179 protein-coding genes and 1 pseudogene (1 of these 180 cut by a window edge) are annotated in these 194,656 nt (G+C 72.0%); 101 read left to right on the top strand and 79 right to left on the bottom strand.

From position 1 onward, the window contains the following. From AB0O15_RS19430 to AB0O15_RS19450, 5 genes are all read left to right on the top strand, one after another. Positions 1-387: the 3' portion of a cupin domain-containing protein gene (locus tag AB0O15_RS19430; protein ID WP_364320144.1), read on the top strand. 51 nt of this gene lie to the left of the window's left edge; the window shows 387 of its 438 coding nt (coding positions 52-438); the start codon falls outside the window, past its left edge; its stop codon occupies positions 385-387. A gap of 5 nt (positions 388-392) precedes the next feature. Continuing rightward, positions 393-1,160: a methyltransferase domain-containing protein gene (locus AB0O15_RS19435; RefSeq protein ID WP_364320146.1), complete on the top strand. Its 768-nt coding sequence runs from the start codon at positions 393-395 to the stop codon at positions 1,158-1,160. Positions 1,161-1,175: 15 nt separating this feature from the next. Continuing rightward, positions 1,176-2,408: a hypothetical protein gene (locus tag AB0O15_RS19440; protein ID WP_364320148.1), complete on the top strand. Its 1,233-nt coding sequence runs from the start codon at positions 1,176-1,178 to the stop codon at positions 2,406-2,408. 85 nt (positions 2,409-2,493) lie between these two features. Then, positions 2,494-3,114 (top strand): VC0807 family protein, encoded by a 621-nt coding sequence (locus AB0O15_RS19445; RefSeq protein ID WP_364320150.1) that lies wholly within the window; start codon positions 2,494-2,496, stop codon positions 3,112-3,114. Positions 3,115-3,170: 56 nt separating this feature from the next. After that, entirely contained in the window at positions 3,171-6,029 is a 2,859-nt protein-coding gene (locus tag AB0O15_RS19450; protein WP_364320152.1) for a glycoside hydrolase family 2 TIM barrel-domain containing protein, read from the top strand. Here the strand turns inward: AB0O15_RS19450 and AB0O15_RS19455 are convergent. Beyond that, on the bottom strand, positions 6,010-6,843 hold the full coding sequence (locus AB0O15_RS19455) for a helix-turn-helix domain-containing protein (RefSeq protein WP_364320154.1): 834 nt from the start codon (positions 6,841-6,843) through the stop codon (positions 6,010-6,012). The genes AB0O15_RS19450 and AB0O15_RS19455 overlap by 20 nt on opposite strands. Before the next feature lie 101 nt (positions 6,844-6,944). Between AB0O15_RS19455 and AB0O15_RS19460 the strand changes: the two genes are divergently transcribed. Beyond that, positions 6,945-7,148 (top strand): 4-oxalocrotonate tautomerase family protein, encoded by a 204-nt coding sequence (locus AB0O15_RS19460; protein ID WP_364320155.1) that lies wholly within the window; start codon positions 6,945-6,947, stop codon positions 7,146-7,148. Positions 7,149-7,158: 10 nt separating this feature from the next. On the opposite strand, the gene AB0O15_RS19465 is transcribed toward AB0O15_RS19460, so the two are convergent. From AB0O15_RS19465 to AB0O15_RS19480, 4 genes are all read right to left on the bottom strand, one after another. Next, on the bottom strand, positions 7,159-7,737 hold the full coding sequence (locus tag AB0O15_RS19465; RefSeq protein ID WP_364320157.1) for a DUF6518 family protein: 579 nt from the start codon (positions 7,735-7,737) through the stop codon (positions 7,159-7,161). A gap of 38 nt (positions 7,738-7,775) precedes the next feature. Continuing rightward, positions 7,776-9,494, bottom strand: a complete 1,719-nt coding sequence (locus tag AB0O15_RS19470) for an FAD-dependent monooxygenase (RefSeq protein ID WP_364320159.1) — start codon at positions 9,492-9,494, stop codon at positions 7,776-7,778. Between the two features lie 4 nt (positions 9,495-9,498). Beyond that, complete coding sequence (locus AB0O15_RS19475) at positions 9,499-9,846, bottom strand: putative quinol monooxygenase (protein ID WP_364320161.1); 348 nt, start codon at positions 9,844-9,846, stop codon at positions 9,499-9,501. A gap of 62 nt (positions 9,847-9,908) precedes the next feature. Beyond that, on the bottom strand, positions 9,909-11,522 hold the full coding sequence (locus tag AB0O15_RS19480; RefSeq protein WP_364320163.1) for a methyl-accepting chemotaxis protein: 1,614 nt from the start codon (positions 11,520-11,522) through the stop codon (positions 9,909-9,911). Positions 11,523-11,648: 126 nt separating this feature from the next. Here AB0O15_RS19480 and AB0O15_RS19485 point away from each other — a divergent pair, with 126 nt between their 5' ends. Further along, positions 11,649-12,668, top strand: coding sequence for an aminotransferase class V-fold PLP-dependent enzyme (locus AB0O15_RS19485; protein WP_364320165.1), 1,020 nt, complete (start codon positions 11,649-11,651; stop codon positions 12,666-12,668). A 332-nt stretch (positions 12,669-13,000) separates the two neighbouring features. Here AB0O15_RS19485 and AB0O15_RS19490 read toward each other — a convergent pair whose 3' ends face one another. The 3 genes from AB0O15_RS19490 to AB0O15_RS19500 form a co-directional block, all read right to left on the bottom strand. Then, positions 13,001-13,927 carry a polysaccharide deacetylase family protein gene (locus AB0O15_RS19490; protein WP_364320167.1) on the bottom strand — a complete coding sequence of 309 codons (927 nt, stop codon included), beginning with the start codon at positions 13,925-13,927 and terminating at the stop codon, positions 13,001-13,003. Positions 13,928-14,000: 73 nt separating this feature from the next. Beyond that, positions 14,001-15,722 carry a bifunctional diguanylate cyclase/phosphodiesterase gene (locus tag AB0O15_RS19495; protein WP_364320169.1) on the bottom strand — a complete coding sequence of 574 codons (1,722 nt, stop codon included), beginning with the start codon at positions 15,720-15,722 and terminating at the stop codon, positions 14,001-14,003. Between the two features lie 241 nt (positions 15,723-15,963). After that, entirely contained in the window at positions 15,964-16,758 is a 795-nt protein-coding gene (locus tag AB0O15_RS19500) for an SAM-dependent methyltransferase (RefSeq protein ID WP_364320171.1), read from the bottom strand. 1,107 nt (positions 16,759-17,865) lie between these two features. Here AB0O15_RS19500 and AB0O15_RS19505 point away from each other — a divergent pair. Further along, positions 17,866-19,758, top strand: coding sequence for an acyl-CoA dehydrogenase family protein (locus AB0O15_RS19505; protein WP_364320173.1), 1,893 nt, complete (start codon positions 17,866-17,868; stop codon positions 19,756-19,758). Positions 19,759-19,823: 65 nt separating this feature from the next. On the opposite strand, the gene AB0O15_RS19510 is transcribed toward AB0O15_RS19505, so the two are convergent. Continuing rightward, complete coding sequence (locus AB0O15_RS19510; protein WP_364320175.1) at positions 19,824-20,483, bottom strand: HAD family hydrolase; 660 nt, start codon at positions 20,481-20,483, stop codon at positions 19,824-19,826. 71 nt (positions 20,484-20,554) lie between these two features. Here AB0O15_RS19510 and AB0O15_RS19515 point away from each other — a divergent pair, with 71 nt between their 5' ends. Continuing rightward, positions 20,555-20,881: a hypothetical protein gene (locus tag AB0O15_RS19515; protein ID WP_364320177.1), complete on the top strand. Its 327-nt coding sequence runs from the start codon at positions 20,555-20,557 to the stop codon at positions 20,879-20,881. Here the strand turns inward: AB0O15_RS19515 and AB0O15_RS19520 are convergent. Further along, a complete protein-coding gene (locus AB0O15_RS19520) occupies positions 20,878-21,921 on the bottom strand; it encodes a CaiB/BaiF CoA-transferase family protein (RefSeq protein WP_364320179.1) in 1,044 nt (347 codons plus the stop codon). The genes AB0O15_RS19515 and AB0O15_RS19520 overlap by 4 nt on opposite strands. A gap of 87 nt (positions 21,922-22,008) precedes the next feature. After that, positions 22,009-22,536, bottom strand: a complete 528-nt coding sequence (locus AB0O15_RS19525) for a hypothetical protein (RefSeq protein ID WP_364320181.1) — start codon at positions 22,534-22,536, stop codon at positions 22,009-22,011. Positions 22,537-22,771: 235 nt separating this feature from the next. Between AB0O15_RS19525 and AB0O15_RS19530 the strand changes: the two genes are divergently transcribed. The 6 genes from AB0O15_RS19530 to AB0O15_RS19555 are packed head-to-tail and all read left to right on the top strand — an operon-like array spanning position 22,772 to position 28,221. Beyond that, the gene (locus AB0O15_RS19530; RefSeq protein WP_364320182.1) at positions 22,772-24,361 is read left to right on the top strand and encodes a hypothetical protein; all 1,590 of its coding nucleotides are present in this window, start codon (positions 22,772-22,774) and stop codon (positions 24,359-24,361) included. Further along, positions 24,358-25,503, top strand: a complete 1,146-nt coding sequence (locus tag AB0O15_RS19535; protein ID WP_364320183.1) for a hypothetical protein — start codon at positions 24,358-24,360, stop codon at positions 25,501-25,503. The genes AB0O15_RS19530 and AB0O15_RS19535 overlap by 4 nt, the downstream gene beginning before the upstream one ends. Positions 25,504-25,507: 4 nt before the next feature. Continuing rightward, positions 25,508-26,305 (top strand): hypothetical protein, encoded by a 798-nt coding sequence (locus AB0O15_RS19540; RefSeq protein WP_364320185.1) that lies wholly within the window; start codon positions 25,508-25,510, stop codon positions 26,303-26,305. Continuing rightward, entirely contained in the window at positions 26,281-26,721 is a 441-nt protein-coding gene (locus AB0O15_RS19545; protein ID WP_364320187.1) for a hypothetical protein, read from the top strand. The genes AB0O15_RS19540 and AB0O15_RS19545 overlap by 25 nt, the downstream gene beginning before the upstream one ends. A gap of 10 nt (positions 26,722-26,731) precedes the next feature. Beyond that, positions 26,732-27,109 (top strand): hypothetical protein, encoded by a 378-nt coding sequence (locus AB0O15_RS19550; protein WP_364320189.1) that lies wholly within the window; start codon positions 26,732-26,734, stop codon positions 27,107-27,109. Then, positions 27,106-28,221 carry a caspase family protein gene (locus tag AB0O15_RS19555; protein WP_364320191.1) on the top strand — a complete coding sequence of 372 codons (1,116 nt, stop codon included), beginning with the start codon at positions 27,106-27,108 and terminating at the stop codon, positions 28,219-28,221. The genes AB0O15_RS19550 and AB0O15_RS19555 overlap by 4 nt, the downstream gene beginning before the upstream one ends. Here AB0O15_RS19555 and AB0O15_RS19560 read toward each other — a convergent pair. From AB0O15_RS19560 to AB0O15_RS19570, 3 genes are all read right to left on the bottom strand, one after another. After that, positions 28,211-28,699 carry a zinc ribbon domain-containing protein gene (locus AB0O15_RS19560; protein WP_364320193.1) on the bottom strand — a complete coding sequence of 163 codons (489 nt, stop codon included), beginning with the start codon at positions 28,697-28,699 and terminating at the stop codon, positions 28,211-28,213. The two genes, AB0O15_RS19555 and AB0O15_RS19560, sit on opposite strands and share 11 nt — an antisense overlap. A gap of 7 nt (positions 28,700-28,706) precedes the next feature. Beyond that, positions 28,707-29,570: a M48 family metallopeptidase gene (locus tag AB0O15_RS19565; protein WP_364320195.1), complete on the bottom strand. Its 864-nt coding sequence runs from the start codon at positions 29,568-29,570 to the stop codon at positions 28,707-28,709. A 153-nt stretch (positions 29,571-29,723) separates the two neighbouring features. After that, positions 29,724-30,929, bottom strand: a complete 1,206-nt coding sequence (locus AB0O15_RS19570) for a threonine synthase (protein WP_364320197.1) — start codon at positions 30,927-30,929, stop codon at positions 29,724-29,726. A gap of 68 nt (positions 30,930-30,997) precedes the next feature. Between AB0O15_RS19570 and AB0O15_RS19575 the strand changes: the two genes are divergently transcribed. Genes AB0O15_RS19575 through AB0O15_RS19585 form a run of 3 tightly spaced genes read left to right on the top strand, consistent with a single transcriptional unit; the run spans position 30,998 to position 33,349 of the window. Then, positions 30,998-32,074, top strand: a complete 1,077-nt coding sequence (locus tag AB0O15_RS19575) for a histidine kinase (RefSeq protein ID WP_364320199.1) — start codon at positions 30,998-31,000, stop codon at positions 32,072-32,074. After that, on the top strand, positions 32,071-32,757 hold the full coding sequence (locus AB0O15_RS19580) for a response regulator transcription factor (protein WP_364320492.1): 687 nt from the start codon (positions 32,071-32,073) through the stop codon (positions 32,755-32,757). Before AB0O15_RS19575 ends, AB0O15_RS19580 begins: the two co-directional genes overlap by 4 nt. Positions 32,758-32,767: 10 nt before the next feature. After that, complete coding sequence (locus AB0O15_RS19585) at positions 32,768-33,349, top strand: hypothetical protein (protein ID WP_364320201.1); 582 nt, start codon at positions 32,768-32,770, stop codon at positions 33,347-33,349. 122 nt (positions 33,350-33,471) lie between these two features. Here the strand turns inward: AB0O15_RS19585 and AB0O15_RS19590 are convergent, their stop codons facing one another. After that, the gene (locus AB0O15_RS19590; protein WP_364320203.1) at positions 33,472-35,865 is read right to left on the bottom strand and encodes a hypothetical protein; all 2,394 of its coding nucleotides are present in this window, start codon (positions 35,863-35,865) and stop codon (positions 33,472-33,474) included. Positions 35,866-36,544: 679 nt separating this feature from the next. On the opposite strand from AB0O15_RS19590, the pseudogene AB0O15_RS19595 reads away from it, so the two are divergent. The 3 genes and pseudogenes from AB0O15_RS19595 to AB0O15_RS19605 all read left to right on the top strand — a co-directional run. Next, positions 36,545-36,835, top strand: a pseudogene (locus tag AB0O15_RS19595) (histidine kinase dimerization/phosphoacceptor domain-containing protein); the annotation flags it as partial. A gap of 157 nt (positions 36,836-36,992) precedes the next feature. Next, on the top strand, positions 36,993-37,154 hold the full coding sequence (locus tag AB0O15_RS19600; RefSeq protein WP_364320494.1) for a LuxR C-terminal-related transcriptional regulator: 162 nt from the start codon (positions 36,993-36,995) through the stop codon (positions 37,152-37,154). Positions 37,155-37,213: 59 nt separating this feature from the next. Further along, on the top strand, positions 37,214-39,976 hold the full coding sequence (locus tag AB0O15_RS19605) for a BTAD domain-containing putative transcriptional regulator (protein WP_364320496.1): 2,763 nt from the start codon (positions 37,214-37,216) through the stop codon (positions 39,974-39,976). On the opposite strand, the gene AB0O15_RS19610 is transcribed toward AB0O15_RS19605, so the two are convergent. From AB0O15_RS19610 to AB0O15_RS19620, 3 genes are all read right to left on the bottom strand, one after another. After that, on the bottom strand, positions 39,931-40,422 hold the full coding sequence (locus AB0O15_RS19610) for a sigma-70 family RNA polymerase sigma factor (RefSeq protein WP_364320205.1): 492 nt from the start codon (positions 40,420-40,422) through the stop codon (positions 39,931-39,933). The two genes, AB0O15_RS19605 and AB0O15_RS19610, sit on opposite strands and share 46 nt — an antisense overlap. Before the next feature lie 112 nt (positions 40,423-40,534). Then, on the bottom strand, positions 40,535-42,526 hold the full coding sequence (locus AB0O15_RS19615) for a tachylectin-related carbohydrate-binding protein (protein WP_364320207.1): 1,992 nt from the start codon (positions 42,524-42,526) through the stop codon (positions 40,535-40,537). Positions 42,527-42,600: 74 nt separating this feature from the next. Further along, complete coding sequence (locus tag AB0O15_RS19620; RefSeq protein ID WP_364320209.1) at positions 42,601-43,995, bottom strand: Nramp family divalent metal transporter; 1,395 nt, start codon at positions 43,993-43,995, stop codon at positions 42,601-42,603. Positions 43,996-44,084: 89 nt separating this feature from the next. On the opposite strand from AB0O15_RS19620, the gene AB0O15_RS19625 reads away from it, so the two are divergent. Next, complete coding sequence (locus AB0O15_RS19625; RefSeq protein WP_364320211.1) at positions 44,085-45,287, top strand: serine hydrolase domain-containing protein; 1,203 nt, start codon at positions 44,085-44,087, stop codon at positions 45,285-45,287. On the opposite strand, the gene AB0O15_RS19630 is transcribed toward AB0O15_RS19625, so the two are convergent. Next, the gene (locus AB0O15_RS19630; RefSeq protein WP_364320213.1) at positions 45,270-45,956 is read right to left on the bottom strand and encodes a TetR/AcrR family transcriptional regulator; all 687 of its coding nucleotides are present in this window, start codon (positions 45,954-45,956) and stop codon (positions 45,270-45,272) included. The genes AB0O15_RS19625 and AB0O15_RS19630 overlap by 18 nt on opposite strands. A gap of 110 nt (positions 45,957-46,066) precedes the next feature. Between AB0O15_RS19630 and AB0O15_RS19635 the strand changes: the two genes are divergently transcribed. The 8 genes from AB0O15_RS19635 (at position 46,067) to AB0O15_RS19670 (ending at position 54,989) form a co-directional block, all read left to right on the top strand. Then, complete coding sequence (locus tag AB0O15_RS19635; RefSeq protein ID WP_364320214.1) at positions 46,067-47,062, top strand: sugar ABC transporter substrate-binding protein; 996 nt, start codon at positions 46,067-46,069, stop codon at positions 47,060-47,062. After that, on the top strand, positions 47,059-48,534 hold the full coding sequence (locus tag AB0O15_RS19640) for a sugar ABC transporter ATP-binding protein (protein WP_364320216.1): 1,476 nt from the start codon (positions 47,059-47,061) through the stop codon (positions 48,532-48,534). The genes AB0O15_RS19635 and AB0O15_RS19640 overlap by 4 nt, the downstream gene beginning before the upstream one ends. Further along, positions 48,531-49,445: an ABC transporter permease gene (locus AB0O15_RS19645; protein WP_364320218.1), complete on the top strand. Its 915-nt coding sequence runs from the start codon at positions 48,531-48,533 to the stop codon at positions 49,443-49,445. The genes AB0O15_RS19640 and AB0O15_RS19645 overlap by 4 nt, the downstream gene beginning before the upstream one ends. After that, positions 49,442-50,407, top strand: coding sequence for an ABC transporter permease (locus AB0O15_RS19650; RefSeq protein WP_364320220.1), 966 nt, complete (start codon positions 49,442-49,444; stop codon positions 50,405-50,407). The genes AB0O15_RS19645 and AB0O15_RS19650 overlap by 4 nt, the downstream gene beginning before the upstream one ends. Next, positions 50,404-51,144 (top strand): SDR family NAD(P)-dependent oxidoreductase, encoded by a 741-nt coding sequence (locus tag AB0O15_RS19655; RefSeq protein ID WP_364320222.1) that lies wholly within the window; start codon positions 50,404-50,406, stop codon positions 51,142-51,144. The genes AB0O15_RS19650 and AB0O15_RS19655 overlap by 4 nt, the downstream gene beginning before the upstream one ends. A 9-nt stretch (positions 51,145-51,153) precedes the next feature. Next, complete coding sequence (locus AB0O15_RS19660; protein WP_364320224.1) at positions 51,154-52,035, top strand: SMP-30/gluconolactonase/LRE family protein; 882 nt, start codon at positions 51,154-51,156, stop codon at positions 52,033-52,035. 14 nt (positions 52,036-52,049) lie between these two features. Beyond that, positions 52,050-53,591, top strand: a complete 1,542-nt coding sequence (locus tag AB0O15_RS19665; protein WP_364320225.1) for a long-chain fatty acid--CoA ligase — start codon at positions 52,050-52,052, stop codon at positions 53,589-53,591. A 147-nt stretch (positions 53,592-53,738) separates the two neighbouring features. Beyond that, positions 53,739-54,989, top strand: coding sequence for a flavin-dependent oxidoreductase (locus AB0O15_RS19670; protein ID WP_364320227.1), 1,251 nt, complete (start codon positions 53,739-53,741; stop codon positions 54,987-54,989). Positions 54,990-55,013: 24 nt separating this feature from the next. Here the strand turns inward: AB0O15_RS19670 and AB0O15_RS19675 are convergent, their stop codons facing one another. After that, positions 55,014-55,400, bottom strand: coding sequence for a nuclear transport factor 2 family protein (locus AB0O15_RS19675; protein WP_364320229.1), 387 nt, complete (start codon positions 55,398-55,400; stop codon positions 55,014-55,016). Positions 55,401-55,438: 38 nt separating this feature from the next. On the opposite strand from AB0O15_RS19675, the gene AB0O15_RS19680 reads away from it, so the two are divergent. Next, entirely contained in the window at positions 55,439-56,275 is an 837-nt protein-coding gene (locus AB0O15_RS19680) for a hypothetical protein (RefSeq protein ID WP_364320231.1), read from the top strand. On the opposite strand, the gene AB0O15_RS19685 is transcribed toward AB0O15_RS19680, so the two are convergent. The 6 genes from AB0O15_RS19685 to AB0O15_RS19710 form a co-directional block, all read right to left on the bottom strand. Beyond that, the gene (locus tag AB0O15_RS19685) at positions 56,262-57,344 is read right to left on the bottom strand and encodes a Xaa-Pro peptidase family protein (protein ID WP_364320233.1); all 1,083 of its coding nucleotides are present in this window, start codon (positions 57,342-57,344) and stop codon (positions 56,262-56,264) included. The two genes, AB0O15_RS19680 and AB0O15_RS19685, sit on opposite strands and share 14 nt — an antisense overlap. Before the next feature lie 10 nt (positions 57,345-57,354). Then, complete coding sequence (locus tag AB0O15_RS19690) at positions 57,355-58,248, bottom strand: DUF4020 domain-containing protein (protein WP_364320235.1); 894 nt, start codon at positions 58,246-58,248, stop codon at positions 57,355-57,357. Further along, complete coding sequence (locus AB0O15_RS19695) at positions 58,182-60,761, bottom strand: SIR2 family protein (RefSeq protein ID WP_364320237.1); 2,580 nt, start codon at positions 60,759-60,761, stop codon at positions 58,182-58,184. Before AB0O15_RS19695 ends, AB0O15_RS19690 begins: the two co-directional genes overlap by 67 nt. Positions 60,762-60,872: 111 nt before the next feature. Continuing rightward, the gene (locus tag AB0O15_RS19700; RefSeq protein ID WP_364320239.1) at positions 60,873-61,340 is read right to left on the bottom strand and encodes a nitroreductase/quinone reductase family protein; all 468 of its coding nucleotides are present in this window, start codon (positions 61,338-61,340) and stop codon (positions 60,873-60,875) included. 10 nt (positions 61,341-61,350) lie between these two features. Next, on the bottom strand, positions 61,351-61,911 hold the full coding sequence (locus tag AB0O15_RS19705; protein ID WP_364320241.1) for a hypothetical protein: 561 nt from the start codon (positions 61,909-61,911) through the stop codon (positions 61,351-61,353). Further along, positions 61,904-62,569: a GntR family transcriptional regulator gene (locus tag AB0O15_RS19710; RefSeq protein WP_364320243.1), complete on the bottom strand. Its 666-nt coding sequence runs from the start codon at positions 62,567-62,569 to the stop codon at positions 61,904-61,906. Before AB0O15_RS19710 ends, AB0O15_RS19705 begins: the two co-directional genes overlap by 8 nt. A gap of 16 nt (positions 62,570-62,585) precedes the next feature. Here AB0O15_RS19710 and AB0O15_RS19715 point away from each other — a divergent pair, with 16 nt between their 5' ends. After that, positions 62,586-65,375: an FAD-binding and (Fe-S)-binding domain-containing protein gene (locus AB0O15_RS19715; protein WP_364320245.1), complete on the top strand. Its 2,790-nt coding sequence runs from the start codon at positions 62,586-62,588 to the stop codon at positions 65,373-65,375. Between the two features lie 196 nt (positions 65,376-65,571). Here AB0O15_RS19715 and AB0O15_RS19720 read toward each other — a convergent pair whose 3' ends face one another. Next, positions 65,572-67,443 carry a WD40 repeat domain-containing protein gene (locus tag AB0O15_RS19720; protein WP_364320247.1) on the bottom strand — a complete coding sequence of 624 codons (1,872 nt, stop codon included), beginning with the start codon at positions 67,441-67,443 and terminating at the stop codon, positions 65,572-65,574. Between the two features lie 85 nt (positions 67,444-67,528). On the opposite strand from AB0O15_RS19720, the gene AB0O15_RS19725 reads away from it, so the two are divergent. From AB0O15_RS19725 to AB0O15_RS19755, 7 genes are read left to right on the top strand one after another with little or no spacing between them, the layout of a single operon-like run. After that, the gene (locus AB0O15_RS19725; RefSeq protein WP_364320249.1) at positions 67,529-68,020 is read left to right on the top strand and encodes a hypothetical protein; all 492 of its coding nucleotides are present in this window, start codon (positions 67,529-67,531) and stop codon (positions 68,018-68,020) included. Further along, positions 68,020-69,603 (top strand): Hsp70 family protein, encoded by a 1,584-nt coding sequence (locus AB0O15_RS19730; protein WP_364320251.1) that lies wholly within the window; start codon positions 68,020-68,022, stop codon positions 69,601-69,603. Before AB0O15_RS19725 ends, AB0O15_RS19730 begins: the two co-directional genes overlap by 1 nt. 11 nt (positions 69,604-69,614) lie before the next feature. Continuing rightward, a complete protein-coding gene (locus AB0O15_RS19735) occupies positions 69,615-69,827 on the top strand; it encodes a DUF2997 domain-containing protein (RefSeq protein WP_364320253.1) in 213 nt (70 codons plus the stop codon). Beyond that, a complete protein-coding gene (locus AB0O15_RS19740) occupies positions 69,824-70,396 on the top strand; it encodes a 4Fe-4S single cluster domain-containing protein (RefSeq protein WP_364320255.1) in 573 nt (190 codons plus the stop codon). The genes AB0O15_RS19735 and AB0O15_RS19740 overlap by 4 nt, the downstream gene beginning before the upstream one ends. Beyond that, positions 70,393-71,913, top strand: coding sequence for an AAA family ATPase (locus AB0O15_RS19745; RefSeq protein ID WP_364320257.1), 1,521 nt, complete (start codon positions 70,393-70,395; stop codon positions 71,911-71,913). The genes AB0O15_RS19740 and AB0O15_RS19745 overlap by 4 nt, the downstream gene beginning before the upstream one ends. Positions 71,914-71,932: 19 nt before the next feature. Continuing rightward, positions 71,933-72,343, top strand: coding sequence for a DUF1257 domain-containing protein (locus AB0O15_RS19750; RefSeq protein WP_364320258.1), 411 nt, complete (start codon positions 71,933-71,935; stop codon positions 72,341-72,343). A 22-nt stretch (positions 72,344-72,365) separates the two neighbouring features. Continuing rightward, entirely contained in the window at positions 72,366-73,061 is a 696-nt protein-coding gene (locus AB0O15_RS19755) for a copper resistance protein CopC (RefSeq protein ID WP_364320259.1), read from the top strand. Here the strand turns inward: AB0O15_RS19755 and AB0O15_RS19760 are convergent. Then, the gene (locus tag AB0O15_RS19760; protein ID WP_364320261.1) at positions 73,000-73,965 is read right to left on the bottom strand and encodes a helix-turn-helix domain-containing protein; all 966 of its coding nucleotides are present in this window, start codon (positions 73,963-73,965) and stop codon (positions 73,000-73,002) included. The genes AB0O15_RS19755 and AB0O15_RS19760 overlap by 62 nt on opposite strands. 114 nt (positions 73,966-74,079) lie before the next feature. Between AB0O15_RS19760 and AB0O15_RS19765 the strand changes: the two genes are divergently transcribed. Then, complete coding sequence (locus tag AB0O15_RS19765; RefSeq protein WP_364320263.1) at positions 74,080-74,481, top strand: hypothetical protein; 402 nt, start codon at positions 74,080-74,082, stop codon at positions 74,479-74,481. Between the two features lies 1 nt (position 74,482). After that, positions 74,483-74,728 carry a DUF3817 domain-containing protein gene (locus tag AB0O15_RS19770; RefSeq protein ID WP_364320265.1) on the top strand — a complete coding sequence of 82 codons (246 nt, stop codon included), beginning with the start codon at positions 74,483-74,485 and terminating at the stop codon, positions 74,726-74,728. Here AB0O15_RS19770 and AB0O15_RS19775 read toward each other — a convergent pair. From AB0O15_RS19775 to AB0O15_RS19790, 4 genes are read right to left on the bottom strand one after another with little or no spacing between them, the layout of a single operon-like run. Further along, complete coding sequence (locus AB0O15_RS19775; protein WP_364320267.1) at positions 74,679-75,512, bottom strand: alpha/beta fold hydrolase; 834 nt, start codon at positions 75,510-75,512, stop codon at positions 74,679-74,681. The two genes, AB0O15_RS19770 and AB0O15_RS19775, sit on opposite strands and share 50 nt — an antisense overlap. Continuing rightward, on the bottom strand, positions 75,509-76,180 hold the full coding sequence (locus tag AB0O15_RS19780; protein WP_364320268.1) for a MerR family transcriptional regulator: 672 nt from the start codon (positions 76,178-76,180) through the stop codon (positions 75,509-75,511). Before AB0O15_RS19780 ends, AB0O15_RS19775 begins: the two co-directional genes overlap by 4 nt. 43 nt (positions 76,181-76,223) lie before the next feature. Next, positions 76,224-76,982, bottom strand: a complete 759-nt coding sequence (locus tag AB0O15_RS19785) for an SUMF1/EgtB/PvdO family nonheme iron enzyme (protein WP_364320270.1) — start codon at positions 76,980-76,982, stop codon at positions 76,224-76,226. Next, the gene (locus tag AB0O15_RS19790; protein WP_364320272.1) at positions 76,979-77,788 is read right to left on the bottom strand and encodes an SAM-dependent methyltransferase; all 810 of its coding nucleotides are present in this window, start codon (positions 77,786-77,788) and stop codon (positions 76,979-76,981) included. The genes AB0O15_RS19785 and AB0O15_RS19790 overlap by 4 nt, the downstream gene beginning before the upstream one ends. A gap of 100 nt (positions 77,789-77,888) precedes the next feature. Between AB0O15_RS19790 and AB0O15_RS19795 the strand changes: the two genes are divergently transcribed. From AB0O15_RS19795 to AB0O15_RS19805, 3 genes are all read left to right on the top strand, one after another. After that, positions 77,889-79,118 (top strand): cytochrome P450, encoded by a 1,230-nt coding sequence (locus AB0O15_RS19795; protein ID WP_364320274.1) that lies wholly within the window; start codon positions 77,889-77,891, stop codon positions 79,116-79,118. A gap of 45 nt (positions 79,119-79,163) precedes the next feature. Continuing rightward, positions 79,164-79,694, top strand: coding sequence for an EVE domain-containing protein (locus AB0O15_RS19800; RefSeq protein WP_364320276.1), 531 nt, complete (start codon positions 79,164-79,166; stop codon positions 79,692-79,694). A gap of 150 nt (positions 79,695-79,844) precedes the next feature. Beyond that, a complete protein-coding gene (locus AB0O15_RS19805; RefSeq protein WP_364320278.1) occupies positions 79,845-82,985 on the top strand; it encodes a S8 family serine peptidase in 3,141 nt (1,046 codons plus the stop codon). Positions 82,986-82,996: 11 nt separating this feature from the next. On the opposite strand, the gene AB0O15_RS19810 is transcribed toward AB0O15_RS19805, so the two are convergent. The 3 genes from AB0O15_RS19810 to AB0O15_RS19820 are packed head-to-tail and all read right to left on the bottom strand — an operon-like array spanning position 82,997 to position 85,807. Then, positions 82,997-83,866 carry a hypothetical protein gene (locus tag AB0O15_RS19810; protein ID WP_364320280.1) on the bottom strand — a complete coding sequence of 290 codons (870 nt, stop codon included), beginning with the start codon at positions 83,864-83,866 and terminating at the stop codon, positions 82,997-82,999. Continuing rightward, positions 83,863-84,648 carry a sigma-70 family RNA polymerase sigma factor gene (locus AB0O15_RS19815; RefSeq protein WP_364320282.1) on the bottom strand — a complete coding sequence of 262 codons (786 nt, stop codon included), beginning with the start codon at positions 84,646-84,648 and terminating at the stop codon, positions 83,863-83,865. Before AB0O15_RS19815 ends, AB0O15_RS19810 begins: the two co-directional genes overlap by 4 nt. Positions 84,649-84,679: 31 nt before the next feature. Continuing rightward, the gene (locus AB0O15_RS19820; RefSeq protein ID WP_364320284.1) at positions 84,680-85,807 is read right to left on the bottom strand and encodes an acyltransferase; all 1,128 of its coding nucleotides are present in this window, start codon (positions 85,805-85,807) and stop codon (positions 84,680-84,682) included. Between the two features lie 348 nt (positions 85,808-86,155). On the opposite strand from AB0O15_RS19820, the gene AB0O15_RS19825 reads away from it, so the two are divergent. Beyond that, on the top strand, positions 86,156-87,640 hold the full coding sequence (locus AB0O15_RS19825) for a M1 family metallopeptidase (protein WP_364320286.1): 1,485 nt from the start codon (positions 86,156-86,158) through the stop codon (positions 87,638-87,640). On the opposite strand, the gene AB0O15_RS19830 is transcribed toward AB0O15_RS19825, so the two are convergent. After that, positions 87,637-87,759, bottom strand: a complete 123-nt coding sequence (locus tag AB0O15_RS19830; RefSeq protein WP_364320288.1) for an FAD-linked oxidase C-terminal domain-containing protein — start codon at positions 87,757-87,759, stop codon at positions 87,637-87,639. The genes AB0O15_RS19825 and AB0O15_RS19830 overlap by 4 nt on opposite strands. Positions 87,760-87,809: 50 nt before the next feature. On the opposite strand from AB0O15_RS19830, the gene AB0O15_RS19835 reads away from it, so the two are divergent. Continuing rightward, complete coding sequence (locus tag AB0O15_RS19835) at positions 87,810-88,031, top strand: hypothetical protein (protein WP_364320290.1); 222 nt, start codon at positions 87,810-87,812, stop codon at positions 88,029-88,031. A gap of 50 nt (positions 88,032-88,081) precedes the next feature. Beyond that, positions 88,082-88,585, top strand: coding sequence for a cupin domain-containing protein (locus AB0O15_RS19840; RefSeq protein ID WP_364320291.1), 504 nt, complete (start codon positions 88,082-88,084; stop codon positions 88,583-88,585). A 60-nt stretch (positions 88,586-88,645) separates the two neighbouring features. Here AB0O15_RS19840 and AB0O15_RS19845 read toward each other — a convergent pair whose 3' ends face one another. Beyond that, the gene (locus tag AB0O15_RS19845) at positions 88,646-89,881 is read right to left on the bottom strand and encodes an alpha/beta fold hydrolase (protein WP_364320293.1); all 1,236 of its coding nucleotides are present in this window, start codon (positions 89,879-89,881) and stop codon (positions 88,646-88,648) included. Between the two features lie 114 nt (positions 89,882-89,995). Between AB0O15_RS19845 and AB0O15_RS19850 the strand changes: the two genes are divergently transcribed. The 4 genes from AB0O15_RS19850 (at position 89,996) to AB0O15_RS19865 (ending at position 94,059) form a co-directional block, all read left to right on the top strand. Then, positions 89,996-90,562 (top strand): hypothetical protein, encoded by a 567-nt coding sequence (locus AB0O15_RS19850; protein WP_364320295.1) that lies wholly within the window; start codon positions 89,996-89,998, stop codon positions 90,560-90,562. Between the two features lie 86 nt (positions 90,563-90,648). Then, a complete protein-coding gene (locus AB0O15_RS19855) occupies positions 90,649-92,214 on the top strand; it encodes an aminotransferase class V-fold PLP-dependent enzyme (protein ID WP_364320297.1) in 1,566 nt (521 codons plus the stop codon). A gap of 10 nt (positions 92,215-92,224) precedes the next feature. After that, on the top strand, positions 92,225-93,148 hold the full coding sequence (locus tag AB0O15_RS19860; RefSeq protein ID WP_364320298.1) for an AEC family transporter: 924 nt from the start codon (positions 92,225-92,227) through the stop codon (positions 93,146-93,148). A 71-nt stretch (positions 93,149-93,219) separates the two neighbouring features. Beyond that, on the top strand, positions 93,220-94,059 hold the full coding sequence (locus tag AB0O15_RS19865) for a class I SAM-dependent methyltransferase (RefSeq protein WP_364320299.1): 840 nt from the start codon (positions 93,220-93,222) through the stop codon (positions 94,057-94,059). Between the two features lie 219 nt (positions 94,060-94,278). On the opposite strand, the gene AB0O15_RS19870 is transcribed toward AB0O15_RS19865, so the two are convergent. Next, a complete protein-coding gene (locus AB0O15_RS19870; RefSeq protein WP_364320300.1) occupies positions 94,279-94,797 on the bottom strand; it encodes a hypothetical protein in 519 nt (172 codons plus the stop codon). Positions 94,798-94,920: 123 nt separating this feature from the next. Beyond that, positions 94,921-96,180, bottom strand: a complete 1,260-nt coding sequence (locus tag AB0O15_RS19875) for an alpha/beta fold hydrolase (RefSeq protein ID WP_364320302.1) — start codon at positions 96,178-96,180, stop codon at positions 94,921-94,923. Between the two features lie 95 nt (positions 96,181-96,275). Here AB0O15_RS19875 and AB0O15_RS19880 point away from each other — a divergent pair, with 95 nt between their 5' ends. Beyond that, entirely contained in the window at positions 96,276-96,983 is a 708-nt protein-coding gene (locus tag AB0O15_RS19880; protein WP_364320303.1) for a DedA family protein, read from the top strand. Between the two features lie 77 nt (positions 96,984-97,060). After that, entirely contained in the window at positions 97,061-98,281 is a 1,221-nt protein-coding gene (locus AB0O15_RS19885) for a carbohydrate-binding protein (protein WP_364320305.1), read from the top strand. A gap of 138 nt (positions 98,282-98,419) precedes the next feature. On the opposite strand, the gene AB0O15_RS19890 is transcribed toward AB0O15_RS19885, so the two are convergent. Beyond that, complete coding sequence (locus AB0O15_RS19890; RefSeq protein ID WP_364320306.1) at positions 98,420-98,590, bottom strand: hypothetical protein; 171 nt, start codon at positions 98,588-98,590, stop codon at positions 98,420-98,422. Between the two features lie 122 nt (positions 98,591-98,712). Here AB0O15_RS19890 and AB0O15_RS19895 point away from each other — a divergent pair, with 122 nt between their 5' ends. The 3 genes from AB0O15_RS19895 (at position 98,713) to AB0O15_RS19905 (ending at position 101,828) form a co-directional block, all read left to right on the top strand. Beyond that, on the top strand, positions 98,713-100,353 hold the full coding sequence (locus AB0O15_RS19895) for a histidine kinase (protein WP_364320307.1): 1,641 nt from the start codon (positions 98,713-98,715) through the stop codon (positions 100,351-100,353). Beyond that, positions 100,350-101,000 (top strand): response regulator transcription factor, encoded by a 651-nt coding sequence (locus tag AB0O15_RS19900; RefSeq protein WP_364320309.1) that lies wholly within the window; start codon positions 100,350-100,352, stop codon positions 100,998-101,000. Before AB0O15_RS19895 ends, AB0O15_RS19900 begins: the two co-directional genes overlap by 4 nt. A gap of 273 nt (positions 101,001-101,273) precedes the next feature. Beyond that, positions 101,274-101,828, top strand: a complete 555-nt coding sequence (locus AB0O15_RS19905; RefSeq protein ID WP_364320311.1) for an AAA family ATPase — start codon at positions 101,274-101,276, stop codon at positions 101,826-101,828. A gap of 360 nt (positions 101,829-102,188) precedes the next feature. Here AB0O15_RS19905 and AB0O15_RS19910 read toward each other — a convergent pair whose 3' ends face one another. After that, entirely contained in the window at positions 102,189-103,391 is a 1,203-nt protein-coding gene (locus AB0O15_RS19910) for a reverse transcriptase family protein (RefSeq protein ID WP_364320313.1), read from the bottom strand. Between the two features lie 432 nt (positions 103,392-103,823). Here AB0O15_RS19910 and AB0O15_RS19915 point away from each other — a divergent pair, with 432 nt between their 5' ends. Next, positions 103,824-104,939: a MerR family transcriptional regulator gene (locus AB0O15_RS19915; protein ID WP_364320314.1), complete on the top strand. Its 1,116-nt coding sequence runs from the start codon at positions 103,824-103,826 to the stop codon at positions 104,937-104,939. A gap of 124 nt (positions 104,940-105,063) precedes the next feature. Here the strand turns inward: AB0O15_RS19915 and AB0O15_RS19920 are convergent, their stop codons facing one another. The 4 genes from AB0O15_RS19920 to AB0O15_RS19935 all read right to left on the bottom strand — a co-directional run bounded on the left by AB0O15_RS19920 (position 105,064) and on the right by AB0O15_RS19935 (position 108,382). Continuing rightward, positions 105,064-105,894, bottom strand: a complete 831-nt coding sequence (locus AB0O15_RS19920) for an alpha/beta hydrolase (protein ID WP_364320316.1) — start codon at positions 105,892-105,894, stop codon at positions 105,064-105,066. 81 nt (positions 105,895-105,975) lie between these two features. After that, a complete protein-coding gene (locus AB0O15_RS19925; protein WP_364320318.1) occupies positions 105,976-107,445 on the bottom strand; it encodes a PH domain-containing protein in 1,470 nt (489 codons plus the stop codon). Further along, entirely contained in the window at positions 107,442-107,927 is a 486-nt protein-coding gene (locus tag AB0O15_RS19930) for a PH domain-containing protein (RefSeq protein WP_364320320.1), read from the bottom strand. The genes AB0O15_RS19925 and AB0O15_RS19930 overlap by 4 nt, the downstream gene beginning before the upstream one ends. Then, the gene (locus AB0O15_RS19935; RefSeq protein WP_364320322.1) at positions 107,927-108,382 is read right to left on the bottom strand and encodes a GNAT family N-acetyltransferase; all 456 of its coding nucleotides are present in this window, start codon (positions 108,380-108,382) and stop codon (positions 107,927-107,929) included. Before AB0O15_RS19935 ends, AB0O15_RS19930 begins: the two co-directional genes overlap by 1 nt. 78 nt (positions 108,383-108,460) lie before the next feature. Here AB0O15_RS19935 and AB0O15_RS19940 point away from each other — a divergent pair, with 78 nt between their 5' ends. Both AB0O15_RS19940 and AB0O15_RS19945 read left to right on the top strand, forming a co-directional pair. Then, positions 108,461-109,039 carry a DUF2975 domain-containing protein gene (locus AB0O15_RS19940; RefSeq protein ID WP_364320324.1) on the top strand — a complete coding sequence of 193 codons (579 nt, stop codon included), beginning with the start codon at positions 108,461-108,463 and terminating at the stop codon, positions 109,037-109,039. Continuing rightward, the gene (locus AB0O15_RS19945; RefSeq protein WP_364320325.1) at positions 109,039-109,278 is read left to right on the top strand and encodes a helix-turn-helix transcriptional regulator; all 240 of its coding nucleotides are present in this window, start codon (positions 109,039-109,041) and stop codon (positions 109,276-109,278) included. The genes AB0O15_RS19940 and AB0O15_RS19945 overlap by 1 nt, the downstream gene beginning before the upstream one ends. Positions 109,279-109,299: 21 nt before the next feature. Here AB0O15_RS19945 and AB0O15_RS19950 read toward each other — a convergent pair whose 3' ends face one another. From AB0O15_RS19950 to AB0O15_RS19980, 7 genes are all read right to left on the bottom strand, one after another. Continuing rightward, positions 109,300-110,106, bottom strand: a complete 807-nt coding sequence (locus AB0O15_RS19950; RefSeq protein ID WP_364320327.1) for a hypothetical protein — start codon at positions 110,104-110,106, stop codon at positions 109,300-109,302. Between the two features lie 41 nt (positions 110,107-110,147). Continuing rightward, positions 110,148-110,966, bottom strand: a complete 819-nt coding sequence (locus tag AB0O15_RS19955; protein WP_364320329.1) for a slipin family protein — start codon at positions 110,964-110,966, stop codon at positions 110,148-110,150. 198 nt (positions 110,967-111,164) lie between these two features. Then, on the bottom strand, positions 111,165-112,007 hold the full coding sequence (locus AB0O15_RS19960) for a carbohydrate ABC transporter permease (protein ID WP_364320331.1): 843 nt from the start codon (positions 112,005-112,007) through the stop codon (positions 111,165-111,167). After that, entirely contained in the window at positions 112,004-112,963 is a 960-nt protein-coding gene (locus AB0O15_RS19965; protein WP_364320333.1) for a sugar ABC transporter permease, read from the bottom strand. Before AB0O15_RS19965 ends, AB0O15_RS19960 begins: the two co-directional genes overlap by 4 nt. After that, positions 112,960-114,348, bottom strand: a complete 1,389-nt coding sequence (locus AB0O15_RS19970; protein ID WP_364320335.1) for a substrate-binding domain-containing protein — start codon at positions 114,346-114,348, stop codon at positions 112,960-112,962. Before AB0O15_RS19970 ends, AB0O15_RS19965 begins: the two co-directional genes overlap by 4 nt. A 3-nt stretch (positions 114,349-114,351) precedes the next feature. After that, positions 114,352-116,124 carry a glycoside hydrolase family 2 TIM barrel-domain containing protein gene (locus AB0O15_RS19975; RefSeq protein ID WP_364320337.1) on the bottom strand — a complete coding sequence of 591 codons (1,773 nt, stop codon included), beginning with the start codon at positions 116,122-116,124 and terminating at the stop codon, positions 114,352-114,354. Further along, complete coding sequence (locus AB0O15_RS19980) at positions 116,121-117,947, bottom strand: beta-L-arabinofuranosidase domain-containing protein (protein WP_364320339.1); 1,827 nt, start codon at positions 117,945-117,947, stop codon at positions 116,121-116,123. The genes AB0O15_RS19975 and AB0O15_RS19980 overlap by 4 nt, the downstream gene beginning before the upstream one ends. Before the next feature lie 158 nt (positions 117,948-118,105). Between AB0O15_RS19980 and AB0O15_RS19985 the strand changes: the two genes are divergently transcribed. Beyond that, positions 118,106-119,101, top strand: a complete 996-nt coding sequence (locus AB0O15_RS19985; protein WP_364320341.1) for a LacI family DNA-binding transcriptional regulator — start codon at positions 118,106-118,108, stop codon at positions 119,099-119,101. Here AB0O15_RS19985 and AB0O15_RS19990 read toward each other — a convergent pair. Beyond that, positions 119,098-120,057 carry an AsnC family transcriptional regulator gene (locus AB0O15_RS19990; protein ID WP_364320343.1) on the bottom strand — a complete coding sequence of 320 codons (960 nt, stop codon included), beginning with the start codon at positions 120,055-120,057 and terminating at the stop codon, positions 119,098-119,100. The two genes, AB0O15_RS19985 and AB0O15_RS19990, sit on opposite strands and share 4 nt — an antisense overlap. 110 nt (positions 120,058-120,167) lie before the next feature. Between AB0O15_RS19990 and AB0O15_RS19995 the strand changes: the two genes are divergently transcribed. Further along, complete coding sequence (locus AB0O15_RS19995) at positions 120,168-121,697, top strand: DHA2 family efflux MFS transporter permease subunit (RefSeq protein ID WP_364320345.1); 1,530 nt, start codon at positions 120,168-120,170, stop codon at positions 121,695-121,697. A gap of 92 nt (positions 121,698-121,789) precedes the next feature. Here AB0O15_RS19995 and AB0O15_RS20000 read toward each other — a convergent pair whose 3' ends face one another. Beyond that, a complete protein-coding gene (locus AB0O15_RS20000) occupies positions 121,790-122,365 on the bottom strand; it encodes an XRE family transcriptional regulator (RefSeq protein ID WP_364320347.1) in 576 nt (191 codons plus the stop codon). A gap of 65 nt (positions 122,366-122,430) precedes the next feature. On the opposite strand from AB0O15_RS20000, the gene AB0O15_RS20005 reads away from it, so the two are divergent. Beyond that, on the top strand, positions 122,431-123,093 hold the full coding sequence (locus tag AB0O15_RS20005; RefSeq protein ID WP_364320349.1) for a class I SAM-dependent methyltransferase: 663 nt from the start codon (positions 122,431-122,433) through the stop codon (positions 123,091-123,093). Positions 123,094-123,105: 12 nt separating this feature from the next. After that, positions 123,106-123,576 carry a DinB family protein gene (locus tag AB0O15_RS20010; protein WP_364320351.1) on the top strand — a complete coding sequence of 157 codons (471 nt, stop codon included), beginning with the start codon at positions 123,106-123,108 and terminating at the stop codon, positions 123,574-123,576. A gap of 119 nt (positions 123,577-123,695) precedes the next feature. Here the strand turns inward: AB0O15_RS20010 and AB0O15_RS20015 are convergent, their stop codons facing one another. Together AB0O15_RS20015 and AB0O15_RS20020 are read right to left on the bottom strand one after the other, a co-directional pair. Next, positions 123,696-123,881 (bottom strand): hypothetical protein, encoded by a 186-nt coding sequence (locus tag AB0O15_RS20015; RefSeq protein WP_364320353.1) that lies wholly within the window; start codon positions 123,879-123,881, stop codon positions 123,696-123,698. A 90-nt stretch (positions 123,882-123,971) separates the two neighbouring features. Continuing rightward, positions 123,972-126,290: a LuxR C-terminal-related transcriptional regulator gene (locus AB0O15_RS20020; protein ID WP_364320355.1), complete on the bottom strand. Its 2,319-nt coding sequence runs from the start codon at positions 126,288-126,290 to the stop codon at positions 123,972-123,974. Between the two features lie 130 nt (positions 126,291-126,420). On the opposite strand from AB0O15_RS20020, the gene AB0O15_RS20025 reads away from it, so the two are divergent. Both AB0O15_RS20025 and AB0O15_RS20030 read left to right on the top strand, forming a co-directional pair. Beyond that, the gene (locus AB0O15_RS20025) at positions 126,421-126,723 is read left to right on the top strand and encodes a hypothetical protein (protein WP_364320357.1); all 303 of its coding nucleotides are present in this window, start codon (positions 126,421-126,423) and stop codon (positions 126,721-126,723) included. A 55-nt stretch (positions 126,724-126,778) separates the two neighbouring features. Next, on the top strand, positions 126,779-127,927 hold the full coding sequence (locus tag AB0O15_RS20030; protein WP_364320359.1) for an FAD-dependent monooxygenase: 1,149 nt from the start codon (positions 126,779-126,781) through the stop codon (positions 127,925-127,927). Here AB0O15_RS20030 and AB0O15_RS20035 read toward each other — a convergent pair. After that, the gene (locus tag AB0O15_RS20035) at positions 127,915-128,718 is read right to left on the bottom strand and encodes a DUF4142 domain-containing protein (RefSeq protein WP_364320361.1); all 804 of its coding nucleotides are present in this window, start codon (positions 128,716-128,718) and stop codon (positions 127,915-127,917) included. The genes AB0O15_RS20030 and AB0O15_RS20035 overlap by 13 nt on opposite strands. Before the next feature lie 237 nt (positions 128,719-128,955). Here AB0O15_RS20035 and AB0O15_RS20040 point away from each other — a divergent pair, with 237 nt between their 5' ends. The 14 genes from AB0O15_RS20040 to AB0O15_RS20105 all read left to right on the top strand — a co-directional run bounded on the left by AB0O15_RS20040 (position 128,956) and on the right by AB0O15_RS20105 (position 143,129). Beyond that, positions 128,956-129,336, top strand: a complete 381-nt coding sequence (locus AB0O15_RS20040; RefSeq protein ID WP_364320363.1) for a DUF2089 domain-containing protein — start codon at positions 128,956-128,958, stop codon at positions 129,334-129,336. Further along, a complete protein-coding gene (locus tag AB0O15_RS20045) occupies positions 129,333-129,581 on the top strand; it encodes a hypothetical protein (protein WP_364320365.1) in 249 nt (82 codons plus the stop codon). Before AB0O15_RS20040 ends, AB0O15_RS20045 begins: the two co-directional genes overlap by 4 nt. 60 nt (positions 129,582-129,641) lie before the next feature. Next, the gene (locus tag AB0O15_RS20050) at positions 129,642-130,073 is read left to right on the top strand and encodes a hypothetical protein (RefSeq protein ID WP_364320367.1); all 432 of its coding nucleotides are present in this window, start codon (positions 129,642-129,644) and stop codon (positions 130,071-130,073) included. Beyond that, on the top strand, positions 130,070-130,825 hold the full coding sequence (locus tag AB0O15_RS20055; protein WP_364320368.1) for an ATP-binding cassette domain-containing protein: 756 nt from the start codon (positions 130,070-130,072) through the stop codon (positions 130,823-130,825). The genes AB0O15_RS20050 and AB0O15_RS20055 overlap by 4 nt, the downstream gene beginning before the upstream one ends. Further along, positions 130,822-131,568, top strand: coding sequence for an ABC transporter permease (locus AB0O15_RS20060; RefSeq protein ID WP_364320369.1), 747 nt, complete (start codon positions 130,822-130,824; stop codon positions 131,566-131,568). Before AB0O15_RS20055 ends, AB0O15_RS20060 begins: the two co-directional genes overlap by 4 nt. 217 nt (positions 131,569-131,785) lie before the next feature. Continuing rightward, positions 131,786-131,875, top strand: a complete 90-nt coding sequence (locus AB0O15_RS20065; RefSeq protein ID WP_364320371.1) for a potassium-transporting ATPase subunit F — start codon at positions 131,786-131,788, stop codon at positions 131,873-131,875. Next, entirely contained in the window at positions 131,875-133,518 is a 1,644-nt protein-coding gene (kdpA, locus tag AB0O15_RS20070; protein ID WP_364320372.1) for a potassium-transporting ATPase subunit KdpA, read from the top strand. The genes AB0O15_RS20065 and kdpA overlap by 1 nt, the downstream gene beginning before the upstream one ends. 151 nt (positions 133,519-133,669) lie before the next feature. Next, positions 133,670-135,760, top strand: coding sequence for a potassium-transporting ATPase subunit KdpB (kdpB, locus tag AB0O15_RS20075; protein ID WP_364320374.1), 2,091 nt, complete (start codon positions 133,670-133,672; stop codon positions 135,758-135,760). A gap of 1 nt (position 135,761) precedes the next feature. Then, positions 135,762-136,550: a potassium-transporting ATPase subunit C gene (locus tag AB0O15_RS20080; protein WP_364320376.1), complete on the top strand. Its 789-nt coding sequence runs from the start codon at positions 135,762-135,764 to the stop codon at positions 136,548-136,550. Between the two features lie 5 nt (positions 136,551-136,555). Beyond that, positions 136,556-139,036 (top strand): DUF4118 domain-containing protein, encoded by a 2,481-nt coding sequence (locus tag AB0O15_RS20085; RefSeq protein ID WP_364320378.1) that lies wholly within the window; start codon positions 136,556-136,558, stop codon positions 139,034-139,036. 179 nt (positions 139,037-139,215) lie between these two features. Then, positions 139,216-139,860, top strand: a complete 645-nt coding sequence (locus AB0O15_RS20090; protein WP_364320380.1) for a response regulator transcription factor — start codon at positions 139,216-139,218, stop codon at positions 139,858-139,860. Between the two features lie 116 nt (positions 139,861-139,976). Further along, entirely contained in the window at positions 139,977-140,465 is a 489-nt protein-coding gene (locus AB0O15_RS20095; protein WP_364320382.1) for a hypothetical protein, read from the top strand. A gap of 20 nt (positions 140,466-140,485) precedes the next feature. Then, positions 140,486-142,441 carry a sensor histidine kinase gene (locus AB0O15_RS20100; protein ID WP_364320384.1) on the top strand — a complete coding sequence of 652 codons (1,956 nt, stop codon included), beginning with the start codon at positions 140,486-140,488 and terminating at the stop codon, positions 142,439-142,441. An 88-nt stretch (positions 142,442-142,529) separates the two neighbouring features. After that, on the top strand, positions 142,530-143,129 hold the full coding sequence (locus AB0O15_RS20105; RefSeq protein ID WP_364320386.1) for a sigma-70 family RNA polymerase sigma factor: 600 nt from the start codon (positions 142,530-142,532) through the stop codon (positions 143,127-143,129). On the opposite strand, the gene AB0O15_RS20110 is transcribed toward AB0O15_RS20105, so the two are convergent. Both AB0O15_RS20110 and AB0O15_RS20115 read right to left on the bottom strand, forming a co-directional pair. Then, complete coding sequence (locus AB0O15_RS20110) at positions 143,091-143,984, bottom strand: alpha/beta hydrolase (protein WP_364320388.1); 894 nt, start codon at positions 143,982-143,984, stop codon at positions 143,091-143,093. The genes AB0O15_RS20105 and AB0O15_RS20110 overlap by 39 nt on opposite strands. Then, positions 143,985-144,926: a nucleoside hydrolase gene (locus tag AB0O15_RS20115; RefSeq protein ID WP_364320390.1), complete on the bottom strand. Its 942-nt coding sequence runs from the start codon at positions 144,924-144,926 to the stop codon at positions 143,985-143,987. Positions 144,927-145,016: 90 nt separating this feature from the next. Between AB0O15_RS20115 and AB0O15_RS20120 the strand changes: the two genes are divergently transcribed. After that, positions 145,017-146,039: a DUF808 domain-containing protein gene (locus AB0O15_RS20120; protein WP_364320392.1), complete on the top strand. Its 1,023-nt coding sequence runs from the start codon at positions 145,017-145,019 to the stop codon at positions 146,037-146,039. Here the strand turns inward: AB0O15_RS20120 and AB0O15_RS20125 are convergent. Both AB0O15_RS20125 and AB0O15_RS20130 read right to left on the bottom strand, forming a co-directional pair. After that, positions 146,036-146,488: a hypothetical protein gene (locus AB0O15_RS20125; RefSeq protein ID WP_364320394.1), complete on the bottom strand. Its 453-nt coding sequence runs from the start codon at positions 146,486-146,488 to the stop codon at positions 146,036-146,038. The genes AB0O15_RS20120 and AB0O15_RS20125 overlap by 4 nt on opposite strands. An 89-nt stretch (positions 146,489-146,577) precedes the next feature. After that, entirely contained in the window at positions 146,578-149,808 is a 3,231-nt protein-coding gene (locus tag AB0O15_RS20130; RefSeq protein WP_364320397.1) for a CHAT domain-containing protein, read from the bottom strand. 87 nt (positions 149,809-149,895) lie between these two features. On the opposite strand from AB0O15_RS20130, the gene AB0O15_RS20135 reads away from it, so the two are divergent. The 5 genes from AB0O15_RS20135 to AB0O15_RS20155 all read left to right on the top strand — a co-directional run bounded on the left by AB0O15_RS20135 (position 149,896) and on the right by AB0O15_RS20155 (position 154,302). Next, entirely contained in the window at positions 149,896-150,258 is a 363-nt protein-coding gene (locus tag AB0O15_RS20135) for a hypothetical protein (protein ID WP_364320399.1), read from the top strand. Further along, positions 150,255-151,085, top strand: coding sequence for a hypothetical protein (locus tag AB0O15_RS20140; protein WP_364320401.1), 831 nt, complete (start codon positions 150,255-150,257; stop codon positions 151,083-151,085). Before AB0O15_RS20135 ends, AB0O15_RS20140 begins: the two co-directional genes overlap by 4 nt. A 32-nt stretch (positions 151,086-151,117) precedes the next feature. Then, positions 151,118-151,564 carry a GtrA family protein gene (locus AB0O15_RS20145; protein ID WP_364320403.1) on the top strand — a complete coding sequence of 149 codons (447 nt, stop codon included), beginning with the start codon at positions 151,118-151,120 and terminating at the stop codon, positions 151,562-151,564. Between the two features lie 99 nt (positions 151,565-151,663). Further along, a complete protein-coding gene (locus AB0O15_RS20150; RefSeq protein WP_364320405.1) occupies positions 151,664-153,613 on the top strand; it encodes a peptidoglycan-binding domain-containing protein in 1,950 nt (649 codons plus the stop codon). Then, positions 153,610-154,302, top strand: coding sequence for a hypothetical protein (locus AB0O15_RS20155; protein ID WP_364320407.1), 693 nt, complete (start codon positions 153,610-153,612; stop codon positions 154,300-154,302). The genes AB0O15_RS20150 and AB0O15_RS20155 overlap by 4 nt, the downstream gene beginning before the upstream one ends. Before the next feature lie 9 nt (positions 154,303-154,311). On the opposite strand, the gene murJ is transcribed toward AB0O15_RS20155, so the two are convergent. Next, entirely contained in the window at positions 154,312-156,003 is a 1,692-nt protein-coding gene (murJ, locus tag AB0O15_RS20160) for a murein biosynthesis integral membrane protein MurJ (RefSeq protein WP_364320409.1), read from the bottom strand. Positions 156,004-156,169: 166 nt separating this feature from the next. Here murJ and AB0O15_RS20165 point away from each other — a divergent pair, with 166 nt between their 5' ends. Beyond that, positions 156,170-157,204 (top strand): peptidoglycan bridge formation glycyltransferase FemA/FemB family protein, encoded by a 1,035-nt coding sequence (locus AB0O15_RS20165; protein ID WP_364320411.1) that lies wholly within the window; start codon positions 156,170-156,172, stop codon positions 157,202-157,204. Between the two features lie 10 nt (positions 157,205-157,214). On the opposite strand, the gene AB0O15_RS20170 is transcribed toward AB0O15_RS20165, so the two are convergent. Continuing rightward, positions 157,215-159,182 (bottom strand): right-handed parallel beta-helix repeat-containing protein, encoded by a 1,968-nt coding sequence (locus tag AB0O15_RS20170; RefSeq protein ID WP_364320413.1) that lies wholly within the window; start codon positions 159,180-159,182, stop codon positions 157,215-157,217. A 168-nt stretch (positions 159,183-159,350) separates the two neighbouring features. Here AB0O15_RS20170 and AB0O15_RS20175 point away from each other — a divergent pair, with 168 nt between their 5' ends. Together AB0O15_RS20175 and AB0O15_RS20180 are read left to right on the top strand one after the other, a co-directional pair. Then, the gene (locus AB0O15_RS20175) at positions 159,351-160,130 is read left to right on the top strand and encodes an SDR family oxidoreductase (RefSeq protein WP_364320415.1); all 780 of its coding nucleotides are present in this window, start codon (positions 159,351-159,353) and stop codon (positions 160,128-160,130) included. Between the two features lie 102 nt (positions 160,131-160,232). Beyond that, the gene (locus tag AB0O15_RS20180; protein WP_364320417.1) at positions 160,233-161,378 is read left to right on the top strand and encodes an acyltransferase; all 1,146 of its coding nucleotides are present in this window, start codon (positions 160,233-160,235) and stop codon (positions 161,376-161,378) included. Positions 161,379-161,999: 621 nt separating this feature from the next. Here AB0O15_RS20180 and AB0O15_RS20185 read toward each other — a convergent pair. The 3 genes from AB0O15_RS20185 to AB0O15_RS20195 form a co-directional block, all read right to left on the bottom strand. Next, the gene (locus AB0O15_RS20185) at positions 162,000-163,595 is read right to left on the bottom strand and encodes an acetolactate synthase large subunit (protein ID WP_364320419.1); all 1,596 of its coding nucleotides are present in this window, start codon (positions 163,593-163,595) and stop codon (positions 162,000-162,002) included. 32 nt (positions 163,596-163,627) lie between these two features. Beyond that, the gene (locus AB0O15_RS20190) at positions 163,628-166,627 is read right to left on the bottom strand and encodes a TIM-barrel domain-containing protein (RefSeq protein ID WP_364320421.1); all 3,000 of its coding nucleotides are present in this window, start codon (positions 166,625-166,627) and stop codon (positions 163,628-163,630) included. 193 nt (positions 166,628-166,820) lie between these two features. Then, positions 166,821-167,459: a helix-turn-helix domain-containing protein gene (locus AB0O15_RS20195; protein WP_364320422.1), complete on the bottom strand. Its 639-nt coding sequence runs from the start codon at positions 167,457-167,459 to the stop codon at positions 166,821-166,823. A 53-nt stretch (positions 167,460-167,512) separates the two neighbouring features. Between AB0O15_RS20195 and AB0O15_RS20200 the strand changes: the two genes are divergently transcribed. After that, positions 167,513-167,836, top strand: a complete 324-nt coding sequence (locus tag AB0O15_RS20200) for an Atu4866 domain-containing protein (RefSeq protein WP_364320498.1) — start codon at positions 167,513-167,515, stop codon at positions 167,834-167,836. Positions 167,837-167,857: 21 nt separating this feature from the next. Then, on the top strand, positions 167,858-168,598 hold the full coding sequence (locus tag AB0O15_RS20205; protein WP_364320424.1) for an SDR family oxidoreductase: 741 nt from the start codon (positions 167,858-167,860) through the stop codon (positions 168,596-168,598). Positions 168,599-168,629: 31 nt separating this feature from the next. Here AB0O15_RS20205 and AB0O15_RS20210 read toward each other — a convergent pair whose 3' ends face one another. Next, complete coding sequence (locus AB0O15_RS20210; protein WP_364320426.1) at positions 168,630-169,562, bottom strand: helix-turn-helix domain-containing protein; 933 nt, start codon at positions 169,560-169,562, stop codon at positions 168,630-168,632. A gap of 131 nt (positions 169,563-169,693) precedes the next feature. Between AB0O15_RS20210 and lepB the strand changes: the two genes are divergently transcribed. Then, entirely contained in the window at positions 169,694-170,329 is a 636-nt protein-coding gene (lepB, locus tag AB0O15_RS20215; protein ID WP_364320428.1) for a signal peptidase I, read from the top strand. Positions 170,330-170,352: 23 nt separating this feature from the next. After that, positions 170,353-170,577, top strand: a complete 225-nt coding sequence (locus AB0O15_RS20220) for a hypothetical protein (RefSeq protein WP_364320430.1) — start codon at positions 170,353-170,355, stop codon at positions 170,575-170,577. A 69-nt stretch (positions 170,578-170,646) separates the two neighbouring features. Here AB0O15_RS20220 and AB0O15_RS20225 read toward each other — a convergent pair whose 3' ends face one another. Continuing rightward, on the bottom strand, positions 170,647-173,880 hold the full coding sequence (locus tag AB0O15_RS20225) for a S8 family serine peptidase (RefSeq protein ID WP_364320432.1): 3,234 nt from the start codon (positions 173,878-173,880) through the stop codon (positions 170,647-170,649). A 110-nt stretch (positions 173,881-173,990) separates the two neighbouring features. Continuing rightward, positions 173,991-174,812: a helix-turn-helix transcriptional regulator gene (locus tag AB0O15_RS20230; RefSeq protein WP_364320434.1), complete on the bottom strand. Its 822-nt coding sequence runs from the start codon at positions 174,810-174,812 to the stop codon at positions 173,991-173,993. A gap of 103 nt (positions 174,813-174,915) precedes the next feature. Here AB0O15_RS20230 and AB0O15_RS20235 point away from each other — a divergent pair, with 103 nt between their 5' ends. Both AB0O15_RS20235 and AB0O15_RS20240 read left to right on the top strand, forming a co-directional pair. Beyond that, positions 174,916-175,650, top strand: coding sequence for an SDR family oxidoreductase (locus AB0O15_RS20235; RefSeq protein WP_364320436.1), 735 nt, complete (start codon positions 174,916-174,918; stop codon positions 175,648-175,650). Between the two features lie 107 nt (positions 175,651-175,757). Then, on the top strand, positions 175,758-176,918 hold the full coding sequence (locus tag AB0O15_RS20240) for a hypothetical protein (RefSeq protein ID WP_364320438.1): 1,161 nt from the start codon (positions 175,758-175,760) through the stop codon (positions 176,916-176,918). Positions 176,919-177,123: 205 nt separating this feature from the next. On the opposite strand, the gene AB0O15_RS20245 is transcribed toward AB0O15_RS20240, so the two are convergent. The 5 genes from AB0O15_RS20245 to AB0O15_RS20265 form a co-directional block, all read right to left on the bottom strand. Next, complete coding sequence (locus AB0O15_RS20245; protein WP_364320440.1) at positions 177,124-177,525, bottom strand: hypothetical protein; 402 nt, start codon at positions 177,523-177,525, stop codon at positions 177,124-177,126. Between the two features lie 188 nt (positions 177,526-177,713). After that, positions 177,714-178,295 (bottom strand): multicopper oxidase domain-containing protein, encoded by a 582-nt coding sequence (locus tag AB0O15_RS20250; RefSeq protein WP_364320442.1) that lies wholly within the window; start codon positions 178,293-178,295, stop codon positions 177,714-177,716. Then, positions 178,288-179,538 (bottom strand): multicopper oxidase domain-containing protein, encoded by a 1,251-nt coding sequence (locus AB0O15_RS20255; RefSeq protein ID WP_364320444.1) that lies wholly within the window; start codon positions 179,536-179,538, stop codon positions 178,288-178,290. The genes AB0O15_RS20250 and AB0O15_RS20255 overlap by 8 nt, the downstream gene beginning before the upstream one ends. 129 nt (positions 179,539-179,667) lie before the next feature. Next, complete coding sequence (locus tag AB0O15_RS20260; protein WP_364320446.1) at positions 179,668-180,132, bottom strand: helix-turn-helix transcriptional regulator; 465 nt, start codon at positions 180,130-180,132, stop codon at positions 179,668-179,670. Beyond that, entirely contained in the window at positions 180,129-180,827 is a 699-nt protein-coding gene (locus AB0O15_RS20265) for a hypothetical protein (protein WP_364320448.1), read from the bottom strand. Before AB0O15_RS20265 ends, AB0O15_RS20260 begins: the two co-directional genes overlap by 4 nt. A gap of 147 nt (positions 180,828-180,974) precedes the next feature. Between AB0O15_RS20265 and AB0O15_RS20270 the strand changes: the two genes are divergently transcribed. From AB0O15_RS20270 to AB0O15_RS20280, 3 genes are all read left to right on the top strand, one after another. Further along, positions 180,975-181,982 (top strand): alcohol dehydrogenase catalytic domain-containing protein, encoded by a 1,008-nt coding sequence (locus AB0O15_RS20270; protein WP_364320450.1) that lies wholly within the window; start codon positions 180,975-180,977, stop codon positions 181,980-181,982. 80 nt (positions 181,983-182,062) lie between these two features. Then, positions 182,063-183,499: a GGDEF domain-containing protein gene (locus tag AB0O15_RS20275; RefSeq protein WP_364320452.1), complete on the top strand. Its 1,437-nt coding sequence runs from the start codon at positions 182,063-182,065 to the stop codon at positions 183,497-183,499. Between the two features lie 203 nt (positions 183,500-183,702). Continuing rightward, positions 183,703-184,077, top strand: a complete 375-nt coding sequence (locus tag AB0O15_RS20280; protein WP_364320454.1) for a hypothetical protein — start codon at positions 183,703-183,705, stop codon at positions 184,075-184,077. A 57-nt stretch (positions 184,078-184,134) separates the two neighbouring features. On the opposite strand, the gene AB0O15_RS20285 is transcribed toward AB0O15_RS20280, so the two are convergent. From AB0O15_RS20285 to AB0O15_RS20305, 5 genes are read right to left on the bottom strand one after another with little or no spacing between them, the layout of a single operon-like run. Then, on the bottom strand, positions 184,135-185,193 hold the full coding sequence (locus tag AB0O15_RS20285; protein WP_364320456.1) for a Gfo/Idh/MocA family oxidoreductase: 1,059 nt from the start codon (positions 185,191-185,193) through the stop codon (positions 184,135-184,137). Next, on the bottom strand, positions 185,186-185,962 hold the full coding sequence (locus AB0O15_RS20290; RefSeq protein WP_364320459.1) for a ThuA domain-containing protein: 777 nt from the start codon (positions 185,960-185,962) through the stop codon (positions 185,186-185,188). Before AB0O15_RS20290 ends, AB0O15_RS20285 begins: the two co-directional genes overlap by 8 nt. Before the next feature lie 9 nt (positions 185,963-185,971). After that, positions 185,972-186,775, bottom strand: coding sequence for a carbohydrate ABC transporter permease (locus AB0O15_RS20295; protein WP_364320460.1), 804 nt, complete (start codon positions 186,773-186,775; stop codon positions 185,972-185,974). Between the two features lie 8 nt (positions 186,776-186,783). Then, complete coding sequence (locus AB0O15_RS20300; RefSeq protein ID WP_364320462.1) at positions 186,784-187,665, bottom strand: sugar ABC transporter permease; 882 nt, start codon at positions 187,663-187,665, stop codon at positions 186,784-186,786. Continuing rightward, entirely contained in the window at positions 187,665-188,888 is a 1,224-nt protein-coding gene (locus tag AB0O15_RS20305; protein WP_364320464.1) for an extracellular solute-binding protein, read from the bottom strand. The genes AB0O15_RS20300 and AB0O15_RS20305 overlap by 1 nt, the downstream gene beginning before the upstream one ends. 177 nt (positions 188,889-189,065) lie before the next feature. On the opposite strand from AB0O15_RS20305, the gene AB0O15_RS20310 reads away from it, so the two are divergent. The 4 genes from AB0O15_RS20310 (at position 189,066) to AB0O15_RS20325 (ending at position 194,269) form a co-directional block, all read left to right on the top strand. Continuing rightward, complete coding sequence (locus AB0O15_RS20310) at positions 189,066-190,085, top strand: LacI family DNA-binding transcriptional regulator (RefSeq protein ID WP_364320466.1); 1,020 nt, start codon at positions 189,066-189,068, stop codon at positions 190,083-190,085. Between the two features lie 63 nt (positions 190,086-190,148). After that, on the top strand, positions 190,149-191,327 hold the full coding sequence (locus AB0O15_RS20315; protein ID WP_364320468.1) for a class I SAM-dependent methyltransferase: 1,179 nt from the start codon (positions 190,149-190,151) through the stop codon (positions 191,325-191,327). Further along, the gene (locus AB0O15_RS20320; RefSeq protein WP_364320470.1) at positions 191,327-193,609 is read left to right on the top strand and encodes a TIM-barrel domain-containing protein; all 2,283 of its coding nucleotides are present in this window, start codon (positions 191,327-191,329) and stop codon (positions 193,607-193,609) included. The genes AB0O15_RS20315 and AB0O15_RS20320 overlap by 1 nt, the downstream gene beginning before the upstream one ends. Before the next feature lie 390 nt (positions 193,610-193,999). Next, complete coding sequence (locus tag AB0O15_RS20325; protein ID WP_364320472.1) at positions 194,000-194,269, top strand: hypothetical protein; 270 nt, start codon at positions 194,000-194,002, stop codon at positions 194,267-194,269. Positions 194,270-194,656: the final 387 nt, after the last annotated feature.

The following is a 194,656-nucleotide window of genomic DNA, read 5'->3' on the forward strand; positions in this document are numbered from 1 at the left end:
ACGGTCTTGATGGGTACGCCGGCCCAGGCCACCCCGCCCGGCCCGGGTGTCGTCGGCACGATCAAGTGGCAGACCACGATCGGGCCGACCGACTACATCCTGCGTGAGATCACCATTCCGGCGGGCCAGGCGACGGGCTGGCACTACCACGACGGCAGCCTCTACGGCCGGGTGAAGCAGGGCACGCTCAGCCACTTCGACGCGACCTGCGAGTCGGACGGCGTGTACCCGCGCGGCAGCCACATCCAGGAGCCGAGCGGCCCGGGCAACGTCCACATCGGTGTGAACAAGGGCCGGACCCCAGTGGTGCTGGAGGTCCTCTACGTGCTGCCGACCGGCTCGCCGTTCTCCGAGGACGCGCCGAACCCCGGCTGCGACTTCCAGTAGCGACCATGTCCGGCCTCGACCCCGCCGCCCAGTTCGACCAGCTGGGCGGCGTGTACGACATCTTCTCGACCTCGCCGTTCCGCCGGCAACTCGAGTTCCCGACCGTGTTCGCCACCCTCGGGGACGTGGCCGGCCTGGACGTGCTCGACCTCGGCTGCGGCAGTGGCAGCTACACGCGGATGCTCAAGCAGCGCGGCGCCGCGCGGGTGGTCGGTCTCGACGCCACCGAGGGCATGGTCGAGCACGCGCGGTCGGTCGAGGCGTCGTCCCCGCTCGGCGTCTCGTACGTGGCCGGCGCGTTGCCCGCCGACCTGGACGGCGCCTTCGACATCGTGCTGGCCGTGTACGTCCTGCCGTACGCGGAGGATCTGGACCGGCTCACCGACATCTGCCGGACGGCGGCGCGGGCGCTGCGTCCCGGCGGGCGGCTGGTGACTCTGCCGTCCAACCCGGCCCTGCGGCGCGAACCGGACTACTACGAGCGGTACGGGTTCCGGACGTACGGCGCCACCCGCGGCACCGAACCGGAGCCGGTCACGCTCGACCTGTGCTACGCCGGCCTGGACGAGACCGTGTCGGCCTGGGTCTGGTCGCGGGCGGCGATCGACGCGGCCCTGTCCGGGGCCGGGTTCGCCGACGTCATCTGGGCGGGCCCGGTGGTGACGGCGGCCGGGGTGCAGGAGGCGGGCGGAGCGTTCTGGCAGCCCTATCTGGACTGTCCGCACGCGTTGACCGTGAGTGCCCGGCTGTCCCTTGACCGCGGACGTCATTGAGCGGACCGTGGGAGGGTGCCTGGACGAGTGCGCCGCCCGGATCCCCTGTCCACACACGAGCCTGCCGAGGAGGCGGGGCGCCGGCCGGCCCCGTCCGGCGGGCTGGCGATGCTGCAGCAGACCGCGGGCAACCGGGCCGTCGCCGCGCTGGTCGCGCAGCGGGCGCCGGCCGCCGCGCAGGCGCCGGTTGCCGGCCCGCAGGCGCCCGCACCCTGGTGGCCGCAGGGGCCGACGGTCGCGCGTAAGCAGAATTCCACGCCGCTCGCCCAGTACGTGGCCTGGGTCAAGGAGGTCGAGGCCGCGTACCCGGGCAAGGCCGAGGTGATCCACCGGCTGCGGCGCCTCTACTACAGCAACTTCGTCGCCGGCGCCCCGGGCGGCGCCAAGGGCATGAACCCGTCGGGTACGGCGGGCCCGAAGTTCGACAAGGCGATCGACGGTGACGACGCCGTGGTTCCGATGACCAGCCCGCCGCTGAGTCAGGCCGCGCTCAACGGGCTGTTCGCGACCGACAACGTCGTGACCCCGGCCGGCGAGACCCTCGACCCGGCCCACTTCCTGCCCGCGCTCGACCTCGCGCTGCAGGGGGCGTCGACCCTCGGCGGCGGGCTCCAGGAGGTCAGCGGCGCGCCGCTCACCGGCATCTTCACCTGGACCGGCGACCTGGCCTCGTGGTTCGTCGACTGGTCGGACCACAAGAAGAAGAACCCGGCCGCGAACGACATCGCCCTGCTCAACGCCCGGATGAACAGCAAGGTCTCGATGGAGGACCTGCTGTCCGACATGGACGCCCAGATCATGGTCAAGTCCGAGGTCGCCGTCAACGACCACTGGCAGGACGGCGGATCGCCCGACTTCCCGGGCACGATGGTCCGCGACCGCTCGCTCAACCGGCCGCTGTCCGACATTCTGCAGAGCTTCTACGGTACGCCCGCGGGGCAGCCGGCCAGGCCGAACGTCCCGAACCGCTTCGCCCGTTTCGTCCAGGCGGCCGTGCCGGCGATCCCGTACCGGATCCCCGACCCGACGAAGCCGCACGAGGTCCGGCTGGCCGCCGACGCCCGCAAGGCGATCCACGCCGCGCTCTACGCCGCGGCCGAGGCCCTGTTCGAGGGCAGCAACATCGTCACCCGACCGGGCACCCCGGACGCGCTCGACGACTACCCGCACATCCTGACCGAGATCACCCGGCGGTTCCACGAGTACCTGGAGAAGGGCCTGGCCAACGGCAGCGCGCCCTGGCCGTAGGAGGGCCTGTCCATCGATCGGTGGACAGGGCGGCTCGGCGGGTCGGTCGTCCCGCGCGACCCCCTCGGGCGGCGAGCATCGAAGCATGACACACGGAATTCGCGACCTGATCCGTTCGCTCGCCTGGGACCTCGGCCTGCCGGTGGTCACCTACTACGCGCTGCACGCGCTCGGCGCCGGGGACACCACCGCGCTGCTGGCCGGGACGCTGGCCGCCGGGGCGCGGCTGGCCTGGGTCGCCGTGCGGGCCCGCGCGCTGAGCCCGTTCTCGGCTTTGATGGCCGCCGTGTTCGGCGTCGGGCTGCTGTTCACGTTCCTCACCGGCGACCCGCGCTGGATGCTGGTCAAGCACTCGGCGATGGCGGCGATCATCGGCCTGGTGTTCGTCGGCACGGCGCTGTGGGGCCGGCCGCTGACCCTGGCCGCGCAGCAGAGCATGCGGCCGGGGCAGGCGGCCGAGCTGACCGAGGCGTACGAGTCGAATCCGCGGGTCCGCCACGGCTACCGGGTCACCTCGCTGGTCTGGGGTGGCGGCCTGCTGGCCGAGGCCGTGGTCCGGGTGGCGCTGGTCTACACACTGCCGATCTCGGTCATGGTCGGGATCTCCACGCTGCTGACCGTGGTCACCTTCGGCGCCCTGTTCGCCTGGACCGCCCGTTACGTCGCCACCAGCCGGAAGAAGGCCGAGATGGCCCTCGCGGCCTGAGCTTTCCGGAGGCGGCAGGACTCGATCTTCGGCTCGGCGCGTGGGAGATTCGTAGGGTGGCGTACATCGCGGATCCTCGACCTCATCACGGCGCGCTGCCGGCCCGATCCTGGTTGCGCTCGGACGCCCCGGCCCTGTCGCTGAACGGGCCGTGGCGCTTCCGGCTGTCGCCGACGGCGACCGCGCCGGAGGATTTCGCGGCCGAGGCGTTCGACGACGCCGGCTGGGACGACCTGCCGGTTCCCGCGCACTGGGTGCTGCACGGCGACGGCGCGTACGGCCGGCCGATCTACACCAACGTCCAGTACCCGTTCCCGATCGACCCGCCGCACGTGCCGGACGAGAACCCCACCGGCGACTACCGCCGCCAGGTCGACGTGCCCGCCGACCTGGCCGGGTGCGAGCGGGTGGTGCTGCGGTTCGACGGTGTCGAGTCGATGTTCCGGGTGTGGGTGAACGGCGACGAGGTCGGGACCGCGAGTGGAAGCCGGCTCGCGCACGAGTTCGACGTGACTGGGTCGCTGCGCGCCGGGGCCAACGTCGTCGCGGTACGTGTGCACCAGTGGTCGGCCGGGAGCTACCTGGAGGACCAGGACCAGTGGTGGCTGCCGGGCATCTTCCGGGACGTCACGCTGATCGGGCGCCCGGCCGGGGGTATCGAGGATGTGTGGCTGCGCACCTCGTACACGGACGGGCGGGGTCTTGTTCTTCCCGAAGTCACCGCGGACGCTCCCGTCACCCTGCGCATCCCGGCGCTGAACATCGAGCAGGTCGTCGTCGCGGGCGAACCCGTCGACGTGGGTGAGGTCGCGCCGTGGTCGGCCGAGGAACCCATGCTCTACGACGCCACGGTGTCCACTGCGGCCGAGACCGTCACGCTGCGGCTCGGCTTCCGGACGGTCGAGATCCGCGGCGACCAGTTCCTGGTCAACGGCCGCCGGGTGGTCTTCCACGGCATGAACCGGCACGAGACCCACCCGGAGCGCGGCCGGGTGTTCGACGAGGAGCACGCCCGCGAGGACCTGGCCCGGATGAAGCGGTTCAACGTCAACGCGATCCGGACCAGCCACTACCCGCCGCACCCGCGCCTGCTCGACCTGGCCGACGAGCTCGGCTTCTGGGTGATCCTCGAGTGCGACCTCGAGACGCACGGCTTCGAGAAGCTCGGCTGGCACGGCAACCCGAGCGACGACCCGGCCTGGCGTGAGGCCTACCTCGACCGCGTCGAGCGCACGGTGGAACGGGACAAGAACCACCCCAGCATCGTGATCTGGTCGCTCGGCAACGAGTCCGGCACCGGCGCCAACCTGGCCGCCATGTCGGCCTGGGTGCATGCCCGCGACGCCGGCCGGCCGGTGCACTACGAGGGCGACTACACCGGCGACTACACCGACCTCTACTCGCGGATGTACCCGCCGGTGACCGAGACCGAGCAGATCGGGACCGACGGGTCGCGTACGCCGCTGCTCGGCTGCACCCCGGCGCAGGGCGCCCGGCAGCGCACCAAGCCGTTCCTGCTCTGCGAGTACGCGCACGCCATGGGCAACGGGCCGGGCGCGCTCGACCAGTACGAGGACCTGGTGCACCGGCATCCGCGGCTGCACGGCGGGTTCGTGTGGGAGTGGCGTGACCACGGCATCCGCACGTCGACGCCGGACGGCCGGCCGTTCTACGGGTACGGCGGGGACTTCGGCGAGGTCGTCCACGACGGCAACTTCGTGATGGACGGGATGGTGCTCAGCGACGACGTCCCGACGCCCGGCCTGCACGAGTTCAAGGCCGTGGTGCAGCCGCTCCGCCTCACCTTCGACGGCGCCGACGTGGTGATCGACAACCTGCGGCACTCGGCCGACACGTCCGACCTGCGCTTCGTCCGGCGGGACTCGTCCGCCCTGGCGGTGCCACCGATCCCGCCGGGCGGCAGCGTGCGGGTGGCCGTCGACGCTGATCCCGCCGCGTGGCTGACCATCGACGCCGTCCTCGCCGCCGCGACGGCCTGGGCGCCCGAGGGCCACGTCGTCGCCACCGCGCAGCGCCCCGCTTCCGAAGCTCCGGTCGCGCCCGCCCGCGTCTCCTCCGGGTGGCGTCCGTTCGAGTTCGAGAACGGTTCGCTGGTACGCCTGGCCGGCCGCCCCGCCACCGGGCCGCGGCTGGAGCTGTTCCGCGCGCCGACCGACAACGACGAGGGCCTGTCCGACCGGATCGAGGACAGCGACGAGAGCCGTCCCGACGTGTCCAGCGCCGACGTGTGGCGGCGTGCCGGGCTCGACCGGCTGACCACCCGGCGGGTCTCGGTCGAGCGTTCCGGCGACGCGCTGCGCACGGTCGACCGGGTCGCCGCGGCCGATTCCGCGCTGTCGGTGCTGATGGAGACGATCTGGTCGGCCGACGGCTCCGTGCGGGTCGAGATCCTCCCGTCGAGCGGCTGGCCCACGGTGTGGCCCCGGATCGGCGTCCGCTTCGACCTGCCCGGCGACGTGGACGGCGCCTCGTGGTTCGGGCTCGGCCCGCACGAGTCGTATCCGGACAGCATGCGCGCCGCCCAGGTGGGCCACTACCGCGCCACGATCGACGAGCTCTCGGTCGCCTACGCCCGCCCGCAGGAGACCGGCCACCGCTCGCAGGTCCGAAGTCTGACCCTGACCAGCGGCGATGACCCCTGGCTGACCCTCACCACGATCCCGGACACGCGCGGGCGGCGGCCCGGCTTCACGCTGAGCCGGCACACCCCCCAGCAGATCGCGCGAGCCGCGCACCCCCACGAGCTGCCGCCCTCGACGACCAGCTACCTGTTCATCGACGCGGCCCAGCACGGCCTCGGCTCGCGCGCCTGCGGCCCGGACGTGTGGCCCGGCTTCGCCCTGCGCCCCGAGGCCCGCACGATCCGCCTGCGGTTCAGCCCAGGGGCGGCGTGAGCTGCCGGCCGCCGATCACGGCCAGCAGCCGGAGCTGCTCCACGGCCTCGCTGCCGGGTGGCGCGGTGAAGAACTGCAGGCGTTGCCGGCCGTCCTCGCTGAACAGGTTCTGACAGTGGATGTCGACCACACCCAGCTCGGGGTGGGTGATCCGCTTGCGTTCGCCCCGGCGTACGGCGACGTCGCCGCTGTCCCACAGGGCGGCGAACTCTCGACTGACCCGGCGCAGCCGGGCCACCATCTCGGTGGACCGGGCGTCGTGATCGCGGTGGGCCACCGCCGCCCGCAGGTCGGCGGCCAGCACCCGGGAGTGGTGCGGGTGGTCCTCGGCCGGATAGATCGCCCGGCGGCCCGGCTCGGTGAACCACCGCTCGACGAAGCTCGCCGCGTCGGGCGGGCCGAGCAGGGCGGTCGCGAGGGGGTTCTGCACGAGCGTCTCGTGCAGGTCGGTGATGATCCGGGCCGGCGTGGTGCCGAGCCGGTCGAGCAGCGCGAGCATGGCCGGCGCCACGTGGGCGGCCGTCCCGTGGCCGGCCGGCGCGCTCCGGCCGGCCAGGCGGAAGAGGTGGTCCCGCTCGTCGGCGTCCAGCCGCAGCGCCCGGGCCAGCGCGGCCAGCATCTGCGCCGACGGCTGGGCGCCGCGGCCACGCTCCAGCTCGATGTAGTAGTCGACCGACGCCCCGGCCAGCTGGGCCACCTCGTCCCGGCGCAGGCCCGGCACACGCCGCCGTGGTCCGGCCGGCAGACCCACCTCGGCCGGGCTGATCCGGGCCCGCCGCGAGCGGAGGAAGCCGCCGAGTTCGTCGAGGTTCACCAGCTCAGTGTGCCGCCCGCGGGCCCGGCCACCCAGGGGTTGCCGACCCCCGGGTAACCGGCCACTGGTCGGGCCCGGCCGCCGTGGGCAGGCTCGTACCCATGCCATTCGCGAATTTGAAGGTTCCCGCCGGCCTGCTCGACGCCGCGCAGAAGGAACAGCTCATCACCAGGGTCACCGATCTCTACGCCGAGACCTTCGGGGACGCCGTCCGGGCCAACACCATGGTGCTGGTCGACGAGGTCGCCGACGGCGGCTGGGGCATCCGGGGCGAGGTCCTCACCCTCGCCAAGCTCCGGGCCTGATCGGCCGCCCTCACCGGCTGAAGGCGGTGCCGATCATCAGCAGGTAGCCGACCGCGCTGAGCGGCACCGCCCAGGCCAGGGCCAGGGCCCGGTCCCGCCAGGCCGGGGCGACCAGCACGGTGACGCCGAGGGCCAGCAGGACCAGCACCACGACGTAGGCGAGGTCGCCGGGCCGCAGGATCGCCTCGGCCACCAGCACGGCGGCGGGCAGGCCGAGGGCCGGGAGCCGCAGCCGTCCGGGTGAGCGGGCCAGCACGCCGCCCGCGCCGAAGACGACCCCGGCGACCACCCCGAGCCCCATCCACAGGAAGGAGGTGACCGCCCAGATGTTCGACCAGTCGTCCCCCTGGATCAGCGCCGCCGCGACGTAGTAGGCGGGCACGGCCACGACCAGCATGACCACCGCGCCGGCGATCGACGGGCCCATCGGCCGGCGTCGCGACCAGGTCAGCAGGAACGCCGCCACCGCCCACACCGCGATCGAGTTGCCGAGCCCGCCGAACGGGAACGGCACGAACTTGATCCAGACGAAGTCGAGGAACCCGAGCAGCAGCCCCGCGACCGGCGCGACAATCACCATGGAGATCATCTTGCGGCCCGCGCGCAAGCCGCCTCAGGAGAACCCGATCAGGCGGGCACCTCCCGGTCGATCGGGGACGGGATGCGGGCGAGGAAGGCGCGGCAGGCGTCGACGTCGAGCTCGTCGCAGCGCCACGCCACGTAGCCGTCCGGGCGGATGACGTACAGCGCCTGCGCGGTTCCGGTCCGCAGGCCGTACGCGTCGAAGACCTGGACCGCGTCGACCAGCTCGACCCGCTCGTCGGCGCGGCAGGCGACGCGGGCGACGATGTGTGCGGGAAGGCCGGCCAGCTCGGCGGTGAGCCGGGTGACGGCCGCGTCGTCGAGCGGCTGGCGGGACAACGCGATCACCCGCAGCCGGTAGCCGGCCAGCAGGTCGAACATCTGGCGGCCGGTGCGGATCCGGGCGTCCGGCGCGCGCTGCCCGGCCCACGGACCGTCCAGCGAGTGGAGAAGCTCGTTGACCGCGTACGGGCCGGGCCGGTACGCCAAGCCGATCTGTGACAGCCGGCGGAACGCCTTGCGGTGCGGCAGCGGCGCCGCCGACATCCGGCCGATCAGGAACGGGCCGGCCCGGTCGCGCAGGCGGGCCCGCCAGCCGTGCAGGCCGGCGGCCACCCGGAAGAGCCGGTCGGTGAACCGGAGCAGGTCGACGCCGACCGGGTGCCGCTCGTCGTGGTAGCTGTCCAGCAGGTCGTCGCCGGCGCCGCGCAGGGCGGCCGCGAGCTTCCAGGCCAGGTTGGCCGCGTCCTGCAGGCCGGTGTTCATGCCTTGGCCGCCGGCGGGGGAGTGGATGTGCGCGGCGTCGCCGACCAGGAAGCCACGACCGGCCCGGTAGCGGCCGGCCTGGCGCAGATGCGCCTGGTAGCGGGTGGTCCACACCGGCTCGGACAGCGTCACCGGCACGTTCATCGCCTCGCGCAAGGCCTGCTCGATCGCCTCGAGGGTGTCCTCGCCGCCGTGGTCGGTGGTCATCACCCGGGACCGGTTCGCGCCGTCCAGCGGCAGGAACAGGCCGATGCGCTCGCCGTTCATGAAGATGCGGAAGCTGGTGTGGTCGAACGGCCACTCCACCCGGCAGTCGGCGAGCAGGAAACGCTGGGCGTACCCCTCGCCGGTGAAGCCGAGGCCGAGCTGCTTGCGGACCACGCTGTGCGAGCCGTCCGCCCCGACGATGTAGCGGCAGGTCAGGTCGCCCGTGCTGAGCCGGGCCCGGACGCCGGTGGCGGTCTGTTCGAACGAGTCGAGCCGCGTGTTCCGCTCCACGGTCAGCCCGTGCCGCGCCAGGTCGGCCAGCAGGATCTGCTCGACCTCGCTCTGCGGCGCCATCAGGATGAACTGGTACGGGGTGTCCGCGGCGCGGGCCCGGTCGAAGTCGAGCCCGCCGGCGTACCGGCCCCTCAGGTGGAACTTGATGCCGGTGTCGATCACGCCGTGGGTGAGCAGCTCGTCGGCCAGTCCCAGTGAGCGGAACAGCTCGATGGTGCGGGCCTGCACGGCGAACGCGCGCGACTCGGTGGAGGGCCCGGCGTTGGCGTCGATGATGCGTACGGGCACGCCCTGCCGCAGCAGCAGCGCCGCGGTCATCAGCCCGCTGGGCCCGGCGCCGACCACCAGCACCTCGCCGTCCTGCTGTTCACCGGCCGGTGGCCGGGTGTCCGGGTGGCGGACGCCGAGGCGGGGCAAGGGCTTTCCGCGCAGACGCGCCCACGCCCGCCGGCCGAACGCCAGCGTCAGCGTGATCAGGGCGAGGACGACCAGACCCATGCGATCACCCCGGCAGTTCGCTGGACATACGCAGGAACTGCTGGCGCAGCGGGCCCTCGACCAGCGGCCGCATGGCACGGATGAAATCCTGCGTGTACGGCTGGGCGACGTGCCGTTCCAGGTCCTTCCTGGACCGGAACATCTCGTAGATGACGAACAGCCGCCGGTCGGCCCGATCCCGATGCACGTGGAACTCGATCGCGCCCTCCTCGGCGCGCAGCGGCTCCACCAGCGCCAGGATCAGCGCCTCGACCTCGTTCTCGAGGCCCGGCTTCGCGCGGGCGAAACCCAGATGGGTGTACGGGCCGGTCTCGTCCGCGTCCGGCTCCGGTAGTTCAGGTCGGTCCACCATCACGTCAGTGTCGGGCCGGCGACCCGTCCGGCACGATGCCGAGTCCCGCTGAGCGGTACCGGTTACCGATAGCGGAAGGCGCCGACCAGGGACCGCAGCTCGGCCGAGGCTCGGCTCAGCGTCTCGGCGGTGGCGCTGGTGCTGGCCGCCGCGGTGGTGGTGCGCTGGGCGGTGCCGGCCACCCCGCCGATGCTCGCGGCGATCTCACCGGCGCCGACCGCGGTCTCGCCCACGTTGCGGCTCAGCTCGCTGGTCGTGGCGGTCTGCTCCTCGATGGCCGACGCGATGGTCAGCTGCGCGTGGTTGATCTCGCCGACCACCTCGCTGATCTGATCGATGGCCCGGACCGCCGCCTCGCTGCCCGACCGGATCGCCTCCACCTGCCGGGCGATCGACTCGGTGGCCGACGCGGTCTGCTGGGCCAGGTCCTTCACCTCACCCGCGACGACGGCGAAACCCTTGCCGGCGTCGCCGGCGCGGGCCGCCTCGATGGTCGCGTTCAGGGCCAGCAGGTTGGTCTGCGCGGCGATGGCGGTGATCAGCTGCACGACCGACTGGATCTCGTCCGAGGCGGCGCCCAGCCGGCCGATCGTCTGCCCGGCCTCGGCCGACGCCCGGACGCTGCTCTCCACCGTCGCGGACGCCTGGCCGGCGCTGCGGGCGATCTCGCCGATCGACGCGTTCATCTGCTCGGCCGCCGCGGCCATCGTCGACACGATCGCCGAGACCTCCTCGGCGCTGCTGCTCACCTGCCCGGCCTGGACGCTGGTCTGCTCGGCGCCGTCGGCGAGGTCGGCGCTGACCGTACGCAGCTGGTCGGCCGCCGCCGAGACCTCCTCGGCCCGCGCGCCCACGTCCCCGACCAGCTTCTGCATCCGGTCGGCGAAGCGGTTGAAACCGGCGGCGGCGTCCGCGACCTCGTCCCGGGCCCGGTCGGTGATCCGCTGGGTCAGGTCGCCGTCGCCGTCCGCGATCTCGGCCAGCCGCCGGTTGAGGGCGCCGAGCGGCCGAACCACCGACCGGGCCAGCAGGACGGCCAGCGCGACGCCGATCAGCAGCGCGGTCAGCCCGGCGACGACGATGATCGTGACCGAGCGGCCGGCCGCCGCCTCGGCCTCGGCCACCGCCGCCTCGGCCTCGGTGTCGATCGCCCCGACGACCGCCTCGATCTCGCGCGCGATGTCGTTGAACAGCACGATCTCGTCGCCCATGACCAGGTCGCCGGCGGTCTGGCGGCCCGCCGGCGTGCCCGCGCGGTAGCCGTCGGCGATCTGCTGGTCGAGGCTCATGAACCGCTCGAACGTGGCCCGGGCGGCGGTGACGCCCCGCCGCTCGGCCTCGGTGAGCCGGCCGTGCTGCTCCAGGTCGGTGAGCTCGGCCCGGAAGGCCGCGGCCGAGGTGAGGAAGGCCTTGCGGCTGGTGGCCGAGTCGGTGGTCGCGTCCTTGATGCCGCGTACGGCGTCGAAGGCGTACGCGGTCTGCCAGCCGTTGAAGTCGGCGGCCCGGAACTTGACCTGCCCGGCCAGCCGGGTCGTCTTCCGGTAGTCGCCGACCGTCGCCGTGGCCCGCCGCAGCGCGAAGATCGCCGCGACGCCGACCGCCCCGATGCCACCGAGCAGCACGAGCAGGATGAGCATGGTCGCGGTCAGGCGGGCGCTGATTCGGAGCCTTCGCACGCCTTGATTGTGCCGAATTAACCGGCTATTAACAGCCGGTTCCGCGGGTCCGGTGTGACTCCGGCGACAGCCAGTGCCGCTGACTGGCTCTCCCGCCCCCGGCGGCCCGATGGAAAACTCGATCGCGTGGACATCTCCTGGAACGCCGAGCCCGGCTATCTGAACACGGCGAGCTTCGGGCTCCCGCCGCAACCCGGCTGGGACGCGCTGCAGGAAGCGCTGGCCGAGTGGCGGGCCGGCGCGATCAGCTGGGAAGGGTGGGGCGGGGCGACCGAGGCGGCCCGGGCCGCCTTCGCCCGCATCGTCGGCGTGCCGGTGGCCGATGTCACGGTCGGCTCACAGGTGTCCCAGGTGCTCGCGCCGGTCGCCGCCGGGCTGCCGGACGGCGCCCGGGTGGTGGTGCCCGACATCGAGTTCACCTCCAACCTCTTCCCGTGGCTGGTGCAGGGCGACCGGCTCGAGGTGACCACGGTGCCGGTCGACCGGCTGGTCGACACCGTCGCCCGCGGCTGCGACGTGGTGGCCTTCTCACTGGTGCAGTCGGCGACCGGCGAGGTCGCCGACTACGCGGGCATCGTGGCGGCGGCCCGGTCGGTCGAGGCGATGGTGGTCGTCGACGCCTCGCAGGGGTGCGGGTGGCTGCCGTTCGACGCGTCCCTGGCCGACGTGGTGGCGGTCGGTGGTTACAAGTGGCTGATGAACCCGCGCGGCACGGCCTACGCCTACCTGAACCCGGCGGTACGCGAAACGCTCCGTCCGATCGCCGCGGGCTGGTACGCGGGGGCCGACGTGCACAACTCGTACTACGGCCCCGAGATGCACCTGGCCACCGACGCGCGCCGGTTCGACGTCTCGCCGGCCTGGTTCAGCTGGGTCGGCGCCGCCCCCGCGCTCGCCGCCGTCGAGCAGATCGGCGTCCAGAACATCCACGACCACAACGTGGCCTTGGCCAACCGCTTCCTGGCCGGGCTCGGGCGCGAGCCCGGCACCAGCGCCATCGTCACGGTCGACGCCCCCGGCGCGGCAGACCGCCTGACCGCCGCCGGCGTCCGGGCCGCGGTGCGGGCGGGCCGCGTCCGCGCGTCCTTCCACATCTACTCCACCGAGGCCGACGTGGATCTCGCCGTGGCGGCCCTGACCGGCTGATCGCCGTGCGAGGCTGGGCCGGTGTCCCGCCCGCGCCTCGCGTGGCTCGCCGTGCTGCTCGGCGCGGCCCTCGTCCTCTGGGTGCCACGCTCGTCTTCCTGACCGCCGCGGCCGAGGCCACCCAGCAGGTCTCCCTCTGAGAGCCGATGTCGCGGCGGGGCTGTGTGGGTGGCGGGACGATGTGGGATCGCGCAAGAGGGTGAGTGGGCACGGGCGTGGAGGCGTAGCCGGAGGCGAGCCGACCCTCGGCGGGAGCCGCGGTCCGAACCACCCTCCCAGCTACGACCTCCAGCTCTTGATCCTTCGACCCTGCGACGGGACTCCAGTCCCGCCTAGAGTGCGGGCTTGCGGTCGAGGGCGACGAAGCGCAGGCCGCGCGCCTTGAGGGCCGGGATCACCGTGGACAGCGCGGTGTAGGTCTGTGAGCGATCGCCGCCGCCGTCGTGGCAGAGCAGGATCTGGCCGGGCTTGGCGGCCATCAGCCGGCGCCGGATGTGGGCGACGCCCGGCTTGGCCCAGTCGCGGGGGTCGTCGCTCCAGTCCAGCGCGATCAGGCCCTGCTTGGCCGACGCGCCGAGCAGGGCCGGCGACCAGTCCCCGCCGGGCGACCGGAACAGCGTGGTGTCCAGGCCCGTCACGTCGTGGATCTTCTCCTGGGCCCGGCTCAGCTCGCGCCGCATCACCCGGCCGCTCTTGGTGCCCAGGTGGGTGGGGTGGCTCCAGGTGTGGTTGGCCAGGTGGTGGCCGTCGCGGACCACGTCCTTGGCGACCGTCTCGTGGCCGAGGACCTGGTTGCCGATCATGCAGAAGGTCGCGGGCACGTGGTGCTTGGCCAGCAACCCCAGGATCTTCGGCGTCCAGACCGGATGTGGCCCGTCGTCGATGGTCAGCGCGATGACGTCGGACGGGAAGGCCGGGCCGCCGACCGAGCGGTGGTAGTCGGCGATCGTGTTGACCGGCTTCTTGAGCACCGGCATGGCGGGCGTCCGCGGCTTGGCCGGCCCCGGGGAACGCCGGGGCGGGGCCGACGGCCGGGGCTTCGTGGTGGCGCGGGCCCGCACCTCGGGCGGGGTGGCGGCCGAGGCCGACCCGCCCAGGGCGAACGCTCCCGCCGCGACGGCGCCGGCCCCGAGCAGCCGCCGCCGCGTCATCCTTGCCCGCTCGTCCACGCCGCCGAGCACCCGCCGGGCCGCTTCCACCCGCCCGTCAGCAGCGTCGAGGAGCCGCCGGACAACCCGCGCACCATCGTCGTCACTCACGAGGGGGCAAGCTACCAAAGGGCTCCAAATGCCCCGGCCCGTTCGGGGTTATTGCGACATCAACGACGATCGGTCACTCGCCCGGCGCCGATCCCGCGATCTCCTCGTAGTCGTCGGAGTTCTTCTCCAGGAAGCCCTCGGCGGCCTGGGGCCGGCCGAGGTGGAAGCCCTGGCCGAGGCGGTAGCCCAGGTGGCTGAGCAGGTCCTTCTGCGCCGCGGTCTCGATGCCCTCGGCGACCACGGTGAGGTCCAGGCGCTGGAACAGGCCCAGCAGATGCCGCAGCACCCCGAGCGCCGAGCGGGTGCCCGAGGCGAGGTCGCCGATGAACCGCCGGTCGAGTTTGGCGCAGGTGATCGGCAGCCGGGTGAGGGCGCCGACGTTGGCGAACCCGGTGCCGAAGTCGTCGAGGGCGATGCCGACACCCAGGCGGGCCACGTCCCGCAGGACGTGTTCGTAGCGTTCGACGGCCGCGCTCTCGGTGATCTCCAGCTGCAGGCTGTCGGCGGGCAGACCGGTCGACCGGAGGACGCCCGCGATGGTCGCGGTCAGACCCGGATCGGCCAGCTGGTGCGGCGAGACGTTGACGCTCATCAGCAGCGGCGCGCCGGCCGCCCGCCACGCGACCGCCTGCCGGCAGGCCTGCTCCAGGACGGCGGCGCCGAGGCGGTGGATCGTCCCGTTCTGCTCGGCCGGCGCGATGAACTCGTGCGGCCCGAGCAGCCGGTCGCCCCGCTGCCACCGGGCCAGGGCCTCGGCGCCGACCACCCGACCGGTGCCCAGGTCGACGATCGGCTGGTAGTGGCACACGAACTCGCCGCCGGCCAGGGCGTCCGGGATGGCCGCGGCGGTGTTCCGGCGGCGGAGGTCGGCGGCGGCCCGGTCCGGGTCGAAGACGGCCCGCTCGGTCCCGTCCTGCCGCGCCCAGCCCAGGGCGTGGCGGGCGTTCCGGATCCACCGGCGCGGGTCGGTGCCGGCCGCCGCCCCCTCGAACAGCCCGTCGACGATCGGGAGGGGGCCGGTGACCGCACGCCGCGCCTGGTCGGCCGCCTTGACCAGATCGTCCAGCGACCCGGTGGCGGTGACGACGGCGAACAGGTCGTCGCCCAGATGCGCCGCGAAGTGACCGTGTTCGGCCGCGAGCCGGTCCAGCCGCGCCCCGATGCCCGCCAGCAGGTCGTCGAGGGCGTCACCGTGCGCGTCGGACAGCCGGCCGAAGTCGCCGATGCTGAGCAGGCACACCCCGAGCCGCCCCGAGGCGCCGGCCGCGGCGATCCGCTCGGCGAGGTGGGCGTGCAGGAAGGCGCGGTTCGGCAGGTGCGAGTACGGATCGTGCAGCTGCTGGTGGCGCAGGCGCTCCTGCTGCTCGGCGAAGACCTTCCGCCAGTGCAGCTTCTCGGCCCCGTTCAGCGTCTCGGCGGCGCGGACCGCGGCCGTGCGTTGCGCGCTGCTGGCGCCCGCGGCGAGCTGACCCAGCACGCCCGGGATACCGTCCCGGGCCGCTTCCGGGACCAGCCGGGGCAGCCACTCCGCGAGCAACGTGACCGTGGCGCCGATCGCCGCCGGCGACCCCATCCGCAGCTCGACCAGCCGCACCCCGACCGCGTGCCCCGCCGCCGGATCGGGGTCCGCCGCCCGCAGAATCGCCAGCACCTCGTGCAGCAGACGTTCGAGGTCGGCCCGGGTGCGCGCGCGGCCCGCGGGCAGGAACCCCACGGCGGCGACGGCGGCCGTCCACCGGCGGGCGGTCTCCGAGACGTCGGCCGACGGCAATGATGTGGCATCGCGGTCGGCCATGGCGGCGGTCCCTTCGGTCGGCCGCCTCACGGGCCGAGGGGGCGAGGACATCCGACCATGATGGATAGGAGGACGCCACCGCAGCCCCGGACACCCGGATCGGCGTTTAGCGCCCCGGCAGCCAGCGGCCGACGTGCGCCTTCGCGGCCCCCGCCGCGCCCCGGCGGGTGACCGTTTGGGCACCATCAGTAAATTGCGGCAGGTCATGTCACCCCGAGTGGGTGACAGGGCCCGGGGCCGGTCAGCGCTTTCGTGCCACCGCGCCCAGCCCCGTCGGCGTCCGCGGATCGTCGGCGTCCTCCGGGTCCGCGAACCAGTCGGACACCGCCGTCACGCCCGGCTCGAGGATCTCGAACCCGGGCCCGATCAGCGCCGCGACCTCCTCGGCCGACCGGATCGTCGCCGGGGTGGGCGTGTTCTCGTACAGCTTCACCACCCGCGCCTGCTCCTCCTGCCCCGCCGGCGTCGGATCGTGTCCCAGATGCGACAGCACCAGGTAGCTGTCCTTGACCAGCGCGTCACCGATCTTCGTGATGATCTCGGCGGGCTTGGCGGCGTCCGGCACGAAGTGCCACACCGCGACGGTCAGCACCGCCAGCGGCTGGGCGAAGTCGAGCAGGTCGAGCACGTCCGGGTGGTAGATGACCGACTCGGGCCGGCGCAGATCACCCTCGATCACCCGGGCCCGCGGATTGCCCCGCAGCAGGCTGCGACTCTGCTCGACCGCGATCGGGTCGATGTCGACGTACATCACCTTCGCCTCGGGGTTGGCCTCCTGGGCCACCTCGTGCACGTTGCCGATCGTCGGGATCCCGGACCCGATGTCGAGGAACTGGGTGACTCCCGCGCTCGTGAGCCACCGGACCGCCCGCCCGAGAAACGCCCGGTTGGCCCGAGCCAGCACTTCCGCGCTGGGCATCAGCTTCTTGGCCCGCTCCCAGAACTCCCGATCCACCTCGAGGTGATGATCACCGCCAAGCGCATAGTCATAGATCCGCGCCGCATGCGGGACGGTGATGTCCACGTTGCCAGGCACCCAATCAGGCTTCGTCACCGCGACCCCCGGATATCTCACTCAATCGGGCAGTGCCGATCATCCTATGTGTCCGCTCCCCGTATCCCGCGCTTCATCGCAACCGCGTGCACCACGAGCGAAACGCCCACTATAGTCACGAGACTAGATGTCATCCAGGCCACAAGGTCAAGAGCTTGATGTCGTGCGTGGGTGGTGCTGACCGTCGCTCCCGCCGAGGCGCCTTCTTCGTCTCGCCACCCCGCTTCAAGATCAAGGGCTTGATGTCGTGCCTGGGTGGGCGGTGCTGACCGTCGCTCCCGCCGAGGCCGGGCGCGCGGCTCCAAGGCCGTGACCGGCCAGAACAGAGCCGCACACCCTTCATTCTGCGCGGGTGGTCACCCTCCGGGCGCTCCGCGCCCAAACCCCTCGCGGTGGCCTGGCCCTTGCGGCGGCCCGGCCTTGCGACCGCCCTGCCCTTGCCCTGGGAGCGGCTGCCTCTGCTGACGCCCGGCCGCTTCGACCGCCCTGCTCCCTGCGGCCGCTTTGGCGTCCCGTGCCCTCGCCCCCTCTGCGACCGCCTCACGCCTCACCCCTCCGTGGGTCCTTTGCTCTGAGCGCATATAGGCACCACTCAGATGCGGGCAACATCCGGATACCGCCACCATCGAACTGGTGCCTATACGCGCTCAGAGCAAAGGAGCGCGCGAGCAAGAGAGCGGGCCGAAACTCGAGGGCAGGACTTCGGTTGGGATTGCGGTCGGAACGCGGAGGGTGATGAGGCGCCGGTGATGCCGGCGCGGCTCGGCGGGCGGTGGGCGGTGCGTGGTGTGTGGAGCGGCGGGTGGTGGGCAGCAGGCAGTGGGTGGAGCGCGGTGGGCGGAGCGCCACGCGCCCGCGCCTCGCAACCCGCGACCGCGCCCCGCGCCTCGCAACCCGCGCCCCGCGCCTCGCAACCCGCGACCGCGCCTCGCGGCCCGCGCCTCGCGGCCCGCGCTCGGGTGGGCGGTGGGCAGAGCGCGGTGGTGTGGTTGGAAAGATGGGGCGGCGGGGATCGTCAAGGGCGCTACTCGCGAGTAGCGTGACGTTGGCGGGGTAAGTAAGCAGTCCTCCGAGCGAGGAGGTAGAGCCGTGACCACCAACGTCTCCGAGAAGCAGGCCCGGCAGGTGGCGGAGGCCGCCCGCGAGGCCGAGTGGCGTAAGCCCAGCTTCGGCAAGGAACTCTTTCTCGGCCGGTTCCGGCTCGACCTGATCGACCCCTGGCCGTCGGCCGAAGCGCGGCCCGACGCCGAGGACTTCCTGGGGCGGCTGCGTGATTATGCCCGCGACGAGATCGACGGCGCTCAGATCGAGCGGGACGCCCGGATCCCGGATGAGGTCTTTCACGGTCTGGCCCGGCTGGGCGCCTTCGGGATGAAGATCGATCGGGAGTACGGCGGGCTCGGCCTCTCGAATCTGCACTACTGCAAGGCGCTGACGCTGGTCGGGTCGGCCAACCCGTCGATCGGGGCGTTGCTGTCGGCGCATCAGTCGATCGGCGTACCGCAGCCTCTCAAGATTTTCGGCACTCCCGAGCAGAAGAAGAAGTTCCTGCCCCGGCTGGCCGGCGGCGAGGTGTCCGCGTTCCTGCTGACCGAGCCCGATGTCGGCTCCGATCCGGCCCGGCTGGGCACCGTCGCGGAGCCGGTCGAGGGTGGCTTCCGGCTCAACGGTGTGAAGCTGTGGGCGACCAACGGCACGGTGGCGACGCTGCTGGTGGTGATGGCCCGGGTGCCGGGGAAGGGGATCACCGCGTTCGTGGTGGAGGGTGACGCCGAGGGCATCACGGTGGAGCGGCGCAACGAGTTTCTCGGGCTGCGCGGGCTGGAGAACAGCGTCACCCGGTTTCATGACGTGTTCGTGCCGTCGGAGAATGTGATCGGCGGGCTGGGCAAGGGGCTCAAGATCGCGCTGACCACGCTGAACACGGGGCGGCTGTCGTTGCCGGCGATGTGTGTGGGCGCGGGCAAGTGGTCGCTCAATGTCGCCCGGGAGTGGTCGGCCGACCGGGTTCAGTGGGGGCGTCCGGTCGGGCAGCACGAGGCGGTCGCGAAGAAGTTGTCGTTCATCGCGGCGACGACCTACGCGATGGAGTCCATGTTGGACCTGTGCTGCCTGATCGCCGACGACGACCGCAACGATATCCGCATCGAGGCCGCCCTGGTGAAGCTGTTCGCCAGCGAGATGGCCTGGCAGGTGGCGGACGAGCTGATCCAGATCCGGGGCGGCCGGGGCTTCGAGAAGGCCGACTCGCTGGAGGCGCGCGGCGAGCGGTCCGCCGAGGCCGAGCAGATCCTGCGCGACCTGCGGATCAACCGCATCTTCGAGGGCTCCACCGAGATCATGCACCTGCTCATCGCCCGCGAGGCGGTGGACGCGCACCTGTCGGTGGCCGGCGACATCATCGACCCCGACGCCGGCCTCGGCCGCAAGGCCCGCGCGGGGGCCCGGGCCGGGGCGTTCTATGCGAAGTGGCTGCCCACGCTGGCGGTGGGGCGCGGGCAGGCCCCCAACGGGTACGCCGAGTTCGGCCCGCTGGCCGGCCACCTGCGGTACGTCGAGCGCGCCGCCCGTAAGCAGGCCCGGTCGACGTTCTACGCGATGTCCCGCTGGCAGGGCAAGATGGAGCGCAAGCAGGGCTTCCTGGGTCGCATCGTGGACATCGGGGCCGAGCTGTTCGCGATGTCGGCGGTGTGCGTACGCGCCCGGGCCGAGCGCGACCTGCACCCGGAGGGCCTGGAACTGGCCGACGCCTTCTGCCGCCAGGCCCGCCTGCGCGCCGACGCGCTGTTCGCGGCCCTGTGGGACAACACCGACGACATCGACGTGCGGGTCGCCAAGCGTGCCATGGCCGGCCGCTACGCGTTCGTCGAGGACGGCATCATCACCCATCCGAGCGAGCACGCCTGGGTCGCGGCCTGGGAGCCCGGCCCGGCCACGGTCGAGGACGTCCGGCGCCGCATCCCGCCGGCTCCGGAGGGGTAAAGCCGCATCCCGCCGGCTCCGGAGGGGTAAAGCCGCATCCCGCTGGTTCCAGAGGCATGAAAGAGTCAGCTGGGGCGGGCCAGGGGAGTGTCGTCGAGGGCGTCGCGGAGGTCGATCAGGGAGTCGAAGACCCGGGCGGCGCCGGCCTCGGTGAGTTCCTCGACCGAGAAGCCGCCCGTGCGGACGGCCAGGGTCGGCACGCCGAGTTTGCCGGCGGCGACGCAGTCCCAGGTCGAGTCGCCGATCATGACGCCGGTGGCGCCGTCGACCCGGTCGAGCGCCGACCGGACCAGGTCGGGCTCGGGCTTGCTGTGGTCGGCGTCCTCGGAGGTGGTCCAGGCGTCGGCCACCGAGCGGCCGTCGATCAGGTCGAGGTAGTGCTCGACGTGCGGCTTCTTGCCGGAGGAGGCGAGCACGACGCGGAAGCCACGGGACTTGACCTCGGCCAGCAGGTCTCGCGCGCCGTCGAACGGGCGTACCTCGTCGATCATCTTGTCGAACTCGGTCTTCCAGGCGTCCTCGAGGGCGTCGCCGTGCCGGTCCCGCGCGGCCTGGCCGGCCACGGCGGGGATGAGCTGGTCACCGCCCATGCCGATGGCGCGGTGGATGCGCCATAGGGGGCGGGTGATGTCGAACCGCCGGAACGCCCGGTACCAGGCGATGGCGTGGTGGTAGTTGGTGTCGATGAGGGTGCCGTCGACGTCGAAGATCGCGGTATCGGCCACGCGGCAGGCGTACCCGCCGGGTGGGTTTTCTAACGCGTTTGACCGGTGGCGGCGGGGGCATTTCGGGTGGCATGACTGACGAGCAGCGCAAGGCGGAGCAGGAGATCGGGCGCGGGGAGTACGGCGCGGGCGCGTTCGACGAGCCGAGCACCTATCGGCCGGAGAAGGGCGACGACGACCCCGGCCTGTCCAGCACGCTGGCCGCCGGCACCGACACCGAGCAGCTCCGCGACGGCGGGCCGCACGAGACGCCCGGCGTGGCCACCACGACCGGCGGGACGGCGGGCCCGAACAGCTTCCCGCGGCGGCCCCGCACCGGCCCCGGCGTCGCCAACCCGACCCCGGGCGACGCGACCACCGGCGACTGGGAGCCGCCGGCCGACGAGCCGATTCGCTAGGCCTCCCAGCCCGCGATCACATCGTCGAGGTCGGCCACGACGGGTGGCTGAGGTGACGCGGCGGGAGTGCGGCTGAAGCGCGGGGCGGGCGCCGGCCGCACCTCGCCGCCGACCTCGACGAATGTTCCGCGCGCCCGGTTGTGCGGGTGCGCGGGCGCTTCGGCCGGCGACAGGACCGGCGTCACGCAGGCGTCGCGGCCGGCGAAGATCAAGGACCATTCGTCCCGGGTACGCTCCGCGAACCGCGCCGCGATCCGCTGTCGCAACATCGGCCAGCCCCCCGGATCATGCTGCGCGGGCAGATCGTCGTCGCCGTCGAGGCCCAGCCCGGCGAGCAGTTCCGCGTAGAACGGCGGCTCCAGCGCCCCGACGGCCATGAACCCGCCGCCGGCCGTGGCGTACGTGTCGTAGAACGGCGCCGTCCCGTCGAGCAGGCCGGCGGCGGGGAACTCGTGCACGAACGTGGTGAGCAGCGCCGACCCGTCCACCATGGCCGCGTCGATCACCTGCCCGGCGCCCGACCGTCCGCGTTCCAGCAGGGCGGCGAGCACCCCCACGGCCAGCACCATCCCGCCGCCGGCGAAGTCGGCGAGCAGGTTGAGTGGGGCGTGCGGCCGTTCCCCTTCGGGCTGGAGCGGGGCCAGGGCGCCGGCCAGCGCGAGGTAGTCGATGTCGTGCCCGGCGCGCGCCGCCAGCGGACCGTCCTGCCCCCAGCCGGTCAGCCGCGCGTACACCAGCCTGGGGTTGCGCCGCCGGCAGACGTCGGGGCCGCAGCCGAGCCGCTCGGCGACCCCCGGCCGGTAGCCCTCGACCAGCACGTCGGCGTGGTCGGCCAGGCTGAGCAGCCCGTCGATGCCGGCCGGCGTCTTGAGATCGAGCGTGACGACCCGGCGGCCGCGGCGCAGCAGCGCCGGTTGTGTCGTTCCGGGGCGATCGACCAGGACGACGTCCGCGCCCAGATCGGCCAGCACCATACAGCCGAACGGCCCGGGCGCCAAACCGGCCAGCTCGACCACGCGTACTCCATTCAGGGGACCCATCCCTCCAGTTTTACCCCCGTCCCGGTGCAAATTGCACGGTGAATTGTCGGCGATTCATTCATCTGAGTTTTCCCGAGCGCGTACTGATCAATTTCGAATGGTCAGGTAATTGACCGTCCGCAGGAACCGGTTGATCTTTTCTTCGCCGATACCATGGCTGCGATTCGAACCGAGGATGGCGCCATGAATGACATCAACGACCGCATTTCCGCCGTCCTGGCCGATCGCCGCCGGCTGCTGCCCGGTGTCGATCGCGAGATCGCGGCCTGGGAGCGGGTCCGCGATCGGCTCGGTGACCTGGGCGGGGCGCTGGCCGCGGTCCGCGACGGTCCGGACAGCACGCCGGCCGGTCTCGACGAGATCGATCTGCCCGCCTCCGGGCGCCGGGTCGCCGAGGTGCTCGCCGCGCTGGCCGCGGTGCGGGCCCGGGTCAGCCGGCAGACGCTGAACATCGGGGTCAGCGGCCGCGCCCGCAACGGCAAGAGCACGCTGCTCCAGTCGATGACCGGCCTGACCGACGAGCAGATCCCGGCCGGCGCGGGCCTGCCGGTGACCGCCGTGCGGAGCCGCATCTCGCACTCGCTCGCCCAGCGCGAGGCCGTGCTGACCATGCACTCGGAGAGCTCGTTCTGCGAGGAGGTGCTGAGCGGCTACCACGAGGAGCTGAAGCTGCCGTCGCCGCCACGCACCATCCAGGAGTTCGCCGTTCAGCGCTATCCCGCCACCAGCGCCGAGCTCGGCGTCGATCCGGACAGCCGCCCGAAGGCCGGCCCGATGCTGGTCCGGCTGCGCGAGATGCAGGAGTCGGTGGAGTCCTTCCGGGGCTGGCTGACCGGCGACACGCACCGGGGTGGAACTCGAGGACCTGCGCGGCTGGGTGGCCTACCCGCCGCCCGGCGACAGCCGGCCGGACCGCCGCTACCTGGCCGTGCGCGACGCGCGGATCCTCTGCCGGTTCCCGGTGGACGAGGTGAACGACCTCGAACTGCGCGACATGCCGGGACTGGGCGAGCTGACCGCCGGCGCCGAGCAACACCACCTGAGCGGCCTGAAGAACGACGTCGACTTCGTGCTGATCGTCAAGCGGCCGTCCGAGACGAACGCGGCCTGGTTCGCCGAGGACGCGGCCGGCCTGGGGCTGATCATCCGCGCCGCCGGCGCGGTGACCGTGCAGGACTTCGTGGCCATCCTGGTCAACGAGGGCGGCTGCCCGCCGGGCAACGTGGAGGCGCTGCTGACCGACATCAGCAAGCGGGTCAACGAGGGCGGCGGCGGATCGGCGTACCGGACCATCGTCGCCGACGCCGCCGATCCCGGTGCGGTCCGCGAGAAGGTGCTCGTGCCGGTGCTCGGCCACCTGGCCGAGGCGCTGCCCCGGATGGACCGCATGGCTGTCGACCACGCCGTGGAGCTGAGCTCGGCGCTGCGCGGCCAGTTGCTCGCCGAGGCCAAGGCCCTGCAGGGCGCGCTGCGGTCGGTGATGACGCCGAACGCGGTGGAGCAGCTGCTCCAGCGGGCGAAGCAGTTGCGCGCCGAGCTGGCCGTGTCGATCCAGGCCTGGGTCGCTCAGCTGCGGGGCCGGGCGGCCGAGAACTACGAGGACGACGAGTTCTTCCGCCGCGTGGAGAGCCTGCAGAACAGTGTCCGGGAGTGGGCGGTCGAGGGCTTCCACGACGGTGTCGACGGGTGGCGGACGCGGGCGCTGAACCAGATGCTGGTCGACGACGCCTCGCTGGCCTTCGCCACCCGGGAGCTCAACGACATCCGCAACGAGGTGGCCCGGCGGCTCAGCACGATCGACGAGCTGCTCAACGAGCGCCGCGACGAGTTCTGGGCCGGGCTGGTGGCCGCGCTCGGCCCCCGGCTGGCGCCGGTCGCCGAGGGCGCCCCGCCGGGCGACGCGCTGCGCGACCTGGCCGTCCGGCTCCAGGAGGCGCCCGAGCCCTGCCCGGAACTGGCCGGCTCGCTGGAGTTCGTGCTCGACCTGCGGCTCGACTACCGCACCCGGGTGCTGCCGCGGATGCGTACCGTGCTCAACGGTCTGCGGCCCGAGCCCGACGGCCAGGACCCGGTGCAGATGGCGGCCCTGCTGACCGTCCCGCGTACGCCGGACGGGGCGGGCGAGCTGTTCACCCGGCTGTCGCACCTGGTCCGGCAGGCCGCCCACGAGGCCGGCGGGATCCTCGCCGAGGAACCGGCCATCGCCGCGCAGGTCCTGCTGGCCTACGCCGAGCAGTTCGAGGACGCGTTCATCCGGTCGGCCGGCTCCGAGGCCGAGTTCCGCCGGATGGCCGAGGCCTTCCGCGACGAGCTGTGGCCCGGCCGCCCGGAGGGACCCGCGCTGGCCACCGCCCGGGTGCAACACCTGCGCAGCGTGCTGCGCGACCTGGTCGCCGCCCTGGACACCACCGCCGTCAGGCAGGAGAGGAACACCAGATGAATCCGTCCTTCAAGGCGGCGGTCGTCGGTCCCAGCCGGGTCGGCAAGACCACGCTGCTGACGGCCATCCTCGCCGAGACCGAGCGGCTGCTCGCCGGCAGCCCGGTGGCGATCACCCCGGACGAGAAGACCGCGAACCGGGTGCGCGCCAACCGTCGCCAGCTCCGCGGCGCCCTGGAGGCCGGCGAGTTCAACGCGGCCGCGCTCAAGGGCACCCAGGAGAAATCCGAGTACACGCTGATGCTCCAGTCGGCCGGCGACGACACCATCGACATCCCGTTCAGCATCCTCGACTTCCCCGGCGGCTGGCTCGATCCGGCGGTCCGGGAGTCCAGCTCGCGCGCGGCGACCGACTGGGCCAGGTGCGAGGCGCACATCCGCGAGAGCGTGATGCTGCTGGTGCCGATCGACTCGGCGGTGCTGATGGAGGCGGTCACCCCGCCCCAGCGGCGCGCGGTGCCCGACCTGCTGGCCTTCGAGGATGTCGAGGCGGTGGCCCGGAAGTGGGCGATGACCCGGAACATGGAGGAGTACCGGGACGAGCCCGCGGTGCTGGTGCTGGCGCCGATCAAGTGTGAGAAGTACTTCGGCGACAACGGCGGTCACGGCCGGGACGCCGACCGGCTCAAGCAGAAGGTCCGCGAGAAGTACGGCACGCTGCTCGAGATCGTCGCCGCCGAGGCGCAGGACCGCGACGTCCGGGTCCTCTACGCGCCGATCGACACGTACGGCTGCGTCGAGCTGATGGAGGCGCACTGGCCGGCCAACCCGGTCCTCGACCATCTGGACTTCGAGGCGCACTACCGGTTCCGGGGAAACCCGCCGCGCATCGCGGTGAAGGCGGCCGCCACCATCATGCAGGAGCTGTGCCGCTGCGTGATGTCCGGCTGGGACACGGTGCAGAAGCAGGAGATCGACGAGTACCAGGGCGCCTACCAGCAGCTCCTGGCCCGCAAGGTGGAGGCCAAGGGCTTCCGCCGCGCGCTGACGTTCTACCTGGGCGGCGAGGCCCGGCGGAACCGGCTGGCCCGCGCGGCCAACCAGGCGCAGATCGCCGCCGGGGAGCGCCGCCGGCTCCAGCTCCAGGAGGCCGTCGAGAAGCTGGCGACCACCCCGTACGACCGCCGGGTCGAGGAATGGTGACGCCGTGAAGACCTATCTGATGACCCGGGGAACGGCCCGGGCCAACGACTACCAGTTCATCGGCGACGAGCCGGCCGACCGCTGGTGGGCCCCGGTGGCCGACCAGGTCCTGATGGAGGAGGCGGAGCTGATCGTGGCCGGGCGCGACGGCCGGCTCTGCTTCCTGCTCTCCGGCGTGCCGTCGGCCCGGCGCGACGTCATCGGCACCGAGGTGCGCTACACCGTGGTGGTCGAGGACGTCGCCGCCGACCTCGACGTGGCCCGGAAACTGCTCACCGCCGGCCTGACCGACGCCGGCCGGGCCCGGTTCGGCGAGCTGCTGGACAAGTCGTTCGGCGGCACGGTGGTCGACGAGATCCTCGGCGGCGCCGCCCGGGCCGACGTGCCCGAGCTGGTCGGCGCGGCGCTGCGGGAGCTGCCCGGGACGCCGGCCCCGGCGGACGGGGACGACGGCCCGCGCTCGTGGGCCGGGCCGTGGGAGAAGCCGGACGCGCTCGACACCTTCCGGCGCCGGGTGGAGCGGCTGGCCGCCGGCGGCGACGGGTACGCCTTCACGACCCACCTGCTCTCCACCCTGAAAGGCGCGGAGGCGGCGAACGCGGCGGTGCCGGACGACGTGGCCGTCCTGCTCGTCGACGGCACCGTGGACCGGGTGACCGAGCTGGGAAAAGCCGGCCCCGGCCCGGGGCCGGGCCCAGGACCGGCGCCGGACCGCCGGGTCACTCTCGTGGTCGGGGGCCTGGTGATGGCCGCCGGGGCCTTGATCTGGGTGCTCTGGTGGATAGCACGCCGGCTGTTCTGACCGATGAGCCGTTCGAGGTGGTGCTCGGGTTCGGCGGCACGGTGTGGAAGGGCGAGCTCGACTTCGACGGCGCCGACCTGATCGGCTGGCTGACCGAGCAGGCCGGCGAACGCCGGGCGGCCGCCTCGGTGGCCGCCGGGGAGTTCCACCTCTACGACCGGGCGGGCGGCGTCGAGGTGGAGATCGGCCGGGTCCTCGGCCGGGTCAGCGACTCCGCGCAGCGCGTGGCGCACTCCGTGGGCGGGCGATTCGACATGATCCTCGGCGGTATCGGCCGGCTCTCGTGCGACTTCCGCGACGACCGGGTGACGTCGGCCCGGTTGCTCCGTCCGGGCGGCTCACTGCAGAAGGCCTGGCTCACCATGCCGGAGCTGCTCGTACACCTCACCCGCGCGTTCCGGCGGGTCGACGACTGAGGAAGAGACGATGACCATCACGCTCACCATCAAGCCCGGCACCGACAGGTACGACCCGGAGAGCGACGCCTGGGCCGACCAGGAACAGGAGCTCTTCGACGAGCTGCATCGCGAGGTCGGCGGCGTCCGGCGGGACGCCACCCCCGGCGCGGGCGAGAAGGGCGTGGTCGAGACGGTGCTGATCGCGCTGGCCGGGGCGGGCGCGTTCAACGGCGCCTTCGAATGCCTGCGGGCCTGGATCACCCGGGACCGGACCCGCCGGGTCGAGATCAGCTACACCGTCGACGGCCGCGCCGAGAGCTTCGTGCTCAGCGGCCACGGCATCGACAGCGCCGAGTACGACCGGCTGGTCAAGTTCGCGATGGCGCGCCTGGAGAAGCAGGAATGACCGACTACCGGTACCGGGCCGTGCTGGCCGCCAACTGGCACTTCCCCGAGGACGCCAACCTGACCGACCTGAACGGCCCCCGGCACGACGTCGAGCAGGTGCGCCGGACGCTGACCGCCGAGCCGGCCGGCCTCTTCCGGCCGGAGGACGTCACCACGGTCACCGACCGGCAGGCCCACGAGATCTGCGGCGCCATGGAACGGCTGCTGGGCGACGCCGGCAGCAAGGACGTCGTCCTGCTCTACTACAGCGGTCACGGATTCACCGACCGATGGGGATCGCTGCGGCTGGCCGGGCGCGGGTCGGTCCTCGGCCGGGTGGCCGGGGCGCTGGGCACCGAGGAGATCAGCCAGCTGATCGCGCGCACCGCCGCCGCGGCGACCATCGTGCTGCTGGACTGCTGCCACGCCGGCGCCTTCAAAGGCGGCGACCTCACCACCGAGCTGGGCGGCAAGGGCCGGTTCGTGCTGGCCGCCAGCAGCGCGAAACAGCGGGCCCCGGACGCGGCCGAGCCGGGCGGGATGAGCCCGTTCACCGACTATCTGGTCCGCGGCATGCGCGGCGAGGCCGCCCCGCCCGGCGCCGCGTTCATCAACGTGGTCGACCTCTACCAGTTCGTGAACCGCGCGATGGAGGCGGACGGTCACATCCGTCCGCAGTGGAGGGCCGACGGCCAGGGCGGGCCGAACCTGGCCCGGGTGCCCGGGCCGCCACCGGCCCGGCGGACGGTGCTCGACGTTCTCCGGGACCACGCTGACGCCGTACCCGGCATGGTGATCGAACCCGCGGGCCGGAGCCGGACCGAACGCAGGGTCCGCAAGCTGGGCGGCGTCTCCGACCGGGAGAGCACGATGGCCGTGGTGCAGCTGCCCGGCGCCGCCGCGGTCCTGTTCACCGACCTGGCGGTGTACTGGCTGACCGCGGAGCGCGGCGTGACGGCGGCCATGGCGTACCCCGGGCTGCCGGCCCGCCGGTTCTCGGCCGTGATGACGCCGGGCGTCGGGCCGACCCACGTCGACCTGGGCGACGGCATCGCGCAGTACGCCGGCCCGGCCGCCGGGGCGCTGGCCACCCTGCTCGGCGACCTCGGGAGGGTCCCGGTCAGCCGGTGACCAGGGCGCCGCCGCACTCGGTGCAGAACCGGCCGCCGTCGTATGGGGCGTCGCAATGCGGGCAGATCGACGGGGCCGGCGCCGGCGCCCCGGACAGCGCCTTCTCAATCACCGCGAGCGCCTCGTCGTCGACCTTGGCCGAGCGGATCGCGCCCCAGATCTGGGTGACCAGGATCGGCCAGAAGATCAGCATCGACACCACCGTGGGCAGCGCCTGCTGGCCCAGGATGCCGACCCCGGCCCGGGCCAGGACGCTGCCCGGTTCGGGCTCCAGGCGTACCTTGAGTGCGGTCCGCATCCCGGAGACCGTACGGAACACCCCGGTCCGGGTGATGTCGACGTCCCACGCCCCGGCGCCGGTCTCGGCCGAGGCGACCGTGTAACCCTTGCCCCGGAAGTGTTCGGCCGTCCGGTCGACGACCGGGCGCAGGTCGGTGACCTCCGTCCAGAACCGGCGCTCGCTCTTGAAGACCCCCATCGCCGCCTCACCCCGCCGGCATCGCGGCGACGGCCAGGGCGCCACCACAGACCTGGCAGTGCCGCCACTGTTCCTGGATCCGGTGGCCACACATCCCGCACCGGGGCGCGGTGCGCACGTAGCCGGCCAGCTCGGCCAGCTTCTCGAACCGCGGCGTCGTCGCCCAGCCCTCGATCTCACGGACCCGGACCGCGAGCAGCGGGTGGGTCGACGCCTGCCCGACCTGCCACTGCAGGAAGCGGTCCCAGCGCGACTCGCGCAGCGCCTCGTACTCCAGGGCCTGGGCGCTGAACTGGCCGGCGTCGTGGGTGTAGGGCGAGTCGTGCCGCAGGCCGGCGAAGCGGAACATGACGCGGCGGATCGGGTCGGGGTCACCCATGTAGGCGGCCGCGGCCCGGTCGGCCGACAGCTCGCTCTTGCGGCTCCAGTTGCTGAGCGAGATCCGCAACGGCCCGGCCACGACCTTCAGCAGGGCCGAGGCGAACGGGATGCCGGCCGAGCCGCCGAGGCTCACCGCCAGCTCGATCACCTGGGCCATCGAGTGGTAGAGCATGTGCTCGCACAGGATGTGGCCGCATTCGTGGGCCAGCACCGCCTCGACCTCGTCGAGGGAGAGATGATCGAGCAACTGGCTGTAGATCGTGATCGAGGTCCGGGTGTGCCCGATCGTGAAGGCGTTCACCGGGCCCATCGCCAGGAACAGTTCCGGCTCCTCGATGCCGAAGGCCTCGCAGATCGGCGGCAGCAATCGGTAGACCTCAGGTATCTGGCGCGGTCCCAGGCGCAGATTCTCGGCCAGCTGGGAGCTGCGGACCAGGCGTTCGCTGTACGCCTTGTGATATGCCTTGACCGCGCCCTGCAAGCCATTCATGGATTCGAGATTGCGCCGCGCGGCCTCGTCGACCGGATGAACCACGTCACTTGCCGTGAATGTCGCCATGTCGCTCGCCTCCTATTGCGGTGAGGAGGCTACGCGCGCAATTCTTGATCGATTTGTCTCTGACGTATTCCCGACGGAGTGAATTCAATCGGGAAGGACGGCGTCCGGGGCGAGCAGTTCCGGCGACGGCAGGGCGAGCGTGTCGGCGTAGTTGGCGGCGGCGCCGGTGTTGAGCAGGACCACTTCCTCGTCGCCGGTGAGCCAGCCGGTGCCGCGCAGGTGTTCCGCGGCCGCGACGGTGGCCGCGCCCTCGGGGCACATCAGCATCCCGTCGGCCGCCGCGCACGCGGCCTGGGCCGCCACGATCGCCTCGTCGGGCACGGCCACCGCGGTGCCGCCGGAGTCGCGGATCGCGTCGAGCACCAGGAAGTCGCCCAGCGTGCCGGCCACGTTGATGCCGAACGCGTGGGTCCGGGCCTGGCCGGCCGGCCACGGGTCGGCGGTCGCCGCGCCGGCCTCGAAGGCCCGGACGATCGGCGCGCAGCCCGTCGACTGCACCGCGACCAGGCGGGGGAGCGGGCCGCTGATCCACCCCAGGGCCAGGAGCTCGTCCAGCGCCTTGCGGATGCCGATCAGGCCGACCCCGCCGCCGGTCGGGTAGACGATCACGTCGGGCATCCGCCAGCCGAGCTGCTCGACGATCTCCAGGCCCATGGTCTTCTTGCCCTCGACCCGGTACGGCTCCTTCAACGTCGCCGTGTTGAACCACCCGCGGTCGATCGCCTGGGCGGCCAGCCGTCCCGCGTCGGCGATCAGCCCGTCGACCACGTGCACCCGGGCGCCCGCCAGCACCGCCTCGGCCCGGGTGAACGCCGGCGCCCGCGCGGGCGCCACCACCAGCGCCCGCATGCCGGCCCGGGCCGCGTAGGTCGCCCAGGCGGCGCCCGCGTTGCCGTTGGTCGGCATGGTGATCCGCTCGATGCCCAGCTCATGGGCCCGGGACACACCGACCGCCGCGCCACGGGCCTTGAAACTGCCGGTGGGCAGCAGCCCCTCGTCCTTGACCAGCAGCCGCGACAGGCCGAGCCGCGCCCCGGTGCGCGGGATCGGCACCAGCGGCGACATGCCCTCGCCCAGCGTCACCACGTGCCGCGCCTCGCGAACCGGCAACAGCTCCCGATAACGCCACAGATCGGGTGCCCGCCCCTTGATCTCGGCCGGCGTCACCGCGACGTGGTCCAGGTCGTACCGGGCGAGCAGCGGCCGGCCGCACGAGCACAGGTTCTGCGGGACGTCGGCGTCGTACTTCTCGCCGCAACGGCCGCACTCGAGGTGGGACAGCGCGCTCATCAGTCGACCATAGTGCGGTACCACGTTCGCGGTACGCGGGCGCCGCGGCGGATGCGTACCGTGACGCCATGCGGGCCTGCGTGAGCGACCTCGGGATAGCCGCCCTCGCGTTCGCCGGGGCCGCCGCCCGGGTGGCCGCCGCGCCGGTCCAGCCGGCCGACCGGGCGCCCGATCTGCTGGCGTACGCGATGGTCCTCGGCATGGCCCTCGCCCTGCTGGCGCGGCGGCAGCAGCCGGCGCTCGTCCTGGCCGCCGTGGTGTTCCTCTTCCTCGCCTACCACGTCGACCGCTATCCGGGCGGGGCGCCGGCCGTGCCGGTGTGGATCGCGCTCTACTCCGTCGCGGTCGCGCCCCGGCGGCGGCTCGGGCTCCTCGTGGCCGGGGTGCTGATCGTGATCGACGCGCAGAGCCGGATGATCGTGGCCGGCCTGGGTCCGCTGGACGCGGCGCTGGACGGCTCGACCGGCATGTTCGTGGCGGCGCTGCTGCTCGGCGAGGCGGTCCGGGCGCGCCGCGAGCGGGTGCGGCTGCTCGCCGCCGAGCGTGACCGGGTCGCCGAGCAGCGCGTGACCGAGGAACGCATCCGCATCGCCCGCGAGCTCCACGACCTGAGCGCACACACCCTGGCCGTGGTGTCGGTGCAGGCCGCTGTGGCCGCCGACGCGCTCGACGACGACCCCGATCAGGTGCGGAAGGCGCTGGCTTCGGTACGCGGGGCAGCCCGCGAAGCGATGACGGAGCTGCGGGCGGCGGTCGGCGTCCTGCGCGACGGCGTCCGTGGCGTCGAGCCGGCGCCGACGCTGGAACGGCTGCCGTCGCTGGCCTCGGCCACCGGTGCGACCCTGGTCGAGGAGGGCGACCGGCGGACGCTGCCCCGGGCGGTCGAGGCCACGGCGTACCGGATCGTGCAGGAGGCGGTGGCCAACGCGGTGCGGCACGCCGGAGCGTCGACCATCGAGATCCGCGTCGGCTACGCGGCCGACGGGGTGTCGCTCGCGGTCCGGGACGACGGGACCGGCGGTGGCGGGCCACCCGGCAACGGCCTGCGCGGCATGACCGAGCGCGCCACCGGCCTGGGCGGCTGGGTGCGGGCCGGGCGGGCCGGTCACGGCGGTTTCGAGGTGCGCGGGTGGCTGCCGGCATGAGCGTGCGGGTGCTGCTGGCCGAGGACGAGGCGTTGGTGCGCGCCGGTTTCCGGGTGCTTCTCGAACGTACGCCCGGTGTCGAGGTGGTCGCCGAGGCGGCGGACGGCGACGAGGCGATCGCGCTGACCCGCGCCCACCGCCCCGACGTGGTGCTGATGGACATCCGGATGCCCCGCACCGACGGCCTGACCGCCACCCGCCGGATCCTCGGCGACCAGCGTCTGCCCGGCGTCCGCGTCATCGTGCTGACCACGTTCGAGTTCGACGAGTACGTGTACGAGGCCCTCCGCGCCGGCGCCAGCGGCTTCCTGCTCAAGGACCTCAGCCCCGACGAGTTGCGCCACGCCGTGCGGGTGGTCGCCGCCGGGGACGCCCTGCTGGCGCCCGCGGTGACCCGCCGGCTGATCGCGGCGTTCGCCCGGGTCGGCGCCGACCCGCCACCCGGTCTGGACACCCTGACCGCCCGCGAACGCGAGGTGGTGGGCCTGCTCGCCGACGGCCTGTCCACCACGGACATCGCCGGCCGCCTGGGCATGAGCCCGGCCACCGCGAAGACCCACACCAACCGGGCGATGGCCAAGCTGGGCGCCCGCGACCGGGCCCAGCTCGTCGTCCTCGCGTACCGCGGCGGGCTGGCCGGCCTACCACGAACGCTGGATTCCCCACGCCGGCAACGTCCCTAGCGTCGGCACCATGATTTTCCTGATTCTCGGCCCCGTGCTCAATCTCGCCGCCACCTTCTTCTGGCAGGACGGTCGTCAGGGCGCCACCAGCGGCGCGTTGTCCGGCCTGGGCATCGCCCTGTGGCTGATCGGCCTGCTGTCTCTCTACGACGGCCTGCGCCCGCGTTCCCCCCGGTTCGTGGCCGCGGCCGTTCCCCTGACCGTCCTCGGCGCCGCGGGCGGTGTGGCCTTCTCGGTGCAGTCCATCCACGAGGAGATGTTCGGCGTCACCCACGCCGCCACGGTCGACCGCCTGACCGACTTCCCGCTCGCCGCGAACACCCTGTTCTGGCTGTGCGGCCCGCTGTTCCCGATGATGATGGTCGCCCTGGGCATCATGCTGATCCGCCTTCGCACCGCCCCGGCCGCGATCGGCGTGCTCCTCATCCTGGGCGGTCTGGCCTTCCCCCTGAGCCGCATCACCCGCGAGACCCTGATCGTCCACCTGGCCGACCTGCTCCTCTGCCTCCCCTTCCTCTACCTGGCCGTCCGCCCGCCCCGGCCCGCCGCCCCGGAAACCGCCTCGACGGCAAGATCAAGTTCAAGGGCTTGATCTTCCCGCGTCCGTCGGGGTGCAGACCGTATGCTCCCGCGGGCTACGGGCTGGGGCCCATCGGAGATGGCCCGAGCCCTTCCGGGTCCGTGCGCGCAAGCCCCTTCGCCCTGAGCAAAGGGTCAGCGCAGGTCGACGGCGAGCACATGCCGGCCGCCGGCGCCGGCCTCGACGTGCAGTTCGGTGCCTCGGGGCGTGGTGACCAGGCGGGTGGGAACGCGGTGGCCGTCGAGGCGGGCCGAGGTGACCCTCGCGCCGGGCGGGAGGACCACGCCCAGGGTCAGGCGGGCCCGCACCGCGGCGTTGACCGTGACGCTGACGTGGTGGGCGCGGGCGGTCGACCGGACGTCGACGTGGCCGGGGCCGACCGCGATGTCGGCGCCGGCCATGGAGGCGAACACGGGGACCACGGTGAGGCGGCCGTGGCCCAGGTCGGGGGCGACGCCCAGGTGCTGGTGGATGACCGGCCACAGGACGCCGTAGGCGCCCCACGCCTGCAGGACGCTGGAGCGGCTGAGGAAGTCCTTCTCCAGGTTCGAGCCGAAGTCGGGCGACGGGAGGATCTCCGGCATCGCGCCGGGCATCTCCCACACCGCCGGGTCGAGCTGGCTGCGGGCGTTCGCGGTGGTGTAGCGGCGCTGCGGGGCGAGCCGGCCGTGGTTGCCCTCGGCGACGGCCATGACGGCGTTGCCCAGGGAGAAGACGCTGCGCTCGGGCGGGACGGCGGATTCCACGCTGTCGCAGCCGGGGGCGCCGGTGTGGAAGAGGCCGAAGTCGCCGGTGAAGCAGTCGCGCTCGCGCTGCGACAGGGCGGCAGCCGCGTGCGCGGGGGCGAGCGGCAGCCCGGACTCCATCGGGACGGCGCCGATCCAGAACCGTTGGTACAGCTTGGCGTCGCCGGCCGACCGGGAGTCCGCGTACGAGCGGGCGTCACCGCCGTACCACCAGGACGACTCGAACCGGCGGAGCCGGGCCGCCGCCTGCGAGGACGCCCACGCCGCGGTCGCCCGGTCGGACCGGGACGCGGCCAGGGTGGCCAGGTCGAGCAGGCCGCGGATGGTGTAGACGGCCACGTCGAGCTTCTCCGGGCCCATGCCCTCGCGTTCGACGTTGCCGCTGCCCTCGGGCCAGCCGTCGCGGTCGGCGTCCAGCGCCAGCGCGTACCGCATGCCCCGGACCGTGAAGTCGTACATCTCGTCGCGGAACCGGTCGTCGCCGGTCCAGCGCCAGACCAGGGCGACCGCGCTGGGCAGCTTCACGGTCTCGTCGGTGTTGCCCGGGTCGTCGTTGGCGCCGTAGTAGACCTGACCGTCGGGCGTGACCTCGTGCACGACCTTGCCGGAACGGTGGTTCACCACCTCGCTGATGTCGCGGAGCGTACGCAGATGGTCCTTGACCGCCTCGAACTGGCCGGCCGCCACCGCCGCGAACGCCGTGTACTCGCCGTCGGTGGCGAAGATCCACGGATAGTCCGGCCAGCCGGCGCCGATCCAGCGGGCGCGATCGAGACGGCCCGCCGGAGGTGGCAGTGACGTGCCCTCGTCGCTGGCGAACAACCGCAGGTCACGAGACTCCTGCACCGAGTCGGCGAGGTTCTGCTTGGACCACTCCACGCTCTGCTGGAGCAGCCGGTCGCCGGGCAGATCGACACGGCTGCGCGCGGCCACGGCACGCCGGGCCGCCACCTTGGTGGCCAGCGCCGCCGCCGGATCGCGGAGCGCGCCGGCCAGTTCGCCGCGCGCGGCGGCGAGGCCCTGATCGGACCCGGCCACCGCGAACCACACCGTGCTCCCGGCGGCGACCGCATAGGACAGCCGTCCGCCCGTACCCCGGCCCGACGGCCCGTCGTCGCACGCCGCCGGCGCCGGGTCGCCGCAGATCACCGCCCCCTGTGGCCCGCGCATGCCGGCGCCGAGCGCGTGACCGAGGGGCGCGTGGGTGCTGCCCACCAGCGCCGCGTAGGAGCGGTCCCGGAAGACCAGGTTCCGGCCGTCGAATGCGCCCGAGTCGGGCCGGTTGACCGCGTCGGCGGACGGGGTGGTGAAGCTCCAGGGGTACGCCGTCAGCAGCTCGGAATGCGCCTCGACGGTGAGCCGCGACCGGCCGGCGCCGGCCGGGAACCGCAGCCCGATCAGCGCCGCGCGCCGGCCGTCCGGCACCACGTCGACGCGCTCGACGGCCAGGCCACCCGGCCCGTTCAAGGTCATCGACGTGTACCCGGGGTGGGTGGTGAACCGGCTCGCGCGCAACCAGGTGCCGTTCACCCCGAACCAGAGGCCGTCGAGCAGCTTGATCGGCGGCGACCAGAACCCGCCCATCTCGCCCCGGATGTGCCACCCGGTGCCGGGGTAGGTCCCGTCGGCCGCGCCCATCTCGTACATCCGGTCGCCGGTGACCACGAACCGCCGTTCACCCAGCCGCCCGGTTTCCGAGAGCGACGATGACGCGGATGCCGGGGCAACACCGGCCAGCCCGACGATGGTGCCGATGACAACCGCGGCCGCGAGTGCTTTCATGGCGCGCTCCAGGATCGATCGACGCTGATCTCCTGCCCTCACCATCGTCCTGTTCGCGGACCCCCGCAACCGCGGACCTGTGGTTTTCCACAGGCGATCGGGTGCTCTGCCCCATGGGCCGCGGCGCCCGGTGGTGGTCCTGGCCGCGGTGGCCTGGTTCGTGGTGCGCCGGATCGGGACACTGGTCCGGTGACGATCACCACCTTCTGGAGTACGCCGGCATAGCGCTCGACCAGCTCCCAGATGGGCGCGGAAGATCCTCGGGGTGCTGGCCGGCGCGGCCACCGCCCTGGTCGGGCTGGCCTTCTTCCTCGGCGCGGGGTTGCTGTGGGCGGTGCCGCCCGGGCGTCGATGGGTACGCGCCGGAGCACGGTCCCTGGCCACCTTCGACCGCGAGCGGGTCACCCGGATGCTCGGCGGCGGCCTGATCGAGGGCGACGCCGAACCGGGCCGGGCGGCCGCCTACCTCGCCCTGCGGCTGCCGGTGGGCCTGCTCGGCGGCCTGCTCACACTGCTCTACACGTGGGGTGCGGTCGCCACCGTCCTGCTGGTCGCCGGCTGGTTCACCGGGCGGACGGTGGACGGCATCGAGCCGTCGCCGCTGAACGTGGTCTGGATCCTCTCGGCGGCGGCGGTCCTGGCCTTCCTGGGGCTCCAGGGCCTGCTGACCGTCGGCCGGATGGACCGGGCCCTGGCCGCGCGGTTCCTGACGCCGAGCGACCGGGTCGCCTACGAGCGGCGGATCGCCGAGCTGTCCACCGCCCGGGCCGACGTCGTGGTCGCGGTCGACGCCGAGCGCCGCCGGATCGAACGCGACCTGCACGACGGCGTGCAGCAGCGGCTGGTCGCGCTCGGGATGCTGCTCGGCCGGGCGCGGCGGGCCCAGCCCGACCGGATCCCGGAGCTGCTCCGCCAGGCCCACGAGGAGGCGGCGGACGCGCTGGCCGAGCTGCGCGAGGTGTCCTGGCGGGTGTTCCCGGCGGCGCTGGACGCGGGCGGGCTGGCGGCCGCGCTGGAGACGCGGCGCCGCCTTCGACCCCGAGGTGGTACGCCAGCTGCTCGCCCGTACCTCGCACACCGACCCCCTGGCCACCCTCACCACCCGCGAACGCGACGTGCTCGACCGGATGGCCCAGGGACTGACCAACGCCCGCATCGGCGCCGAGCTCCACGTCTCCCAGAGCGCCGTCGAGAAGCACGTCAACGCCATCTTCGACAAGCTCCGCCTGACCGCCGAGCCGGGCTACAGCCGCCGCGTCCTGGCCGTCCTCGGATATCTGGAAGATTGATTGTCAGATATCGGGCTCACGCCGAACCAGGCCCCTACCTGCGCGTATATCTTTCCGTGATGAGTGGAGTCGCGTTCGGTGTGCTCGGGCCGGTCCGTGTCTGGCGCGACGACGCCGAGCTGCGGGTGGCCGCGGGCCAGCCCAGCGTGCTCCTGACGCTGCTGCTGGCGCAGGCCGGCGCCACCGTGCCGCTGACCGAGATCGTGGACGTGCTCTGGGGTGAGGACGAGCCGCCGACGGCGGTCAACATCGTCCAGCGGCACGTCGGGGTGCTGCGGCGGCTGCTGGAACCGGAACTGGGGCGCCGCGAGACCGGGCGGTGGCTGTTCGGCGACGGCAGCGGCTACCGGATGGACGTCAGCGCCGACTCGCTCGACCTGCTGCGGTTCCGGCGGCTGGCCGACGAGGCCCGGATGGCCGCGCCCGAGCCGGCCGTGGCCCTGTTCGCCGAGGCGCTGGCCCTGTGGCGCGGCTCGGTCGCGGCCGCCCTGCCGCTGGAGACCCAGTCCCATCCGGCCTTCACGTCGCTCGACCGCGAGCGCCTGACCGTGGTCAAGGAGTACGCGACCGCCGCCCTGCGGTCCGGCCGGGCCGAGCGGATCCTGCTCGAGCTGCGGACCACCGCCGAACGGCACCCTTTCGACGAGCCGCTCCAGGCCCTGCTCATCCAGGCCCTGGTGAGCGCCGGCCAGCAGGCCGAGGCGGTGCGGGTCCGCGGCGAGGTGGTCCGGCGGCTGCGGGACGAGCTGGGTGTCGACCCGGGGCCCGAGCTGGGCGAGGCGCTCACCCGGCCGGCCGCCCCGCTCGAGGCCACCCCGGCCCAGTTGCCCAGCGACCTGGCCGCGTTCGCCGGCCGGGCCGACGAGCTGGCCCGGCTGCTGGCGTTCGGCGACGACGGCGGCCGGGTGGCGGCGATCGTGGGCATGGGCGGCATCGGCAAGACCACGCTGGCCGTGCACCTGGCCCACCGGCTGGCCGGGCGCTACCCGGACGGTCAGCTCTACGCCGACCTGCGCGGGTTCGGGCCCGGCGAGCCGGTCGCGCCGGGCGAGGTGCTGGCCACGTTCCTCGAGGCGCTGGGCGTGCCACCCGACCGCATCCCGGTGCGGCTCGACGCCCGGGCCGCGCTCTACCGCAGCCATCTGGCCCGGCGGCGCATGCTGATCCTGCTGGACAATGCCCGGGAGGCCGGCCAGATCCGGCCGCTGCTGCCCGGCGCCGGCGGCAGCCTGGTCCTGATCACCAGCCGCCACCGGCTGCCGGCCCTGGTCACCACGCACGGCGCGGTCCCGGTCCAGCTCGGCGAGGTGTCCGAGGGGGAGGCCCGGCAGATCCTGTCCCGGCGGCTCGGCGACGCCCGGGTTGCGGCCGAGCCGGAGGCGGTCAAGGACCTGGTCGAGCGGTGCGGCCGGCTGCCCCTGGCGCTGGCCGTGATGGCGGCGCGCGCGGCCATGAACCCGTCCTTCCGCCTGGCCGACCTCGCGGCCGAGCTCCGGACCGGCGCCGGCCCGTTGGACGCCGTCGGAGGGACCGACGTCTTCTCGTGGTCGTACGCCGCCCTGACACCGGACGCGGCCCGGCTGTTCCGCCTCCTGACCCTGCACCCGCCACCCGACATCGGGCTGCCGGCGATCGCCAGCCTGATCGCGGCCGGTCGGCGGGACGCCCGGGCGCTGGTCGACGAGCTGACCGACGCCAGCCTGCTCATCGAGCGGGTGCCCGGCCGCTACGTGCTGCACGACCTGCTGCGGTCGTACGCGGGCGAGCTGGCCGAGGCGGCCGACCCGCCGGCCGACCGGGCCGCGGCCCGCCTGCGGGTCCTCGACCACTACCTGCACACCGCCCGCGTCGCCGCCGAGCGCTACACCACCACGCTGATCCCGGTCGCGCTGCCCGAGCCCGGGCCCGGCGTGACACCCGAGGCGATCGGCGACCGCGAGCAGGCGCTGGCCTGGTTCGACCGGGAACAGCCGGTGCTGCGCGAGTTGCTCCGGCTGGCCGCCGCGACCGGCCATCACCGGCACACCTGGCAGCTGGTCTGGAGCCTCGAGTTCTTCCTCGACCGGCTGGGCCACTTCGACGAGGCGGCCGCGTTCGCCCGGATGGCGGTGGCGGCGGCGGGCGAGCTGGCCGACCCGGTGGCCCAGGCCCACGCCCATCGCAGCCTGGGCCGGGCGTTCAACAAGCTGCGGCGCGACGAAGCCGCGCGTACCCATCTGGAACTGTCCTTGCGGCTCTTCACCGGTCAGGGCGACGGCAACGGGGTGGCGAGCAGCCTCAACTACATCGGTTTCCTGGCCGAGCGGCAGGGCCACTGGGCCGAGGCGCTGAGCTACAGCGAGCGGGCCCTGGAGGCGTACCGCCGGATCGATGACCTGGTCGGGCAGGCGATGGGGCTCAACGCGGTCGGCAACATCCTGACCGAGATGGGGCAGCCGCGCCGGGCGCTCAACCCCTGTCGGCAGGCGCTGCGCATCTTCCAGGACCTGGACGACAAGCACGGCGAGGGGGCGGCCTGGGACAGCCTGGGCTACACCCACTTCCACCTGGGCGAGGTCGAGGAGGCGATCGCCTGCTACCGGAACGCGATCGAGCTGTTCCGCGACTCGCCGGCCCGCAACACCGAGGCGATCATCCTCGACCACCTCGGCCAGGCCCACCTGCGGCACGGCGCCCGGCAGGAGGCGTACGAGGCGTGGCGCCGGTCGGCCGCGATCTACGACCAGTTCGACCCGGCCACCGCCGAGCTGATCCGGGGCCGGAGCGCGCAGGCGCTTCAGTCCACCACCGCCATGCCCTCGCGGAGCGCGCGCAAGGCGTAGTGCGAGCGGGACCGCACCGTGCCGATCGGCAGGCTCAGTTCCTCGGCGACCTCGTCGACCGAGCGTCCCCGCAGGTGGAGCAGGGTCAGCACCTCGCGGTGGGCCGCGCTGAGCCGGCGCCAGGCGGCCACGATCGCCGCCCCGGCCAGCGCCGCGTCGGTGGTGTCCTCCACCCGCGTGATCCGGTCGAGGTCGAAGATCGGCAGCTCGGCCGGCCGCACGTTGCGGGCGCGGGCCGAGTCGATCACGATCCGCCGGGCCACGGTCAGCAGCCAGCGCCGCTGCTCCTCCTCGTGCGCCGGCAGCTTCTCGACGTTCCGCCAGGCCCGCAGCATCGTCTCCTGCAGCATGTCCTCGGCCGTCGGCCGGTCACCGTTGGTGAGCCGGAGCAGGTGGCGGAGGACGCTGTTCGCATGTGTGGCGTGCAGCTGATCGATGCAGGTCATGCCGCGACGCTACGAACGACATCTGACGTGGCACTGACACCGGACTGAGGCGGAAGTGCGAAGAACGCCGCCCGGACGGGTGTCCGGGCGGCGTTCGGTGTGCTCGGTGGAGTTACCTGGGCGGCGCGGGCAGGGTGTGCGCGGTGAACGACGGCGTCGCGGTCTTGCCGGCGGCCAGGCCGGACCCGCTCTGGCGGGTGTAGACGCGGGCGGCGTCGTTCTGGTTGCGGAAGGCGATGAGGTACGAGTCGCCGTTGCCGTCGGCGAACGGGGTGATGGTCGGGTCGGTCACGGTCGGGTCGGGGAAGTCGGGGGACAGCCGCAGCCAGTCACCCCAGGCGCCGGAGCCCGCTGCGGTCTCGAAGACCCGGTAGACCTCGTTGTCGGCGCCCCGCGCGACCACGACCAGCCGGCTGGTCTGCGAGTCGAGCACCGCGACCGGGGGACCGCCGCTGGTGAAGTCGCCCACCGCGCTCCACGAGCCGGGGAAGGCGCCGCCGCTCGCGCTCTGCTGCTGGGTCAGGATCTGACCGTCGGCGGACCGGGCGAAGACCCGCAGGATCTGGCCGGGCAGCTTCACCGCGGCCGGGGTGGCGGTGAAGCCGCTGCCGCCCAGCTCGGTCCAGGCCGAGACGGTCCCGTCGAGGTAGGTGGCGGTCACCGGGGTGCCATCCGCGTCCAGCGCGAACAGGGTGACCTTGCGGTCGGCGCCGGGGATGGCGGTCAGCTCGCCGGTCAGGCCGGCGCCGTTCACCTTGCGCCACGGGAACAGGTCGACGTCACCCTCGGTGCCGCTGTACCGGCGGGACCAGAGCCCGCCGTCGGCGTCGAGGCCGAACGCGACCGGGTTGGTGTCGCTCAGCCGGACCACGGTGGGCCGCGACCTCAGCGCGCCGCCGAGGCTCGTGCCGGCGTCCCACGAGGTGCTCGGCGAGGCCTGCCGGGTGAACGACCAGGCGTCGCTGGAGGTGCTGTGCACCAGCATGCGGACCTTGCCCTGCGGGTTGATCGACAGCGCCGGGCGGCCGGTGAACCCGGCGTCGTTGGGCAGGGCCGACCACTGGACCGACGTGAAGACGTTGGGGTTGGCCTGGTAGCCGTGCCGCAGCCGGCCGATGTCGTCGGCGTACACGTAGTCGAGCGCGCCGAGCGAGGTCCCGTCGGCCTGCTCCTGGATGGCGACGATCGGACTGCCGGGCTGGTACGGCGTGGCCGGGCGGGCCGGCTCGTGCCGGTCGGTGAGCCTGCACGAGTTGGTGAGGCCGGTCAGGTTGGTGAAGGCGGCCCAGCCGGAGTCGCCGACCTTCCGGTTCGACACCACCCAGGTGTTGTTGTCCTCGCGGTAGCGGTAGGTCACCAGCTCACCGGTGGACGTGCGGGAGGCGTAGAAGGTGTCGCCGCCGACCCCGAAGATCGTCTTGTACTGGCCCCACGAGCTGGCGCCGACCTCGAAGTGCTCGGTCAGCCAGCGCTGACTGGCCGGCTCGAACCGGCTGCGGTAGAGCTTGCCGTCGGGGGTGCGGCCGTAGATCACGCCGGGGCCGGACGCGAAGATCAGGTTGTACCGGTCCCAGCCGGTGCTGATCACCCGGCCGTTGATGGTCCAGGTCCGGCCGGCCTCGTCGAAGCGCCACTGGCGCAGCCGGCCGCTCTGGTCGACGGCGTAGAAGTCGCCGATCTCGTCGACGGTGATCTTGTCCTTCCACGCCGTTCCGCCGTAGAGCGTGAAGTCCGAGCTGATCTTCCAGTTGATGACGCCGTCGACCTGTTCCCAGCCGGCGCCGACGTTGCGGTAGCGGAACAGCCCGTTGGCGTTGATGCCGTAGATCTTGGAGTCGGGCCCGCCCAGCACGCGCTGGTAGGTGTTCCAGCCGCCGCCGAGGTCGACCGGCGTGCCGTGGGCGGCGCTGGTCGTCCCCGGCGCGGTGAAGGGGTACCGGTTGTTCTTGCCCGCGGTGTTGACCGCGAAGCCCCAGGCATTGCCCGAGCACTGCCAGGTGTCCGCCGCCTGGGCCGGGCCGGTCGCGCCGGCCACGACCAGAGGCACGGCGACCGCGATCGCCGCGGCCGCCGTTCGCAGGCGGCCGCTCCACTGAGTCTTCAATTGTCCTCCCCGTTGGTGATGCTTCCCGGGACGCTATACGGCCGCCGGGAACGGGGGCAATCCATTGTGGTGCGTCAATCGAAGAGGGCGCCGATGCGGTCCTGGAAGGTCAGCGCCGACAGCACCCCGAACAGCAGGAACGACCAGATCAGGGCGCCCAGCCGGAAGCCGCGGACGCGGATCGGCTCGGGCAGGGTCCGGCGGTTGATCAGGATCAGCAGGGCCGAGTAGATGAACATCATGAAGCCGCCGACCACCGCCGAGGTGACGAGCAGGACGATGGGCTGGCTGACCCCGGCGAGCAGCACCACGATGCCGATCGCGACCAGGCCCCAGACCAGGCCGGCGTACACCTTGGACTCGTTGGCCTCGCGGGCGTACGAGGTCTTGATCACGTCGGCGGCCAGCCGGCTGGTGTAGTCGACGATGCCCAGCGCGGCGGCGAAGAGCGAGAACGCGCCGATGAACCAGAACAGGTACTGGAACCACGAGCCGACCCGCTCGGCCAGGACCTGACCCTCGATCTGCAGGAAGCCGATGCCGTTCTCCAGGCCGTCGCGGCCGAAGACGGTGGCGTACGCCAGCAGCGAGGTGAACAGGATCGTCACGAACGTGATGAGCACGAAGGTGGTCAGCTGCTCGATGTTGGCGAACTTCCACCAGCCCCGCCAGCGCGTCAGGTTCTCCGGCGTCGGCTCGAACGCGTACCCGGTGCTGGGCGCCGCCTCGGGCTGACCGGTCACCGGGCTGACCAGGCGCGGGACGTACGTACCCATGCCGAAGCCCTTGTCCCTGATCCAGTTGGACTGCACCAGGTTCTGGCCGCCACCGGCCCCGGCGAAGGCGAGCGCGCCGAGCAGCAGCGCGAACCCGAGCTCGGTCGGGATCCGCGGCTGCGTCACGATGTGCGGCACGTCGCTCCACGCCTTGGCGCCGACCGCGAAGATCGCCGCGACGACGATGAACGTCATCACCGCCGCGACCTTGACCATCTGGGTGCGTTCCAGGGCCACGTAGACCACCGGCGCCAGGGTCAGGATCAGCCCGATGGCCACCAGCATGCCGACCGCGATCACGGTCTTGTTGCCGCCGAAGATGTACGTGGTCAGCGTGGCCGAGCTGGTCGCCCACCCCGGCCACAGGTTGGCGAAGTAGGTGAGGATCGCGAACACCAGGCCCCAGTGCCGCCAGTACCGGCTGAACCCGGTGAGCGCGGTCTCCCCGGTGGCCAGGGTGTACCGCTCGATCTCCATGTTCAGGAAGTACTGCGTCACCACCCCGACCAGCGCGGCCCAGACGAAGACCAGACCGACCTGCGAGGCGATGTACGGGAACAGCACGAACTCGCCGGACGCCAGGCCCACCCCGGCGGTGACGATGCCCGGGCCGATCAGCCGCCGGTAGTTCCGCGGCGCGTCGGGCATGTCACGGATCTCATGAGCGGGCAGATAGCGGGTGGGAGCGGCCACAACGCCTCCTGAGCTAGGGGCATCAACCCTCATGGATCTAGCGTGGAGTGTCAAGGGTCACAGGCCGGGGCCGCGGATAGTCTTCCCGGATGACACTGGGCTTCGACGCGAACCGGTTGCAGACCCTCGACAAGCACTTCCAGCGGTACGTCGACGACGGGCGGCTGCCCGGCTGGCAGATCCTCGTGACCCGCCACGGCGAGATCGCCCACCAGAGCCGCTACGGCCTGCGCGACGTGGCGGCCGGCACGCCGGTCGAGGACGACACGCTGTGGCGGATCTACTCGATGACCAAGCCGATCACCTCGGTCGCCGCGATGAGCCTGTGGGAGGAGGGCCGGTTCCAGCTCACCGACGAGATCAGCCGCTGGCTGCCCGCGTTCCAGGACATGCGGGTGTACGACAAGGGCTCGGCGCTGAAGCCGTTCACGGTGCCCGCGACCGAGCCGATCCGGGTCTGGCACCTGCTGACCCACACGGCCGGGCTGACCTACGGGTTCATGGAGACCTCGGTGGTCGACCGGCTGTACCGGGAGGCCGGCTTCGGACTCGACGAGGGGAAGTACGACCTGGCCGAGACCGTCGATCGGTACGCGACGTTCCCGCTGCTGTTCCAGCCGGGCAGCGCGTGGGGCTATTCGGTGGCCACCGACGTGCTCGGCCGGCTGGTCGAGGTGGTGGCCGGGAAGCCGCTCGACGAGGTGTTCCAGGAGCGGGTCCTCGGGCCGCTGGGCATGACCGACACCCGGTGGTGGGCCGACGAGCCGGACGCCGAGCGGCTGGCCCAGCTGTACGTGCCTCATCCGGCCACCGGCCAGGCGGTGACGTCGCCCCTGCTGGCCGGCTCGGGCCTGCGCCCACCCGTCATGCACGCCGGCGGGCACGGCCTGATCTCCACCGCGCACGACTACCACCGGTTCACCCAGATGCTGCTCAACGGCGGCGAGCTGGACGGCGACCGGGTGCTGGGCAGCCGCACCCTGCGCACGATGACCCGCAACCACCTGCCCGGCGGCCGCGACCTGGAGGCCCTGTCCACCGGTGGCTTCGCCGAGACCACCCTGGAAGGGGTCGGCTTCGGCCTCGGGTTCGCCGTCGTCGAGGACAAGAGGCCCGGTCACACGGCGGGCAACGCGGGCGAGTTCTACTGGGGCGGCATGGCCAGCACCGCCTTCTGGGTCGACCCGGCCGACCGGCTGACCGCGTCGTTCTTCACCCAGCTCATGCCCTCCAACACGTACCCCCTGGGCCAGGAGCTGCGGCAGCTGGTCTATTCAGCCCTGGTGGACTGACGCCACCGGCGCCCCGGTCATTGTGAGCGCCAGCTGGGCGGTGAACTCGCCCAGTTGCTCGGGGGAGTCGGCGCCGTCCCGGCGGTACCACCGGACCAGGTCGATGGCGAGCGAGAGGATGGCCCGGGCGACCCGCTTGACGTCGACGTCGGCGAACGCGCCCGAGGTGACGCCCCGCTCGACCGCGGTCCGGAAGACGACGTTGGTCCGGTGCCGGGTCTCCAGGATCTGCTCGTAGTGCTCGGCCGAGAGCCCGGCCAGCTCGTACTGGCTGACCCGGGCGGCGACGTGGTAGCGGGCGTGCCACTCGGTGTATCGCGCCACCAGCGCCCGGAGATGCTCCACCGGGTCGTCGAGGCCGGCCACGGCCGGGTCGGTCGCGCAGGCCAGGGCCCGGTCGTGCGCCGTCCGGACGATCTCGAAGAGCACGTGCTCCTTCGACGGGAAGTGGACGTAGAGCGCGGCGGGGCTGAGGCCGACCGCGCCGGAGAGGTCGCGGGTGGTCGTGGCGTGGAAGCCGTTGGAGGCGAAGCAGCGCACGGCCGAGGTGAGCAGTTTGCGGGGCACCTCGCCGCGTGACTCGTCCCAGAGCGCGGGGGACTCGTCGTCCAGTTCGGGGAGCCCTTCGAGGTCGTCGGTGGTGAACCTGGCCTGTCGTCGCTTCGCCATGACCTGAATCTCCCATTACCGATCCGTCACTTTCATGTGACGGTTGACACACGCAGATTACCAGGTGACTATGCGCTTAGTAACCACGTCTGACCTCGAAGGAGAGGCCGATGGTGCGGACACGATCACTACGAGCCGCCGTGCTCGGCATGGCCCTGATCGCTGCGGGATGCGGGGGCTCACCCGCGGCGTCGACCAAGGAGACCGGCACCCAGGGCAAGACGATCGCCTTCGTGGGCTACGGCGACGCCAGCCCCTGGGGCGCCGCCTACAACAAGACCTTCAAGGCCGAGCTCGCCTCGTCCGGCGTCAAGATCAACGACCTGACCAGCATGGACGCCGGGACCCAGGTGCAGAACTTCAACCAGGCGGTGTCCCAGAAGCCCGCCCTCATCGTGGCCGCGCTGTGGGACACCACGGCCACCGTCGTGCCGATCCAGAAGGCGAAACAGGCGGGTGTGCCCGTACTCATCGTCGACGGCCGGCCCGACCCCCAGGTCGAGGGTGACGTGATGTCGGTGCTCTCGGACAACGTCAAACTCGGCGAGTACGCCGCCCAGAACATCATCGAGGGCCTGAAGGCGCAGGGCCGCGACTCGGGCAAGGTCATCGTGCTCTCCGGGACCAAGGCGATGCTGGTCACCCAGGACCGGATGGAGGGCTTCGGCAAGGCGATGGCGGCCGCGCCGCAATATCAGGTGATCGAGGACCAGGACACCAACTGGGACCCGACGGCCTCCGGCAAGGTCGCCCAGCAGCTGTTCGCCAAGCACGGCTGCGACGGCATCCAGGCCGCGTACGGCATGGCCGACTACATGGCGCTGCCGATCGTCCAGGCGGCCAAGCAGGCCGGGTGCAAGGTCGGCGGCACGGACGGCCTGGTGGTCACCGGCGGCAACTGCTTCAAGGCCGGCATCACCGCGATCAAGGCCGGCGAGATGTACGGCACCGCCACCGAGGACCCGATCACCATCGCCAAGCAGACCGCCTCCTACCTCACCCGCTTCCTCAACGGCGAGAACCCGCCCAAGAGCGAGCTGGTCAAGGAGGACCGGGTCACCAAGGAGACCATCGCCCAGTTCGAGGAGCAGTGCAGCCAGGCATGAGCGAACCGCTGGTCGTCATCGACGCGCTGGCCCGGAGCTTCGCCGGCGTCCCGGCGGTGCGGGAGGTCTCCTTCACCGTCGGGGCGGGCGAGATCCACGCCGTCTGCGGGCACAACGGCGCCGGCAAGAGCACGGTCGTCAAGATGCTGTCCGGGCAGCTGGCGCCGGACGCCGGCCGGATCCTGCTGGCCGGCGAGCCGGTGCTGCTGGGAAGCCGGCCGGCGGCCCAGCGCCTCGGCGTGGCCCTGGTCGACCAGGAGCTGAGCGTGGTGCCGGCGCTGACCGTGCTGGAGAACCTGATGCTCGGCGACATCGACGCGCCGCTGGTCAAGCGGCGGCGGGCCGCGGTGGCCCGGTGCCGGGAGGTGCTCGGCGACCTGGGACTCGACCACGTGCGGCCGGATCAGCTCGTCTCGACGCTGAGCATGGGCGAGCGGCAGCTGATCGAGATCGCCAAGGCGCTCAGCCAGCGGGCGCGGGTGGTCATCCTGGACGAGCCGACCGCCACGCTGAGCGAGGCGGAGAGCCGGCGGGTCCATGCGGCCGTACGCCGGGTCGCCGCCCGTGGGTGCGCCGTCGTGTTCGTGTCGCACCGGCTGGCCGAGGTGCTGGACCTGTGTGACACGGTCACGGTGCTGCGCGACGGGCGGCGGATCACCACCAGGCCGGCCGCCGAGCTGACCGTCGACCGGCTGATCGTGGAGATGCTCGGCGAGGCGCCTCATCGCCTCTCAGCGAATCGACGGCCCGATCCCGACCTCACCCACGCGCTGCGGATCTCGCGACTGCGGGTCCCGGGGCGCCTGACGGACTTCACGCTGACCGCGCGGGCGGGCCGGATCTACGCGCTGGCCGGGCAGCTGGGCAGCGGCGCGTCCGATGTGCTGCGGGCCCTCGCGGGGCTGCACCCGGGGGCGACCGGCCGGGTCAGCCTGCGCGACCGCGCCGTCCCGTTCCGCAGCCCGGTCGGCGCGGCGCGGGCCGGGATCGCGTACGTGTCGAACGATCGCAAGGGCGAGGGCCTCTTCCTGGACAAGTCGGTGGCGATGAACCTGGTCGGCACCCGGCTGAACCGCCTCGGCGGGAAGGCGCTCGTCCCGGCCGCCCGGCCGCTCGCCGCCCGCGCCGGCCTGGACGAGGTCCGGCTGGCCGAACCGGTGCTCGCGCTCAGCGGCGGCAACCAGCAGAAGGTGTTCGTCGGCCGCGCGCTGGACCGGCCCGACGTGCACGCGCTGCTGCTGGACGAGCCGACCCGGGGCGTCGACATCGGCGGGCGGGCGGCGATCCACCGGCTGCTCCGCGACGCCGCCGACGCCGGGCTGGTCGTCGTCTTCGCCTCGACCGAGCTGGAGGAACTGCTGGAACTCGGCGACGTCATCCTCACCATGCGCGACGGCCGGGTGGTCGAGACCTACCAGGGCGGCGCCGACGGCACCGTGCTGATGCGGGACATGACGGGCGAGAAAGCATGACGGTACGCCGAGGTCCGGTGGCCCTGGCCGTCCTGCTCCTGATCCTCCTGCCGCTGGCCGTCAGCACCGACCGCTTCCTCACCCTGGCCAACGCCCGGGCCATCCTGGCCTCGGCCGCGCTGGTCGGCATCACCGCGATCGGGGCGACCCTGGTGATGATCGCCGGGTCGGCGGTCTCGATGGCGGCCTCGCAGACCGCCACCCTCGTCGCCATGGTCTTCCTCTGGACGCTGAGCCACGGCCTGCTCGTGGCCACCCTGCTCGGGCTGCTCACCGGGGTCGTGGTCACGGTCGTCCAGGGGCTGGTGGTCGGCTACTGGGAGGCCAACCCGATCGTGCTGACCATCGCCGCGGGCTTCGCGATCGGCGGCGGCTCGGTCTGGTTCAGCGGCGGGACACCGGTGGCCGCGGCCGGCGGCGGCTACCAGGTGCTCAACGCGACCGTGCTCGGGCTGCCGCTCGCGGTCTACGTGCTGCTGGCGCTGGCCGTGCTGGCCCAGTGGATGCTGCGGCGGACCACGGCCGGGAGGCAGATGTACCTGGTCGGCGAGAACCGGGCCGCGGCCCGGGCGGCCGGCCTGCCGGTGGGCCGGGTGATCGCCGTCGCCTGGGCCTTCTCCGGGCTGTGCCTGGCGCTCACCGGCGTCTTCCTGGCCGCCTTCAACACCAGCGCCACCACCAATCTGGCCGGCCCCTTGACCCTCGACGCGATCGCCGCGGTCCTGCTCGGCGGCACCGCGATCGCCGGCGGCAAGGGGTCGGCGCTCCGCACGCTCGGCGGCGCGGTGCTGATCGCCGTCATCGCCGACGTGCTCCTCCTCCGCGGCTACTCGACCGGGATCCAGATCCTGGTGAAGGGAGTCCTCGTGCTCGGTGTCGTCGTGCTGGTCCACCTCCGGAGGCGTCGATGAGACCGGAACGTCTCGTGCCCGGTGCGGCCCTGCTGCTGGTCGTGATCGTCTTCGCGCTCACGCCGCTGGGCACCGGCGTGCCGCTCGCGTCCTTCGACGTCTACAACGCGTTGCAGGGCTTCGCGCAGATCGGGCTGCTCGCGCTGGCCATCGGGCTGACCATGATCGCCGGCGAGTTCGACCTCTCGGTGGTCGGCACCTACGCCGTCGGCGGGATGATCACCGTGCTCACCGGGCAGTCGTCGGCGTTGCTCGGCCTGCTGATCGCGGTCGCCGCGGGCGCGCTGATCGGCGCCCTGCAGGGTGGCCTGATCGCGTGGCTGCGGATCCCGTCGGTGCCGGTGACGCTGGCGGCGTACATCGCGCTGCTCGGGCTCGCGTACGCGCTGTCCGGCGGGCTCAGCGTGACCTTCAAGAACCAGGCCGCCACGCTCTGGGTCGACCAGACAGTGGCCGGCGTCTTCTCGCCGCGCAGCCTGATCACGCTGGCCGCGTTCGCGGTCGCGGCCGTGGTGCTCGGCTTCACCCGGCTCGGGGCGGAGCTGCGCGCGATCGGCGGCGACCGGCGGGCCGGCCGGGTCGCCGGGGTGCCGGTGGAACGCCGCCTGGTGCTGCTGTTCACCATGTCGGGCACGCTCGCGGCGCTCGGCGGCGCGCTGCTCAGCGTCAGCTTCGCCTCGGCCAACCCCGACCCCGGACTGCGGCCGTTACTGATCGCCGCGGTGGCCGCTCTGCTCGGCGGGGTGTCGCTGGCCGGTGGCCGCGGCACGCCGGCCGGACTGCTGGCCGGCGCGCTCGCGGTGGCCCTGCTGGCCCAGATCGTCACCCTGGCCTACCTGCCGGACTACTCGACCCAGCTGTTCTACGCGGCGCTGCTCGCGGTGGTCGTCGCGATCGACTCACCGGGGTTACGGCGCACCCTGGACCGCCTGCGGGCGCGGACCCGGCGGGCGGCGGCGTGACGGGCAACCTGACCTTCGACTTCGCCGGGCGTACGGTCCTGGTCACCGGGGGCGCCCGCGGCGTCGGCGAGGCGATCGGCCGGCACTTCCGGCTGGCCGGGGCGACCGTCTACCTGGTCGACCTGGAGGCGGACGTGGTCGAGGCGACCGCGGCCGAGATCGGGGCGGTCGGGCTGGCCGCCGACGTCACCGACAGCGCCCAGGTCGACGCCGTGGTGGACCGGGTGGTCGCCGAGACCGGCCGGATCGACGTGCTGGTCAACAACGCGGGCATTCTGCGCGACGGCGTGGTGTGGAAGCTCAGCGACGGCGACTATGAGTCGGTGATGGCGGTGCACGCGGGCGGCACGTTCCGGTTCACCCGGGCGGCGGTGCCGCACTTCCGGCGGCAGGGTTCGGGCCGGGTGATCAACGTGACCTCGTACACCGGCCTGCACGGCAACCCGGGGCAGTCGAACTACGCGATGGCCAAGGCCGGGATCATCGGGTTCACCAAGACCACGGCCAAGGAACTGGCGCGGTTCGGCATCACCGTCAACGCGATCTCGCCGAACGCGCGGACCCGGATGATCGCCTCGGTCCCGCCGGACAAGCTCGCCGCCCTCACCAGGGCCATCCCGATGGGCCGTTTCGCCGAGACCTCGGAGATGGCGGCCGCGGTCGCGTTCCTGGCCTCGGACGAGGCCTCCTACATCACCGGCGTCGTCCTCCCCGTCGACGGAGGACTCTCACTGTGAGGAGTAATCATGGCTGACTTCACCACCGTCGTGTCGGACGCGCACTTCCTGGAGGCGCCGCGCTGGCACGAGGGCCGGATCTGGTTCTCCGACTTCTACGGCCTGCGCGTCTCGTCGGCGAACGAGGACGGTTCCGACCTGAGGGTCGAGGCGGAGGTGCCCGGGCAGCCGTCCGGGCTGGGCTGGCTGCCCGACGGCCGGCTGCTGATCGTCTCGATGACCGACCGCCGGGTGCTGCGCCGCGAACCCGACGGCACCCTGGTCACCCACGGCGACCTGGCGAAGCACGCGGCCGGGCCGATCAACGACATGTCCGTCGACGCGCGGGGCCGCGCGTACGTGGGGAATTTCGGGTTCGACCTGATGGGTGGCGCACCGATCGAGCCGACCTCGCTGCACCGGGTCGACCCGGACGGCACGGTCACCGAGGTCGCCGACGGCCTGTGGTTCCCCAACGGCAGCGCGATCACGCCGGACGGCGTCCTGCTCGTCGGCGAGACCTTCGGCAACCGGATCAGCGCCTTCGACCTCACCGACGACGGGCGGCTCACCAACCACCGGGTGTGGGCTTCCTTCGGACCGCTGCCGACCGACCGCTCGGTGGAGGTGGTGTTGCCGGCCTTGGCGGTCGCGCCGGACGGGGCCTGCCTCGACGCCGAGGGCGGCTTCTGGATCGCCGACGCCACCGGCAGCCGGCTGCTCCGGGTCGTCGAGGGCGGCACGATCACCGACGAGATCGAAACCGGCACGCCGGTGTACGCCTGCGCGCTGGGCGGCGCCGACGGCCGCACCCTGTACGCCTGCGCCGCGCCGGACTTCCACGCCGAGCCGCGCAAGGCGGCCACCGAGGCCCGGCTCCTCGCGACCCGCGTCGCCGTCCCGGCCGCCTGACGATGCGGGGGCTGATGCAGGATCGGCCGCTGGATGTCGCCTCGCTGATGCGGCGCGCGTCCGGGGTCTTCGCCCACAAGCGGGTCATCACCAACACGGCCGTCGACGAGGTGGCCGCGACCTGGGGCGAGGTGGTTTCCCGCGCCCGACGCCTCGCGGGCGTTCTCGATGCGCTCGGCGTGCCCCCGGGTGCGCGGGTGGGGACCTTCGGGTGGAACTCGCAGCGGCATCTGGAGCTCTACCTGGCGGTGCCGAGCTCCGGGCGGGTGCTGCACACGCTCAACCATCGGCTGTTCGCGGACGAGCTGACCTGGATCCTGGCCGACGCGGCCGACGACGTGCTGTTCGTCGACCGGTCCCTGCTACCTACCGTCTGGTCGGTAGCTTGGGGGGCGGCGTCCGTGCGACACGTCGTGGTCATGGATGACGGTGGGGACGAGCCGATCCCCGCCGGGGTGCTCTCGTACGAGGAACTGCTCGGGTCTTCCCCGGCGGCGGGCCCGGCCGTGGTCGACGAGACCGACGCCGCCGCCCTCTGCTACACCTCCGGCACGACCGGGCGCCCCAAGGGCGTGCTCTACAGCCACCGGTCGATCGTGCTGCACACGCTGCTCCTGCTCGCCGCGGACAGCTTCGCCATCAGCGAGCGTGACGTGGTCATGCCGATCGTGCCGATGTTCCACGTCAACGCCTGGGGCCTGCCGTACGCCGCGGCGATGGCCGGCGCCGACCTGGTGCTGCCCGGCCCCCGGATGACCCCGGGCGACCTCGCGTCGCAGCTGACCCGGCACCACGTCACGGTCACCGCGGCGGTCCCGGCGATCTGGCGCGGCCTGGAACCGCTGCTGCCCGGGCTCGACCTGTCGTCGCTCCGGATGGCCGTGAGTGGCGGCAGCGCGTTGCCGGAGTCGCTGGCCCGGACCTATGCCGGCGCCGGGGTGCCGCTCAGCAGTTCGTGGGGGATGACCGAGACCAGCCCGCTGGTCACCTGCGCCCGGCCCGACGACCCCCTCGACGTGCGGATTCTTCCGGGGCGGCCGGTCCCGCTGACCGAGGTCCGGCTGATCGGCGAGGACGGCGACGTGGTCGCCCACGACGGCGTCACACCCGGGGAGGTGCAGGTCAGCGGGCCGACCGTCGCCGGCGGCTACTTCGGCGACACCGCGGCGTCGCTCAGCGAGGACGGCTGGCTCCGGACCGGCGACGTCGGGACGATCGACCCCGGCGGCTACCTGCGGATCGTCGACCGGACCAAGGATCTGGTGAAGTCGGGCGGCGAGTGGATCTCGTCGGTGACGCTGGAGAACGAGATCATGGCCCATCCCGACGTGGTCGAGGCGGCGGTGGTCGCGGTGCCCGATCATCGTTGGGGTGAACGGCCGCTGGCCTGCGTGGTGGTCGCGTCCGGCCGCACGCTGACCGCCGACGAGTTGCGGGAGCACCTGACCGGCCGGGTCGCGTCATGGTGGGTCCCCGACGAGTTCCGGTTCGTGGCCGAGATCCCCAAGACCGCGACCGGCAAGTTCGCCAAGGTCGCCCTCCGCCGGTCCCTCTGAGAGCCCGCCCTGTGCGCCGGCCTTCCCTTTGAGACCTCCGCCGGGCTCGGCGGCCTCCGGGCGCTCGGCGCCGCCTCGCGTCAACCTGATTCGGGTGGAATCGAAAGGGTCGAACGTGAATGGGCTCATGTCCTAGCGTCTCCAGACGTGAAGGTACTCGTCATCGGGGGCGGGGTCGGCGGGCTGGCGACGGCGTTGAGTCTGCACGCGGCCGGCGTCGACTGCGAGGTGTACGAGCAGTCGCGGGAGATGCACGAGCTGGGTGTCGGCATCAACATGCTGCCGCACGCGGTGAAGGAGCTGGCCGAGCTGGGCCTGCTCGAGCGGCTGGACGCCGCCGGTGTGCGTACCCAGGAACTGATCTACACCAACCAGCTCGGTCAGGAGATCTGGCGGGAACCGCGCGGTCTCGACGCGGGGCACGAGTACCCGCAGTTGTCGATCCACCGTGGCCGGCTGCACGGCGTGCTCCACGAGGCCACGCGGGAGAGGATCGGCCCGGAGCGCATCCACACCTCCAGCCGGCTGGTCGGGTTCGAGCAGGACGACACCGGTGTCACGGCGGTTCTGGCCGATCGGCGGGTGACCGGCGACGTGCTCGTGGCGGCCGACGGCATCCACTCGGTGGTGCGGGCGGCGTTGTATCCGGACGAGGGGCCGCCGACCTGGAACGGCATGATGATGTGGCGTGGCGCGGTGCCGTACCCGCGCCTCCTCACCGGCCGCTCGATGATCATCGCCGGCGGGATCGACCGGGCCAAGCTCGTGGTCTATCCGATCTCGCACGAGCACGGGATCGAGACGCCGCTGCTGAACTGGGCGGTCGGGGTCAAGCTCGGTGACGGCTCGGATCCGCCGCCGCGCCGCGAGGACTGGAACCGCCCCGGCGACATCGACGAGGTGCTGCCCCACGTCCGGCGGGAGTTCAAACTGTCCATGGTGGACATCGAGGCGGTGATCCGGGCCGGCGGGCGGTGCGGCGAGTTCCCGATGTGCGACCGCGACCCGGTGCCGCGCTGGTCGTTCGGCCGGGTCACGCTGCTCGGCGACGCCGCCCACCCGATGTACCCGGTCGGCTCCAACGGCGCCAGCCAGGCCATCCTCGACGCCCGCTGCCTCGCGCCGCTGCTCGCCGGTTCGAGCGACCCCGTCGAGGCCCTTCAGCGGTACGAGGCGGAGCGCCTCCCGCCGACCGCGGAGATCGTGCGGCTCAACCGCCAGGGCGGCCCCGAAGGGGTCATCGACATGGTGTCCCAGCGCGCGCCGGACGGCTTCACCAACCTCGACGAGGTCGCCACCCGCGAGGAGATCGAGGCGATCATCAAGGGCTACGCGGCGACGGCCGGCTTCAGCACCGGGAACACCCCGGCCGCGCGGGACGGGAAGTCCCGGACGTAGAACTGCCACCCGGCCCGGCGCGAGTCACACAGCTTCACTGGCGATCCGGGGGAACTGTGCCGCCATGGCCGCGGCCAGGGCGTTGGCCGCCGACAGCGGCCGGACCATCACGGTCAGGTCGTCGACCAAGCCGGCCTCGTTCAGGTGGAGGAAGTCGCAGCCCTGCAGGTCCTTGCCGTCCACGGTCGCCCGGAACATCAGCGCGTGGTCGCGGCCGTCGGCGCTGACGATCGTCCGGACGTACCGGAAGTCTTCGAACACCCGCAGCACCCCGCGCAGGATCGCCGCGGTCATCGCCTTGCCCGGGTAGGGCTTGTGGGCGACCGGGCTGGTGAAGACCACATCGTCGGCCAGCAGCGCCTCGAGCGCGGCGGCGTCGCGGGCCTCGGCGGCCCGGCGGAAGGAATCCATGCGGGCGACGCTACCGCAGCCACCCTAGAGTGATCGGGATGATCGCACGCATCGGAGCCTTCATCGTCGGGGCCGTCCTGCTGACGCCGGTCTGGCTGGACGGCAGCGAGTACGAGGGCTTCGCGCCGGAGAGCGACGACCTGGCGATCACGGCGACGATTCTCGCGGTGGTGGCCGGGCTGCTGCTGGGCTGGGCCAACCGCGGCCGCCGGTGGTACTGGGTGCTGCTCGGGGCGGTGGCCGGCTCGATCGTCCACGCCGGGGTGACCGTGCTCGTCTACCACGTCGTGATCCCGCTCGACTTCCCCATCCCGCTGGTCCTCATGATTCCGCTGCCGATCGTCGCCGCCATGGTGGGGTTCGGCGCCGGGTTGCTGGTGCGGCGCCCGGTCGGTGGGTTTTCCCAGATCCAGGGGTACGCCCTGGCGTTCGTGATCGCCCTCGTCGGCGTGTACGCGGTCACCGGGTTCGTACGGGTCGGGGCCGAGTGGGCCACCGCCCGGTTCCAGCCCGGGGACACCTCCGATGCCACGTCGCTCGACCTGGGGGCGGGGCGGCACGCGGTGTTCGCCACCTACAACGACCAGCCCGGCGCCTGCACGATCAAGTCCGGTGACGGCGCCGTCCTGAAGGTGCGCCAGCCGTCGGTCGAGTTCACCGACAACAGCGACAGCATCGTGACCGTGCTGTTCGGTGTCTTCGACCTGTCGGCGCCCGGCCGGGTCGCCGTCGACTGCCCGCGGGGCCGGATCGGCCGGCCGCCCGAGGTGCGCGGGCCGTTGGGGCACCTGCTCTTCGTACCCATCGCCCTGCTCTGTCTGATCGGCGCGATCCCCGGACTGGTCTACGGCGTGGCGCGACTCAGAGGTAGGTGAGGTCGGTGCTGGTGGTGTTGAGCAGGCGCGGGCCGGCGGCGGTGCAGGCGACGATGTCCTCGATGCGCGCGCCGTGGCGGCCGGTCAGGTAGACGCCGGGCTCGATCGAGAAGACCATGCCCTCGGTCAGCGGGGTGCGGTTGCCCTCGACGATGTACGGATCCTCGTGGCCCTCCAGCCCGATGCCGTGGCCGGTGCGGTGCAGGAACGCGTCGCCGAAGCCGGCGGCGGTCAGCTGGTCGCGCGCCACCGCGTCGAGGTGTTCGGCGGTGACACCGGGGGCGACGGCCGCGACCGAGGCCCGCTGAGCCTCTTGGAGCGCGCCGTAGTAGGCCAGAAAATCATCCGGGGCGGTGGCTCCGACGACGTACGTGCGGGTGCAGTCCGAGCAGTAGCCACTGGGCATGGTGCCGCCGATGTCGACGACGACCGGGTCGCCGGCCTGGATCACCCGGTCGCTGCTGCCGTGGTGCGGGCTGGCGCCGTTCGGCCCGGACGCCACGATGGTGAAGTCGGCGGTGGCGTGGCCCTCCTGGCGGATCGCCGCGGCGATGTCGGCGGCGACGGCGGCCTCGGTGCGGCCCGGCTCGAGCCAGAGGTGCATCCGCTGGTGCACCCGGTCGATCGCGGCGCCCGCCTCGGCCAGCGCCTCGACCTCGGCCGCCGACTTGACGGCCCGCAGCGGCCCCAGGATCGGGCCCGCGGTCTCCCACCGCGCCTCCGGCCACCGCCGCTGGAACGGCACCAGGTGGCGGGCGGGCATCGAGTCGGCCACCGCGACCCGGCCCGCGGCCGGCGGGATGAGCGCCCACGCGTCGGCGCCGTCCGGGTAGTCGACGATGGCGATGCCCTCGGTGGCGACCTCGGCGGCCGGCCGCTCGAGCCGCGGCACGACCAGCGTGGCCTCCCCGTCGACCGGCAGCACCAGGCAGGTGAGCCGTTCCAGGGCGTGCGCCGGGTAGCCGGTGAGATAGCGCAGGTCGGCGCTCGGCGTCACGAGCAGCACCTGACACCCGTGGTCACGAAGCGCCTGCCGGGCGCGGTCGAGCCGGTCGTCGTCGATGGGCATGGTCGCCACGCTACCGTCGCTCGCCCCAGCCGAGCCGCAATGCCTCGTTGCGGAGGGCGTCGACGTCGACCAGCGGGCTCAGCTTCTCGAGGATCGGCGGCAGGTGGTAGCCGTCGTGGAAGGGCTTCTCCGTGTGCTTCAGAAGATGCAGGAGCAGTTTGGCGTACGCGGCGGGGTGCGCCTCGGCCCGGTCCGCCAGGTCGTCGAGGAGCCGCGAGTGCGGTTCGACCCGGGCCGGCCGGGCGGCGGCCAGGTCGACGGCTTCGGCGGTCGAGTCGTCGAGGTGGATCGCCCACCCGGCCAGCGCCGACGCCTCGAGGTCGGTGAGGCCGACGGGCTTGCTGGTGAGCCGGTCCCGCCAGTAGGACCGCATCCACCGCGCCCACTGCTCCTCGGCCGCCTCGGGTCCGATCTCACGAAGCAGGTCGCCGATGTTCTCCATCCAGCGGGCCTGACCGGCGGGCGCCACGGTTCTGGTGAAGGCCGGAAGCCAGGCCGTGGGATCCGCGGTGGCGTGCACCGCGATCACGGCCAGGCCGTTGCTGATCTGCCGTGCCCTGTCCCGGTCGTCCGGGCTGACCCGCCTCGCGGCCTCGATGAGGTTGTCCCGGAGACCAGCTTCCAGCAGGCGGTCGCTGTAGCGGCCGCTCGCGAGGAAGCCGTCCCAGCACCGGTCCGCGCGCTCCTCGTCGAGGGACCAGTCGAGCAGCGGAACCACGACGGACTCGGCCCAGTCGCGGTCGGCGGCGTGCAGGAAGCTGAGGTGGTGAGCGGCGATTGTCTGGGCGGCCACCACCGGTTCGTCCGAGCCGTCGATCATCGACTCCAGCCGGGACCTCATCTCGGCCGACAGTCCCGGCCAGCCGTCGGTGCCGGCTTTCCATTCGGCCTCGATGACATGCACCCAGAACTCGGTGAGCCAGCCTCCGGGCTCGTTGATGGCCCAGCTGAACCAATCACGATCTCGTTCCGGGGTGGGTTCGCGGTCCAGCGCCGCCATGTCCGGTCGGCCAGGTCGCGGCCGCCGGGGACATCCCGCCACACGGTGGCGCCCTCGGAGGACCGGCCGAAGCCGCTCAGCATCGCGGCGACCTCCCTCGCGTGGGTGGCGCCGTCCAGGCGTCGCACCACCTCCTCGGCGGTGGCCGCGTCCAGGGCGGCCTCCGACCAGCCGCGGACGACGGCGCCGCTGATCGCCTCGTCACCGGCGCCGATCAGCGCGAACCCGTCCCGGGGGTGCTCCGCGACGGTCTGCCGGAGGAGCCGGCTGGCGTCGTCCCAGCTCGTCTCGTCGTAGCTCCAGCCCTTCGTCTCGAACTGCTTCAGGTAGGCGATGGCGGCCACCGGGTCGGCGTCGATCCGGGCGTGCAGGTCGGGCACGGTCGTCGGCGGGCGATCCGGGACGAAGCCGCCCTCGCTCCAGCGGTGGAAGTCGGGGTACTTCCCCGGGCGGAAGTCCGGGTAGGCGGCCGTAGCGGCGCTTTTCAGCTCTGCTGCATGGCGCGCGATCCAGGCGAGAACGTTGGCCTTCTCGTGCTCGGTGGCCGCGTCGGCGGACGCCTTCCCGACGTCGCTGATCAGGCCTTCGAGGACGGCCATGTCCGCCGCCCCGGCGGTCTCCTGGATGAGGACGGCGATCTCGTGCCACAGTCCGTGTTCCAGCAGCCAGCCGCGCTCGCGGAGCCATTCCAGCTTGGCCGTCGCGGTCACGTCGCCACGATGGGTCCAGCCATGGACCGCGAGTCGCCGCGGAAGCTCATGATCTTCGGCTTCCCAGGCGTTCAACTGCTGCACGGCGGCGGCCGAACCGCTGTCCAGCAGGGCCTTCACGCTGTCGCGGCAGGCGTCGATCAGGATGTCGAGCGGCCGGTGGAAGCTGTTCTGCGCATGTGGCTCGATGGCGAATCGCTGGCGTGACTCCAGATCCCAGAAGCGACCGGGATAGGTGGCGCTGGTCAGGCGGTAGGCCTGCCGGAGCTGCGCGTCGGCGATGGCGAGGACCTCGGCCGCCGTCTGCGGCAGCTCCGGAACGAAGACCGTCGACCAGGTGTCGAGCAGACTGTCGACGTCACCGCGGATGGTCAGCTCGAAGGAGGCGCCGAGCCGGGGTCGCCGCGGATGGTGGAAGTCGATGCTCGGCGTGGTGAGGTGCGCGAAGAGCATCAGGGCGACATCGCGGTCCGCCGGCAGGCGCGACGCGGCCAGCGCGTACTCCAGCCAGTCGTAGCCGCCGGGATCGTCCCGGATCAGGAGGACCAGCCAGCGCGCGAGCCAGGGCGGCCGGGGCGACCTGATGGTGTGCAGCCGGCGGCCGATCGCCGACCAGAGATGCGGTCCGAGGCGGCCGCCGCAGTTCTCGAGGGCTTCGAGAGCCTTCTGGGAGAGGCTCTCGTCCGCGACGTAGTGCTCGGCGAACCACCCGGCGAGCGGCGACGGGCTGGAGTTGCGGTGGAACAGGCGCTTGAACTCGGTGCGTTCGGTCGCCCAGGCCAGCCAGTGCGGGCCCCGGGCGTACTCGGCGAAGAACTTGCTCTTGTCCTCGTCGGCGAGAACGTCCTCGAGGTAGGAGTCCTCCTCCGGGATGCCCGTCGGTGAGCCGGCCGTGAGCTGGGCGACGCGCCGGCGGTGGTCCAGCAGCGACATGCCGGCGAGCTCGGCCCACTCGCCGATCATGATCGGCAGCTGGGTGTGCTTCTTGTCGGGGTTCGGATACGGAACCGGGACCACCCGGAAGCGCCGCCAGTGTTCGGCCTGGCCGGCGGTGTCCTCGGTGAGCGCGAAGCGCCTGGTCGACGGGGGCAGGGCGCGGCCCAGATAGGTCATCGCGAAATCGTTGTGGCTGTAGCCGACGAACAGCACGGTGTAGCGGCGGAACATCCGCTCCAGGAAGCGGACCGCCCACCCGTCGAGGAGATAGGCGGCGCCGAAGTCCTCGTCGGTGGCGATCAGGTGGCGCGGATCCTGGCCCAGGGTGCCGTGCAGATAGACGATGCCCTCGAAGTCGTCACCGAGCGGCAGCGCGGGGGCGCGGTACTCCGGCACCTTGCGGCCCAGAACCTTGGAGAGGTGGCGGTCGTAGTTCGTGGTCACCACGCGCACGACCGGCCCGGCCTTGGCCAGCTTCCCGATCGCCCGGTGCAGGCGGTTCGGCCGGGAGGCGGGATCGTCGATCCGCTCGGCCACCCGCTGATGGACGTCCATGTTCGCCGGCGCGTCCGCCTTGCCCAGGACGACGTCGAGCGGGTCGTCCTTGCCGAACGCCACCCCGGCGTCGGCGGCGATGGCCTCGGCCAGCCCGCGGAAGTCGGGCAGGTTCGAGGGCGGCGCTATCGAGGCGCCCGCCCCGACGAAGATGACCAGATCACCCGACTGGTGGGCGGACACCAGCTCCTGCGGCAGTTCGGCGCCGATCCACATGTCGGCGCCTCAGGCCACGGCGGCGATGTTGCCGGCCGTGACGCCGAGGACGAATACCGTCGTTCCCACCAGACCAGACAAGCACATCGACGGGTGGCGGGGCCGCCCGGCCTATTCGGGGCGCGGCGCCAGGCGGAAGATGCGGAACGTCCGGTGCGGCGCCCGCTTGAGGTAGAGGTCGTAGCCCGGCCACTGGTCGAGCAGCAGGCGCCACAGGCGGTCGTGTTCGGCGCCGGTCGCCTCGGTGGCCGTCACGGGAAGGTCGGCGCCGGCCAGGCCGACGGTGGCGTCGGGGTTGGCGGCCAGGTTGTGGACCCAGGCCGGGTCGGTGTCGCGGCCCCAGTTCGAGCCGACGACGACGTACGCGTCACCGTCGCGCACGTACTGCAGAGGACTGCGCCGGGGCTGGCCACTCTTCCGGCCGGTGCAGGTGAGCAGCAGGGACGGCGTCATGCCGAGGGCCACCACCCGGCCCTTGCTGACGCGGCTCAGCCACCGGTCGGCCACCAGCAGGCGGCTGGCCACCGGCGCGAAGACGCGGGTCCGCCCGATCGAGCGCCACATCGACTGCCACCACATCCGCGTGATCCTACGGTGCGGCCGGCAGGGTCAGCGCCCGGTTGGCGACGGTCTGGGCGAGGTCGCGGGCGAAGGGCATCCGGTCACCCTCGGCGACCGCGGTGACCGTGACCGTGGTCCAGCGTGGATGGTCGGCCGCCACCACGCTGACCTCGTCGTTGCCGCCGATCCGGCGGACGCACATGCGGAAGGCGCCACCGGGGTCGGCCACCGCCGTCTCGCCCTGGCAGGCGGTGCGGTCGACCTCGGCGCGGACCCGCTCGTCGTCCGTGTCGCCGGTGAGCTTGAGGACGACGCTGCCCTCGACGGTCCCGTCCGAGGCGCGGTAACCGAACGTGCAGAGGGCCGACGGGTACGGTCCGCCGGCCATCGGGGCGCTGGTGTTGTCGACGGCCCAGGTGTGACCGGTCACCGACCACAGGTCGTCGCTGATCCGCCGGCACCCGGGCACGTCGGGGTACTCGTCGCTGAACGGCTTGATCACGAACAGCGTGTAGGCGGCCAGCGCGGCGACCAGCAGCCCGAGCGGCAGCCAGAGGTACCTCAGCCGGCGCCGCGCATCGTCATCCATGACCGCTGATTCTCCGCAGCGCGTCGCGGGTGGCTTCGAGGTGGGTGCGCATCGCGGCCTCGGCGGCGGCGCCGTCGCGGGCCAGGACGGCGGTGACCACCGGCTCGTGCTCGGCGTGGATCTCGCTCAGGGTGCGCCCGCCCGCGGTGGTGGGCGGGCCGAGCAGGGCGGTGGTGCTGCGGAGCCGGTCGACGATGGCGGCGGTGCGGGGCCGGCCGGACGCACGCAGCAGCAGGTCGTGCAGGGCACGGTCGGCCGGCCAGAAGGTGGCGCCGTCGGCCGCCGCGGCCATGGCGTCGAGGGCGGCCCGGATCTCGGCGTGCTGCTGGTCGGTGCCCTGTTCGGCGGCGTCGCGGGCGGCCGGCGGTTCGAGGGCGAGGCGGATGCCGATGATCTCCTCGATGTCGTCGGCGCGGGGCGGCAGCACGCGGAAGCCGCGGTTGCGCCGGATCTCGACCAGGCCCGCCTCGGCCAGCCGCAGCAGACCCTCGCGGACCGGGCTGCGGGAGACGCCGAGGATCTCGGCAAGCTGGTAGACGGAGTACGTCGTCCCGGGCGCGAGCTGGCCCGCGGCGACACCGTCGCGGACCGCCTGGGCCACCGCGTCGGCGAGGGACGGGGCCTCCGGCGGGAGCGCGAGCGCGACCACTTCCTTCACGAGTAACATGTTACTCATGGACGACGTCACAGCGGAGCTGGCCAAGGCCGGTCTCGAGGTTCGATCCGACGCGGGCACGCGGGGCATGTACTCCTCCGACGCCTCGCTCTACCGCATCCCGCCGCTGGCCGTGGTCCGCCCCCGCGACGTCGACGAGGTGGCCGCCGCGCTGGCCGTCGCCCGCGCCACCGGGGTGCCCCTGACCTGCCGCGGCGCCGGCACCTCGGTGGCCGGCAACGCCGTCGGCCGGGGCATCGTGCTCGACTTCTCCCGCCACCTGAACCGGGTCCTCGAGATCGACCCCGACGCCCGCACCGCGGTCGTCGAGCCGGGCACCGTGCACGCCGTCCTGCAGCGGGCCGCCACCCCGCACGGCGTCCGCTTCGGCCCCGACCCGTCGACCCATCCGCGCTGCACCATCGGCGGCATGATCGGCAACAACGCCTGCGGGTCACGGTCGCTCGCCTATGGGCGTACCTCGGACAACGTGGCCGGCCTGGAAGTGCTGACCGCAGCGGGGGAGCGGCTCACCACGGGCACCAAGGAAAGCGGCGGCGAATCGGTCATCGCCGCGGTCAAGGAAGCGGTCAACGCCAGGCTCGCCACCGCCCGCACCGAGTTCGACCGCTTCGGCCGCCAGGTCTCCGGCTACGCCGTGCAACACCTGCTGCCCGAGCGCTTCGACCTGACCCGGGCCCTGGTCGGCTCCGAGGGAACCCTCGCGGTCGTTACGCGGGCCACGGTCAAGCTGGTCGTCGACGCCCCGGTCCGGGTCGTGGTGGTGCTCGGCTTCCCGGACATCGTGGCGGCCGGCCAGGCCTCGCCCTCGGTGGTGGCGCATGGCCCGACCAGCTGTGAAGGCCTCGATTCGCGGCTGCTCGACGTGCTGCGGGCCCGGCGCGGCCCCGACGCCGTGCCGCCCCTGCCGCCGGGCGGCGCCTGGCTGTTCGTCGAGCTGGCCGGCGACGAGGCCGGCGAGGTCGAGGCGCGGGCCCGGCGGCTGGCCGCTGACGGCATCGGCGAGGCGCTGGTGGTCACCGACCCGGCCGTGCAGGCCCGGCTGTGGCGCATCCGCGAGGACGGCGCCGGCCTGGCCGGTCGCGCGCCCTCCGACCGGCCGGCCTGGCCCGGCTGGGAGGACGCCGCGGTGCCACCCGAGCGGCTGGGCGACTACCTGGCCCGCTTCGACGAGCTGGTCGCGTCGTACGGCATGACCTCGGCCCCGTTCGGCCACTTCGGCGACGGGTGCATGCACGTCCGCCTCGACCTGCCGCTCGATCAGCCCGGCGGCACGAAGATCATGCGCGAGTTCCTGACCGACGCGGCCCGGCTGGTCGGCGAGTTCGGCGGGTCGCTGTCGGGCGAGCACGGCGACGGCCGCGCGCGTTCCGAGCTGCTGCCGCACATGTACTCGCCCGACGCGATCGCGCTGTTCGCGGGCATCAAGCACGCGTTCGACCCCGGCAACCTGCTCAACCCCGGCGTGCTCGTCGACCCCGACCCGATCGACGCCGACATCCGCCCGGCCGGCCGGTTCCCGCTGCGAAATCTCGCCATGGCGTACCCGCACGACGACGGCGACCTCGCCCAGGCCGTGCACCGCTGCACCGGCGTGGGCAAGTGCCGGGCCGACAACTCGGCGGCGGGCGGTGTCATGTGTCCGTCCTATCTGGCCACCCGCGAGGAACAGGACTCCACCCGCGGCCGGGCCCGGGTGCTGCAGGAGGTGGTCCGCGGCGAGCTCCCGTGGTCACACCCGTCCGTACACGACGCCATGGATCTCTGCCTGTCCTGCAAGGGCTGCGCCTCCGACTGCCCGACCGGCGTCGACATGGCCACCTACAAGTCCGAGGTGCTCCACCAGACCTACCGGGGCCGGCTGCGCCCCCGCTCGCACTACACGCTCGGCCGGCTCCCGCTCTGGGCGCGCCTGGCCGGGTGGACGCCGCGGCTGGCCAACCTGGCGACCCGGCTGCCCGGCATCCGCCGCCTGGCCCTGTGGCTGGCCGGCGTGGACCAGCGGCGCTCGGTGCCGGCCTTCGCGCGGCGCCCGTTCCGGCGTACCCATCGCAATGAGGCCGGCGGCAAGCCGGTCGTGCTCTTCGCCGACTCGTTCTCCGACGCGTTCTCACCCGAGGTCGCCGAGGCCACCGTCCGCGTGCTGCGGGCCGCCGGCTACCAGCCGCGGCTGCCGTCCGGCCCGGTCTGCTGCGGCCTGACCTGGATCACCACCGGCCAGCTCGACGCGGCCAAGAAGATCCTCACGCGTACGGTCGGAGCGCTCGCCCCCGACGCCCGCGCCGGCATCCCGATCGTCGGCATCGAACCCTCCTGCACCGCCGTGCTGCGCTCCGACATCCACGAGCTGCTGCCCGGCGACGAGGACGCGGCCGCGGTCGCCGGCTCGGTGCACACCCTGGCCGAACTGCTCGCCAAGACCCCCGGCTGGACGCCGCCCGACCTGTCCGGCGTGCAGGTCGTCGCCCAGCCGCACTGCCACCACCACGCCGTGCTGGGCTGGACGGCCGACGCCGACCTGCTCACCCGCACCGGCGCCACCGTGCGGCGGCTGGCCGGCTGCTGCGGCCTGGCCGGCAACTTCGGCGTCGAGATCGGACACTACGAGGTGTCGATGGCCGTCGCCGAGCAGAACTTGCTGCCGGCGCTCGACCGGGCGCCCGACGCGGTCGTGCTGGCGGATGGGTTTTCGTGCCGCACCCAGATCGCTGACCTCCGCGACCGGCCTTCCGTCCACCTCGCCCAGCTCCTCGACGCCCCGCTCCCCGACGAAAGAGCAAGAGCTTGATGTCGCACCTGGGTGGGTGGTGCTGACCGTCGCTCCCGCCGAGGCTGGGCGCGCGGCTCCAAGGCCGTGACCGGCCAGAACAGAGCCGCCCACCCTTCATTCTGCGCGAGTGGTCACCCTCCGGGCGCTACGCGCCCAACCCACAACCCACAACCCCCGGCCCCCAGTGGTACGCCCGCCGGGACGTTAGACGGCGTCAGCGGCGCTTCTTGCCGCGCTTCCGGCTCTTGCGGCGGGCCGGCGGGGGCATGGTGCCGTCGATGTCGTCGCCGGCCTCGATGTCCCAGGTCTCGCCGGCGGCGGGGGCGGTGTCGGTGACCTCGATGTCGTGCCGGCCGCGCCAGCGGACGAAGGCCTCGACCAGCTCGAACCAGGCCTTCTCGTCGGGGGAGAAGGACGACGCCTTGCGTTTGAGCTGGTCGATCCGGCCCAGGGTGATGTCCTCCAGGCGCCGCTCGGTCAGGTCGCCGATCTGGTTGTCCCGGCGGGTCCACCAGATCAGCGAGCCGAGCGGCGCCCCGCTGGCCAGCAGCAGGCCGTCGGGGCTGATCCGCAGGCACTCCACCTGCCAGGTGTGCCCGCGCAACTCGCCGGCCGGTTCGCCGGAGGGCAGGTGCCACAGGCGGATGACGCGGTCCTTGCCCGCGCTGGCCAGCAGTGTGCCGTCGGGGGTGATGGCCATGGTCAGGATGTGGCGGGTGTGGCCGCGCAGCACCCCGGCCGGTTTCCCGGAGGGCAGCCGCCAGAGCCGGATGGTGTGGTCGTAGCTGCCGGTGGCCAGCAGTGTGCCGTCGGGGCTGACGGCCATCGCGGCGATGTGGGAGGTGTGCCCGGTCAGCCGTTTGAGGTGCGTGCCGCCGGGCAGCCGCCACAGCCGCAGGTTGCCCAGCGCGCCCCCGCTGATCAGGGTCGAGCCGTCCGGCGTGATGGCCAGCGAGGCGGTCCACACCGGATCGGGGTCGATCGTGGTGATCAGGGAGCGGGAATGGGTGTTCCACAGCCGGATGATCCGATCGTGGCCGCCGGTGGCGATCGTTTTCCCGTCGGGGCTGATCGCGATGGCGATGATCCGCTTGGTGTGCCCGATCAGCGGACCCTGGAGCTCCCCACCGGGCAGTTTCCAGATCCGGAGCCGCCCGTTCTGGTCGCCGGTGACGAGCAGACGCTGGTCGGGGGACACCGCCATGGCCAGCACGTCGTTCACGGCCGGGACCAGGAAGCTGGTCGCGGACAGGGCCGGCAGGTCGCAGCGCCGGACGGGTGTGTCGGCGCCGCCGGTGTAGACCGTGTCGGAGGTGGTGACGGCGAGACTGTGCACGTTGCCGCCGGCGTTCAGCGTGTTCCGCGGGGTGTCGCCGAACCTGGTGGCGGCCGGAAGCGGTGACGCGTGCGCGGCGGCGGCGAGGCCGGCGAGGTGGCTCTCGGCGGGCGGCAGCGGCCACGCCGACATCTTCGGCGCGACCCAGGTGGCGGGGGCGGCCGCCGCGAGCCGCAGCGCCTCGTCCCACTGGTCGTGCGACGCCAGCAGATCGGCCGCCATCTCCCATTCCACCCTGGTCAGGGCCCGGTGGCGGCGGGCGCGTTCGCCGGCCACGGCCCGGACCCAGTCGAGCCGGCCGGCGCGGCTGGCGCACTCGGCCAGGGTCCGGCGCAACCATTCGCCGGCCGCGCCGTGGATCGCGCGCAGCAGCGTGCCGTCGAAGTCCACCTCCTCGTAGCGGTCGAACCGGCCGCCCAGGAAATAGACCAGGGCCCGGAGCCGGGGCTGCGACGGGGGCTCGGGCAGGCGGGCGATCACCTCGGCCAGCGCGACGTGGCCGGTGGTGAAGACCACTTCGGCCGCCGCGTCGATCCGGTCGCTCTCCCGGGCCGCCTCGATGGTGCGCCGGGCGATCGCCACCACGTCGTCGTCGCGGCTCCGGGTGTACGCCTCGGCCAGCGCGGCCAGGGCGCCGGGCTCGGGCCGGGCGGCCAGCGTGGTCGCGGCCCGCCGGCGTCGCCGGGCCCCGAACAGCCTCGAGGAGTCGAAGAGTCCGGCGCACAGTTCGTCCATTTCCGGCTGGCCCACCGTACCAATCTAAAAGGAATTGCCCGCCGGGTGAAATGAATGTATTGCATTTGTACCGTGCATATACGCGATCGAATATCTTCGAATGGTGTTGCGATTCTTCCGGCGCCGGACGGCGGGTGACGACGTGCTCCGGCTGGAGCGCGCGCTGGCCGGGGCGCGCCTCGAGCTGGCCGAGCGCGACCGCACCCAGGAGCGGCTGCGCGGCGAGCTGGCCCGGGCCCGGGGTGACGCCGGCGACCTCGCCGACGAGCGGGCCCAGGCCGATGTGGAGCGTCTCGTGACCGCGGTCGGGGCGCCGCTGGTGCAGTTCGTGACCGTGGCTCATCTGCGCGGGAGCGACCCGGCCGCCGGTGACCTGCTGGCCATCGGGTTGCGGCTGGTCCGCGCGCTCGAACGGGAGGGTGTGCGGGTGGGCACGGTCGGTGCGACGGTCCCGTTCGACCCCGATCGTCACGACCCGCTGAGCCTGGCGGGTTCGCCGAAGCGTGGTGACCCGGTCGTCGTACGCGTGGCCGGCCTGGACCTTCGCGGGAAGGTGCTGCGGAAGGCGGGCGTCGAGGCGGTGGAGGGCTGATGGCGGGACGGCTCGGTATCGACTTCGGCACCAGCAACACCGTGATCGCCGCGTGGGACGAGACCACGAGAAGTGCGAAGACCCTGCGGATTCCCGGGTACGGGCGCCCGCTCGGTCACGGGGACCAGCAGGTGCCGGTCATCCCGTCGGTCATCCACTACACGGACGAGGACCGGCAGCTGCTCGGCGCCCAGGTGCACGCGGCGAACCTGTACCACGCCCACGGCACGTTCCGCTGGATGAAGCGATACATCGCCAACCGGAGTCCACTGCGGACGGCGGTCAACGGACGGCAGATCTCGCCGTTCGACGCCGGCCGCGACTTCCTGGCCACGGTGCTGGCACTGGCCGCCACCGAGGCGGACGCGGCCGGCGAGGAGATCTCGCTGACCGCCCCGGTCGAGTCGTTCGAGCACTACGAGGACTGGCTGGGCGAGGTGACCGAGGCGGCCGGGGTGTCCCGGTTCCGGCTGATCGACGAGCCGTCGGCGGCCGCGCTCGGCTACGGCGCGCACATCCAGCCGGGCCACGTCTACCTGATGTTCGACTTCGGCGGCGGCACGGTGCAGGCGGCCGTGGTGCTGATCCAGGAGGAGGCCGGGGGCCGGTCGTGCCGGGTCCTGGGCAAGGCCGGTGACGACATCGGCGGCTCCACGATCGACCAGTGGATCTTCCAGGAGCTGCTGGCGCGCAACGGCCGGGCCGACAGCGACGACGACGTGCGCCGGATCAGCCGGGCCCTGCTGGTCGAGTGTGAGCGCGCCAAGGAACTGCTCTCCGACCCGGCCCGGAGCGGCGCCGAGATCAGCGTGCTCGACCCCGCTTCCGGCGCGGTGACCAGCATGGACCTCGACCGCGACGGGCTGGAGGACCTGCTCGACCGGCGCGAGTTGTTCAACCGCCTGGACCGTGTGGTGCGGCGGGCGTTGCGCGCGGCCTCGACCCGGGGGTACGACGAGGACGACGTGACCGCGGTCCTGATGGTCGGCGGGAGCAGCCTGATCCCGTCGGTACGCCGGACCATGGAACGCATCTTCGGCCGTGATCGGGTCTTCTCCGACCGCCCGCTCGACGTGGTGGCCCGTGGCGCCGCGGCGTACGCGGCCGGAACCGGCTTCTACGACCACATCCAGCACGACTACGCGGTCCGGTGGTACGACCGGACCACCGGCCGGTACGAGTTCCGCACCTGCGTCCGGGCCGGCACCGCGTACCCCAGCAAGGAGCCGGTCCACACGATGACCGTCCGGGCCACCCAGAACGGCCAGCAGGACCTCGGCATCGCGATCTACGAGCTCGGCGAACGCCGCCGCACCGGGTCCGAGACCGAGCTGGTGCTCGACAAGGGCGGCGCCTGGCGGGTCGCCGCGGTGACGCCCGACGACGAGGACGGCCGCAGCCGGTTCTGGGTCAACGAACGCGCCCCGACCTTCCTGCGCGCCGACCCACCGGCCAAGGCCGGGCAGCCGAGGTTCCGGGTCGAGTTCAGCATCGACACCAACAAGCGCCTGCTGCTGACCGCGCACGACCTGGTCGGCGGCCGGATCACCCACCGCGACTTCCCGGTCGTGAAGCTCACGTGAGGAGCGCCGTCATGGAACTGCACGAGATCGAGGTGGTGATCGCCCCGGACGGGACCACCACCGTGCAGGTGCGAGGGCTGGCCGGGGCCGGCTGCCTCGACCTCACCGCCGGCCTGGAACAGGCCCTGGGCGGTGAGGTGCTGTCCCGGGAGCTGACCGCCGAGGCGCAGGCCGCTCTCGAACGCACCGACCCGGCCCGGCTCCGGCGGGAACGCGAGCGATGACGCCGCTGCGGATCCACGGCTTCGAACCGGTCAGCGCGGTCAACGGTCCCGGCCTGCGCGCGGTCGTCTGGGTGCAGGGCTGCACGCTGGGCTGCCCGGGCTGCTTCAACCCCGGCACGCACGGCCGCGACGGTGAGGAAGTGACCGTCGACCACCTCTTCGAACGGATCACCGGGCTCGGCGACCGGATCAGCGGGGTGACGATCAGCGGCGGCGAGCCCCTGCAGCAGCGCGACGGCGTGCTGGCGCTGCTCGGCCGGATCCGGGCCGAGACGACCCTGACCAGCATCCTGTTCACCGGCTACGAATGGCCGGTGGTACGGCGGATGCCCGGGGCCGACCTGCTTCGTGAGCGTGTCGACGTGCTGGTCGCCGGGCGTTACCAGCGCTCGCAAAGGCTCGGTCGAGGGCTGCGCGGGTCGGCCAACAAGCGGGTGCTGACCTTCGGCGACCGGGTACGCGCCGACGAACTGGACGACGTACCGGACGCCGAGATCGTGATCCGGCCGGACGGTGTCCTGTCCATCAGCGGGATCGACCCGCCGACGCTGCTGGGAGATGTGCGGTGAGTTTCGAAGGCGAGCTCGATCTGTATCTGCGGGCGAGGTACACGCTCGTGGTGGTGGTGACGATCGAGGAGGAACGGGCCCTCCAGGCCGTCACCGCGGTGTGCGAGCGCCGGCACCGGCCGTGCCTGGCCTGGGACCTAGCCGACGGGTTCGCGGCGCTGTCCGGGCACACCGGCTCGCTGCCGTCGGCCCGCGACCCGCTGTCGGTGATCGAACAGGTGGAGAAGGCCGACGGCGACGTCACCTTCGTACTCAAGGACTTTCACGACTGCTGGACCAACCCGCAGGTCAAGCGCAAGCTCCGGAGCGCGGCCCAGCGGTTGAAGTTCACCCGCAAGTCGATCGTGGTGATCTCGCCCAGCCGGTCGGTGCCGGACGAGCTCAAGGACGACGCGGTGATCGTCCAGCTGCCGCTGCCCGACGCGACCCAGCTCGACGAGGTGCTCGGCGCGCTCACCGGCACGCCCGGGGTCAAGGTCGACCTCACGCCGGCCGGGCGGGAGAAGCTCGGGCAGGCGGCGCTGGGCATGACCGCCGCGCAGGCCCGCCGGTCGTACGCCAAGGCGATCGTCCGGGACAGCGCCCTCGACGACCGGCACATCGACGTCGTCGTCCGCGAGAAGCAGGAGGTGATCCGGGAGAGCGAGGCGCTGGAGTTCTACGGCGTGCACGAGACCCCGGACGACGTGGGCGGTCTCGACGTCCTCAAGCAGTGGCTGCGGTTGCGGGAACGAGCGTTCACCCAGGAGGCCCGCGACTACGGCCTGCCGGCGCCGAAGGGCATCGCGCTGATCGGCATCCCCGGCACCGGCAAGAGCCTGACGGCCAAGATGATCGGCGGCCTGTGGCGGCTGCCGTTGCTGCGGCTGGACGTCGGCGCCCTGTTCGGATCGCTGGTCGGCGAGGCCGAGGAGCGTACCCGGCGGGCCTTGCACCTGGCCGAGACCGTGGCGCCGTGCGTGGTGTGGATCGACGAGATGGAGAAGGCGCTCGCCCACGGCGGTGGCGACTCGGGCACCAGCACCCGGGTGTTCGGCACCATCCTGACCTGGATGCAGGAGAAGACCGCGCCGTGCTTCGTGGTCGGCACCGCCAACGACATCAGCAGCCTGCCGCCCGAGGTGCTGCGCAAGGGCCGGTTCGACGAGATCTTCTTCCTCGACCTGCCGACCGCCGACGAGCGGGCCGAGATCCTCACCGTGCACCTGCGCAAACGGCGGCGGATCCCGGCCGACTTCGACGTCGCCGGCCTTGCCGCAGCCGCCGAGGGCTACGTCGGCTCGGAGATCGAGCAGGCCGTGGTCGACGCCATGTACGTCGGCTTCAGCGCCGGCCGCGAGTTCACCACCGCCGACATCCGCGCCGCGCTGGGCCGGCAGGTGCCGCTGTCGGTGTCGCAGCGCGAGACGATCGGCTCGCTGCGCGGCTGGCTGCGCGAGGGACGCGCCCAGTCGGCGTCGTTCGCCGAGGCGATCGAGGCCGAACGCCAGTTCGTCGTCCCGCTCGAACCGATCTGATCCGTCCCGAGGAGGTTCCATGTCGCACTACACGACCCTGACCACCCGCATCACCGACACCGAGGCGCTGTGCGGCGCGCTCGCCGACGTCGGCTACGACGACCTCGAGGTGTACGACCAGCCGCAACGGCTCGTCGGCTTCCAGGGCGACCCGCGCGGCGACCGGGCGCACGTCATCATCCGCCGCAAGCACGTCGGCCTGGCCTCCAACGACATCGGCTTCCTGCGCCAGGACAGCGGCACGTTCCTGGCCCTGATCAGCGAGTACGACCTCGGCAAGCACAACGAGGCGTGGCTCGGCCAGGTCACCGCCCGGCACGCCTACCGGCTCACCTCCAAGACCCTCGCCACGCAGGGTTTCGACCTGGTCGACGAACAGACCGAACGCGACGGCACGGTACGCATGGTCCTGCGACGCACTCAATATTGAGGCATTCCGATAGCCTGCGACGATGGGCCGCCCACCTCGTACCCTTCTCGGTCTTCTGCTCGTCGGTGTGCTGGCCGGGGCGGTGGTCGCGCCCTCGGCCGCGCTGGCGCACGGCACCCTGGTCACGAGCGAGCCCGCACAGGGCAGCACGGTTCAGGAGCGGGTCGAGGCGGTCACGCTGACGTTCACCGAGAAGCCGCCGCCGGGCGCGCAGTTCACGATCAAAGCGCCGACCGGGGTACGCGTCGACGGCGGCTGGTCGAACGGTGAGCCACATCGCCTCGCCACGCCGGTGCGGGAATACCAGCTCAAGGACGGGCAGTGGGAGCCGCTGCTGCTGGAGACCGGCTTCCCGGTCAAGATCGCCGTGTCCCACCTGCCGGCGCCGGGGGAGTACACGGTGACCTACAACCACACGGTCTCCGACGGCGACGCGGTGAAGGGCGAGATCCGGTTCACCTATCACGGCGCGGTGGTCGCGGCGCCGCCCGGCTGGCAGGCCCCGGCCTCGGCGGCGCCCCTGCAGGCGCCCGTGCAGGCGCCCTCGCCGGTGGCGGAGGCTCAGATCCTGCGCAAGGCGGTCAAGAACGAGACGACCGTGTGGGTCTGGCTGGTGCCGGTGCTGCTGGTCGTCGCGGTGGGGCTGTGCGCGTTGCTCATCGTTCCGCAGCTGCGGCGCCGCGCGAGCGGAAAGCCTGGCGGTAGGTCTGTGGGCTGATGCCCACCACGCTCTTGAAGCGGTCGCGGAAGGCCGTGGGGGAGCCGAAGCCGGCCCGGTCGCCGATCAGGTCGACGGTGTCATCGGTGGTCTCCAGCAGGTGCTGGGCCCGGCGCACCCGGGCCCGGTGCAGCCAGCGCAGCGGGGTCGTGCCGGTCTGCTCGCGGAATCGGCGGTTGAGCGTACGCGTGCTCATGTTGGCCTTCGCGGCGATCTGCGCGGTGGTGAGCTCGGCGGGCGCCGACTTCTCGAGCCAGCGCAGCAGCGGCTCCATCGTGGAGCCCCGCGGCGCCGGCGGCTGCTCGTGCACGATGAACTGGGCCTGACCGCCCTCGCGTTCCAGCGGGACGACCGACAGCTTGGCCGCCATCGCGGCGACCGCCGAGCCGTGGTCGCGGCGGATCAGGTGCAGGCAGAGGTCGAGCCCGGCGACCGCGCCGGCCGAGGTGGCGAGCTCGCCGTGATCGATGTAGAGCACGTCGGGATCGACCTCGATCGCCGGGTGCATGCGGGCCAGGTCGTCGGCGGCGATCCAGTGAGTGGTCGCGCGCAGCCCGTCGAGCAGGCCGGTGGCGGCCAGGATGAACGCGCCGGAGCAGATGGACACCAGCCGGGCGCCCCGGGCCGCGGCCGCCCGCAAACCCTTGATCACCTCGTCGTCGATCGGGGCGGTGACGTCGGCCCGGCCGGGCAACACGATCGTGTCGGCGCTGTCCAGGGCGTCCATGCCCCACGGGGTGACCAGGGTGAACGCTCCGGCGTCGACCGGGCCGGGGCCGGGGGAACAGACCCGCACCTCGTACGGGCTGGTGCCGTCGGCCAGCCGGACCCGGTCGAAGACCTCGGGCGTGGCCAGGTCGAACGGGACCACGCCGTCCAGGGCGAGAATCGCGACGATGTGCATGGCCGCCTCTTTCCTGGTGTTCGTCCCTGGTGTTCTTCCCCTGGCGCGAATCAGTTGGCTCTTGGCATTCCAGCCAGTGTATAGGTCCGCGAATCTCCCCTAACTTCGACATCCGTGACGAAAGTGCTTCTCAGCATCCATGTGCTCGCCGCGATCATCGCCATCGGCCCGGTGACCGTGGCGGCGAGCATGTTCCCGGCCGTCGCCCGCCGCGGCGACGAGCCGGCCCTGCGCCTGCTCCACCGGATCTGCCGGGTCTACGCCATGATCGGCATCCTGGTGCCCGTCTTCGGCCTGGCCACGGCGAGCAGCCTGGGGGTGCTCGGCGACGCGTGGCTGCTGATCTCGATCGGGCTGACGGTCGTGGCGGGCGGCGTGCTCGGCCTGGTTATCCTGCCCCGGCAGGCGAGACGCGAGACCGCACGGCTCGGCATGGTCACCGGAATCTTCAACCTGCTGTGGGCGGTCGTCGTGGTGCTGATGATCGTCCGCCCCGGTTCCACCGCGGGGGTGTGAGGTGCCGCTGCTCAGAACCGCCGCGATCGTCGAACTGCTCAGCCTGGCCGTGCTCCTGACCAACCTCGCCACCGTGCACGTGCCGGCCGTGGCGTCGCTGGTCGGCCCGATCCACGGCTGCGCCTACCTGCTGGTCATCGGGGCCGCGTGGCACCTCACCCGGTCGGCCCGCACCACGCTGCTCGCGGTGATCCCGGTCATCGGGGGCCTGCTGGCGCTCCGAGCCACGTCTCGATCCGATCGATGACCACCCGCGGCGCACGGCGGGCCCAGCTGAAGTGGTCGAAGCCCGCCCGCTGCGAGAGCGACGCGCGCTCGACCGGCCCGCCGACCCGCGCCGCCAGGTGGTCGACGGCGCCGGCCGGGATCATCCGGTCGCCGGCCAGGTCGATCAGCAGCGCCGGCACCCGCGACCCGGTCAGCGCCGCCTCGTAGTCGGTGGGGTCGCCGGCGAAGCGGTACCGGCCGTGGCGGGCCTCGTACGCCCAGTCCCTGATCAAGGTTCGCGGCTGGCGGCCGGCGAACCGGAAGCGGTCGCCCGGCCAGTGGCCCGCGGCCCAGGTGATGGTGCGGACCACCGAGACGCCGAGCCGTCGCTGCCATCTCAGCACCAGGGGCAGGTGGGTGGGCGAGCTGGTGCCGGTGGCCACGGTCACGACCGCGGCCGGGCGCACGGTTCCGCTGGCCGCGGCGAGGAGCGCGATCTGCCCGCCCAGGCTGTGACCGACGAGTACGACCTGAGGGGCGCCCCGGTCGGCGGCCAGCGCGACGACGGCGGGCAGGTCGACGCGCAACAGGTCGGAGTAGCCGAACCGGGCACGGCGCAGGTCGGCGACCCGGCTCTCGGGCTGGCCCCGCCACTCGACACCGATGACATGCCGCGGCCACGCCTCGAACAACGGCTCGTAGTAGCGGAGGGGCACCCCCATCGCGGGCAGGAACACCACCGACGGCCCGGCGCCGGGCTCGCCGTACTCCCGGACCCCGACCTGAACCCTGTCGACGTCGAGCCGGTGCGTCTGTGCCGTCACTTCCCGATCACCCGATCCGCGGCGTGTTCGAACGCGACGACCAGGCCCTGCACGGCCACGGCCCGTAGCCGGTTGACCATCTCGGGCAGCAGGGCCGGATCAACCGGCAGCTCACCGTTGCGCATCGGCTGCCAGATGCCGGCCCGGAACACCTCGGTCAGGTCGGCCGCGAGCGCCTCGGTGTGCCGGGTGACCACCGCGGCCGCGTCCCGCAGCACGGCCAGCGGCACCGGGATCTCCAGCAGGTCCTGGGCCAGGGCGAGCTGGGACGGGGTCGACTGGTGCCGTCCGTCGGGCAGCCGCCGCACGATGCCGACGTCCTCCAGGAAGGCGACCTGCTCGGCGGTGAGCGGCTGCCCGTCCCGCCCGATCAGCTCGTCCACCTGTGTGAGCGGCGCCCACGGCGTGAGCAGCGACCCGCGGATGGCGAACTCGTCGGGCGAGGCGTCGGCCGGGATCGCCTCGAGCACCCGCCGGATCGCGACCAGGGTGTAGCCGTGGTCCTGTAGCCGGTGGATCAGATCGAGCCGGACCCGGTGCCGCGCGTCGTACCAGGCCACCCGGCCCTCCCGATCGGGCGGCGGCAGCAGCCCCTCGGCCGCGTAGAACCGCACCGTCCGCACGGTCGTGCCGGTCGCGGCGGCCAGGTCGTCGATGGAGAAGCGCACAACAGTGACAGTACTACTGTCACAGTCCTGCTGTCATCGAACCTCAGGGTAGTGGCGCGGCCGGGCGGACCGAGGTGAACTGGTGGTGCTCGTAGCGGGTGGCCGCCAGCAGGAGCAGCCACTCGTCGCAGCCCTGCCACGGGTAGAGGTCGGCGGCCCCGCCGCGGGCGGTACGCGGGCCGTCGCCGAGGCGGGGGCGGGCATCCAGCGGGGCGTCGACGAAGCCCGGGATCCACACATCCGCGCAGATCTCGTTGGCCGAGCCGAACCCGGCCAGCCCGAACGCGTTCTCCGCGGCCGCCGTGCGTTCCTCGTCGCCGAAGTCGTCGAGGAGCTGGTCCTCGCCGGGCTTCCGATCACCGCGGAAGGTCAGCGCGGTCGTGCCGGCGCGGGCGGCGTATTCCCACTCGGCCTCGCTGGGCAGCCGGAACGGCAGCGCCGCGAGCAGGTCGTCGAGCTCGCCCTCGAGCCGGGCCGCGCACGCGTCGTGTTTGGCGTAGTCGTCGTCGAAGCCGGGCAGCCAGTGCTGGACCTGCGCGACCGTCAGCGGGTGACGCGCGATCAGGAACGGCTCGACCCGGACCACGCGCACCGGCCCGGCGTCGGCCGGTGCGCTCTCGAGGAATCCGCTCAGGTCGTCTTCGGCGCCGCCGTCGCGCTCGATGGCGCGTACCGCCGCGAGCTCGTCGTCGGACAGGCCCATCCGGAACGTCCCGCCCGGGACCTCGCGGAACACCACCCCGGACGGGTCGTGCCGCCAGGCCGGCTTCCCGGCCACGACGTCCGCGGTCCACGTGGTCACGGCTTGCGCACGACCCCGCACCACTGGTCGACCTCGATCGGCAGGTTGCCGTCCGGGCCGGGCTGGGCGCGCCACCGGGAGCAGGAGACCCAGCCGGGCTCGACGACCTCGAGGTCGCGGAAGAACCCGGCGATCTGCTCGGGGCTCCGGAGCTTGAGTTTCGGCTGGGCGTCGATGTTCCACACCCGTACCGCCTCGGCCGTGGTGTCGCCGTTGACCGCGGTGGTGGTGTTGGCCACGGCGATGTAGCTGCCCGACGGGATCGCCTCGACCAGGCGGTCGACGATCTGCTGGAGCTGCTCGTCGTCGTTGACGAAGTGCATGATGCCGAGCAGCATGACCGCCACCGGCCGGGCGAAGTCCAGCGTGGACCCGGCCGCCCGGAGGATGGTGTCGGGGTCGCGCAGGTCGGCGTGCAGGTACTCGGTGGCGCCCTCGTCGCTGCTGGTCAGCAGGGCGCGCGCGTGGGCCAGCACCAGCGGGTCGTTGTCGACGTAGACGATGCGCGCCTCGGGGGCCATCGCCTGGGCCACCTCGTGCGTGTTGTCCTGGGTGGGCAGGCCGGTGCCGATGTCGAGGAACTGGCGGACGCCGGCCTCGCCGGTCAGGTAGCGCACGGCGCGGCCGAGGAAGAGCCGGTCGGCCCGGGCCAGCTCGATCACCACCGGGAAGATCTCGCGGACCTCGTCGCCGACCCGCCGGTCGACCGCGAAGTTGTCCTTGCCGCCGAGCCAGTAGTTCCAGATGCGGGCCGTGTGCGGCACGTCCGCCTTGAGGTCGTCCTCGAGGACGGGTTCGTCAGCCATGTCGGCCCTTCTTCTGGACTCGTCGGCGGAGCGGTGCCGGTGCGATGCCGGCCGATGTTACACCGTTGCTCTGAGTCGCCCGTTCGTCCATTCTCGAACGATGGCCAGCGAGCTCGCGGAGAGCTACGACCCCCTCGGAAGACACCTCGACGACCCGTACACGTTCTACGCCGAAGCCCGGCACCACCAGCCGGTCTTCCATTCGCCGCGCCTCGATGCCTGGGTCGTCACCTGCTTCCGTGACGTCGACGCCATCCTCCGGGACCCGGCCACCTTCTCCTCGGCCCACAGCCTGCGACCGGTACGCGCCCTCTACCCGCCGACGTTCGCCGTGCTGGCCGACGGGTACCCGCCGAAGCCGGACCACATCACCTCCGACGGCGACGCCCACCGCCGCTACCGCCGGCCGTACGCCCGGCATCTGACCGAGCCGGGCCGGGTCAAGGGCATGGAACCGGGCATCCGGGTGCGGGCCAACGCCCTGGTCGACCGGTTCATCGACACCCGCCGCGCCGACCTGGTCACCCAGTTCACCTCGCCGCTGCCGGTGGCGACCGCCGCCGCGCTGTTCGGCCTCGAGCCCGGCGACGCCGCCGCGGCCAAGCAGGGCAGCGAGGCGCTGTTCAGCCTGGGCAGCGCCGACCTGACCGAGGAGGACGAGCAGGTCGCCGCCCGCGCGGTCGTCTCGTTCCAGCACCTGCTGGCCGATCGGGTACGCGGCCGGCGCGCCGCCCCGGCCGGCGACCTGATCAGCGACGTCATCGCCGCGCTCGCCCCGGGCGACGAGCCGCTCACCTTCGATCAGGAGGCCGAGCTGGTCGGCACCCTGGCCAGCACGTTCGGGGCCAGCCACATCACCACCACCGACACCATCGGCAACGCCCTGCGCCTGCTGCTCGCCCACCCCGGCCAGTGGGCGCTGCTGCGGAGCCGGCCCGAGCTGGTGGCGGGCGCGGTCGAGGAGGTTCTGCGGTACGAGTCCCCGGTGCCGACCCTCTTCCGGCGCACGACCCGCCCGGCCACGGTCGCCGGCGTGAACCTGCCGGCCGGCGCCGACGTGCTGCTCGTGTTCGCCTCGGCCAACCGCGACGAGGACCGCTATCCGGACGCGGCCCGCTTCGACGTGACCCGCACGCCGACGCGCCACTTCGGATTCGGGGCCGGCGTTCACACCTGTGTCGGCGCCGGGCCGGCCCGCGCGATGGCGAAAGTCGCACTTCAGACCCTGCTCGAGCGGCTGCCGGGGCTGGCCGGAGAGAACGAACGTTCTTTCGCTCTGCGGCGGTCGATCAACGTGCGCGGGCCGCTGTCACTCGAACTGCGCTGGTGACGCCGTTTCCCGACGGTGGCGACGTGTGATCGCGAGACTGATCCCATGGCGTACTGGCTGATGCAGGGCAACATCTCGCACTGGCGCATCCGTGACTTCTTCACCGACGGTCACACCGCGACCACGTGGACCATCCGGCAGCACTGGAAGCGGATGAGCGCCGGGGACGGCGTCGCGATCTGGCTCTCCGGGCCGGGCGGTGGCGTGGTCGCGCTCGGGCACGTGACCGCGGAGCCGCACTTCGGCACCGCCGACGACCCGTACTGGACCGGGCGCGACGGCGAGCAGTGGCTCGTACCGGTCGAGTTCGCCCAGCATTTTGTGAACCGGCCGATCGGGCGCGAGAAGCTCGAGGGGGACCCGCGGTTCGCGCACGCGCTGATCCTGCGGATGGCCGGCGGGCGCAACCCGTTCCCGCTGGAGGACCAGGAGTGGGCGGCGATCGTCGACCGGGTGCCGCCGGCCGGACCGCAGGTGGTGGCCACGGCCGTGCGCGGGGCGGCGGCCGGAGCGGCGGCGGTGGTCACGGCGGGCGCGAGCGCGGTCAAGGAGGCGTTCCGAACGGCGGTCGGCTGACGAGGCCGTCCCGCCGGCCGGGCGCGGGTTCATCGCGCACGTCGACGTCCCAGGCGGTGTTCGCGAGGCCTTCGACCGGCTGGCGAGCACCTTCGCGCCCCGGACCGCCGACCCTCGCCGGCGGGACATCGATGGTCCACAATAGATCGCATGAGGCTGCTCGCCATCGCCATGGCTGTCGTGCTGGTTCCGGTGGCCGCTCCGCGATCGGCGCCCGCCCCCGCCCCCGCCCCCATGGCGCCTCCGGCGACCGTCACGCTTGTCACCGGTGACCAGGTGACGGTGGCCGGCGACGCGATCTCGGTGACGCGCGGGCCCGGTCGGGCGGGTGTCCGGTTCGTCGGCTGGACAAGCCCGGGTCATCGGTACGTCGTGCCGGCCGACGCCCTGCCCCTCGTGCGCGACGGGCGCCTCGACCAGCGGCTGTTCGACGTCACCACGCTGCGCGATCTCGGCCGTCCCGCTGAGGCGTTGCCGGTGCTCATCTCGTACCCGCGCTCGGGAAACCGCAAGGGGCCGGCGGCCGCGCGGGCGGCAACCGGCGCTGCGGCCCGGGTGGACCGCGATCTCGCCGGGGTCGGCATGCTCGCGGCGCGGGTGCGTCCCGGCGCCTTCTGGGACGCGGCCACCATGACCACGGCCACCGGCCGGGTGCTGCGGCCCGGAGTCGAGCGGATCCATCTGGACGGGCGGAGGACGCTCGCGCTCGACGTCAGCGTGCCGCAGATCGGGGCGCCGGTGGCGTGGCAGGCCGGGCTCGATGGCACCGGTGTCACGGTCGCGGTGCTCGACTCGGGCATCGACGCGACCCACCCGGACTTCGCCGGTCGGCTGGCCGCCGTGGAGAACTTCACCTCCGACCCGTCCGCCGATGACACCGTGGGACACGGCACCCACGTCGCCTCGACCATCGCGGGCAGCGGCGCCCGGTCCGGCGGCCGGCTCCGTGGCGTGGCGCCCGGGGCGCGGCTGGCGATCGGCAAGGTGTGCGAGGTCGACCGGTGTGCCGAGTCGGCCGTCCTGGCCGGGATGGAGTGGGCCGCCCGGATCGCTCCGGTGGTCAGCATGAGTCTCGGCGGCCGGGACACCGAGGGTGTCGACCCGTTGGAGCAGGCGGTCGACGACCTGACCGCGAGGTACGGCGCGTTGTTCGTGGTGGCGGCCGGCAACGACGGCGGCGCGGGAACGATCGGCCCGCTCGGCAGCGCGCGGTCGGCGCTGACCGTGGGCGCCGTCGACGATGAGGACCGGCTGGCCGATTTCTCCAGCCGTGGCCCGCGCGACGGCGACGACGCCATCAAGCCGGACATCACCGCGCCGGGCGTGGGCATCGTGGCCGCCGCGGCGGCGCATGGCACCGGTGGCACGCCGGCCGGCGACGGATACGTCAGCCTCGACGGCACCTCCATGGCCGCGCCGCACGTGGCCGGCGCGGCGGCGATCGTCGCCCAGCAGCACCCCGGCTGGTCGCCGGGACAACGCAAGGCGCTGCTGATGGGCACCGCTCGGCCGACGCCCGGTGTCGACGCCTTCGGCCAGGGCGCCGGCCGGGTCGACGTGGCCCGCGCGGTGCGCCAGGCGGTGTGGGCCGACGAGGGCAGCGTCAGCTTCGGCCGCCAGGCGTGGCCGCACGACGATGACGAACCCGTGACGAGGACCCTCACGTACCGCAACGAAGGAGCCGGGCCGATCACCCTGGGTCTCGCCCTCGAGGACGGCGCGGGCACCTTCACGCTGGGCGCGGCCGAGGTCACGGTGCCGGCCGGCGGCGGCGCGACGACCACGGTGACCGCCGACACCAACGGCGCGGGCAGCGACGGCCTGAAGACCGGCCGGATCATCGCCATCGGCCCCGGCGGCGTGAAGGTGGAGACGCCGGTCGCGGTGAACCGCGAGGTGGAGAGCTACGACGTCACGGTGCGTCACATCGGCCGGGACGGCGAGCCCGCCGGCGACCACTACACCTCGCTGAACCGGCTCGACGGGCCGGGCGTGGTGAACCTGGGCGGCCCGGATGCGGTCGAGGCGCTGCGGCTGCCGAAGGGCGACTACGGCCTGTACGGCTGGATCACCGGCGAGGCCGGCCAGACCATGCTCGTGCAGCCGCGGCTCGTGGTGGACGGCCCCGAGACGGTCACCCTGGACGCCCGCCGTGGCCGGCCGTTCGACATCACCGTGCCCGCGACGGATGCCCGCCTGACCCAGATCGGCGTCGACACCCTGTGGCAGCCCCAGTTCATCGGGGCCATCACGTTCGCGGAGCGGGCCGGCGACACGTTCACCGCGCTGGTCGGCCCGCACGAGAAGGTCGACGGCTTCCACAGCTCGGTGGCCGCCTCCTTCGACGGCGCGCATTCGTACGACGTCGCGTACCGCCGGAAGGGCACTTTCTTCACCGGCCTCACGCGCAAGGTCAGTGCGGGCGAGCTGGCCACCATCAAGGCCGGGTACGCGCGGAACGCGGCGGGCGTCGACGGCTTCAAGACCAACGTGCCGATCTGGGACGACGGCGTCGGCGGGCTGACCGCGGCGCACCGGTTCGCGGTGCCGGCCGTGCGCACGGAACACGTCAACACCGACGGCGGCGTGCGATGGCTGGGCCGGTTCGAGGAGGGTGATCACAGCATCGCCGTGGGCCCGGCCCAGCGGCTGGCCGCCGGCCGGGTGTATCGCCAGCGGTGGAACCGGGCGGTGTTCGCGCCGGCGGTCGATGACACCCGGTTCACCGCGGCCCGGTCCGGCGACGTGATCGTGGCCGGCATCCCGCTGTTCGCCTCCGGCGACGGACAGTGGACCCGGTCGGCGACCGACCGCGCCCGGACCGCGCTCTACGCCGGCGGCGAGCTGGTCGGCGAGGAGCCGGCCGACTACGCGGAGTTCGAGGTGCCGCCCGAGCCGACAAACTACCGGCTGGAGATGTCGGCGACCCGGTCCGCGCCGTTCCGGCTGTCGACCTCGGTCAGTGGCGTGTGGACCTTCTCCTCGGCGAACGGTGACACCGCCCTGCCGCTGCCCACGGTGGGTTTCCGCCCTCGCCTCGACGACGACAACATCGCGCCGCCGGGGCGGTTCTCCATCCCGGCCACCGTGGCGCGGGGGGACACGCTGAGCGCGGAATACTCGATCGACGACGGACGCACGTGGCGGCCCGCCCCGATGAGCGACCGCCGGACGCTGCGCGTGGACAACCCCGCCGCCGGCTTCGTCTCGTTGCGCGCGACCGTCGCCGGCCCGGCCGGAAACCGGGCGGTGGTGACCGTGCTGCGGGCGTACGAGACCGGGCTCGGCTGATCGATTGGCCCCTAGTCGAGCACGGGCTGGATGAGCAGATCGCCGGCGTCCAGGTTGCGGCCGGGGCGGTGGTCGGCGAACTGGAGCCGCAGTGTGGTGTCGTTGGTTTGCAACCCCCGGTCGTCCTCCGGGTACCAGGCCGCGAAGTAGCCGTTGCGCACGGTGGCCCGCACGTCGCGAGTCTCGCCGCCGCCCCGGACGGTGATCGTGACACCGGTGATCTGGGAGCCCAGACGTCCCGCCATCAGGCGGGCCCAGCCCTCGCCGGTACGCAACTGGGGCCAGGCGTACATCTCGATGCCCCTGGCGCCGAGCTGCTCGGCGCCGGCCGGGCCCAGCAGGATGCTGGACTCGTGTACGCCGCCGGAGCGGTCGCGGAAGCAGGTCCGGCTGTCCTCGGCGGTCACCACGTTGACGAACGCGTACCGGCCCCGCTTCTCGCTGATCGCGACGCGGGCGCCCGCCGCCGTGCTCGGCGGGAGGCACATGCCGATGAGGGCCTGGGCCTCGGCGGCGGGCAGGGGACTGGGGTCGGGGGTCCACGAGGCGTAGGCGCGTTCGGCGCCGACGCTGTTCACGGCGAGGACGGCGGTCGCGGCCAGGGCCAGGGCCGCGCCCGCGACGGCCAGGCGCAGCCGGGGACGCGGTCGAGAACGCGAGGGGGCGATCGGCGCCGCGCCGCCCGGCGTGATGGGCACGGCGCCGGTCTCCGTGATGGGCGCCGCGCCGCCCGCCGCCATGGGCGCCGCGCCGGTCGGCGCGGCGGTGCCGGGGTCGCTGCGCAGGATGTCGTCGAGCAGCTGCTGGGCGAACGGCTCCGTGACGCGGGCGGGCACCGGCTCGGCGGCGTCGTGGAGCGCCCGGTCGAGGTTGTGCTTCATGCTGACGCTCCGGTGGTGGTGGGGTGTGCGGCGGGCGCCTGCCCCGGTCGCGTGGGGTGAGGTCGCGCGTGCTCCGGCCGCGGCCGGGGCACGGGTGGGCTATCCGCGGGCGGGCTCCCGTGTTGCGGCCGAAGCGGCGGGCTCTCGGGTTGCAGCCGAGGCGGCGGCCTCTCGGGTTGCGGCCGAAGGGGCGGGTTCTCGGGTTGCGGCCGAAGGGGCGGGTTCTCGGGTTGCGGCCGAAGGGGCGGGTTCTCGGGTTGCGGCCGGAGCGGCGGGTTCTCGGGTTGCGGCCGGAGCAGGTGGTGGAGGCGGCGGCGGGCGCGGAGGAGGCGGAGGCTGAAGGCGGGGCGGGAGATGTTCAGCAGGCGGGCGGCCTGCGTGCCGGTCAGGCCCTCGAAGACGGTGAGGGTGAGCACCTCCTGATCGGCCAGGGAGAGGCGTTGCCAGGCCCGGCCCAGGTCGATGCGGGCGGCCACCCCGTCGGCCTCGGTGCCACCGGTGTCATCCGGCTCCTGCTGGATGCGCAGCGCGAGGCTGTGCTGACGCTGGTGGCTGCGCCGGCCGTTGCGCAGGACGTTGTGCGCGGCGGTGAACAGCCAGGCGCGGGCCTCGTCGAGCGGTTCCGGCACGGTGTCGAAGCGGCGCCACGCGACCAGGAAGACCTCGGCCACCACGTCGTCGGCCACGGCCAGGTGGATCCGCCGTTCGACGAAACACAGCAGGTCGTCGTACGCCGCCTCGAAGAGCTCGCGGAAGGCGGTCTCGGCGTCCGGTCGTCTCATATCCGCCTCATGTCCGGCACGGCACCACCTGCTACCCGCCGATCCGAGAGAAATGCCGAGCCGAGAGAAATCTGGTCAGCCGCGGCGCCAGCGGGCGCTCGACGAGCCGGTGTATCAGCCAGGCCGTCGCGAGCAGGGCGCCCACGACCAGGGCGATCACCACGCCGGCGTCCCAGCCGGTGCGGGCCTGCAGGGTACGGATCAGGCTGTATCCGGCACGCTGGTGGATCACATAGAACGGGTACGTGAGCGCGCCCGCCGTCACCAGCCACCGCCACCGCAGCCGGTCGGCGGCCCCGAGCGCGATGGCCAGCAGCATCCCGTACACAAGGGTGATCATGACAAGGGCCGGCCACTCGGCCACCGCGAAGCCGGGCCGCAGGTCGAGCACCCGCAGGTGCACCCGCTGCAGGCTGACCAGCCAGCAGGCCGCCAGCAGCAGCCACAGCCAGCCGTCACGGCGGTGGCGCCGGAGCAGGAAGAGCGTCATCCCGGCGATGAAGTAGGGGGCGAAGCCGGGCATCACCAGCTCGGTCAGCCAAGCGCCGGGGAAGGCGGGCAGCACCAGGGCCGCGACCAGCCAGCCGGCGCCGAAGATCTTCACGCGACGATCGGTCAGCCCACCGGCGATGAGGCAGGCGACGATCAGGTAGAAGCGGATCTCGTACCAGAGGGTCCAGTAGATGGTGTCGACCAGCGGGACGTTCAGCGGCTCGGCGAGCATGGTCAGGTTGACGACGACGTCACGGCCGCCCTCGGGCAGGCGGCTGAACGGGAGCCCGCCGCTGATCGGCAGCAGGGTGGCCACGAGCGTCGTCAGCAGGACCCCGGCCCAGAAGGCGGGGTAGAGGCGGGCGGCGCGGGAGACGGCGAACTGGCGTACCGTGCGGCCCCACCCGCTCATCATGATCACGAACCCGCTGATCAGGAAGAACGTCTCCACCCCGAGGAAGCCGTAGATCAGGACGGGCGCCGCGCCGGGCAGGTGGTACGAGCCGCCGTGCACGCCGTCCAGCCGCCACGAGTTCCCGAAGTGGAACCCGGCCACGGCCAGCGCGCAGACCAGCCGCAGCCCGTCCAGCGCGTACAGCCGCGGCGCCCGCCGCTCGCCGGGAGGGCTGGGTGGCGCGGCCGGGCGTTCCACGGTCGCTGACGTCATCGGTTGCTCCTGTCGGGTCCGGACGCGCGGAGAACGCGTCCGGCCCGTACATGTGCGGAGCGGCCCGGAGTGCTACCTCAGACCGGGGAACGTTCTGCGAGCCGGTCCAGGACGGCGAGCAGGAGCAGGCCCAAGCGATTCATGCCCGGAAGGCTATCGATTCGCCCGGCGTCTGGGGCATCGCCGGCACCGTCCTCGGCGTGATTGCCGTGGTCCTGGCCCTGCTGGCCTACCGCCGCTCGGGCCCGTCAGCCTGAGCCACCCGGCAAATGTGGCAAAAGCTGAACTTTATTGTTATCAATCCGTTGGTACCTTCCGCGAGTCGGATCTTCATGGAAGGGGACCTTCGTGCTCCGCAGAAGTCTCACCGTCACGGCGGCTGTCCTCGCCGCCGTGCTGACCGTCCAGTCCGGGGCCCAGGCCGCCCCGGCGCCCGGAAGTCCCGGCGCCGGCGACGTCTACTACCCCGAGTACGGCAACGGCGGCTACGACGTCGCCCACTACGACATCCGCCTGCGCTACTACCCGGGCACCGACCGGCTGACCGGCACCACCACCATCCTCGCCACCGCCACCCAGGACCTCTCCGCGTTCAACCTCGACTTCGTGCTCGCCACGACGTCGGTGCGGGTCAACAACCGGCCCGCCACGTACGCCCGGCAGGGTGATCACGAACTCGTCGTCACGCCGGCCCGGCCGGTCGCCGCCGGCACGCCGCTGACCATCGTGGTCGAGTACGACGACGTGCCCTCGAACGTCGTCGCCTCCGGTTTCACCTCGTGGAACCGCACCCCGGACGGCGCCCTGGCGGTGAACGAGCCGGAGATCTCGTGGTGGTGGTACCCGAGCAACGACCACCCCACCGACAAGGCCACCTACGACGTGTCGGTGCTCGTACCCGACGGCATCGAGGCCATCTCCAACGGCGTGCCGACGCGCTGGGCGCAGCCGGTGATCGGCGGGTGGAACCGGTGGTCGTGGCGGCAGGACCGGCCCCAGGCCCCGTACCTGGCGTTCCTGGCCCTGGGTGACTTCGAGACCTACCAGGACACCTCGGCCGACGGCAGCCCGATCGTCACGGCGTACAACAAGCGTCTGGCCCCGGCGGCCCTCGCGGCCGCGAAGACCAGCGTGGAGCGCACCGACGAGATCCTCGACTGGGAGGCCGGGCTGTTCGGGCCGTACCCGTTCGGCGCGCGCGGCGGTGTGGTCACCGCCGCCGGTGATCAGGGCTTCGCCCTCGAGAACCAGACCCGGCCGGTGTACGACGGCGCGTCGTTCGCCCGCGGCTCGAACAACTCGCTGATCGTGCACGAGCTGGCCCACCAGTGGTTCGGCGACTCGGTCTCGGTGGGGCAGTGGAAGGACATCTGGCTCAACGAGGGCTTCGCGTCCTACGCGCAGTGGTTGTGGAGCGAGGAGCAGGGCGAGGGTACGACGGCGGAGCTCGCGTCGTACGTCTACCACGAGGTCTACCCGGCCGACGACCCGTTCTGGCAGGTGCTGCCCGGCGACCCCGGCGCCGACCGCCTCTTCGACGGCGCCGTCTACGACCGTGGCGCCCTGACCCTGCAATACCTCCGCGAGAAGGTCGGCGACGAGAAGTTCTTCGCCATCCTCCGCGGGTGGGCCGCGAGCCAACGCTACGGCGACGGCGTCACGTCCGAGTTCATCGCGCTGGCCGAGCAGATCTCCGGCCAGGACCTGGACGCCTTCTTCCAGACCTGGCTCTACACACCCGGCCGCCCGCCCCTGGCGAAATCCGCCAAGGCCGTGTCATCTCAGCCGAAGTCGTGGCCGCAGATCGCGGCGGCGCGGCACGGCATCAACTAAAGGGCTTTGCCGGGATTCAAGATGTTGTGGGGGTCGAACAGGGCCTTGATCTGCAGCTGCAGGTCGAGGTTCTGTTCGCCCAGCTCGCGGGCCAGCCAGGCGCGTTTCAGCGTGCCCACCCCGTGCTCGGCGGGCGGCCGGCAGCGCGGTGGTCTCGGCCGGACCGGTGGTGGATCGCAGCGTCGTCGCGGTCCGGCCGAGCACCTCGATCGCCCGCGCCGCCTCCTCCGGGCCGCCGTCGGTCTGCACGATCAGCAGCGCCCCGCCGCCGTCCGGGAAGCCGATCGCGGCCAGCATGTTGGCGTCGAGCCTCGTGCAGTCGGGCCCGCACCGCACCCTGGCCGAGGTGCCCGGCCCGTACTCGGCGCTGGTGTCCGCCTGGCGCCGGTGATGGCCCGTATTTGTTGGCCGGAGGCCCACCGGATGCGGTAGGCACATCGCATGACGACATCGAAGCCGCCGCCGTTGACCGTGGTCGAGCCGGGCGGCGGACGCGTGGGCGAACTCGGCGACATCGGCGTGCACTTCAAGCTGTGGGGCGAGGACACCGGCGGCGCGCTGGCCATCGTCGAGCATCCCTTCCCGGTGGGCGCGCTCGTGTCGCCTCACCTGCACACGCGGGAGGACGAGTACTCGATCGTCACCGAGGGCGAGATCGGCTTCCGCTCGGGCGACCGGGAGGTGGTGCTCGGGCCGGGCGGCTACATCACCAAGCCGCGCGGCGAGCTGCACGCCATGTGGAACGCCGGCGCGGTCCCCGCCCGGATGATCGAGATCATCACGCCGGCCGGCTTCGAGCACTTCTTCCGCGAGGTGGCGGAGCTGATCGCGGCCGGGCCGGTGGCGGCCGGGGAGGGCGGCGACCTCGCGGAACGCTACGGCCTGCAGTTCGGCGAGCCGGACTGGCTGCCGGGCATCGTCGAACGGTTCGGGCTGACCACCTAGGCCGTCGCGGCAATCCACACCGAAGCGGCCGCCTGGTCGGCGGCCGCTTCGCAGGGGTTCTCAGCGGTGGGACTTGAGCCAGCCCTGGATCTCGGTGATGACCTGCCGGTCGGGTTCGCCGAACACCGGGGTGAACTTCGGGGTGATGTTCATGGTGTGGGCCATGCCGGGGTAGATGACGAGCTTGTGGTCCTTGTTGCCGGCCGCGGCGACGGCGGCGTCGGCGACGATCGCGGCGCGGGCCGGGGTCTGGATGTCGTTCTCACCGTTGAGCAGCAGCGTCGGGCCGGCGAACTTGGGCAGCGCCTGCGTCACGGTCGGGAAGCGGCCGAGGTCCTTGGCGTAGGCGACCACGTACGGGTCGAGGCCCGGCACGTTCGGGTAGTCGTCGATGTGGGTGGCCTTGCGCAGCACCGGGCCGGCCTCGGCGTCGATCGCGATCCGGCCGTCGTGGTTCCGGTCGGTGCCGGGCCGCACCTTCTTGCCGTCGAGCAGCACGGAGCGGAACTGGTCGGCGATCTCCTTCGGCTGGCCCACCAGGCCGTCGGTCGCCTCGACGGCGGTCAGCTGGCCGTCACCGTCGATGTCGAACTCGTCGTGCATCTGCGTCAGCAGCCGGCCGTAGATCTGGAAGGTCAGCAGATCCTTGATGGGCTTGCCGACCACCCCCATCTCGACCACACCGGCCGGCTTCGGGATGCCGAACCTCTTCGGGTCGGCGGCCAGGTTGGCGGCCACGTTGGTGCCCTCGCTGTGACCGAGGAGGAAGATCTTCGCCGGGTCCACCTTCGACGTCCGGGCGGCGAACCGTACGACCGAGGCGGCGTCCAGCTGAATCTGCTGGTACGGGTTCTTCGGCATCAGCTGGGCCGGATCGGTGCTCTCCACCGGCCCGACGTCGGTCACGCCGCGCTTGTTGAAGCGCAAGGTCGCATAACCTTCCCGGCTGGCGGCCTGAGCGAGCGGGACGAAGGTCGAGCCCTTGCCGTCCGGCAGCGTCTGATTCATGTCGTTGCGACCGCTGCCGTGCAGGAAGACGACCAGCGGCAGGCGGCCGGTGGCACTGCTCGGGTAGGTGAGCTCGGCGTTGGTGACCCAGCCCTTGCCGAAGTCGATCCGCACCTGCTCGCGAGTGACACCTTCCCAACCGGAGCGGGTGGCGGCCGTGAGGGTCTCGGCGCCGCCGGCCGGCGCGCCGCCGATGACGTCGGCGTGGGCGACTCCAACGCCCGCGGCGAGGACGGCGGCGGCGGTCAGGCCCACCGCCAGGCTGCGAAAGTTCTTTGTCGTGGTCATACCGAGAACGCTATTTTCCGCGACGGACAAGATCCATCCCGGTGACTACCCACCCGCCGGTACAGCCAGCACTACCCCGCGCTTCGGATTGCCCCGGCTCGGTAGCGTGTCGGCGTGAGCCGATCCCGCACCTGGTGGCCGATCGCCCTCGCCCTGGTGGCGGCCGTCGCGCTGCTGTACGGGGTGGTTCTGCCCGGTGGCTACCTGACCTGGTTGTGGACGGCCATGGGTCTGTGGGCGGGGGCCGCCGTGGTTTGGGCGGTGTCGCTGAGCGGCCGGTCCTGGGCGGTCCGGTCGGTGCTGCCGGTGGTGTCCGTCGTGACCATGGTGGTGGCCTGCTCGGGGGTGGCCGGCCGGGCGCTGTTCCCGCTGCATCGTCCGGGACTGGAGCGGCTGGCGACGGCGCCGCCCGGCGGGAGCTACGGCCTGTACCGCTTCTCGGCCGTGTGGAGCCACGACGGTTGCGTGGCCTACGTGACCAAGGACAGTGGCATGTCGTACTTCTCCGGTCTGGTGCGGTGCACGCCCGGCGTGCGACCGTCGCCCCGCATGGGAGACACCGCCCGCGACGTCGTGTTCGAAGCGCTCGGTGACGACTGGTACGCCTTCGCCGTCCCGCGTTCCGGGTCGCGGATCTGGGGTTTCAACCCGTTCACGGTCAAGGCCACCCCCGAGGTCTGACGGTGATCTCGGCCCGTCCGGACACCGCCGGAGGTCGGAACGGGCAGGCGCCGAACTCCCGGGCGGTGGTGAACGATTGACCAGGTGTGAACGAAGATCTGCTGGTCAAGATCCAAGAGGGTGTGATCGGTACGGGGCAGGTGCTCGACGGCCCCTACGGCCGGCGCCGGCTGATCTATGCCGACCACACCGCCTCCGCGCAGGCGCTCGACCTGATCGAGGAGACGATCCGCCGGCAGGTGCTCCCGCGGTACGCCAACACGCACACCGAGGCGTCGGCGACCGGCCGCTACACCGGCGGCCTCCGCGAGCAGGCCCGGGCGGCCGTACACCGGGCGGTCGGCGGCGGGCCGGACGACGTGGTGCTGTTCTGCGGGTCGGGGGCGACGGCCGCGGTGAACAAGCTGGTCGGCGTCCTGGGGCTGCGTACGCCCAGGCCGGACGGCCGGCGCCCGGTGGTGTTCGTCGGGCCGTTCGAGCACCACTCCAACGAGCTCCCGTGGCGGGAGAGCAGCGCCGACGTTGTGCCGATCGGGGCCGACGAGCGCGGGCGCCTCGACCTCGACGACCTGGAGCGCCAGCTGATCCGGCACGCCGACCGGCCGCTGCGGATCGGCACGTTCTCGGCCGCGTCCAACGTGACCGGCCTGCTGACCGACGTGAACGCGATCGCCGAGCTGCTCCACGCGCACGGCGCCCTGTCGTTCTGGGACTACGCCGCGGCCGGCCCGCACCGGCCGATCGGCATGGCCGGCAAGGACGCGGTGTTCCTGTCGCCGCACAAGTTCCCCGGCGGCCCGCAGACGCCGGGCGTCCTGGTCGTGCGGCGTGAGCTGCTGCGCAACGCCGTCCCGACGGCGCCCGGGGGCGGCACGGTGGCCTTCGTCGACGCGACGACGCACGACTACGTCGCCGATCCGGTCGCCCGGGAGGAGGGCGGAACCCCGGCGATCGTCGAATCGATCCGGGCCGGGCTGGTCTTCTCTCTCCGGGAGGCGATCGGCGCCGACCTGATCGCCGAACGGGAACAGGAGTACTGGCGGCGGGCCCGCGACCGCTGGCGCGACATCCCCGAGCTGATGCTGCTCGGCGACCTGGACGCCGACCGGCTGCCGATCGTGTCGTTCCTGATCCGCGACGGCGACCGGGTCCTGCACCACAACTTCGTGGTGGCCCTGCTCAACGACCTGTTCGGCATCCAGTCCCGGGGCGGCTGCTCGTGCGCCGGCCCGTACGGGCACCGGCTCCTCGGGGTCGACGCCGAGCGCTCGGCACGGTTCCGGGCGGCGATCGGCGCCGGCTGGGCGGGCGTCAAACCGGGCTGGACCAGGCTGAGCTTCAGCTACCTGGAGTCGCCGGCGGTGGTCGACCACATCATCGAGGCGGTTGCCCTGATCGCCCGCTACGGCCGCCGCCTGCGGCCGGACTACGACTTCGATCCGCGTACGGGCATCTGGCGGCACAAGTCGTTCGTACCCGCGGTGGTCAGTCTTTTCGATCTGATGGCCGCGGCCCCGGCCGATGAGGGCCCCGTGGGGGAGGAAGCCCTGGAGTACGCGTCGCGTCTGCTGCGGGGACGGCCGGACCCTCCGTACGAAGCGGCTGGGGATCTTCCGCCCGAGGTCGAGGACCTGCGCTGGTTCACGAGGTAACGTCCGGCGGGTGCTGCAGGTCGTCACCGGTTTCGCCGTCATCTGGGTGCTCGTGCTGGTCGGCTACCTGGTCGCCCGGTTCGGCCTGCTCGGCGACGCCGGGCAGGCGACGCTGACCCGGCTGGCGTTCTACGTGCTGGCGCCGGCCCTGATGGTCAGCACCCTGGCCCGCTCCTCGCCCGGCCGGATCTTCACCGCCGCCCTGGCCACCTTCGTGCTCAGCACGCTCGCCGTCTCCGCCCTGCACGTCCTGTTCGCCCGGCTGCGGCACAACCGGGACGTCGCCGACCTGACCGTGGGCGCGCTTGCCGCCGGGTACGTCAACGCCGGCAACCTGGGCATCCCGATCGCCGCCTACATCCTGGGCGACGTCGGCTTCATCGCGCCGGTGCTGATGTTCCAGGTGCTGCTGGCCAGCCCGACCGCCCTCGCCGTGCTGGACGTGGCGACCGGCGAGGGCCGGCCGTCCTGGCGCCGGCTGGCCGCCCTGCCGCTGCGGAACCCGCTGCTGATCGGCTCCGCCGCCGGCATCGCGATCATGCTCAGCGGCGTCGACCCGCCGCGCCCGGTGCTGGAGCCCTTCGCCCTGCTGGGCGGCGCGGCGGTGCCGATGACGCTGCTGGCGCTGGGTATGTCGCTGCGGGGGAGCCGGCCGCTGCGGTCCGGGCCGGACGCCGCCGAGCGCGGCGCCGCGGTGCTGCTCAAGTCGGTGGTCCAGCCGCTGCTGGCGTACCTGATCGGCCGTTTCCTGTTCGGCCTGGACGGGCCGATGCTGCTCGCCGCCGTGGTCACCTCGGCCCTGCCCACCGCCCAGAACGTCTACGTCTTCGCCAGCCACTACGGCCGCAACGCGCCGTTCGCCCGCGACGTCATCGTGCTGTCCACGGCCGTCTCGGCGGTGACCCTCGTGGTGGTCGCGGCGCTGCTCGGCTAGCGGACCGCCCGGTGGATTGACCTGTCCGGAAAGCTCTTGTTGCGAACGGTGACGCGGAACAGAATCACCGGGTGGACCTGACAGAGCGGGCGGCACGAAGTGCGGCGGTAGCGGCGGTGTTCGACCGGGTGGCTGACGTCTACGACGGAGTGGGGGTGCCGTGGTTCACCCCCATCGCGCGCCAACTGGTCCGCCTGGCCGCGCCCGCGCCGGGCGCGCGGGCCCTTGACGTCGGGTGCGGGCGGGGGGCCGCCACGATCGCTCTGGCCGAGGCGGTCGGCCGCGACGGTCATGTCACCGGTATCGACCTGTCCCCCCGGATGATCGAGGCGTGCGAGGCCGACTTCGCCGGCCGCGGTCTTTCGAACATCGACGTTCAGGTCATGGATGCCTCGTCGCCGACATTGCCGACGGCCGGTTACGACCTCATTGTTTCGTCCTTGGTGGTGTTCTTCCTGCCCGATCCGCTCGCGGCCCTGATCGCGTGGCGACGCCTCGCCGCGCCGGGCGGCCGGCTGGCGATCTCGACCTTCGGACACCGCGATCCGGCGTGGGAAGCGGTCGATGCGACTTTCCGGCCATATCTACCGGCAAGAATGTTGGACGCCCGGACGACCGGTGCCGCCGGGCCTTTCAGCAGCGACGCGGGCGTCGAGGAGCTGGTCAGCGCAGCGGGATACACCGGCGTGCGGACGACCCACTTCGACGCCGAGGTGACGTTCGCAGACGTCGACGAGTGGCATGAATTCAGCCGATCGCATGGCCAGCGAGCGATGTGGGAGGCCATCCCGGACGCCGACCACGACACCGTCAAGGCCGTCGCCGGCCAACACCTGGAAGAAGCTCGCGGCACCGACGGCCGAATCCATCTGACCCAGCAGGTGCGCTTCACTCTGGCCACATCGCCGTGACAGCGTCGCGCTGAACGCAACCGCCCGTGGTTCTGACGTAGAGACACACTCTCACGCCGCAGATTGTGCGCCCGGCTGCGATGGTCAAGCGCAGGGCCGCCAGGCCGGGACATCGACGATCCCGGCGCGAACCGGCCGGTGGTCAGCGATGCCGACCGGCTCAGCTCGGGGGCCGGACGCTGGTCCAGCCACCGAGCCGCGCTGAGCTTGATCGGCGGGCTACTCCTCCAACTCGCAGTCGAGCTCGTAGCCGGTGACCCAGGCGGCCCGGTTCCACCGCCAGCCGCCCTGCTCGCCGGGCTCGACCGCCACGCAGGGCAGGCTCGCCCCCGCCCGGAAGACCCGGAAGGTGATCGTCCGGCCACAGTTGTTCTGGAAGTAGACGGTCTGGTTGACCCAACCCACGTCGTGCTTGACGACGACGCAGTCCTCGGTCGACCCGTAGTAGTCGGCGGATGAGGAGGACGCGGCGGACGCCGGGGCCGCGAGGCTGAGGGTGGCGGCGCCGGCCGCGGCGACAGCGAGGACGAGGCGGGCGATGAGTCGTCGGATCGCGCAGTAACCGGAGGCCTCGAGCTTCTCCTCAGCCCACAGCCGGCCGTCCTCTTCCTTCCGCACTCGGTAGACGTCGGCCCTCGCGGCGTTCAACGCGGCCCATGGCGCGAAGAGGAGGCGAACCCGATCGGGCGGCAACACCTCGGCGGTAACGCCCAGCGCGGAGGCTGGTCCACCGGACATGGGAAACCACACCTGCACCGCATCCGACGGAGGCTTCCGCACATCTGCCGAAGGCATCCCATGAGCCTGCCTGATCGGAACAGCGGCGAGCACGGCGCAAGCATGGGCGCCCGGGGGAACGGCCTAGAGCCGGCCCGCGGCCATGTCCATCAGGTGGCCGAGCACGGCGTCGCCCGACGTACGCAGGCCGTCGTGCTCGTGTTCGTTGGTTACCCAGGTGCGCACGTTGCCCACGGTGGCAGCCGTCTCCAGGGACAGGCCGGCGTCGACGTACATGTCGTCGGCGTAGACGGCCGCGTACACCGGCACCTCGTTGGCGGCCAGGCGGGCCGGGTCCCAGAGGGCGGGCCAGTCGTCGGCCGCGGCCAGCAGGTCGGCCGCGCCCGCGAACGGCCGCAGCGCCGCGATCTCCCGGAACATCCAGGGGTACATCATCTCGCCGGTGAACAGCAGCGGGTCGGCGTCGGCGGCGAATTCCGGGCGTACGGCCATGGCCCGCTCCGCCGCCCAGCCGGTGGCCACGCCATGCTGCCCGTAGATGAACTCCTGGAGCGCGGACAGCGCCTGGTCGACGTAGCCGGTCTGCGCCATCACCGCGTACCGGAAGGTGTCGGACAGCTCGGCGCCGTGCCAGGCCTCGTCGAGCAGCCAGTGCACCTGCGCGTACCCGTAGCTCATCCCGAACGCCAGCCCGAGCCGCCGCAGCCGCCCGACGGTCAGCCGGTCGCCGTCGGGCAGCCGGACGTCGTTCTCCCGCAGGTGGCCGGCGATCCGCTGGACGGCGGCGGCGTCGTCAGGGAACGCGCGGTAGAACTCGGCGTTCTTGGCCGCCACGCGCGGGTAGGTGCGGGCGTACACGTCGTCGGCGGTGGCCGTCAGGCCGGGCATGCCACCGGTGACATAGCAGGTGCGCAGGGCCTGCGGCGCCGCGGACAGGTAGGCCATCGTGATCCACCCGCCGTAGCTCTGCCCGAGCGTGTCCCATCGGGCGCCGCCGGCCACCCGCTCCCGCAGCACCTCGGCGTCCGCGACGATGCTGTCGGTGCGGAAGAGCCGCAGGTACGCGGCTAGCTCGGCGTCGGTCCGGCCGGCGATGGTCCGGGCGGCCACCGGCGTGCTGCGTCCCGTGCCGCGCTGGTCGAGAAGCAAGATGCGATGGGTACGCGCGGCGCGCTCGATCCAGCCGCCCGCGCGCACCGGCCGTGGGGACCTGCCACCCGGCCCGCCCTGCAGGAACAGCAGCCAGGGCAGGTCTTTCCTGGTGTTCTCCGCGGCCACCACCTCACGGGCGAAGACCTCGATGGTGTCGCCGTCCGGCCGGTGGTGGTCGAGCGGCACGGTGACGGTGTGGTCGGCGAAGCGCAGTCCCGGGTGAGCGATCACCCTAGGAAGCTTAAGAGATGGTGGTGCTAGCCCCACCACTGATCCACGGGGGAGCACCATCGTGGGGCGGGCTCGAGATTCGTACCGTCGAAGACATGCTTGACCACCTGATGCCGCTGATCTCGTCGCCATGGCTGTACGCCGTCGTCTTGGTCGCCGTGATGATCGACGGGTTCATCCCGGTCATGCCGTCCGAGACGGTCGTGATCGGGCTGGGCGCGCTGTCGGCGAGCGGCCGGCCCAACCTGATGGCGCTGGTCGCGGCCGTGGTGGCGGGCGGGATGGCCGGCGACCGGATCGCGTATGTGCTCGGCCGGAAGGCGGGTGGCCGGGTGCGGAACGGCAAGCTGGTCATCGCCAAGGAGAAGGCCGAACGGGCGCTGCTGCGCTACGGCGGGGTGGCCATCCTGGCCGGGCGGTTCCTGCCCTACGGACGCACCGCGACCGCCATGACCTCCGGGTCGGTGCGGCTGCCGATGGGGCAGTTCGGCCTGTTCACGGCGCTGGCCAGCGTGGCCTGGGCCGGGTACGCGATCGGGCTGGGCCGCCTCGGGGGAGCGACCTTCGCGCACTCGCCGCTGATGGGTACGGCGTTCGGGCTGGCCCTGGGCATGATCCTGGCCGTCATCCACACGATCATCGAGAAGCGCCGCCCCGCATCCGACCTGCCGCCCGCGCCTTCCGCGCAGGCTGTCGGAGCCGGCGATGTCGCTAGCTCTGAGCACAGGTGTGCGTCACTTGGGTCTCCCGATCGCCCGACGAACGCTCCTGGCCCGAGGGCCCTGGCCGTCGTGGCTCAATAATTAAGAGTGTTGACAGTTTAAACGGAATCGACCACGCTCGATCTCATCGGACCCCTTCAGAAGTAGAGGGAGACGCGATGAGGTCTCTGCATCGCTGGATGGCGCCGCTCGCGGTTGTCGTCACCATGCTGGGGGCGGCCGTGTCCGCTCCCGCCGCGCAGGCCGCGACCACCGGCGCCACGGTCATGGCCGTCTGCACCAACGTCCCGGCCTGGGCCGAGGGCACCCCCTATGCCGCCGGCGCCCAGGTGACCTACAACGGCCGCCTCTACCGGGCCCGCGTCGCGCACACGCCGCCGCCCGGCGCCGGCTGGAACCCGGTCGCGGCCGCGTCGCTGTGGGAAGACCTCGGCGCCTGCGACAGCACCCCGCCCACCGATCCGCCGCCGACCGACCCGCCGCCGACCGACCCTCCCCCGACGACCGGCGGGCTGCCGCACGCGCCCTACGTCGACATGGGGGCGTGGCCATCGCCGAACCTTCCCGCGATGGCGGCCAGCGGCAACCTCAAGCACGTCACGCTGGCGTTCATCACCGCGTCGGCCTGCAAGGCCATGTGGTTCAACGCCTATGACCCGCGGCAGGGCTGGGCGGCCGACCAGATCAGCGCGATCCGGGCCCGCGGCGGCGACGTGAAGATCTCGTTCGGCGGCGCCACCGGCATCGAACTGGCCCAGGCCTGCACCAGCGTGTCCGCGCTCCAGGCCGAATATCAGGCGGTCGTCACCGCGTACCACCTGAAGTACATCGACCTGGACATCGAGGGCGGCGCGACCGGCGACCCGGCCTCGGTGGCCCGCCGCTCGCAGGCGCTGGCCGCCCTGCAACGGGCCAACCCGGGGCTGCGTGTCTCGTTCACGCTGCCGGTGCTGCCCGAGGGCCTGACCGCCGACGGTCTGGGCGTGGTGCGCTCGGCCCGTGACGCCGGTGTCAACGTCGACCTGGTCAACGTGATGGCCATGGACTACTACCGCAACGGTGACTACGGCCAGTTCGCCGTGGACGCCGCGAACTCCACGTTCGCCCAGGTCAAGTCCCTGTACCCGAGCCGCACCGACGCCCAGGTGTGGAAGATGGTCGGTGTCACGCCGATGCTCGGCCAGAACGACGACGGCCGGATCTACGACCAGAACGACGCCCGTCAGCTGGTCGCCTTCGCCCAGGGCAAACACCTCGGCATGCTCAGCTTCTGGGAGCTCGGCCGGGACGCGAACGCCTGCTCCGGGCCGCTCTACCGGTGTACGAACATCGCCCAGCAGCCGTACGAGTTCAGCCGAATCTTCGCCGCCTACAACTGAGCCGGGCTGTCTTCGACGCCCACCGCAACCGCCCCGCCGATCAGAGACCGGCGGGGCGGCCGCGCACTCACCGCGATCACCCTCCCGCCGGCGCGAACGGCCCAAGAGCCCCACGCGCAATAGGGCCGGAGTGGCGGATCAGCCGATCGACCAGAGGGCCGGGGCCAAGCCGTCCGGGTCGCCGCGTTCGCAGATCGGCGGGGGCTTCGGGACGTCGCAGTCGGGCTTGGCCAGGGCCGGCGCGGCGACGGACAGGGCCAGGCCGAGTCCGATGGCGGCGGCGGTGCTCACTGTACGTACCAATCTCATGGTGTTGATCTCCCCCTCGTATGGTTTGTCGTCATAGCTTGCGGGAGCCGGCGGGGCGCGGTCTGTGGAGTTCTCCCGACAGTCGGTTGGGGAAAACCCGGGTCGGGCGGAACACTGTCGGGATGCCTACGTCCCGGATCGCGCCGATTGCGGCGCTCGTCGCCGGGGGAATCGCGGCCGTGGCGGTCGGGTGGCCGATGTGGACGCCGTCGCCGGTGCAGGCCGTCCTCAATGGTGCTGTGGGTGTGACGTTCCTGCTGACCGGGGTGCTGCTGCGGTCGGGCGACGATCAGCGTGGGAACGGGCTCCGGCTGGGCCTGGTCGGGTTCGCGTGGCTCGGTGTGTGGCTGGAGGCGTACGGAACGCGGCCGCTGGTCCTGGTCGGCTGGCTGTTCGGGGCGCTGTTCGTCTCGGTGGGGGCGGCCGTCCTGCTGCGCTATCCGGAGGACCGGCTGGCCCACCGGCTCCACCGCGGGTTCGTGGTCGCGGCGTTCGGCTGGACCGTCGCCGGGTCGCTCGCCCGCGGGCTGTTCACACCTGGGCCGGGCGTCCTGGTGATGTTCAACATCGGCGCGGCGGTGCTCGCGGTGCTGTTCAGCGGTCTGCTGGTGGCGCGGCTGGTGCGGGCCCGGGGGCTGCGGCGGCAGGACCTGATGCCGGTGGCGGTCGCCGCGGCCGGGGCCGGGCTGGCGCTGGGGTTCCGGCTGGTCGGGTCGCTGCTGTCGACGACGTCGCTGGCGTCGCCGCTGCGGGCCGCCGAGGCGACGGCGCTGCTGGCCGTGCCCGGTGGCTTCCTGGTGGCGGCGGTGCGGCGGCGGCTCGCCCGGGCGGCCGCGGCCGAGGTGATCCTCGCGCTCGAACGGTCGCCCAGCGTCGAGAGCCTGCGCGACGCGTTGCGCCGGGCGCTGCGCGACCCGCTGCTCGACGTGTACGTCTCCGGCCTCTCCGGCCTGGCTGAGCCCCCGGCGTCGGGCCGGCTGGCCGTACCGCTGCTCTCCAGCGACGGTGACCGCCTCGGCCTGATCCTGACCGATCCGGCGCTCGCCCGGAACGCCGCGACCGTGCGGGCCGTGGTCGGCGCGGCCGCCCTGGTCCTGGAGAACTCCCGCCTCCAGGCCGGTCTGCGCGACCGCCTGGCCGAGGTGGTCGACTCCCGCGCCCGCATCGTCGAGGCCGGCCTGACCGAGCGCCGCCGGCTCGAACGCGACCTGCACGACGGCGCCCAGCAACTGCTGTTCGGTCTTTCCATGCGCTTGGGTACGCTGCGCGCCTACGGCGCCGGCCAGCCGTGGCAGGCCATGGTCGACCACGCCGTCACCGACCTGCGGGCCGCGCAACAGGAACTCCGGGAACTGGCCCAGGGCCTGCACCCGGCCCTGCTCGGCACGGCCGGCCTGGGTCCGGCGCTGGAGTCGGTGGCGTCCCGGCTGCCGCTCCCGGTGCGGCTCGCGGTGCCGGCCCGCCGCTGGGATCCGCCGGTCGAGGCGGCGGCCTACTTCATCGCGGCCGAGGCGCTCACCAACGCGGTCAAGCACGCGCGAGCCACCGATCTCACGGTGACCGTGGCCGACGACGCCGACGCCCTCCGCCTGACCGTGACCGACGACGGCATCGGCGGCGCCGAACCCCGTTCGGTCCGCGACCGGGTGGCGGCCCTCGGCGGCACCTGCGTCGTCACCAGCCCACCGGGCGGCGGCACCGCCATCTCCGTCGAGCTCCCGGGCTCGTCGCTCGTCGTCGATCCGCCGGGGGCGGCGCTGTGAGGGTGGCGCTGGCCGACGACTCCCGGCTGTTCCGTGACGGGCTGGCGGGTCTGCTCGCGGCCACCGGAGTCGAGGTGACCGCGTGCGTCGGCGACGGGCGGGCCCTGCTCGCCGCCGTGGAGACGGATCCGCCGGACGCGGTGGTCCTCGACATCCGGATGCCGCCCAGCTTCACCGACGAGGGCCTGCGAGTGGCCGCGGAACTTCGCGCCAGGCATCCGGCGGTGGGCATCCTGGTCCTGTCGACCTACGCGGAGTGGAGCTTCGCCACCCACCTGCTCGGCCTGACCGGCGGCGGCGCGGGCTACCTGGTCAAGGACCGCGTCGAAGACGTGGACGCGCTCCGCGACGCGCTGACCCGGGTGGCGAAGGGGGAGCCGGTGGTCGACCCCGAGATCGTGGTCGAGCTGGTGCGCGAGCGCCGGCGAGCCGACCAGAGCGGCCTCGACCGCCTCGGCGACCGCGAACGCGAGGTGCTGACCCTGATGGCCGAGGGCCGCTCCAACACCGGCATCGCCCGCCGCCTGCACCTGAGCGCCAAGTCGGTCGAAACCTATGTGTCGTCCATCTTCACCAAGCTCAACCTGCCACCGGCCCCCGACGACAACCGCCGCGTCCAGGCGGTACTGACCTGGCTACGCCACTGATGCGTGTCAGTTGCAGGCGATCGAACCGTCCCCGCGAGATCCTCGCCTGGGACAGTCCTGCTCAGCGGTTCCCGATGGCTCGCCGGCTATGCATCGTCCGCTTCGGCCGATGACAGTGTGCCGGTTGTTGAGCAAGATACTCAGACAGCCCTCGCTGATTGAGTCAAGCTCTCAGCTATGGCACTGATAAAAACCAATCTCCGGTAAGGCCGCAGTGGCTTCAAACCATGCAACTGCCTTCTATCGAGCTAGTCAAGAAATTGGAGTTTCGTCGTGTCCAATTTTATTCTCACTGGAACCCCGGGCTCCGGCAAGACAGCCATCCTGCGCCAGCTCGAGATCCATGGCTATGCTGTCGTCGAAGAAGCCGCGACTGATGTCATCGCTCTGCACCACGCTCTCGGCCACCGGGAACCGTGGCGGGATCCTGACTTTATCGACCGTATCGTAGATCTTCAGCGAAAAAGGCAGCTGACTGTCGGCCCGATGATACATCGCACCACCTTCTTCGACCGCTCGCCCGTCTGCACGCTAGCGCTGAGTCGCCACCTTTCCCTGGCCGCACCACGCCCGCTACTTGATGAGATAGATCGCGTCTTGACCGACCATGTCTACGAGCGGACCGTCTTCTTCGTTCGAAGTCAGGGTTTCGTCCAGGCAACCGCCGCGCGCCGCATCAGTCTCGAAGATTCGCACGTCTTCGAGCAAATTCACGAAGATACCTACCGCAGCCTCGGATTTGAACTCATCGCCGTTGCCCCGGATCGGCTCCCAGCCCGGGTAGCCGTTGTCGAGGATGTCGTTGAAGGGTTGAGGCGAAAGTCGTGAGCGGCGCACTCATGCCGCAAGTAATGGGCGGCCGGGTTCGCTTGACGGACCATGCGTGCGACAGGTCGCGGGAGATCCGCCGAGAATCCGGGCATGACACGCCGGTGGTTCACGGGAAGAGCGTGGCGGGATCCTCGGCTGGTTATCGAGGCCGAGTTCGGATAGGTCGCCCCGCCATCGGCGAGACTTGTTGGTTCCAGGTTTGGTAGCCGCCCGGAACGCCTCAGGCCACGTACCTCCGGCTTGTCATCGCCGGGCCAAGCAGCAAGGCCACCGCTGCGCCGAAGGCGGTTTCCCGGTCGATCCGGCGGGGGTTCGCGGATTGTCCGGGGCAAAGGGGGCGGCGGCCGTCGATGAGGGTCAGGGTGTGGAGCGTGCCTGTTCGAGCAGGTGGTTGAGCTTCGCGGCGCGGGACGGGTGGTGGTGGGACATCCAGGCGACGCGGCCGGCCAGGTGGGCGGCGAAGTCGGGATGGCCGTCGCGGTTCGCCGCCGCGAGTCCGTGGGCCGCCGCGTTGTGCAGGATGGCACGCAGGCGGTCGTAATCCTCGCGGGGCACGGCCGGGCGTACGTTGACCACCAAGCCGGTCAACGACTGCCGCTGGGACCGGCGCCGGATCCGGGTCTTGCGAGGGTGGATCTGGAACCCTTCGTCGTGGACGATCTGGCCGGCGAGCGTGACCAGCCGGTCGATGCGGCGGTTGCTCAGCGTGCCGGAGAAGGCCAGGTCGTCAGCGTATCGGGCGTAGGTCAGGTCGAAGCGGTCGGCGAGTCCGTTCAGCCGCCTGTCCAGCCGGAAGGCGCACAGGTTGGCCAGAGCCGGAGAGGTGGGCGCTCCTTGCGGCAGGTGCGGTTGGCGCAACAGCGCGGCAAGGTGGGGATCGGGTGCGTCGCGCAGGACGTGGGCCGGCGTACGCGTGGTGGTCAAGGCGGTCAGCGCGTGCGCGACCGGCTCGGGATAGCCGATGCCGTGGAACAGCCCGTAGATTCGCGCCGCCGTGATGCTGGAGAAGAAGGCGCGCAGATCCATGCTCACCAGCACGGCGTTTCCGGCGTGCGTCCGGGCGAAGGTGTGTGCTCCCCGGCCGGGCACGAACCCGTGGACACCATCGTGAACGGGTACCGCCGACAGGATCTGATCGAGCAGCTGGCGTTGCAGGGCCCGCAGGCGCGGTTTCGGGGCCTCGATGAGCCGGTGCGCAAGCCACGCGTACCGGAAGTGGCGCAGCTTTTCGTCCCGGGCCTGGCGGTTGATCTCGCGGCGGTCGGCGAACCAGTCGAGCGCGTCGCCGTCCACGCCGAGGAACGCGGCGAGTTCGGTGAGATCACCGATGCCGGGGGCACCCCATCGCATCTTGACGACTCGGGTCGGTGCGGCGATTCGATGCCGGATAGTGGCTCGCCGCACCGCCGTCGGCGGCGTGCCCGGCAGACCGGTCAGGAACCGGCGTAGCTCTCGGGGCCGGTCGGCCGGTGCGCGCGGATAGGCCAGCAGCACGGCGTCGACCAGCCGCCGTGCCCGCACCGCGCGGCCGCCGGCCACGGAGCGTACGGCCGCGATCATGTCGTCGGGCTGCCAGCTCGTGGTGAGCAGGGCGTCGGCCAGGGCGCCCGCAACCTGGGACGGAGGTTGTAGGCGCGGCGCGTGCCACGTCGGGGCGGCAGCGTGCCCCGACGATTCCCGGTCGTGCCTGCGCCGGACTGCGCGAAGCGCGGAAGCGCGCCGGCGATGCGCTGCGGTAGTCAATCAAGCTTCCTCGGGGTTACCCCGAAGAGCCCTCGCCGCCGAGAACGACGTGCGACGGCCAGCTCGGGACACGCTGCCACCCAGCCAGCATAGAGACCTGGACGAAAGTGCGGCGCAGGCCGATCGAGAACAGGACCACCAGCAGTCCGCAGACCACTCTGCCGCCGATAAGGGACGGCGCCGACCGCGGTCCCACACCGGCTCGGCGGGCTTGTCCCTCACGTGGCGTCATGCCGCATAGTCGCGGGTGTGGAGGAGCACCTGACTGTGGGACGCGTGGCCGAGCTGGCCGGCGTAACCGTGCGCACGTTGCATCACTACGACGAGATCGGGCTCATGCGGCCGTCCATGCGAACCGCGGCTGGACATCGGGTCTACTCCGCGGGCGATGTGAAGCGGCTGCGGGAGGTGCTCGCGTACCGGCGGCTGGGTTTCGGGTTGAGCGAGATCGCTGAACTGATCGGCGACCCGGCCGCCGACGCGGTTCCGCACCTGCGCCTGCTGCGCGGTCTGCTGGTGGAACAGCGCGACCGGGCCGCGGCCATGGTGACCGCGATAGACCGGGAAATGGAGGCACGAGCGGTGGGGGTCAGGACGACGCCGGAGGAACATCCGAGGGTGTTCGGCGCGCAGTTGTACGACGACATCGGGTCCGCCTACCCGGCGACGCGGCGCACCGAGCCGCGGATCGCCGCGCGCATCTGGGAGGCGATCGGGGACGCGCGGACCGTACTGAATGTGGGGGCTGGAACCGGCTCGTACGAACCGCGTGACCGGGAGGTCACGGCGGTGGAACCCTCAGCGGTCATGCGGGCGCAGCGCCCGGCCGGCGCGGCGCCGTGCGTGGCCGCCAGCGCCGACAGCCTGCCGTTCGAGGATCAGTCGTTCGATGTCGCGATGGCGGTCAGCACCGTTCATCACTGGCCGGACCCGGTCGCCGGGTTGCGTGAGATGCGGCGGGTGGCCCGCCGGGTGGTGGTGTTCACGTACGACGCCGATGACACCGGCTGGCGTCAGCGGTTCTGGCTCACCCGCGACTACCTGCCGGAATTCGCCGACCTTCTCGTCGGCTGGCCGTCCCTGGCCGATATGACCCGTGCGATCGGCGGACATGCGGAGCCGGTACTGATCCCGTGGGACTGCGAAGACGGCTTCTTCGAGGCACACTGGCGCCGGCCCGAGGCGTACTTGGAAGAGCACGTCCGCCGCGCGGTATCGGTGTGGACCAGAGTCGGGCCGCAGGCCGAGCAGCGAGCGGTGAGCGCACTCCGCAAGGATATTTCCTCGGGCCGGTGGGCCGAACGCAACCGGGACGTCGTCGCCCTTGACGCCGCGGAGCTGGGCCTTCGCCTGCTCGTAGCCTGAATCACCGCGCGTCAGCGTCGGCTATTCCACCACGCGACCTGGAGACCGGTTGTCTCGGGCTGAGCGCAACCGGTCTCCAGGTCGCGAGGCCCCTGACCCGGGCCGCCAGGCGGCTGACTCGAGGTCAGGCCGCGAGGCTGCGGGCGGATGCGGTGAGGAAGGCGGCCACCTCGGTGAAGAACTCGTCCGGGGCGAGGCTGTGCACGCGGTGGCCGACCGGGATGGTGGCGAGGCGGGCGTCCGGCAGCCGCGACGTCATCTCGGCCAGGCGGCGCGGCGGGATGCAGCTGGTCGGCCCGCCGGACAGGACCAGCGTCGGCTGCCGTACCTCGTCGAGGCACGACCACCACCCCGGGTCGGGGCGCGTCACCTGGCGGACGATCGACCACATCGCGAACAGGTCGAAGTCGCGCCGCGCGGCCAGGATGCCCGCCGCGGCGGCCAGCATCCCGAGCCGGCTTCCGCCGTGCAGCGACGGCAGGACAAGGCGTCGGCCAACACGATCAGGGCCAACACGATCAGGGCCGGCCGGAAGCGGGGCCGCGGCACCAAGCGGGACGGCGCCTCGCGGCGGCACCGCCGGGTCTTCCAGGACGAGCCGCGCGACCCGGCCGGGGCTGTGCAGCGCGGTGGCCAGAGCGACGTACCCACCGATCGAATGCCCGACCATGACCGTGTCGCGCAGCGACAGCGCCTCGAGCACCCCGAGCAGGTCGACCCGCAGGGCGTTCAGCGAATAGTTGCGGCACCGCTCACTGTCACCGTGACCGCGCAGGTTGACGGCGACCACCCGGTAGCCGGTCAGGCGCGAGGCGAGGCGATCCCAGGTGTCGTGCCGGCTTCCGGTGCCGTGCAGCAGCACCGCCGGCACGCCGCCGGGATCGCCGCACTCGCGGTAGCCCAGCCGGACGCCGTTCACCTGGACGGTTCCGACCGTCGGCCACGCAGCTGCCACGGACTCTGTTTACCAGTCGTTTCAACAATGACGAACCGGATTCAACGCAATAGTCATGGATGTCTCACCTGCGGCGGTTCCTCAGGTTCGCTCCAGGAACGGCGTGAGCAGCCCGGGCAGCGCCTCGTCGGCCACGTCCAGGCCGGTGCTCGTGCCGACGTCGCGGATGGCGTACGCCCCGGCCCCGGCCGCCGTGGTCGCCCGGATGGTGGCCAGCCCGGCCCGGCGCTGGAAGATCGACTGCCGCACGGTCCACCCGATGATCCCGCGCCGCTGGAGCGCCACCGTGGAGCGGCGCACCGACCCGCTGCGCGCCACCAGATAGCCGCCGGTCAGCCCGTGCCCGAGGCCGCGGTACGCGTCCAGGGCGAGCAGAACCGCGATGGGTACGGCCACCACGGCCGTGATCCACGCCAGGTGCAGCAGCACCTCGGCGACCAGCACGCCGAGCACCACCAGCGGCACTTCGAAGGCGGCCACCCCGGCCAGCGCCCAGCGCAACCGGCGCCCTCGGGCCGCGACCGGATGCGGTGACAGCCGCACCGCCATGGTCGGCGACACGTCCTCGCGCAGCACGTCGGCGGCCACCCGGTCGGCGACCGCGCGCGGGGCGGCCGGCAGCAGCGTACGGTGCTGGGCCTTGTCCTTCTCGGTCCTGGTGGCCAGGCCGGTGGCGACCGCGTCGACCCGGGCCGCCCCGGCCAGCCGCGACCCGATCGGCTCGATCAGGTCGACGCCGCGCAGACGGTCCTCCTCGATCGAGATGGACCGCGTGGTGAACAGCCCCCGCCGGACGCGCAGCGTGCCCCCGGCCTCGCGGTCGAGCCGGTAGGACCACCAGAACTCGACCCACAGCCCGAGCGCCCCGATCGTGCCGACGACCAGCGCGACCACGGTCAGCACCGCGATCCCGCCGATCAGGCCGAGCCCGCCCAGCAGGTCGATGGCCCAGTCGACCACCCCGGCCGACGCCCCGAACCAGTCGGCCACGTTGAGCACGCCGCCGAGCGCGGACCCGCCCAGCACCGGCCCCACGAACGACAGCGGCGCATACCGGATCCAGGCGGGATCGAGGACGGCCAGGGACGAAGCCGGCGAAGCGGCCCGCGACAACAAGGCTCGCCGCAACGCGTCACCGGTGTCACGTGTCACCGGTGACAACTTCACGGTTCCGTCATCGGCCTGCTCCCCGGTGCCGATCCGCACCGCCACCAGCCCGAACACCCGCAGCAGCGGGTCGGCGACGACATCGACGGTCCGGATGCGATCGCGCTGGAGGCTTCGCCGGGTCCGGACGAGCACGCCGGTGTGCAGCTCGACGCGGTCCGGCCCGACGCGGTAGCGGGTGACCCGCAGGCGCAGCCATTCGGCGATCACACCGGCCGCCACGATCACCGCCGCGCCGGGCAGCGTCCAGGCCAGCGCGACCGCCCAGGAGATGTCCGACAGCCCGATCGCGGTCGGCACGCCGGCCAGGATCGCCACCCCGGTCATGAAGGCCGCCGAGACCCACAGGCCTCGCCGGTCCAGCCGCTCCCAGGCGCCGGTCATGTCGCGTCGCCCGGCACGGCCTGGGTCTTGGCGGTGAGCTGCTCGGCGACCTCCGCGGCGAGCGCGTGATCGAGGCCGGGCATGGTCACCGCCCCCTTGGCCGACGCGGTCGTCACGACCACGGTGGCCAGCCCGAACCGCTGCTCCACGGGACCGCGCCGGGTGTCGACGGTCTGGATCCGCGACAGCGGCGCCACCCGCCACTCCTGCCAGAAGAAGCCGGTTCGCGTGTAGACGGCCGTGTCGGTGACCTCCCATCGATGCACGCGGAACCACCACCGGGGCAGCGCCGGCACCGCGACCACGCCGGCCACCGCGCCGATCAGGGCCGGCAGGAGCAGCCAGAAGCGGGCGGGCGAGATGAGCACCCCGAGCAGCGCCAGCGTGAGCACCGGCACGGCGAACAGGATCACCAGGTTGGCCGTCCACCAGCCGATCGCGCGCTGGTCGACGGGATTACGCGGTGGCCGCAACCGAGTCATCAGCCCAGTGTCCGGGTGAAGAAGACGCGACGAAACCCGTCGTCCTCGGTCCGATGTGTCTCGCGGTAGCCGCGGCGGCCGTAGTACGCGATGTTCTCGGTCATCGCCTCGTTGGTGAACAGCCGGATCTCGGCGTACCCACCGGCCCTTGCCTCTTCGTCGGCGAGCGCGAGCAATCGCCCGCCGACCCCGCCACCCTGCGCTTCCGGCGCCACCGCGATCACGTCGAGGTGCAGAAAGCCGTCGCCCGGCTCGAGGACGAGCGCGCCCACGATCCGCTCGTCGACCTCGGCGACCCGGCAATACCCCAATCCGATGGGTACGCCGTAATCGACCGTCATCGGCCACGGCTCCCGCCCGATCCGCGGCACGTACTTCTCGAATGCCCGCCGCACCACCCCGAGCACGTCCTCGGCGTCCCCGGCGTCGGCCCGACGCAGGCTCACCTGATCCATCCGTCCCTCCAAGCCCGCTTGACAACCCGTCGCATCATATCGACTATCAATACATCGAATATCGATAAGGAGGCCGTCATGGCCGAGCGTCACCGCCCGTTCGCCCTCATCCGCGCCCTGCTCCAGATCATGGCGTTCGGCAACATCCTGGCGATCGTCGCCCAGGTGGTCCAGCTCGACGGCCCCGCCACCCGTCGCTTCGAGGTGCTGCCGTCGGCGCTGCTGGCCACCCAGCCCTCCACCGAGCTGCGCATCCAGGCCATCAGCGTGTCAATCCAGGACCCCGGCGTCTATCAGACGGTGCTCGACCTGCTCGCCGGTCCGCTGCCGCTCGACCTGGCCACCCTGCCGATGATCTGGTACGCCCTGCGCCTGCTCGACCGGATCACCGCGACGCAGCCGTTCACCGAGGCCACCGCGACCGCCCTGCGCCGCCTCGGCCTGGTCGTCCTGATCGTCGGCGCCGCCTCCGAGATCGTCCGCAACGTCGCCGTCTACCTCCTGGAGGCGACGGTGGTGCCGGCCGGCGCGCGGATGTTCGTGTTCGACTACACGCTCAGTGTCTGGTGGCTGATGCTCGGTCTGGTGCTGTTCGCTTTCGCTCAGATCATCCGGTACGGCCGGAGCCTGCGCGCCGAGCTCGACGAGGTCATCTGATGCCGCCGGAGGAACAGCACCGTGTCGCCCTGCACCTGGACGCCCTGCTGGCCGCCAAGGGCCTGACCCTGACCGAGCTGGCCGACCGGGTCGGCCTGACGCTGGCCAACCTCTCGATCCTCAAGAACGGCCGGGCCAAGGCCATCCGCTTCAGCACCCTGACCGCCCTCTGCGACGCCCTCGACTGCCAGCCCGGCGACCTCCTCGAGGTGACCGACCGAACCGGCAGCCGAACCTAGGCCGTGTCTCACGACCTGTCGCTAGTTGAACCAGTAACCCGCGATCGGACGGTCCTCGCTCGTCCCGAACGAGTAGTCGTACTCGGCGTTGCCGCCGGTCAGGTCGTAGTCGAGGTAGATCCGGTGCTCACTGGGCCGGAACACGCCGAGTTCGTCGCCACCGTGGCCGTCCCAGTCGCCGACGACCGGACGGTCGCCCGGCCGGCCGAAGTAGATCCACTTCTCGGTCACGCCGTCCAGGTTCGTGTCGAGGTACCAGCGTCCCTCGGACGGCCGGAAGACGCCGATGCCGGACCGCGCGCCCGGGCTCCCGAACTTGCCGGCCACCGGGATGTCGCCGGCCTGGCCGTACGAGAAGCTCCGGTTGGCCACGCCGTCGTTGTTGTAGTCGAAGAAGAACTGGCCGCTCGACGGGCGGAACACCCCGACCGAGTCGAGGTTGTCGTTGCTGCCGCCCGGCACGTACTCCCAGTCGCCGACGATCGGCAGGTCACCGTCGGCGCCGAAGGTGACCTGCTTGTTCGTGCTGCCGTCGTAGCCGTAGTCCAGGTAGAACGTCCGGTTCGACGGCCGGTAGACCCCGATGCCGTCCCAGCCCACGACGCCGAAGGTGCCGCTGAGCGGCAGGTCGCCGGACTGGCCGAACGACACGTCGGCCTGTGGCGTCCCGGCGTGGTTCTTGTCCAGGTAGAAGCGGTGCTCGGAGGGTCGGAAGACGCCGATGCCGGACTTCACGAGGTCGACGGCCGACGCCGGGCCGGGGTTCGCGACCACCAGCCCGGCGACGGCAAGGAGACCGGTGACACCGAAGGTGAGCAATCTACGCATTCATCCATAGTGGACAACGTTGATGGATGACGCAACAGGGGTCACTCGGTGGCGAGCCGGTCGCTGTGCTTGTCGAAACCGATGTAGAGACGGGCCTCGGCATTGGCGCCGAGGGCGCCCAGCGTCTCCAGCTCGCGCAGGCGGAGCAGGGCCGGGTGCTCGGCGTAGGCCTCGGCCGCCGCGGCCAGCCGGCGCAGCGCGTCGACCTCGGCGTCGGCCCGGATGCGCTTCGCCTCGGCGTCGGCCTCGGCCGACAGGCGCAGCGCGGCGGCCTTCGTGTTGGCCTCCAGGGCGTCGCGCTCGGCGCGCGTGCGGGCCTCGACCATCTGCGCCTCGGCCATCCGCTGCGCGGTGAGGACGCGGTTCATGATCTCCTGCAGGTTGCCGGGGAACGCCAGGTCCTTCACGTCGGCGCGGATGATCTGCACGCCGTACCGCGCCGAGATGCCCTCGACGTCGCGCAGGATGTCCTCGCTGAGCTGGTTGCGGTTGGTCAGGATGGCCTCGAGGGTCATCGACGCGAGCGAGCGCCGCGCGGCGAGCTGGACGTCGCTGTAGATGCGGGCCTCGTAGTCGGCGACCTGCTCGACGGCCGCCTGCGGGTCGATCACCCGGAAGTGCGTGATGATGTTGACCCGGACGGCCACCTTGTCGGCGGTCAGGATCTCCTGACCCTTGATGTTGAGCTCGCGCTCGCGCACGTCGATCGGGACGATCGTGACGCGCGGGACCCGCCGTTGCGGGAAGCGGCGCTGGGGCAGCTCGTACCGGCCGGGCTCGAGCACCTGGTCGAAACGTCCGTCGGTGTATCGCAGGCCACGGTATCCGCTGTGGACGATCACCTCGTGTCGGTCGGTCATGATGTTTCACCTCTGATGTTGCAAAGTTGTGGGAGGCCCCGGAGCGGTCCCGATGTGAAGGATCGGTCGCCAGGAGGACAACGGATCAGCGTGGTTTGAGCGCCAATGCATCCGTTGCGTAAGCGCGTACTTCTGAAGCCGCCGGGGCCGAGATCAATATGGCAGCGTCCGGCGGCCGCCCACAACGCAATAATGGGCTCACCGCTTGAGCCCGGACAGCGTGACCCCCTCCACGAAGTAGCGCTGGAGCAGGAAGAACAGGGCGACGATGGGCAGGATGACGGCCAGCGACGCGGCCATCAGATAGCCCCACTGCGCGGTGTAGGTGCTCTGGAAGGTGGCCAGCCCGAGCGCCAGGGTGAACTTGGAGTCGTCGCCGCCGAGGTAGAGCAGCGGTCCCAGGAAGTCGTTCCACACCCCGATGAAGGTGAAGATGACCACCACCACGACCACCGGCTTGGACAGCGGCAGGATGATCCGCCAGAACACCTGCCACGGGTTCGCGCCGTCGATGTAGGCGGCCTCGTCCAGCTCGAACGGGATGGTTAGGAAGAACTGCCGGTAGAGGAAGATGCTGAACACGCCGCCGCCCGCGCCGGCGAACCAGGCCGGGACGATGAGCGGGTAGAACGTGTCCAGCGCGTCGACCGACGACCACATGATGAAGGTCGGGACCAGGGTCACCGCGTACGGCAGCATGACGCCGGTCAGCAGCAGCCCGAAGACCAGGTTCCGCCCGCGCCAGCGAAGCCGCGCGAACGCGAAGCCGGCGAACGCACACGTGATCGTCGTGCCGGTCACCACGAAGAACTCGATCAGCATGGTGTTGAAGAGGTACAGGTAGAACGGCTGTGCGGTGAGCGCCTCGGAGAAGTTCGACCAGGCGACCGGGTCGGGCAGCCACTGCGGCGGGGTCACGAAGATCTGGCTGTCGGTCATCAGCGCGCTGCGGACCAGCCACACGAAGGGCGCCAGCATGATGACCGCGCCGGCCAGGAGCACGATCCACAGGGCGATGCGCCGCGCGATGGCCAGGGTCATCGCGCGCCTCCCATCTCGTAGAAGACCCAGCGGCGCGCGTTGCGGAACATCAGCACCGTCACGATCAGCACAATGATGAAGAGCACCCACGCGAGCGCGCTGGCGTACCCCATCTCGCCGTCGGTGAAGGCCTTCGTGTAGAGGTAGTAGATGTAGAACAGGGTCGAGTTGTTCGGGCCCCCGTTGGTCATGATGTAGGCCTGGTTGAAGGCCTGGAACGTGCCGATGACACCGGTGACCAGGTTGTAGAAGATGGTCGGCGTCATGAACGGCAGCGTCACGTGGCGGAACTTGGCCCAGGCGCCGCCGCCGTCGAGCGCCACCGCCTCGTAGAGGTCGGTGGGCACCCCCTGCAGGCCGGCCAGGAAGATCACCATCGCGTTGCCGAAACCCCAGGTGCTCATCAGGATCAGCGAGGGTATGGCGGTGCGTTCGTCGTAGATCCAGTTCGATCCGGGCAGCCCGGCCGACCGCAGCGCCGAGTTGAGCAGGCCCGAGTCGGGGTTGAAGATCCAGATCCAGAGCACCGCGCTCGCCACCGCCGGCACCAGCGTCGGCAGGTAGTAGATGGTGCGCCACAGCGACTTCCCGCGTACGCCGGTGTTGACCAGCATAGCCACGAAGAACCCGACGATGAGCACGGCCGGCACCGAGCCGAGCGTGTAATAGGTCGTGACACCGAGGGACTTCCAGAACAGATCGTCCGAGGCCATCCGCTGGTAGTTCTCGACGCCGGTGAAGCTGATCGGGGCGCCGATCCGCCAGTCGGTCAGGCTCATGATCAGCGACGCGATCATCGGCCCGACCGTGAAGATCAGGAACCCGAGCACCGCGGGCAGGGCGAAGAGCATGCCCCAGCGCTGTTCCGTCTTCGTCAGCCCGGACCGGCCACGCTTCGACGGACGGAGCGGCGGGGCGGCCGGCGCGGCCGGGGGCGCCACGTCGGTCGCGGTCATGACAGCGACGGAGTCGGGAAGCGGCCCTTCAGCACGCCGTCGTTGAGCTTGGCCGCGAGCGCGTTGAGCACCTTCGCGACCGGCTGCTTGCCGGTCTGCATCTGCTCGACCGCGGGCACCAGGAGCTTGTCGACCGCCTCGATGTTCTTGGTCTTCTGATAGAAGTACGCCTTCGAGTGGTTCAGCGTGTAGTCGATGACGGCGGTCTTGTACTCCGGCGGGTGGGCCTTGTTGTCGGTCCACAGCGCGATCTGGGCCGGGTCGGTGTAGTACTTCTTCTCCAGCGGCATCCACAGCCCGCTCGCGAACAGGTTCGACGCGGTCGGGTCGGACTCGTAGAGGTAGAGCTCGAGCGCCCGGTCGAGCTGCTTGGTCGAGCTGAAGATCGCGGTCGGGCCGCCCATCGAGGTGGTCGTCGGGGTGCCGTAGCTGGGCAGCACGCCGATGCCGTAGTCGGTCCTGGTCTGCGCGATGTCGAGCAGCGCCCACTGGCCGTCGATCGACATGGCGACCCGGTCCGAGGTCAGTTGCACGGCGAGGCCGGGCGCGTTGTTGCCGAGCTGGGTGGGCGTCGGCGCGACGCGGTGGACGTACATCAGGTCCATGATGTTCTGGAAGACCTTGATCGCCTCGCCACTGTTGATCATCGTGGTGGTGCCGGCCTCGTCGAGGAAGTCGACGCCGGCGCTCAGCAGCAGGCCGTACCAGGCGCCCGACCACAGCGGGGCGAGAGCGCCGAACCGCTTGATCTTCTTGGCGTCGAAGCCCGCCTGGTCCGGCCGCCTGCCGCTCTGGTCGACGGTGAGCCGGGTCGCCGCGGCGACGAACTGGTCCCAGTTCCAGGCCTTCGCGGCCTCGACCGGCGGCGGCTCGATGCCGGCGTCCTTGAAGGCCTTCTTGTTGTGCCAGAGCAGCATCACCTCCTGCGCGCCCTGGGTGCCGAGGGTGTGCTCCTCGTCCCACCAGAAGAATGTCTCGGGGAGGCGCTCCTTCAGCTGCGGGTACTTGTCGAAGTATTGCGCGATGTCGACGAGCTTCCCCTCGGCCGCGATGCGGTACGCCATCGGGGTGTTCAGGTACGACACGTCGGGGGCGCGGTTGCTGGCGAGCAGCGCGTTGAGCTTGGTGTCGAAGTCGTCGCCGGGCGTGAAGACCGGCTTGATCGTGCCGCCGCCGTTCTTCTTCTGGAAGCCCTGCAGCATCTCCTGGATGGCCTTCTGCTCCCCGGTGCTGCCCCAGAACATGTACTGCATCTCGGCGTTCGCGCCGCCGCTGCCGCGGTCGTCACCGCCGCTGCCACCGCAGGCGGCCAGCAGGCCGCCCAGCGCCGTGGCGCCGCCCAGTCGCAGGAGGTCTCTTCGACTCAGGTCAAGGGGTCCGGACATGGTTCACTCCTCGAAAGCGGCGGGGCGGGATTGGACGGCACGCAGGCGGCCGATGTCGAACTTCGGCCGGCGCCGGGCGTCGTAGACGCCGTTCTGTTCCTGGAAGGTGTCGGTGAGCTGCGTGTAGCAGTAACCGAACATGCGGGGGTCGTCGAGCAGCACGTCGGTCAGCCCGGCGAACCGCGTGAACCACTCCTCGAGGTCGCGGACGCGTTGCCCGTAACCCCAGGACGAGAGGCGGTCGGGGTCGTCGGCGTCCTCGACCCGGCCGGCGTTCCACCAGATCCCGCCGTACTCGGACACGAAATAGGGCTGGCCGGCGTAGGGCAGCGAGATGGTGCGTCCGTCGTGCTCGTTGACGTACGCCTTTCCGGCGAGGATCCGGTGGAATTCCACCGGATCCTGCTCGTAGAGGTGGCTGTCGTAGACGTCGGCGACGGGAACCCGGTGTGAGTAGCCGGATGCGTCGAGAACCGGCCGGGTCGGGTCGGCCGCCTTGGTCGCCAGGTACATCGCGCGGGTCACGTCGTCGAGCTGGGTGATGCGGTCGTGCAATGCCTGCCAGGTCTCGTTGAGCGGGCACCAGCCGACGATCGACGGGTGATTGCGGTCGCGCTGAACGGCCTCGACCCACTGCGTCACGTACGAGGCGGTCGGCTGCTGTGGATCGCCGTCCACCGTGGACTGGGCCGCGCCCCAGTCGCCGAACTCGCCCCAGACCAGGTAGCCGAGCCGGTCGGCGTGGTAGAGGAACCGCTCCTCGAACACCTTCTGGTGCAGGCGGGCGCCGTTGAACCCGGCGGCCATCGACAGCCGGATGTCCTCCTCCAGCGCGGCGTCGCTGGGCGCGGTCATCAGCGTGTCCGGCCACAGGCCCTGGTCCAGCACGAGCCGCTGGAACACCCGTTCGCCATTGATCAGGATCGCGGCGCCGGCGATCGAGATCGAGCGCAGCCCGGCGTACGAGCCGACCCGGTCGACCTCGTTGTCATCGGTGTCATGCAGGCTGACCCGGAAGTCGTACAGGTGTGGGTGGCCCGGTTGCCAGAGGCGGCGGCGATCCTCGGGTACGACGAGCCGCGCGGCCGGGGCGAGCTCATCGTCGGCGCCGGCCGTGGCGGTCGCGACCACGCCGTCCGCGTCGGACAGGGTGAACGAGAGCCGAAGCCCCGGCCGGGTCCGGCGGAGCACGGTTTCCACCTCGAAGGCGGACGGGCGGGGCGTGATGCGCAGGGACTCGATGCGGTCGGCCGGGACGGCCTCCAGCCAGACGGTCTGCCAGATCCCGGTGGTGCGGGTGTAGAGGCAGGTGGCGTTGGCGTACGCGACGGACTGCTTGCCGCGCGCCTGCGGTCCCTGGGGCAGATCGCGGGCGCGTACGACGATCGTGATCTCCTGGCCTTTCCGGCGGGTGCCGAGGTCCGCCGAGAACGAGGTGAACCCGCCGCGGTGCCGGGCCACCTCGACGCCGTCGACCCACACCGTGGCGTCGTGGTCGACCGCGCCGAAGTGCAGCAGAACCTCGGCGTCCCAAGGGATCTCGACCGTGCGGCGGTACCAGACGGCGTGCAGGAAGTCGGTGTCGCCGATCCCCGAGGCGACGGACTCCGGCGCGTACGGCACGAGGATCGTCTGCGCCAGGTCTCGCTCCAGCAGGCCGCGTTCCAGGCCGCTGTCGCCGCGGTCGATCTCGAACTGCCACTCGCCGTTGAGGTTCAGCCAGCGCTCGCGGACGAGCTGCGGGCGGGGGTGTTCGGGGCGGGGAAGAGTCGTCATGCCGGCAGCCACACCTTCATCGGTCCGAGTTCGCGGTTGGCCCACATGAAGTACGGGATGGCCACCACGTCGGCGGCCGGGCCGTCCGGCCCGACGCGTCCGTGCAGCCGTACCGTGGGGATCCCGCCGAGGATGTCGTCGCGCTGCTCGACCGTGAAATCGTGATCGGCCAGCCCGACGTCGTCGACCGTGACACCGGTGTCCTGGTCGACCTGCTCGATCGCGTACACCAGCGGGCCGCGCTCGATCGCCACCGACCCCCGTACCGCGTCGACCCGGTGATGCCCCCGGACCGCGCGGGGCACCATCGGCAGCCGCAGCGTCACGACCTCGCCCGCCTGCCAGACGCGGCGGATGCGGGCGTAGCCCCCGGCTTCCACCTCGGCCGAGTCGAGCGTGGCGCCGGAGGCCCAGCCGGGGATCCGGACGGCCAGTTCCCAGTCGGAGGCGGGCGTGGCGACAATCTCGATGACGACGTCGCCGTCCCAGGGATAGCCGGTCCGGACGCGCAGCGTGACCGGGCCGGCCTGGATGTCGGCCGAGGCGAACTGGTGCAGCTGCACGCCGTCGCCGGTGGCGGTGGCGGCGTAGTGGTGGATCACGGCGAGCGTGCGCATCAGGTTGGTCGGGCAGCACGAGCAGCCGAACCACTCGTGGCGGCCGCTCGCGCCCATCCGGTTGTCGTACGGGATCGCGCCCTCGCGTACCTGCAAAGGGTTGACGTAGAAGTACTTGTCGCCGTCGAGCGAGACGCCGGAGAGCACCGCGTTGTAGAACTGGCGCTCGATCAGGTCGGCGTACCTCGCGTCACCGGTGGCAAGAAGCAGCCGCCAGCTCCACTGGGTCGAGGCGATCGCGGCGCAGGTCTCGCCGTAGCCGCGGTCGGTCGGCAGCTCGTACGGATCGCCGAAGGACTCGCCCTCCCAGCGCGCGCCGAGGCTGCCGTTGACGTACATCTTGGCCTCGACCATGTTGTCCCACTGCCGCCGCAGGATGGCCAGCAGCTCGGTGTCACCGGTCTCGATGGCGACATCGGTCACGCCGGAGGCGAGGTAGACCGCGCGGACCGCGTGCCCTTCGGGATAGACCGTCTCGCGTACGGGGATCCGATCGCTGAAGTAGGTCGAACTCCAGTGCTGCCAGGTGGGATCGGTCATCGTCCCGTGACCGCGGTGCTCGACGAAATATGAAGCGAGGTTGAGGTAGCGGCGCTCGCCGGTGACCCGGTACAGCTCGACCAGGGCCATCTCGACCAGCGGGTGCCCGCACAACTCCTCGCGCTTGCCCCAGCCGAACGTGGCGTCCAGGTGGTCGGCGGCCCGCCGGGCCACGTCCAGCAGCACGGTCCGGCCGGTGGTGCGGAACTGGGCGACCGCGGCCTGGATCATCGTGGCCATGTTGAAGATCTCGTGGTCGAACGAGATCCACTCGTACCGTCCGCGCTTGCCGGCCGCCTGATTGAAGGTGGCCAGATAGCCGTCGTCGTCCTGGGCCGCCCGGGCCAGCGCGCTGTACCTCTCCAGCCAGGCGTCGAGCTCTCCGGCCGGGCGCCGGCCCCGCTCCCAGGCGACCGCCTCCAGCCACTTGAACGCCTCGCCGTCCTCGAAGTTCGGGCCGAAGTAGGGCTCGCCGACCCGGCCGGCCGCGGCGTTCTCGAAGTTCACCCAGGCGCGCTGGCGCTCCAGATGGTCGTGTCCGCGGGGGATCGAGGTGCCGGCGTTCTCGGCCTGCAGCCGGGCCATGAAGCCGTCGGTGAGCCGGATGGCGTCGAACGGCAGGGGCTGGAGGGCGGTGGAGGCGACCGGTACGACGGGGCCAGGCATGTGGTTCGGCACGGTGCTCCTTGATGAGTCGGAAACCGTTTGGTAACACCGTGGCCCGCCGGAAACTGTTTCCGCAACATGTTTCCGCGTTAAGTTCCAGCGTTCTGGTGAACTCGGCGCTACTGTTTCCGGAAACATGACGGAACGCGGAGGCGAAGATGGAGAAGCGTGCGACGATCCGCGACGTCGCCAAGCGCGCCGGGGTCTCGCCGGGCACCGTGTCGAAGGCGCTCAACGGCACCGGCCAGATCGCACGCGAGACCCGCGCCCGCATCCTGGCCGCCGCCGAGGAGATCGACTTCCGGCCCAACGACCTGGCCCGCAGCGTGTTCGAGCGGCGCAGCTTCACGGTCGGCGTGCTGACCACCGACAGTTTCGAGCGGTTCAGCGTGCCGGTCATGCTCGGCGCCGAGGACGCCCTGGCCGGCGGCCGCATCTCGGTCTTCCTCTGCGACAGCCGCGACGACCCGATCCGCGAGCAGCACTACATCGACGTGCTGATGGGCCGCCGGGTCGACGGGTTCATCGTCACCGGCCGCAGCTCCAACGTCCGCGACCCGCTCCCGGTCGAGGCCGGCTTCCCGGTCGTCTACGCGCTCAGCCCGTCGTCCGACCCGGCCGACTGCTCGATCGTGGTCGACGACGAGAAGCTCGGGGTGCTCGCCGCCGAACACTTCCTGCGGATGGGCCGCACCCGCGTCGCGCACATCACCGGCCCGGAACACTTCGACGCGGCCCGGCTGCGGGCGCGGGGCCTGCGGACGTCACTCGCCGCGGCCGGCCACGAGCAGACCGGCCAGACGTACTACGGCAACTGGACCGAGGTGTGGGGCCGCCAGGCCGCCCAGATGGTGACGCGCTCCCACCCCGACGTCGACGCGATCTACTGCGGCAGCGACCTCATCGCGCGAGGCGCGCTCGACGGTCTGCGGGAGCTGGGCCGGTCGGTGCCGGAGCAGGTCGCCATCATCGGTACGGACAACTGGGAGGTGATCGCCACCGGCGCCCGGCCCACCCTGACCACCATCGACACCTCACTCACCCGGATCGGCCGGATGGCCGCCGAGCGCCTCCTCGACGCCATCGGCGGCAAACCCCACTCCGGCTGGGAACGCGTGCCGGGCGAGCTGGTCGTCCGCGGCTCCACCAACTAACCCGCGCCCTTGAAGTTGCGGATCACCGGTGCGGTTTCGATGGCCGTCACGCCGGGCAGGTCGGCGACCGGGCCGGTCAGGTAGCGGTAGAGCTCGCCGGCGTCGCCCGAGCGGAGGCTGACGAAGATGTTGGTGCGGCCGGTGGTCGCCGCGGCGTACGCCACCTCGGGTTGAGCCGCGAGGGCCGCACCCACCTCGGCCACCGCGGCCGGTGTCACGGTGAGCCACATCAGCGTCGGGACGGTGCCCGCGCCCGGGCGCTGGTCGATGTCGACGTCGAGATACAGGACCCCGTCAGCGCGCAACGCCTCGATCCGGCGGCGGACCGTCGTCGCCGGCGCCTTGGCCCGGTCGGCCAGCCACTCGACCGGGTGCCGCCCGTCCTCGGCGAGCAACCGCAGCAGCGCACGGTCGAGGTCGTCGAGCGAGACCGGCCCGGCCGGACCGGGTCCGGCGGCCGGCGGTGCGAGCGCCCGCATCTGTTCGTCGGTGAGCAGACCCGCCTTGAGCAGCGGGCTCGACGCGAGGCCGAAGAACACATGCAGCCGGGCGTGGGCGCTGACGTCGACGATGCGCTGCGAGCGGGGGAGCCGTTGCAGCAACGTGTTGCTGTCCCGCAGGTCGCGGGTGCTCGTGGAGCAGACGATCTCGGTGCCGCCCGACGTCAGGTAGACCCAGGTGGTGTCCGGCCGCCGGCTCAGCCCCTCGCCGATGGCGACCGCCGCGTCGGGGGTCGTGCGGGCCCGGATGAACCACTGGGTCTCGCCCAGCCGGGACAGGTCGGTCAGCCCGAGGACGCGGGCCTGGCCGGTCGACCGCAGCCGCCGATAACGCCGTGCGACGGTCTGGTCGGAGGTGCCCAGCACCTCGGCGATCCGGCGGAACTGAGCCCGCCCGTCGACCTGGAGGGCGGCGAGGATCTGCTGGTCGAGACGCTCCAGGGAGTCGAAAGCCACCGTATCAACGTACTCTCTCGTCGGTTTCCGCCACCTCGAGCCGCGCAGGCTGACGCAGGCCGCCGCCGAGCCCGACCATCGGCAGGTCCGATCTCGAAAGGTGGTCTGCCATGCGGAAATGGTCTCCGCTCGTCGCGGTGTCGCTCGGCACCTTCATGCTCCTCGTCGACGTCACCATCGTGAACGTCGCGCTCCCGTCGATGGCGCTGGCCCTCGACACGTCGTTCACCGCCCTGCAATGGGTGATCGACGGCTACTCCCTCGCGCTCGCCGCGCTGCTGCTGGTCGCGGGGGCGTGCGCCGACCGCTACGGCCGCCGGGCCGCGTACGTCGGCGGGGTCGCGCTCTTCGCCCTGGCGTCCCTCGCCTGCGGGCTGGCGCCGAGCCCCGAAGCCCTGGTCGCCGCCCGCCTGGTGCAGGGAATCGGGGCGGCGGCCATGTTCGCCGCCACCACCGCGCTGCTGCAGAGCAGCTACACCGGCCGCGACCGGGGTACGGCGTTCGGCGTCTGGGGCGCCGTCAGCGGCGCATCGGCCGCCGCCGGACCGATCCTCGGCGGCCTGCTCACCGAGGGCGTCAACTGGCGGGCCATCTTCCTGGTGAACATCCCGGTCGCGGTGGTGACCGTCGTCCTGACGTGGAAGGTGGTGCCGGAGACCAGGAACCCGGCCGGCCGGGTCGACTGGGCCGGCGGCGCGGCGTTCACCGTGGCCGCGGCGGCGCTGACCTACGCGCTCATCGCCGGCGGCGAACACGGCTGGTCCGGCCCGCGAACCGTGAGCGGCCTGGCGATCGCCGCGGTCGCGCTGCTCGGATTCGTTGCGGTGGAAAGGAAGCAGGCCCACCCGCTGCTCGACCTCCGGCTGTTCCGCAGCGCCTCGTTCACGGCGCTGATGATCGCCGCGGTGGTCCTGCAGGGCGCGGCGTTCGGCCCGCTCGCGTACGTGTCCGTCTGGTTGCAGTCGCTGCTCGGGCTCGGCCCGGTCGACGCCGGCCTGGTGGTGCTCCCGCTCTGTGTGGCCTCGTTCGTGGTCTCGGCGGCGGTGGGCCGGCTGCTGCACGGCATCTCACCGCGGATGCCGGTCGGCGTGGGGCTGCTGTTCATCGGCGCCGGCGCGCTGCTGATGACCCTGGTGGGGCCCGGCTCGGGCTGGGGCGCGCTGGTGCCCGGCCTGGCCGTGGCCGGCGTCGGCGTGGGCCTGGCGACGCCGGTCCTGGTCTCGGCGACGCTCGCCGCGGTCCCGCATGAGCGCGCCGGGATGGCCGGCGCCGCGGTGAACACCTTCCGCCAACTCGGTATGGCGCTGGGCATCGCGGTTCTCGGCACCCTCTTCTCCGGTCGCCTCGAAGACAGCCTGCACGCCACCGTCACCGACGCTCACGCGACCGCTGCGGGGCTGTCCCGGGGCGCGGCGCAGTCGATCCTCGCCCACGCGCCGCAGTTGAATGAGGCGGCGCATCGGGCCTTCGCCGACGGGCTGGACCTGATTTTCCTCGGCAGCGGCGTGGCCGCGCTGCTCGGCGGTGTGCTCGTGCTGGCTGTCGTCCGGCCGGCCGCGCGAAATCCACAGACCACGGTGCCTGTGGACAACTTCTCGATCGATCAGACCCGGGAGGTACATTCCTCGCCCACCCATTGAGGGCGGGGGCGGCGGCGGTGCGCCGGCCAAATCGCAAGATCATCTCTGCGGAGCGGGTGGTCAGGTCAGGATCGCGGGCCGGTCAGGTCAGGTCAGGGTCGTGAGACGGCGGGCGCGAGGTGGGCGCGTTCGCCCTGCGGGCCGAAGAGGGTGAGCAGCTCGGCCGGTTGGGCGCCGGTGCTGCCGATGGCGTGCGGGGTACGGGTGTCGAATTCCGCCGCCTCGCCGGGGCCGAGCTCGTACACCTGGTCGCCGAGCACGAACCGGACGTGCCCGTTGAGGACGTAGAACCACTCGTACCCCTCGTGGGTCCGCAACTTCGTCGTGCGGGAGCGGCCGGCGGGTGGGTAGATCACCTTGTACGCCTGCACGCCGCCGGGGCGCCGGGTCAGCGGGACGACCGTGAAGCCGGAGCGCTTGACCGGGCGCAGATGCACCCGGGGGTCGCCGGTCGGCGGCGCGGCCACCAGGTCGTCCAGTGGCACCCCGTGCGCTCGGGCGAGGGGCAGCAACTGCTCGAGGGTGGGCCGCAGCCGCCCGTTCTCCAGGCGGGAGAGGGTGCTCGCGGTCAGCCCGGTCTCGGTTGCCAGGCCGGCCAGCGTCGCGCCGCGGGCCTTCCGCAGGGCCCGCAGGCGCGGCCCGACCCCGGCCAGCACATCGTCGCTCATGAAGTCATCGTGCGGATCCGCAACAAATCTTGCAACAGGGAAACGTCGCGACTGATGCTGTGGGCATGGCGGAAACATTCTGGGACCGGCACTATCGCGGCCGAGCGGGCTGGGGCGGCCGCGCCAACCCACTTCTCGTGGAGACGGCCGGGCCGCTGGCGCCCGGCGCCGCGCTGGATCTGGGCTGCGGCACCGGCGGCGACACGATCTGGCTGGCCCGGCACGGCTGGCATGTCACCGGTGTCGACGTGTCCGGCCGGGCCGTCGAGGGCGTGCGGGCGCACGCCGCCGGTCTCGGCCTCGCCGACCGGGTCATGACCGAGCGGCACGATCTGGCCGACAGCTTCCCGGCGGGGGAGTTCGACCTCGTCTCGGCGCAGTACTTCCAGACACCGCTGGAACTGGATCGCGCCCGCATCCTGCGCACGGCCGCACACGCTCTCCGCCCGGGCGGGCTGCTCCTGATCGTCGACCACGGCTCCATCGCGCCCTGGTCGTGGAACCAGGACCCGGACACCCACTTCCCGACGCCCGACGAGGTCGCCGCCGAGCTCGGCCTCGACCCCGCGACATGGCCGGTGGTGCGCGCGGACACGCCCCGCCGCGAGGCCACCGGCCCCGGCGGTCGAACCGCGACCGTCGTCGACAACGTCCTGATCATCCGCTCGGTGAAGGACGCCCGGCCAAGGGCGCTCGGTGAAGCGCGCTTGGCGAAGGGCGCTCAGTGAAGGAGTAGACCGATGGCACGCACGAAGGACACCGGGCCGCCGGCGACCGCGGCCGACGAGAAGTCGACCCTGCTCGGCTTTCTGAACTACCTGCGGGACGCGATCGCCGCCAAGGTGGCCGAGGTGCCGGAGCCGGAGGTGCGCGCCGCGGGCGTACCCTCGGGAACCAATCTTCTGGGGTTGATCAAGCATGTGACCGCGGTCGAGCGTCTCTACTTCCTCGGCGAGCCGATCAGCAACCTGCGCCGCACGTTCCGCCCCACCCGCACGGAGACGGTCGAGGGTCTGCTGGCCGCCTACCAGGAGGCGATCGAGGAGGCGAACAAGATCGTCGAGCGGTGTACGGATCTGACGGCGCCGGCCCGCGGCGATGGCGGGCCGTCGATGCGGTGGGTGCTGGTCCATCTGATCGAGGAGACCGGGCGGCACGCCGGCCACGCCGACATCCTGCGCGAGCGGATCGACGGCGCCACCGGCCGCTGACACCGGTGTCACGCGGGCGGACCCACACGCCACCCGCCGTTGACACCGGTGTCTTGAAGAGGGGCCCGGACGCAGCTGGCCGTTGACACCGGTGTCACGCGGGCGGGTCCGGATGTGCCTCAGCAGTTGCCGAGGGAGCGGATCGTGTGGCCCGTGTCCCAGAGGTAGGTGAGCAGCGCCCGCTGGGTGGCCTGGTCCACCCGGGACACGACCACCTCGGTCCCGTCGGCCCGCGGTTCGGCCGACTCGACCTCGAAGCGGGACTCCAGGGTGGCGAGGATGCCCGCGGCGAGGGAGCCGGCCACGGTGACACGGCAACGGGTATTCACCCCAGCAGCGTGTCCCACGCGTCGCTGTCGGCGCACCACCCGGCGGCCAGGTCTACCCCGGTGCCGTCAGATCAGGCCGAGGCGGCGGGCGGCCGCGACCGCGTCGGCCCGGGCGCTCACGCCAAGCTTGCGATAGAGGCTCTTGGTGTACGCCTTGACGGTGTTGATCGACAGGTACAGCGCCGCCGCGATCTCCCGCTGTGACGCCGAACCGGGCAGCACTCGCAGGATCGACAGCTCCCGGTCGGTCAGCGGCTCGAACAACCGGCCGGCCTGGGTGGCGTCCCGTACCGAGGTGCGGCCGATCCGCTGCTCGGCCCGTTCCAGCCAGGCCGCGGCCACCGGCATGACCGGCTGGTTGTCGTCCACGAACTCGCGCGCCCGGGCGAGGGCGGCCCGGGCCGCGGCGCCGTGGCCGAGGGCGAGTTCGGCGTCGGCCAGGAAGACGAGCGCGGCGATCACGGACAGGTGCCGGCCGTCCGCGTCGGCGTTCCGGGTCGCCAGTTCGAGCAGGTTACGGGCCTCGTTGACGGCGCCGCGACGGTACGCCAGCCGGCCCTGCACGATGCGCAGCCCGGCAACGGCCGGGATCGCGCCGGCGCCCCACTCCCGTTCCGCCGCGTCGGCGAGCGGAAGGCCCTGACGCAGCAGCCGCTCGACGTCCTCGTCGCGGCCGAGCTCCAGCAGCGTGAGGCCGAGCAGGCCGCCGATCTGCAAGGTCAGCATCACCGGCCAGACGGCGGTGTCGCGCTGAGCCCACGCGTCGAGCAGACCCGGCGCCGCCTCCTCGAACCGGCCGTCCCGGGCGTACGCGCTGGCCAGGGTGGCCGACGCCAGGGGAGAAGGCTCCCCACCGGTGGCGACCTCGATCTCCACCGCCTGCGCGGCCAGCCGCACGGCGACCTCGGGCACCGACTCGGGCGTGCCGATGACCGAGCGCACGGTCATCAGGGCGGCTCGGGCATCGTGCCAGCCGAGAATCAGGTCACCCGGCCGGATGCGGCGTTCACCCAGGTCGAGCCAATGCAGCACCCGGGGGTCGGCGGTGGCGTTGCCCGGCCGGGCCGCGTACGCCAGGCTGAACGCGAGGTGGGGTGAGACGCAGTCCTCCGGCAGGCGTTCGGCGAGCCGCACGAAGGTGGTGGCGAGGCCGCGGTCGAGGAACCACGTCGAACCGTCCTGAAGCATCCGCGCCGCCCCGGCCGGGTCACCCGCGAGCAGTAGGTGGTGCACGGCGTCATCCCATCGGCCCTGGCCGGCGAACCACGCGGCCGCGCGGGCGACGACCTCGTTCCCGCCTTGCGAGAGCTGGTCTGCACCCGGCGAGAGCTGGTCTGCGCCAGGTGAGCGCTGGGACACGCCAGGCGAGAGCTGGTTCGCGCCAGGTGAGAACGGTGCCTCGCGCATCAACGCATCCCGCAGCAGGGGGTGACACCGATACCACTCGTGGCCGGCGTCCAGCGCGGTGACGAAGAGGTCGGCCCGGTGCAGCGAGTCGAGGATCCGGGCTGAGCCGGTGGTGCACAGGGCCGCGTCACACAGGGCGCCGGAGAGCCGCTCCAGCGGCGCGGTCACCACGAGCAGGTCGCGTTGCTCCGGGTCGAGGGAGGGCAGGACCTCGGACGCCAGGTAGTCCAGGACGTGCCGGTCGCCGGCCGCGGCGCCCTTGCGCAGGGCCAGCCCCACCAGTTGCAGGCCGGCCGCCCAGCCCTCGGTCCGGCGCCAGGCCGACTCCGCCGTGAGGTCGCCGGGCGGGCCGCCGGACACCGCGGTGACCAGGTCGGCCGCCTCGGCCGGGGTGAACCACAGGTCGTCGGCCCGCACCTCGGTCAGCTCCCCGCGAGCCCGGAGCCGGGCCAGGGGGAGCGGCGGATCGGCCCGTCCGGCGACGACCAGCCGCAGCGCCGGGGGCAGATAACCGAGCAGGAACTCGAGTCCCTCGTGGATCCGGGTGTCGGTGAGCACGTGATAGTCGTCCAGCACCAGAACGTGCCGGGCGGAGGACTCCGCCAGCTCGTTGAGCAGCATCGGCAGGGCGAGGTCGACGGGGTCCGTGCCCGGCGCGACCACCGCTTCGAGGGCGGCCGGACCGATCGCACCGGCCGCGTGCAGCGCGGTCAGCACGTACCGCCAGAACCGCACCGGCTCGTCGTCGCCCTCGTCGAGCGACACCCAGGCCACGGCCACGTCCGGCCCGGGGTCGGCCGCCCACCGGCTCAGCAGGCTGGTCTTGCCCCAGCCGGCCGGCGCCGCGACAAGGGTGAGCCGGGTCGAGGCGGCGCGAAGGTGAAGGTCGAGCCGGGGCCGGTCGACCGCGCCGGGACGCATCGGCGGCACCGCGTGCTTGACCGCGAGCAGCGGCCCGGTGAGGCGATCCGAGGTCATGACCTTCCCCCGACGTGGTGATCGTCAGCCGAGTGTGTCACCGGCACCCCGGGTGCACCTACCCCCGGGGTCACCCGGAGTGCCCGGAAGCTCTGCCTCGACATCGGAGACGGACGAGAGGTGGCGGGAAATGGCCGGGGCGGTGTCCCGGGCCCGGTGGCAGGTGCTGCTCAGCGCGCTCGGCGTCTGCCAACTTCTCCGGGCGGCGAACGCATCGCCCCTGGTCCGGGTCCTCGGCGTCGCGGGCGGCCTGGTGCTCATCGCGATCGCCTGGGCCGCGCGCCGCCGCGCCGCGCTCGTGGCCGGGATCATCGTGGGCACGGTGCCGTTCGCCGCGGTCGCCTGGACCGCCCTCGTCCCGGTTGTCCTGGTGCCGGTCGCCTTCGCGGTCGCCTGCCCGGTGTCCGCGACCACTTCGGTTCCGTCGCGCTGATCGTCCTTCTCGCCACCGCAATCCGTACGTCTCTCGCAGCCCAGGAAGGAAAGTCATGCCGCAGACCGACACCGACGTCCTGATCGTGGGGGCCGGCCCGACCGGCCTCACCCTGGCCGTCGCCCTCGCCGCCCAAGGCATCAACTACCGGATCGTCGACGGGCTCGCTGAGGGTGCCAACACGTCCCGGGCGGCCGTCGTGCACGCCCGCACCCTGGAGGTGCTCGCCCCGCTCGGCGTCGCCGAACCGCTCATCGACCTCGGCAACCCGGCCGCCCGGTTCTCGGTGCGCGACCGCGACCGCGTCCTGATGACCATCGACTTCACCGGCCTGCCCACGCCGTACCCGTACACGCTGATGGTCTCTCAGGCGACGACCGAGGCCGTGCTGCTCCATCGTCTGAAGGAACTGGGCGGCGAGGTCGAGCGACCGCGCCGGGTCACCGGCCTGACCCGCGAGGGCGACACCGCGGCGGCGGTGCTGGAGGACGGCAGCCGGATCACCGCCCGGTGGGTGGTGGGCGCGGACGGCATGCACAGCAAGGTCCGCGAGGCCGCGGGCATCCCGTTCACCGGCGCTGCGTACGAGGAGTCGTTCATCCTGGCCGACGTGAGGATCAGCGCCGACGTCAGGACCAGCACTGACACGCCGGCCGACGAGGTCATCCTCTACTTCGCACCGGCCGGCATGCTGGTCCTCGCGCCGCTGCCGGGCGGCGTCCACCGAGTGGTCGCCACGGTCGACCGGGCGCCCGAACATCCCTCCGTCGGCGACGTCCAGTCCCTGCTCGACGCTCGCGGGCCCAGCCGGCGCCGGGCTGTCGTCGAGGACCTGGTCTGGGGATCGCGGTTCCGGGTGCACCATCGCATCGCCTCCCACTACCGGGAGGGCCCGTTCCTGCTGGCCGGCGACGCGGCACACGTGCACAGCCCGGCCGGGGGACAGGGCATGAACACCGGCATCCAGGACGCCGTGGCCCTGGCCGAGGCGCTGGCCACACCGGACGCCATCGGGCGCTACGAGGAGACCCGCCGGCCGGTGGCGGCCGATGTCATCCGTACCGCCGACCGCCTCACCCGGCTGGCCACCATGCCGTCCTGGCGGCGCCCGATGCGCAACGCCGCGCTGACGCTGGCCGGGCTCGCGACACCGATGCCACGGGTGCTGGCCCGGCGCCTGTCGGGGATCGCCTATCGGTTGTAGTAGTACTGACGCCGGGATCGATAGGACGGCCGGCGGGATTGCAGGTCCCGCCGGATCAGGAAGAAGCCGATCGCCAGGATGCCGCCCACCACGCCCACCACGAGCGGCAGGGTGATCGGCGACCGCTGGGTCTGTGACACCGGCTTCTGGACCGGCGCCGCGGCCGCCGGGTCGGGCGCCGGGGGCAGCGCCTCGTAGTCGACCAGTTCGCTGCTCTCCAGCAGCGTCAGGTGCGTCATCACGAACTGGTTCGCCTGTTGGGCCAGCTTGCGTACGGCTTCGTTGCGCGTGCTCGTACGCACGGTCGCGATGGCCGGGAAGATCTTGCCGTGCGCGGCCCGGAGCCGGTCGATGTAGATCTGGTCGAACGGCTTGCCGACCTCGGAGTCGCGCATCTCGCGGAGCCAGCCCTGCTGGTCCGCGTTGGGCTTGTTGGGCAGGGTGATCTTCAGCTTCTTGGCCGCGGCCCGGGCGAACTTGTCGAGCTGGATGTGCTGGTCGGCGATGTCCCGGCCGATCTTCTTGATCCGCGGGTTCTTCGACTTCTCCTCGGCCATCTCGCCGGCCGGGATCTCCCACAGCCCGGCCAGGCGCACCTTGACCACCAGGTCACGGTCGGCCGCCGACAGCGATCCCTCGTTGCGGGACTCCTGGAGCTCACCGGGGGGCACCGGGACGCCGGGCTCGGCCAGCGCGGCCCGCGGACCCGGCTCGATCAGGAGCAGGACGACCGCCGCGAGCGCGGCCCACCACAGCCGACCCCACGAGAACGTCTGAACTCCGCCGTGCATACCAACCTCCTGGCCACCCGGGCGACGACACGCCCGACCGGGTGGTGATACGAGCCACGAGCCGAAACGGATCAACGAACAGCCGGACGGGTGGGACGCGGACCGCTCGCCGCCACCCGGCTGTCTTCGCTTCATTAAAGTCGAACTTGAGAAAGTTAATCTGCGAGCGTTGACGGCTTGAATTTATCAAGCTACAAATGAACCTGCACAGCGTCGCCACAGAGTTGAGGAGCCGGCGTGGATTGGCAGGAACTGACGGATCTGACCCAGGGGCAGCCGTTCATCGTCGAGCGGGTCCGGCTCACCGGCAGCGGCGTCGCGATCGAGGGGCAGTTCGAGCCGCCGCAGCTGGCCCAGCTCGGCGTCGACGATCAGGTCTTCGTCGCCGCGTTCGTCCGGGCGCACGGCTCGATCAAGGAGATGGAGCGGCTCTTCGGGGTGAGCTACCCGACGATCAAGGCCCGGCTCAACCGCATCTCCGAGAACCTCAGCTTCGCCGTCGAGCTCGCCGAGCCGGCGCCGGAACCGGAGCCGCCCGGCGCCGACGTCGTCGACCGTCTGCAGCGCGGCGAGATCACCGTCCAGGAGGCGCTCGACGCGTTGAAGGGCTCCCGGTGATCCCCCTGCTGATGATCGTCCGGGCCGGCCGCCGCCGCCGGTGGTTCGTCCCGCTACCCCTGGTCGTGCTGCTGCTGTCCCCGCTGCTGGTGCTCGCCCTGCTGGCCGGGCTGGTCGCCTGCGTGATCTTCCGGATCAACCCGGCGGCCGCCCTGCTCGGCCTCGGCCGGGTGCTGTGGGCGCTGCCCGGCACCCGGATCGACATCGACGACGGCCAGACACCCGTCTACCTCAGCATCAGATGAGACCTAAGCGTCAGATGAGACCAAGCGTCAGATGAGGCCTCAGCCTCAGAAGGAGCAACCATGAACGAGCAGCACCGTCAGATCCTCGAGATGCTGGCCGAGGGCAAGATCACCGCGGACGAGGCCGAGCGGCTCATCGACGCCATCGAGCTGGAGCGCCCAGCCCCACCGCCGCCCGATGTGGTCCCGGCCAAGGGCAACCGGCCGAAGTACCTGCGCGTGCTGGTCCACGCCGAGGAGCCGGGCAGTGACGGGCCGAGCCGGATCAACGTCCGGGTCCCGCTCCAGCTGCTTCGGGCCGGGGTCCGGCTCACCAGCCTGATCCCGCCGCAGGCGCTCACCAAGGCCAACCTGGAGCTCAGCAAGTCGGGCGTGCCGATCGACCTCACCCAGCTCAAGCCGCAACAGCTCGAGGAGCTCATCGACCAGCTCGACGAGGTCACCGTCGACGTCAACGACCCGACGGCCAAGGTGCAGGTGTACTGCGAATGAGCCCGGATGCCGCGATCCGGGTCGGCGGATTGCACAAGTCGTACAAAGACCTGCCGGTGCTCACGGGCGTCGACTTCGAGGTGGCGCGGGGCAGCATCTTCGCGCTGCTCGGCTCGAACGGCGCCGGCAAGACCACGATCGTGCGGATCCTCGCCACCCTGCTCAAGCCGGACGAGGGCACGGCGACCGTCAACGGGTACGACGTCGTGTCCCAGCCCGAGCGGGTGCGCGAGTCGATCAGCCTGACCGGGCAGTTCGCGGCGGTCGACGAGATCCTCACCGGCCGCGAGAACCTGGTCATGATCGGCCGGCTCCGGCGCGTCGACGACCCGCGCAAGGTGGCCGACGACCTGCTCGAACGGTTCGGGCTGGCCGAGGCGGCGGGCCGCCGGGTGGCGACCTACTCCGGTGGCATGCGCCGGCGCCTCGACATCGCCATGAGCCTGATCGGCGAGCCGGCGGTCATCTTCCTCGACGAGCCGACCACCGGACTCGATCCGGAGGCCCGCATCGAGGTCTGGCAGGTGATCAAGAAGCTCGCCGACCGCGGCACCACAGTGCTGCTCACCACCCAATATCTGGACGAGGCGGAGAAGCTGGCCGACCGGATCGCGATCCTGCACCGGGGCACGATCATCGTGTCCGGCACGCTGGCCGAGCTGCGCGAGCTGCTACCACCGGCGAAGGTGGAGTACGTCGAGCGGCAGCCGGCCCTGGAGGAGATCTTCCTGGCGATCGTGGGGCAGCGATGACCGACGTCAGAGTCATGCTCGGCCGGTCGATGAAGCACATCACCCGCAGTATGGACACCATCATCACGGTCACGATCATGCCGATCGCCTTCCTGCTGCTGTTCCGCTATGTGCTCGGCGGCGCGATCCAGGCCGGCGGCGGCAACTACACCAACTACCTGATGCCCGGCATCCTGCTGATGGCGATCGTCAGCGGCATCTCGTACACCGCCTTCCGGCTCTTCAACGACATGAAGTCGGGCATCCTCGAACGGTTCCACTCGATGCCGATCACGCGGTCCTCGGTGCTGTGGGGCCACGTGCTGACCTCGATGGTGTCCAACACGATCTCGGTGGCGATCATCGTCCTGGCCGGGCTGGTGATCGGCTTCCGCTCGTCGGCCGGGCTGCTGTCCTGGCTCGCCGTGGCCGGGATCCTGCTGTTGTTCACACTGGCGCTGACCTGGGCGGCGGTGATCCCGGGGCTGACCGCTTCCACCCCCGACGGCGCGTCGGCCTTCGCGTACCCGCTCATCTTCCTGCCGTTCGTCAGCTCGGCCTTCGTCCCGACCGCGACGATGCCCGGCCCGGTGCGGGCCTTCGCCGAGAACCAGCCGGTCACCTCGATCGTCAACGCGCTCCGGGCCCTGCTCGACCAGCAACCGGTCGGCGACGACATCTGGACCGCCCTGGCCTGGTGCGCCGGCCTCCTGGTCCTGGCCTACGTGTTCGCCATGGCGGTCTACCGGCGCAAGATCGCCTGACCGGGCCGCGGCGCTAAGAACGCGTCAAGAAACGGGCGGGTCGCGTAGGGGTCGCGTGAACGCCGATGACGAGGGGGCCCCGGGCGCGCTGTGCTTCTCGCGAAGCAAGCACCACCCCCTCGTCAAGGAGTCGTCCCGTGGCTGATCTCGGGTTCGTCGTGCTCACGGTGGTCGCGTTCGTCGTGCTCACCGTGCTGGTCCGGGCGGTCGAGCGCTGGTGAGCGCCGTCAACCTCGCCGGCCTGATCGTGGCCGTCCTGCTCGCCGCGTTCATGGTGGCCGCCCTGCTCTTCCCGGAGAAGTTCTGATGGCCGGCTGGATCCTCGTCGGCACCCTGGTGGCCGCCCTCGTGGCGGTCCACCGGCCGTTCGGCGACTACCTGTACCGGGTCGTCACCGGCACACGGAGCAGCGGGGCCGAGCGCGTCATCCACCGCCTGGTGGGCGTCAACCCGGCCGCGGAGCAGAGCTGGGGTGTGTACGCCCGCAGTGCGCTCGCCTTCTCCGCCGTCTCGATCCTGTTCCTCTACCTGTTCCTGCGCGTCCAGGACCGGCTGTGGCTGTCCCTGGGCCTGCCCGCGGTCGACACCCACATCGCCTGGAACACCGCGGTCAGCTTCGTCAGCAACACCAACTGGCAGGCGTACGCCGGCGAGTCGACGATGGGCCACCTGGTCCAGATGGCCGGCCTGGCCGTGCAGAACTTCCTCTCGGCCGGTGTCGGCATCGCGGTCGCGGTCGCGTTCGTCCGCGGGTTCGCCGGCGCCCGCACCGGCCTCGGCAACTTCTGGGTCGACCTGGTCCGCATCACGCTGCGGGTGCTGCTGCCGGTCTGCGCCGTCGCCGCGGTCGTCTTCATCGCCGGCGGGGTCGTGCAGAACCTCTCCGGCGGCGCCGACGTGACCACGCTGACCGGCGCCACCCAGCACGTCACCGGCGGGCCGGTCGCCTCGCAGGAGGCGGTCAAGCTGCTCGGCACCAACGGCGGCGGCTTCTACAACACCAACTCCGCGCACCCGTTCGAGAACCCGACGACCTGGACGAACTGGCTCCAGATCTTCCTCCTCCTGGTCATCCCGTTCAGCCTGCCGCGGGTGTTCGGCCGGATGGCCGGCCAGCTCCGGCAGGGCTACGCGATCGTCGCCGTGATGTCGGTGCTCGCCCTGGCCAGCGTCGCCCTGACGGTCGGCTTCGAGACCCACGGCGGGGGTACGGTGCCACAGGCGGCCGGCATGGCCATGGAGGGCAAGGACGTCCGGTTCGGCGTACCCGGCTCAGCGGTCTTCGCGGCGACGACCACGCTCACCTCGACCGGGGCGGTCAACTCGTTCCACGACTCGTACACCGCGTTCGGCGGCATGCTGCCGATGGTCAACATGATGCTCGGCGAGGTCGCGCCCGGCGGTGTCGGCTCCGGCCTGTACGGCCTGCTCATCCTGGCGATCATCACGGTGTTCGTGGCCGGCCTGATGGTCGGCCGCACCCCCGAATACCTGGGCAAGAAGATCGGCGCCCGGGAGATCAAGCTGGCGTCGCTGTACTTCCTGGTCACCCCCGCGCTGGTGCTGATCGGCACGGCCGCCGCCTTCGCCACCGGCAACAACACGGCCGCCCTCAACACCGGCCCGCACGGGCTGTCCGAGGTGCTCTACGCCTTCACCAGCGCCGCCAACAACAACGGCTCGGCGTTCGGCGGCATCACGGTCAACACGCCGTGGTGGGACACCGCGCTCGGCCTGGCCATGCTGCTCGGCCGCTTCCTGCCGATCGTGCTCGTGCTCGCGCTGGCCGGCTCGCTGGCCCGGCAGCGGCCGGTGCCCGTCTCCGAAGGCACGCTGCCGACCCACCAGCCGCTGTTCGTCGGGATGGTCGTCGGGGTGACCGTGGTGCTGGTGGCGCTGACCTTCCTGCCCGCGCTCGCCCTCGGGCCGCTCGCGGAGGGGCTGTCGTGATCACCCTGTGGATAGACCTGCCCCTGTGGACAGAACCGACCGAACGACACACCGCGCGGCTACTTTCCGGCCCACCCAGTGCCTGGGTGGGGGAGGTGGCGGCGAGCGCGAGCGCGGAAACACGTTTTGACAATGTTGCGGAGCGCCGATCATGACCACGCCAGTTCTCGACAAACCTCGAACTCAACCGGCCGCGCCCGCGAAGAGGCGGGTCGGCGGCGGGCTGCTCGACCCCCGGCAGCTCTGGATCTCGGTGCCGTCGGCGCTGGTCAAGCTCGACCCGCGCACGCTGTGGCACAACCCGGTGATGCTCATAGTCGAGGCCGGCGCGCTGTTCACCACGGTGCTGGCGATCGTCGACCCGAGCGTCCTGGCCTGGGCGATCACCGGGTGGCTGTGGCTGACCGTGGTGTTCGCCAACGTGGCCGAAGCGGTGGCCGAGGGGCGCGGCAAGGCCCAGGCGGCGGCGCTGCGACAGGCCAAGAAGGACACGATGGCCCACCTGCGGGACGGGCGCGTCATCCCGGCGCCCGAGCTGAAGCGGGGCGACGTGGTGGTGGTCGAGGCCGGCCAGATCATCCCCGGTGACGGCGACGTCATCGAGGGCATCGCCAGCGTGGACGAGTCGGCCATCACCGGCGAGTCGGCGCCGGTCATCCGGGAGTCCGGCGGCGACCGGTCCGCGGTCACCGGCGGCACCAGGGTGCTCTCCGACCGGATCGTCGTCCGGATCACCCAGAAGCCGGGGGAGAGCTTCGTCGACCGGATGATCGCCCTGGTCGAGGGGGCCAACCGGCAGAAGACACCGAACGAGATCGCGCTGAACATCCTGCTCGCCGCACTCACACTGATCTTCCTGCTCTCGGTCGTCACCCTGCAACCTTTGGCGATCTTCGCCAAGGCCTGGCAGGCGGCGGCGCCGGACGCCGCGGCGATCGACGGCAACGGGGTCACCGGCATCGTGCTGGTGTCGCTGATCGTCTGCCTGATCCCGACCACGATCGGGGCGCTGCTCTCGGCGATCGGCATCGCCGGCATGGACCGCCTCGTGCAACGCAACGTCCTCGCCATGAGCGGACGGGCGGTGGAGGCCGCCGGCGACGTGAACACGCTGCTGCTCGACAAGACCGGCACGATCACCTTGGGCAACCGGCAGGCGGCTGAGTTCGTACCCGTCGACGGGGTCTCGGCCGCGACCCTCGCCGAGGCCGCGCAACTCGCCAGCCTGGCCGACGAGACGCCGGAAGGGCGATCGGTCGTGGTCCTCGCCAAGAACGGGTTCGGGCTACGGGAGCGGGAGGCCGGGCTGATCGCCGGGGCGACGTTCGTGCCGTTCTCGGCCCAGACCCGGATGAGCGGGGTGGACATCGGCGACCGGAAGATCCGGAAGGGAGCGGCGGCGGCCGTCATCACCTGGTCCGGCGTCTCCTCCGATCAGGTCGCCGAGATCGTCGACCGGATCAGCGCCGGTGGTGGCACCCCGCTGGTGGTCGCCGACGAGGGCCGGATCCTCGGGGTGATCCACCTCAAGGACGTGGTGAAGCCGGGCATGCGGGAGCGGTTCGACGAGATGCGGCGGATGGGCATCCGGACCGTGATGATCACCGGTGACAATCCGCGTACGGCCAAGGCGATCGCGGACGAGGCCGGCGTGGACGACGTGCTGGCCGAGGCGACGCCCGAGGACAAGCTCGCCTACATCCGTAGGGAGCAGGAGGGCGGCCGGCTGGTCGCGATGACCGGCGACGGCACCAACGACGCGCCCGCGCTGGCCCAGGCCGACGTCGGCGTGGCGATGAACACCGGCACGTCGGCCGCCAAGGAGGCCGGCAACATGGTCGACCTCGACTCCGACCCGACCAAACTGATCGAGATCGTCGAGATCGGCAAGCAGCTGCTGATCACCCGGGGCGCGCTGACCACGTTCTCGATCACCAACGACATCGCCAAGTACTTCGCGATCATCCCGGCCATGTTCGCCGCGGTCTATCCGGGGCTGGACGCGCTCAACATCATGCGGCTGCACTCGCCGGGCTCGGCGATCCTGTCCGCGGTCATCTTCAACGCCCTCGTCATCGTGGCGCTGATCCCGCTCGCCCTGCGCGGGGTGCGGTACACGCCGTCCAGCGCCACCTCATTGCTGAGACGCAACCTGCTCGTCTACGGCCTGGGCGGCGTCATCGCCCCGTTCCTCGGCATCAAGCTCATCGACCTGCTCATCCAGTTCATCCCAGGGATCTGACATGCGACTCCCCGGCTGGCTCGCCCAGCACCTCGCCGCGCTGCGTGCGCTGCTCGTCCTCACCGTCCTGCTCGGCCTGGCCTACCCGCTCGTGATGGTCGCGGTCGGGCAGCTGCCGGGACTTCGCGACAAAGCCGACGGCTCGCTGGTGGCGCACGGCAGCAGGCTGATCGGCCAGTCCTTCACCGACGCGGACGGCACGCCGGTCCCGCGCTACTTCCAGAGCCGTCCCTCGGCGGCCGGCGACAACGGCTACGACCCGACCGCGACCGCCGCGAGCAATCTGGGCCCGGAGAGCCTGGACCTGCTCAACGACGTCTGCGCCCGCAGCCGAGCGATCGGCGAGCTGGAGGGCGTCGACGGGAGCCGGCCCTACTGCACCGCCGGCGGCGTGGGCGCGGTCCTCGCGGTGTTCCGTCGCCACGGCTTCACAGGGCCGGTCACCCGTGTGGTGTCGGTCAATGAGACGGGTACGCCCTTCGTCGCCACGTACGACGGCCGGCCGGTCGAATCGGCCAGGGCGGGGGAGGACTACCAGGCTCTCGGGGCGGTGATCACCCCGATCCGGGGCGACGCTCCCGCCGACCCGGTGGTGCCCGCCGACGCGGTGACGGCCAGCGGCAGCGGCCTCGACCCCGACATCAGCCCCGCGTACGCCGCGCTGCAGGCGCCCCGGGTCGCCCGGGAACGGGCCATGGACGTGGCCCGGGTGCGCGAACTGATCGAGGAGAACACCCACGGCCGGGCGGTCAACGTGCTCGAACTCAACCTCGCGCTCGACCGCGGGTAGCCACCATGGCCCGCGGAGAGCTGCGGATCTTCCTGGGCGCCGCCCCGGGCGTCGGCAAGACGTACACCATGTTGGAAGAGGCCCACCGGCGCGCCGAGCGCGGCACCGACGTGGTGGTCGCGTTCGTCGAGACGCACGGCCGCAAGCACACCGAAGCCATGATCGGCGACCTTCCGGTGCTGCCGCGGCTCGCGGTGACCTACCGGGGCGCGGCGTTCACCGAGATGGACGTCGACGCGGTGCTCGCCCGCCGGCCCGAGGTCGCCGTGGTCGACGAGCTCGCGCACACCAACATCCCGGGCGCCCGCAACGCCAAGCGCTGGCAGGATGTCCGGGCGCTGCTCGACGCCGGGATCTCGGTGCTGACCACGGTCAACGTGCAACATCTGGAGTCGCTCAACGACGTGGTGGCCCGGATCACCGGTGTCGAGCAGCGGGAGACCGTGCCCGACGCGATGGTCCGGGCGGCCGAACAGGTCGAGCTGATCGACATGACGCCGGAGGCGCTGCGGCGGCGGATGGCGCACGGCAACATCTACCGGCCCGAGAAGGTCGATGCCGCGCTGGGCAACTACTTCCGGGCCGGGAACCTGACCGCGCTGCGCGAGCTGGCGCTGCTGTGGCTGGCCGGCCAGGTCGAGGACCAGCTCGGCCGGTACCGGGCCGACCACCGGATCGACGCCACCTGGGAGACCCGGGAACGGGTCGTCGTCGCCCTCACCGGCGGGCCGGAAGGCGCCACGCTGATCCGCCGCGCGGCCCGCATCGCCGCGCGCAACTCCGGCGCCGACCTGATGGCCGTGCACATCAGCCGGGACGACGGGCTGGCCGGCGCCGACCCCGTCGAACTGGCCCGGCAGCGGGTGCTGGTGGAGAGCCTCGGCGGTTCCTACCACCAGGTGTCCGGGGCGGACGTGCCGCGGGCGCTGCTCGACTTCGCCCGCGCCGTCAACGCCACCCAGATCGTGCTGGGAGCGTCGAGCCGGGGCCGGCTCGCGCAGATCTTCGCGGCCGGCGTGGGCGTCACCACCACCGCGCTGTCCGGCAGCATCGACGTCCACCTCGTGCCCCACGAGCGTGCCGGACAGGGGCGGCGCGCCCGGCGTACCCCCTCCGCTCTGTCCTGCCGCCGGCGGATCGCCGGGTTCGCCACGGTGCTGGCCGGCCTACCGGCGCTGACCGCGCTGCTGCACGCGTACCCCAGCCTGTCCTTGACCCTCGACATCCAGCTGTTCCTGGCCGCCGTCGTCGGGGTCGCGCTGATCGGCGGCCTGTGGCCGGCGCTGCTGGCCGCGGTGGCCGGGTCGCTGCTGCTCAACTACTTCTTCACGCCGCCGCTCGGCCGGTTCACCATCGCCCGGGGCGAGAACCTCGCGGCGCTGCTGATCTTCGTGGTGGTGGCGATCGCGGTGAGCTGGGTGGTCGACACCGCCGCGCGCAAGACCCGGCAGGCGGCGCAGGCCGGCGCCGACGCGCAGACGCTGGCCACCGTGGCCGGCGGTGTGCTGCGCGGCGAGCGGCCGCTGATCGCCCTGCTGGAGCGGCTGCGCGAGACGTTCACGCTGGAGACGGTCATGCTGCTGGACGGCGGGACGCCGGTCGCCTCGGTGGGCGGGCCGGCCTGCGACCCCGGCGACGCGGACGCCACGGTACGGGTCGACGACCGTGTGGTGATGCTGCTCAAGGGGCGTCCGCTGCCGGCCGGCGACCGGCGCATCGTGGAGGCGTTCGCCGCCCAGGCCACGCTCGCGCTGCGGCAGGAACGGCTGACCGCCGAGGCCGCCGCCGCGAGACCGCTCGCCGAGGCCGACCGGATGCGCACGGCCCTGCTGGCCGCGGTCAGCCACGATCTGCGTACGCCGCTGGCCTCGGCCAAGGCCGCGATCGCCAGCCTGCGCAGCGACGACGTGCACTTCGGCGACGACGACCGCGCCGAGCTGCTGGCCACCGCCGACGAATCCCTCGACCGCCTGATCCGCCTGGTCAGCAACCTGCTCGACATGAGCCGCCTGCAGGCCGGGGCGCTCGGGATCGCCGCGCTCGACGCCGGCGCCGAGGAGATCCTCCCGCGCGCGCTCGACGACCTGGGCGAGCCCGGCCGCGGCGTACGGCTGCACCTCCCCGACGACCTGCCGCTCCTGCACACCGACCCCGGCCTGCTGGAACGCGTCGTCGTCAACCTGACCGCCAACGCCCTGCGGCACAGCCCGCCGGACCGCCCGCCGGTGATCACCGCCAGCACCCTGGGCGCCCACGTCGAGATCCGCGTCATCGACCACGGCCCCGGCATCCCGGCCGACCGCTGGGACGACGTCTTCCTGCCCTTCCAGCGCCTCGGCGACCGCGACAACCACACCGGCGTCGGCCTGGGCCTCGCCCTGTCCCGGGGCCTGATCGAGGCGATGGGCGGCACGCTGATCCCCGAGGAGACGCCCGGCGGCGGCCTCACGATGATCGTCTCGCTGCCGGCGGCCGCCTCCCGGTGAGCCGTCAGGGAAGTTCGTGGCCGGTTTTTTTTGAACACGGCGTGGCACCGGGAATACGCGAAGTCCGTAACTCGACAGCGTTATTTGCTGGCGGATGACAGCGCCGGGCCGGATGCTGATACATCCACGGGGCAGCGGAGGGCACGCATGGCACGACGGCGGCAGAGGTGTGGGGTCCGGTGAAGACCGGACAGCGCGTGTTGATCGTGGACGACCATCCGATCGTCCTGCACGGGCTGCGCATGCTCCTCGAGAGTGAGCCCTGGATCGAGGAGATCACCGAGGCCCGCTCGGTCGCCGAGGCCATCAAGGAGGCCGTCACCCGCCGCGTCCATCTGGTGATCATGGATGTCCGGCTGCCGGACGGCGACGGCGTGGAGGCGACCCGGCGGATCGTGCGCGCGCTGCCCGAGGCGGCCGTGCTGGTGATGACCATGGACAACGACGTCGACCTGGTCGCGCGGGCGATGGAGGCCGGGGCGCACGGCTTCGTCCTCAAAGACCTCGATCCGGCCGACTTCCTCAACTCGTTGCGGGCGGTCGCGTCCGGCAGTGTCGTGATCGGACCGCACGCCGGGGTGCGGGTCCGCGCCGGAACCCGCAGCGGGCCGGCGGGGCTGCCGCCGCCGCTCGACTCGCTGACCACCCGCGAGATCGAGATCCTGACGATGCTGGCCGCGTCGGGGACGACGGCGGACATCGGGCGGCGGCTGGGCGTCAGCCAGAAGACCGTACGCAATCAGCTCTCCGCGATCTTCGTGAAGATCGGCGTGCACGACCGCGTCCAGGCGGCCCTGCTGGCGCAGCGGCTGGGCCTCAAGTGATGACAGGAACCCGACTCCGGCCCCGAGCCGGGACATCTGTCCCGGGCGCTCGGGACACTCGGACCGCCACGATGAGCAGCGAACGAAGGACAACCGTCTGAGCCAGAGGAGTGATCGTGGTTACGAACCCCTCAACCGGCGCCGTGGCGCCGGCCTCGACGATCATCACCATCATGTCCGACAACACCAAGGTGCACGCGTACCGCAGCGTGGGCCACATGGTGTCGGCCGAGTCCCGGCTGAAGGACCTGAGCTCATCGCAGAGCATCCTGTTCTTCGACGACCAGGGCTTCGCGCTGAACCTCAAGTTCGGTACCAACGCGCAGCTTCCCGAACTCGTCCGGGTCGGCGCGCCGGACACCGGCGCCGTTCTGGTGCGGCTGCACACCGTCATGGACCGCGCCATCGACCGGATCAACGCGGACCCGGCGCTCGTGCAGAACCCGGCCGCGGTGATCGCCTCGATCGTCGCCCTGCGCCAGCGCACGTTCGGGGAACTCTTCGGCCAGGGCTCGGAACTGGTCGACGAGAGCGACGGCAAGAAGCTCTTCAACGGACCCACCCCGCACGGCAGCTGGCTCCACCGCATCATGTACCACCTCTGATCACAAGCCGAGGAGAGACCATGGTCACGGCCCCCGCGGGTCTGTGGTCGCCGCGGCGGGCCGGCTTCGCCGCCCTGGCGGTCGCCGCATCCGCCCTGATCGTCATCGGGCAACTACTCACGCCGGACGACGCCCCCGGCGGGCCGGTGGCCCTGACCGCCGCCGTCGCCATCTCGTTCTCGGTACTCGGCGGATTCGTCCTGATCAGTGTCCCCGGACACCCGATGGGCCGGCTGATGGTGGCGGCCGGCATCACCGGGTTCGTGGCCGCCATCTCGGTCAGCTGGACCGGGTGGCTGCCGGCGTCCTGGCTGAGCAAGTGGTCGTACTTCCCGGTGTTCGGGCTGATCCTGCTCGCCCTGCTCGTCTTCCCGGACGGGCGGTTGCCGTCCCGCCGGTGGCTCCCGGTCGCCGTGCTGCTGATCGTGATGGTCGTGCTCGGCACCGCCGGGCTGGTGATGATCGCCACCGACCATCCGCGCACCCTGCTCACCAAGGCCGTCGAGCTGACGCCACGGGGGCGGCTGTTCGCCAACCTGCTCAAGGCGTCGGTCCTCATCGGCCTGGCCGGCGCGGTCGGTGTGATCGCCGCGCTCGCCGTGCGTTGGCGCCGGGCCCGGGGCGACACCCGGATGCAGCTGGCGTGCCTGCTGCCGGCCGGCCTGCTGCTGGTCGTCGGGCTCGTCCTGGACACGCTGAGCGTGAACGGCGCCTGGCTGCTCGTGGTGCTCGCGCTGCCGCTCGGCATGTGTGTCGCCGTGCTGCGATACCACCTGTACGAGCTCGACACCATCATCAACCGGCTGACCATCTGGCTGCTGATGACGCTGCTGGTGGTGGCCACCTTCGTCGGGGTCGTGATGCTGCTTCGGGACACCGTGCTCGGTGAGTCCCAGGCCGCGCTGGCGGCGACCGGGCTGGTCGCGGTCGGCATCCATCCGCTCCATCAGCGGGTGCAGCGCGTCGTCAACCAGCTGATCTACGGCGAGCGGGATGATCCGTACCAGGTGATCGGCCGGCTCGGCGAGCTGCTCGGCCAGACCGTCGACCCGGGCGCCGTGCTGCCCAAGCTGACCACCACGATCACCCGGTCGTTGCAGGTGCCGTACGTGGCCGTCGAGCTGGAGACGCCGGACGGGCCGATCCTGTACGCGGAGGACGGCCGGCCCACCGCGGCCGTGGAGTCCTTCGACATGGTCGCCCACAACGAGCGGCTCGGCCGGCTCGTCGTCGGCCGCCGCAGCCCCGGCGCCCACTTCTCCCGGCGCGAACGCAAGCTGTTCCAGGACGTGGCGCTGCACGCCGCGGTGGCCGCCGAGGCGACCCGGATGGCCCTCGACCTGCAGAGCTCGCGCGAGCGGCTGGTGCTGGCCCGCGAGGAGGAACGCCGCCGGTTGCGCCGGGAACTGCACGACGGGCTCGGCCCGGCCCTGACCGGGATGTCCATGCAGGTGCACGCCGCCCGCAACCTGCTCGAGAACGCGCCGCCGCGGGTCGCCCCGATACTGACCACGCTGGTGGACGACCTGCACGAGTGCCGATCCGAGCTGCGCCGGCTGGTCGACGAGCTGCGGCCGCCGGTGCTCGACCGCGGCCTGACCGAGTCGCTGCGCGCCGAGTGCCGGCGGTTCGCCGGGCCCGACTTCGCGGTCGACCTCACCACCGACGGCGACCTGGACGAGTTGCCGGCCGCGGTCGAGGTGGCGGTCTACCGGATCGTGGCCGAGGCGCTCACCAACGTCGTCCGGCACGCGGAGGCCCGGAAGTGCCGGGTCACCGTCCGCCGGTTGGACACCGGCCTGCTCCTGGAGATCGTGGACGACGGCATCGGCATCTCCGGCCCGGAGGGCAACGGGGTCGGCCTGAGCTCGATGCGGGAACGGACGGCCGAGCTGAGCGGGGAGTACGCGATCGGGCCGGCCGAGCCGCACGGCACGGCGATCACGGTCCGGTTCCCGTTCCGATCGGCGGAGTGAACGGGACACCTGCCCTTATCGGCGGGACACCTGGCCGCCGAATCTCTTGGTACGACCGGTTCCGGGTCGCACTTCCAGGAGGTCTCCGATGACCATCACGGCCGATGTGCGTACGCCCACCCTGACCATCGCCGAGACCAGCGTCACCGCGTTGCTGACCCGCGCCAGTGCCGGCGACCAGGGCGCGTGGCGGACCCTGATCTCCCGCTACGACGTGCTGCTCTGGGCGGTCGCCCGCTCGTTCCGGCTCAGCCACGCGCAGGCGGCCGACATCGTGCAGACGACCTGGATGCTGCTGGTCGAACACAAAGATCGGATCCGCGATCCGGAGCGGCTGCCCGCCTGGCTCAGCCGCACCGCCCGCAACCTGTGCATCGCCGCCGTCCACCGCAACGCGCGCGAGCTGCCGCTGATCGAGGACATGCGCCGGCAGGCGCCGGACGACGACCCCGAACAGCAGGCGGTGCGGGCCGAGCACCGGGCGATGATCCGCCGGGCGCTGGCCCGGTTGCCCGAGCGTGACCGGCGGCTGCTCGAGCTGCTGGTCAACCCGGCGGTCGACTACGCGTACATCAGCAAGGCCATGGACATGCCGATCGGGAGCATCGGTCCGACCCGGCAGCGGGCGCTGCGCCGGCTGCGGGAGGAGCTACGCGCCGGTGACCTCGTCGACGCCGCCCTGCAGTGAACGGGCGGCGATCGCGTCGGCGATCCGGTTCCAGGTGGCTTCGGGCAGGTCGTGGCCCATGCCCGGTATCACCATCAGCTCGGCGCCGGGAATGGCATCGGCCGTGGCTCTGCCACCAGTCACGTCGATCATGCGGTCGGCGTCGCCGTGGATGACCACCGTGGGAACCTCGAGGGCGCGCAGGCCCGCGGTGCGGTCCGGGCTGGCCACGATGGCCGCGAACTGGCGGACCACGCCGGCCGGGTGATGGCCCCGGTCGAACTTCGCGGCGGCGCGGCGGGCCAGTTCGGCCTCGTCGACCTCGAACCCGGGTGAGCCGATGGTGCGGAAGAGGGCGACGTCCGCGGCGATCGCGGCCTCCCGGGTGGCGCCCGGCACCGGCATCAGCTCGGCCGGGTTGCCCAGCGTGCTCTGCCCGACCGACGGGTCGCCGGTGGTCGACATGATCGAGGTCAGGCCGGCCACCAGATCGGGCCGGTCGACGGCGAGCTGCTGGGCGATCATGCCGCCCATCGAGACGCCGACGACGTGGGTGCGGCCCAGCCCCAGGGCCTCGATCAGGCCGGCGGTGTCGGCGGCCATGTCGGCCAGCCGGTAACGCGCGGTCGACAGGTCACCGCCGAACAGCGCGAGCACGTCCGGGTCGCCGAGGTCGTCGAGCCAGGTGGACCGGCCGGTGTCGCGGTTGTCGAACCGGATCACGTGGAACCCGCGCGCCGCGAGGGCGTCACAGAACCCGTCCGGCCAGGCGATGAGCTGCTCGCCCAGCCCCATGACCAGGAGCAGCGGCGGGTCGGCGGGGTCGCCCGTCGTCTCGTACCAGAGATCGATGCCGTTTGTCCGTACCGAAGGCAACTAGCTGTCCTTCCCTAAGGGGCGCACCGCGTCCATCAGCACCCGCCAGAACCGGTCCACGTCGAGACCCACGGCGACCTCGGCGTTGACCGCCAGGTCGGTGCGCCGGTGCAGGTCGACGACGGTCGCGCCACGCGTGTGGGTCCCGGCCAGCTCGACGGCGACCGGCGCCTCGGCGGTCGGCACCAGCGACGGGTCCAGCACGCGGGCGACGGCCACCGGATCGTGCACCGGCGGGTGGTCGAAACCGAAGTTCCGGCGGTACGCGCCCGCGAAGAACGTCATCAGCTCGGCGCAGATCCGGCCGAGCCGGGTGCCCATGCCCTGGAACTCGGCGATGATCTCGGCTGTGGCCAGGGCTTGATGGGTCACGTTGAGCCCGACCATGGTCAGTGGCGCCGGCGAGCGCAGCACGATGTCGGCCGCCTCGGGGTCGGTGACGATGTTGAACTCGCCGTAGGGCGTGGTGTTGCCGCGCTCGGTCGACCCGCCCATGAAGACCACCCGCCGCAGACGATCGACCACTTCGGGATGGGTATGGAGGAGAAGCGCGACGTTGGTCAGCGGCCCGGTGGCGATCAGCGTGACGGGCTCCGGTGACCCGGCGATCAGCCGTCGCATCAGCTCCACCGCGTGCCCGTCGACGGCGTCGGTCACCGGCACGTTGAGGTCGGGCCCGTCGAGCCCGGACTCGCCGTGGATGTCGTCGGCCACGGTGAGCTCGCCGACCAGCGGACGGTCACACCCGGCGGCCAGCGGCACCGCCGATGCGCCGGCCAGGGCCAGGATCCGCTGCGCGTTCCGGGTCGTCTTGTCGAGCGTCTGGTTGCCGGCCACCGTGGTCACGCCGAGCAGCCGGACCCGCGCGTCGCCGGCCGCGAGCAGCAGCGCCAGCGCGTCGTCATGCCCGGGGTCGCAGTCGAGGATCACCGGTCGGCCCATCGCCGCACACTCTAACGGGCGGCGTCATTCAGGAAGCCTTGCGACAATGGCCGGCACAGACGCTCGCTCAACCCGGAAGAAGGACTGCTCGTGGCCGGTGGACTCGTTGCCCTGCTGGACGATGTGGCGGTGCTCGCCCGGGCCGCCGCCGCTTCCATCGACGACATCGGGGCGGCCGCCGCCAAGGCGGGCACCAAGGCGGCCGGGGTCGTCATCGACGACGCCGCGGTCACCCCGCAGTACGTGCGCAACCTGGCCGCCGAGCGCGAGGTGCCGATCATCCGGCGGATCGCCGTCGGGTCGCTGCGCAACAAGTTCCTCATCATCCTCCCGGCCATCCTGCTGCTCAGCCAGTTCGTGCCGTGGCTGCTCACCCCGATCCTCATGCTCGGCGGCCTCTACCTGTGCTTCGAGGGCGCCGAGAAGGTGTGGGCCAAGGTCGCCCACCACGACGCGCACGGCCACGGCGACGAGGCCGCGAAGGACGAGAAGACGCTGGTCTCCGGGGCCGTGCGGACCGACCTGATCCTCTCGGCCGAGATCATGGTGATCACCCTGAACGAGGTGATCGACGAGCCGTTCTGGTCCCGCCTGGCCATCCTGGCCGTGGTCGCGCTGGTGATGACCGTGGTCGTGTACGGCGCGGTGGCCCTGATCGTGAAGATGGACGACGCCGGGCTGCGCCTGGCCCAGCTCTCGGGGGCGATCGCCGGCTTCGGCCGCGGCCTGGTCAAGGCCATGCCGATCGTGCTCACCGCGCTCACCATCATCGGCACCGCCGCGATGCTCTGGGTCGGCGGTCACATCCTGCTGGTCGGCTCCGACGAGCTGGGACTGCATTTCCTGTACGGAGCGGTGCACCACGTCGAGGAGGCGGCGCACGACGCCACCGGCCCCCTCGGTGGCCTGGTCGGCTGGCTGGTCAACACCATGTTCAGCGCGATCCTCGGGCTGATCGCCGGCGCGCTGGTGATCGTCGTCGTGACCTCCATCGCGAGCCGCCGCAAGAAGAGCGCTGAGCCGGAGAAAAGCGCTGAGCCGGAGAGAAGCGCTGAGCCGGACAAAGCCGCCGAGCCGGAGACGAGCGCCGCGCCGGGGAAGACCGAGGCCTAACCGGCGAGCCCGTCCTTGACCTGCTCGCGGATGTCGCTCGCGGCGGCCTTGTCGACCGTGATGTAGGTGATGTCGGGGAACTGGGCGCGGCCCTCGTTGAGCGCGGCGATCGGGGCCGCGCCGACCGCGATGATCGTGCCGCACCGCTGGGTGCCGAGCGAGTTGAAGAAACCCAGCCCGTTCGCCGCCGTCTGTGGCCCGCTGATCGACAGATACTGCACCTTGATCAGCTCCCGGTCGGAGACCTCGCGCATCGCCGACCAGGCGGCCTGGGCCGGCGCCCCGGCCAGGCCCTGGTCGTCGGTCAGCAGGCAGGCCGTGGTGGCCTGGTAGTGCCGCTCGCGCGCGGGCGCGTCGTCGTCGCCGGGCCACCAGATGATCAGGGCCAGCGCGCAGACGAGGAGCACGGCCGCGACGACCAGGGTCTCGCGGCGCCGGAGGAGGGCCACGGCGGAATCCTCGCACGCCCCGGGCGGGCCGTGGGGCGCCGGACGACATCGATATATCCACGATGGACCCGGAGGCGGCCGGACAGGCCTCAGGCTCCCAGGTGGATGAAGGGCGCCCAGCGGCCCGGCTGGTACGGATCGGCGCGGCGCAGCTCGAGGGTCACCGCGTGCAGGGCCCGGGCCGGCTCCGGATGCCGGTAGAGCTGATCGGTGACGTCGACCGCGGTGTCGTCGCCGATCGCCCACAGCGTCGAGATCACGTGCCGGTAGCCGGCCACCTGGAGCGCGGCGGCGAGGTGGCCCGCCTCGTCCGGCCGGTCGGTGTCGCCCCGCGCGGTGTGGCAGGCGGTCAGCACGGCCAGGTCGGCGTCGCGCAGGTCGAGCCCGGCCAGGTCGGTGATGGTCAGCGGCGCGTCGGCCAGGAAGAGCGCGGCCCGCTCGCCGTGGCAGGCCAGGTGCACCCGGGTGTGTTCGGTCAAGAGCTCGATCACGCGGGTACGGGTGGCAGCCGCGCCGATCACCACGGTGGCGTCCGGGAACCGCGCCCGCAGCAGTTCCGCCTCACGGGCCGCGGACGGCAGGCCGGGCAGCCCGGTGACGTAGAGCGGCTTCTCGGGCACGGCCACCACGAGCGGCCGCGGCGCGGTGGAAGGACGAGCCCGGCGGGCGTGCCGCAGCGCCCGCAGGGTCGGGGTGGTCGAGGACACCACCCGGTCGAGCACGCTGCGGCCGGCCGGGGCGTCGTCCGGGTCGTGGTAGCCGGCCGCGTGCATCGGCGCCAGCGCCAGCGGCCCGGTCGGGCACCACCACAGCCGTGCGCCGGCCGGGATCGGCGCCGCCTCGAACACCGGCGCCGCGACCACGTCCCACAGCCATTCCAGGTACGCCAGAAGCGCCTGCTCGCGCGGACCGGCCGAGGCGCCGCCGACCCCGGCGCCGGCCGACGCCTCCAGATAACGGCGGGTGCGCGTGTCCGCCTCGTCGGCGGTCAGATCCGGCAACGGCACCACCCGCACGCCGGTCGGGGTCAGCACGAGCGCGTCGCAGCGATAGCGGCTGACGTTGACCAGCACCACCGGACCCTCGGCGGTCACGTCCACCAGGTCGGCGAACGCGGTGGCCGGGGTGGGATCGGCCCGCGCGTCGAGCACCTGCCCCCACCACAGGGACCGGCCGTGGTCGAGCATCTCGACCGCCCGCTCGACGGCGCCGGCCGCCACGGCCGCCGCGGCGGCGTCACAGGCGACGTCCCACCAGCGGGAGATCAGCCGGTCGCGGTCGCCCGCGGGCAGGCCGCCCGACACGATCACCGGCAGGTGCGCGATCGCCTGGGCGTACGTCTCGGCGGCCCGCGACCAGTCACCGGAACCGTGGGCGGCCTGCTGGGCGTGCAACCGGCCGAGCAGCACCAGCGCGTCCATGCGCTCGAAGGCCGGCTCCGGCAGCCGGCCGTCGAGCGCGGCCACGGCCTCGTCGAACCGGCCCAGACCGGCCAGCGCGTCGGCCAGGCCCAGCCGGGCCGACCCCTGCACGGCCGACCGTGCCGAGGTGGCCGCGACCACCGAGCGGAACAGGTCGACGGCCTCGGCGAGGTCGCCGCGGTCGGCCCGGGCCAGCCCCAGGTTCACCTTCGACCACGGGTCACCGGGCTCGGCGGCCGCGCTCAGCAGGGTGATGGCGCGGTCGAGGTCGGCCGGGTCGTTCCCCCGGTGGAACCTGGTGCGCAGGCGGTTGCCCAGGTTCGCGTTCGCGTGGCGCCGGGCGTCGGGGGTGCGTGCGGCGGCGAGGACGTTCGTTCCGATGTCGATCGACTCGTCCAGGTCGGCCCGGCGTCCGGTGTGCTGGAACCGGTAGGCCAGCGTCGTGCCCAGGGTGCTGAGGTACTCGCCCCGCCGCACGTCTTCCGGCCGCACCGACTCGACCGCCCGCCGGGCGAGCGCGATGGCCTCGTCCAGGTCGGCGCTGTCCCGGTCGCGCAGGAATCGGTTGGCCAGGGCGGCGGCCAGGTTCACCGCGTCGCCCGCGAGGTGGTCCGGGTCGAACGCCGGGCGGGCCATCGCCCCGCGGAGCAGCTCGACGGCCTCGTCGAGGTCCTCGGACCGCCCGTGCTCCTCGAAGCGGCGCATCAGGGCCGGGCCGAGCACCGTGCCGACCATCCATCGGTCGTCCGCCGGCAGCCCGGCCAGCAACGTGCGTCCGTACGCACAGGCCTGATCGAGCCGGCCGGGATCGCCGGTCTTCTCGTAGGCCTCCAGGTGCTCCCGCATGACGCCGGTGTGCCGGAGGACCTCGCCCGGGTCGTCGCCGGCCAGCTCGGGCGGACCCTGCGGCGCGTCGGCGGAGGTGCCGACGAACTTCAGCCCCGGTGGGACCGCGGGCTGGGGGCCGCGCAGGGCCTCGACCTCGGTCAGGGCGTTGCGTGCGGCGTCCCGGGTCGCCGGGTTCCGGGTCCGGTCGGCCACCATCCTGAGGTAGTGCGCCGCGCCGTCCAGATCGGCCCGCTCGCCCAGCATCCGGTAGCGGTCCCGGTGGACCAGGCCGAGGTTGTACAGCGTGGCCTCGTGCGCGGGGTGTCCGGCCGGGCTGTGGTCGAGTGCCTGCCGGGCGCTGTCCCGCAGGGCGTCGAGGGCGTCCAGGGTCTGCTCGCTGTCGTACCGCAGCCGGCGCACATCGGTGCGCAGCATGAGGAACGACATCATGTTCGGGTCGCCCGGCGGACAGAGGCGGACGGCCCGGTCGATCTGCTCGGCCGCCTCGTCGAGCAGCGTCAGGTCGCCCGTGGTGACCATCAGCTGGATGAGGGACGAGCCCCGCACGGCGGCCAGCGCCGCCCGATCGGGGTGGTCGGCCGGGAGCATGGGCACGCCGAGGCGGATGGCCGTCGCCACGGCGGCGTGCAGATCGGGGGCGCCGAGCTCGGAGGCGACATCGTGCATCTCCTGGGCGGCGACCAGAGCCAGCTCGACCGACCGCTGGTCCCCGGTGCGGCGGCCGAGCTCCAGGGACGCGTAGGCGAAGGCGAACAGCAGGTCGGGAACCAGGTCGGGACGCTGCGTCCGGGCGATCGTCAGCAGGTCGCCGCGCATCTGGACGCACTCGGCCAGGTCGCCCGGACGGCCGGTCGACTCGAACCGTCGCCCTCGGATGTCGGCGTTCACGATCAGCGCCTCGAAGCGCTCCGGGGTGCCCGGGGCACTGGCTCGCACCGCCTGGTCACCCGCCCGCAAGGCCGGCTCGATGTCGGCGACCCGGTGGTTCCGGTCGACCCGGGCGAGCCATTCACGTGCCTCGCGCAGCGCCGCGGCCGCCTGACTCCCCACGGCCGCCTCCCCGGTGATCGCCCGCGCACCCACAGTAGAGCATCCGTCGATACGATCGTGGTCCCCTGATCCGAGGAGGCCGTACCGGTGGAATCCGAGGCCGACGTCCTGGCCGCCTGGTGCACGCTGCTGCCCGCCCTGCGCGACCGGGCCCGGCAGGAGGGTGTGCTGGACCGGCTGAACCGTGACGTCGAACGGGTCAGCGGCGGTGGATCCGCCCGGCCGGCGCTGCGCAAGTGGCAGCCCGAGGAGTACGGCGAGGAGCAGCGCACCTGGTCGGACCGGCCCACGGTCGGCATGGCGCGGCTGCCCGGGTGGGGTGGCGGCGCCGGCCTCGGCGTGGGCGCCTACGTCTGTCCCCAGGACCGGTGCAACCGGCGGTCCACCCGCGACGACGACGGCCACCCGCCGCTCTGCGCGGCGTTCGGCACGCCGATGCGGCCGGCATGATCGGCGTCCTGACCGAGGTCGGCAAGCGGGTCAGCGGCCGCTGGGTGACCGCGATGCTGCTGCCCGGCCTGGTGTTCGTCGCGGTCGTGACGGTCGCCCTGGTGCTCCGGCACGGCCAGGCGCTCGACCACGGCCGGCTGGTCGGGTGGGCCGGGCGGACCGGTCGCGGCCTGATCAAGGACCCGGCCCGCCTGGTGCTCGTCGTGGTGCTGGTCGTCGCCGCGGCCGGGGTGACCGGGACGACGGCGGCCGGGCTGGGCCGGTTGATCCAGCGCTGGTTCATGCGGGGCTGGTTCCTGACCGGCGACCGCCTGGTGCGCTCACGCTTCTCGCGGCGGTCCCGGGCCCTCGCCGCCGCCCGACGCGCCGGGCAGCCCGCCGTCCCGGCCTACCTGCCGCAGCGGCCGACCTGGCTCGGCGAGCGGGTGCGCCTGGTCGAGGCCCGGGTCCGCGCCCAGTACCATCTCACCGCGTCGCTGCTCTGGCCGCGGCTGTGGCTGCTCCTGACCGAGGACGCCCGCCGCCCGATCGCCGACGCCCGCACGCGCTACACCGAGGCGGTCACGCTGATCGGCTGGGGCGCCCTCTACCTGCTGCCCGGGGTGCTCTGGTGGCCCGCCCTGATCATCGCCGGCTGCGTGCTGCTGACCGCCTGGCGCCGGGCCCGCGAGTCGCTGGCCGAGTGGACCGATCTCGTCGAGGCCGCCATCGACCTGCGGCTGCGCGACCTCGCCGAGGCCCTCGGCCAGCCGATCAGCGGCCCCGCGATCACCGCCGCCGAGGGCCGCGCCCTGGACGACCGGCTGGGTAAGGCCGGCTCAGCCTGACGCCAGGCGATCATTGGCTAGTGTTGCGTCCCGTGCGTCGGCTTCAGAAGCTCGCCCGTCACTCGCTGACGAGATTCCTGGCCCTCGCGGCTCTCGGGTTCGGCGTCGATCTGACGCTGCTCGCGATTCTGCACCGGTTCACCCCCCTGCCGGCGGCCGCCGTGGTCAGCATCGCGTTCTGGCTGACGTACGCGCTGAATTTCGCCTTGAACCGGCATTTCGCCTTTCACGCCGACCGCGGGCCGATCGGGCGTCAGCTGATCCGGTTCCTGCCTCAGGTGCTGCTGGACTTCGTGCTGACGCTGGGCGCGGTCCTCGCGTTCCAGGCGCTCGGGCTGGCGCTGCCGGTGGCCCGCGTCCTCGCCGCCGGCACCACGCTCGCCCTCAACTACGCGCTGTACCGGTGGTGGACCTTCCGGTCGGCCCCCAGCCCGGTCACCGCCCGGCCGGAGCCGGAGCCGGTGCCGACCTACCGCTGATCTGCTCGAAAGGCCGCCCGAACGCCCTTGGCCGCGGCCGCGCCACGGTCGATGCTCGGGTCAGCCACCTGAACCGGCGGGACTGATCGGAGCCGTGCCGTGCCTGAAGCCTCGGACGAGCGGACCCGACCTGTTCCGCGTCCGCTGAACGTGCGCGAGCCTGACCCGGACACCGCCGGGCCGATCATGACGCCCGGCGTGGGCAACGCGGCCCTGGCGCGGATGATCCAACGGTCGCCGTCGGGCCCGGCCGCCCTGCCTGACCTGGCGATGTTCGGTGGAAATGCCCAGATCGCGCGGCTCGTCGAGGGCGACAGCGAGCCACCGGCCCCGGGTGGCGGGGGAGCGGCGCCGGCGCCGGCGGGTCTCGGCGGGGGCGCCCACGGTGAGGAGGTCCGCGACGCGCAGCTGAAGCTCAGCCGCGTGCAGGCCTCGGCGCAGCCACTGACCGAGGACGGCCGCTACGGCCCGCTGACCGAGGCGGCGGTGCGGACCTTCCAGACCAGCCAGGGCATCGCCCCGGTGACCGGCGTCCTGGACCCGGGCACCAAGGCCCGCCTCGACGCGGCCTTCGCGGCCCTGCCGCCACCGGCCCGGACCGTGCTCTCGCTCGGCGCCACCGGCCCCGACGTCGGCTTCGCCCAGCAGAAGCTCAACGCCCTCGGCGCCGCGCCCCGGCTGGCCATCAACGCGGTCTACGACGGCGCCATGTGGGTCGCCGTGATCAAGTACGAGTTCGGCACCCTGAACCGTTTCCCGACGGGGGTGGTCGACGCGGCCATGTGGGCGGCCCTGGACGCCGGGGTGCGGGGCGGGTTCATCGCGCCGGAGGGCCAGTCCGCCACCCCGGTCGAGCAGAAGACGAACAGCGGCACCGCCGACTCGCTCGGCACCCAGGTCGCCGGCACCTCGCTGCACCCGGTCACCGGCGTCGGCGGGCTGACCCAGGGCCCGGCCGTCAAGGAACTCCAGCAGAAGCTGAACACGGCCGGCGCCGCGCCCGCGCTGAAGGTCGACGGATCGTTCGGGCCGCTCACCCGGACCGCGTTGCAGGCCTTCCAGACCTCCCGGGTGCCGCCGCTGCCCGGCACCGGCACCGCCGACAAGGCCACCTGGGACGCGCTCGACACGGTGGCGCCCGGATCGATGACCGGCGCCGTCGAGCGGCAGTGGACCGAGGAGGTCGGCGGACACACGTACAGCATGGTCGGGGCCAGCGCGTCGCGGTACTCGTGGGAGATCCTGCCGACCAAGATGCAGGTCACCGTCAAGGTCAACTTTGTCGGGCTGCCCGCGCCCGGGTCGTGGTTCGGCTTCGTCGAAGCGGTGTGGAACCAGTACATGGGCGTCGACAGCGTGTCCGGCAAGAAGATGCCGGTCGACTTCCGGATGACCCGCGGCTCCGGCGGCGATGCGATGACGGTGCAGGTCAAGCCGGGTACGGGACGCGCCAACGCCGGGGAGTGGTTCGTGGCCGACGCCAACGCGGCCTCGACCATCCCGCACGAGTTCGGCCACCTGATCGGCCTCCAGGACGAGTACCAGCTGCACCCCGGCGACTACGTGCGGGTCACCGGGCACGAGCCACCGGTCGGCGACACGGCCGGCGCCGGCCTGGTCGCCGCGACCGTCGCCGCCAACCTCCGGGCCGCGATCATGGCCCGCAGCTCGGCCAACGCGCTCGCCGCCAGCAACACGGCCGGGGTCACCGGCGGCGCGTTCGCCCAGCAGGTGGTCGAGGAATACCGGAAGCTGGGCCCGGGAACCGTTCCGGCGGTGGCCGCGGTACCCGGCCCGCCGCCCGTGCCGGCCCAACCCGCGGTGGCGCTCACCGGCGAGCTGCTGCACGACCTCGACGTCGCGCTGCCCAACGACAGCGACCGGTACGAGACGATCCAGACGTTCAGCTACTCCAGCGGATCCATCATGGGTGACCCCGGCCGGGTGAACGACCCGCACGACCACGGCACCCAACCACGTCACATCGCCGAGTTCATGGCTATCCTCGGCCGGGCACTGGGCGGCACCTGGGAGGCGAAGCGCCGATGATCCTGCGTCTCGTGATCGCGGACGGCAGCCAGTCACCGGCCGTCGCCGAGAGCGTCGAGGTCGGCGACGACGGCGCGCTGTCCGGCTGGCGCAGCGTCAGCGACGGCGGGGCGGGCTGGTTCGCCGGCCGGCTGCCGGAGGCCGAGCTGGCGTCGGTCCGAGCGGCGGTCGAGGCCGTCGGCCCGGTCGCCCCCGAGGTTCCGGCGCGGCCGGACTCGGCCCAGGAGGTGCTCGAGCTGGACGCGACCGGCCCGGTCTCGATCGCGGGGATTTCCAACGGTACGGACGACTGGCCGCGCCTCGCCGCCACCGCTCGAGGGTTGCTCGACCGGCTGACCGACTTTCCGCGCGCCGCGGTGGCGGTGTCCCACCCCGCGCCCGGGGTCGCCCGGCTGATCCAGCGGGGCGCCGACCCGGTGCGTCTCGACCTGAGCGCCATCGCGGTGCGGGCGGCGGCGTGGCGCGGCTACTACGAGCCGGCCGGCGACTGGTCCGAGGTGGTCGCCGGGCCGGGCGAGGTCGAGGCCGGGCCGGGGTGGACCTACGACCTGGCTCTCGGCCTGGAGTCCGCCGCCGCACCGGCCGACGGCGAGGTGGTCGTGCACCTCACCGCCGACTTCGCCATCCTGAACGGCACGACCCGGATCCCGGTCCGCGCCCGGCACACCCCGGCGATCCCGCCGCCGTAACCCACGCCCTCAGCGGCCGAGCCGGCGACGGACCATCGCCAGCAGGGCGGTGATCTCGTTGACCCGGAGCGCCCGGGCGAGGGCCAGGTAGGTCACCAGGATCACCACGCCGCCGACCGCGAGCTGGAGGAGGGCCGCCCCCAACGACGGCTGCGCACCGCCGGGCAGCAGCCGCAGGACGAGCCAGCCCAGGCCGGCGGCGACGACCGCGGCCCCGGCGATCCTCAGCCCGGCCGCGGCGGTGGCGCGCAGGCCGAGCCGTCCGACCCGGCGCCGGAGCAGGGTCAGCGAGATGGCGTCGCCCACGAAGTAGGACAGCGCGGTGCCCAGCATCAGCCACATCGCCGTCCGGGAGTCGTCGAGCATGGCCACGAAGGCGATCTGCATGCCCACCCGGGCCGCGACGGCGACCACGTTGATCAGCGCCACGGTCCGGTTGCCGCGCAGCGCGTAGAAGGAGAAGTTGGCCAGGTAGCCGAGCGACAGCGGCAGGACGGCCAGCGCGCCCACGGCGAGCACCCGGGCGGTGGCCTCGGCCTCGTCGGCGCTGAAGGCGCCCCACCGGAACAGCACCACCGAGAGGGGGACGGCCAGCACGGCGTAGACGACGACGACCGGGGCCTCCGCGGCTATCACGGTACGCATGCCGCGGGCGACGTCGCCGCCCAGATCGCGGAGCCGGCCGTCGGCGGCGGCGGCGCTCATCCGCGGCAGCAGCGCGGTCATCACGGACACCCCGATGACGCCGTGCGCCATCATGACCAGCAGGAACACGTTGTTGTAGATGAGCAGGCCGGCGCCGGCGCCGGCGTCGGTCGTGTTGAGCAGCTTCACGACGGCGAAGACCGCGACCTGGTTGGCCGCGACGAACAGCAGCATCCAGCCGCCGAGCTGGGCCAGCTCACCCAGGCCCAGCGACCGTGGCTGCCAGCGGAACCGCCACCGGAAACCGACCTTGCGCAGCGCCGGCAGCAGCGCGACGGTCTGGGCGGCCATGCCGATCAGGGTGCCGCCGCCGATCACCAGGATCTGAGCGGGGGTCATCCGTGTCGTGTCGACCCGGCCGGTGAGGAGGCCGATGAAGACGCCGCAGGCCGCGATCACCGTGAGGTTGTTGATGATCGGCACCCACATCGGCGCCGCGAACTGGCCGCGGACGTTCAGCACCGCCCCGATGATCACCGACATGCCGGTGAAGAAGAGCATCGGGAGCATCAGGTACGACAGCACGGTGACCAGGTCTTGATAGCTCTCCGGCCGGGAGCCGGCGTACACCGCGGTGAGCAGGGGAGCGGCGAGCACCGCGAGGGCCGCGGCCGCCGCGAGGATCACCGCCGCGAAGGTCAGCAGGCCCTGGGAGTACGCCTCGCCGCCGTCCGGTTCGTTCTTACGCCGGCGTACCAGCATCGGCACCAGCACGCTCGTCCCGACCGCACCGAGCACGAGCTCGTAGATCTGGCCGGGCAACACCTGGGCCGTCGTGTACGCGTCGCCCAGCCCGCCGACGGTGCCGCCCAGGGCGGCGCCGATCATGACCGTCCGGGCAAATCCGGTGATCCGGCTGACCAGACTGCCCGCGGCCATGGCGAGGCTGTTCGAGGCGGTGGTGCGTTCCGCCGTCGCCGAGGCCGGCTCGATGACCGGGATCTCCACGGTGTCGTCGGTCGGTGAGGCGCCCTCGGCGGGGGTTGGGCGATACATCGGGACTCCCGTCGAGCATGTCGGGGTGAACCGGGCCACCGTAGTTGATCGCCGCCACGACGATGGTTCCGGGTGCGGTGCGCAAACACGACAAATTACCTCTGGATCAGATCTAGTACCGTGCTATGGGCCTCTTGCCCGTCGTCTGGAAAGGCTCCGCACCCTGATGCCCGGACCCTCGTACGCCGAATGGCAGGTGGAGTTGCCGGACGACTCCTGGGATCGTGACCTGTTCGCGCAGGACGGCCAATTCCTGCAGAGCACCCACTGGGGGGCCTTCAAGAAGGCGCTCGGTCACGAGGTCTTCTTCGGCCGGGGGGACGGCTGGCAGGGCCTGGCCATCCTCGAGCGGACGAACCGGACCACCCGGCTGTACTGCCCGTACGGTCCCACGGCCGTGGACGAGGACAGCTATGTGGCCGCGGTGCACGCGCTCCAGGCCCTGGGCCGCGAGCAGGGCGCCTCGTTCGTCCGGGTGGAACCGTACGTCCCGCTGCGGACCGAAGACCTCGAACGGCTCGGACACCGGCCGGCGATCCGGGAGATCGTGCCCTCGCTGCTCTGGGTCCAGGACCTGAGCAAGTCACGGGACGAGCTGATCGCCGAGTTCTCCAAGAACAACCGGCAGCGATACCGCAACGCGCACAAGAAAGGCATCCGGATCGTCGGCGGCCGGAACATCGCCGACGTGCCGATCCTGCTGCGGATGCTGCAGGAGGTCGCGGAACACAACAAGATCGTGCAGCACCCGAACCATTACTTCGTGCAGATGGCGCGCACCCTGACCGAGCGCAACGCGGCGACCCTCTACACCGCCTGGCACGAGAACGATCCGGTGTCCGCGGCCATCGTCTTCGACAGCCCGACGACCCGGCACGTCGCGCACTCCGGCAGCCTGCACAAGGCCCGGCACCTGCACCCCGGCGCGATCATGCGGGCCACGATGATCCTCGACGCCAAGGAACAGGGTCAGCGGACCTTCGACTCCCTCGGTGTCGCGCCGCCCGACCAGCCCGACCACGAGTGGGCCGGCCTCACCGAGTTCAAGAAATCGTTCGGCGGCCAGTACAAGCAACTGCTCGGCACCTGGGAGGTGCCGTGCAGCAACTGGTACCCGCTGTACCGGTCCGCCTACTCGGCCTACACGGGCGCGCAGAACGTCAAAGCGTCCATCACCGAAGCGATGCACAAGCGGAAGTGACCGCCGGCGGTCACCAGACCCGCACCCGGCCGGTGCCGGAGGCGAGCGCGGCGATCGGGCCCGCGGCGGCCGTCTCGCCGGCGGCGCGCCGGGCGCCGGTCAGGTCGACGTCGATGACCGCGGGGCGGCCGTCCGGCTCCTCGAAGTCGGCGTCGGCGAAGCGCACCCGGGGCAGGTCCCGGCCGCCGACCACGCCGACGCGGGCGTCGTCGAAGGCGGCCGGCAGGGTCGTCTCCAGGTAGACCTCGTCGCCGTCGTCCACCACCGACACGGTCGCGTCGCCGATCACGTGGCCGCCGGTCTCGCCGGCGAACGGGGTCGCGCCGGCGGCGTACACGTTGTCGCGGGCGTAGACCGCCTGGAGCACCGGGATGAACTTCTGGTGGTCGCCGGGCGGCTGGGCGTCGAGGCGGGCGCGGTACTCCTCGAACGACGCCGGGTGCTCGTCGTAGCCGGACAGCCCGTACCCGGGGGTGGCCACGGGCTGGGCGCCGGCGCCGTACGCGGCGCCGACATCTCCGCCGAGGAAGACGTTGCCGATGAAGCGGTCGTCGCCGCCGCGGATCACCGCGTAGCCGGAGACCTGGGTGGTGTGCGGCCGGTGGTAGGGGGTGGCCCGGTCCATCACCGGCTCGGCGAGCAGCGTGCCGGCGAACAGGTTGCCGACGAACGCACCGCCCTGGCTGAACGACTCGAACGATGCCCGCGACCCGAGCAGGTTGTGGTCGACCAGGTAGGGACCGTGGCTGACCTCGACGAACAGGTCGCGGTTGTTGCGGTAGAAGACGTTGCGGGTGATGCGCGTGCCCTGGGTCTGCCAGTCCAGCCAGGCGCCCAGCGAGCAGTCGTGGATGCGGTTGTGCCGGATCACCACGTCGATCGCCGCATGCAACTTGATGCCGCCGATCTCGTACCCGTAGAACTCTCTTTTGATCGCGATGTGGTGGATGTGGTTGTCCTCGATGGTGGAGAAGACGCACCCGAGGTGGCCCACGATGCCGTTCTGGCCGCAGTCGTAGATGTGATTGCGGCGGATGACGTGCGAGCCGATGTGCTCGCGGTCCCAGCCGATCTGCCGGGCGGCGAACACCGACTCGAGCTGGTACTGGTAGCCGGGCTTGTCGCCGCGCTCGCTGGCGAAGTTGTGCCCGGTCGACGCCTCCTTGCCGATCGAGATCGCCGAACACTTCGCGTCGTGGATGACGTTGTCCTCGATGATCCAGCCCTTGGCCCAGTTCGGCCCGATCAGGCCCGGCTGGTCGGCGGTCGGCGGGGTCCAGGGCGAGGCGGCCTGGGCCAGCTCGAAGCCGCGCACGGTGATGTAGTCGAGGTGCGGAACCAGGGGAGAGAAGACCGATCGGCGTACGTTGATCTCGGTCAGCTCGGCGTTCGGGTCGGCGCCCTGGAAGTTGGCCCAGATGGTGGTCGTGTCGGCGCCCACCTCGGCGTACCAGACGAGTTTGGTCTGCTCGGGGTCGCGAACCTGGTCGGGCAGGTCGGTCCAGTGGTCGGTCACCTCGGTGCGCAGCGGCGGATCGTCCAGCTCGGCGCGGGCGGCGACCTCGAAGAAGCTGCGGCCGTTCAGGTAGACGTCGCCCAGGTGCTTGTGCGGCGCGCCCTCGGGATAGACGACCCAGTCGCCGGCGACCTCCTCGGCGTACGGGTTGAAGTCGCCGAAGAGCGAGTTCGGCACCTCCGCGCGCCAGACCGTGCCGGCCTCCGCCACCCAGCCGGTGACCCGCTCCGACCCCTTGATCACGACGTGCTCGCCGTCGGCCGCCGTGTAGGTGATCCGGCGGTTGTCACTCAGCCCGCCGTGCCGCGGCGTCACCCATTCCCGATACTCCCCGGAATGTACGACGACGGTGTCGCCCGGACGGGCCGCGTCGGCCGCCTTGTTGATCGAGCGGAACGGCCGTTCCGCCGAGCCCTCGGCGTCGTCGGATCCGTTGGTGGCAACGTGAAACACGATGGTCATGTCGGCAACGTAATCGTCCGAAACATTCGGTGTCAACGTCCGAAACTTCCGGACAATTGCCGGTGGGCCTCGGCCAGTGACTCCTGGTGCTGGGGAGCCGCCATCCTCGGCGATCGGCAGGGCTGTAGGCAACTCTTGCCGATGTGAGCGCACCGTCCGCGGAACACGATGGAACCGACACACGACCCGATCGAGTGGTCGCCGCGGCCTGCCCCCGGCCCGGCCGCGGAGCGATGTCCCATCACGCCCGAGAGAGGCGCCACGCAGATTTCTGGAGCAACCGCCCTGGTCACCGGCTCCAACCGTGGCCTCGGCCGCCACTTCGCCACCCAGTTGCTCGAGCGCGGCGCGGCCAAGGTGTACGCCACCGCCCGTCGTCCCGAGACGGTCGACATCCCGGGTGCGACGGTGCTGCGTCTCGACATCACCGACCCGGCCTCGATCGCGGCCGCCCGCGAGGCCGCGCCCGACGTCAACCTGCTGATCAACAACGCCGGCGTCGGCACGGCCGCCTCGCTGGTCACCGGTGATCTGGATGATCTGCGCCACGAGATGGAGACCCATTTCTGGGGCACCCTCGGGGTGATCCGGGCGTTCGCACCCGGCCTCGCGGACGGCGCGATGCTCAACGTGTTGTCCGCGCTGTCGTGGTTCGCCCTGCTCGGCGTCACCGGCCACTCCACGGCCAAGGCGGCCGAGTGGGGCCTGACCAACAACGTCCGGGTCGAGCTCGCCGGCCAGAAGACTCAGGTTACCGCGCTGCACCTGGGCACCGTCGACACCGACCTGACCGCCTTCATGGACGGGCCGAAGGGCGACCCCGCCGACGCCGTCCGCGCCGGCCTGGACGGGCTGGAGGCCGGGAGGACCGAGGTTCTCGCCGACGAATGGACCACCAAGATCAAGGCGTCCCTGGCCGGCGACCCGTTCATGGTGGCCGGCTGGTAGAAAGACGGGTGTTACCCCTACCGGCGCCGGGGTGTCAGCTCCATCGATCGTCGCCGTGATCCTCCCTAACGTCGGTGGCACGAGATGCCGACGGGAGGAATCGTGGTGCGACAACGCGACCGGTTCATCGACGGGCTCCGGGCGCTGGCCATCCTCGGCGTCGTGGGTGGGCACTGGCTGGTCGGCGCGCTCGTCGCGACACCGGCCGGTGGCCTGCGGATCGACAGTCCGTTGCGCTACCAGGAGTGGCTGCATCCGCTGACCTGGTTCTCCCAGTTGCTGGGCCTGTTCTTCCTGGTCGGCGGCTACACGGCGGCGGCCGGACTCCGCCGCGCCCGGTCTCGCGGCGAGACCGACGCCGCCTGGGTGCGTCGCCGGCTGGGGCGGATCGGGCGGCCCGTGGTGGCCGCGACGGTGATCCTGATCGCGGTGTTGCCACTGCTCGGCATCCTCGGGCTCGGCGCCGGCACCGCGCGGACCACCGTGGTGCTGTTCCTGCAGCCGTTGTGGTTCATGGTCCTGTACGCGGTGGTCACCGCCCTTACGCCGTACGCGCTCAGGCTCGACCGGCGCGGCGGGCTCGGCGTGGTCGTGGCGTTGGTCGGCGTGGTGGCCGTGGTCGACCTGGTGCGCTTCGGCCCGGCGGTCGAGCCGGCCCTCGTCGGGTATCTGAGCGTCCTGCCGGCCTGGGGCTTCGCCTACCAGCTGGGCGTGGCCTGGTCGGCCGGGCGGGTCGACCGCCGGGTCGCGGCCGGCCTGCTCGCCGGTGGCCTGGCGCTGTTCATGTTCCTGCTGGTCGCGTTGAAGTACCCGGTGAGCATCGTGAGCGTGACCGGCTCCACCCGCTCCAACTCGAACCCGCCGTCGCTGATGGTTCCGGCCCTGGCCGCGATCCAGGCCGGCGCCGCGCTGCTGCTGCGCGACCGGATCGAGCGGCTCCTGCGGCGGCCCCGGATCTGGGCCGTGGTGGCGGCGCTCAACCTGAGCGCGATGAGCATCTTCTGCTGGCACCAGGTGGCGCTGGCCGGCGTCTCGGAGGTCGCCCGCCGGTTCGGCACGCTGCCCGGCCTCGGTGACCGGCCGGTCGACCCCGGCTGGGTCGCCGCCCGGCTCGGCTGGCTCCCGGTGCTGGCGCTCGTCCTGGCCGGCCTGGTCCTGCTGGTCCGCCGCTACGAGCACCCGGCGCCCGCGGTCGCCGCCGGGCCGGCGCACACCACCGCGGAGGCGACCGAGCCGGTCAGCCGCTGAGCCCGCCCAGATCCGGGGGCGGGCTCCGACGCCGGACGGTGAACCGGCGGCGGCTGGAGGAAGGTTTGCTCAGGAGGTGGCGGCCGCTCGCTCCTCGGCGGTGACCGTGATCGTGTCGGGCGCGTCCGGCGCCACGATGGCCGGCAGCACGACCAGGCCGGCCGAGACCAGAGCTCGGAGCGCGGCACGCCTGTCGCCAGCAGGCCCGACCCCCGCTAGCTCACTCCACTGAAGACTGTCGACTCAGCCCGGAAGATGAAGGTGGCGGCCGATTTGTTGCACGGCCAAGTGTTACGTCGCCTTGAACGAGCCGCCGTCGACCATCAGGTTCGTGCCGACCAGGCTCGGCATGGCCGGCGAGCACTGCAGGAGGATCGCGCGGGCGATCTCGTCCGGCTCCGCGACGCCCCGACCACGACGGCGCCCTCGGCGACGAAGGCCTGGACCGTCGCGAGCCCGATGCCCTTGCTCGCGCCGGGCACCAGGACGCGCTTACCAGCCAGTTGCAGATCCATGGATCCGAGAATCGAGCACCCGAGCGAGGACCCGCGTCGGCATTCACTGCCTACTTCCGGCCGGCGCCGAGGTTAGGCACCGGCCTGACGCTGCCGGCCTCCGCGGTCAGGCCGGATCTTCGAGGATCGCGTCGATCAGGTGCGGGCCGGGCGCGGCGACCGCGGCGGCGAACTGCTCGCGCAATTCCCGCACCGTGCGGGCCCGGGTCGCCGGGACGCCCATGCCCTGGCTCAGCGCCACGAAGTCGAGGCCGGGCCCGGACAGGTCGATCATGCGCCGGGCCCGGCCGGTCGGGTCGCCCGCGCCGACGCGGTCGAGCTCGGCGCGCAGGATCGCGTACGAGCGGTTGTTGAGGATGACCACGGTGACGTCCAGGTTCTCCCGGGCGTAGATCCACAACGCCGAGATCGTGTACATCGCGCTGCCGTCGGCCTCCAGGCAGACCACCGGCCGTCCGGGGCAGGCGATCGCGACGCCGGCGGCCAGGGGCAGGCCCTGGCCGACGGCGAGACCGACCAGCCCGAGCGCGTCGTGCGCCGGCGCGCCCGCGAATGACGCGGCCAGATTCACCAGGCCGGCCGTGATGGACTCGTCGCACACGACCGCGTTGTCCGGCAGCGCCGCGGCGACCACCGGCGCCCAGTTCACGGTGGTCAGGCTTCCGTCCGCGACGGCGGGGACACCGGCTGAGGCGCCCCGCGGCGCCACGCCGGCCGCGATGAGGTCGGCGATCTCGTGGAGGGTGTCCGCGACCGGGGTGAACTCCGGCGCCAGCACGTGCTCGTCGATCCCGGCCGGGATCAGGGCGCCCTCGCGGCCCGGGTAGGCGAACGAGGCGACCGGCGTGCGCGGACCGGCCAGGACGACGTGCCGGATGCCGTCGAACTGGCGGCGCACATCCTCGCCGCGGTAGGCCAGGGGAGTCACCGCGGGGACGCCGGCCCCGCGCCGCAGCCGGGCCGGCCAGGTCGGGCAGAACAACCGTGCCCCGGTGGCCTGCGCGATCCGGTCGGCGGCCCGCAGCCCGGCATCGGTCAGCGCGTCGCCGTCCAGCAGCAGGGCCACCGGCTCGTCGCCGGTCAGCACCTTGGTCACGGCGCCGGCGGTCACCGCCGTCCCGGGCGGCGCCGGCGGTGGCAGCGCGGGCGCGGCCCGGCCGCCGCCGGACCAGGACACGTCGGCCGGCACGATCAGCGTCGCGACCCGCCCGGACGTGCCCGTGGTGTGCTCGTCGGCCGGACCGCCCAGGGTGGCGGCGAGCGCGGCGGTGACGTCGTGGCCGACGGCGGACGGGTGTTCCGGCCGGTGCACCCAGGCCGAGACCGTGGCCGCCACCGCGTCGATGTCGGAGTCGAGCAGGGCGTCCAGCGGCTTGTGGCCGGCGGCGTGGTCACCGACGAGGTTGAGCACGGGGGAGCCGGCCCGGCGGGCGTTGTGCAGGTTGGCCAGCCCGTTGCCGAGCCCGGGGCCGAGGTGCAGCAGGGTGGCGGCGGGCCGGCCGGTCATCCGGGCGTAGCCGTCCGCGGCCCCGGTCGCATCCCCCTCGAAGAGGCACAGCACGCCGTGCATCTCCGGGTGCCGTTCCAGCGCAGCCACGAATTGCATCTCGGACGTTCCGGGGTTGCCGAAACAGACCCGCACATCGTTGTCGATCAGCGTCCGAAGGATCGCCTCGGCGCCGTTCATGTCGAGCTCGCTCATGACCTGACCAACGTCGGCCGGTGCGCCCGGGTTCAGGCGCCGGTCGAGCGTTCGAGGGACAGGCAGTCGATGTTGCCTCCACTGGCGCCGGTGGAGGTGGCGCGGATCCGGACCGTGCCGGCCGGCAGGTTCGTCGTCAGGGTGGCGGTCCGCCAGAGGGTCCAGCCGCCGGTCGGCGGGAAGGCGAGCGCGGCGGCCGCCGTCGTGCCGTTGACCGAGACGGCGAGGGGCCGGTCGGCCGAGCCGCCGTTGGCGTACCGGAAGGTCAGGGTGTGTGCGCCGGCCGCCGCGACGGTGACCGTCCACTCGACGTGGTCGCCGGTGGCGTTGGTGTAGTCGGCGTAGCCGTTGCCGGTGTAGTCCCGGTGCTGGGTCCCGATGGCCACGCCGGTCAGCGCGGCGTTCTCGGCCGGGTACACGACCGGACCGGTGACGGCCGGGAACGGCTGGCCGGTCGGCCGGATGGTGCCCGCGACGCTGCTGCCGCCGGCCCGTACCCCGATCCGTGGGGTGACCACCGACAGGATCTTGCGGTCCGGGTCCCAGGCCTGGCCGGAGCCGGCCACGACCGCGGCGGTTTCGCTGGTGTACGCGGGCAGCGGCGGGAAGTCGTCGACCCGCATCCCGACCGGCGTGGAGAGGCCGTGGAAGCGGACGACGTAGCGGCGCTCGGCCGGGGCGTCGCGGTAGTTACCGACTGGTTGGTAGATAGTGGCCGTCAGCGTGGCGTCGGCGTACGACAGGTCGGTCACGCCGCGCGCCGCGGCCGTGCGGTGCTCCTCGGTGACGCCGTCGTCCTCGTACAGGCTGAACGTTCCGTCCTTGCCGGTGTAGACGTCCAGTTCGAGGTGGGTCTTGTCGAGGAAGGCGGTGCTCTGGGCGTACCGGTAGCGGGGGAGGAGCGCGCCCGCCTTGACATACATGATGATCTCGCCGGGCCGGGTGACCTGCGCCTTCTCGGTGGTGTCCGAGCCCACGGTCTTGGCGTCGGTCCAGAAGTCGTACCAGGTCTCGCCGCCGGGCAGCCAGACCCGCTGGGTCGCGCCGTCGACCCCGGTGGTCACCGGCATCACCAGGATCGACGGGCCCCACAGGTACTGCTGGTCGTGCGAGTAGGCCATCGGCTGGTACTGGTGGTCGATGATCATCGCGCGGGCAATCGGCATGCCGGTGGCGTGGGCGGCGTGGGCGATGGTGTAGACGTACGGCAGCAGGGTGTAGCGCAGGCGGCTGTAGCGCAGGAAGTCGTCGCTCTCGGCGGCGGGCTGGTCGGTCGGCCAGCGGGAGGCGCGCCGGCCCAGCACGAGGGTGTCGCCGTATCCGTGCGGCCGCCAGATGGGTGAGAGGGCGCCCCAGGCGGCGACCCAGTTGCGGTACATGTCCGGGGGGATCGGGTTGCCGTTGTGGCCGCCGCCGTCGACGTTGGCGTACGGGAAGCCGCCGAGCCCGGCGTTGAGCATCCCGCGGATCTGCTGCTGCATCTCGCCGTACGTGGACTGGGTGTCGCCGGTCCACAGGTGGCCGTACCGCTGCTGCCCGGCCGTGGCGCCGCGGCTGAAGATGAACGGGCGCCGGCCGGGGCCGATGTGCTGGTCCCACCCTTCCTGGCCGGCCGCCTTGGCCAGGTAGAGGAAGTACGCGTTGCGCAGCTCGGACCAGCGTTGGCCGTTGGCGGTGAGGGCGGCGTACGGGATGGGTCCCATCTCGTCCGGCTCGTCGAGCCACAACGCGTCGCCGGGGAAGCGGAGCGCCGGGTTCAGCGCCTTGGTCCAGAACACGTTCCAGATCCACTCGCGGGTGGCCGGGTTGGACCAGTCGGGCACCGAGTCGTTCTCGGACACCCCGGTGATGTCGGCCGGCTGGAAGCTGTAGCCGGGCGGCGGGCCGGGTTTCCAGCCGGCCATCAGGTGGGAGTTGTTGCGGTTGTAGTCGAGCGAGGTGAGGATGCCCTGCTCGTCGGCCCACCGCTTGAACCCGGCCGGGTCGGGCCAGCGCTGCGCGTCGAACTCGAACCAGGAGCCGTTCCAGCCGCCGCTGCCGGCCCGCCAGCGGTTGTCGTGCACCTGCAGGTCGAGCGGGAAGCCCTGGCCGCGCATCTCGGTGATCTTGGTGACCCACCAGTTCTGGTCGCTGACCGTGGGGAAGTTCTTGTCCGACATCTGCAGGCCGAAGATGCCCAGCCGGGGGAGGCGGGGCCGCCCGGTGAGCTGGGTGTAGCGGTCGAGCAGCTTGGCGAACTGGGGTCCCTTGATGACGAAGTAGTCCATCTGCGGGCGTACGCCGGGGGTGTTGTGCTCATCGGCCCAGAACTCGTACACCCCGCCGTTGCCGAAGTTGAACGTGGTGTCGAAGGTGGTGTTGACGAAGATCGCGTAGCCGCGTGACGACAGGTACATCTGCACGATCGCGGGTGACTGCTCGCCGCGGTTGCCGGCCAGCCCGTAGTTGTGGGCGACGATCTCGCCGGTCCGTTCGACCCGCGGCGCCCGCCCGAAGAAGCCGTGCCCGGCCTTGACGAACCGCTCGGCCTTCTGGGGTGCGGCGAAGGTCTGCCGGACGACGCTGTTGTTCTCTCCGCCCCAGCTCATGCTGTGCGTGGCGTCCTCGCCGGCCAGCAGCGCCCCGTCGCCGCGGCGGTAGAAGGCGATCCGCAGTGGACTCTTCCGCAGCACGACCTTGAGGCCGGCGGCCGGGGCGGTGGTGATGGTCAGAGCATCAGGGCTTTCCTGTACGGCCAGCGAGCCGCCGAGGCCGGCGTGGGCGGCCGGGTCGACCATCTCGTAGCGGTCGTCGGCGAAGAACGTCTCGCCGGCCCGGACATGACGCACCCGGACGATGTGCCCGCCGTACGCGGTGATCCGGGTGCGTTGACCACTGGTGCTGGTCACGGTCATGCTGCGGCCGTCCGAGGTATGACTCGCGTAACCGGCGAGGGTCTCCGTCGCCGGCAACGTCGTTGTCGAGGGTGTTCCGGCGACCGCGCCGCCCACCGCGAAACCGGCTGTCTTCAGAAAGTCACGTCTCGAACCCATGGCGTGACTATAGAGCTGCGTCTATCTAATCTACAACGTTAGAATTCATTGCACCCGCCTGGCATCGAAGTTGCCAAGGGCATGCCTAGGCAGCTCGCCGACGCCGCCGGTTAGGCATGAGGTGCCGCCCGTGGATCCGGCCAGGCTGACCACCTTCCGCTGACCGCCCCCGCCCGACCGGCGCGCCGGAGCCTCAGGCGCGCTGGTCGGGCGGCTCGGTCAGCATGGCGACGGCCTGGCGGCGCAGGAAACGCTCGGCGTCCTCGTAGGACCAGTGGCACTCGGTGATGAGAGTCCGCCAGGCGGCCGGGCCGAAGCAGAACCAGAGCCGGTCGTCCACCGCGCCGACGTCGAGGTGCGCGGACACCAGCCGGTGCTCGACGAGCCGCCCGGCGATCGCGCGCAACGCCTGACGGCAGCCGGCCACCACGCTGTTCCAGGCCTGCCGGGCGCCCTCGTCGCTGGCCATCGACGCGTACAGCAGATCGATCGACGGCCGGAGGCGCTCGTTGTCCGCCCGCGCGCTGCCGGCCGTGAGGGCGATGGCCGGCTCGAGTCCGGCGGCCTTGGTGACCCGCCCGTCCACCTCGGCGAGCCGGGCGTGCGCCGGGTCGAAGGCCAGCAGGAACTCCAGGACCGCGGCCTTCGTGCCCACGCTCGCGTACACCGTCTTCACCGCGATGCCGGCCGCCGCGGCGATGTCGGACATCGTGACCCGCGAATAACCTTGAGTGACGAACAGCTCGCGGGCCGAGGAGAGGATCAATTCCTGCGTACGCTGCGCGTCCTGCTCGCGCAGTGGTGAGTGGTACGAGCGAGGCGTGTGGGACATGCCCACAAGTTACCGATCACGCGCCGAACCCGCGCTGAGCCGCGGACAACCACATCCGGCAGGAGCTGCTGGCCGATGGGCGGTACGACGAGGCCCGCGGCAACCGGGCCGGCGCCTACACCGGCCGGTACGAGGTGACCGGCACCCGCATCGAGTACTGGGACGACAGCGGCTTCACGGCCGACGGTGACTTCGAGGGCGACGTGCTGCGCCACGGCGGATACCTCTTCTACCGTGCGGGCAGCCGCCCACCGCGAGGCCACCGCCGCGAGGCGTACCCCAGGGGCCTGATGTTTGTGCGCCGGGGCGCAAGTGCCGTGCGCCGGGGCGAAAGACCCCTCGATCGTCAGCCGCCAGAGTCGAACAGGCACGGGTAGTCGACGATGGAGGATTCAGTAGTGGGACAGCTGGACGGCAAGACCGCGGTGGTGACCGGTGGCTCGACCGGGATCGGGCTGGGCGCCGCCCGCCGCTTCGCCGAGGAGGGCGCGCAGGTCTACCTGACCGGGCGCCGCAAGGACGTGCTGGACCAGGCGGTCGACGAGATCGGCCGGGGCGCGGTCGGCGTCGCCGGTGACGTGGCCGAGCCGGCCGACCTGGACCGGTTGTACGAGCGCATCGCCGCCGACGGCAACCGGGTCGACGTGCTGTTCGCCAACGCCGGGGTGGGCGAGGTGGCGCCGCTCGGCCAGATCAGCGAGGAGCACCTCGACCTGCTGCTCGGCGTGAACGTCAAGGGCACCGTCTTCACCGTGCAGAAGGCGCTGCCGCTGCTCAACGATCACGCCTCGGTGATTCTGACGTCCTCGATCTGGTCGGTCGAGGGCCCGGAGGGCTTCGGCGTCTACTCGGCGACCAAGGCGGCGCTGCGCTCGTTCGCCCGCACCTGGGCCAACGAGCTCAAGGGCCGCGGCATCCGGGTCAACGCGGTCAGCCCGGGCACGATCGACACTCCGGGCCTCAGCACCGCGATCGGTGGCAGCGCCGAGGTGATGGACTACCTGGTGTCGCGCATCCCGCTGGGCCGGGCCGGTCAGCCGGACGACGTGGCCGATGTGCTGCTCTTCCTGGCCACCGCGCAGAGCCGGTTCGTCACCGGCATCGAGCTGTTCGTGGACGGCGGGACCGTCCAGGTCTAGGCCGAGCGTCCGCCAGGCGTGCCCGGGGGGGTCACGCCTGGCGTTCGGCACGCGTTTCGCGGGGCGTCACGCCGAACTCGCGCCGGTAGGCGGTGGCGAACGACGCGTGGCTGGCGAACCCGGACGCGTAGGCGATCCGCGCGATCGACCGGTCGTCCCAGGCGGGACCGGCCAGCCGGGTCCGGGCGAGGCGCAGCCGTTCGGTGCGGATCAGGTCGCGGGACGTGGTGCCCGCGGCCTGGAGCACGTCCTGGAGGTAGCGCGCGGACCAGCCCAGGGCCCGTGCGATGCCGGCGATGGAGAGGCCGGGGTCGGCGGCGTGCCGGCGGACGTATTGCCGGATCTGCGCCTCGACCTCCTTCCGCTGCGCCGCGGGCGCCGAGTCGGACGCGCCCTCGGCGGCCAGGCAGACCAGGTCGAGCACCTGCTCGCAGGCCAGGTCGAAGGTGGCCTCGGAGAGTTGTTCCCGCTCCTCCTGCAGCGTCAGCACGGTCTGCCGGATCAGCCGGCCGACACCCGCCGTGCCGTCGAGCGGCCGGGGGTCGCGGGCCGCGGCGGGATGACGGCGCTCGATCGCCTCGCCGGGGAAGATCAGCGCGACCGACTGGAAGTCTTCCGCGTGGGCGAACTCGAACGGACGGTCCACATCACACAGCGCGAGGGTGCCCGGCCGGATCGCCCCCGCGCCGCCGGCCTGGGTCACCTGGGCCGTGCCCACGGTCGGCATCAGCAGCTCGAACGCGCCGCGCGGATCGGTCCGGATGTGCCGCCGCTCCCGCACGAACTTCTCGCGGACGTTGCCACACAACGCGACGCCGTAGGAACGCGACTGCTGCCACTCCAGCCGGCCCGCCCACGGACCGGCCTCGGTCAGCGTGACCCGGCTCGCCCCGTGCAGGTCGATGAACGCGTCCCGCCAGGCGCCGGCCGTCGGCGTCGCACCCGGCTCGTTCCAGCGATACATGGGTGAAAGGTATCCGTCCTCGACGATGCGCCCGTAACCATGGTGGTGTGACGTCGGCCCGGCCGCCTCGGCAACAATTGCCGATCCGACCGGAGGGAACTGCCTGAGCGTGGGCCGCGTACGCTCCGTTCGTGGCTGACGAGAAGACCGAGAAGCGTCGCGGTTCGTTCTGGCGCGAGCTCCCGGTCCTCGTGGTGGTGGCGATCCTGGTCGCCTTCCTCGTGCGCACGTTCGTGCTGCAGACCTTCTTCATCCCGTCGGCCTCGATGGAGCACACGCTCGACATCGACGACAAGTTGCTGGTCAACAAGCTCATCTACGAGTTCCGCGACCCCCGGCGCGGCGAGATCATCGTCTTCAAGGCGCCCCGGCAGTGGCAGACCGGCGACGAGGGCGAAGACTTCATCAAGCGCATCATCGGCGTCGGCGGCGACCACGTGCAGTGCTGCGACGCCGAGCAGCGCATCATGGTCAACGGCCACGCCCTCGACGAGCCGTACCTCTTCAAGGACGCCGACGGGGTGCCCAACCAGGCGGCCGGTGAGCCCTTCGACGTCACCGTCCCCAGCGACCGGATCTGGGTGATGGGTGACCACCGCGAGGCGTCCGCCGACTCCCTCGAGCACTGGCGGTCCGGGCACGACATCCAGGAGGCGACGATCCCGGCCGGCTCGGTCGTGGGCCGCGCCTTCACCGTGTTCTGGCCGGTCGACCGGGCGACGTGGCTGACCGTGCCACCGACGTTCGACCGCGTTCCCGCTGCCTGACGCCCCACCACGAAGGTTTTCGCATGCCGCCGGCTGATCAGCCGGCGGCATGCGCCGTTCCCGGGTTGACCAACGGGCTGTCCGCGGCCGCGCTGGTGGCGACCAGTCTCGCGCTGGCCCTGTGGGGCGACACGATCGGCGACGCCTGGTGGGCGAGGGTGCTGCTGATCGCCGGCGTCAACGCCACGGTCGGCCTGACCCGGTTCGTCACCCTGCGGCTGTGGGTCTTCGCCGGCCGCAAGGCCTAGCGTCGGGGCCGGTCCTCGTGTCCTGTGGGCCGGAGGTGCGGATCTCCGCCGGCTCCGGCCGTCTCGACGTCACCTCGTCAGCCGGTAGGCGCGGATGATCGTCTGGGTCGTCGTGCTGCCGTCGAGGTCGGTGACCTTCGCCCGCAACGACACGTAGCCGGTGGCGGGCTGCCGCAACGTGGTCACCCAGTGGTCGTCGAGCCCGACGGTGCTCGCCGCCCGCCAGGTCCGGCCGTCGTCGTAGGACACGTCCACCGCGACCCGCCGGGCCACACCGGCCGACCCCGGCTGCCGGTCGAGCCGGACCGGGATGACGGCCCGGCCGCCGCGGGCCGCGTCCGAGGCGTCCAGCGCCGGCGCGAACCGGACCGCGGTGACCGGCAGGGCCCGGGTCTTCAGGCTCGGCGCCGACCGGAAGGTCCAGGCGGCGCTGATCTCGGTGCTCAGGTCCGAGGTGGCCCGGGTGGCGCGGGTCTCCAGCCGGTAGGTGGCCGGCCGGGCCGGCAGGTCGAACCCGGCGTTCGGGCCGGCCCAGGTGTCCACCAGCGTGCCGTCGCGGTAGAGCGCGGTCCGGGTGCTCTCGAACAGCGAGGTCTGGCCCGGGTGGCCGGCCCGGTCGCTGAACAGCGGCAGCTCGGCCACCAGCCGGTCGCCGGTGCGCCGGACCCACGGCTCGCCCGAGGTGCGCGGCGGGAACGCGGGACCGATCGGGCCGGCGTTCCAGACGTCGGTGTAGGTCCGGCCGGGCCGCCAGGTGTGCGGGCCGTCGCGGTACTCGTGCGTGGTGTCCCAAGCGCCGGTCTGGTAGATCACGCCGCTGTGCCAGCGCAGGCCGGGGCCGCTGTTGACGTGGTCCGTGCGGACCCCGGACGGCGCCACCGGCATGATGAGCTGGAGCGCCCGGTCGTTGTCGCCGAAGATCGGCGCGATCCAGCGGCCGGTCGCCACCCCGGACGGTTCGGCCCGCAGGTCGTTGCGGACCGTCGCCAGGTCCCGCTTCCGATACGTACGCGTGAAGCCGTCGAACATCCGGCCCTCGCGCGCCTCGGCCAGGGTGTAGAGATACGGGCTGTTGTTGTACCAGCCCTCGCCGTCCGGCCTGGCCCAGATGTGCGTGACCGAGGCGAGGAAGCGCGGGTCGGCGGCGCCGAGATGTCTCGTGGCGACGTCCTTGGCCGCGTAGCCGTAGAGCGAGAGCCAGACCGGCCCGGCGTCGGTGTCCTGATAGGCGCTGACGTCGATCTGGATCAGCTCGGCCGACCTCTCCGGGATGCTCAGCGCGAACGTCCCGGCCGTACGCGCGTCCAGCGTGATCGTGGTGTCCCGGGTCAGGTCGAGCCGGGGCCGGGTGAACAGCGCGGTGTGCCGCTCGAACTCGTCGCCGTAGGGGGTGCCGACCACCGAGTACATCAGGTAACGGCCTTTGGGCACCCGCAGTGTCACGGTGCCGCTCGCGTCGTACGCACGCCGGTAGAAATCGCTTCGCGCGCCCACGACGGCGGTCTCGTAGAGCGACGCGGCCGACCCGTCCCGGTCGATGTGCCGCAGCGTCAGGTCGTAGCTCTCGGCCTCCTTGAGCACCACCATCGGCGTGGTGACCCCGCCGGCGACCAGCCACGCCTCGGCCGTGCCGTCCGCGCCCGGCGCCCGGGTGTCCACCGTGACGGTCACGCCGGCCGTACCGGACGCGGGCACCGTCACCGAGGTCGCGCCGGCCCGGAACAGGCCGCTGCCGCTGATCGAGACCGGCAGCGTCACCGCCGTGGGGCCGGCGTTGCGGTAGGTCACCGTGCGGGTCAGCACCGGGTCGTCGGTGTGCGGCCACCGCTGCTCGCCGAACGACAGGCTCGGCGGGTCGGCCGACACCGGCTGGGTGATCGCGGCGGCCACGTCGATGAGTCCGGCGCCCTGCTGGAACGTGGTCTGCGCCGGGTTCCGGCGCGCCGTACCCATCAGGGCCGGTTTGAGGAAGTCCGCACCCCACGCCGGGTGTTGCTGGCGCAGCAGGACGGCCGTGCCGGCCACGTGCGGCGTCGCCATCGACGTGCCGGAGAGCGTGACGTACGCGTCCCCGACCGGCTCGCCGAGCTCGGTGCCGGCCGCCTTCGCGGCGACGATGCCGACGCCGGGCGCGGTCACGTCGGGCTTGAGCGCGTGGTCGCCGAGCCGCGGCCCCGGCTGGGAGAAGTCGGCGAGCTGCCCGTCCCGGTCGACCGCGCCGACGGCCAGGGCGGCGTCGGCGCTCGCGGGCGAGGCCACCGGCGCGTCCTGGCCCTCGTTGCCCGCGGCGATGACGAACAGGGTGCCGTACTGGGCGGTCAGGGTGTTGACGGCGGCCTCGAGCGGGTCGACGCCCACGCTGTCCGGCCCGCCCAGGCTCAGGTTGACGATCGGCGCGCGCACCTCGGCCGCCGCCCACTGCATGCCGGCCAGGATCGCCGATTCGGTGCAGCCCTGCGGCTCGCACACCTTCCCGGACACGATCCGCGCGTCCGGGGCCACGCCCTTGAACCGTCCCTCGGACGCGGCGCCGGTGCCGGCGATGATCGACGCGACGTGGGTGCCGTGTCCGAACTCGTCGGTGGTCGCCGGGTTGTCGGTGAACGAGACCGCGGTGGTCACCTTTCCGGCGAGGTCCGGGTGCGTGGTGTCGACGCCGGTGTCGAGCACCGCGACGGTGACGCCGGCCCCGGTGAGACCGGCCTGCCAGGCCGCGGGCGCCCCGATCTGGGCGGTGCTGCGGTCCAGGGTGGGCTTACGGATGCCGTCGAGCCAGACCTTCCCTGTGGTACGCCGTGAGCGCGGGTCGCCGATCGTCAGAGCAGCCCACGCGGTGCCGTTCCGGGGCACGGTGACCGCCCGGCCGCCCACGGCGGGCAGGCTGCGCCCGGTGGTGGCCGTGGCACCGGTGACGATCAGCGGCAGGGTCGCCCGGCGCCGGTCGTCGTAGCCCATCGCGATCAGGCCGGTGACGTCGAAGAGCCGCTCATCCATCCGCCCGCTCGCGACCAGCGGCTGGGCGTCGGTCGGCAGGACGAAGGTGTGGCCGCGGCGGCTCTCCACCAGGAAGCGCACGTGGTCCCGGCCCGGGCCCCGGGCGATGGAGAGCCCGCCGCCGATCGCCCGGCCGCCGTGCGCGTCCGAGACCGTCACCGTGTCCCCGGTCAGCAGCGTCACGGCCGTTCGTCCGGCCGGCGCCGGCCTCCGCGCGGGAGTCTCCGGCTCGGCCGCGGCCGCCGGGCTCGCGCCGAGGGCGACACTCACCGCGAGCGCGGCGGCGAGAATCGTGCCTGCTGACTTCATCGGAGCCTCCGTATCGACCGGGCTCCGGAAGCGTTCGTCACGATGATCATGAATGTCAATGCGGAGCCATGACGCACGCGGCTCATGGCGTCATGTGGTCATCTCCCCGGTCAGCGTTCGGCGTTGGCCAGCATGCCCAGCAGGGTGATCGCGTCGGCGCTGGGCGAGCCCGGCTCGGCGTGGTAGACGGCGAGCTCCTGGCCGTGCGAACCGCGTACATCGAAGATCTGGACCCGCAGCGTGAGGTCACCGACCCGGGGGTGGCGCAGCGACTTGGTCTCCAGCCGCTTGCCCCGCACGTCGTGCCGTTCCCACAGTTCGACGAACTCCTCGCTGCTGTCCAACATCTCGCGCAGCACCTGCTTGACGCGCGGATCGTGGGGCGCCAGGCCCAGGTTCAACCGGAAGCCGGCGACCGTGGCCGCCGCGACGCCCGGCCAGTCGGCGTAGAACTGTGGCGCGGCCGGGTCGTGGAAGACCATCCGCATCAGGTTGCGCGAGGGCGGGAAGCCGCCGAACAACGCCTCGGCCAGCGGGTTCGTGGCCAGGACGTCGTAGGCGCGGCCGTAGACCAGGGCCGGGCTGGCCGGCCACGCCGCCATCAGCTGCTCGAGGGACGGGTCGACGCGTTCGGCCGGCAACGTCCGGTGGGCCCGGGGCGCGAGGCCGGCCAGCCGGAACAGGTGGGCGCGCGCGTCGTCGCCCAGCAGCAGGGCCGCGGCCAGCGCCTCCAGCACCTGCGGCGAGGGGTTGCGTTCGCGGCCCTGCTCGAGCCGGACGTAGTACTCGACGCTGATGCCGGCCAGCTGGGCCACCTCTTCCCGGCGCAGCCCGGTGACCCGCCGGTTGCCGCGCTCGGGCAGCCCGGCCTCGGCGGGCCGGACCGCGTCGCGGCGGTGGCGCAGGAACTCGCCCATCGGGGTCGTCGACATGCCTTCGAGCCTAGGTCAGCCGACGCCGTTGAGCCTGGTAGTACTGCACCCAGGGAGTCCGGCGGCCTTCCCGGGCCGGCCCGGCGGCCGGATCGTGGACGCCATGACGAACACGCGGAAAGTAGTGGTGGTGACCGGGGCCAGCAGCGGCATCGGTGAGGCGGTGACCCGCCGGCTGGCCGCCGACGGGCACATCGTGGTGGCTGGGGCCCGCCGCACCGATCGGCTGGACGCCCTCGCGGCGGAGGTCCGCGCGGCCGGCGGCACCATCGACACCGGTTTCCTGGACGTGACCGACCGGGCGGCGATGGCCGCCTTCGTGGCCGGCGCGGTCGAGCGGCACGGCCGGCTGGACGTGCTCGTGTCCAACGCCGGCGTGATGCTGCTCTCGCTGATCGAGGAAGCACTGGTCGACGAGTGGGACCGGATGGTCGACGTGAACCTCAAGGGCCTGCTCTGGGGTGTCGCCGCGGCGCTGCCGGTGTTCAAGCGGCAGGGTTCCGGTCACCTGATCTCGGTCGCCTCGATCGGCGCGCACTCGGTGGTGCCGACGGCCGGCGTCTACAGCGCCACCAAATACGGCGCCTGGGCGTTCATCGAAGGACTACGGCAGGAGATCGACCCGGGCGTACGGGTGACCACGATCTCGCCCGGCGTGGTGGAGTCGGAGCTGGCCGAGCACATCAGCGACCCGGGCGCGCGGGACGCGATGCGCGAGTACCGCAAGAACTCCATCCCCGGCGCGGCGATCGCCTCGGCCGTCGCGTACGCCATCGACCAGCCGGCCGACGTCGACGTCAACGAGATGATCGTCCGGCCGGCGGCCCAGCGCCCCTGACGCATCGCGGTCGGAAATGTTGCGCCGGGTGCCAAGATTTATCCAATGTGGTGAGAGACGCCGATGGATTGGCGTCTTGACGATCTTCTGGCTACCGTCCCGCTCTCGTGTCCATCGACTCCCGGCGCTCCCTGCGCACCGAAGCGCCGCTGGTCGTCGCGCTGATCGTCCTGGCCGTGCTGGCCCGCCTGGCCGGCCGCGGCGAGGTGACGATCGACATGCGTACCTTCTACGCCTGGTACGCCGACCTCGAGTCCGGCGGCGTCTGGCATTCGCTGGGCGAGGAGATCGGGAACTACAACGCGCCCTTCCTCTACCTGCTGGCGCTGACCACGATCCTGCCCGGCCCGATGGTCCTGAAGATCAAGCTGGTCTGGGTGGCGTTCGACCTGCTCCTGGTCTTCTTCACCTACCGGCTGGTGGCGCTGCGCCGGCCCGGTCGGCGGATCCCGCTGCTCGCCGCCCTCGTCGTGGCGCTGCTGCCGACGGTGGTGGTCAACGCGTCGTTCTGGGGCCAGACCGACGCGATGTGGGCGGGCTTCGCCCTCGCCGGCGTCTATTTCCTGCTGCGGGAGCGACCCTGGCTCGCGGTTACGATGTGTACGGTCGCCCTGGCGTTCAAGCCCCAGGGCATCTTCATCTTCCCGCTCCTGCTGCTGCTCGCCGTGGCCGGCCGCCTGCCGTGGCGCACGCTCCTGGCCGTCCCGGTCGTCTACGTGGCGTTGTGCCTGCCCGCGTTCCTGGCCGGACGTGACCCGATCGAGCTGCTAACCCTCTACGACCCCGGCCGGCAGGCCATCCACGTGCCCAATCTGACGTCGAACGCGCCCTCGGCGTACGCCTTCTTCCCGGTCGACGTGCGGGTCGATTCGGTCAAGTCCCTGGGGTACGTGCTGGCCGCCGCCCTGGTCGTCGGCCTCTGTCACGTGCTGGTGGCGCGCCGTACCGAGCTGACCCCCGACCGCGTCGTGCTCGCCGCGACCACCTTCGCCATCCTCCTGCCGTGGACCCTGCCCGGCATGCACGAGCGCTACTTCTTCCTGGCCGACGTGCTGAGCGTGGTGCTGGCCTTCTACCGCCCACGCCTCTGGTACGTGCCCCTCCTGGTGCAGGCGGCGTCCCTGCTGTCCTACGGCCCGTTCCTCTTCGGCCGGAAGGCGCCGCTGATCGACCTGATGATCCCGGCCGCGTTGATGCTGGCCGCCCTCATCGTGACGACCTACCACCTCGTCCGTCGCCCGCTGAGCTCTGGGCAACCGACGACGTAACGCCAGGGGCGATGGTCGCTGTCTTGACGGCATGCCTCGGAGACCAGCCGCCGCGAGACCGGTCCTGGCGCTGACCCTGTTGCCGACCGCGGTGGCGTCGAGGAACTGGTCGAGCGGGCCGCGGCCCGGGCCGCGGCCCGCACCTGACCCTGGTGCGCGAAGCGTTGCTCAGCGCCGGCCGAGTGGTGAACCCGTCGTCCAGCGGCTACGGACGCTCGGTGAGCTCCACCTCGCCGCACGCGCTCTGGGTGGAGTTACAGACGTAGTAGAAGATGTCCGTGATTCCGCCGGACGGCGCGTTCTGGGGGAAGTTGAAGGAGCGCTGCCCGCCGGAGACGGACCGGGTCTGGGTGTCGATCTTGGTGGCGCTGTCGTCGCTCAGCGGGTTTCCCTGCCAGAACTCGAAGATGACCTGGGTGGTGCCCCACCCGCCGGCGAAGTCGGTCACCGAACCCTGGACGGTCACCGAGCGGTTGAACCAGCTGATGCTGCCGGACGACTCGCCGCCGGAGCCGTGAGCGTTGAACGTGGTGGTGCCGTCGGCCGCCGGTGCCGCCTGTGCCGCCGTGGGCGCCGAGCCCAGTGCGAGAGCGACCACGGCGGTCACCAGCGAAGCTTGCCGGACAACAGATTTTCCGCGCATATTTTCCTCCCCGTCGAATAGCGGAACGAATGTCGCAGTTGCCCTTTCCGAAGTCAAGAGGGGATATGTCACCCACCCTAGGTCGTGGGCAGACACAGCGAGCGGGGCCGCGGGGGCACGCCCCACGACCCCGCCCGGTCTCGGTCCGCCGGTCACTCGGGCAGATCGTGCCCGGCCGAGTACGGCGTGGTGACGCCCTGGTAGGCGAGGTGCAGGATCATGCCGTTGGCGCCGTGCTGGAAGTTGTGGCAGTGGTCCATCCAGATGCCCGGGTTGTCGGCGACGAACTCGATCTCGAAGACCTCGCCGCTGCCGACGTTGAGCGTGTCGGTCCACCACGGGCTGCCGGACGCGGCCTCGCCGTTGCGTGAGAGCACCCGTACGCGATGGCCGTGCAGGTGGAACGGGTGGTTGATGATGCTGCGGCTGGCGATCCGCACCCGCACCCGGTCACCTCGCTTGACCTCCAGGGTGGGCACGGCGGGGTAGAGGCGGCCGTTGATCGAGCTGCTGACCCACCCGAGGCTGCCCTGGCTGAACCCGAATCCGTCGTCCAGGCGCAGGTTGTAGGTCCGCTGGTAGGAGCCGGAGGCCGGTGGCGACCCCGAGCCGTAGGTCAGCGGGTCGAAGCTCCCTCCGCCGGAGACCGGCGCCGGATCGGCCTGGCCGCCGGGGCTGAGGGTGAGCGAGGCCTCGGTGCCGGCGATCGCGGCGGTCACCGGGCCGTTAGGCATCGTGAAGGCGATGTCGTAGCGGCCGCCGGGCGGCGAGCAGGAGCTCGGTGCCCGGCTCGATCGGGGTGGCGCCCTCGACCGTGTTGCCGTCGATCGCGGCGACCTGGAACGGGGCGCCGCTGACCTGGACGCTCTGCGGTTCGGCGGAGCTGTTGATGGTCCGGAGCAGCACCTTCCGGCCCGCGGGAACGGCCTGGCCGGCCGGCTGGTCGCCGCGGTCGAGCGCGCCGACGTCACCGTTGGAGACGGGCCAGGCGTGGGTGAAGACCGTACGCTCGACCCCGTCGAACGCCGGGCCGTCCTCGATGATCAGCGCGCCGAAGAGCCCCCGCTTGACGTTCTCCAGGGCGGCCTTGTGGGCGTGGTACCAGAACGTTCCCGCCCGGGTCGGGATGAACCGGTAGACGTGCTTGCCGCCCGGCGGGACGGTGTCCTGCGTCACGCCCGGCACCCCGTCCTCGGCGTTGGGCACGTCGACGCCGTGCCAGTGCACGGTCACGCCCTCCTCGACGTTCCGGTTCACCAGGGTCACTTCGAGCAGCTTGCCCTTGCGTACCCGAATCTCCGGGCCCGGCGCCGTCCCGTTGAAGGTGAGCCCGTCGACGGTGGCGCCCGAGTCGAGCTTCACCTCTGTCTGCTCCGCGGTCAGCGTCATCCGGGTGTCCGGCGTCTGGTCCCGCGGACCGGTCAGCTGCTCGACGCTGAGCTCGCCGGCCCCGCCGTGCAGGTGGTCGCCCGCGGCCGCGTTCGCCTGCCCGGCGATGACCAGCGACCCGGCCGGGACGAGCAGCGACGCCACCAGCAACCAGGGCAGGCGGGACACGCGCGACGCCGATTCGCGCGCACGCCAGCGGCCGACCGTGATCGAGAGGACCGCGATCAGCGCCACCGCCGCCACCGATCCGGCCAGCACCAGCGGGATGTCCTCGGGGGCGGTCGGCGTCAGCTGCCACCACACGGACAGGACCCCGCCGGTAGCGCTCACGTGGGCCGCTGTCCGGCTCGGCCGCCACACCGCCCAGACGGCGGGCAGGAGCGCCAGCGGCACCTGGATGCTCAGCCGTGAGTCGGCGAGCAGCAGGCCTCCGGCCAGCAGCAGCAGGCCGGCCATGACCAGGCGGGCAGCCGCCAGCCCGGCGACGATGAACAACCAGCGCCGGGTCGCCTTGACGCCGGCGATGGGCGCGGCGATCAGGGTGAGGACGGCGAGCGTCAGGTCGAGGTAGATGAGAATGAGCTGCACCTGACCACGATGCGGCCGGGGCCCGCCGGTTCGCGTCGGCAGTAATCGCCTAAACGACGATCTAGGCACCGGAGATGACGACCGGCGGCCGTACGCTCGGCCGGTGCCACCGGAGAGCAGATCCACGTATCAAGCTGCCGGCGACGGGCCGGGCGTGACCAGCCCGGGATGGTCCTTGAGCTGCCGGCGCGAGCTCACGCCGAGCTTGCGGAAGATGTTCCTCAGGTGGGCGTCGACGGTTCGTTTGCTGATGAACAGCTGGACGGCCACCTCGTTCGAGGTGGCGCCCGAGGCGACCAGGCGGGCCACGGCGACCTCCTGGAGCGTGAGCGTCTCGTGGGTCGGTTCGGCCCGCTGGTCGACCCGCTCACCGACGGCGCGTAGCTCGTCCGCGGCCCGGCGGGCGAAGGCGTCGGCCCCCGCCTTCGTCAGCATCACGTGGGCGATCCTCAGTTGCGCGACGCTGTCCTTCCGGCGGCCGTTGCGGCGGAGCCACTCTCCATAGAGGAGGTGGGCGCGGCCGCGGTAGGGAATCAGGGGTCCCTCGGCGAGGAACTCCACCGCCTCGACGTAGTGCTCCTCGACGCCGGTCACGAGCCCTCGCGTGTAGGCGGCGACACCTCGGCCGGCCGCGGTGCCGCCGGCCTGCGTACGCTCGGTGAAGGCGGCGGATGACAGAACCGGATACGCGTCGAGAACTCGGCCAGCTCCACCGCGGCGGCCTCGGCACAGGCGCGTCCGACGTCGATGCCCAGCGCTCCCGCGGCGGGCCAGAGCAGGCCGGGGTCGCCGGTCGGCTCCGAGCTCGCGATGGTGAGCAGGAGCCGGGCGGGCCGGGAGAGGCCGGCCAGCCGGCCCTGGAAGGCCAGCTCGATCCGGTTTGGCACCGACGAGGTCGCGGGCGGCTCGAAGCCGCCGGCGCGGGGGAGCTGAAGCAGGGCGAGCGGATTGCCGTGGGCCTCGGCGATCAGCCGGTTCCGCACCCGTTCGTCCAGCGGCGAGGGGCTCCGGGCGGCCAGCAGTTCCTTGGCGAGCTCATCGCCCAGCCCGGGGACGGGCAGCCGAGGGAGCCCGTCGAGCTCGGTCGCCGGGGCCGGTGACCGGAGCGCGAAGAGGATGGCGATCGGGTCGGCGCCGACCCGGCGGGCGAGGAAGGCCATCGCCTTGGACGACGCGGCGTCCAGCCATTGCGCGTCGTCGATCAGGCACAGCAGCGGTCGTTCGCGCGCCGCCGCGGAGATCAGCCAGCGATCGTCGTCCTCCCGGGCGCGCGCCGCGTCGGCAAGCATTGCCTACATCCGCCGGGCTAGGCAGCTGGGTGGCCCTCCCGTACCCAGGCATGGGTGGGCCTGTCCGACCGCCCCGCGAAGCCGTCCGCGGTGGTGAAGTCGAACCCGTAATCGACGGGTACGACGAAAGGACCGATCGTGACGCGGATGAAGGCTGCTGTCATCGCCGAGGCCGGCGCCCCCTGGGTGCTGGCGGACCGGGAGGTGCCCGAGGCCGGGCCGAATGACGTGCTGGTGCGGATCCGGGCCTGCGGCATCTGCGGCACCGACGTGTGGATGGCCGGCGGCACGCTGTCGTTCCACGAGTTCCCACTGATCCTCGGCCACGAGGGGGTCGGCGAGGTGGTCGCCGTGGGCGACGGCGTGACCAGCCGCAAGGTCGGCGACCGGGTGGGCGTCCCAATGGCGCAGAAGGTGTGCGGGGTCTGCGACTTCTGCCGGCAGCGGCGCCCGCTCAGCTTCGTCAGCGCGGTGAACTGCGTGAACTCGCGGCTGACCGGGGTCAATGTGAACGGAGGGTTCGCCGAGTACCTCGCCGCCGACGCCAACGGCACGGTGCTGCTGCCGGACGGCATCTCGTACGAGGACGCGGCCCCGACCCTGTGCGCCGGTTACACGGTGTGGGCGGCGCTGCGCAAGGCCGGTCCGCGCCCGGGCGCCCGGATCGCGGTGGTCGGGGTCGGCGGGCTCGGTCACCTCGCCATCCAGTACGCCAAGGCGGCCGGCTACCACGTCACGGCCGTCACGCGTACGCCCGGCAAGCACGACCTGGCCCGGCGGCTCGGCGCCGACGTGGTCGTGGCCGACGGCGCCGCGCTGAAGGAGGCGGGCGGCGCCGACGTCCTGCTGCACACCGCCAGCTCGCACGCCGCCGTCGTGGACGCCATGGCCGGCCTCAGGCCCTGGGGCAAGGTGGTGGTGATGGGCGTGGCCACCGACGAGATGCTGCTGCCGGCCGGTCCGCTGGCCTTCCAGGGGTACGAGGTCGTCGGCTCCGCCCACAACGGCATGGAATACCTGGTCGAGGCGCTCGACCTGGTCGCGAGCGGCGCCGTCCGGCCGATGGTCGACCTGTTCCCGAAGGAGCGCGTCGGCGAGGCGTACCAGGCGGCGAGCACCGGCCGGGCCCGCTTCAAGGCGGTCGTCACCTTCTGACGCCGGTTCTCGAGGATCAGCCCGATCCGCGCGCTACCGGAAACGTTCATCTTCGCCGGATCGCGGCCGAAGGGACTGGCATGAGACCCGTCGCGGTCGGGGTTGTCGCCGGCGCGGCGTTGCAGGCGGCGTTGATCGCGACCGGATTCGCCCAGCCCCTGGTGGTCGTGGGTGGCGCGCTCGTGCTCGCCGCCGCGCTGGTCGGGCTGGTCGCGCACGCTCGGCGAGCGCTCGGCTCGTCCGGGGCGGAACGCCGGTCCTGGGTCTGCAACTCGATCGCGCTGGCCGCCTGGGTGATCACCTCGGTGTTGCAACTGGTCGACGCCGCCGCCGGCATCCAGCGCGTCTTGCCCCGGCCGGTCGACCTGCTCGTCCTGGTGAGCGTGGGGTTGCCCGTGGTCAGCCTGCTCAGCGGGCCGGGCGCGCGGCTGTCGTGGAACGTCCGGATCCGGATGATCCTGGACGGGGCGATGGCGGCGAGCGCGCTGTTCGTGGTCGCGTGGCCCTACCTGCTGCGACCCGTGTACGAGCAGGCGGGCGCCGAGCAGGGGAACTTCGTGGTGGCCGTCCGCTCGGTCCAGATGGTCACGTTGTCGCTGGCCATCGTGCTGCTGTCGCGCTCGCGGGCACGCGTGATCACGGCGCACACGATGCTCGCGCTCGGCTACGCGGCGCTGACGGTGTGCGGTATCGCCTTCAGCGCGATCACGCTGTACGCGCACACCTGGCAACTGGCCGCGGCCTCGGGCGTCTTCTTCGCCGCCACGGTCGTCCTGGCCGCGGTCGCCTGGTACGACATTCCCGCCGTGGAGAGCGCGTGGCTGCCGATCGCCACCGGGGCGCGGGCCGGCCTGCCGTACGCGCCGGTGGTTCTCGCCCTGATCGTGGCCGGCGCCCAGTATCTCGGCGGTCACGGCGACGGCGCCATGCTCGGTGCGCTGTTCCTGCTCTTCGCGCTGGTGCTGGTCCGGCAGTTCCTCGCCCTGCGGGGCAACGCCCAGCTGCTGGCCGAGGTCGAACGGCAGCGCGAGCAACTCGAGTACCAGGCGACCCACGACCACCTCACGGCGCTCAGCAACCGCAAGCACCTCTACCAGCGGACCTCGTTCACGGCGGGTGAGCCGGTGGCCCTGATGCTGATCGACCTCGACGGCTTCAAGCAGGTCAACGACCGGTACGGCCACGCGGCGGGTGACACGGTGCTGGTGACCGTGGCCGAGGTGCTGCGTACCGTGGTCCCGCCGGGCCACCTGATCGCCCGGCTCGGCGGCGACGAGTTCGTGGTGTTGCTGGGCCCGGCTCCGTCACCGGAGGAGACCCGGCACATCGCCGAGCGGATCACCGTGGAGGTGGGCGCTTCGGCCACCGGGGTGGGCGCGAGCATCGGGCTGACCTACGTGCGGTCCGGCCGGGCCACGGTGGGGATGCTGCTGTCGGACGCCGATGCGGCCCTCTACCAGGCGAAGGCCGCGGGCAAGGGCCGGGTCGCGCTCAGCCCGACCTACGCGAGCACCTGAGCGCCCAGGTCCGGCGGCGGGCCTCAGCGCCCAGGCCCGGCGGCGGGCCCCAGCGCCCAGGCCCAGCGGCGGCGCTCGCCAAGGACCCGGCCCGACCCACCCGTGCCCGCTGCCATGACCACACGCTGACAGTTGCCTGTGGACGTCGTCGTGCACTGTGGAGGAACAGGGCTCGATGAATGTCTACCTCTCGGAGGTTGCTGGTGCGGATTCGACGGGCGGCATGGGGTGCGGCGCTCACGCTGACGATGGTCGCGGCGGGTTGTGGCAGCGGCCGGGACGCCGCCTCGGAGAAGGCCTGCAACGACGTCCAGGCGTTGCTCGGCGCGTATGACGCGCAGAAGGACACGGTGGTCGAGATCCGCGCGGTGCTGCTCGGGGCCATCGAGAAGAAGTTCCGTGAGGTGGCCGCCCCGGCCACCGGTGACGTCAAGACCTCGATCGTCGGCCTGGCCGACACCATCCAGCAGGCCAACCTCACGTCCGACAACAGCGTCACCACGCTGACGCCCAAGTTCCAGGAGTTCGAGCCCAAGTTCGCCACCGCCCGGGAGGATGTCGCCGCCGCCTGCGCGTGACGGTCGCCGGGCGGGCGGCCGGTCAGCGTTCGGCGGCGAGCCGGCCCGCGAGCCCGATCATGGCGAGGCCGCCGGTCGCCTCGAGGCCAGATCCGCGGCCGGTTCCTGGACGCGGTCGGTGGTGAGGATGTCGGCGATCGTGACCTTTCGGTGGTCGGTCGCGGAGCGGACGGCGGCCTCGACCATGGCCAGGCTGACGATGTTGCGGGCGGCCGCCGCGTCGGGGCGGGCGCCGGTGCGCAGGCACCGGACGAACTCGGCCAGCGAGCCGGCGATGCCCTCGGGCTCGTCGTCCAGGTCGGCGGTCAGGGTGGTGCCGTCGGCCAGCCGGGCGACCGGCGGGTGGTCGCCGTCCCAGGTGGCGGTGCCGTTGGCGCCGATCACCCGCCAGGCGCCGTTCCACGAGGTCTCCAGGCCGGGCGCGACCCAGCTGCCGCTGAAGGTGAACCGGGTGTGGTCGGCGAACACGAACGTCGCCTCGGCCGCGGCGTTGCCCGCGAACCAGCTCCAGGCCGGGTTGTAGGCGTCGCAGTTGACGGTGAGCGGGTCGGCGCCGGTCAGCAGGCGGGCCAGGTCGAACTGGTGTATCGCCATGTCGAGCAGCAGCGGGTCGGCCATCGTCTCGCGGAAGCCGCCGAACCGGGGCGCCTTGAAGAACTGGCAGTTCAGGGTGCCGAGCGGGCCGATCCGGGCGATCAGCCGGCGGAAGGCGGCGACCTGGGGGGAGTAGCGGCGCGACTGGGAGACCATCAGCAGGCGGCCGCTGCGTTCGGCGGCGTCGACCATCGACCGGGCCTCGGCCACGGTGGGGGCGAGCGGCTTCTCGCACAGCACCGGCAGCCCGGCGGCCAGGGCGGCGAGCGTGGTGTCCCGGTGCGCCTCGGGGATGGTCACGTTGATCATGGCGTCGGCGCGGGCCGCCGCCGCGATCTCGGTCAGGTCGGCGCCGACCGGGACGTCGGGGTAGCCGTGTTCGACCGCCGCGGTCTGGGCCAGCCCGGTGTCGAGGTCGACCAGGCCGGCCAGTTCCACGTCGGGGTTGGCCCGGATGGCGCCGAGCCAGGCCCGGCCCATCGAGCCGGCGCCGACCTGGAGCAGGCGAACGATGTCACTCATCGATCGGCCCGGTGTAGCCGTGCCCGGTGAAGAACTCGCCGGTGTTGTAGCGCAGCAGCGTCGGGATCTTCCGCTCCGGGAGGTCGGTGCGGACCCAGCTGACGCCGTTGGCGATCACCCGGCGTACGTCCTTGTGGTGGTAGACCGGGTATTCCTGATCGCCGGGGGAGAAGAAGAAGATCTTGCCGTGGCCGCGGCGGAACGTGCAGCCGGAACGGAACACCTCGCCGCCGCTGAAGGTGGACAGGAAGATCAGCTCGTCCGGGGCCGGGATGTCGAAGAACTCGCCGTACATCTCCTGCTCGGGGATGACGATCGGATGGGGTACGCCCTGGGCGATCGGATGCGTCGGGTTGACCGTCCACACCAGTTCGCGGTCGTGCTCGCCGCGCCACCGCAGCGTGCACGACGTACCCATCAGCTTTCCGAAGATCTTGGACCAGTGCCCGGAGTGCAGCACGACCAGGCCGAGGCCGGAGAGCACGTGCTGGTGCACGCGTTCGACCACCTCGTCGGCCACCTCGCCGTGGGCGGCGTGCCCCCACCAGACCAGCACGTCGGTGTCGGCCAGCACCTTCTCGGTCAGCCCGTGCTCCGGCTCGTCCAGCGTCGTGGTGGTGACCCGGGCCGCGTCGCCCAGGTTCTCCGAAATGCCCGCGGCGATCGTGGAGTGCATGCCGTCCGGGTAGATGTCGCGGACGTGCTGCTCGATCTGCTCGTGGCGGTTCTCGCCCCAGACGAGCACGCGCAGGGTTTGGTTGTCAGCCACAATGACCTCTCATTTGACCGAGCCGCCGGTTGCGCCGGCGGCGATGTAGCGCTGAGCGATGACCAGCAGGATGATCGCGGGGATGGAGGCGAGCATGGCGGTGGCCATGACCGCGTTCCACTGGGAGACGTTCGTACCCAGGTAGGTGAAGATGCCGAGGGTGACCGGCGTGATCTGGCCCTTGGTCGACATGGTCAGCGCGAACAGGAAGTCGCTCCACGCGAACAGGAACGCGAACAGGCCGACCGTGATCAGCGAGTTGCGGCTGATCGGCACTACGATGGACACGAACGAGCGGACCAGGCCGGCCCCGTCGACCCGTGCCGCCTCGACGATCGACGACGGGATGCTCATCATGAAAGACCTCATGATGAGTACGCCGAACGGGATCGCGTTGGCCGTGTTGGCGATGATCAGTCCCGGGATGCTGTTCAGCAGCCCGATGCTCTCGAAGAGCGTGTAGAGCGCGTTGGCGATCACGATGCCCGGGATCATCTGGCAGATCAGGATCGTCAGCAGCGCCCAGTTGATCCACCGGAAGCGGAACTGCGCCAGGGCGTACGCCGCGGGTGCGGCGATGATCAGCGAGACCACCACCGTGCCGGACGCCACGAGCAGGCTGGTGATCAGGTTCTGGCCCTGGTCGTGGATCGCCGTGACGTACCCGTCGAGGGTGGGGCTGCTCGGGAAGAGCGACTCGGGCAGCGCCCCGCCGTTGGGCAGCAGCGAGATGTTCAGCATCCAGTAGACCGGGAAGAGCATCAGGGCTAGCAGCACGATCGCGATCGCGGTGCGGAGCCGTTTCTTGACCATCACGCCCCCTACTCGTCGATCCGGCGCCGGTTGACGCGCAGGTAGACGATGGCGAAGACCAGCGAGATCACGATCAGGATGTTGCTGAGCGCCGCGCCCTGGCCGAACTTGAACGAGACGAACGAATGCTGGTACGACTGCAGCGCGATGGTCTGGGTCGCCTCGGCCGGCCCGCCCTTGGTCAGGCCGAGGATGATGTCCAGCACCTTGAGCGTGTAGATGACGCCCAGCATGAGCGTGATGCTGACCACCGCCCGCAGTTGCGGCCAGGTGATGTACCAGAAGGCCTTCCAGCCGCTCGCGCCGTCCAGCGCCCCGGCTTCGTACAGCTCGTCGGGAATGTCCTGCAGGCCGCTGTAGAGCAGGGTCAGGTTGAACGGGATGCCCAGCCAGATGTTCACCAGGATGACCGCCACCAGCGCCACGTCGGGCGAGGTGAGCCAGGGCACCGGCTGGTCGGCCAGGCCGAGCCCCTGCAGCACCACGTTGGCGATGCCGCTGTCCTGCTCCATGATCGCCCGCCAGGCCGCGCTGCCGACGATCAGCGGCAGGAGCCAGGGCAGGAGGAACAGGGCCCGGAGGACGCCGTTGAGCGGGAAGTTCTTCTTGAAGAACAGCGCCAGCAGCATGCCGAGGATGAACTGCCCGACGATCGAGCCCACCGTGAACAGGGCGGTGTTCAGCACGGCCTTGCTGAACACGTTCTCGTTGACGACGGCGACGTAGTTGTCCAGCCCGATCCAGTCGGCCCGGCCGGTGAAGAACGTCCGCAGGCCGTAGTCCTGGAAGCTCATCACCGCGTTCTTGACGACCGGGTAGCCGAACAGGAACACGATCGCCAAGGCGGCTGGTACGACGAACAAGACCTTGGCGATCGCCTCCTTCCGCATCAGCTCGCGCCCGCCTTGGCCATCGCGTCGGCCGGCGTCGCCTGTCCGGTCAGCACCTGCTGCATGCCGGTGTAGATGATCTTCGCCTGGTCGGGCCACTTGTCACCGAGCTTGCCGGTGCGCGACCGCGCGTTGGCGACCGGGTCGACGAAGCCGACCATGGTGGGGTTGTCGGCCTTGTACTTGTCGGCCAGGGCCAGCTTGGTCGGCACGATGCCGCCCTCCTTGGCCCGCTTGAGCTGGTTCTCGTCGGTGTTCATGCAGGCGACCAGCTCGGCCGCCTTCTTCATCTTGGCCTCGCTGGAGGTCAGCGGGACGGTCCACGCCTCGCCGCCGAGCGGCGCGGTCGAGGTCTGGCCGGCCTGGTTGACCGGGAACGGCACCACGCCGTAGTTGACCTTGGCCTTGACCAGCGCCGGGATCTGCCACGGGCCGTTCAGCATCATCGCCGCCTTCTTGGCGATGAACTGGTCGTTGACGTCGCCCTGGCTCCAGTTGATGACGCTCTTGGAGGCCGAGCCGGCGTCGACGAGGTCCTTCCAGAGCTGCAGCGCCTCAGCCACCTGCGGCGTCTTGAGCTGGGTCTCGTCGCCCCCGTTGGTCCACATCGGCGGCAGGAACTGCCAGGCGCCCTCGTAGTCGGCGGTGGCGTTGAACGCGAAGCCGTACTGGCTGCCCTTGGTCAGTTTCTTCGCCGCGGTCTTGAGCTCGTCCCAGGTCGTGGGGGGCTGCACGCCGGCGGCGGTGAGGATGTCCTTGTTGTAGAAGATCGCGATCGTGTTGGCGCCGGGCTGGAGCGCGTACAGCTTGTCCTGGTAGGTGGCCGCGGCGACCGGGCCCTTGGCGAACCCGTCGGCGTTGAGGCCGAAGTCGGAGAGCGGGGCCAGCGCGCCGGTGGCGGCGATCTGCTGGATGTCCGGGTTGTCGAGCATCAGCACGTCCGGCATCGTCTTGGAGGACGCCTGCTGGAGCACCTTCTGGATCAGGGTCGGGCCGGGCACCGACTGGTGGTCGACCTTCGCGACACCGATCGAGGTGCCGCAGGCGCTGAGCATGGCGCCGATCTCGCTCTTGTTGGGCTCGTCGTTGTAGTAGTCCAGCACAGTGAGGCTGTCGACCGCCGCCGAGTCGCCGCCGCCGCTGTCGTCCGAGCCGCCGCTGCAGGCGACCAGAGCCAGAGGTGCGAGCGTCACCAGGGCGGCGGCCGCTACGAAGCGCTTCATGACAACTGTTTCTCCCTCCGGTGAACCGGATAACCGGCGCACCGTTTTCAGTTAAGAAAGCTGTTCTTTTTGACGATGTGGTTAACCGGATCACCAGTGGTCTGGAGTGTGCCGCGTCACATTGGGCCTGTCAAGGCGCTTGGTGAACCGGATAACCGGTGCCGTATGCTGCTCGGCATGGCGGCAACGATTCGCGATGTGGCACGCGCCGCGGGCGTGTCGCCGGCGACCGTGTCCTACTTCCTCAACGACACCAAGCCGCTGACCCCCGACACCACGCAGCGGATCGAGCAGGCGATGGCCGAGCTCAGGTTCCGCCGCAACCCGGTCGCGCGCGCCCTGGCCAGCCGCCGGTCCCGGCTCATCGCGCTGGCCTACCCGTTCAGCGACCACCACGAGTCCCCGTCGGCGCGGCTCTTCATCATCGGCGCCGCCCGCACCGCCTCCGACCACGACTACCACCTGGTCGTGTGGCCGGTCGAGGACGACGGGCATGAGCTGGCCAAGCTGGCCGAGCAGGGCCTGGTCGACGGCATCCTGCTGATGGACGTGCGCACCGACGACCCGCGGGTCGACGTCCTCGGCGAGATCGGTGTCCCGGTCGCCCTGATCGGCCGCACCCGGGACGCCGAGACCCTGCCCCACGTCGACATCGACTTCGACGCCTCGGTGCGGCTCGCCTTCGACCATCTGCTCGGGCTCGGCCACCGCCGGATCGTCCTGGTCAACGGCGACCCGGCCCAGGGCAACCTCTACGGGTACGGCCCGTACGTGCGCACCGAGGCCGCGTACCGCACGATCATGGCCGAGTGGGGCCTCGAGGCGGCGGTGATGCTCTGCGGCCAGACCGTCAACGACGGCCGCGCCGCGGCCGGCCGGCTGCTGACCGACTTCCCGGACGCGACCGCCGTCCTGGTGATGAAGGAGCTGCCGGCCCCCGGCCTGACCGCCGAGCTGATCCAGCGCGGCCGGTCCGTGCCCGGCGACATCTCGGTCATGTCGATGTACAGCACGGTCAACGTGGCCGCGATGTCCACGCCCAACCTGACCACCGTCACGACGCCCGGCACCGAACTGGGCGCCCTGGGCGTCGAGGCCCTGCTGCGGCATCTCGAGGGCTTTCCGGTCAAACCGGTCCTCGCCACCGGCCGGCTTGTGATCGGCGCCTCAACCGGCCCCGTGGCCGAATCACGGTAGTGCGCGCGAGGCCCGGACTTCGTATGTTGATCAGGGTGTGCTTCGGTCGTCTGGAGGCCAGCAGTGAACCCTCAACGTTCGACATCCACGACATTGGCCGGCGTCTACGGCCGCCGCTACGACGAATACTTCCGTGACCGCACGCCGGTGCCGTTCGAGGTAGTGACCCGCGACGGGCGGACCCACTCGTTCGGCGGCGACCAACCGCTGTTCACCCTGGTCGCCCGGGACGAGCCCGGTCAGCGCGCGCTGGTCTCGCTCGACCAGCTCCAGGTCGCACTGGCCTACCTCGGCGGGCACCTCGACGTCGAGGGCGACATCGCGGCCGCGCTGAGCGTCCGCAAGTTCTTCTCCGACCGGCACCCGATCGCCTTCCTCGGCCGGTGGATGCCGTCGCTGTGGCAGGGCCGCACCGGCCACGACCGGCGGACCATCTCCCAGCACTACGACCTCGACTCCGAGTTCTTCCTGACCTTCCTCGACAGCCGGCACCGCTGCTACACCCAGGGCGTGTTCGCCGCGGACGACGAGGCGCTGGAGGACGCGGTCACCCGCAAGCTCGACCTCGCCCTGGACGCGATCCAGGTCAAACCGGGCGACCGGGTGCTCGAGGTGGGCGGTGGCTGGGGCGCGTTCGCCGAGCACGCCGCCCGCCGCGGCATCGACGTGACCACGGTGACGCTGGCGGCCGAGTCGGAGCGGTACCTCAACGGGTTGTTCGCCCGCGAGCAACTTCCGGTCACGGTCGTACGCGAGCACATTCTGCGGTACGCGTCGGCCGAGCCGTACGACGCGATCGTCAACATGGGTGTGACCGAGCACCTGCCCGACTACCGCGCCTCCCTGCGGGCGTACGCGCGCCTGCTGCGCCCCGGCGGCCGGGTCTACCTCGACGCGCTGGCCATGCGCAGCAAGTTCCACGTGTCGACGTTCTTCAAGCAGCACGTCTACCCGGGCCGGTCGGCGCCGCTGCTCCTGCACTCCTACCTGCGCCAGGTCGCCCACTCGCCGTTCGAGCTGCTCAACGTGCAGGACGACCGGCACAACTACTACCTGACCTGCCGGGCCTGGGCCGAGCGCCTGGACGCCCGGCGCGAGGAGATCACCGCCCGCTGGGGTGAGGAGCTGTACCGGCGGTTCCGGATCTTCCTGTGGGGCTCGGCGTCCGGCTTCGACACCCGGCTCGTCCAGGCGTACCGCTGGACCCTGCAACGCCTCCCGGCCCCCGGAACGGCGGTCTGATGCCCGGTCGCTTCGCGCTCACCGGGTCCCGTCCGACCGCCCGCCCCGAGTCGGTGCTGTCCGGGGACCACTGGCGGATCACCGTGCTGCTCGACGGCCTGCTGCGGCTGGAGTGGAGCGACGACGACGGCTTCGAGGACCGGGCGTCGACGTTCGCCGTCCACCGCGACCATCCGACCCCGGCGTTCACCGTGAACGAGTCGGACGAGCAGCTCGAGATCATCACCGAGCGGCTGCACCTGGCCTGGGACCGCCGGCCGTTCAGCCCGGCCGGGCTGTCGGTGCGGGTGCGCGGCGCGGTCAGCAAGCACCGGGCGACCTGGCGCTGGGGCACGGCACCGCGGACCCTCGGCGGCACCGGGCGGACGCTCGACGACGCCGACGGCGCCATCCCGCTGGCCGACGGCGTGGTGTCGCGGGACGGCGTCGCGGTGCTCGACGACAGCGAGTCGTTCCTGTTCACCGGCGACGGCTGGATCGACCGGCGGGTGTCCGGCCGGCGCGACGTCTACGTCTTCGCGTACGGCCACGACTATCCGGACGCGGTCCGGGCGCTCTACGCGGTGTCCGGGGCGCCGCCGGTCCTCCCGCGCTGGGCGCTGGGCAACTGGTGGAGCCGCTACCACGCGTACAGCGCCCCGGAATACCTCGAGCTGATGGACCGGTTCGAGGCCGAGCGGGCGCCGTTCTCGGTGGCCGTGCTCGACATGGACTGGCACCGGGTCGGGTCCGTCCCGCCGCGGTACGGCACCGGCTGGACCGGCTACAGCTGGGAGCCGACCCTGTTCCCCGACCCGGCGGCGTTCCTGGCCGAGCTCCACCGTCGCGGCCTGCGGGTGACGCTCAACCTGCATCCGCACGAGGGCGTCCAGCCCTTCGAGGACGCCTTCCCGGCGATGGCCGAGGCGATGGGCGCCGACCCGGCGGACGACGTCGGCGTGCCGTTCGACATCACCGACGAGCGCTTCGCCGAGGCGTACTTCGACGTTCTGCACCACCCGCTGGAGCAGCAGGGCGTGGACTTCTGGTGGATCGACTGGCAGCAGGGCCAGCTGTCCAACGTGCCCGGCGTCGATCCGCTGTGGATGCTCAACCACCTGCACTTCACCGACGCCACCAACAAGATCATTTTCTCCCGGTACGCCGGGCCGGGCAGCCACCGCTACCCGGTCGGCTTCAGCGGCGACACGATCATCACCTGGGACTCGCTGCGCTTCCAGCCCTACTTCACGGCCACCGCGTCCAACATCGGGTACGGCTGGTGGAGCCACGACATCGGCGGCCACCTCCTCGGCGTACGCGACGACCTGCTCACCGTCCGCTGGCTCCAGTACGGGGTCTTCTCGCCGATCAACCGGCTGCACTCGTCGTCCAACCCGTTCCTGCAGAAGGAGCCATGGGCCTACCCACAACCGGCCCGCGACGCGTTCGGCGCGGCGCTGCGGTTCCGCCACCGGCTGGTCCCGTACCTGCACACCATGAACCACCGGGCGGCCCAGGGCGACCCGCTGGTCCGGCCGATGTACTGGGAACACCCGGCCGAGCCGGCCGCCTACGAGGTGCCCAACCAGTTCCTGTTCGGCGACTCGCTGCTGGTCGCGCCGATCACCGACCCCGACGACCCGACGACCCTGATGGGATCGACCCCGGTGTGGCTTCCGGAGGGCGTCTGGGCCGACATCTTCACCGGTACGGTCTACCGCGCGCACGCCGGCGGCCAGCACCTCCGGCTGCACCGCGACCAGCAGTCGATCCCGGTGCTGCTGCGGGCCGGCGCGGTGCTGCCCCTGGCGGCGGACGCTTCCACCCGCCCCGACACCAACCCGACGGCCCTCGAGCTGCTCCTGCTGCCCGGTGCCGACGGGGCCCGCGACCTCGTCGAGGACGACGGCGACCGCGTCTCCCGTACCCCCCTGATCTGGGACGACGCCGCACAGACCCTGACCGTCGGCCCCGCCTCCGACCCATCCGTGGTCCCCGCCCGCCGAACCTGGACCATCCGCGTCCTGGGCCCTTCCGGCGACGTCCTCACCCTGGAGGACGCCGCAACCGACACCGAACAACACATCCGGGTACGCCCCGGCCCCGCCCCGGACCGCCGCCCCGACCGGCTGTTCGACATCCTGGCCCGATCCCAGTGGCAACACGAGAGCAAACTCGCCGCCTGGACCGTCCTCACCGCCGACGCCGACGACGTGCGCAAGCTCTCCGGCCTCCAGTCCCTGGACGTCCCCGAGCCCTTGCTCAGCGCTCTGACCGAGGTTCTCGTCAGCGGTCCCTGAGCGGCCACCCCAGGATGCGGTCGAGATCGGTGAACCGGGAGCCGCGTCGACTGAACCTTCCTCGGCCACGCGCCGTTCTTGTCGCATGGACTCAAGCGTCGACCGGCATGCCGTTGTACTCGGGGCGAGCGTTGCCGGTCTGTTGGCCGCGCGCGTGCTTGCCGGCACTCATGAGCGGGTGACGGTCGTGGAACGTGACTCACTCGAGGGCGACACGCGCGACCGCAAGGGGGTGCCTCAGGCCCGCCATCTGCATTCGCTGCTTCCCCGGGGCGCGCAGGTGATCGGCGGGCTGTTCCCGGGACTGCTGGAACCCTCGCTGATGGGCGCGAGGGCGTCGCCCACCGTTTCTTCGCCGCGGCCGCCCGGTCCATCGAACCGGCGTGGCAGATGGCTGTCCGGTCCGACCGGGCGCAACTCGGTCTGCCGCGGTCGCCGGGCGAGCGGGTCGCCGGCGCCTACCTGAACCGCTTCCTGGTCGCGGCCGAGCACGATGACGTCGTGGTCAAGCAGTTCCACCGGGTCAGCTCTCTGGTGGACCCGCCGGCGACGCTGCTGAGGCCGCGGATCCTATGGCGCGTCCTGGCCGGCAACCTCCGCCGGGCCGCGCGGGACCCGCGGAGCCCGCTCGCCGCCCCGGCGGTGAACAGCCGGGGCTAGTCCCTGTCGCCTCTGGCGAGGTGGCCCGTTCCGGGCTGAAAATGGGTGTTGGTCGCTCGCTGACGTCGTGTCTCCTTGATCCGTACGAGGTCGTGGGCTAGTCGGACGCGGGCAGTCGCGTTTGGGGCCCTTCATTGTTGCTGCGAGCACGAGAGTTAGATTCACCCTTCCTGTGGCTGCCGCGGGCGATCTTCCCGTTTGAGTTGTTGTTGTTCGGGAGGGGTGTCGGTGCTGGAACAGGCGCAGGACGTGGACGAGATCATCACGCGTGTCGCGGGGCTGGATATCGGTAAGGCGTCGCTGGTGTGCTGCGCCCGGGTGCCGGATGCGGTGAAGCCGGGACGGCGGTTGCAGGAAGTGCAGACCTACGCCACGATGACTCGTTCG

Source organism: Actinoplanes sp. NPDC089786 (assembly GCF_040684855.1).
Lineage (GTDB): Bacteria > Actinomycetota > Actinomycetes > Mycobacteriales > Micromonosporaceae > Actinoplanes.

What these genes read in the sequence shown, in the direction of transcription:
- AB0O15_RS19695 (WP_364320237.1), bottom strand. Translation starts at nt 60,761, where the DNA reads ATGTGGATCGGCGCCGAACTGCCGCAGGAGCTGGTGTCCGCCCACCAG.
- AB0O15_RS19735 (WP_364320253.1), top strand. Translation starts at nt 69,615, where the DNA reads ATGGAACTGCACGAGATCGAGGTGGTGATCGCCCCGGACGGGACCACC.
- AB0O15_RS20275 (WP_364320452.1), top strand. Translation starts at nt 182,063, where the DNA reads ATGAGACCCGTCGCGGTCGGGGTTGTCGCCGGCGCGGCGTTGCAGGCG.
- AB0O15_RS19870 (WP_364320300.1), bottom strand. Translation starts at nt 94,797, where the DNA reads ATGTCCGGTGGACCAGCCTCCGCGCTGGGCGTTACCGCCGAGGTGTTG.
- AB0O15_RS19705 (WP_364320241.1), bottom strand. Translation starts at nt 61,911, where the DNA reads ATGGATGACGATGCGCGGCGCCGGCTGAGGTACCTCTGGCTGCCGCTC.
- AB0O15_RS19445 (WP_364320150.1), top strand. Translation starts at nt 2,494, where the DNA reads ATGACACACGGAATTCGCGACCTGATCCGTTCGCTCGCCTGGGACCTC.
- AB0O15_RS19795 (WP_364320274.1), top strand. Translation starts at nt 77,889, where the DNA reads ATGGCCAGCGAGCTCGCGGAGAGCTACGACCCCCTCGGAAGACACCTC.
- AB0O15_RS19805 (WP_364320278.1), top strand. Translation starts at nt 79,845, where the DNA reads ATGAGGCTGCTCGCCATCGCCATGGCTGTCGTGCTGGTTCCGGTGGCC.
- AB0O15_RS19820 (WP_364320284.1), bottom strand. Translation starts at nt 85,807, where the DNA reads ATGACGTCAGCGACCGTGGAACGCCCGGCCGCGCCACCCAGCCCTCCC.
- AB0O15_RS19580 (WP_364320492.1), top strand. Translation starts at nt 32,071, where the DNA reads ATGAGCGTGCGGGTGCTGCTGGCCGAGGACGAGGCGTTGGTGCGCGCC.
- AB0O15_RS19475 (WP_364320161.1), bottom strand. Translation starts at nt 9,846, where the DNA reads ATGGTGGACCGACCTGAACTACCGGAGCCGGACGCGGACGAGACCGGC.
- AB0O15_RS19890 (WP_364320306.1), bottom strand. Translation starts at nt 98,590, where the DNA reads ATGAGATTGGTACGTACAGTGAGCACCGCCGCCGCCATCGGACTCGGC.
- AB0O15_RS20170 (WP_364320413.1), bottom strand. Translation starts at nt 159,182, where the DNA reads ATGACCATCGTGTTTCACGTTGCCACCAACGGATCCGACGACGCCGAG.
- AB0O15_RS19970 (WP_364320335.1), bottom strand. Translation starts at nt 114,348, where the DNA reads ATGTCCGGACCCCTTGACCTGAGTCGAAGAGACCTCCTGCGACTGGGC.
- AB0O15_RS19950 (WP_364320327.1), bottom strand. Translation starts at nt 110,106, where the DNA reads ATGCGTAGATTGCTCACCTTCGGTGTCACCGGTCTCCTTGCCGTCGCC.
- AB0O15_RS19810 (WP_364320280.1), bottom strand. Translation starts at nt 83,866, where the DNA reads ATGAAGCACAACCTCGACCGGGCGCTCCACGACGCCGCCGAGCCGGTG.
- AB0O15_RS19565 (WP_364320195.1), bottom strand. Translation starts at nt 29,570, where the DNA reads ATGAATGGCTTGCAGGGCGCGGTCAAGGCATATCACAAGGCGTACAGC.
- AB0O15_RS19730 (WP_364320251.1), top strand. Translation starts at nt 68,020, where the DNA reads ATGGCGGGACGGCTCGGTATCGACTTCGGCACCAGCAACACCGTGATC.
- AB0O15_RS19570 (WP_364320197.1), bottom strand. Translation starts at nt 30,929, where the DNA reads ATGAGCGCGCTGTCCCACCTCGAGTGCGGCCGTTGCGGCGAGAAGTAC.
- AB0O15_RS20320 (WP_364320470.1), top strand. Translation starts at nt 191,327, where the DNA reads ATGCCCGGTCGCTTCGCGCTCACCGGGTCCCGTCCGACCGCCCGCCCC.
- AB0O15_RS19585 (WP_364320201.1), top strand. Translation starts at nt 32,768, where the DNA reads ATGATTTTCCTGATTCTCGGCCCCGTGCTCAATCTCGCCGCCACCTTC.
- AB0O15_RS20030 (WP_364320359.1), top strand. Translation starts at nt 126,779, where the DNA reads ATGCCGCAGACCGACACCGACGTCCTGATCGTGGGGGCCGGCCCGACC.
- AB0O15_RS20050 (WP_364320367.1), top strand. Translation starts at nt 129,642, where the DNA reads ATGAACGAGCAGCACCGTCAGATCCTCGAGATGCTGGCCGAGGGCAAG.
- AB0O15_RS20250 (WP_364320442.1), bottom strand. Translation starts at nt 178,295, where the DNA reads ATGCCTAACGGCCCGGTGACCGCCGCGATCGCCGGCACCGAGGCCTCG.
- AB0O15_RS19960 (WP_364320331.1), bottom strand. Translation starts at nt 112,007, where the DNA reads ATGACCCTGGCCATCGCGCGGCGCATCGCCCTGTGGATCGTGCTCCTG.
- AB0O15_RS19640 (WP_364320216.1), top strand. Translation starts at nt 47,059, where the DNA reads ATGAGCGAACCGCTGGTCGTCATCGACGCGCTGGCCCGGAGCTTCGCC.
- AB0O15_RS20225 (WP_364320432.1), bottom strand. Translation starts at nt 173,880, where the DNA reads ATGAAGTCAGCAGGCACGATTCTCGCCGCCGCGCTCGCGGTGAGTGTC.
- AB0O15_RS20005 (WP_364320349.1), top strand. Translation starts at nt 122,431, where the DNA reads ATGGCGGAAACATTCTGGGACCGGCACTATCGCGGCCGAGCGGGCTGG.
- AB0O15_RS20310 (WP_364320466.1), top strand. Translation starts at nt 189,066, where the DNA reads ATGGCGGCAACGATTCGCGATGTGGCACGCGCCGCGGGCGTGTCGCCG.
- AB0O15_RS20085 (WP_364320378.1), top strand. Translation starts at nt 136,556, where the DNA reads ATGGCCCGCGGAGAGCTGCGGATCTTCCTGGGCGCCGCCCCGGGCGTC.
- AB0O15_RS19600 (WP_364320494.1), top strand. Translation starts at nt 36,993, where the DNA reads ATGGCCCAGGGACTGACCAACGCCCGCATCGGCGCCGAGCTCCACGTC.
- AB0O15_RS20020 (WP_364320355.1), bottom strand. Translation starts at nt 126,290, where the DNA reads ATGACCTCGGATCGCCTCACCGGGCCGCTGCTCGCGGTCAAGCACGCG.
- AB0O15_RS20175 (WP_364320415.1), top strand. Translation starts at nt 159,351, where the DNA reads ATGGAACCGACACACGACCCGATCGAGTGGTCGCCGCGGCCTGCCCCC.
- AB0O15_RS19980 (WP_364320339.1), bottom strand. Translation starts at nt 117,947, where the DNA reads ATGCCTGGCCCCGTCGTACCGGTCGCCTCCACCGCCCTCCAGCCCCTG.
- AB0O15_RS19965 (WP_364320333.1), bottom strand. Translation starts at nt 112,963, where the DNA reads ATGACCGCGACCGACGTGGCGCCCCCGGCCGCGCCGGCCGCCCCGCCG.
- AB0O15_RS19995 (WP_364320345.1), top strand. Translation starts at nt 120,168, where the DNA reads ATGCGGAAATGGTCTCCGCTCGTCGCGGTGTCGCTCGGCACCTTCATG.
- AB0O15_RS19895 (WP_364320307.1), top strand. Translation starts at nt 98,713, where the DNA reads ATGCCTACGTCCCGGATCGCGCCGATTGCGGCGCTCGTCGCCGGGGGA.
- AB0O15_RS20185 (WP_364320419.1), bottom strand. Translation starts at nt 163,595, where the DNA reads ATGAGCGAGCTCGACATGAACGGCGCCGAGGCGATCCTTCGGACGCTG.
- AB0O15_RS19605 (WP_364320496.1), top strand. Translation starts at nt 37,214, where the DNA reads ATGAGTGGAGTCGCGTTCGGTGTGCTCGGGCCGGTCCGTGTCTGGCGC.
- AB0O15_RS19845 (WP_364320293.1), bottom strand. Translation starts at nt 89,881, where the DNA reads ATGACCACGACAAAGAACTTTCGCAGCCTGGCGGTGGGCCTGACCGCC.
- AB0O15_RS19815 (WP_364320282.1), bottom strand. Translation starts at nt 84,648, where the DNA reads ATGAGACGACCGGACGCCGAGACCGCCTTCCGCGAGCTCTTCGAGGCG.
- kdpA (WP_364320372.1), top strand. Translation starts at nt 131,875, where the DNA reads ATGGCCGGCTGGATCCTCGTCGGCACCCTGGTGGCCGCCCTCGTGGCG.
- AB0O15_RS19840 (WP_364320291.1), top strand. Translation starts at nt 88,082, where the DNA reads ATGACGACATCGAAGCCGCCGCCGTTGACCGTGGTCGAGCCGGGCGGC.
- AB0O15_RS19465 (WP_364320157.1), bottom strand. Translation starts at nt 7,737, where the DNA reads ATGATCTCCATGGTGATTGTCGCGCCGGTCGCGGGGCTGCTGCTCGGG.
- AB0O15_RS19750 (WP_364320258.1), top strand. Translation starts at nt 71,933, where the DNA reads ATGTCGCACTACACGACCCTGACCACCCGCATCACCGACACCGAGGCG.
- murJ (WP_364320409.1), bottom strand. Translation starts at nt 156,003, where the DNA reads ATGTATCGCCCAACCCCCGCCGAGGGCGCCTCACCGACCGACGACACC.
- AB0O15_RS20140 (WP_364320401.1), top strand. Translation starts at nt 150,255, where the DNA reads ATGATCGGCGTCCTGACCGAGGTCGGCAAGCGGGTCAGCGGCCGCTGG.
- AB0O15_RS19885 (WP_364320305.1), top strand. Translation starts at nt 97,061, where the DNA reads ATGAGGTCTCTGCATCGCTGGATGGCGCCGCTCGCGGTTGTCGTCACC.
- AB0O15_RS19675 (WP_364320229.1), bottom strand. Translation starts at nt 55,400, where the DNA reads ATGGATTCCTTCCGCCGGGCCGCCGAGGCCCGCGACGCCGCCGCGCTC.
- AB0O15_RS19635 (WP_364320214.1), top strand. Translation starts at nt 46,067, where the DNA reads ATGGTGCGGACACGATCACTACGAGCCGCCGTGCTCGGCATGGCCCTG.
- AB0O15_RS19685 (WP_364320233.1), bottom strand. Translation starts at nt 57,344, where the DNA reads ATGCCCATCGACGACGACCGGCTCGACCGCGCCCGGCAGGCGCTTCGT.
- AB0O15_RS20035 (WP_364320361.1), bottom strand. Translation starts at nt 128,718, where the DNA reads ATGCACGGCGGAGTTCAGACGTTCTCGTGGGGTCGGCTGTGGTGGGCC.
- AB0O15_RS20295 (WP_364320460.1), bottom strand. Translation starts at nt 186,775, where the DNA reads ATGGTCAAGAAACGGCTCCGCACCGCGATCGCGATCGTGCTGCTAGCC.
- AB0O15_RS19550 (WP_364320189.1), top strand. Translation starts at nt 26,732, where the DNA reads ATGACCATCACGCTCACCATCAAGCCCGGCACCGACAGGTACGACCCG.
- AB0O15_RS19940 (WP_364320324.1), top strand. Translation starts at nt 108,461, where the DNA reads ATGGCCGAGCGTCACCGCCCGTTCGCCCTCATCCGCGCCCTGCTCCAG.
- AB0O15_RS19945 (WP_364320325.1), top strand. Translation starts at nt 109,039, where the DNA reads ATGCCGCCGGAGGAACAGCACCGTGTCGCCCTGCACCTGGACGCCCTG.
- AB0O15_RS20210 (WP_364320426.1), bottom strand. Translation starts at nt 169,562, where the DNA reads ATGTATCGCTGGAACGAGCCGGGTGCGACGCCGACGGCCGGCGCCTGG.
- AB0O15_RS20080 (WP_364320376.1), top strand. Translation starts at nt 135,762, where the DNA reads ATGCGACTCCCCGGCTGGCTCGCCCAGCACCTCGCCGCGCTGCGTGCG.
- AB0O15_RS20195 (WP_364320422.1), bottom strand. Translation starts at nt 167,459, where the DNA reads ATGTCCCACACGCCTCGCTCGTACCACTCACCACTGCGCGAGCAGGAC.
- AB0O15_RS19925 (WP_364320318.1), bottom strand. Translation starts at nt 107,445, where the DNA reads ATGACCGGCGCCTGGGAGCGGCTGGACCGGCGAGGCCTGTGGGTCTCG.
- AB0O15_RS19660 (WP_364320224.1), top strand. Translation starts at nt 51,154, where the DNA reads ATGGCTGACTTCACCACCGTCGTGTCGGACGCGCACTTCCTGGAGGCG.
- AB0O15_RS19590 (WP_364320203.1), bottom strand. Translation starts at nt 35,865, where the DNA reads ATGAAAGCACTCGCGGCCGCGGTTGTCATCGGCACCATCGTCGGGCTG.
- AB0O15_RS20010 (WP_364320351.1), top strand. Translation starts at nt 123,106, where the DNA reads ATGGCACGCACGAAGGACACCGGGCCGCCGGCGACCGCGGCCGACGAG.
- AB0O15_RS19575 (WP_364320199.1), top strand. Translation starts at nt 30,998, where the DNA reads ATGCGGGCCTGCGTGAGCGACCTCGGGATAGCCGCCCTCGCGTTCGCC.
- AB0O15_RS19520 (WP_364320179.1), bottom strand. Translation starts at nt 21,921, where the DNA reads ATGGGTCCCCTGAATGGAGTACGCGTGGTCGAGCTGGCCGGTTTGGCG.
- AB0O15_RS19470 (WP_364320159.1), bottom strand. Translation starts at nt 9,494, where the DNA reads ATGGGTCTGGTCGTCCTCGCCCTGATCACGCTGACGCTGGCGTTCGGC.
- AB0O15_RS19625 (WP_364320211.1), top strand. Translation starts at nt 44,085, where the DNA reads ATGACACTGGGCTTCGACGCGAACCGGTTGCAGACCCTCGACAAGCAC.
- AB0O15_RS20265 (WP_364320448.1), bottom strand. Translation starts at nt 180,827, where the DNA reads ATGCTTGCCGACGCGGCGCGCGCCCGGGAGGACGACGATCGCTGGCTG.
- AB0O15_RS20055 (WP_364320368.1), top strand. Translation starts at nt 130,070, where the DNA reads ATGAGCCCGGATGCCGCGATCCGGGTCGGCGGATTGCACAAGTCGTAC.
- AB0O15_RS19935 (WP_364320322.1), bottom strand. Translation starts at nt 108,382, where the DNA reads ATGGATCAGGTGAGCCTGCGTCGGGCCGACGCCGGGGACGCCGAGGAC.
- AB0O15_RS19435 (WP_364320146.1), top strand. Translation starts at nt 393, where the DNA reads ATGTCCGGCCTCGACCCCGCCGCCCAGTTCGACCAGCTGGGCGGCGTG.
- AB0O15_RS20100 (WP_364320384.1), top strand. Translation starts at nt 140,486, where the DNA reads ATGGTCACGGCCCCCGCGGGTCTGTGGTCGCCGCGGCGGGCCGGCTTC.
- AB0O15_RS20060 (WP_364320369.1), top strand. Translation starts at nt 130,822, where the DNA reads ATGACCGACGTCAGAGTCATGCTCGGCCGGTCGATGAAGCACATCACC.
- AB0O15_RS20190 (WP_364320421.1), bottom strand. Translation starts at nt 166,627, where the DNA reads ATGGGTTCGAGACGTGACTTTCTGAAGACAGCCGGTTTCGCGGTGGGC.
- AB0O15_RS19495 (WP_364320169.1), bottom strand. Translation starts at nt 15,722, where the DNA reads ATGGCCGACCGCGATGCCACATCATTGCCGTCGGCCGACGTCTCGGAG.
- AB0O15_RS20155 (WP_364320407.1), top strand. Translation starts at nt 153,610, where the DNA reads ATGATCCTGCGTCTCGTGATCGCGGACGGCAGCCAGTCACCGGCCGTC.
- AB0O15_RS20235 (WP_364320436.1), top strand. Translation starts at nt 174,916, where the DNA reads ATGACGAACACGCGGAAAGTAGTGGTGGTGACCGGGGCCAGCAGCGGC.
- AB0O15_RS20270 (WP_364320450.1), top strand. Translation starts at nt 180,975, where the DNA reads ATGAAGGCTGCTGTCATCGCCGAGGCCGGCGCCCCCTGGGTGCTGGCG.
- AB0O15_RS19955 (WP_364320329.1), bottom strand. Translation starts at nt 110,966, where the DNA reads ATGACCGACCGACACGAGGTGATCGTCCACAGCGGATACCGTGGCCTG.
- AB0O15_RS19630 (WP_364320213.1), bottom strand. Translation starts at nt 45,956, where the DNA reads ATGGCGAAGCGACGACAGGCCAGGTTCACCACCGACGACCTCGAAGGG.
- AB0O15_RS19740 (WP_364320255.1), top strand. Translation starts at nt 69,824, where the DNA reads ATGACGCCGCTGCGGATCCACGGCTTCGAACCGGTCAGCGCGGTCAAC.
- AB0O15_RS20325 (WP_364320472.1), top strand. Translation starts at nt 194,000, where the DNA reads ATGGCTGTCCGGTCCGACCGGGCGCAACTCGGTCTGCCGCGGTCGCCG.
- AB0O15_RS19930 (WP_364320320.1), bottom strand. Translation starts at nt 107,927, where the DNA reads ATGACTCGGTTGCGGCCACCGCGTAATCCCGTCGACCAGCGCGCGATC.
- AB0O15_RS20115 (WP_364320390.1), bottom strand. Translation starts at nt 144,926, where the DNA reads ATGGGCCGACCGGTGATCCTCGACTGCGACCCCGGGCATGACGACGCG.
- AB0O15_RS20000 (WP_364320347.1), bottom strand. Translation starts at nt 122,365, where the DNA reads ATGAGCGACGATGTGCTGGCCGGGGTCGGGCCGCGCCTGCGGGCCCTG.
- AB0O15_RS19515 (WP_364320177.1), top strand. Translation starts at nt 20,555, where the DNA reads ATGACTGACGAGCAGCGCAAGGCGGAGCAGGAGATCGGGCGCGGGGAG.
- AB0O15_RS19555 (WP_364320191.1), top strand. Translation starts at nt 27,106, where the DNA reads ATGACCGACTACCGGTACCGGGCCGTGCTGGCCGCCAACTGGCACTTC.
- AB0O15_RS19760 (WP_364320261.1), bottom strand. Translation starts at nt 73,965, where the DNA reads ATGCACATCGTCGCGATTCTCGCCCTGGACGGCGTGGTCCCGTTCGAC.
- AB0O15_RS19975 (WP_364320337.1), bottom strand. Translation starts at nt 116,124, where the DNA reads ATGACGACTCTTCCCCGCCCCGAACACCCCCGCCCGCAGCTCGTCCGC.
- AB0O15_RS20025 (WP_364320357.1), top strand. Translation starts at nt 126,421, where the DNA reads ATGGCCGGGGCGGTGTCCCGGGCCCGGTGGCAGGTGCTGCTCAGCGCG.
- AB0O15_RS19725 (WP_364320249.1), top strand. Translation starts at nt 67,529, where the DNA reads ATGGTGTTGCGATTCTTCCGGCGCCGGACGGCGGGTGACGACGTGCTC.
- AB0O15_RS20300 (WP_364320462.1), bottom strand. Translation starts at nt 187,665, where the DNA reads ATGCGGAAGGAGGCGATCGCCAAGGTCTTGTTCGTCGTACCAGCCGCC.
- AB0O15_RS19460 (WP_364320155.1), top strand. Translation starts at nt 6,945, where the DNA reads ATGCCATTCGCGAATTTGAAGGTTCCCGCCGGCCTGCTCGACGCCGCG.
- AB0O15_RS19560 (WP_364320193.1), bottom strand. Translation starts at nt 28,699, where the DNA reads ATGGGGGTCTTCAAGAGCGAGCGCCGGTTCTGGACGGAGGTCACCGAC.
- AB0O15_RS19790 (WP_364320272.1), bottom strand. Translation starts at nt 77,788, where the DNA reads ATGGCTGACGAACCCGTCCTCGAGGACGACCTCAAGGCGGACGTGCCG.
- AB0O15_RS19755 (WP_364320259.1), top strand. Translation starts at nt 72,366, where the DNA reads ATGGGCCGCCCACCTCGTACCCTTCTCGGTCTTCTGCTCGTCGGTGTG.
- AB0O15_RS20220 (WP_364320430.1), top strand. Translation starts at nt 170,353, where the DNA reads ATGCCGCCGGCTGATCAGCCGGCGGCATGCGCCGTTCCCGGGTTGACC.
- AB0O15_RS19680 (WP_364320231.1), top strand. Translation starts at nt 55,439, where the DNA reads ATGATCGCACGCATCGGAGCCTTCATCGTCGGGGCCGTCCTGCTGACG.
- AB0O15_RS19880 (WP_364320303.1), top strand. Translation starts at nt 96,276, where the DNA reads ATGCTTGACCACCTGATGCCGCTGATCTCGTCGCCATGGCTGTACGCC.
- AB0O15_RS19665 (WP_364320225.1), top strand. Translation starts at nt 52,050, where the DNA reads ATGCAGGATCGGCCGCTGGATGTCGCCTCGCTGATGCGGCGCGCGTCC.
- AB0O15_RS19535 (WP_364320183.1), top strand. Translation starts at nt 24,358, where the DNA reads ATGAATCCGTCCTTCAAGGCGGCGGTCGTCGGTCCCAGCCGGGTCGGC.
- AB0O15_RS19800 (WP_364320276.1), top strand. Translation starts at nt 79,164, where the DNA reads ATGGCGTACTGGCTGATGCAGGGCAACATCTCGCACTGGCGCATCCGT.
- AB0O15_RS19610 (WP_364320205.1), bottom strand. Translation starts at nt 40,422, where the DNA reads ATGACCTGCATCGATCAGCTGCACGCCACACATGCGAACAGCGTCCTC.
- AB0O15_RS20285 (WP_364320456.1), bottom strand. Translation starts at nt 185,193, where the DNA reads ATGAGTGACATCGTTCGCCTGCTCCAGGTCGGCGCCGGCTCGATGGGC.
- AB0O15_RS20230 (WP_364320434.1), bottom strand. Translation starts at nt 174,812, where the DNA reads ATGTCGACGACCCCGATGGGCGAGTTCCTGCGCCACCGCCGCGACGCG.
- AB0O15_RS19715 (WP_364320245.1), top strand. Translation starts at nt 62,586, where the DNA reads ATGGACGACGTCACAGCGGAGCTGGCCAAGGCCGGTCTCGAGGTTCGA.
- AB0O15_RS19985 (WP_364320341.1), top strand. Translation starts at nt 118,106, where the DNA reads ATGGAGAAGCGTGCGACGATCCGCGACGTCGCCAAGCGCGCCGGGGTC.
- AB0O15_RS19700 (WP_364320239.1), bottom strand. Translation starts at nt 61,340, where the DNA reads ATGTGGTGGCAGTCGATGTGGCGCTCGATCGGGCGGACCCGCGTCTTC.
- AB0O15_RS19645 (WP_364320218.1), top strand. Translation starts at nt 48,531, where the DNA reads ATGACGGTACGCCGAGGTCCGGTGGCCCTGGCCGTCCTGCTCCTGATC.
- AB0O15_RS20305 (WP_364320464.1), bottom strand. Translation starts at nt 188,888, where the DNA reads ATGAAGCGCTTCGTAGCGGCCGCCGCCCTGGTGACGCTCGCACCTCTG.
- AB0O15_RS19910 (WP_364320313.1), bottom strand. Translation starts at nt 103,391, where the DNA reads ATGATCGCGGCCGTACGCTCCGTGGCCGGCGGCCGCGCGGTGCGGGCA.
- AB0O15_RS19650 (WP_364320220.1), top strand. Translation starts at nt 49,442, where the DNA reads ATGAGACCGGAACGTCTCGTGCCCGGTGCGGCCCTGCTGCTGGTCGTG.
- kdpB (WP_364320374.1), top strand. Translation starts at nt 133,670, where the DNA reads ATGACCACGCCAGTTCTCGACAAACCTCGAACTCAACCGGCCGCGCCC.
- AB0O15_RS20105 (WP_364320386.1), top strand. Translation starts at nt 142,530, where the DNA reads ATGACCATCACGGCCGATGTGCGTACGCCCACCCTGACCATCGCCGAG.
- AB0O15_RS20165 (WP_364320411.1), top strand. Translation starts at nt 156,170, where the DNA reads ATGCCCGGACCCTCGTACGCCGAATGGCAGGTGGAGTTGCCGGACGAC.